Annotated in this window: 258 protein-coding genes, 9 tRNA genes and 5 pseudogenes (2 of these 272 cut by a window edge); 145 read left to right on the top strand and 127 right to left on the bottom strand. The window is 40.5% G+C overall.

Translation table 11 applies throughout. The features are described 5' to 3' along the window. The 6 genes and pseudogenes from rpoC to IPH70_04335 form a co-directional block, all read left to right on the top strand. On the top strand, window positions 1-1449 hold the end of the coding sequence (gene rpoC, locus IPH70_04360) for a DNA-directed RNA polymerase subunit beta' (GenBank protein QQR63706.1). The gene continues 2343 nt to the left of window position 1, outside the view; only the last 1449 of its 3792 coding nucleotides appear in the window; its start codon lies off the left edge, out of view; it ends in the stop codon at window positions 1447-1449. Then, window positions 1400-1816 (top strand): 30S ribosomal protein S12, encoded by a 417-nt coding sequence (rpsL, locus tag IPH70_04355; protein QQR63705.1) that lies wholly within the window; start codon window positions 1400-1402, stop codon window positions 1814-1816. The genes rpoC and rpsL overlap by 50 nt, the downstream gene beginning before the upstream one ends. Before the next feature lie 14 nt (window positions 1817-1830). After that, a complete protein-coding gene (rpsG, locus tag IPH70_04350; GenBank protein QQR63704.1) occupies window positions 1831-2304 on the top strand; it encodes a 30S ribosomal protein S7 in 474 nt (157 codons plus the stop codon). An 85-nt stretch (window positions 2305-2389) separates the two neighbouring features. Then, window positions 2390-4482 (top strand): annotated as a pseudogene (gene fusA, locus IPH70_04345) (elongation factor G). 90 nt (window positions 4483-4572) lie between these two features. After that, a complete protein-coding gene (locus IPH70_04340) occupies window positions 4573-5211 on the top strand; it encodes a metallophosphoesterase (GenBank protein ID QQR63703.1) in 639 nt (212 codons plus the stop codon). A gap of 41 nt (window positions 5212-5252) precedes the next feature. Further along, window positions 5253-5402 (top strand): hypothetical protein, encoded by a 150-nt coding sequence (locus IPH70_04335; GenBank protein ID QQR63702.1) that lies wholly within the window; start codon window positions 5253-5255, stop codon window positions 5400-5402. A 542-nt stretch (window positions 5403-5944) separates the two neighbouring features. Here IPH70_04335 and nth read toward each other — a convergent pair. The 9 genes from nth to prfB form a co-directional block, all read right to left on the bottom strand. Next, complete coding sequence (gene nth, locus IPH70_04330; protein QQR64426.1) at window positions 5945-6571, bottom strand: endonuclease III; 627 nt, start codon at window positions 6569-6571, stop codon at window positions 5945-5947. A gap of 86 nt (window positions 6572-6657) precedes the next feature. Then, window positions 6658-7002, bottom strand: a complete 345-nt coding sequence (locus IPH70_04325; GenBank protein QQR63701.1) for a four helix bundle protein — start codon at window positions 7000-7002, stop codon at window positions 6658-6660. Between the two features lie 71 nt (window positions 7003-7073). Beyond that, window positions 7074-7409 (bottom strand): hypothetical protein, encoded by a 336-nt coding sequence (locus tag IPH70_04320; protein QQR63700.1) that lies wholly within the window; start codon window positions 7407-7409, stop codon window positions 7074-7076. Between the two features lie 91 nt (window positions 7410-7500). Then, a complete protein-coding gene (locus tag IPH70_04315; protein QQR63699.1) occupies window positions 7501-7737 on the bottom strand; it encodes a hypothetical protein in 237 nt (78 codons plus the stop codon). Window positions 7738-7798: 61 nt separating this feature from the next. Beyond that, window positions 7799-8986 (bottom strand): hypothetical protein, encoded by a 1188-nt coding sequence (locus IPH70_04310; GenBank protein QQR63698.1) that lies wholly within the window; start codon window positions 8984-8986, stop codon window positions 7799-7801. 83 nt (window positions 8987-9069) lie between these two features. After that, window positions 9070-9966: a hypothetical protein gene (locus IPH70_04305; GenBank protein QQR63697.1), complete on the bottom strand. Its 897-nt coding sequence runs from the start codon at window positions 9964-9966 to the stop codon at window positions 9070-9072. Beyond that, the gene (locus IPH70_04300) at window positions 9963-10640 is read right to left on the bottom strand and encodes an ATP-binding cassette domain-containing protein (GenBank protein QQR63696.1); all 678 of its coding nucleotides are present in this window, start codon (window positions 10638-10640) and stop codon (window positions 9963-9965) included. The genes IPH70_04305 and IPH70_04300 overlap by 4 nt, the downstream gene beginning before the upstream one ends. Before the next feature lie 132 nt (window positions 10641-10772). Next, window positions 10773-11204, bottom strand: a complete 432-nt coding sequence (locus tag IPH70_04295) for a hypothetical protein (GenBank protein ID QQR63695.1) — start codon at window positions 11202-11204, stop codon at window positions 10773-10775. A gap of 148 nt (window positions 11205-11352) precedes the next feature. After that, on the bottom strand, window positions 11353-12363 hold the full coding sequence (prfB, locus tag IPH70_04290; protein ID QQR63694.1) for a peptide chain release factor 2: 1011 nt from the start codon (window positions 12361-12363) through the stop codon (window positions 11353-11355). Between the two features lie 57 nt (window positions 12364-12420). Here prfB and IPH70_04285 point away from each other — a divergent pair, with 57 nt between their 5' ends. Beyond that, the gene (locus IPH70_04285; GenBank protein QQR63693.1) at window positions 12421-12972 is read left to right on the top strand and encodes a GNAT family N-acetyltransferase; all 552 of its coding nucleotides are present in this window, start codon (window positions 12421-12423) and stop codon (window positions 12970-12972) included. A gap of 39 nt (window positions 12973-13011) precedes the next feature. On the opposite strand, the gene IPH70_04280 is transcribed toward IPH70_04285, so the two are convergent. Further along, window positions 13012-14490 carry a LytR C-terminal domain-containing protein gene (locus IPH70_04280; protein QQR63692.1) on the bottom strand — a complete coding sequence of 493 codons (1479 nt, stop codon included), beginning with the start codon at window positions 14488-14490 and terminating at the stop codon, window positions 13012-13014. A 163-nt stretch (window positions 14491-14653) separates the two neighbouring features. Between IPH70_04280 and IPH70_04275 the strand changes: the two genes are divergently transcribed. The 4 genes from IPH70_04275 to IPH70_04260 all read left to right on the top strand — a co-directional run bounded on the left by IPH70_04275 (window position 14654) and on the right by IPH70_04260 (window position 18645). Then, window positions 14654-16426: a DNA primase gene (locus IPH70_04275; protein ID QQR63691.1), complete on the top strand. Its 1773-nt coding sequence runs from the start codon at window positions 14654-14656 to the stop codon at window positions 16424-16426. A 10-nt stretch (window positions 16427-16436) separates the two neighbouring features. Then, window positions 16437-17528, top strand: a complete 1092-nt coding sequence (rpoD, locus tag IPH70_04270; GenBank protein ID QQR63690.1) for an RNA polymerase sigma factor RpoD — start codon at window positions 16437-16439, stop codon at window positions 17526-17528. A gap of 219 nt (window positions 17529-17747) precedes the next feature. Then, complete coding sequence (locus IPH70_04265; protein QQR63689.1) at window positions 17748-17960, top strand: helix-turn-helix transcriptional regulator; 213 nt, start codon at window positions 17748-17750, stop codon at window positions 17958-17960. 49 nt (window positions 17961-18009) lie between these two features. Next, window positions 18010-18645, top strand: a complete 636-nt coding sequence (locus IPH70_04260) for a hypothetical protein (GenBank protein ID QQR63688.1) — start codon at window positions 18010-18012, stop codon at window positions 18643-18645. Window position 18646: 1 nt separating this feature from the next. On the opposite strand, the gene IPH70_04255 is transcribed toward IPH70_04260, so the two are convergent. The 4 genes from IPH70_04255 to IPH70_04240 are packed head-to-tail and all read right to left on the bottom strand — an operon-like array spanning window position 18647 to window position 23083. Beyond that, on the bottom strand, window positions 18647-20275 hold the full coding sequence (locus IPH70_04255) for a glycosyltransferase family 39 protein (GenBank protein QQR63687.1): 1629 nt from the start codon (window positions 20273-20275) through the stop codon (window positions 18647-18649). Window positions 20276-20284: 9 nt separating this feature from the next. Next, window positions 20285-21166: a glycosyltransferase family 2 protein gene (locus tag IPH70_04250; protein QQR63686.1), complete on the bottom strand. Its 882-nt coding sequence runs from the start codon at window positions 21164-21166 to the stop codon at window positions 20285-20287. Next, on the bottom strand, window positions 21163-22269 hold the full coding sequence (locus IPH70_04245; GenBank protein QQR63685.1) for a glycosyltransferase family 4 protein: 1107 nt from the start codon (window positions 22267-22269) through the stop codon (window positions 21163-21165). Before IPH70_04245 ends, IPH70_04250 begins: the two co-directional genes overlap by 4 nt. Continuing rightward, the gene (locus IPH70_04240; protein ID QQR63684.1) at window positions 22253-23083 is read right to left on the bottom strand and encodes a glycosyltransferase family 2 protein; all 831 of its coding nucleotides are present in this window, start codon (window positions 23081-23083) and stop codon (window positions 22253-22255) included. The genes IPH70_04245 and IPH70_04240 overlap by 17 nt, the downstream gene beginning before the upstream one ends. A gap of 26 nt (window positions 23084-23109) precedes the next feature. Here IPH70_04240 and IPH70_04235 point away from each other — a divergent pair, with 26 nt between their 5' ends. From IPH70_04235 to IPH70_04215, 5 genes are read left to right on the top strand one after another with little or no spacing between them, the layout of a single operon-like run. Next, the gene (locus IPH70_04235; GenBank protein ID QQR63683.1) at window positions 23110-24192 is read left to right on the top strand and encodes a hypothetical protein; all 1083 of its coding nucleotides are present in this window, start codon (window positions 23110-23112) and stop codon (window positions 24190-24192) included. Next, window positions 24180-25313, top strand: coding sequence for a hypothetical protein (locus IPH70_04230; GenBank protein ID QQR63682.1), 1134 nt, complete (start codon window positions 24180-24182; stop codon window positions 25311-25313). Before IPH70_04235 ends, IPH70_04230 begins: the two co-directional genes overlap by 13 nt. Next, a complete protein-coding gene (locus tag IPH70_04225) occupies window positions 25294-25611 on the top strand; it encodes a hypothetical protein (GenBank protein ID QQR63681.1) in 318 nt (105 codons plus the stop codon). The genes IPH70_04230 and IPH70_04225 overlap by 20 nt, the downstream gene beginning before the upstream one ends. Further along, on the top strand, window positions 25608-25868 hold the full coding sequence (locus IPH70_04220) for a hypothetical protein (GenBank protein ID QQR63680.1): 261 nt from the start codon (window positions 25608-25610) through the stop codon (window positions 25866-25868). Before IPH70_04225 ends, IPH70_04220 begins: the two co-directional genes overlap by 4 nt. A gap of 39 nt (window positions 25869-25907) precedes the next feature. Next, window positions 25908-26246, top strand: a complete 339-nt coding sequence (locus tag IPH70_04215; GenBank protein ID QQR63679.1) for a chorismate mutase — start codon at window positions 25908-25910, stop codon at window positions 26244-26246. Here the strand turns inward: IPH70_04215 and IPH70_04210 are convergent. Then, window positions 26228-27043 carry a glycosyltransferase family 2 protein gene (locus IPH70_04210; protein ID QQR63678.1) on the bottom strand — a complete coding sequence of 272 codons (816 nt, stop codon included), beginning with the start codon at window positions 27041-27043 and terminating at the stop codon, window positions 26228-26230. The genes IPH70_04215 and IPH70_04210 overlap by 19 nt on opposite strands. Then, window positions 27036-28487 carry an oligosaccharide flippase family protein gene (locus IPH70_04205; protein QQR63677.1) on the bottom strand — a complete coding sequence of 484 codons (1452 nt, stop codon included), beginning with the start codon at window positions 28485-28487 and terminating at the stop codon, window positions 27036-27038. Before IPH70_04205 ends, IPH70_04210 begins: the two co-directional genes overlap by 8 nt. Before the next feature lie 239 nt (window positions 28488-28726). Between IPH70_04205 and IPH70_04200 the strand changes: the two genes are divergently transcribed. Further along, window positions 28727-30271 (top strand): hypothetical protein, encoded by a 1545-nt coding sequence (locus IPH70_04200; protein QQR63676.1) that lies wholly within the window; start codon window positions 28727-28729, stop codon window positions 30269-30271. Here IPH70_04200 and IPH70_04195 read toward each other — a convergent pair. After that, a complete protein-coding gene (locus IPH70_04195; protein QQR63675.1) occupies window positions 30233-31753 on the bottom strand; it encodes a glycosyltransferase family 39 protein in 1521 nt (506 codons plus the stop codon). The genes IPH70_04200 and IPH70_04195 overlap by 39 nt on opposite strands. A 75-nt stretch (window positions 31754-31828) precedes the next feature. Here IPH70_04195 and IPH70_04190 point away from each other — a divergent pair, with 75 nt between their 5' ends. Together IPH70_04190 and IPH70_04185 are read left to right on the top strand one after the other, a co-directional pair. Next, window positions 31829-32401, top strand: coding sequence for a hypothetical protein (locus IPH70_04190; protein ID QQR63674.1), 573 nt, complete (start codon window positions 31829-31831; stop codon window positions 32399-32401). A 113-nt stretch (window positions 32402-32514) separates the two neighbouring features. Beyond that, a complete protein-coding gene (locus tag IPH70_04185) occupies window positions 32515-33093 on the top strand; it encodes a hypothetical protein (protein ID QQR63673.1) in 579 nt (192 codons plus the stop codon). Here the strand turns inward: IPH70_04185 and IPH70_04180 are convergent. The 4 genes from IPH70_04180 to IPH70_04165 form a co-directional block, all read right to left on the bottom strand. Beyond that, entirely contained in the window at window positions 33083-33703 is a 621-nt protein-coding gene (locus IPH70_04180) for a hypothetical protein (GenBank protein QQR63672.1), read from the bottom strand. The two genes, IPH70_04185 and IPH70_04180, sit on opposite strands and share 11 nt — an antisense overlap. A 6-nt stretch (window positions 33704-33709) precedes the next feature. Beyond that, window positions 33710-34576: a glycosyltransferase family 39 protein gene (locus IPH70_04175; GenBank protein ID QQR63671.1), complete on the bottom strand. Its 867-nt coding sequence runs from the start codon at window positions 34574-34576 to the stop codon at window positions 33710-33712. A gap of 172 nt (window positions 34577-34748) precedes the next feature. After that, window positions 34749-35498: a glycosyltransferase gene (locus IPH70_04170; GenBank protein QQR63670.1), complete on the bottom strand. Its 750-nt coding sequence runs from the start codon at window positions 35496-35498 to the stop codon at window positions 34749-34751. A 92-nt stretch (window positions 35499-35590) separates the two neighbouring features. Next, window positions 35591-37099 (bottom strand): glycosyltransferase family 39 protein, encoded by a 1509-nt coding sequence (locus IPH70_04165; GenBank protein QQR63669.1) that lies wholly within the window; start codon window positions 37097-37099, stop codon window positions 35591-35593. A gap of 19 nt (window positions 37100-37118) precedes the next feature. On the opposite strand from IPH70_04165, the gene IPH70_04160 reads away from it, so the two are divergent. From IPH70_04160 to IPH70_04135, 6 genes are all read left to right on the top strand, one after another. After that, window positions 37119-38249: a hypothetical protein gene (locus IPH70_04160; protein QQR63668.1), complete on the top strand. Its 1131-nt coding sequence runs from the start codon at window positions 37119-37121 to the stop codon at window positions 38247-38249. Between the two features lie 147 nt (window positions 38250-38396). Then, window positions 38397-38774, top strand: coding sequence for a biotin/lipoyl-binding protein (locus tag IPH70_04155; protein QQR63667.1), 378 nt, complete (start codon window positions 38397-38399; stop codon window positions 38772-38774). Further along, window positions 38744-39349: an HlyD family efflux transporter periplasmic adaptor subunit gene (locus IPH70_04150; protein QQR63666.1), complete on the top strand. Its 606-nt coding sequence runs from the start codon at window positions 38744-38746 to the stop codon at window positions 39347-39349. The genes IPH70_04155 and IPH70_04150 overlap by 31 nt, the downstream gene beginning before the upstream one ends. Continuing rightward, a complete protein-coding gene (locus IPH70_04145; GenBank protein ID QQR63665.1) occupies window positions 39342-40010 on the top strand; it encodes an ABC transporter ATP-binding protein in 669 nt (222 codons plus the stop codon). Before IPH70_04150 ends, IPH70_04145 begins: the two co-directional genes overlap by 8 nt. After that, window positions 39994-41235 (top strand): ABC transporter permease, encoded by a 1242-nt coding sequence (locus IPH70_04140; GenBank protein ID QQR63664.1) that lies wholly within the window; start codon window positions 39994-39996, stop codon window positions 41233-41235. Before IPH70_04145 ends, IPH70_04140 begins: the two co-directional genes overlap by 17 nt. Before the next feature lie 17 nt (window positions 41236-41252). Then, window positions 41253-42992 carry a hypothetical protein gene (locus tag IPH70_04135; protein ID QQR63663.1) on the top strand — a complete coding sequence of 580 codons (1740 nt, stop codon included), beginning with the start codon at window positions 41253-41255 and terminating at the stop codon, window positions 42990-42992. Here IPH70_04135 and IPH70_04130 read toward each other — a convergent pair. Genes IPH70_04130 through IPH70_04115 form a run of 4 tightly spaced genes read right to left on the bottom strand, consistent with a single transcriptional unit; the run spans window position 42947 to window position 44403 of the window. Then, the gene (locus IPH70_04130; GenBank protein ID QQR63662.1) at window positions 42947-43492 is read right to left on the bottom strand and encodes a GNAT family N-acetyltransferase; all 546 of its coding nucleotides are present in this window, start codon (window positions 43490-43492) and stop codon (window positions 42947-42949) included. The genes IPH70_04135 and IPH70_04130 overlap by 46 nt on opposite strands. Before the next feature lies 1 nt (window position 43493). Beyond that, window positions 43494-43673 carry a hypothetical protein gene (locus IPH70_04125; GenBank protein QQR63661.1) on the bottom strand — a complete coding sequence of 60 codons (180 nt, stop codon included), beginning with the start codon at window positions 43671-43673 and terminating at the stop codon, window positions 43494-43496. Further along, window positions 43660-43920, bottom strand: a complete 261-nt coding sequence (locus IPH70_04120; protein ID QQR63660.1) for a hypothetical protein — start codon at window positions 43918-43920, stop codon at window positions 43660-43662. The genes IPH70_04125 and IPH70_04120 overlap by 14 nt, the downstream gene beginning before the upstream one ends. A 6-nt stretch (window positions 43921-43926) precedes the next feature. Further along, complete coding sequence (locus tag IPH70_04115; GenBank protein QQR63659.1) at window positions 43927-44403, bottom strand: ribonuclease H-like YkuK family protein; 477 nt, start codon at window positions 44401-44403, stop codon at window positions 43927-43929. A 147-nt stretch (window positions 44404-44550) separates the two neighbouring features. Between IPH70_04115 and IPH70_04110 the strand changes: the two genes are divergently transcribed. Then, window positions 44551-45852: an adenylosuccinate synthase gene (locus IPH70_04110; GenBank protein QQR63658.1), complete on the top strand. Its 1302-nt coding sequence runs from the start codon at window positions 44551-44553 to the stop codon at window positions 45850-45852. Here IPH70_04110 and IPH70_04105 read toward each other — a convergent pair. After that, the gene (locus IPH70_04105) at window positions 45842-46252 is read right to left on the bottom strand and encodes an NUDIX domain-containing protein (protein QQR63657.1); all 411 of its coding nucleotides are present in this window, start codon (window positions 46250-46252) and stop codon (window positions 45842-45844) included. The two genes, IPH70_04110 and IPH70_04105, sit on opposite strands and share 11 nt — an antisense overlap. 96 nt (window positions 46253-46348) lie before the next feature. On the opposite strand from IPH70_04105, the gene IPH70_04100 reads away from it, so the two are divergent. From IPH70_04100 to IPH70_04090, 3 genes are all read left to right on the top strand, one after another. Further along, a tRNA-Cys gene (locus IPH70_04100) sits at window positions 46349-46420 on the top strand. Between the two features lie 191 nt (window positions 46421-46611). Continuing rightward, window positions 46612-46696, top strand: a tRNA-Ser gene (locus IPH70_04095). 40 nt (window positions 46697-46736) lie between these two features. Continuing rightward, the gene (locus IPH70_04090; protein ID QQR63656.1) at window positions 46737-47357 is read left to right on the top strand and encodes a YdcF family protein; all 621 of its coding nucleotides are present in this window, start codon (window positions 46737-46739) and stop codon (window positions 47355-47357) included. 5 nt (window positions 47358-47362) lie between these two features. Here IPH70_04090 and IPH70_04085 read toward each other — a convergent pair whose 3' ends face one another. Further along, window positions 47363-47755 (bottom strand): hypothetical protein, encoded by a 393-nt coding sequence (locus IPH70_04085; GenBank protein ID QQR63655.1) that lies wholly within the window; start codon window positions 47753-47755, stop codon window positions 47363-47365. Window positions 47756-47773: 18 nt separating this feature from the next. Between IPH70_04085 and IPH70_04080 the strand changes: the two genes are divergently transcribed. Further along, on the top strand, window positions 47774-48196 hold the full coding sequence (locus IPH70_04080; protein QQR63654.1) for an NUDIX domain-containing protein: 423 nt from the start codon (window positions 47774-47776) through the stop codon (window positions 48194-48196). Window positions 48197-48199: 3 nt separating this feature from the next. On the opposite strand, the gene IPH70_04075 is transcribed toward IPH70_04080, so the two are convergent. The 6 genes from IPH70_04075 to IPH70_04050 all read right to left on the bottom strand — a co-directional run bounded on the left by IPH70_04075 (window position 48200) and on the right by IPH70_04050 (window position 49990). Then, window positions 48200-48273: transfer RNA gene (locus IPH70_04075), tRNA-Gly, on the bottom strand. A 57-nt stretch (window positions 48274-48330) separates the two neighbouring features. Beyond that, window positions 48331-48570, bottom strand: a complete 240-nt coding sequence (locus IPH70_04070) for a hypothetical protein (GenBank protein ID QQR63653.1) — start codon at window positions 48568-48570, stop codon at window positions 48331-48333. Window positions 48571-48702: 132 nt separating this feature from the next. Beyond that, window positions 48703-48775, bottom strand: a tRNA-Phe gene (locus IPH70_04065). Window positions 48776-48922: 147 nt separating this feature from the next. After that, window positions 48923-48995: transfer RNA gene (locus IPH70_04060), tRNA-Ile, on the bottom strand. A gap of 135 nt (window positions 48996-49130) precedes the next feature. Beyond that, window positions 49131-49201: transfer RNA gene (locus IPH70_04055), tRNA-Ala, on the bottom strand. Between the two features lie 6 nt (window positions 49202-49207). Next, window positions 49208-49990 (bottom strand): undecaprenyl-diphosphate phosphatase, encoded by a 783-nt coding sequence (locus tag IPH70_04050; GenBank protein ID QQR63652.1) that lies wholly within the window; start codon window positions 49988-49990, stop codon window positions 49208-49210. Window positions 49991-50068: 78 nt separating this feature from the next. On the opposite strand from IPH70_04050, the gene IPH70_04045 reads away from it, so the two are divergent. Next, window positions 50069-51178 carry a glycosyltransferase gene (locus tag IPH70_04045; GenBank protein ID QQR63651.1) on the top strand — a complete coding sequence of 370 codons (1110 nt, stop codon included), beginning with the start codon at window positions 50069-50071 and terminating at the stop codon, window positions 51176-51178. A 15-nt stretch (window positions 51179-51193) separates the two neighbouring features. Here IPH70_04045 and IPH70_04040 read toward each other — a convergent pair whose 3' ends face one another. Then, window positions 51194-52237 (bottom strand): AAA family ATPase, encoded by a 1044-nt coding sequence (locus IPH70_04040; GenBank protein ID QQR63650.1) that lies wholly within the window; start codon window positions 52235-52237, stop codon window positions 51194-51196. Window positions 52238-52340: 103 nt separating this feature from the next. Between IPH70_04040 and IPH70_04035 the strand changes: the two genes are divergently transcribed. Together IPH70_04035 and groL are read left to right on the top strand one after the other, a co-directional pair. Then, window positions 52341-52652 carry a co-chaperone GroES gene (locus IPH70_04035; protein ID QQR63649.1) on the top strand — a complete coding sequence of 104 codons (312 nt, stop codon included), beginning with the start codon at window positions 52341-52343 and terminating at the stop codon, window positions 52650-52652. A gap of 55 nt (window positions 52653-52707) precedes the next feature. After that, window positions 52708-54357: a chaperonin GroEL gene (groL, locus tag IPH70_04030; protein QQR63648.1), complete on the top strand. Its 1650-nt coding sequence runs from the start codon at window positions 52708-52710 to the stop codon at window positions 54355-54357. Between the two features lie 62 nt (window positions 54358-54419). Here the strand turns inward: groL and IPH70_04025 are convergent, their stop codons facing one another. From IPH70_04025 to IPH70_04015, 3 genes are read right to left on the bottom strand one after another with little or no spacing between them, the layout of a single operon-like run. Next, window positions 54420-54566, bottom strand: a complete 147-nt coding sequence (locus tag IPH70_04025; protein ID QQR63647.1) for a hypothetical protein — start codon at window positions 54564-54566, stop codon at window positions 54420-54422. A gap of 29 nt (window positions 54567-54595) precedes the next feature. After that, a complete protein-coding gene (locus IPH70_04020) occupies window positions 54596-54817 on the bottom strand; it encodes a DUF378 domain-containing protein (protein QQR63646.1) in 222 nt (73 codons plus the stop codon). Then, complete coding sequence (locus IPH70_04015; protein ID QQR63645.1) at window positions 54756-55697, bottom strand: DUF1189 family protein; 942 nt, start codon at window positions 55695-55697, stop codon at window positions 54756-54758. The genes IPH70_04020 and IPH70_04015 overlap by 62 nt, the downstream gene beginning before the upstream one ends. 93 nt (window positions 55698-55790) lie before the next feature. Between IPH70_04015 and IPH70_04010 the strand changes: the two genes are divergently transcribed. The 5 genes from IPH70_04010 to IPH70_03990 all read left to right on the top strand — a co-directional run bounded on the left by IPH70_04010 (window position 55791) and on the right by IPH70_03990 (window position 59975). Further along, a tRNA-Tyr gene (locus IPH70_04010) sits at window positions 55791-55873 on the top strand. Between the two features lie 169 nt (window positions 55874-56042). Then, window positions 56043-56594, top strand: a complete 552-nt coding sequence (locus IPH70_04005; protein QQR63644.1) for a serine hydrolase family protein — start codon at window positions 56043-56045, stop codon at window positions 56592-56594. A 55-nt stretch (window positions 56595-56649) separates the two neighbouring features. Next, complete coding sequence (locus IPH70_04000) at window positions 56650-57324, top strand: HAD family hydrolase (protein ID QQR63643.1); 675 nt, start codon at window positions 56650-56652, stop codon at window positions 57322-57324. 22 nt (window positions 57325-57346) lie between these two features. Beyond that, complete coding sequence (locus IPH70_03995) at window positions 57347-57667, top strand: rhodanese-like domain-containing protein (protein ID QQR63642.1); 321 nt, start codon at window positions 57347-57349, stop codon at window positions 57665-57667. A gap of 100 nt (window positions 57668-57767) precedes the next feature. Then, window positions 57768-59975 carry a glycosyltransferase gene (locus IPH70_03990; GenBank protein ID QQR63641.1) on the top strand — a complete coding sequence of 736 codons (2208 nt, stop codon included), beginning with the start codon at window positions 57768-57770 and terminating at the stop codon, window positions 59973-59975. Here IPH70_03990 and IPH70_03985 read toward each other — a convergent pair. Then, window positions 59961-60881 (bottom strand): glycosidase, encoded by a 921-nt coding sequence (locus tag IPH70_03985; GenBank protein ID QQR63640.1) that lies wholly within the window; start codon window positions 60879-60881, stop codon window positions 59961-59963. The genes IPH70_03990 and IPH70_03985 overlap by 15 nt on opposite strands. Window positions 60882-60934: 53 nt before the next feature. Between IPH70_03985 and IPH70_03980 the strand changes: the two genes are divergently transcribed. From IPH70_03980 to IPH70_03970, 3 genes are all read left to right on the top strand, one after another. Further along, the gene (locus IPH70_03980; protein QQR63639.1) at window positions 60935-61591 is read left to right on the top strand and encodes an NAD(P)-dependent oxidoreductase; all 657 of its coding nucleotides are present in this window, start codon (window positions 60935-60937) and stop codon (window positions 61589-61591) included. A 95-nt stretch (window positions 61592-61686) separates the two neighbouring features. Beyond that, window positions 61687-61938, top strand: coding sequence for a hypothetical protein (locus tag IPH70_03975; GenBank protein QQR63638.1), 252 nt, complete (start codon window positions 61687-61689; stop codon window positions 61936-61938). A gap of 24 nt (window positions 61939-61962) precedes the next feature. After that, on the top strand, window positions 61963-62196 hold the full coding sequence (locus IPH70_03970; protein QQR63637.1) for a hypothetical protein: 234 nt from the start codon (window positions 61963-61965) through the stop codon (window positions 62194-62196). A gap of 5 nt (window positions 62197-62201) precedes the next feature. Here the strand turns inward: IPH70_03970 and obgE are convergent, their stop codons facing one another. Beyond that, entirely contained in the window at window positions 62202-63137 is a 936-nt protein-coding gene (gene obgE, locus IPH70_03965) for a GTPase ObgE (GenBank protein QQR63636.1), read from the bottom strand. A gap of 100 nt (window positions 63138-63237) precedes the next feature. On the opposite strand from obgE, the gene IPH70_03960 reads away from it, so the two are divergent. After that, window positions 63238-63726 (top strand): DinB family protein, encoded by a 489-nt coding sequence (locus IPH70_03960; GenBank protein QQR63635.1) that lies wholly within the window; start codon window positions 63238-63240, stop codon window positions 63724-63726. On the opposite strand, the gene IPH70_03955 is transcribed toward IPH70_03960, so the two are convergent. Then, a complete protein-coding gene (locus tag IPH70_03955; protein QQR63634.1) occupies window positions 63723-64232 on the bottom strand; it encodes a type II toxin-antitoxin system death-on-curing family toxin in 510 nt (169 codons plus the stop codon). The genes IPH70_03960 and IPH70_03955 overlap by 4 nt on opposite strands. Before the next feature lie 188 nt (window positions 64233-64420). Between IPH70_03955 and IPH70_03950 the strand changes: the two genes are divergently transcribed. Beyond that, window positions 64421-65479 (top strand): hypothetical protein, encoded by a 1059-nt coding sequence (locus IPH70_03950; protein ID QQR63633.1) that lies wholly within the window; start codon window positions 64421-64423, stop codon window positions 65477-65479. A 110-nt stretch (window positions 65480-65589) separates the two neighbouring features. On the opposite strand, the gene IPH70_03945 is transcribed toward IPH70_03950, so the two are convergent. From IPH70_03945 to rmuC (IPH70_03920), 6 genes are all read right to left on the bottom strand, one after another. Continuing rightward, the gene (locus IPH70_03945; GenBank protein ID QQR63632.1) at window positions 65590-66495 is read right to left on the bottom strand and encodes a D-alanyl-D-alanine carboxypeptidase; all 906 of its coding nucleotides are present in this window, start codon (window positions 66493-66495) and stop codon (window positions 65590-65592) included. A gap of 18 nt (window positions 66496-66513) precedes the next feature. Continuing rightward, window positions 66514-67710 carry an aspartate--tRNA(Asn) ligase gene (gene aspS / locus IPH70_03940; GenBank protein ID QQR63631.1) on the bottom strand — a complete coding sequence of 399 codons (1197 nt, stop codon included), beginning with the start codon at window positions 67708-67710 and terminating at the stop codon, window positions 66514-66516. A 137-nt stretch (window positions 67711-67847) separates the two neighbouring features. Next, window positions 67848-68087 (bottom strand): hypothetical protein, encoded by a 240-nt coding sequence (locus tag IPH70_03935; GenBank protein ID QQR63630.1) that lies wholly within the window; start codon window positions 68085-68087, stop codon window positions 67848-67850. Continuing rightward, entirely contained in the window at window positions 68060-69373 is a 1314-nt protein-coding gene (locus tag IPH70_03930; GenBank protein ID QQR63629.1) for a DHH family phosphoesterase, read from the bottom strand. The genes IPH70_03935 and IPH70_03930 overlap by 28 nt, the downstream gene beginning before the upstream one ends. Before the next feature lie 227 nt (window positions 69374-69600). After that, a complete protein-coding gene (gene rmuC, locus IPH70_03925) occupies window positions 69601-70095 on the bottom strand; it encodes a DNA recombination protein RmuC (protein QQR63628.1) in 495 nt (164 codons plus the stop codon). Beyond that, window positions 70082-70534: a DNA recombination protein RmuC gene (gene rmuC / locus IPH70_03920; GenBank protein ID QQR63627.1), complete on the bottom strand. Its 453-nt coding sequence runs from the start codon at window positions 70532-70534 to the stop codon at window positions 70082-70084. Before rmuC (IPH70_03920) ends, rmuC (IPH70_03925) begins: the two co-directional genes overlap by 14 nt. Before the next feature lie 188 nt (window positions 70535-70722). On the opposite strand from rmuC (IPH70_03920), the gene IPH70_03915 reads away from it, so the two are divergent. The 4 genes and pseudogenes from IPH70_03915 to IPH70_03900 all read left to right on the top strand — a co-directional run bounded on the left by IPH70_03915 (window position 70723) and on the right by IPH70_03900 (window position 73791). Next, window positions 70723-72582: an HAD hydrolase family protein gene (locus IPH70_03915; GenBank protein QQR63626.1), complete on the top strand. Its 1860-nt coding sequence runs from the start codon at window positions 70723-70725 to the stop codon at window positions 72580-72582. Beyond that, window positions 72579-72860 carry a hypothetical protein gene (locus IPH70_03910; GenBank protein QQR63625.1) on the top strand — a complete coding sequence of 94 codons (282 nt, stop codon included), beginning with the start codon at window positions 72579-72581 and terminating at the stop codon, window positions 72858-72860. The genes IPH70_03915 and IPH70_03910 overlap by 4 nt, the downstream gene beginning before the upstream one ends. Continuing rightward, window positions 72814-73449 (top strand): annotated as a pseudogene (locus tag IPH70_03905) (nucleoside hydrolase). Before IPH70_03910 ends, IPH70_03905 begins: the two are co-directional and overlap by 47 nt. Before the next feature lie 15 nt (window positions 73450-73464). Beyond that, window positions 73465-73791 (top strand): hypothetical protein, encoded by a 327-nt coding sequence (locus IPH70_03900; protein QQR63624.1) that lies wholly within the window; start codon window positions 73465-73467, stop codon window positions 73789-73791. Here IPH70_03900 and IPH70_03895 read toward each other — a convergent pair. The 5 genes from IPH70_03895 to IPH70_03875 form a co-directional block, all read right to left on the bottom strand. Further along, window positions 73788-74726 (bottom strand): hypothetical protein, encoded by a 939-nt coding sequence (locus tag IPH70_03895; protein QQR63623.1) that lies wholly within the window; start codon window positions 74724-74726, stop codon window positions 73788-73790. The genes IPH70_03900 and IPH70_03895 overlap by 4 nt on opposite strands. A 1-nt stretch (window position 74727) precedes the next feature. After that, window positions 74728-76173, bottom strand: a complete 1446-nt coding sequence (locus tag IPH70_03890; GenBank protein ID QQR63622.1) for a GTP-binding protein — start codon at window positions 76171-76173, stop codon at window positions 74728-74730. Window positions 76174-76208: 35 nt separating this feature from the next. Next, window positions 76209-77384, bottom strand: coding sequence for a transcription termination factor NusA (nusA, locus tag IPH70_03885; GenBank protein QQR63621.1), 1176 nt, complete (start codon window positions 77382-77384; stop codon window positions 76209-76211). 81 nt (window positions 77385-77465) lie between these two features. Next, on the bottom strand, window positions 77466-78200 hold the full coding sequence (locus IPH70_03880) for a 50S ribosomal protein L25 (GenBank protein QQR63620.1): 735 nt from the start codon (window positions 78198-78200) through the stop codon (window positions 77466-77468). Window position 78201: 1 nt separating this feature from the next. Continuing rightward, window positions 78202-80409 carry a DUF4012 domain-containing protein gene (locus IPH70_03875; protein QQR63619.1) on the bottom strand — a complete coding sequence of 736 codons (2208 nt, stop codon included), beginning with the start codon at window positions 80407-80409 and terminating at the stop codon, window positions 78202-78204. 22 nt (window positions 80410-80431) lie between these two features. Between IPH70_03875 and IPH70_03870 the strand changes: the two genes are divergently transcribed. Both IPH70_03870 and IPH70_03865 read left to right on the top strand, forming a co-directional pair. Beyond that, window positions 80432-80911, top strand: coding sequence for an adenylyltransferase/cytidyltransferase family protein (locus tag IPH70_03870; protein ID QQR63618.1), 480 nt, complete (start codon window positions 80432-80434; stop codon window positions 80909-80911). Further along, window positions 80889-81434 carry a hypothetical protein gene (locus IPH70_03865; protein ID QQR63617.1) on the top strand — a complete coding sequence of 182 codons (546 nt, stop codon included), beginning with the start codon at window positions 80889-80891 and terminating at the stop codon, window positions 81432-81434. Before IPH70_03870 ends, IPH70_03865 begins: the two co-directional genes overlap by 23 nt. A 165-nt stretch (window positions 81435-81599) precedes the next feature. Here IPH70_03865 and IPH70_03860 read toward each other — a convergent pair whose 3' ends face one another. After that, window positions 81600-81830 carry a hypothetical protein gene (locus tag IPH70_03860; protein ID QQR63616.1) on the bottom strand — a complete coding sequence of 77 codons (231 nt, stop codon included), beginning with the start codon at window positions 81828-81830 and terminating at the stop codon, window positions 81600-81602. Window positions 81831-81885: 55 nt separating this feature from the next. Here IPH70_03860 and IPH70_03855 point away from each other — a divergent pair, with 55 nt between their 5' ends. The 6 genes from IPH70_03855 (at window position 81886) to IPH70_03830 (ending at window position 87025) form a co-directional block, all read left to right on the top strand. Then, window positions 81886-82338, top strand: a complete 453-nt coding sequence (locus IPH70_03855; protein ID QQR63615.1) for a DUF4446 family protein — start codon at window positions 81886-81888, stop codon at window positions 82336-82338. A 58-nt stretch (window positions 82339-82396) separates the two neighbouring features. After that, window positions 82397-82858: a DUF3048 domain-containing protein gene (locus IPH70_03850; protein QQR64425.1), complete on the top strand. Its 462-nt coding sequence runs from the start codon at window positions 82397-82399 to the stop codon at window positions 82856-82858. A gap of 734 nt (window positions 82859-83592) precedes the next feature. Next, window positions 83593-84168: a hypothetical protein gene (locus tag IPH70_03845; GenBank protein QQR63614.1), complete on the top strand. Its 576-nt coding sequence runs from the start codon at window positions 83593-83595 to the stop codon at window positions 84166-84168. Window positions 84169-84177: 9 nt separating this feature from the next. Then, window positions 84178-85545: a protein translocase subunit SecD gene (secD, locus tag IPH70_03840; protein QQR63613.1), complete on the top strand. Its 1368-nt coding sequence runs from the start codon at window positions 84178-84180 to the stop codon at window positions 85543-85545. Next, the gene (gene secF, locus IPH70_03835) at window positions 85542-86405 is read left to right on the top strand and encodes a protein translocase subunit SecF (protein ID QQR63612.1); all 864 of its coding nucleotides are present in this window, start codon (window positions 85542-85544) and stop codon (window positions 86403-86405) included. Before secD ends, secF begins: the two co-directional genes overlap by 4 nt. Beyond that, a complete protein-coding gene (locus IPH70_03830; protein ID QQR63611.1) occupies window positions 86402-87025 on the top strand; it encodes an MBL fold metallo-hydrolase in 624 nt (207 codons plus the stop codon). Before secF ends, IPH70_03830 begins: the two co-directional genes overlap by 4 nt. Here the strand turns inward: IPH70_03830 and IPH70_03825 are convergent. Next, entirely contained in the window at window positions 87008-88345 is a 1338-nt protein-coding gene (locus tag IPH70_03825; protein ID QQR63610.1) for a CCA tRNA nucleotidyltransferase, read from the bottom strand. The genes IPH70_03830 and IPH70_03825 overlap by 18 nt on opposite strands. Before the next feature lie 26 nt (window positions 88346-88371). Here IPH70_03825 and IPH70_03820 point away from each other — a divergent pair, with 26 nt between their 5' ends. Beyond that, window positions 88372-88779 carry a hypothetical protein gene (locus IPH70_03820; GenBank protein QQR63609.1) on the top strand — a complete coding sequence of 136 codons (408 nt, stop codon included), beginning with the start codon at window positions 88372-88374 and terminating at the stop codon, window positions 88777-88779. Between the two features lie 14 nt (window positions 88780-88793). On the opposite strand, the gene IPH70_03815 is transcribed toward IPH70_03820, so the two are convergent. Both IPH70_03815 and IPH70_03810 read right to left on the bottom strand, forming a co-directional pair. Next, window positions 88794-89318: an NUDIX hydrolase gene (locus IPH70_03815; protein QQR63608.1), complete on the bottom strand. Its 525-nt coding sequence runs from the start codon at window positions 89316-89318 to the stop codon at window positions 88794-88796. Then, window positions 89315-90142: a deoxyribonuclease IV gene (locus IPH70_03810; GenBank protein ID QQR63607.1), complete on the bottom strand. Its 828-nt coding sequence runs from the start codon at window positions 90140-90142 to the stop codon at window positions 89315-89317. Before IPH70_03810 ends, IPH70_03815 begins: the two co-directional genes overlap by 4 nt. Before the next feature lie 35 nt (window positions 90143-90177). Here IPH70_03810 and IPH70_03805 point away from each other — a divergent pair, with 35 nt between their 5' ends. From IPH70_03805 to IPH70_03770, 8 genes are all read left to right on the top strand, one after another. Continuing rightward, entirely contained in the window at window positions 90178-90696 is a 519-nt protein-coding gene (locus tag IPH70_03805) for a hypothetical protein (GenBank protein QQR63606.1), read from the top strand. Between the two features lie 137 nt (window positions 90697-90833). After that, complete coding sequence (locus tag IPH70_03800) at window positions 90834-91571, top strand: hypothetical protein (protein QQR63605.1); 738 nt, start codon at window positions 90834-90836, stop codon at window positions 91569-91571. Between the two features lie 2 nt (window positions 91572-91573). Beyond that, on the top strand, window positions 91574-91984 hold the full coding sequence (gene grpE / locus IPH70_03795) for a nucleotide exchange factor GrpE (protein ID QQR63604.1): 411 nt from the start codon (window positions 91574-91576) through the stop codon (window positions 91982-91984). Window positions 91985-91995: 11 nt separating this feature from the next. Continuing rightward, on the top strand, window positions 91996-92070 hold the full coding sequence (locus IPH70_03790; protein ID QQR64424.1) for a hypothetical protein: 75 nt from the start codon (window positions 91996-91998) through the stop codon (window positions 92068-92070). A 121-nt stretch (window positions 92071-92191) separates the two neighbouring features. Beyond that, window positions 92192-94096 carry a molecular chaperone DnaK gene (dnaK, locus tag IPH70_03785; GenBank protein ID QQR63603.1) on the top strand — a complete coding sequence of 635 codons (1905 nt, stop codon included), beginning with the start codon at window positions 92192-92194 and terminating at the stop codon, window positions 94094-94096. Window positions 94097-94175: 79 nt separating this feature from the next. Continuing rightward, window positions 94176-95039, top strand: a complete 864-nt coding sequence (locus tag IPH70_03780) for a DnaJ domain-containing protein (protein ID QQR63602.1) — start codon at window positions 94176-94178, stop codon at window positions 95037-95039. An 88-nt stretch (window positions 95040-95127) separates the two neighbouring features. After that, window positions 95128-95691 carry an elongation factor P gene (efp, locus tag IPH70_03775; protein QQR63601.1) on the top strand — a complete coding sequence of 188 codons (564 nt, stop codon included), beginning with the start codon at window positions 95128-95130 and terminating at the stop codon, window positions 95689-95691. A 121-nt stretch (window positions 95692-95812) separates the two neighbouring features. Continuing rightward, complete coding sequence (locus tag IPH70_03770; GenBank protein QQR63600.1) at window positions 95813-96439, top strand: helix-turn-helix domain-containing protein; 627 nt, start codon at window positions 95813-95815, stop codon at window positions 96437-96439. Here IPH70_03770 and IPH70_03765 read toward each other — a convergent pair. The 9 genes and pseudogenes from IPH70_03765 to IPH70_03725 all read right to left on the bottom strand — a co-directional run bounded on the left by IPH70_03765 (window position 96405) and on the right by IPH70_03725 (window position 101774). Beyond that, window positions 96405-96866, bottom strand: coding sequence for a hypothetical protein (locus tag IPH70_03765; GenBank protein ID QQR63599.1), 462 nt, complete (start codon window positions 96864-96866; stop codon window positions 96405-96407). The two genes, IPH70_03770 and IPH70_03765, sit on opposite strands and share 35 nt — an antisense overlap. Window positions 96867-96883: 17 nt before the next feature. Then, the gene (locus tag IPH70_03760; GenBank protein QQR63598.1) at window positions 96884-97123 is read right to left on the bottom strand and encodes a hypothetical protein; all 240 of its coding nucleotides are present in this window, start codon (window positions 97121-97123) and stop codon (window positions 96884-96886) included. Then, on the bottom strand, window positions 97110-97379 hold the full coding sequence (locus tag IPH70_03755; GenBank protein QQR63597.1) for a hypothetical protein: 270 nt from the start codon (window positions 97377-97379) through the stop codon (window positions 97110-97112). Before IPH70_03755 ends, IPH70_03760 begins: the two co-directional genes overlap by 14 nt. Window positions 97380-97603: 224 nt before the next feature. Then, window positions 97604-97684, bottom strand: a pseudogene (locus IPH70_03750) (hypothetical protein). Between the two features lie 12 nt (window positions 97685-97696). Next, window positions 97697-97945: a hypothetical protein gene (locus IPH70_03745; GenBank protein QQR63596.1), complete on the bottom strand. Its 249-nt coding sequence runs from the start codon at window positions 97943-97945 to the stop codon at window positions 97697-97699. A gap of 296 nt (window positions 97946-98241) precedes the next feature. Continuing rightward, entirely contained in the window at window positions 98242-98877 is a 636-nt protein-coding gene (locus IPH70_03740) for an MFS transporter (GenBank protein QQR63595.1), read from the bottom strand. Between the two features lie 2 nt (window positions 98878-98879). Next, complete coding sequence (argS, locus tag IPH70_03735; GenBank protein ID QQR63594.1) at window positions 98880-100571, bottom strand: arginine--tRNA ligase; 1692 nt, start codon at window positions 100569-100571, stop codon at window positions 98880-98882. A 17-nt stretch (window positions 100572-100588) separates the two neighbouring features. After that, complete coding sequence (locus IPH70_03730) at window positions 100589-101095, bottom strand: hypothetical protein (GenBank protein ID QQR63593.1); 507 nt, start codon at window positions 101093-101095, stop codon at window positions 100589-100591. Between the two features lie 22 nt (window positions 101096-101117). Next, window positions 101118-101774 carry a PIG-L family deacetylase gene (locus IPH70_03725; protein QQR63592.1) on the bottom strand — a complete coding sequence of 219 codons (657 nt, stop codon included), beginning with the start codon at window positions 101772-101774 and terminating at the stop codon, window positions 101118-101120. Window positions 101775-101889: 115 nt separating this feature from the next. On the opposite strand from IPH70_03725, the gene IPH70_03720 reads away from it, so the two are divergent. Genes IPH70_03720 through IPH70_03710 form a run of 3 tightly spaced genes read left to right on the top strand, consistent with a single transcriptional unit; the run spans window position 101890 to window position 103985 of the window. Beyond that, on the top strand, window positions 101890-103020 hold the full coding sequence (locus IPH70_03720; protein ID QQR63591.1) for a cysteine--tRNA ligase: 1131 nt from the start codon (window positions 101890-101892) through the stop codon (window positions 103018-103020). A gap of 38 nt (window positions 103021-103058) precedes the next feature. Continuing rightward, window positions 103059-103379, top strand: coding sequence for a topoisomerase DNA-binding C4 zinc finger domain-containing protein (locus tag IPH70_03715; GenBank protein ID QQR63590.1), 321 nt, complete (start codon window positions 103059-103061; stop codon window positions 103377-103379). A gap of 6 nt (window positions 103380-103385) precedes the next feature. Next, complete coding sequence (locus IPH70_03710; protein ID QQR63589.1) at window positions 103386-103985, top strand: DNA-3-methyladenine glycosylase 2 family protein; 600 nt, start codon at window positions 103386-103388, stop codon at window positions 103983-103985. Here IPH70_03710 and IPH70_03705 read toward each other — a convergent pair whose 3' ends face one another. Then, a complete protein-coding gene (locus IPH70_03705; GenBank protein QQR63588.1) occupies window positions 103986-104537 on the bottom strand; it encodes a LytR C-terminal domain-containing protein in 552 nt (183 codons plus the stop codon). A 71-nt stretch (window positions 104538-104608) separates the two neighbouring features. Further along, entirely contained in the window at window positions 104609-104887 is a 279-nt protein-coding gene (locus IPH70_03700; protein QQR63587.1) for a hypothetical protein, read from the bottom strand. Between the two features lie 24 nt (window positions 104888-104911). On the opposite strand from IPH70_03700, the gene IPH70_03695 reads away from it, so the two are divergent. Further along, window positions 104912-105820: a PEGA domain-containing protein gene (locus IPH70_03695; GenBank protein ID QQR63586.1), complete on the top strand. Its 909-nt coding sequence runs from the start codon at window positions 104912-104914 to the stop codon at window positions 105818-105820. Between the two features lie 35 nt (window positions 105821-105855). Here IPH70_03695 and IPH70_03690 read toward each other — a convergent pair whose 3' ends face one another. The 12 genes from IPH70_03690 to IPH70_03635 form a co-directional block, all read right to left on the bottom strand. Further along, entirely contained in the window at window positions 105856-106986 is a 1131-nt protein-coding gene (locus IPH70_03690; protein ID QQR63585.1) for a glycosyltransferase, read from the bottom strand. A 45-nt stretch (window positions 106987-107031) separates the two neighbouring features. After that, window positions 107032-107982 (bottom strand): NAD-dependent epimerase/dehydratase family protein, encoded by a 951-nt coding sequence (locus tag IPH70_03685; GenBank protein ID QQR63584.1) that lies wholly within the window; start codon window positions 107980-107982, stop codon window positions 107032-107034. Between the two features lie 76 nt (window positions 107983-108058). Beyond that, window positions 108059-109351, bottom strand: coding sequence for a UDP-glucose/GDP-mannose dehydrogenase family protein (locus IPH70_03680; protein QQR63583.1), 1293 nt, complete (start codon window positions 109349-109351; stop codon window positions 108059-108061). A 66-nt stretch (window positions 109352-109417) separates the two neighbouring features. Next, window positions 109418-110251, bottom strand: coding sequence for an NAD(P)-dependent oxidoreductase (locus tag IPH70_03675; protein QQR63582.1), 834 nt, complete (start codon window positions 110249-110251; stop codon window positions 109418-109420). Window positions 110252-110343: 92 nt separating this feature from the next. Then, a complete protein-coding gene (gene rfbB / locus IPH70_03670) occupies window positions 110344-111357 on the bottom strand; it encodes a dTDP-glucose 4,6-dehydratase (protein ID QQR63581.1) in 1014 nt (337 codons plus the stop codon). An 85-nt stretch (window positions 111358-111442) separates the two neighbouring features. Continuing rightward, entirely contained in the window at window positions 111443-112663 is a 1221-nt protein-coding gene (locus tag IPH70_03665) for a radical SAM protein (GenBank protein ID QQR63580.1), read from the bottom strand. Window positions 112664-112670: 7 nt separating this feature from the next. Continuing rightward, the gene (locus tag IPH70_03660) at window positions 112671-113240 is read right to left on the bottom strand and encodes a hypothetical protein (protein QQR63579.1); all 570 of its coding nucleotides are present in this window, start codon (window positions 113238-113240) and stop codon (window positions 112671-112673) included. After that, on the bottom strand, window positions 113216-113731 hold the full coding sequence (locus tag IPH70_03655) for a hypothetical protein (GenBank protein QQR63578.1): 516 nt from the start codon (window positions 113729-113731) through the stop codon (window positions 113216-113218). The genes IPH70_03660 and IPH70_03655 overlap by 25 nt, the downstream gene beginning before the upstream one ends. Next, window positions 113731-114036 carry a hypothetical protein gene (locus IPH70_03650; GenBank protein QQR63577.1) on the bottom strand — a complete coding sequence of 102 codons (306 nt, stop codon included), beginning with the start codon at window positions 114034-114036 and terminating at the stop codon, window positions 113731-113733. Before IPH70_03650 ends, IPH70_03655 begins: the two co-directional genes overlap by 1 nt. After that, window positions 114033-115370: a serine hydroxymethyltransferase gene (locus tag IPH70_03645; GenBank protein QQR63576.1), complete on the bottom strand. Its 1338-nt coding sequence runs from the start codon at window positions 115368-115370 to the stop codon at window positions 114033-114035. Before IPH70_03645 ends, IPH70_03650 begins: the two co-directional genes overlap by 4 nt. A gap of 108 nt (window positions 115371-115478) precedes the next feature. Further along, window positions 115479-116771 carry a hypothetical protein gene (locus IPH70_03640; protein ID QQR63575.1) on the bottom strand — a complete coding sequence of 431 codons (1293 nt, stop codon included), beginning with the start codon at window positions 116769-116771 and terminating at the stop codon, window positions 115479-115481. A gap of 137 nt (window positions 116772-116908) precedes the next feature. Then, window positions 116909-118387: a glycosyltransferase family 2 protein gene (locus IPH70_03635; protein QQR63574.1), complete on the bottom strand. Its 1479-nt coding sequence runs from the start codon at window positions 118385-118387 to the stop codon at window positions 116909-116911. 54 nt (window positions 118388-118441) lie between these two features. Between IPH70_03635 and IPH70_03630 the strand changes: the two genes are divergently transcribed. After that, window positions 118442-118807, top strand: coding sequence for a hypothetical protein (locus tag IPH70_03630; GenBank protein ID QQR63573.1), 366 nt, complete (start codon window positions 118442-118444; stop codon window positions 118805-118807). Between the two features lie 728 nt (window positions 118808-119535). Here IPH70_03630 and IPH70_03625 read toward each other — a convergent pair. Continuing rightward, a complete protein-coding gene (locus tag IPH70_03625; protein QQR63572.1) occupies window positions 119536-119739 on the bottom strand; it encodes a hypothetical protein in 204 nt (67 codons plus the stop codon). A 797-nt stretch (window positions 119740-120536) separates the two neighbouring features. Continuing rightward, window positions 120537-121538 (bottom strand): UvrD-helicase domain-containing protein, encoded by a 1002-nt coding sequence (locus IPH70_03620; protein QQR63571.1) that lies wholly within the window; start codon window positions 121536-121538, stop codon window positions 120537-120539. A gap of 175 nt (window positions 121539-121713) precedes the next feature. Between IPH70_03620 and tuf the strand changes: the two genes are divergently transcribed. From tuf to IPH70_03440, 36 genes are all read left to right on the top strand, one after another. Beyond that, on the top strand, window positions 121714-122901 hold the full coding sequence (gene tuf / locus IPH70_03615; protein QQR63570.1) for an elongation factor Tu: 1188 nt from the start codon (window positions 121714-121716) through the stop codon (window positions 122899-122901). Window positions 122902-122979: 78 nt separating this feature from the next. Further along, window positions 122980-123288, top strand: coding sequence for a 30S ribosomal protein S10 (gene rpsJ / locus IPH70_03610; GenBank protein QQR63569.1), 309 nt, complete (start codon window positions 122980-122982; stop codon window positions 123286-123288). 171 nt (window positions 123289-123459) lie between these two features. Further along, window positions 123460-124116: a 50S ribosomal protein L3 gene (locus IPH70_03605; GenBank protein ID QQR63568.1), complete on the top strand. Its 657-nt coding sequence runs from the start codon at window positions 123460-123462 to the stop codon at window positions 124114-124116. A gap of 2 nt (window positions 124117-124118) precedes the next feature. Next, on the top strand, window positions 124119-124880 hold the full coding sequence (gene rplD, locus IPH70_03600) for a 50S ribosomal protein L4 (GenBank protein ID QQR63567.1): 762 nt from the start codon (window positions 124119-124121) through the stop codon (window positions 124878-124880). Beyond that, entirely contained in the window at window positions 124877-125158 is a 282-nt protein-coding gene (locus tag IPH70_03595; protein ID QQR63566.1) for a 50S ribosomal protein L23, read from the top strand. Before rplD ends, IPH70_03595 begins: the two co-directional genes overlap by 4 nt. Window positions 125159-125163: 5 nt before the next feature. After that, a complete protein-coding gene (gene rplB, locus IPH70_03590) occupies window positions 125164-125913 on the top strand; it encodes a 50S ribosomal protein L2 (protein ID QQR63565.1) in 750 nt (249 codons plus the stop codon). Between the two features lie 6 nt (window positions 125914-125919). Beyond that, entirely contained in the window at window positions 125920-126405 is a 486-nt protein-coding gene (gene rplV, locus IPH70_03585) for a 50S ribosomal protein L22 (GenBank protein ID QQR63564.1), read from the top strand. 36 nt (window positions 126406-126441) lie between these two features. Beyond that, window positions 126442-127086, top strand: coding sequence for a 30S ribosomal protein S3 (rpsC, locus tag IPH70_03580; protein QQR63563.1), 645 nt, complete (start codon window positions 126442-126444; stop codon window positions 127084-127086). A 2-nt stretch (window positions 127087-127088) separates the two neighbouring features. Next, complete coding sequence (gene rplP, locus IPH70_03575) at window positions 127089-127496, top strand: 50S ribosomal protein L16 (protein ID QQR63562.1); 408 nt, start codon at window positions 127089-127091, stop codon at window positions 127494-127496. 28 nt (window positions 127497-127524) lie between these two features. Continuing rightward, window positions 127525-127746: a 50S ribosomal protein L29 gene (locus tag IPH70_03570; GenBank protein QQR63561.1), complete on the top strand. Its 222-nt coding sequence runs from the start codon at window positions 127525-127527 to the stop codon at window positions 127744-127746. Window positions 127747-127748: 2 nt separating this feature from the next. Continuing rightward, window positions 127749-127979: a 30S ribosomal protein S17 gene (gene rpsQ, locus IPH70_03565; GenBank protein QQR63560.1), complete on the top strand. Its 231-nt coding sequence runs from the start codon at window positions 127749-127751 to the stop codon at window positions 127977-127979. Then, a complete protein-coding gene (gene rplN / locus IPH70_03560) occupies window positions 127976-128350 on the top strand; it encodes a 50S ribosomal protein L14 (GenBank protein QQR63559.1) in 375 nt (124 codons plus the stop codon). Before rpsQ ends, rplN begins: the two co-directional genes overlap by 4 nt. Before the next feature lie 48 nt (window positions 128351-128398). Then, window positions 128399-128707, top strand: coding sequence for a 50S ribosomal protein L24 (locus tag IPH70_03555; GenBank protein ID QQR63558.1), 309 nt, complete (start codon window positions 128399-128401; stop codon window positions 128705-128707). Window positions 128708-128817: 110 nt separating this feature from the next. Next, window positions 128818-129354 carry a 50S ribosomal protein L5 gene (rplE, locus tag IPH70_03550; protein ID QQR63557.1) on the top strand — a complete coding sequence of 179 codons (537 nt, stop codon included), beginning with the start codon at window positions 128818-128820 and terminating at the stop codon, window positions 129352-129354. A gap of 2 nt (window positions 129355-129356) precedes the next feature. Further along, the gene (locus tag IPH70_03545) at window positions 129357-129542 is read left to right on the top strand and encodes a type Z 30S ribosomal protein S14 (GenBank protein ID QQR63556.1); all 186 of its coding nucleotides are present in this window, start codon (window positions 129357-129359) and stop codon (window positions 129540-129542) included. Between the two features lie 6 nt (window positions 129543-129548). Continuing rightward, entirely contained in the window at window positions 129549-129833 is a 285-nt protein-coding gene (gene rpsS / locus IPH70_03540; protein ID QQR63555.1) for a 30S ribosomal protein S19, read from the top strand. Between the two features lie 175 nt (window positions 129834-130008). Then, window positions 130009-130236 (top strand): 30S ribosomal protein S8, encoded by a 228-nt coding sequence (gene rpsH, locus IPH70_03535; GenBank protein ID QQR63554.1) that lies wholly within the window; start codon window positions 130009-130011, stop codon window positions 130234-130236. A 705-nt stretch (window positions 130237-130941) separates the two neighbouring features. Then, complete coding sequence (locus IPH70_03530) at window positions 130942-131124, top strand: hypothetical protein (GenBank protein ID QQR63553.1); 183 nt, start codon at window positions 130942-130944, stop codon at window positions 131122-131124. A gap of 171 nt (window positions 131125-131295) precedes the next feature. Then, window positions 131296-131511 carry a hypothetical protein gene (locus IPH70_03525; GenBank protein QQR63552.1) on the top strand — a complete coding sequence of 72 codons (216 nt, stop codon included), beginning with the start codon at window positions 131296-131298 and terminating at the stop codon, window positions 131509-131511. 207 nt (window positions 131512-131718) lie between these two features. Beyond that, window positions 131719-131916, top strand: coding sequence for a hypothetical protein (locus tag IPH70_03520; GenBank protein QQR63551.1), 198 nt, complete (start codon window positions 131719-131721; stop codon window positions 131914-131916). 663 nt (window positions 131917-132579) lie between these two features. Continuing rightward, complete coding sequence (locus IPH70_03515; GenBank protein ID QQR63550.1) at window positions 132580-133425, top strand: preprotein translocase subunit SecY; 846 nt, start codon at window positions 132580-132582, stop codon at window positions 133423-133425. Between the two features lie 91 nt (window positions 133426-133516). Further along, the gene (gene rpmG, locus IPH70_03510; protein QQR63549.1) at window positions 133517-133690 is read left to right on the top strand and encodes a 50S ribosomal protein L33; all 174 of its coding nucleotides are present in this window, start codon (window positions 133517-133519) and stop codon (window positions 133688-133690) included. Window positions 133691-133790: 100 nt separating this feature from the next. Beyond that, entirely contained in the window at window positions 133791-134921 is a 1131-nt protein-coding gene (locus IPH70_03505; protein QQR63548.1) for a nucleoside monophosphate kinase, read from the top strand. A 12-nt stretch (window positions 134922-134933) separates the two neighbouring features. Next, complete coding sequence (map, locus tag IPH70_03500) at window positions 134934-135686, top strand: type I methionyl aminopeptidase (protein QQR63547.1); 753 nt, start codon at window positions 134934-134936, stop codon at window positions 135684-135686. A gap of 19 nt (window positions 135687-135705) precedes the next feature. Then, entirely contained in the window at window positions 135706-135924 is a 219-nt protein-coding gene (gene infA, locus IPH70_03495) for a translation initiation factor IF-1 (protein QQR64423.1), read from the top strand. Next, the gene (rpmJ, locus tag IPH70_03490) at window positions 135921-136034 is read left to right on the top strand and encodes a 50S ribosomal protein L36 (protein ID QQR63546.1); all 114 of its coding nucleotides are present in this window, start codon (window positions 135921-135923) and stop codon (window positions 136032-136034) included. Before infA ends, rpmJ begins: the two co-directional genes overlap by 4 nt. A gap of 92 nt (window positions 136035-136126) precedes the next feature. Next, window positions 136127-136549: a 30S ribosomal protein S13 gene (rpsM, locus tag IPH70_03485; GenBank protein QQR63545.1), complete on the top strand. Its 423-nt coding sequence runs from the start codon at window positions 136127-136129 to the stop codon at window positions 136547-136549. 79 nt (window positions 136550-136628) lie between these two features. Next, the gene (rpsK, locus tag IPH70_03480; protein ID QQR63544.1) at window positions 136629-137003 is read left to right on the top strand and encodes a 30S ribosomal protein S11; all 375 of its coding nucleotides are present in this window, start codon (window positions 136629-136631) and stop codon (window positions 137001-137003) included. A gap of 3 nt (window positions 137004-137006) precedes the next feature. Continuing rightward, entirely contained in the window at window positions 137007-137633 is a 627-nt protein-coding gene (gene rpsD / locus IPH70_03475; GenBank protein QQR63543.1) for a 30S ribosomal protein S4, read from the top strand. Between the two features lie 75 nt (window positions 137634-137708). Then, on the top strand, window positions 137709-138644 hold the full coding sequence (locus IPH70_03470; protein QQR63542.1) for a DNA-directed RNA polymerase subunit alpha: 936 nt from the start codon (window positions 137709-137711) through the stop codon (window positions 138642-138644). A 5-nt stretch (window positions 138645-138649) separates the two neighbouring features. Next, complete coding sequence (locus tag IPH70_03465; GenBank protein ID QQR63541.1) at window positions 138650-139150, top strand: L17 family ribosomal protein; 501 nt, start codon at window positions 138650-138652, stop codon at window positions 139148-139150. Beyond that, window positions 139147-139575 carry a 50S ribosomal protein L13 gene (gene rplM, locus IPH70_03460; GenBank protein QQR63540.1) on the top strand — a complete coding sequence of 143 codons (429 nt, stop codon included), beginning with the start codon at window positions 139147-139149 and terminating at the stop codon, window positions 139573-139575. Before IPH70_03465 ends, rplM begins: the two co-directional genes overlap by 4 nt. Before the next feature lie 3 nt (window positions 139576-139578). After that, the gene (gene rpsI / locus IPH70_03455; protein QQR63539.1) at window positions 139579-140037 is read left to right on the top strand and encodes a 30S ribosomal protein S9; all 459 of its coding nucleotides are present in this window, start codon (window positions 139579-139581) and stop codon (window positions 140035-140037) included. A 39-nt stretch (window positions 140038-140076) separates the two neighbouring features. Continuing rightward, on the top strand, window positions 140077-140811 hold the full coding sequence (locus IPH70_03450; GenBank protein ID QQR63538.1) for a glycosyltransferase: 735 nt from the start codon (window positions 140077-140079) through the stop codon (window positions 140809-140811). Between the two features lie 229 nt (window positions 140812-141040). After that, window positions 141041-142000, top strand: a complete 960-nt coding sequence (locus IPH70_03445) for a glycosyltransferase family 4 protein (protein ID QQR63537.1) — start codon at window positions 141041-141043, stop codon at window positions 141998-142000. Between the two features lie 184 nt (window positions 142001-142184). Further along, on the top strand, window positions 142185-142739 hold the full coding sequence (locus IPH70_03440; protein ID QQR63536.1) for an acyltransferase: 555 nt from the start codon (window positions 142185-142187) through the stop codon (window positions 142737-142739). Between the two features lies 1 nt (window position 142740). Here IPH70_03440 and IPH70_03435 read toward each other — a convergent pair whose 3' ends face one another. Continuing rightward, window positions 142741-144108 carry a VanW family protein gene (locus IPH70_03435; protein ID QQR63535.1) on the bottom strand — a complete coding sequence of 456 codons (1368 nt, stop codon included), beginning with the start codon at window positions 144106-144108 and terminating at the stop codon, window positions 142741-142743. Window positions 144109-144163: 55 nt separating this feature from the next. On the opposite strand from IPH70_03435, the gene IPH70_03430 reads away from it, so the two are divergent. The 4 genes from IPH70_03430 (at window position 144164) to IPH70_03415 (ending at window position 150853) form a co-directional block, all read left to right on the top strand. Then, window positions 144164-145600 carry an extracellular solute-binding protein gene (locus IPH70_03430; protein ID QQR63534.1) on the top strand — a complete coding sequence of 479 codons (1437 nt, stop codon included), beginning with the start codon at window positions 144164-144166 and terminating at the stop codon, window positions 145598-145600. 9 nt (window positions 145601-145609) lie between these two features. Next, window positions 145610-147769, top strand: a complete 2160-nt coding sequence (locus IPH70_03425) for a baseplate J/gp47 family protein (protein ID QQR63533.1) — start codon at window positions 145610-145612, stop codon at window positions 147767-147769. A gap of 5 nt (window positions 147770-147774) precedes the next feature. Then, entirely contained in the window at window positions 147775-148530 is a 756-nt protein-coding gene (locus IPH70_03420; protein QQR63532.1) for a sortase, read from the top strand. Between the two features lie 79 nt (window positions 148531-148609). After that, on the top strand, window positions 148610-150853 hold the full coding sequence (locus tag IPH70_03415; protein ID QQR63531.1) for a PBP1A family penicillin-binding protein: 2244 nt from the start codon (window positions 148610-148612) through the stop codon (window positions 150851-150853). A 4-nt stretch (window positions 150854-150857) separates the two neighbouring features. Here IPH70_03415 and serS read toward each other — a convergent pair whose 3' ends face one another. Genes serS through IPH70_03400 form a run of 3 tightly spaced genes read right to left on the bottom strand, consistent with a single transcriptional unit; the run spans window position 150858 to window position 153906 of the window. Next, window positions 150858-152153: a serine--tRNA ligase gene (serS, locus tag IPH70_03410; protein ID QQR63530.1), complete on the bottom strand. Its 1296-nt coding sequence runs from the start codon at window positions 152151-152153 to the stop codon at window positions 150858-150860. Between the two features lie 3 nt (window positions 152154-152156). Then, on the bottom strand, window positions 152157-152768 hold the full coding sequence (locus IPH70_03405) for a hypothetical protein (protein ID QQR63529.1): 612 nt from the start codon (window positions 152766-152768) through the stop codon (window positions 152157-152159). Beyond that, the gene (locus tag IPH70_03400) at window positions 152761-153906 is read right to left on the bottom strand and encodes an IMP dehydrogenase (protein ID QQR63528.1); all 1146 of its coding nucleotides are present in this window, start codon (window positions 153904-153906) and stop codon (window positions 152761-152763) included. Before IPH70_03400 ends, IPH70_03405 begins: the two co-directional genes overlap by 8 nt. Window positions 153907-153995: 89 nt before the next feature. Here IPH70_03400 and pyrB point away from each other — a divergent pair, with 89 nt between their 5' ends. From pyrB to IPH70_03370, 6 genes and pseudogenes are all read left to right on the top strand, one after another. Then, window positions 153996-154937, top strand: a complete 942-nt coding sequence (pyrB, locus tag IPH70_03395) for an aspartate carbamoyltransferase (protein QQR63527.1) — start codon at window positions 153996-153998, stop codon at window positions 154935-154937. Then, complete coding sequence (gene carA, locus IPH70_03390; GenBank protein QQR63526.1) at window positions 154934-155977, top strand: glutamine-hydrolyzing carbamoyl-phosphate synthase small subunit; 1044 nt, start codon at window positions 154934-154936, stop codon at window positions 155975-155977. The genes pyrB and carA overlap by 4 nt, the downstream gene beginning before the upstream one ends. Next, window positions 155964-159186: pseudogene (gene carB / locus IPH70_03385) on the top strand (carbamoyl-phosphate synthase (glutamine-hydrolyzing) large subunit). Before carA ends, carB begins: the two are co-directional and overlap by 14 nt. After that, window positions 159183-159887 carry a hypothetical protein gene (locus IPH70_03380; GenBank protein QQR63525.1) on the top strand — a complete coding sequence of 235 codons (705 nt, stop codon included), beginning with the start codon at window positions 159183-159185 and terminating at the stop codon, window positions 159885-159887. The pseudogene carB and the gene IPH70_03380 overlap by 4 nt, the downstream one beginning before the upstream one ends. After that, a complete protein-coding gene (locus tag IPH70_03375) occupies window positions 159884-160708 on the top strand; it encodes an amidohydrolase family protein (GenBank protein ID QQR63524.1) in 825 nt (274 codons plus the stop codon). The genes IPH70_03380 and IPH70_03375 overlap by 4 nt, the downstream gene beginning before the upstream one ends. Continuing rightward, window positions 160692-160952: a hypothetical protein gene (locus tag IPH70_03370; protein ID QQR63523.1), complete on the top strand. Its 261-nt coding sequence runs from the start codon at window positions 160692-160694 to the stop codon at window positions 160950-160952. The genes IPH70_03375 and IPH70_03370 overlap by 17 nt, the downstream gene beginning before the upstream one ends. A 139-nt stretch (window positions 160953-161091) precedes the next feature. On the opposite strand, the gene IPH70_03365 is transcribed toward IPH70_03370, so the two are convergent. The 3 genes from IPH70_03365 to IPH70_03355 all read right to left on the bottom strand — a co-directional run bounded on the left by IPH70_03365 (window position 161092) and on the right by IPH70_03355 (window position 162461). Then, window positions 161092-161439, bottom strand: a complete 348-nt coding sequence (locus tag IPH70_03365) for a hypothetical protein (protein ID QQR63522.1) — start codon at window positions 161437-161439, stop codon at window positions 161092-161094. Further along, window positions 161397-161657 carry a hypothetical protein gene (locus IPH70_03360; protein QQR64422.1) on the bottom strand — a complete coding sequence of 87 codons (261 nt, stop codon included), beginning with the start codon at window positions 161655-161657 and terminating at the stop codon, window positions 161397-161399. Before IPH70_03360 ends, IPH70_03365 begins: the two co-directional genes overlap by 43 nt. A 369-nt stretch (window positions 161658-162026) precedes the next feature. Next, entirely contained in the window at window positions 162027-162461 is a 435-nt protein-coding gene (locus IPH70_03355) for an EamA family transporter (protein QQR63521.1), read from the bottom strand. Window positions 162462-162496: 35 nt separating this feature from the next. On the opposite strand from IPH70_03355, the gene IPH70_03350 reads away from it, so the two are divergent. Then, complete coding sequence (locus IPH70_03350) at window positions 162497-163123, top strand: hypothetical protein (protein QQR63520.1); 627 nt, start codon at window positions 162497-162499, stop codon at window positions 163121-163123. After that, a complete protein-coding gene (pyrF, locus tag IPH70_03345; GenBank protein QQR63519.1) occupies window positions 163120-163884 on the top strand; it encodes an orotidine-5'-phosphate decarboxylase in 765 nt (254 codons plus the stop codon). The genes IPH70_03350 and pyrF overlap by 4 nt, the downstream gene beginning before the upstream one ends. A gap of 31 nt (window positions 163885-163915) precedes the next feature. Here pyrF and IPH70_03340 read toward each other — a convergent pair whose 3' ends face one another. The 5 genes from IPH70_03340 to greA all read right to left on the bottom strand — a co-directional run bounded on the left by IPH70_03340 (window position 163916) and on the right by greA (window position 167824). After that, a complete protein-coding gene (locus tag IPH70_03340; protein ID QQR63518.1) occupies window positions 163916-164482 on the bottom strand; it encodes an HD domain-containing protein in 567 nt (188 codons plus the stop codon). Window positions 164483-164487: 5 nt separating this feature from the next. Next, a complete protein-coding gene (gene lysS, locus IPH70_03335) occupies window positions 164488-166089 on the bottom strand; it encodes a lysine--tRNA ligase (protein ID QQR63517.1) in 1602 nt (533 codons plus the stop codon). After that, entirely contained in the window at window positions 166050-166748 is a 699-nt protein-coding gene (locus IPH70_03330; GenBank protein QQR63516.1) for a hypothetical protein, read from the bottom strand. The genes lysS and IPH70_03330 overlap by 40 nt, the downstream gene beginning before the upstream one ends. Window positions 166749-166812: 64 nt before the next feature. Next, entirely contained in the window at window positions 166813-167103 is a 291-nt protein-coding gene (locus tag IPH70_03325; protein QQR63515.1) for a hypothetical protein, read from the bottom strand. A 250-nt stretch (window positions 167104-167353) separates the two neighbouring features. Continuing rightward, on the bottom strand, window positions 167354-167824 hold the full coding sequence (gene greA, locus IPH70_03320) for a transcription elongation factor GreA (protein ID QQR63514.1): 471 nt from the start codon (window positions 167822-167824) through the stop codon (window positions 167354-167356). A gap of 94 nt (window positions 167825-167918) precedes the next feature. On the opposite strand from greA, the gene IPH70_03315 reads away from it, so the two are divergent. Further along, window positions 167919-167989: transfer RNA gene (locus tag IPH70_03315), tRNA-Glu, on the top strand. Between the two features lie 91 nt (window positions 167990-168080). On the opposite strand, the gene IPH70_03310 is transcribed toward IPH70_03315, so the two are convergent. The 3 genes from IPH70_03310 to IPH70_03300 all read right to left on the bottom strand — a co-directional run bounded on the left by IPH70_03310 (window position 168081) and on the right by IPH70_03300 (window position 170829). Then, window positions 168081-168890 (bottom strand): thioredoxin domain-containing protein, encoded by an 810-nt coding sequence (locus IPH70_03310; GenBank protein QQR63513.1) that lies wholly within the window; start codon window positions 168888-168890, stop codon window positions 168081-168083. 138 nt (window positions 168891-169028) lie between these two features. Continuing rightward, a complete protein-coding gene (locus tag IPH70_03305) occupies window positions 169029-169898 on the bottom strand; it encodes a hypothetical protein (GenBank protein ID QQR63512.1) in 870 nt (289 codons plus the stop codon). Then, a complete protein-coding gene (locus IPH70_03300) occupies window positions 169888-170829 on the bottom strand; it encodes a hypothetical protein (protein ID QQR63511.1) in 942 nt (313 codons plus the stop codon). The genes IPH70_03305 and IPH70_03300 overlap by 11 nt, the downstream gene beginning before the upstream one ends. Before the next feature lie 107 nt (window positions 170830-170936). On the opposite strand from IPH70_03300, the gene IPH70_03295 reads away from it, so the two are divergent. From IPH70_03295 to IPH70_03270, 6 genes are all read left to right on the top strand, one after another. Further along, on the top strand, window positions 170937-171554 hold the full coding sequence (locus IPH70_03295) for an NAD(P)H-hydrate dehydratase (protein QQR63510.1): 618 nt from the start codon (window positions 170937-170939) through the stop codon (window positions 171552-171554). Continuing rightward, entirely contained in the window at window positions 171551-171784 is a 234-nt protein-coding gene (locus tag IPH70_03290; protein QQR63509.1) for a hypothetical protein, read from the top strand. The genes IPH70_03295 and IPH70_03290 overlap by 4 nt, the downstream gene beginning before the upstream one ends. Further along, window positions 171781-172209, top strand: a complete 429-nt coding sequence (locus tag IPH70_03285; GenBank protein ID QQR63508.1) for a hypothetical protein — start codon at window positions 171781-171783, stop codon at window positions 172207-172209. The genes IPH70_03290 and IPH70_03285 overlap by 4 nt, the downstream gene beginning before the upstream one ends. After that, window positions 172206-172961: a hypothetical protein gene (locus tag IPH70_03280; protein ID QQR63507.1), complete on the top strand. Its 756-nt coding sequence runs from the start codon at window positions 172206-172208 to the stop codon at window positions 172959-172961. The genes IPH70_03285 and IPH70_03280 overlap by 4 nt, the downstream gene beginning before the upstream one ends. Window positions 172962-173068: 107 nt before the next feature. Beyond that, window positions 173069-175831, top strand: a complete 2763-nt coding sequence (secA, locus tag IPH70_03275) for a preprotein translocase subunit SecA (protein ID QQR63506.1) — start codon at window positions 173069-173071, stop codon at window positions 175829-175831. A gap of 80 nt (window positions 175832-175911) precedes the next feature. Further along, window positions 175912-176283: a hypothetical protein gene (locus IPH70_03270; GenBank protein QQR63505.1), complete on the top strand. Its 372-nt coding sequence runs from the start codon at window positions 175912-175914 to the stop codon at window positions 176281-176283. Here the strand turns inward: IPH70_03270 and IPH70_03265 are convergent. The 4 genes from IPH70_03265 to IPH70_03250 are packed head-to-tail and all read right to left on the bottom strand — an operon-like array spanning window position 176280 to window position 180450. Beyond that, complete coding sequence (locus IPH70_03265) at window positions 176280-176921, bottom strand: phosphoribosyltransferase (protein ID QQR63504.1); 642 nt, start codon at window positions 176919-176921, stop codon at window positions 176280-176282. The two genes, IPH70_03270 and IPH70_03265, sit on opposite strands and share 4 nt — an antisense overlap. Before the next feature lie 41 nt (window positions 176922-176962). Then, entirely contained in the window at window positions 176963-177400 is a 438-nt protein-coding gene (locus IPH70_03260; GenBank protein QQR63503.1) for an HAD hydrolase-like protein, read from the bottom strand. 6 nt (window positions 177401-177406) lie between these two features. Further along, a complete protein-coding gene (locus IPH70_03255; GenBank protein QQR63502.1) occupies window positions 177407-178648 on the bottom strand; it encodes a hypothetical protein in 1242 nt (413 codons plus the stop codon). A 20-nt stretch (window positions 178649-178668) separates the two neighbouring features. Beyond that, window positions 178669-180450 (bottom strand): UvrD-helicase domain-containing protein, encoded by a 1782-nt coding sequence (locus IPH70_03250; protein QQR63501.1) that lies wholly within the window; start codon window positions 180448-180450, stop codon window positions 178669-178671. Window positions 180451-180574: 124 nt separating this feature from the next. Between IPH70_03250 and IPH70_03245 the strand changes: the two genes are divergently transcribed. Next, window positions 180575-181219: a triosephosphate isomerase gene (locus IPH70_03245; GenBank protein QQR63500.1), complete on the top strand. Its 645-nt coding sequence runs from the start codon at window positions 180575-180577 to the stop codon at window positions 181217-181219. Next, on the top strand, window positions 181216-182223 hold the full coding sequence (locus IPH70_03240) for an LCP family protein (GenBank protein QQR63499.1): 1008 nt from the start codon (window positions 181216-181218) through the stop codon (window positions 182221-182223). The genes IPH70_03245 and IPH70_03240 overlap by 4 nt, the downstream gene beginning before the upstream one ends. Here the strand turns inward: IPH70_03240 and IPH70_03235 are convergent. From IPH70_03235 to ftsH, 17 genes are all read right to left on the bottom strand, one after another. Beyond that, window positions 182215-182655, bottom strand: coding sequence for a hypothetical protein (locus IPH70_03235; GenBank protein ID QQR63498.1), 441 nt, complete (start codon window positions 182653-182655; stop codon window positions 182215-182217). The two genes, IPH70_03240 and IPH70_03235, sit on opposite strands and share 9 nt — an antisense overlap. 11 nt (window positions 182656-182666) lie before the next feature. After that, window positions 182667-183305: a hypothetical protein gene (locus tag IPH70_03230; protein ID QQR63497.1), complete on the bottom strand. Its 639-nt coding sequence runs from the start codon at window positions 183303-183305 to the stop codon at window positions 182667-182669. Between the two features lie 41 nt (window positions 183306-183346). After that, a complete protein-coding gene (locus tag IPH70_03225; GenBank protein ID QQR63496.1) occupies window positions 183347-184639 on the bottom strand; it encodes a fibronectin type III domain-containing protein in 1293 nt (430 codons plus the stop codon). Then, window positions 184636-184824, bottom strand: a complete 189-nt coding sequence (locus tag IPH70_03220) for a hypothetical protein (GenBank protein ID QQR63495.1) — start codon at window positions 184822-184824, stop codon at window positions 184636-184638. The genes IPH70_03225 and IPH70_03220 overlap by 4 nt, the downstream gene beginning before the upstream one ends. Window positions 184825-184831: 7 nt before the next feature. Then, window positions 184832-185410, bottom strand: a complete 579-nt coding sequence (pilO, locus tag IPH70_03215) for a type 4a pilus biogenesis protein PilO (GenBank protein ID QQR64421.1) — start codon at window positions 185408-185410, stop codon at window positions 184832-184834. 19 nt (window positions 185411-185429) lie between these two features. Beyond that, a complete protein-coding gene (locus tag IPH70_03210) occupies window positions 185430-185672 on the bottom strand; it encodes a PilN domain-containing protein (protein QQR64420.1) in 243 nt (80 codons plus the stop codon). A gap of 22 nt (window positions 185673-185694) precedes the next feature. Next, window positions 185695-185961, bottom strand: coding sequence for a hypothetical protein (locus IPH70_03205; protein QQR63494.1), 267 nt, complete (start codon window positions 185959-185961; stop codon window positions 185695-185697). Further along, complete coding sequence (locus IPH70_03200) at window positions 185958-186209, bottom strand: 30S ribosomal protein S20 (protein QQR63493.1); 252 nt, start codon at window positions 186207-186209, stop codon at window positions 185958-185960. Before IPH70_03200 ends, IPH70_03205 begins: the two co-directional genes overlap by 4 nt. Before the next feature lie 65 nt (window positions 186210-186274). Continuing rightward, window positions 186275-186766, bottom strand: a complete 492-nt coding sequence (locus IPH70_03195) for a hypothetical protein (protein QQR63492.1) — start codon at window positions 186764-186766, stop codon at window positions 186275-186277. 12 nt (window positions 186767-186778) lie between these two features. Continuing rightward, entirely contained in the window at window positions 186779-188071 is a 1293-nt protein-coding gene (locus IPH70_03190; protein QQR63491.1) for a glycine--tRNA ligase, read from the bottom strand. Window positions 188072-188172: 101 nt separating this feature from the next. Then, window positions 188173-188697: a DNA repair protein RecO gene (recO, locus tag IPH70_03185; GenBank protein QQR63490.1), complete on the bottom strand. Its 525-nt coding sequence runs from the start codon at window positions 188695-188697 to the stop codon at window positions 188173-188175. A gap of 9 nt (window positions 188698-188706) precedes the next feature. Beyond that, the gene (locus IPH70_03180) at window positions 188707-190683 is read right to left on the bottom strand and encodes a DUF4012 domain-containing protein (GenBank protein QQR63489.1); all 1977 of its coding nucleotides are present in this window, start codon (window positions 190681-190683) and stop codon (window positions 188707-188709) included. Next, window positions 190617-191279, bottom strand: a complete 663-nt coding sequence (locus IPH70_03175; protein QQR63488.1) for a sugar transferase — start codon at window positions 191277-191279, stop codon at window positions 190617-190619. The genes IPH70_03180 and IPH70_03175 overlap by 67 nt, the downstream gene beginning before the upstream one ends. A 5-nt stretch (window positions 191280-191284) precedes the next feature. After that, window positions 191285-192373 carry a mannose-1-phosphate guanylyltransferase gene (locus IPH70_03170; protein QQR63487.1) on the bottom strand — a complete coding sequence of 363 codons (1089 nt, stop codon included), beginning with the start codon at window positions 192371-192373 and terminating at the stop codon, window positions 191285-191287. Next, window positions 192279-193427 carry a glycosyltransferase gene (locus IPH70_03165; GenBank protein ID QQR63486.1) on the bottom strand — a complete coding sequence of 383 codons (1149 nt, stop codon included), beginning with the start codon at window positions 193425-193427 and terminating at the stop codon, window positions 192279-192281. The genes IPH70_03170 and IPH70_03165 overlap by 95 nt, the downstream gene beginning before the upstream one ends. Window positions 193428-193484: 57 nt before the next feature. Beyond that, on the bottom strand, window positions 193485-194447 hold the full coding sequence (locus tag IPH70_03160; protein ID QQR63485.1) for a hypothetical protein: 963 nt from the start codon (window positions 194445-194447) through the stop codon (window positions 193485-193487). A 5-nt stretch (window positions 194448-194452) separates the two neighbouring features. Then, window positions 194453-196318 (bottom strand): ATP-dependent zinc metalloprotease FtsH, encoded by a 1866-nt coding sequence (ftsH, locus tag IPH70_03155; protein QQR63484.1) that lies wholly within the window; start codon window positions 196316-196318, stop codon window positions 194453-194455. 86 nt (window positions 196319-196404) lie between these two features. On the opposite strand from ftsH, the gene IPH70_03150 reads away from it, so the two are divergent. The 7 genes from IPH70_03150 (at window position 196405) to IPH70_03120 (ending at window position 201392) form a co-directional block, all read left to right on the top strand. Next, window positions 196405-196716 carry a Sua5/YciO/YrdC/YwlC family protein gene (locus IPH70_03150; protein QQR63483.1) on the top strand — a complete coding sequence of 104 codons (312 nt, stop codon included), beginning with the start codon at window positions 196405-196407 and terminating at the stop codon, window positions 196714-196716. Next, on the top strand, window positions 196677-196946 hold the full coding sequence (locus IPH70_03145) for a Sua5/YciO/YrdC/YwlC family protein (GenBank protein QQR64419.1): 270 nt from the start codon (window positions 196677-196679) through the stop codon (window positions 196944-196946). Before IPH70_03150 ends, IPH70_03145 begins: the two co-directional genes overlap by 40 nt. Before the next feature lie 89 nt (window positions 196947-197035). Further along, window positions 197036-197365: a tRNA (adenosine(37)-N6)-threonylcarbamoyltransferase complex ATPase subunit type 1 TsaE gene (tsaE, locus tag IPH70_03140; GenBank protein QQR63482.1), complete on the top strand. Its 330-nt coding sequence runs from the start codon at window positions 197036-197038 to the stop codon at window positions 197363-197365. Window positions 197366-197514: 149 nt separating this feature from the next. Then, a complete protein-coding gene (tsaD, locus tag IPH70_03135) occupies window positions 197515-198558 on the top strand; it encodes a tRNA (adenosine(37)-N6)-threonylcarbamoyltransferase complex transferase subunit TsaD (GenBank protein QQR63481.1) in 1044 nt (347 codons plus the stop codon). A 131-nt stretch (window positions 198559-198689) separates the two neighbouring features. Further along, window positions 198690-199391, top strand: a complete 702-nt coding sequence (sufC, locus tag IPH70_03130) for a Fe-S cluster assembly ATPase SufC (protein QQR63480.1) — start codon at window positions 198690-198692, stop codon at window positions 199389-199391. A gap of 66 nt (window positions 199392-199457) precedes the next feature. Further along, a complete protein-coding gene (gene sufB / locus IPH70_03125) occupies window positions 199458-200855 on the top strand; it encodes a Fe-S cluster assembly protein SufB (GenBank protein QQR63479.1) in 1398 nt (465 codons plus the stop codon). Between the two features lie 78 nt (window positions 200856-200933). After that, on the top strand, window positions 200934-201392 hold the full coding sequence (locus tag IPH70_03120; GenBank protein QQR63478.1) for a SufD family Fe-S cluster assembly protein: 459 nt from the start codon (window positions 200934-200936) through the stop codon (window positions 201390-201392). 35 nt (window positions 201393-201427) lie between these two features. Here the strand turns inward: IPH70_03120 and IPH70_03115 are convergent, their stop codons facing one another. Continuing rightward, window positions 201428-202450 (bottom strand): hypothetical protein, encoded by a 1023-nt coding sequence (locus tag IPH70_03115; GenBank protein QQR63477.1) that lies wholly within the window; start codon window positions 202448-202450, stop codon window positions 201428-201430. Window positions 202451-202553: 103 nt separating this feature from the next. On the opposite strand from IPH70_03115, the gene sufS reads away from it, so the two are divergent. The 8 genes and pseudogenes from sufS (at window position 202554) to lon (ending at window position 211724) form a co-directional block, all read left to right on the top strand. Further along, window positions 202554-203795 (top strand): SufS family cysteine desulfurase, encoded by a 1242-nt coding sequence (gene sufS, locus IPH70_03110; GenBank protein QQR63476.1) that lies wholly within the window; start codon window positions 202554-202556, stop codon window positions 203793-203795. Window positions 203796-203915: 120 nt separating this feature from the next. After that, complete coding sequence (locus IPH70_03105; protein QQR63475.1) at window positions 203916-204815, top strand: hypothetical protein; 900 nt, start codon at window positions 203916-203918, stop codon at window positions 204813-204815. Window positions 204816-204818: 3 nt separating this feature from the next. Then, window positions 204819-205643: a hypothetical protein gene (locus IPH70_03100; protein QQR63474.1), complete on the top strand. Its 825-nt coding sequence runs from the start codon at window positions 204819-204821 to the stop codon at window positions 205641-205643. Between the two features lie 69 nt (window positions 205644-205712). After that, window positions 205713-206069: an SUF system NifU family Fe-S cluster assembly protein gene (locus IPH70_03095; protein ID QQR63473.1), complete on the top strand. Its 357-nt coding sequence runs from the start codon at window positions 205713-205715 to the stop codon at window positions 206067-206069. Further along, window positions 206066-206338, top strand: a complete 273-nt coding sequence (locus IPH70_03090; GenBank protein QQR63472.1) for a ferredoxin — start codon at window positions 206066-206068, stop codon at window positions 206336-206338. The genes IPH70_03095 and IPH70_03090 overlap by 4 nt, the downstream gene beginning before the upstream one ends. Window positions 206339-206600: 262 nt before the next feature. Then, window positions 206601-208301, top strand: coding sequence for a 2-oxoacid:acceptor oxidoreductase subunit alpha (locus tag IPH70_03085; GenBank protein ID QQR63471.1), 1701 nt, complete (start codon window positions 206601-206603; stop codon window positions 208299-208301). Then, complete coding sequence (locus tag IPH70_03080) at window positions 208298-209155, top strand: 2-oxoacid:ferredoxin oxidoreductase subunit beta (GenBank protein ID QQR63470.1); 858 nt, start codon at window positions 208298-208300, stop codon at window positions 209153-209155. Before IPH70_03085 ends, IPH70_03080 begins: the two co-directional genes overlap by 4 nt. Before the next feature lie 143 nt (window positions 209156-209298). Beyond that, window positions 209299-211724: pseudogene (lon, locus tag IPH70_03075) on the top strand (endopeptidase La). Window position 211725: 1 nt separating this feature from the next. Here the strand turns inward: lon and IPH70_03070 are convergent. Genes IPH70_03070 through IPH70_03035 form a run of 8 tightly spaced genes read right to left on the bottom strand, consistent with a single transcriptional unit; the run spans window position 211726 to window position 220730 of the window. Beyond that, window positions 211726-212712 (bottom strand): peptidoglycan bridge formation glycyltransferase FemA/FemB family protein, encoded by a 987-nt coding sequence (locus IPH70_03070; GenBank protein ID QQR63469.1) that lies wholly within the window; start codon window positions 212710-212712, stop codon window positions 211726-211728. A gap of 2 nt (window positions 212713-212714) precedes the next feature. Further along, on the bottom strand, window positions 212715-213479 hold the full coding sequence (locus tag IPH70_03065) for an endonuclease/exonuclease/phosphatase family protein (GenBank protein QQR63468.1): 765 nt from the start codon (window positions 213477-213479) through the stop codon (window positions 212715-212717). Continuing rightward, complete coding sequence (locus tag IPH70_03060; protein ID QQR63467.1) at window positions 213476-214603, bottom strand: glycosyltransferase family 4 protein; 1128 nt, start codon at window positions 214601-214603, stop codon at window positions 213476-213478. Before IPH70_03060 ends, IPH70_03065 begins: the two co-directional genes overlap by 4 nt. A 5-nt stretch (window positions 214604-214608) precedes the next feature. Then, complete coding sequence (locus IPH70_03055; GenBank protein ID QQR63466.1) at window positions 214609-215682, bottom strand: glycosyltransferase family 4 protein; 1074 nt, start codon at window positions 215680-215682, stop codon at window positions 214609-214611. A 1-nt stretch (window position 215683) separates the two neighbouring features. After that, a complete protein-coding gene (locus IPH70_03050) occupies window positions 215684-216874 on the bottom strand; it encodes a glycosyltransferase family 4 protein (protein ID QQR63465.1) in 1191 nt (396 codons plus the stop codon). Between the two features lie 5 nt (window positions 216875-216879). Then, complete coding sequence (locus IPH70_03045) at window positions 216880-218346, bottom strand: glycosyltransferase family 39 protein (GenBank protein ID QQR63464.1); 1467 nt, start codon at window positions 218344-218346, stop codon at window positions 216880-216882. After that, a complete protein-coding gene (locus IPH70_03040) occupies window positions 218327-219880 on the bottom strand; it encodes an O-antigen ligase family protein (GenBank protein QQR63463.1) in 1554 nt (517 codons plus the stop codon). Before IPH70_03040 ends, IPH70_03045 begins: the two co-directional genes overlap by 20 nt. Beyond that, window positions 219846-220730 carry a glycosyltransferase family 2 protein gene (locus IPH70_03035; GenBank protein ID QQR63462.1) on the bottom strand — a complete coding sequence of 295 codons (885 nt, stop codon included), beginning with the start codon at window positions 220728-220730 and terminating at the stop codon, window positions 219846-219848. The genes IPH70_03040 and IPH70_03035 overlap by 35 nt, the downstream gene beginning before the upstream one ends. Before the next feature lie 54 nt (window positions 220731-220784). On the opposite strand from IPH70_03035, the gene IPH70_03030 reads away from it, so the two are divergent. After that, window positions 220785-220856, top strand: a tRNA-Met gene (locus tag IPH70_03030). Window positions 220857-220882: 26 nt separating this feature from the next. Beyond that, window positions 220883-221746, top strand: a complete 864-nt coding sequence (locus IPH70_03025) for a DUF2181 domain-containing protein (GenBank protein ID QQR63461.1) — start codon at window positions 220883-220885, stop codon at window positions 221744-221746. Between the two features lie 56 nt (window positions 221747-221802). Here the strand turns inward: IPH70_03025 and IPH70_03020 are convergent, their stop codons facing one another. Further along, a complete protein-coding gene (locus IPH70_03020) occupies window positions 221803-224040 on the bottom strand; it encodes a transglycosylase domain-containing protein (GenBank protein ID QQR63460.1) in 2238 nt (745 codons plus the stop codon). Then, on the bottom strand, window positions 224037-225458 hold the full coding sequence (locus tag IPH70_03015) for a methionine--tRNA ligase (GenBank protein ID QQR63459.1): 1422 nt from the start codon (window positions 225456-225458) through the stop codon (window positions 224037-224039). The genes IPH70_03020 and IPH70_03015 overlap by 4 nt, the downstream gene beginning before the upstream one ends. Before the next feature lie 324 nt (window positions 225459-225782). Between IPH70_03015 and rpsO the strand changes: the two genes are divergently transcribed. Together rpsO and IPH70_03005 are read left to right on the top strand one after the other, a co-directional pair. Then, window positions 225783-226205 (top strand): 30S ribosomal protein S15, encoded by a 423-nt coding sequence (gene rpsO, locus IPH70_03010; GenBank protein ID QQR63458.1) that lies wholly within the window; start codon window positions 225783-225785, stop codon window positions 226203-226205. A 76-nt stretch (window positions 226206-226281) separates the two neighbouring features. Then, window positions 226282-226943, top strand: the beginning of a protein-coding gene (locus IPH70_03005; protein ID QQR63457.1) for a polyribonucleotide nucleotidyltransferase. The gene runs 1654 nt beyond the window's last position; 662 of the gene's 2316 nt are visible here — the first part of the coding sequence; the start codon lies at window positions 226282-226284; its stop codon lies off the right edge, out of view.

The raw sequence follows: 226943 nt of genomic DNA, 5'->3' as shown, positions 1-226943 counted from the left end.
GAGAATCCTGTTAAGATTATAATTAAGTCAGGAGGAGCACGTGCCTCACGAGAGCAGCTTAAGCAGCTTTCTGCTATGAAGGGACTAGTCGTTGATCCTCTAGGTAAAATCATTGAGGTTCCGACTAAATCTAATTATCGTGAAGGACTTTCCATCTTTGAATATGTGATCTCAGCAAGAGGAGCACGAAAAGGTCTTACCGACTCAGCTCTTAAGACGGCAGACGCAGGATACCTTACCAGAAGACTCGTTGATGTTTCACATGACGTAATTGTGAGAGAGTTGAACTGTGGTACAGACACAGGACTTGTGGTGAGCGTAGAAGACGAACGTGGTGATAAGTTCGCGGAAAGAGTACGAGGAAGATATCTATTAGAAGACGTCGAAAACGCAAAGAAGGAAGTAATCCTCAAGAAGGGCGACATGCTTGATGAGCAGGCCGTAGCACTCCTAAAGACCGAAGGTATTACTCGAGTGATGGTTGGTTCTGCTCTTTACTGTCAGGCAAAGTACGGAGTATGTAAGAACTGTTATGGAATCGATCTATCAAACAGCGGAATCGTTGAGATCGGTGTACCGGTCGGAGTTATGGCTGCCCAGTCAATTGGAGAACCTGGAACACAGCTTACGATGCGTGTCCGACATTTCGGAGGAATCGTTATCTCAGACGTTACACAAGGTCTACCACGAGTAGAGGAGCTGTTTGAGGCGCGTACACCTAAGGTCATCTCACCAATCGTTGAGGTTGGCGGAAAGGTTTCTGTAACAGAGGATCTGAGCAAGGATGTGTATATCGTAAAGGTTACCTCTGCCGATGAGAATCAACAGGTACAGGAGTTTATGATTCCTATGTCACAGCAGCTTAAGGTAGCCGATGGAGACTTAGTGGCTCGTGGAACAGCTCTATCAGAAGGATATCTTGATATTAGCGACATTTTATCAATCAAGGGTTTACATAGCGCACAGGGCTATCTCCTTGACGAAATCCAAAAAGTGTACGAATCTCAGGGAATCGCAATTCACGATAAGCACTTCGAGGTAATTATTAAGAAGATGAGTGAAAAGATCATCATCGAAGATGAGGGTGACACTGAGTTTATTAAGGACGAGGTCGTATCTCGAATTCGATTCGAAGAGGAAAATAAGAAGATCTTGGCGCAAGGTGCAAAGCCAGCTGTCGGTAAGGTTTCAATACTTGGAATTACCAAAGCAGCAATACATACAGACTCATGGTTGTCATCTGCATCATTCGAGCAAACGACTGGGGTTTTGAGCTCTGCAGCAATCAAAGGCCAGGTGGATTACTTGTTAGGTTTGAAAGAAAATGTTATAATTGGACGATTAATACCGGTCAACGAGGAACTTATTAATAAATATTACGCGAGATTCCAAAGCAAATATGCCAACAATCAACCAGCTGATCAAGCACAAGAGACTAAGACGAGTTAAGAAATCTCGTGCTGCTGCATTGAAGTCAAACTTCAATTCTCTTGAAAGAAGATACGTCGCTCATAACTCTCCTCAAAAGCGTGGAGTTTGTACCGTTGTCCGAACGATGACTCCTAAAAAACCAAACTCAGCCTTAAGAAAGGTTGCGCGTGTACGCCTATCTAACAAGATGGAGGTAACTGCATATATTCAGGGAATTGGTCACAATCTCGCTGAGCACTCAATCGTTTTGGTTCGTGGAGGACGCGTAAAGGATCTTCCAGGTGTGAAGTACCACATTGTCCGAGGCAAGTTCGATACTGGTGGTGTTGATGGAAGAAAAACATCTCGTTCTAAGTACGGAACCAAGATGGAAAAGAATGCCTAATTTAAACTACTAAAATGCCAAGAGGTAACTATAAAAAACAACCAATTAGACCAGATGCACTTCACAAAAGTCATGAGGTCGCCAAGCTTGTAAACTACATCATGCTTGATGGTAAAAAAAGTGTTGCTCAGAAGATTGTTCACGAAGTATTTGCTCGTTTTACCGCTGATCAAAAAGATCCAGTTCAGATTCTTCATCAGGCAGTTGCGAATGTTGCGCCAAACTTCGAGGTCAAGCCACGAAGACTTGGAGGAGCATCCTACCTTGTTCCTGTTGAGGTGAGACGACAGAGAAAGCTATTTCTTGCGCTAAACTGGATTATTGACGCAGCAAAAACACGATCGAATAAAGAGTTCAAAACATTTGCAAACAAGCTTCATGTAGAATTATCAGAAGCAGCACAAAATACTGGTAATGCAGTGAACAAGAGAGCTCAGACAGAGAAACTTGCAGAGGCAAATAAGGCATTCGCCCACCTCAAGTGGTAATCCTCGTAGAACGTGTAACGTGTAACGTGTAACGCAAGTCTTTCTTGAGATACATGTTTCGCGATACAAGATTCGCGTACTAACTATGGCACAGAATAATTTAATTACAAAAGACAGAAACGTCGCATTAGATAAAATCCGAAACGTCGGAATCATTGCGCATATCGACTCCGGAAAAACAACAACTACGGAGCGTATTCTTTTTTATACCGGCCGATCATATAAAATCGGAGACATTGACGACGGAGATACTCAGATGGACTGGATGCCTCAGGAAAGAGAAAGAGGTATTACCATCGTTTCTGCCGCAACCACCACATTTTGGGGTGACGTTCGCATCAACATCATTGATACTCCAGGACACGTAGATTTTACCGCTGAGGTTGAGCGATCCCTTCGCGTACTTGATGGGGGAGTCATAGTTTTTGACGCAGAAGAAGGAGTGCAAAGTCAGTCCGAAACAGTTTGGCGACAGGCAGATAAATACAAGGTTCCACGTATTTGTTTCATTAACAAGATGGACAAACTCGGTGCTAATTTTGAAGGTACGACACAGGAGATTGAGGATCGTTTAGGTGCGAACCCTGTCGTAATGGTTTATCCAATTGGCAAGGAAGATGATTTTAAGGGAGTTATGGATCTTTTGTCCAGAAAGGCAATGATCTGGGACAAAGATAAACAAGGAGTAGAGTACACGACAACCGAAATTCCCGAGGAATATAAGGAGACTGTAGAAAAATGGAGAGCAAAATTGATAGAGAAGGTTGCTGAGACAGACGATGCCTTACTTGATAAGTTTCTCAATGGTAAAGACATTACTGTGGAAGAGGTTAAAAAAGCTCTTCGAGCAGCGGTAATTGGATATAAATTAATTCCGGTATACTGTGGAACCTCACTACGAAACAAAGGCGTACAACCAGTTTTAGACGCAATTGTCGACTATCTTCCTTCTCCAATGGATCTGAAGCAGGTAGAGGGCATAAATCCAAGAACTGGAGAAACAGAAATTCGTAAACTTACATCTGATGAGAAGTTTTCTGCTTTAGCATTCAAGATTCAGCTTGATCCACACGTTGGAAAAATTACCTATGCAAGAATTTACTCAGGTACGTTAGAGGCTGGCGCAAACGTTTATGATGTGAACAAAGGAAAACAGGAGAGAGTAAGTCGACTCATGTTAATGCATGCAAATCAAAGAGAGGAGATCGATAAGGCCTACTCAGGAGAAATTGTTGCCTTAGTTGGACCAAAGGAAGTTGTCACAGGAGACACCCTTACGCAAAAGGAAAGCCCAGTTTTACTCGAAAAGATTACTTTCGCAGAGCCAGTCATCTCACTAGCAATTGAACCAAAGACCAAGGCAGATCAGGAAAAATTAGCCTTTGCTCTTCAAAGACTTTCTGATGAGGATCCAACCTTCCGAGTGAAGATAAACCACGAAACTGGTCAGACAATTATGTCAGGAATGGGAGAGCTACATCTTGAGATTTTGGTAGATAGAATGAGAACCGAGATGGGAATGGACGCGAACGTAGGTAAGCCTCAGGTTGCATACAAAGAAACTATCTCAAAGGAAGCGGATGCTGAGGCAAAGTACATCAAGCAAAGCGGAGGACGCGGTCAGTATGGTCACTGTTTGATTAGATTAATGCCGCTTGGACGTGGAGAAGGATTTAAGTTCATCAACGGAATTAAAGGAGGTTCGATTCCAGCAGAGTATATACCGCCAATTGAAAAGGGAATTATCGAAGCAATGGAAAAGGGAGTTCTTCTAGGATATCCTATGGTTGATCTTCAGGTTACTCTCTATGACGGAAGCTATCATGACGTTGATTCATCTGATATTGCGTTTAAGATTGCCGGGTCAATGGCGCTTCAAGATGGTGCAAAGAAAGCCGGAATCTCACTACTTGAACCCATCATGAAGATGGAGGTAACTGTCCCTGACGAATTTATGGGAACTGTCATTGGTGATCTTTCAAGTAAAAGAGGAAAGATCTTGGGAACCGATAAAAAGGTAAGGCTACTGTCATTAAAGCATATGCGCCACTCGCGGAACTTTCAGGATATGTAACAACACTACGTTCCTTAACGGAAGGACGAGGAATTCCATATATGGAGCCTTCACACTATGAAGAAGTTCCTCAGAACATCGTAAAGGCAATGCAGGAAAAATAAGGCGATGTGTCCATAAGGTCCATAAAGTCTATAATGTCAAAAGGTTCTGGACTTTAAGGACTTTACGACTTTACAGACCTTTGACTAAACATGCGCTATTTAATATTCTCCGACACTCACCTTACTCCAACCTTCGAGCCTAAAAAATTTGCCATTCTTAAAGATGCGATTAAGCAGGTTGATAAGGTCATCATTAATGGTGATTTTTGGGAAGGATATGCTGGTACTTTTCATAATTTTGTTAGTTCACGTTGGGCAAAGGAATTATTTCCTCTGTTAAAGAGCAAAAAAGCAGTTTATCTGTTTGGAAATCACGATCCACGAAGGTTGGCGGATAAACGTATGGATCTTTTTTCTGACTATCAAGAGGAGGAATTCGTCTTTAAGTCTGGAACTAAGACCTTCCATATAATGCATGGAAATCGTATAGTTGTGTTTCCTGATGTTTCTGCTCGAGTCCGTATTATTCTTGAGTTCGTCGAAGGTATTGTACTGAAAATCTTCGGTAAGCTTTTCATTAGACTCGCATATAAACGCTTTAATAATTACATCAAAAAAAAGATCCCTACCATAATAAAGGATGATAAGTACTTGATTACTGGTCACACGCATTTTGCGGAAGTTGATCTTGAAAACCGATATCTTAATGAAGGATTTATACACTACGGATATGCCCAGTACCTCTTTATTGAGGATGGAAACGTAACCGCAGTGGAGAAGAGATATTGATCCATTTGTAAAGTGAACTTTCGTTCACTATTTTGATCTTCATGGGCGAAACTTCTTATTTTTTTTGGGCTCCTATTCATACTTGGTTGAACGTCATTCTCATTACGAACACTGATGCCTTTTTTGCTTCCGTCATGCAGTCGGTCTATCTGTCACTGCGAGGGAAACCTGTAATCGTCGGTCAAGAATGAGGCTTAGCAACAGTGTCTTTTAAAGGTAAATATTAAATAGAGATATTACAGAAATTTTAAGTTATATCTTATTAAAGATCGGCATCAAAATGTCGTAATAGAGTAAAACTAAGTTCATGATTCTTTAAACTTAAAAAAATTACTTATAGGTTGAAAATTTTGGCTCTAAGTTTTGAAAAACATAGCTACGAATCTGAGATTCGAACTATCAAAGTCGTGCCTAGACCGCTAGCGGTAGAGTACGTTAAGTTTGGAGCCACTAGGCAATCTGTGCCTTAGCCTTAATCAACTATATCAATCTATATTACATTCGTACATAACGGCTCAATAAAGTAAGGTAAGAATATGAGAATTTGAATAGTCACCATACGCCGATTTATTTCTTATCTAAAATAAAATTATTCTGAAAGAATTACACATTCTAAGTTTTTATGTTATGTATTTGCTTGTCTTGGCTAAGATAATGATGAGTCTTGTCTAAATGTATATAAAAAATTACTTTGTAGTGAAAGAATTCAATGATATGAATATATGGACTATTCTTAAGCCTTAAACCTTAAAGTGAGCGGACAGTTTTGATGGTCGTGTTTTACTGCTTTACAATATGTTCTACCGTACATAATGAGGCGATTGGTAAAATTGAACCACTCAGATTGCGGCAATAGCTTCATAAGATCTTTCTCGATCTTAACTGGATTAGATTCCTTAGTGAGACTTAGTAGCCGAGTAAGTCGGATTACGTGTGTATCAACCGCTATACCAACAACAACACCATATGCGTTACCAAGTACGACATTTGCTGTTTTTCTGGCGACCCCGGGAATAGTGAGTAACTCCTCCATGGTTCGTGGAACTTTGCCATCAAACTTTTGCTGAACAATTTTAGCGGCAGCTAATATATTTTTAGTCTTTGCGCGATAGAAACCGGTAGAGAAGATGTATTTTTCGAACTCCACAGGATTGGCATTTGCATAGTCAGTGATTCTTTTGTACTTATTAAATAACTTCACAGTTACCTCGTTAACCTTCTTATCGGTGCACTGAGCTGAAAGTATAACGGAGACCAACAACTCCCATGGATTGGAGTAATTTAGGGCACATTTGGCATCGGGAAATAACTCAGCCAGTTCCTTATTGATTAGAGTAGCTAACCTCTTCCTCTTTTCCATGTCGTTAATGTTACCACCCTTTGTGTCCATAAAGTCTATAAGGTCTATAAGGTCAGAGACAAGGTCATTAAGGTTGGGGACAGACTCTACAGCGTCTTTATGAAGGCGGACAGCAATCTGGAAATTTCGGTTGTCAGTATGCTAATGGTTTCAAACTCCTTTTTAGAAATACATCCTAAGTCCAAAGCTAAATAGGACATTGATTTCACTTCAGCACTCGAGCCTTTAGCAATGAATAGAAAATGCGACAATTCTTTATCTCCACGTCTTTCAAATCCTTCAGCTATATTATTCATAATAGAAATTGAGGCTCGTTGAATCTGATCTTTAAACGAATAATCTTTCGAATCTTTGAATAGCTTGTAAATTAGTCGAACTAATTCTCTAGCTTTCTGCCAGGAACGGATTTCTTCAAATGTATTTATTTTCATATTTTTTGACTTTAAGACTTATTGTTTTTTTTGACTTTACGACTTTACAGACGTTACGGACTTTCGACATATCACATGAGTCCCTTCTCTTTCATGCTTGTGAAGTCTTTTTCGCAGACTACGACATGGTCAAGGACCTCAATATCTAAGATTTTTCCGGCATTTTGAAGCTTCTTGGTCACAAGGATATCTGCCTCTGATGGGGTAGAGTCTCCCGATGGATGGTTGTGACTAAGAATAATATGTGCACATAGATGGCGAATGGCTGGTTCAAACACTTCTCGTGGATGAACGATGCTTGCGTTCAAAGATCCGAGTGAGACGAGCTCTTTTTTGATTATGCTATTTCTCGTGTCTAGGTAGTAGACATAGAAGGGTTCTTTTTTGGTCATGTGCGTTGAGAGCATGTCCTTCCAAATATCGGATGGTGAGAGTATCTCTTTTGCTCTATTTTGTCATGAAGTCGTTCCCCCAGTTCGATTACGGATAAAATCTGCATTACCTTTGTATTGCCCATCCCCTTATCTTTATAAGATCTGCAAATAGCCCCTTTTCACCTACGCGATGTGAAAGGGCAGTACATACGCGTTTGGCAAGCGTGAGAACATTCTCACCCTTTCTTCCTGTGCCAAGTATGATGGCGAAAAGTTCCTCTGTCTTCAAACGACTGGCGCTTTTATAGCGCATAAGCTTCTCTCTAGGCCGATCAACATTAGGTAAGTCCTTAATTCGCATACGAAATACCTTATACGTTATACGAGATACGTTGTCGATGGATTATATGCTACAAAAATAGCTATTTGAAGGTTGCTGACGAGCAGATATTGGAGTAGTAGTCGCTAAATTTCTTATCCGGACCATAAATCGGATCATGCATTATATACGAATCACCGTCTTTCTTGGTAAGTACAACAAAATGGCTTCCACCACTACCACATCCGCCTACTCCAACAATCACATAGTTGCCATTTTGAAGTTCCTGATCAATGTTAGATACGGGTGTATACGATCTTCCGCCAACACTCCTCCAAGGTAGCGTAACGTACGCTGTATTTCCATAAAATCTGTTTGCATCTGCGGCCAAGTCTCCAGGAGTTGAACCATCGCCGTATTTTTTGGCGACCATTGCGGTAGAGGTAATCAAACATCCTACATTAAGAACGTTTTCTGATGAATAACCCATAGTTCTATTTGCCCATCTCTCGTCTCGCTGTGAGTAGTAGTTTCCATCAGACCCGTTTCCCAAAGAGTTGGCGCCAATTACTGAGCTAGCTCCAGATGTCTGAACGAACGACCTAAAGCCACTTAACTGAGCCTGTGCTTGAGCGAGTAGCCTTTGATATGTAAACTCATCGCTTTGGGTATCTGTCAGAAGTTTCTGTTTCTGTGCTTTCTGTCCATTTAAGGCAATTTTTTGCCCTTCAAGTGCGTCACTTAGCTTAGCCAGCTCAATCTGCTTGTCTTCTCTAAGATCCTTTTGTTGTTCGAAGTTGAGTTTAGCTTGTTGGACCTGAAAAGCAAGCTTGCGATCATTTTCCTCAGCAACCTTTGCATACTTAAGGCGATTAATCATGGTCGATGCGTTGTCAGGATCTATAAATACAGCCAGAAAGGGAGGCTCTCTTCGTTTATAGCTTTCGACAATTTTCTCAAGTAGCAATTTGCTTAGATAATCGAGAGATGAGTTAAGGGTAACAATTCTTCCTTTAAGACTTTCTACCTCGTCCGCCGTTTGGGAAATCTTACGTTCCGTGTCCTGAATGCGAAGTGTGGTGAGGTAGATTTGAGTATCTGCAAACTCAATCTGCGAGGAAAGAGTGTTTTTTTGATCGCGAATTCCTACTAGCTTTTGTTCGTACTCACTAATAAGTTTTTTACAGTCCGCTTCGTTGCCACAGCTTTGCGCCTTAACTATGTGTGATACTGTAAAAAAAGATATCAGTAAAGCGAGCGTTAGACCGGTATATAAAATGAGCTTCTTCATTTTTAATTTGTCATTAACGAACTAACGTATTAACGGATTAATTCGTTAATTCTTTAATCCGTTAATTAACAATGGGTAATTACTTATCTTATGTACTTTGATGTTGATAGGTAGTTTCCAAAGTACCCTATACCGATTCCTGCCAATACGGTTAATAAGTAAGATATGAGGATGAAAAGTGGACTTGGAGGCCAGACGAAAAGACCGTACGAACCAAGACCTAAGAATGAAAGATCCGGAATTCCAGATAAATAAGAACTGATAACCGGTTGGAGTACGAAAAAGATTAAATAGTACAGGAAGAATGCTATGCTTCCGCTCGCGAAACCAAAGAACATTCCTTCCTTAAGGAAAGGCCATCTAACATAAGAATGAGAGGCGCCAAGAAGTCGTAGCAGCTCAATCTCCTCCTTCTTTAGTGCTATTTTAAACGCGGTAGTGGTCATGAGTACTACAAACACTACAATGACCAAAAAGGCGAGAATGAAGATCGAAACGCGTCTCAGCATTGTAGTTAGAGACAAAAGCTTATCGATTACATCTTTTTGGAACACTACCTCATCGACTCCCTGCATATGATTCAACTGCTCGGCAATCTGCGGGAGATCGGAAATTTGGTTGGCATATATTTCGAGTGAGGCGGGCAGTATATCTGCACTTACCATTTCTAGAAGCAGGGGATTGTTCTTATTTAGATTTTTATAAATCTTCAGAGCGTCTTGCTTGGAGGTATACTTCACGTTCGAAACCTTTCCAGAGCTTACTAATTGTTGTCGAATTGAGGTAATGGAGCTTTCCTTCGTTTCGTTCTGGAAGTAGACAGTCACCTGAGGCTTGGTCTCAACATAAGATAGAATTCCGTTAAAAAACGTTGTCATTCCAAATAGAAATACTGCAAGGAATAGGGTAAAGAAAAGGATAAGAAATGAAGCAAACGATTGGTACGGAGTCCGTTTTATTGATGTAATTATTTCGTTCATAGGTCGTATCCCCCTTTTTTAATGTCTTTCTTAAGCTCGCCTTCTTTCATCACAAAAACTCTCTTTCTCATACTGTTAACAATATCACTATTATGAGTAGCAAACAGAATTGTTTTTTTACCCTCGAGTTTTTTGAAGATCTTCATAATTTCCCATGAAGTTTTGGGGTCTAAGTTTCCGGTCGGTTCATCGGCTACTATTATTTCTCGATTTCCGACAATGGCACGCGCTATCGCAATTCTTTGAAGCTCTCCGGCGGACATCTGAGAAGGAAAAGCACGTTCTTTATGTTTCAGACCAACGAGCTCAAGCGCTTCCTGTACTTCTGAATCAATTTGTGAACGAGAGGCCGACTGAATGCGTAGACTCATAGCTATGTTCTCAAACACGTTTTTATCTTGCAGAATCTTGAAGTCCTGAAAAACAACGCCCATCATTCTTCGAAGATTCTCGGTCTGATTAAAGTTCGGAGCGGTTATCTCCATATTATTTACCAGAATAGTTCCCGAGGATGGGGTTAGCTGCTTGAGGATAAGTTTAAGAATGGTGGTTTTACCCGCTCCCGATGGGCCAACAAGAAACACAAACTCGTTTTCCTTAATCTCAAAGCTGACATCTTTCAGTGCAGCGTTCCCCATAGGAAACTGCATCGAAACATTTTGAAAACTAATCATTGTACATTCATTATAATGAAAAAATGCGATTTTTATTGCAGATCACCAATTAACGAACTAACGCATTAACGAATTCAATCCGTTAATTCTTTAATCCGTGAATGAAGAATTAACACTAGGTAGTTAATAAAGTTATTGAAGTTCGACGTATCCCACATCCATTAACCATCCAGCGGTCTGACCTGAGAAGGTCTCTCCCTGTACTTTAATCTTTTTTCCTACGAATTTTGCAAGGTCAACGATACTTGAGGTGAGGTATACATTTTGCGACTTCCCCCCGGGTCTTTCTAGATGATAGCTTCCTTCACCATCGATACCTCCCTCCTTCAAAATTCCCATAGCGGCATCTGGGAAGCGTTTGGTATCTTTGATTCCTGACGACTTAGAGGTCACTACCGATTGAGAAGGAGTTTCTGATTTGGCAGAAGACTTGGCAGACAATGCCCACCCAGAAAATCCTCCAATTAATCCCGATGCTACAAGGATTGCAATTGCAAGCCAGACAGGAATTACAGACTGTGGGTTCGTTCGGAGTGGTCTTACGGTCGAGGTTTTTGGATCCATGGATACATGGTAGCAAAACCAATTTCAAATGTCAAAATCCCAATGTCAAATAAAGTTCCAAATCCAAAATCTGAATTTGAACTTTGTGCTTTGGATTTTGCCTGCCTGCCGGCAGGCAGGTTTGATATTTGTGCTTTGGATTTTGAAGTTATTTTCGCTTATCCGACTTTAACCATGCCTCGATGAAGCCATCAAGCTCTCCATCAAGTACGGCCTCTGCCTGTGATGTTTCGTACTCTGTTCTGAGATCCTTAACCATTTTGTAGGGATGAAGTACGTAAGATCTGATCTGACGTCCAAAACTTGCGATTTTTTCACCCTTGAGTCCTTCTATCGTTTTTTGCTTTCTTTCCTCCTCAATCTGCCAAAGTTTAGCACGAAGAAGTTTGAGGGCGATTTCTCGATTTTGCATCTGCTGTCGTTCGGTCTGCGCCGTTACCGTTAGCCCTGTTGGTTTGTGAATGAGACGGACCGCTGTGGCAACCTTATTCACATTTTGACCTCCATGGCCACCTGCTCTAAAAAATTGCCAGTCAAGTTCATCTTCACGGATCTCAATACTCTGATCTTCTATCAGTGGTAGTACTTCAACTAAGGCAAATGAGGTCTGGCGAAGTTTATCTGCGTTAAATGGAGACTGTCTGACGAGTCGGTGTGCGCCAGCTTCTCCTCTTAGATACCCATAGACATATGGGCCCGATACATTAATAGTTATGCTTTTTATTCCTGCCTCTTCACCTGCGACCCGATCAATTTCCTCCCATCGCCAACCTTTAAGTTCAAAGTAACGAGTATACATTCTAAAGAGCATACTCGCCCAGTCCATAGCCTCAGTTCCTCCTTGGCCTGAGTGAATAGAGAATACCGCATCTTCTTTGTCGTAAGGCCCTGACAGGAAAAGAAGAGTTTCATATTTTTTTAGAAGTTTACCAGCTTCATCAAACTGGTTCTCCTCCTGCAAAAGTTGAAGCATCTCAATATCCTCAAGCTCTTTTTTTTGCTCAGCAATTTTTTTAGATATTTTGCCAGCTTTTTCAGAGTCCTTCCAGAAATCTGAGTCGTACGTTTGCTTCTCGAGTTCCTCAAGTTCTACTCTGCGTTTTGGGAGATCTGCTTTTTCAAGTATGTTTTGTATGCGTCTATCTAGTTCTTCGTCCATGCCTAATTATATCGTAAGAAGGGGCTAAAAGCTTTCCGTGTGGCGTATAATATCTTTATGAAATTAGGGCAGATAGTGATTGAAAAAATAATGGAAGGTAGGAAGGTGGTTATTCGTCATCTGGATGAAGACGACGTGGAGCCAATGCGACACTTTATCAACAAATTATCTAAAGAGAAGACTTTTATTACCTTTCAGGGAGAGCAGATATCGCTAGAGGACGAGCAAAAGTACGTGCGGGAAATTATTAAGAAAATAGAGTCTAGTACGACGGTCAAACTTGTATTAATGGTCGATGGACAAGTTGTCGGTACCACTGAGATTAGTCTCGGGGTTAGAACACATTCCCATGTTGGAGGACTGGGGCTTTCTGTTGATTCATCTGTTCGTGGAATGGGTTTGGGAAGACTTTTATTAGAGACTGTTATTAGTGAGGCGAAAAAAGAGTTGAATGGTCTTCGTATAATAGAGCTTACTGTATTTGCAATTAATGAAGTTGCAATCAGCCTTTACAAAAGCTGTGGTTTTCGAGAAGTTGGTAGATTTCCTGAAAAGATATCATATAAAGGCAATTACGTCGATGAAATTATCATGTGTCTTGAGGTCTAAATGACCATATTTTATAACTCGATCTTAGCTTATCGGTTCTTATTTAAAATCAGATCCTAGGATAACTATGATGTCTGAGGTGTCTTTATCGCTGAGCTTTTCTACCTTTGGAGTTTTTACGCTACCATCAAGCGCCTTGGTAAGTTCTGATTTCACATCGTTATATTCAGCCTTAATCTGGTAGACAGTAGTCGTGTAGTCATAGTTGTCAGCATTCGCTGTCACAATTTCCTTAAAACCTCCATCTGATAGAAGAGACTTTGCGGTACTCGCAATTCCTGGAGTTCCGGCTCCGTTAAGTATCTTAATTCGTATGGTTTCTTTATCATAACTTGGTGTAGGCGTGGGTGCTGTAGTTGGAATAGTAGTCGGTGATGGTTTCGCCACAACGAATGGATTAGGAATGTTCGGAATCGAGACAGAAGGAACTGTTATGGAAGGAAGCTTCATTGATGTGAAGTTTGACCGAGATAAGAGAATGAATGCTCCGAAAGAAAGACCGAAGGCTGCTAGAAAGATAAATAGTTCCTTTCTAAACAACGGAATTCGAGGCATTGAAAATGAGCTTCTCTTCGAAATTGCCTTTGGTGCTCTTTTAAGAAGTTGAAAGTCCTTATTTTCTTGAAGAAATATAAATGCTCCGAAACAAACGTCAAATGTCAAAATTGGGAATGCAGTACCGGTCGGGATAACTAGTGACTTAAGGTACGCGTCGTAAAAATTAGGAATAATTCGCTTAAGAGGATTGGTCCATGCTCCAACTGCCTTAGTGAAGGTGTCTTGACGAATGCTGTCCGAAGCGTTCCCAGAAAGAATAATTCTGTTTAATTTATTTCCTCTTTCTGCAAAACCATCTGTCTGAGCCTTTAGAATTTCCTCAATTTTCTTACCTTCCTCTATCTTTGCTTTCCAATGAGGATCGGCAAGTGGTCCTCCAGAATCGAAAAGATATCCATTAAGATCTGAACCACTATAAGAGACATACCAGATATTTTCTTTTTTCTCTTGGCGAAGCGTTTTTTCGAACAACTTGAAGATTGCAAGAGTCTCTGGAACCACATGGACGACCTTTAAATTCAGGAGTGTGAGAGCTTCAGTGAAGGAGTCTAAAACAGAGGATTCGAGAGCATAAAATGAAACTTGTTTTTGTGCAGCCGATTCCTTTATAAAGTAATTCGAGTAACTATTGTCCAGATCCATCTGAAGAGTGGAACGAGCCTTATCGTATACAAACGATGCAATAGCCGAGGATGCAATGTCTACGGGAACCTCGACTTTCAGAAATGAGAATGATTCCTGTGGGAGAACTAGTACAACGTCCTTATCGGAGAGTGCATTCGCGTGAGTAACACCCTCTTTAATCGCGGATGCGAGAACGTCAATATTTACTACCCTACCATTGTCCAATAGATCAGCATCATGCTTTTTTTCAAAGGTAGTTATTTCATACTGTCCAAGAAGAGATTTTTTCAGTGCAAGTATCTTTAACTGAGCTGATTCTATATGGATATATATCATAGTGATCTACAAATCATTATACTCTCACTTTTTTTCAGATTACAAGCCGGACGCGTTGACTCGTATTTCGTATTTAGTATTTAGTATTTAGTATTTAGTATTTAGTATACGACATACGTTATACGGTATACGATATACGATATTTTGATGGTAAAATATGGCGATGGTAAATGTGGCAGACGAGATTAAGAAAAAGGTTGATATTGTGCAGGTGATAAGTTCATATATACCTGTCAAAAAGGCGGGGAGAAATTTCAAAGCAAACTGTCCGTTTCATAAAGAAAAATCTCCTTCTTTTTTTATTTCTCCGGATCGACAGATCTGGCACTGCTTTGGTACCTGCAATGAGGGTGGAGATGTCATAAGTTTTCTTATGAAGGTGGAAAATTTGACCTTTTTAGAGGCCGCGCAGGAGCTGTCTAAACGATACGGACTCAACATATCTTTTGCGCAAGTGGATGACGCTGGTCTGAAGCTGAAGGACCGTTTTTATTCGCTGAATAGACTTGCAGCGGATTACTATCAGTACGTCCTTGATAAAACAGATACCGGAAAGACAGCTCGAGACTACCTCGCCGAAAGAGGAATTAAGCCGGAGATCGCACAGACATTTCAGATCGGGTACGCCCCTGACTCATGGGAATCGCTAATGAAGTATCTACTTAAGAAAAACTACTCCTCACAGGAGTTGGAGCAGGTAGGATTGACGGTAAAGTCCTCTAAGTCTGCAGGATACGACCGTTTTAGAGGGAGACTTGTTTTCCCAATAAAGGACTCGAGAGGGAACATTATTGCCTTTTCAGGCAGAGTTCTAAAGGAGGATAAGGATAATCCAGGATCGAAATATATTAATACTCCCGAGACCACTATTTATCACAAGCGCGAGTCATTGTACGGAATTTACTTAGCGAAGGACTCGATCAAGAAAGAGGGTTACGTTGTTTTAGTTGAGGGAGAGTTTGACGTTATCGCTCCATTCCAGTACGGAATTGAGAACGTTGTAGCGGTCAAGGGTTCGGCAATCACAAGCGATCAGCTCATGTTGTTGAAGCGTTACTGTACAAGACTGGTGTTTGCACTTGACGCCGATGCTACAGGCGAAGAGGCAGTAAAGCGTGGTACCGACGAAGCAGAAAAACTGGATTTCGAGATTGAGGTTATGGTGTTAGATTTTGCTAAAGATCCCGACGAGGCAGTACGTAAAGATTTGGTCAGGTTCAAAAAGGCACTTACAAACAGAATTCCGGTGTACGATTTTATTCTTTCCTCGCTTCTGCGAAAGTATTTAGTCGATGATCCATTTGGCAAGAAGCAAATAGCGGATGAGATGGGTGCATTTATTGCCAAGATACAGAACCCCATCGTCCAGTCACATTACATTAAAAAAACAGCTGAGACTCTTGGGGTTAGTGAATCAAGTATTCAGCGATCGCTCTATAGTAATAAAAAGAAGTTTACTCAACCGAGATACGTCACTAAGCAACAGGCAGCTGTTGTAAAGATGCCACGAGAAGTTATTATTCAAAAATACATCCTCGGTCTTCTTTTTCAAAAAAAAGAAGGAGAGAGACTCTATGACATGATTCATGAGTTCGATCCAGAAATGTTTACCGTACCATCCTACAAGGCGTTATTCAACGAATTTCTATCATTTAGAAAGAAGCATCCGGCTCGATCTATTGATGAGTTCAGTAACCAACTGCAGGCAGAATTAGTGCCCGTCTTTAATGAGCTATATCTATTCGCATCCTATGAAGAGGAGTCCGGGTACGGAGATTTTACAAAAACAGTCTACGAGCTTCAAAGAAATATGTATAAACGAATGATTCAGGAGTTGATGATGAAGGAAGAGGATGGAGACGATAAGGAAGAACCTAGGCTCAAGGAACTGACCGCGAGCTTAACAGAGGTGGAAAAAAAGCTCTCTTTGTTATAAAATTGAAGCTATGGTGAAGCACAAACTCCCCAAATCTCTCGTTGAGCTACTTGATCAAGGTGAAGAAGACGGTTTTTTGGTTCAGGACGATATTTTACTCGTTTACCCAGAACCTGAAAATCACGTCGCCGATGTAGATGAGTTTTTTGATCAGGCTTTAAAACGAGGCATTGATATCTTCGAGACTGTCTCAACTCGTGAGGAAGAAGATGCAAAAAAGTCAGCTGAGGAGATCGAAAAAGAGATTGAGCAGCTTATCACCGCTAGACATGGTGAGTCTTTGGACCCGATTAAAAAGTATCTTAAAGAAATTGGCAAAACCCCGCTTCTTAAGTTTGAACAAGAGGTTGATCTAGCAAAGCGCTATGAGAAGGGTGACGAGCAAGCCAAGGAGCTTCTTATTAAAGCAAACCTCAGACTCGTGGTCTCCATTGCCAAAAAGTATCTTGGACGTCGTCTATCATTTCTCGATCTGATTCAAGAAGGAAACAAAGGTCTTATCCGAGGAGTAGAAAAATACGACTGGAGAAGAGGTTTCAAGTTCTCAACATATGCGACATGGTGGATTCGTCAGGCAATAACACGTGCAATTGCTGATCAGTCTAGAACAATTAGAATCCCTGTTCACATGGTCGACCAGATTAACAGATTTTACAAGACTCAAAGGCGTCTAACCCAAAAGTATGGACGTGATCCAAAACTAAAGGAGATCGCAAAGGATATGGAAATCACAGTTGAGGAAGTGGAGAACTTAATGAGAATTTCTCAGCAGCCAAAGTCTCTGTCTACTCCAATTGGAGACGACAAAGAAACAACTCTTGAGCAGTTTATTACAGACGCAAGTCAACCATCGCTTTACGATAAGGTAGCAAAAGAGCTGTTAAAGGATGCGTTGAACAAGGTTCTCGATACGTTGTCTCCTAGAGAACGCAAGGTTCTTATGATGCGCTTTGGTCTTGAGGACTCAAAACAAAAAACACTTGAGGAGGTTGGAAAAGAGTTTAAGGTTACCAGAGAGCGCATCAGACAGATTGAGGCAAAGGCAATTCGCAAACTCAAGCATCCAACACGAGCTCGTAAGCTCAAAGACTTCCTAGAGTAACCATCTTTATTTACATATTTGCTATTTGTTATTTGCCATTTATTGCATAAACCTTCCGTTTTTATATTTAAAAATTTAATAAAAAATAATAAATAAGAAATAATAAATATCCGTTGTGGTATAAAGCGATTTTTTTATTGCTAGATCAACCCAAACACTCCTTTTTGTAGCAAATAATCTACAGACAGCCACATTCCAATACTATATTTTATTTTTGGAATGAAGGGGAACTTTTTCTACAAAAGATTGGGGGAAAAAATCTGTCGTGCCAGAAGACGGCGCTTTCTCTCACAGGAGAAATTAGCCTTTTTATCCGACGTTGATAGAACCTACGTAGCACGAATAGAGGTGGGTAAAGTAAATCCATCCATAAGGGTGGTGCATAAGATTGCACGAGCACTTCGGGTGAGAATCAACCGCTTAATTTCCTAATATCTCTATTGCATTCATGATTTTCATCTTGTAGAGTTTAGTTAATTACATGCGTAGTAAGTTTACCTACACCGAGAGAGTTTTGAATATCTGGGCAATTTCAATGATTTTGTGGAGCTTCTATAGGGCGGCATTTCAGGCAGATTTAGGAATTTGGTTTGATGAGATCGTCGCAAAACCGTCTATTTTTCTCGTACCCATGTACGTCTTCATAACTAAGTTTGAGGGGAAGCAATTCATTAAATCTGTGGGGTTAAAGGTGAAGTCGATCTGGTATGAATTGGTTCTTGGCGGCCTTCTCGGATCTGTATTTTTTTTGGCAATGCTCCTTTTGAGCGATATACACTTTTTCATGGACAGAAAAGCGATCCAATGGATTATTCTTGCTTTGGTTACCGCGACATCCGAGGTGCTTCTTTCACAAGGATTTGTACTAGAACGGCTACTTAAAGAGTCGAAGAACATGATTACCTCATGTCTTTATGCGAGCATACTTAATTTCTTTTTGAATGTGCCGCTTCTATTTACGACGCCAGGTCTCACAGGTGATTTGTTATTGAAGGTGCTAATAATGCAGTTGAGTTTAAACTTAGGTCTTTCATTTCTTTATGCAAACAGACGCTCAGTGTATGCCCCAATACTTATCAAGGCTCTGTACCTCCTCAGCGTCTACTTAATTATCTAGTTTATCTCTCAAGAATCGAGAAGATTTCTTCGGTTCCTACACTAATCGTTTTTAGACCCTTCGAATCTGAGCCAGCATTGAAACCGGGTCTATTTTTAAGCTCATCTGGAAACCCTATGTAGACCACGTTTTTTTCGTTAAGTTCGTTCGGAAGACTGAATACAAATTTATCGAAGCTCTCAACTTGTCCGAATCCATACTGATCGGCTGCAGTGAGATGAGACTGTGGTTGATATTTGGAGGGTGGATACTTGAGTCTGTAAAGCAGATGCATATACGGCTCGCCGTTCTGCTTAGTTATATAGAATTTCTTATACGAACTGTAATTATCAGAAACGTACTGTGCTAGCTCCTTATAGCCACACTCCTGAGAGCGGATCACAACAGCTCTTTTAGGATAGTGGTTAAGGTAAAAATCCCAAGAACTAAACAGTCCGATAATCTGCAGAATAATAAGTGCTACAATCGCCACTGCTCTGTTTTTTTTTGGAATCTCCTTGATGAACTCAACTGCACCGTACCCAGCAATCACAAAAATTAGAACGAAAAGAAACAAAACTCTTGTTAGTGAGATTCCAGCCCAAGAAAGTGATCCCGATAGTGGTGCGACAAGCAGTAGAGCCACAATAAAAAAGCGATGTTTGTTTTTATTTTTGAACAGATAATATAGCCCAATAAATAGAAATAGAAACTCTAGGGCAGTAATCAAGGACATTCCAGGATAACCGAACCGGTAGTTCTCATCCCCTCGTGAAAGAAGAAACTGAGGAGAGTAATAGGCGAGATTTTGGTAGATAAGTTCCTTTGCCCCAAGAGTAAGTTTGTTGTAGAGAAATCTGTTTGCGCCTTCGCCGCGGAGTTCGTTTATTCGAAGTGAAAATCCAGGACTATTTACAAAGAGGAGATTGTTTAATCTTGAAGGGTTATAGAAGATGTCCACAGACAAGAGAAGAGCCAGAGCGGCAATAAAAAATCCCCCAAGTACAAATAATCTTTTCTTCTCTATCTTTGGTGCAACGAAAAACATAATCGCATGTGAAGTAGCAAGAAATAATGCAAGTAACCGCGCTGGGTGATAGGATAACAATGAGAGTACTGTAGCTAATAAAAATAGGATTATATCTTTTGGTTTGTAAGATCTTAAAGATCTTAGATAAAAAATAAACATTGTGATTGACAAGAGAAGACTTAGTATGGATTCGTGTGCTTGTCGCGCAGTAATGTGAGTACTCAAGGACAGAGCAGTAAAAAATGCTGCAACCAGCCCATACGATTTTTTACCCAGAAGTTCAATCGTAAGGAAATAGACAGCGATTGGCAGGAGAATTGATATAAGCATATTTAAACCTCTAATCCCGACATCATTCAGACCTAAGGCAGCAACGAAAGGTATTGAAAAATACGAATAAAGTGGGAGCTTGTTATCTCCAAACGACTTTAGTCTCAGTGGAAGAAAAGTACCATACTCATCTCTTCCCGTTTTAAGTATCGAGAACGCATTGTACCCGAACGCGGACTCATCGGCATTGGTGCATACAGAAACATCTCCCGCTCTATAGATGGTTAAGAGAAAGGAGCCAAGGCAGATGAGAAACAGGAGTACAGTCGTTCGTTTAAAGAGTGCGAGCATATTGCTATTTTATCTTATTTTGTAAAACCTTGAACTAAAAAGGAATGGAATGGCCTTAAAAAATCCATATATAAATGGAAAATCACGATTAATAATACTGCGAATTAAATAAGAAATGAGAAATAAGAAATGAAAAATAATTCTTGTATCTTTGATATTTTTCCAGCTACAGAGCAACTGATTCCTATAAGCGATGGTCTTAATTTGATCCTTACTCCAAAACGCTCCGATTGTTGATTCGTGATGATGTTCTACGAGTACGGTTGGATCAAACCATGTGATATATCCATGCTTTCTCGCTCGGTATGATAGCTCAATATCCTCCCAATAAAAAGGACTGAAGATTGAATCGAAACCACCAATCTGTTCATACAGATCTTTGCGAATAATGGACGATCCTCCCTCTACCCAACCAGTTTCCCCTTCAATGAGATTGTCAGCTTTTGTGTGCTGGAGAAGTCCTTGATTCCAGAAAAGTTTATTTTTCCAATAGTAGTTCCGTCTTTCTCCTTCTGTGCAAAAGTAATGCCGAATATTTTTCGTTAGTCTCAAATTTTTAATAGTGGTTTGAAAAGAGGAGTCGAGTAATTTCACATCGGAGTTAAGAAGAAATACGAAGTTGTGATTTGCTAATCGGACTCCTATATCTATGGTACCTGCAAAGCCAAGGTTTGTTGAGTTCTCGATAAGTCGAAGGTTATACTTGCTGAGACGATTCTTGATACTCTGATAAGGATCATCATTGATTACGATAATTTCAGAATCCTTCAGATACATAAGATTATGGTCTAGATAGTTAATGAACTCATCGACTTTTTTATAGACAGGGATTACGACAGATATCAGTTTTAGACTTTGCTCAATATTATCCTGAGTATTTCGAAGGGTCATATGAGTTTTTTTAAATTTTGTTTATAAACTTCTAAAGAAAAGTTTTTTAGCGCATAGTTGTGTGCGTTTTCAGCTATTTCATTTTGTTTTTTTTCATCGTTCATGACGCTGCTCATCTTTCCGATAAGCTCAGCTTCATCATTGAATAAAAATCCATTGACACCGTCAGCAATTAACTCCTTTGGCCCACCCGCATTAAAACAAAAGGGGATAACTCGCATTGCCATTGCCTCAATCGGTGTAATGCCAAAATGTTCAACCAATTCAGGATGGCTCACGTCATTTATTCCAAAGCCGGCAAAATGCCAGTAATACCTTGCTTTGAGGTAGAGCCCAAGAAGTTCATCGTAGGAAACATTCGGTTTGAGAATGATGTTTTTTACATCCCCAATTTTTTCCTTGAGGGACTCGAAGTATTCACGATCTTCATCTTTTAATCCACCCGCAAGAATAAGAGTATATCCATTCGAAAGTTTTTTGTTTTTTAAAAATACATCTATCATTCTTTCATGATTTTTGGAATGAAGGTGACCAAAGAATCTACCAACCGAAAGAATGATCTGCTCCTTCTTTTTTATTGGTGCTTCTAAGAAATTTTTATCCAAGTATGGATAGAGAACTGTTGAGTTGACTCCCCAGTTTTTCAAATGAGATTGAGTGAAGTATGAATTTGCTACAAATGACCAGTTGAGATGTTTAATTCTATTTAAAGAGGATGATAGATAAAGGTTTTTTAAGGGAACCATAGCGTGAACTATGTTACGTCGAGCACCCGAGAAGAAATAACTTCCATCGCTGATATATAGGAATACGTCAAACTCCTTTAGTTTAAGGAATCTTTGGAAGGAGTGAATTGATGGATCGATAAAAATGTTTTTTTCAAAGGTCAGTGATCTAAAGTTGATATTTAGACGTTGAGATATTTCCTTCTGAAGATTCTTATTCCAGAAGATAGTTGGCTGGTATCCCATCTCTTCACATGTGGACAACATTTGGAGTAGATATTTCTCTCCACCGCCAAGTACGTCTAGATAAGGATCATATAGACCCACTTTCGTCAGGCGACTTCGGCGTGCAAGCTTGTCATTATCTTGATTTTTCATAGAGCATTAAGTATGTAACTGTCTTCGAGTATGCTTGATAGATTGATTCGGCAATGCCTTCCTTTCCATCCAAGAAACCTTTATGCATAATGAGTCGACGGTAGAGTTCTCCTAAGAACTTTCTAAAAAAAGTATATGTTGTTGTTTTTTTGTGAGCCTTGTAAAGGAGCTCAGATTCCGTTCCCTCAAACTTAATTGTCTTTTTAACCATCTGACTAAAGTCGCCATGTGAGTAGTGAATGAGCGGTTCTTTTAGATCTGAGCGTTCTCCATTTATTTGTGGAGTTGAGTGGATAACGCTTGGCCAATCTACCAACTCAGATCGTTTGATAAGTCGTGTTTGTGAGTCTGGCCACCATCCGCCATGTTTAAGCCACTTGCTCTTACTAAATATGTTCTTGCGTGGAATGCGATATGCAGTTGTCGGTTGTCGGCCATTCCTGCCGGCAGGCAGGTTTTCAGATGTCAGATCGCTGATTACTGAAGTTATTTCGCGAGCTAGCTCTGGGGTAACAACCTCATCCGAGTCCAAAATAAAGATCCAGTCAGTCTTTGCTTGTTTTATTCCTGTCATTCGCACGAGTTCTACGTACTCGGTTTGCTTTAGCGACACAATCTGAGCCCCTAGTCTGTTGGCTATTTCAACGGTTTTGTCTGTACTACCAATATCAATGAGTAGTATATTCCGGCATATTAGCTGAGCTCCTTCAATGCATCGCTCAATATTCAGCTCATCATTATGAGCATAGATAAGAACCGATAGGGAATTCACAGTTTTGAGATCTGAGTTTTGAGCTTTGATTTTATCGGGCATGTAGGTATATTATAGAACATACAAATATGGTAATTGCATACGGCATCACATTGGCCCTTTTTGCACTGTATTCTTATTCTCTACTAGATCTGAACTTAACACTTCTCAACTTTGATCTCTGGACTCAGTTTCGAAATGTAATGATTCAGTTTGGGTACTTCCAACGTCTCAACTCAACTTTTGTATTTGTAGCATTAATTTGTCTAGTCTCTGGTTTTCACCTTTATCTTTTAAAGAACTATAAAAAATACTCAGCTCTGCATCTTTCGCTAATCATAGCTGTGATACTTTTGTTTGCATACCCATTCCTATCTCACGACCTTTTTAACTACATGTTTGATGCGAAGATCTTAACTTTTTATCATCAAAATCCATATTTGCATAGAGCCCTCGACTTTCCTTCTGCGCCAGAACTCCGGTTCATGCATTGGGTACACAGAACCTATCCTTACGGGCCAACGTTTCTACCCATGACACTTATACCATCGCTTCTTGGTCTTGGTAAATTCAGCCTTTCGCTCATAACCTTTAAGGTTTTCTTTTCAATCTTTTATCTTCTCGCAGTGCGAGCTTTGAATAAAATGAGCTCTGAATGGGCTATGTTTTTTGCCACTCATCCGTTGGTGATTATCGAGGGACTGATGAATAACCACAATGACTTGATCGCAGTCTCGCTCGGACTCATCGGTATTCAGTTGCTTTGGTCAAAACGCACTACTTTGGGTAGATTGTTTATCGTCATCTCTGGAGGTATCAAGTACATAACCCTACCGCTTGTCATTGCTCAAAAAAAATCGTCACTATCAAACATTGTTGCATTTTGTTCTGTCACATTGCTGGTTGGGTATCTTTCGATATTTCAGGAGGTGCAGACTTGGTACTTTATGAGTCTGTTTGTTTTTATACCGTATTTCTTCGAACTCATCAAAAGAATGCAGATATTTCTAATCGGAATATTGTTTTCTTACTATCCATTTGTGTTGTATGGGACATGGGGAGATCTGCATAACCTGGGTTTAAAACATGCTGTAATAATTATATTTGCTATGATTAATCTGTTAACGTTGATAATTGAAAGAAAAAAACTTAGATCGTTATGGTCTTACTAGAGAAACTAAGTTCACTAATACGGAAAAATTACACCTCGATTTTGCTTCTGGGCATTATCTTTGGTCTATTCCTGCTAAATAGTAGATACGTAGACTACCCAGACGAATATATAAATCTCCTCGGAGGAAAGGTCATTCTCAATGGTGGGTTACCGTATAGAGATTTTTGGGATCATCATCTTCCTCTAGCATGGTATATCTCTTCTATTTTTTTATTTCTTTCTGGTAAGTCCTTTGTTCTTACGAGAGTTTTATGGGCGGTTGCCCAATTCGGTGGGTTTGCGTTACTCGGACGATGGATCTATAAAAAGCATCCTTCTTTGGTAAAGCCATTTCTTGCTTTTTTTGTTTTGTATCCCGCTGCCTCTTTATATTTTTGGTTCCATTTATTTTTGGCCGATAGTCTTGCAGTATTCTTTTTCAGCATCGCATTCTGGATTCTTTTAGCAGAGACATTCGATAATAAGTCGCTGGGTAGAAGTCTATTTGTTTCCTCGTTTTTTGTTTTTTGCATGATTATGTCCTCGGCTACATTCCTATATATGGGAGCCGTATTGTATCTTTGGCATGCATATCTCTATAAGTTTAAAGTTGATAAAAAATTGCTGAGTCTCATTGCGTGGTCGATACTGCCTTACGGTATTTTTGTTCTCAACCTTTTTCTTACAAAAACTTGGAACGATTTTTATTTTGCGAACTTTGTTTACAACACTAAGTACTACATCAGTATTCCAAACTATGTAAGAGGTCCTCACTTTAATCCATTTAAGTTTTCATGGACAATAATCTCAAACTTTTCCGCAGGTTATCTACCACTTCTAACCAAGATTAAGTATCTCGATCTGTATCTTCCGATAGGTACCTTAGCAGGTATTTCCACACTAACTCTGTTCTTTTTCTGTTTGCAAAAATTGGTTTTGGGACTTATGTACTTTCTGGTGTTGTCTTTTTCAGCTCCACGAAGTGGACTTCAGGATTTTAAGGAGACAGACTACCAATCCTCGATGTTTTTGGTGCTTGGCCTAATATCCTCTGTCTTTGTTCTTTGGTTATTTTCCAAAGCAAAATCAAACCCACCCCGCAAAAGGCTCCGTAGAGGCAATGGACGACTGGTTGAGTGATTTGCGTAGAGTTGTGCGCTTAATCACATTAATTTTCTTTATTTTCACGGGAATATTTCTCCTGGTTAATTCCTTCAACACCGCATATAAGATCTACACTCAAAAACTTCCGACCATTCATAATGCGGGGCCCGCTGCAACTTTTATTGATGAGGTTCTCGATCAAGGAGATTATTACTTCATTGGGCCGTATGAACCTAATGAATCTTTCTATGTAAAAAGGGTGTATGGGTTGGAAAACATCCATCACTACTGCCTCAGTTTAGAGAAGGGGACGAGTTACGAGACTCATACTTGAAGCAGTTTAGTGAACATCCGCCTAGAATATTTATATTTAAGCAAAGTGCGTCTATTTTTCAGACTCCAGCTCTTGAGTTTGGAAAGTTTTTTCTTGACTGGGCAGGAGATAAATACACTAGACTCGAGAAGGTCAAAGGTGTCGAGGTATTGAGAAATCCAACAGGAGTCGACCTAAAAGGAGATCTCTACATTAAGAATACCGATCTAAAATCCATTCTACTCAAGCTCCAAGATCTCGGCTATATCTCTTTTTAATCCTTGTCTTTGAGGCTACTTGTGGTATAGTTTGCAGTTATGGAGCGTCGTAGAGGAATAGAGCGAACAAGAGCGATGTGGGCAGCGGTTAAAGATGTTGCGCGAAAGGAAATCGTAAAATTAGATGAACATCTCTTCGACTTTTTTGGTAAGAGGTTAAAAGAAGCACATTTTATTGGAAAGGCGAAGACCCATCTAGGAGAGAGTGTGGTAGACCCCAAACGTCGAGAAGAGGTTCTAAATAGCTGGGAACAGGGATTTCAAAGACGAGGATTCCAACCAGGTACGGGAACGAAAATCGGTACAGTTGTGTTGGAAGTATTTGAGAACGAGCAACAAGTAGCTCGAGATCGTGGGGATTACACAGCAAAAAAATAGTTTTTCAATACGTGGAGCTTTGTACGTAGAGGCGCATACTTTAAAGCAAACTTAACGAGGTTTTTCTTTTGATATTTTTGATGAAGTTTAGATCCGGACCCATCGGTTGACTGTGAAACGAGATGCCAGATCTTTACAGATGGATCGTAGATTAGTTTAATATTTAGTTTCTTTGCTCGCTCACAGTAATCGGCATCCTCATAGTAGAGAAAGTACGACTCATCGAGAAATCCAAGAGAGTTGATAACTGACTTGTCTAAGAGCATGAGGCAGCCCGTAATGAACTCCGTTTCTTCCACTTTATCAAATTGTTTTAGATCGACCTCATCTACTCCTCGATGACCCGGTTGACTATGTGACCAGTCAACGGTTCCACCCGCATACCAAAGTACATTCCCTTGATCTTTTTTTGCATATCTGTCTTTATGGTATTCGTGTTCTGGCGCATAATATATCTTACCTCCAATCAAGGAACTTGGATGGGATTTTATTGAGGCATTAGCTTTTTGAGTAAAATCCTTTTCAACATATGTATCGTCATTGATTATGCAAAATGCGTTAACTCCATCTGTCATAGCTTCTTTAATGCCTTCGTTTATCCCGTAAGCGTATCCTTTATTTATCCGGTTAAGAACCTTCACATTAAGGTTAAGTGGAGGGAAGGTGTCGTTGTTGCCTGATGTGTCAACGATATAAAGAGTAAAGTTTTTGTGATTCTGATGAGCGAGGGACTCAATAAGTTGAGTGACGGCTTTTTTATTGAAGGAGACCGTTATGATTGCAAGCTTATCATTCATTGTTATTTTTAAACTGTACGAGTTCCCTATAAATATTTGTATTGAATATATAGGTCATAATCGCGAAGTACGAAACAGCACCCGTAGTGGAGATGATAATAAAAAGAGGAATACTCGCTTCCGGAAATAGTTTTTGAACTCCGAACAATATTACTGCCATTCCTGCACTTGATAGTAGTGGTTTAAAGATGAATGGAAGAATTTTCATATCAAGTGTTGAGCGCACCTTTAATAAAATAAGTCCCAAGGTACATGACACAATTAAATGAGTAATGGGGAATCCGTATTCTTGATACCTCTTAGTAAGAATCGGAGTGAGAATCCATGTCACTATGGTTATAAGAAGCATAAATGTGAAGGTTATTTTCACTTTTCCCAAAGCATTAAACAGCGCCATGAATGGGGCAGAAAAAGAAACAATGAGTGATGATAGCGCAAAAATATAAAAGAGAGGTATGGCGGGTTGCCATTTAGTGTACTGAGGTATCAAAGTAACGAGTAATGGTAAGGCAAACATCATACCGATCATAACGGGCGCTAGTAGCATAGTCTGATAGTAAAGTAGTTTTTGGCTGATGCTTCGAAGTCTTTCTTTATTATCCTGAACACGAGACATTACGGGGAACAAGACTCTTCCTACATTGTCCATAAATACCCTGAGAGGTGCATCTGCCCATTTCTTCGCCCAACCGACGTAACCTAATAGCTCAAACCCGAGGATTTTTCCAAGGAAGAGCACTATGAGATCATCCTTAAATAAGGCTAGAAAAGAGGTAGCCTGAAATGGAACACCAAATGAGAGCAGTATTTTTAAAGATTGTTTGTTGAATCCAAACTGAGGGGTCCACGGTGATATTCTATAGATGAGGATTAGTCCTGATACGGCGCGGATCATCACTGCGTAAGTGAAACTCATCAAGCCGAAACCCATTATTGCGAGTATCGAAACTGCTGCATAAAATAAGGTATTCTCAACTACCTGTACATATACGACCTTGTTAAATTTAATATGTCTTTCAAGGAAAACGGATGGGATAGTTTTAAGAGACGAGATGAAAAAAGCAAATAGTAGTGACCAGTAGAGATACATGCCTTCCTGAGGAAGATTGTAGAACTTTCGTACGAACGTAGTGGCAAAAAAACCGATAGTGATTAAGGTAACTATCAAAGTCTGTTGAATTGTAAAGGTGGTTTTAATGTCCTCTTCCGTCATCTCCTTTTTCTGTATGAGTGAAGCGGCAAGTCCAAAGTCTGAGAAGTAGTTGAAGAGGGCTATTATCGACAGGACTGTTATATAGATCCCAAAGACATGTGGACTGAGAAGAATCGTAACGATAAGATTGGCAATAAGTCCAAGAACCGCAGAATAACCACTCTGAAAAAATAGACTTATGGTGCTAATAAATCCTCTTCTCTTTAGTTCCTCTTGACTTAGTGTATCCATTATAATGTTCTGAAATGTACTTCCTGCTACTTCTGATTATAGCAATTCCCTCATTTGTAAGTTTGTTAAATCCATGGTACTTTTCAGTGCACGACTTTCAGCATATCGCAAGGCTATTTTTACTAGATCAAGGGATCCATCAGGGATATTTGTTTCCTCGATGGGTCGACGTACTTGGATTCAACTTTGGGTACCCGCTCTTTAATTTTTACCCTCCGTTTATTTATTATATTTCGGAAATGTACAGGCTTATCGGCGCGTCGTATATTTGGTCGGTTAAGGCAATGATAATCTCTGGATATTTGTTGGGGGCAGTGGGAATGTATCTATTAGGTTTGAAGGTTATAAGATCAAAGGTTGTAGGTTTAGTAACCGCAACTTTGTTTACTTTTTTTACATACCATGCTGTTTTGGTTTATGTACGAGGGGCATTTGCCGAATTTTATGGGATGAACCTTCTGCCTTTTGCATTTTTGAGTTTAGAACTCTTACGAGAAAAAGCAACGGTCAGACGCGCTGTGTTCTTTGGTGTAATTGTGGCCCTACTCATTATGAGTCATGTCTTTGTGGCTTTTCCTTTTATTTTTTTCTGCGCGATTTATGTTCTAGGCTCTTCTTTCTATGTCTCAAAAAGGTTTAAGTATGTAGTTTACGTTGCTCTAGGAGGTTTGTTGGGAGCGCTGCTGTCAGCTTTTTATTGGCTTCCTTCAATGCTTGAAAGAAAGTTTACGCTAGTAGACTCGATTCTCACAAAGGAACTTGCTTCATACTCAATTCACTTTATCCAGCCGTCTCAACTCTGGTTTTCTCAGTGGGGATATGGTGGCTCTGGGCTTGGACTCACGGATGGTATGAGTTTTCAACTTGGAAAAATACAAATTGGTCTGGCCGTTCTATCACTCATTTTGTTCTTATTCTTAATATTGAAGAAAAAAATTGATACGAAATACGCTATACGATATGCGGTCTACGTTGCAATGTTATTATTCAGTCTTTTCATGACGACCGAGTATTCGCGAATCATTTGGGACGCTATTCAACCACTTCAGTACCTGCAGTTTCCATGGAGGTTTTTAACCTTTGCGGGAATATTTATTTCTTTGCTTGGTGGCTACAGTTTCGAATATATACATGAGGTATTGTCATCCTCGCGCAAGCGGGGATCCAGAAACCCAATAAATTGGATTCCCGATCGGGTCGGGAATGATAGAGTAATAATGTTTTTATCATTAATTGTCATTACCGGAACAATTCTTCAGTATCAAAAATACTTTAAACCAGAAAATTATGTGTATAAAAAAGATAGTGAATTAACATCATTTAACGAGATCGCATGGAATGTAAGTTCAAGTTCGTTTGAGTTTAGTCCCAGAGGAGTACCCCTGAGAAAGTCTCAGTATGATACAAGTATCTTTGATATATCAAAATATCAGGTTCCAAAAAATCCTTACAAAGTGATCAAGGGGCGAGCGTCTGTTCAGATCGTCGAGAATAGCTTTAACAAAAAAGTATTTTTATTAAATGCAAAAAGATTGAGCACGTTTCAACTCAATACCTTTCACTTTCCCGGGTGGACTGGAAGGATTGATGGTGGCGTACTTCCTATCAACGATAGAAATAGATTTAAACTTATCACGGTTCAGGTGCCAAAGGGCGAGCATAGTCTTGAGTTTCGTTTTGAGGATACTCCGATCAGAACCTGGGCAAATGCAACATCGATCGTATCGGTGATTGGAGTCGTCGTACTAATTAGCGCTGGTAAGTTCAAGAAGGGTAAAGCTTGAGTCTCCAAACGGTCTCCTATATTCCTTAATGAGGCGTAATGGCCATGAGGAATCGATCTCGGAAAGCTTTCTGTGGGAATAAACCACATACACATGGTTATTCGCAAGTTCTTTCTGATTGTCGTAGAGGTCCTTTGCATTTAGGGGCCAGAATCCTCTGATGCTAATTTTTTCACCTATTCCGATCGATGACTCTAACATGTCGCCTACGACGCCAAAGTTTCCCTCGGCGAGTAGAATAACGGGTTTATCCATAGATTTTTCACGAGCATACTGAATTAGATCTTTGATTCCATATCCTGCGTTCACACTTTCGATGTACTGTCCGCGATCAACAGGAGGGAACGGAATTTTCTGATTATCGAATAATATTGCATAGTTGAAGTAACCGACACTTAGAGCGTAGAACGTGAAACAGAGAACTTTGACTGTCTTATTTTTTGTACTACTGATTAAATAAGCTGCAGTCAAAGTTAGGAGCGTAGCAAAAAATATAAGATATCGGGGAAAGATTACCTTGGCAAAAAATGAAATAGCAACATAGGGGAATAGAAGCCATGCTGCAAGATAGAGACCCAATCTCCAATCTTTTTTGATCAAGAAAAATAATCCCACCACTCCGATAACTCCTAATGCGTAGCCCATTTCAGAAAACACATACCACGGAATTAGGGGTAGATTGCTTATCACCAGAGAGAATGGCGCTGCGAAGAACTCTTTGAATGTGAGAACAAAAGTGCCATTTTTTTGATCGACATACTGAAGATAAGGAGAGAGTCTTTGTACGTTGTAAATGACCAGCGCTAGGACATAGGCAAAAACGAAAAGTACATAGAAACTGAAAGAATTTTTGATGAAGGACTTTTTCTTGAAAGCGAGTACAGGTGCGAGTCCACTGAGCGCCACAAACATCTGTGAGGAAGATTTAGTAAGCATGGCTGTACCTGCAGCAAGGCCAAACGCGAGAGCTACATCCATTCTCAGCGTTCTTATAAGAAGAATCGACCCAAATAGTATCCAGATAAATCCTGCGTTAACAGCTGAATCGGCAAGCGCCATTCTGTCATAAAATAGAAACATCGGAGTGAAGATGTAGAACAGTGAGGCTATAAAAGCTGTTTTTTTACCCCAGAGATAGTAGGAGAGAGAAAAAACTCCTTTGAGCGCGATCAGTCCTGAGAGTATAGAAAACATTCGGCCACCTAACAGAAGGTTGGGTGAAAATATCTTGAGAAATGGAATCATTCCCCAGGTGTGTAGCGGTTGTTTCCCATCAGTTAGAGAAATAAAGCGCCACGCCGCATCCTTCCAAGCAATCTTGGACCAGTGAATATAGATGCCCTCATCGGTGAAAATCGGAAACTTATCAAGATTTATGAGGCGAGTTGCGAGATAAGTGACGAGTAGTAAGGCAGTATAAAAAAGATCGCGCTTTGAAAAGTTTTTTCGGAACCAATTGACAAAGCCAGATATGTCAAACATCACAATTATTATATAATACTTCAATGTCCAACTCTCAAGAGGGATCGGTTTTAACTCTTCATTCGGTCTACAACTATGCCTAATATCAAGGAAATACTCGGAATCACCGCTGTCGTAATAAGTATTTTTAGTTTATTTCCGTATATATCCGATATCGTAAAAAAGAAAACTAAGCCGCATCTTTACACATGGGTGATCTGGACACCTCTCACATTTATGGCCTTCTTCTCTCAGATGAGCGACGGAGCTGGTGCAGGTGCCTGGACCACCGGTGTTACCGCCATACTCTGCTTGTTAATACTCGCCTTGTCTTTTAAGTTTGGCACGAAAGATATCACGAGGAGTGATAAAGTCATGTTGGCCGGAGTTGTTGGCGCCACATTCCTGTTCATAATTGTGAGGAACGCTTTACTTTCGATCATTCTCGTAACATTTATTGATGTTGCTGCGTTTTATCCCACGATTAGAAAAAGCTTAAAGAAGCCTTACGAGGAAACCCTTTCGACTCATAATTTTGCGGCAATCAAACATTTTATATCCATATTTGCTCTAGAAAAGATTTCCCTAATCACTGCGCTCTACCCGTCAGCTGTATTTTTAGCCAACCTTATACTTGTAGGGGTTTTGATAAAGGGAAGAAAGAAATAAGTTTGTTTCTATTATTTTCCCAACATAAAATCGGGAATCGCGATTCTGAGAACTCGGAAAAATAATTAAAGTGCTGTAAGGCCCTTGTCTGGTTGAATTTGGTAGTATTAGGAATGTACGACTGGCATGCAGTGCTCGGACTTCTGTCCGGACTTCTCATATTCTTCGCGATCGTCCCATATATTCGAGATATTTTGAACGGTAAAACCAGGCCAAACTCAGTTTCTTGGCTTGGTTGGACAATATTATTGAGCATTGGAGCCGCTGCACAGATAAAAGAAGGGGCCAGTTTTTCCGTTTTGTTGTTAATAGGAGACTTACTTGGAACTGGAATTACTTTTTTGTTGTCATTAAAGTACGGAGTAACAAAGTACACATTGTTTGATAGATTAAGTCTGATCTTCGGTTTTTTGGCTATCGCGTTATGGATGATAACTAAAAATCCACTAACGGCTCTGGTCCTATCTGTAATTGCAGATCTAATTGTTTCTATGCCAACTATTAAAAAGTCTTTCAGCGATCCAATGTCAGAGACGCCTTCTGCATTTTTTATCTTTGCTACGGCCGCATTTGTTGGAGTTTTGTCTACGACGAAGTTCGATGTAGCAAATCTACTATTCCCCGTATATTTATTTCTGATAAATATTTTGATCGCCACACTTAGTCTTCGAGGAAGATTGGCTAGAAAGTAAACAAGGTATAGTCGGCATTTTTAAATAAAATCACCTTATCTTCTGCGTATTTTGCGTCTTGGTTTGAGATGAGGAAGAGGCCATCATTTTGGGTAAAAGCTTTCTCAAATGCCTCTATCTCATAGAAGTAATTTACTTTTTTATTACTGTAGTAGACGGCGCAGGCATTGCCCCCGTAGTACCAAGTGTTCGTAAGCGTCTCATCTAGAGGGAGTATAACCTTGGCCTGTCGTTCGCCAAACGGAACGAGGTAGTTGAGAACACTGCCTTGTAGTTTTGAGGACTGCAAAATTACCTCATATCTTGAATCAATTGTTGGTTTACTTTGCGTAAATCGTGTTTCGTTCAGGATTAATTTTCCTACATCCAAGATGATTAAAATTAATAAGAGAACAAAAAGTACATTACTTAGTACTTTATTTTTTTTCTTCATAAAATCAAAGACCAGATTCAGGCAAATCGCGAGAAAAATGGAAAGGTACGGGAGTAGTGGAATCACATACCATGCAATTCGAGTTTGGACTCGTGAAATAGATATGAGAGGTAGGAGCACGAATAAGAAAACTGTATAAGTGAGACTATTTTTCTCAATTTGTCCCCGAACTGTCATTCCGAACTATCTGCCGGTAGGCAGGGTGAATGCAAGAAATCCAGATCCTTTCTTGGTTCGCTTTGCTAGATCCTTCACTGCATTCAGGATGACCGATAAAGGCGCTATGAATAGTGCAAAGATCCACGGAAATGATTCCTTGTAAAGAAGGTCAAGATAAAACCAAATTCGCTCTCGGTGAAACTCTACAGGAAAGGTTGAACGTTTATAAAAATTATCGACTAAATACATCTGTATAAATTCCTTTTGATGCGTGAGGTACATCAGAAGATGCCATGGGAGTCCAATCACAATAAATGAGGTGAGCATTTTGAAAAAATCGAAGAATCGATTTTTCTTTGGTTGGAGTAAAATTGAAAGGAACAGTGTTCCCATATAAGGAGCAACACCTAATCCCTTGACCATCAGCGCAAACGCAAAAAAAACTCCGCTCATCCATACGAGTAATTTCGACCTTTTTCCTTTACCATTTGCAGACGATACCCAGGTCCAAAAACCAGAAAATATAAACAGTGAAAAGAGGACGTCGGTTGAGACCTTTGTAGAATAAATGACATACGATTCGAATGTGAGCATGAGAAGCGTCGAGATTACCGCTATTCTCTTTGAGAAATAGGTCTGACAAAAAACGTAGATCGATCCAAGAAGCGTTAAACTTGCGAGAACTGTTGGAAGTCGAAGATTAAATTCAGTTTTCTGAAAAAGTAGTGGCAGCTGCAAGATCCATGAATAAAACGGAGATTTTTCAAACAGACCTAATGTATTCCACGTATTATGAAGCGCCGAACTACCCATCTTCATGCTGATTGCATAGCCTGCATAAATACATTCGTCCCAGTCCAGTAACAAATCACGACCAAGCCTAAAGGTCAAAAGAAAACCGACTACCGAAAGTATGAGTATTAATGGCCAATAAGATTGAATTTTTAATTTGAAGTTTTTAATTTTTATTCAGTTATTAATTTTTAAATAAGAAATAAGAAATAAGAAATAAGTCCCTATTCCTCAGAATCGAGGATCCCGATCGAAATCGGGAAACTAAGAACTAATTGTTATAGTCTCCTCTTACGTTATGGTACATAATGACTGCAATTCCTCGAAGCGTTTCTAAAACGTCGTGGAAGAAGGTAACATTTTTTGTCTCAACATGACGCCATATCACCGGGACCTCCATAATTCTTTTTTTCATTTTAGACGCTAGAAAGAGAAACTCGAGATCGAATGCTGCTGATACCGAGGAGCCCGTAACCGTTTTCTGTCTGTCGAATAGTCTAATGCAATCAATAATTGCTAGTGCCACATCCCGGTTGAAGAGCTTAAAGCCACACTGGGTGTCTCGGATTTTGTGAAGACCGAGGGCGAGGTTGCGAATTACGATAAATCCTACCGCCATTACCTTGCGAAGAATCGGAGCACCTTCGCGAGTTGAGTTACGTGATCCTATCACAATATCGAATCCTTTTTCCGCCTGCGCTATGAGTTTTTCAGACTCTTCAAGCGGAGTTGCGAGGTCAATATCAGTGAACATTACAAACGGTTCCTTAGATTGTCTAATTCCTTCTATCACAGCGCGCGCTTTTCCCTCATGATTATTTTCAACCAACCTGAAGAACTTAAATTTGGGGAGATATTCTTTTTTGATAATTTCCTTGGTTGAGTCCGTTGATCCGTCATCAACTATAACAACCTCCGTGAAGTGCTTATGATCTTGAACATAGTTTGCTATTCTATCTAACACTCCTTTTTGAATATTTTTCTCCTCGTTATAGCAAGGAATAATAAGGGTTACGTGCATAATTTTTAGTTCAAAGTTTTTAATTTTTAGTCAATTTACAATTTTAAATATTTATAATTGAATTCAAATTTCAAATTACAAAATTCAAATTTCTAACGGGTCAGTTTATAAACCTTGAGCCAAGGGTAGGCGGAAATAGTCTTTGTTGCCTCAATTTTTTTAGGATTGAAATGTGCAATTGCCCACTGAGGATCACTCATTGGGTTGCACTGAGCCTCGCATACAACAAATAAACTATTTGAAGGTGAGTACGAGTCCGCTTCTTTTGAGATAGGTTTTTTGTTTAGGACATCAAGAAAGTAACGATACGGATAGTCGGCATAAGCGTCTGGGGACGAGGTGAGTGTGAAGGTCTCGGTGGGTTTCATCGAGATGATTGTGAGTGCGATTTGGTAAGCTTTATCGATCTGATTTTGGTGGTCCTTCTCGCGTAGGAAGTAGTACTTCTGAACGTTGAGATTGAGAAAGACTCCTAAGGTAAGGGCAATCAACAGTCCGCCAAGATAAGCATTGAATCTACCGAGTTTAACAAGGAGATAGCTCGCGGTGACATATAGCAAAAGATATGTTCCTCCGACGTAGTGAGCATATTTTGGCCCTCGGTAAAAGGATACTCCAATAATCATTACGAGGAGTGATCCAACCAGATACGAAATTTTTTCTCCTTTTTTCAATGTATATATAAATACGACGAATAGTAATAATCCTATGAATATTACCCACCAACCCGTGAAGTTATACTGTGTCGCAAACTGAACTGTGTTCTGAAGGGACGTAAAGAGTTCGTTATTAAATGGGGTGTTGCTTGATCCAGAGTTGGTGGATGAGAAATGAAGAATGCTTCTGAAATTGGGAAATGAATGTATCACCTCAAAGAGAAGGAATGGAGCAAGGGGGAGAACGAACGACGCACCAAGGGTGAGTGAATTACCGATATGAAGGAGGAGAGGATCTTTTCTTTCCTGCTTGCCGGCAGGCAGGTCATTGATGTCATTAAACAATAGGACCACTATAGTGACCGGAAGTAAGAAGACTGCCAAATAGTGAAGTTGAATAGCGAGAGATAGTAAAATTCCATGAAGAATAAAGTATCTAAGTTTTTTAGTCTTCACAATCTTATAGAGGGTGTATGCTACAAAAAGAGTTGTTTGAGGTAGTAGATTCGGATTCCATGAGAAACGTGAATACTCGACCAAAACCCATGAAAAAGTTGCAAATGCGACTGAGAGTAAGGCGGTTTGTTTATTCACCATTTCTTTGACTGCTATGTATTGGAGGAAAAGTGCAGCTGATGTAATGAGCGCAATACCAACCGCGGGGCCGATCGGATTAAAGATGGAGAGCCAGAGCCAAGGAGCCATCATGTAGTAGTAAAGAGGACCAAGATAGATACTTCCGACTGAGGTGATGGGTCCAAGAGCAGGAAGATCTCTCAAGGTTGCGATGTTGCGCATAACAATTGCATCTCTTCCCTGATCTCCCAAAAAGGTCGCTGTTTCATAGATGAGGTGTAATCTCAAGAAGGCCCCGATAGCTACTAAAATAAGTACCGCAATCATCCATAGTTTTCCACCAAATAGAGCTGACAACCTCTTCATCATTACCATAGTATAATAAATCATGCAGTGGTTTTTCAGGACGTATAAAAACTACCTCTATATTCTTCTTTTCACCCTTATCTCGAGCATGGTAGTATGGTTGCCGTTTGTTCAACAATTAGGCTTTCTCGGTATGCATATTCCAAATACCGATACCTCGCTCATATATCGTAACTTTGATGGACTCCTATATGTGATAGCAGCTAAATCATGGTATCTACCATCAGCAATTAACTCGCTACGGCTTGAAGGGGGACTTACTCCCGAGTACTTTGCTGCACATCTTCCTCTCTTTCCAGGGCTCATTCGTGGATTTGCATATGGTTTGGGTTATGTAAAATCGATGATGTTTGTAACGCTTCTCTCTACAGTACTGCTCGGTTGGTTTTTTTATTACTTCGTACAATCTCAAAAACTCAGTACTAAACCCCTACTCCTCACATTCGTATTTTTAATGTTCCCCCGATTTTTAGTTGTGCGGTCGATCGGTTCTCCAGAGAGTTTATTTATGTTGCTCATTTTGCTCTCACTTTTTTTCTTCGAAAAGAAAAAGTACGTATTTGCTGGTTTAGTAGGTGGACTCGCGACGATGACAAAGCTACCAGGAATTCTTTTACTTGCAGCTTATGGATTTTCAGCGGTACAAAGGATGAGGGAGGAGAAGCGATTTGAGTCTGGATGGTTATGGCTTTTCCTTATTCCTGCAGGGCTTGCTGCGGTCTGTCTTATCTATCAGCAGCAGATGGGTGACCTCTTTGCATATTGGCACACGGGTTACGTTGTACCGATGCCTTATCCATACGCAGCATTCAATGCTAGCGCAAAATGGGTAGGTACTCACTGGCTTGAAGATGTTCTACTCACCTTTGCAATCTATGCTTTAACTGTGGTTTATACATATAAACATAAGATGCAGATTTTATTTTACTTTTCGCTTACCTTTTTCTTTAGTTTAATTTTCGTACAACATCGAGACATATCGCGTTACGCTTTGCCAATGTTGCCAATCACATGCATCGTGTTCGAAAAATATTTAACCTCAAAAAGGACAGTCATTTCGTTTATACTGATTGTGCCCGCTGTATATCTCTACGCATGGACCTTTCTGCAAGGAAATGCTATGCCGGTGGGTAACTGGGCACCGTTCCTATGACCCCGATTGCCTCAGAATCGGGATCCCGATCGTAAATCGGGAAAAACTAAAATAAACTATGAAGAAACTGCTTAATATTATTAAAAACGCTGGTGGATCATACTCATAATTATTTTCGTTGTTGGTTGGATTGTTTATGGTCAGACTGTGGGTAAAAAAAGTACCGTTGTGGAGTTGACCTATAAAGTAAAACGACAGACACTAAGCGAGTCATTGACATTTTCGGGATCAGTAGATGCTCAGGAGAAGGCAACTCTTCGCTTCCAGACATCTGGTCGTCTCGCATGGGTAGGGGTAACAGAAGGTGATGTGGTAAAAAAGTATCAATCAATAGCATCGCTGGATCAGAGACAGTTAAAGAAACAACTAGAGAAAGAACTTATTACCTATGATAAACAAAGGCTTACATTTGACAACACGGCAATGGATACCGATGAGCATGCACTATCTCCAGATAAATATCTGAGACAGGACACGATCGATGCATATAAAAAGTGCAGTTCGATCTTAATAGCTCAGTTCTAGATGTTGAACTGTCGGACATCTCCCTTCGTTATTCAACTCTGGTTTCGCCTATCGCTGGTGTTGTTACTTCGGTTGGCACCAAGCAGGCTGGTGTTAATATAACCCCTACGCAAGCCGAGTTCGTAATTGTAAACCCAGAAACTCTTTATTTCTCAGGAGCTGTGGATCAAACTGATGTTGTGAAAATGTACGAAGGAATGAAGGGTCAAATTAGTTACGATTCTTTTCCAGACGAGACCACATCAGCTACCATACAGTCCATTGCGTTTACTCCTAAATCAGATGAAACAGGAACGGTATATGAAGTTAAGATTAGCACCTCTCCCGATAGTTCTGATAGCGCTCAACTGAAATATCGTTTAGGGATGACGGGAGACGTTGAGTTCATCACTAAGAAGATGGTTGGTGTTATTGGCGTACCAACAACCTTTATTAAATCAGAAAGTGGCAAGAAATATGTAATGAAAAAAGTTGGAGAAAAGAAAGTAAAAACAACGGTGGAGGTCGGTGAAGAAATAGACACGGCAACGGTGATACTAAATGGATTACAAGAAGGTGATGTTGTCTATGATTAAAATAGAGAATGTTACAAAAGAGTATAAGCTCGATGAGGAGGTTGTCTTCACCGCACTAAGTAATATTTCTGTCCAGATAAAAGATGGCGAGTTTTGCTCAATAATCGGCCCCTCCGGTAGTGGAAAGTCAACGCTCATGCACATTATCGGGCTTTTAGACAAACCATCGACAGGAAAAGTTTCAATAAATGGACAAGATATTTCTAAGCTCGATGATGATGAGATCTCAACCCTTCGTAATGAGTATGTAGGATTCGTATTTCAACAGTTTAATCTCATCAATAAACTTACCGTTCTTGAAAACGTAATGCTTCCATCAATCTATGCAAGAAAGAAATTGACATATAAAGCCGAGGAGAAGGCTATGTATTTACTCGAGAGATTTGGAATTAAGGAAAAAGCAAAGTCGTATCCTAATAAAATATCTGGAGGACAGCAGCAACGCGTAGCTATTGCTCGAGCGCTCATTATGCAACCAAGTCTTATTTTGGCAGATGAGCCAACCGGCAATCTCGATACTAAGACAGGTGACGAAATTATGAAACTCCTAAAAGAATTAAATAAGGAAGACAAGATAACGATTGTGATAGTCACTCACGAACCGGACATTGCAGCAAAAACGAAACGACAGATAAGAATAGTTGATGGAAAGATCGTTTAGAAATTTGATTTTAAGTTCTATGATGTATTTCGTATTCCTTTTAAAAACGGCACTTTTCAACTTCTCTAGGAATAAAGGGAGGACCTTCCTCACATCTCTTGGTATCTTAATTGGGGTTATGTCGGTAGTTCTATTAACTGCAGCAGGTCTTGGACTAAAAAAATACATTCAGCAGCAGTTTGAGAGTTTTGGGTCAAACACTTTAAGAATAGTTCCTGGAACTGTAATTCGAAACGGACAGTTTCGAACTGGAGGGTCTTCGGTTGGAGCCATTCGATTCGATGAAAAAGACTTTAATAATCTTAAACGTCTTAAAGTCGTTGAAGATATTGCCCCTATTTTCACTACAAGTAGTGAGGTAATCTACGGGAAGAATAAAGAGTTTGGAGACCTCTATGCAACCAACGAAGATATTTTTCCCGTACTAAATCTGGAGCTCCAGTATGGTGAGCTGTTTACTAAACCCGATGTCCTGAAACGATCGAAGGTGGTAGACATTGGTCCCAAACTTGCAGAAAAGCTTTTCGGCAAGGCAGAGAATGCAGTTGGCAATACAATAAAAATTCAAGGAACTTCGTTCAAGGTTATTGGGGTTCTCAAGTCAAAAGGTGGAGGATTTGGGGGTCCTGATCTTGACTCATTCGTTTATCTTCCCTATAGGAGCGCCTATATCTTCAATCCCGATAAGAAATTTCTTGTTTTCGCAATTAAGTTTAAGACGGGTACGAGCATAGACAGTATTAAAGGGGATATTAAAGAAGTTCTTCTTCGTCGCTACAAAGAAGATGATTTTTCCGTCTTTGAGCCTACCCAAATTTTAGATGCTTTGAATCAAATTTTTGGTACCTTGAACATTGCGCTGGTCGCAATTGCTGCCATTTCTTTGGTGGTTGGTGGGATAGGAATCATGAATATCATGTATGTAACCGTTACAGAGAAGACGAAGGAGATTGGGGTCCGCCGAGCTCTCGGAGCACGGAAAAATGACATTCTATTTCAGTTTTTGGTCGAGTCAGTAATATTGTCGTTGTTTGGAGGACTAATGGGACTCGCCCTCTCCTACCTTATCATTTTTGCAGTCCAGAGCTTCTTTCCCGCCTATGTTGACGGGCAAACTGTAGCGTTGGCTCTTGGAATTTCATCGGCTATCGGAGTAATCTTCGGCGTATTCCCTGCAAAAGGAGCGGCTGATTTATCACCAATAGACGCGATTCGAAGCGAGTAAATTTGCTAGACTAATGTATGGCAGAAGTTACGGCGCATACGATTACTCTTCCCGTAAATAATACTCTCCCTGAAGCACAAGTAATCCAACATCTTGTAATCCAACATCTTGAAAGATCTATCGCTACTGCTGAAGCTCCGGAAATACGGAAAACAAGAGCGAACCTTCTTTCAGCACGCCTTGAAAATCATGTAAAAAAAATAGGAGAACATCTCTCGACTGAGCAAATCGATTTCAAAAAAATTACTGAAACTCTTAAATATTTTAATACTCGTGATGAGTCTATAGGAATGAGTCCGGTTGAACGAATAGCAAAGATATATGAATCGCTTGATGTACCAACAGACGCCGAAGAACGACGACTCTTTGATGATGCTCTACAAAAACATATGTTTTTTTTAGGAGAGAGAGCTTTCGATCAGCACTACGATAATCCAGAGCAGTATGTATCCCACGGTTTTGATCATTCTATACGAGTTGCTAATTATTCCAATCAGATAATCGAGAGTTTTCCACAGATTCTCGATTCTGTGGCCGAGGAGTATGGTCTTTCGACTGGCCAGGCGAAATTTATGATAGAAAATGCCGCACTATTTCATGACTGTGGGTACTGTGCCCTCGCAAGAGGAAGTAATAAAGTCGCTCACAGCGTTGGTGGTCTGAGGATAGTTTCAGATAAGAATCTCCAAGAACAGATGAGACATTTACTGTCTGCAGGTCGAGATAAATTAACTGATGTCCAACAAGCTAAGTTAATGAATGATTTTGAAGGAGCAGTATTGTTTCATAACGCTGATAAGGTAGAAAAATCCTACGGAGCTAAAGTTGAGACGACTAAAGGTGAATGGTTGGGACTTGCAGATGAACAGGATATAGTTCAAGTACTTTCTCTTTGGGAACAAAGAAGTAAAAGTGATCCGAATCTCGACTGGTTCAATCCAGCTGAGGTCGTCGTGAAGGTAAAGTCACCAGAAGCAAAGCAGAGGATAGAAGACGCGCTTGCAGAAGAATTTGCAAAGAGAGGGTTAAATCCTGAACAAATGCCAAGGGTTTTTTGGGACAATCCAACGACAAGTACCTCACTCCCAGATGATTTGCTCTACTATGGAAGGAAAACTGATTTAGAACCCGGAGATAAACGAATTGGTCTTGAGTTTCGTGAAGCCGATACGCTTGGATATTCGATGCTCGCGCTTTTACGAGTTGGCGATAACCTGGATTTATTACACGATCGATTCTCACAAATTCAAAGAAATCCAGCATTCTCCCAAATCTATAGAGAGTTTTTCGGAAGAACTGATCTTGGAGAGGAAGGAGTGAAATCGACAATTATTAATAATATTTTAAATAGAGATTCTTCCATATCTCAACACGACAGAACGAAGCTAGAAGAATTAGGCGTATTGCTTGATTCTGAATCATTTAAGCATTTTGGTGGGTGTGAAGCATTGAAATCTGTTGTTTTTCGGCCAAGTTCACAAAGCAGTCAGCAGGCAGAGATTGCCATCTACGTAGATCGGTCACTATTTGAGGAATTACAAAAGGTGAGGTTCAGAGAGAAGACGATTGGGCCAAATAAGCAAATAGAAGAAATCGATATGAACGTAGCTGAATATCAAATATGGAGATTGAATGACGCGGTGCGGGTCAATCTGCACGGTGGGAGTCCTATACAATTAAAAGTTCTTACAGAGGACGGTAAGGACATCACTCAAAGTACTTTTCTCCAAACAGGAGCATCTCGAGTTGGACCGTAATGATTTTTGATTATTCCGACAGGCTCGCCATAAGTTTTCTGCCAAAATGGCCAGCCAGTTTCTTTATATCGTGGGCCACTATTGAGTAAGAGTTCATCAAATCCCTGCTTTTTTGATTCGTCTTCAATTGTTTTAACCAAAGCTCTTCCAACTCCCTTTCCTTGGCGTTCTTCAAAATGAACGTATGCATTAATAATTTCTGCAGGATGGACAGTTTGCGCAAAAGGTCTCATGACCCAACTGAGTGGCTGAATCCCCATCATTCCAACAACGGCTCCATCAGAAGATTGGGCAACAAAAAATTGCTTATTATTCTCATGCGTCAAGCTTTTTTGAATCTCCTCAATTGTATCTCGTACCTCCTCAGTTAAAAGTTCTCCGGTCATAGTTGGAAATCGGAGCCACGATTCTAAAATTGGTCTGAGGTGTGGGATGTCCGTAGCCATGAGAGGTCGGACACTGCCCTTAAATTTATTTTCTATTTTTATTTCTCCTTCCATATTATCTACCAGTCCATCGGGCGTAAATAACAAAACCAAGACCTACCGCAAGAAAGAAAAGGCCGATTGCTTGAAACCTAGAAACCTGTTCCTTAAATATTACATATCCCAAAATTGTTGAGAGAAATATTGCTCCACCAAAAACCATAGGTGAAACAATAGCGACCTTATTTTTCTGCAAAACTTTTACCAAGCGCCATGGTAAAAAGAGCTATGAGAAGTCCTGCGACAACTGCGTAGATGATTCCCATTTTCGAGTTTGTGAATGTTTTGGCGTTTAGAATTGGGATAACGAGGGCAATTGGCAAAAGTGCTGAAACAGCATTCATGATACCCGCTACTAGATTAGTGTTAGCGCTGCGAGAGGCAGCGGCTCCAAACATGATTCCTACGGTGTATAAAATTGAGGCAAGAAAAATATAGATCATGATGATTTATGTGTGGCGGTCGGCAACTTTGCTTGCGCCAAATGAGTCTGGCTTAATTTTAACATCGTATCCGCTTGAGCGAATCATTCCTGTAATCTCTTGGATTAGGTCCTTTGTTTTTCCATTCTTTCCAATGTCGATATGAATCTGAATGTTGAAACGAGATACCCCGTTACTACGTAGAAGCTCGACGAATCCCTCCGACACCTCAAGCGACATAAGCGCCTCACGATACATACGTTCCTTCAAATTTACTGTTTTTTCATAAAGTTCTCTTCTCCAAAAATATATTCCTCCACGTCCCAATCGGTGGACGACTAATGCAGAGACGAAGTCATAGCCATTCCCTGATTTAATTTTTTGCGAGTCTGTACCAACAATGATTTGGTAGTTTTCTTTCGAGCCCTCAGACATATAACGAGAGACGATTTCACGTAGGGTTGCTAAGTCTACTTTTCCGTGTGTAGGACTATAGTAGTACATTAAAAACTCATTATAGCACGGTTGTCGCTTAGAGCGTAGAACGTGAAGCATAGAAGGTTTTTCGACCGATACCCGATATCTAATGACTAACAACGAGCATGTTTTGCCGTTTGACATATGCAAAACGTGATTTTATACTGTGGCGTCATGAATCTCAAAGGCTATATCAAGGGGACAAACGTAGTTGTTGATACGTTGTGGGGTGACTCTGGAAAAGGAAAGATAGTTGACATGGCAGCGCAACATGTAGACATGGTTGTGAGATATGCTGGTGGTAGTAACGCCGGTCATACCATTAAAAACGAAAAAGGAATCTTTAAACTTCATCTCGTTCCCTCAGGAATTCTTAACCCAAAGGTCATGTGCATAATTGACTCAGGAGTTGTTATCGACCCTATCTCCCTTGCTCTAGAAATTGCAGATGTTCAAAAACAGGGGGTCAGTATTACGCCAAAAAATCTACGAATCGCAGGTCGAGCACATCTGGTAATGCCATGGCATTTGCTTAGAGATCAACCAAAGAAATCAAAAAGTACATCGGCAAAGATTGGAACAACTGGTCGGGGAATAGGCCCAACATATTCAGACAAAACTGCACGTGAGGGTCTTCGAGTAAAGGATTTATTTACCCCAGACTTTTCTACAAAGATAGAGGAAGAACTAAAGAAGCAAAATAAAATCCTTTCAAGTTTGTATGGTGTTAAACCCTTGAATAAAAAACAGGTACTCCTGTCTTTAAAAAAAGCGAGATCGATACTCAAACCATTCGTCGATGAGACCTTCCCAATAATTCAGGAATATAAAAGGAAGAAGAAAAACATTTTGGGTGAGGGTGCGCAAGGTGCACTCTTAGACATTGATCTCGGGGGATTCCCATACGTGACGTCAAGTCACACCGGAGTGACGGGGTTCAGTACAAGTACTGGAATACACGATCATGAAATCGTTAACGTGATAGGCGTTACTAAAGCATACGCGACGCGAGTTGGCGGTGGACCTATGCCAACCGAGTTACTAGATAAGCACGGTGAGAAACTACGAGAGGTTGGAGGAGAATACGGAGCAACAACGGGACGACCACGAAGATGTGGTTGGTTTGACCTTCCGGCTACAAAATATGGGATATTAGTTTCAGGGACAAGATCGATTGCGCTTATGAAGCTTGACGTTCTTGACGTATTTAAAACAATTAAAGTTTGTGTAGCATACCGACTTAACGGGAAGACTGTGGCAATCCCGCCAGATATGGATACAAATACATTAGTTGATGTGAAGCCGGTCTACGAATTGTTTAAAGGATGGGAACAGAAGACTACTGAGATTCGATCTTTCGATAAATTACCGACAAATGCGAAAAAATATATACAGTTTTTGGAGAAACATCTCGGCAGTCTTGTTCAAATAATTTCTGTTGGAGCGGGGAGAGACCAGACACTTTTTAAGTTTTGAAGTAGAGATCAATCGCATCGCAAATCTCCGGATTATCTTTCCTGTACTTATTTAGTAATTGTTTTGATGCTTCCTTTGTTAACCAGAGATACTCTGAGTGTTCTGAGCTTAGTCTGATTTTCCCAGAGATGTAAAAACAGCTGTATCCAATAAGTAAAACAGGACTCTGATCTTTATCCAGTCTCCAAGTCCAAGTTGTAAGTGGTTGTCCAATCGAGATGTTCAATCCGATTTCTTCGCTTATTTCACGTTTGAAAGAGGCTATGAGATTTGATTCGCCTTCTTGAATGCGTCCTCCTGGGAGATCGAGTCCCCACTTCGGATCGATAAGAAGAAGGAGTTCATTCCCTTTTCGTATGAAGGCTTTCTGTCCAACGTAGAATAATTGATTGTCTGCCATTTCTTTTGTCATTCTAACAGACATTACGAGCCTCGTAAGGTAAAATATAGTTTGGCGGCGAAGCCGAATAAAACTCGGCAAAGCCAAGTTTGACTTGGTGCGGTGGCGAAGTGGTAACGCAACTGTCTGCAAAACAGTTATGCAGGGGTTCGATTCCCCTCCGCACCTCAAGATTGGTTGGAAGGTTGTAAAGGTTGAAATGTTTTAGAAAGTTGATTCGTGAGTTCTATAGTTAGAAGGTTAAACTGGTTAACTTAATAGCAAACCTTAAAACCTGTAACTTTCTAAACCTTTAAACTTATTTAGGAGAGGTCGCACCCCGAAGGGGCCCCGTTGGGGTAGTGGCCTGTCACAATTTAGGAGAGGTCGCATAGTGGCCTAGTGCGTCGGTCTTGAAAACCGATGTCCTTCACCGGACCGTGAGTTCGAATCTCACCCTCTCCGCATCTAACAGCGATGGAGTCTTTTGATATACTTTAGGAACATGAAGAGGTATGACGGAATCGTAATCCTCGGATCTCAGCCAATAAATCCTTCCGTTTCATGGACATTTCCTACTCACGTATATAATAGTTTAGATAGAGCAATAGAGCTCCATCATAAAAAAGTTTCTCCATATATTATTGTTTCTGGGAAATGGTCAGTACGGTTCGATACGCTGAAGATAACACCACCGTTTACAGAATGTGACAAAATGGCAGAGTATCTACTAGAAAAAGGAGTTACTAAAGAATTTATACTTAGAGAAGATGAGTCAAAAGATACTGTCAGCAATCTCTATTATCTTAAAAAACTGATATTTAAGCCTAAAAAAATAAAAGAAATTCTATTTATCGTTGCCGATTTTCGCATCGAAAGAATAAGATATTTTTGTAAAAGAATTCTTGGTTCAGAGTACAAAGTACACTTTTTAAGTGTTAATTCAGAGTCGGGAGAAATTTATCCAAACGAAGCTCACACATTCAAAATCTACAAAGAATTTCTTTCTCCCATGAAATCGGGCGATGATGCTTGGCTTGACGGAAAGTTTTTTACTGCTCCAATTTACAGTTATTGGAAGAATCTTCTTCTGAAAAAGTCACCGAAAGACCGACTCTTTAGTTAAAGGAATTAAAGCTTAGGATGCTCTTTTCTTCTCTTAATCTTGTTAAGAGAAGCCATCACACGATGATGAAGATCGATGTTCTTTATTCGTGCAAATCTAATGATCGCAACCATAATATCACCCAACTCTTGTTCATATGTCTCATCCTGCTGAGCAGCTATGTTTGTTGGCTTTCTTCCATGTTTGGCAAGATAAGCTCTAGCCATCTCTCCAATTTCCTCAACGAGATTGAGAATGAGAAACGAGCCGAACTCTTGTGAACCTTTAAGATCGGTATCGATCTGGTCTAGTTTTGCGAAATACTGACCGAAGGAAGATCGTTTTCTCTTGCCTCGATGTAGTTTTGAATTTGCCGCGGATGATGTCAAGTTCGCTTTAAATTGTTTATTCTCCTCCATAACGATATTATATATGAAATGAAATATAAAACGGAAACCTCAGCCGGTGGCATCGTGTTTAAAAAAGTAGGCGAGCAGACTCTTTGGCTCGTTACGCAACATTCACAGCATAAGCATTGGGGATTCCCGAAAGGTCTTGTAGGTGATGAAGATGAGAACGAATCGAAAGAGACCGCAGCGCTTCGTGAGGTTCGTGAGGAAGGTGGCGTCGTGGCAAAAATTGTGAACCCCATTCCAGCTGAAGCGCTCTATAAATATACATTTGAAGAAACACTAATAGAAAAGAAAGTCTACTACTTTCTCATGGAGTACAAATCCGGTGACCCAAAGGATCATGACTGGGAGGTTTCCGATGCTAAATTCGTGACAGAGGATGAGGTGAGAAAAACTTTAAGCTATAAAACCGAAAAAGAAGCTTTTGAGGAGATTTTGAAAAAATAAATCTGGAGCGGGTGAAGGGAATCGAACCCTCGGCTCATCCTTGGCAAGGACGCGTTGTACCACTCAACTACACCCGCAATACATCAATTATATCACTACTTCACCTTGAGCTAGGTTATTTCGATAGAGCCTCATTATTTTCGGACAGGGAAGATTAGAGTCGGTCGTAGATGCATCCTAGATATAACTGTTTCTTTACCGGTCAGGCCATCAATCACCCGACCCATCGAGTCATATTGTCCAGAGACGATAAGCTCTTCACGAAAAAAGGAACCGTTCTGATATGCGATTCTTTGGTCGATGACGGGAAGACCATTTACTCTTTGATTTCCCTGATCGTCGGTAGTAACTAAGATGCGAGATGCTTGTCCCATTTCTGGGAATCGCAATGATTCAATTCTGCTCATGAAGTTGATATGTTACACGATGAATTAATTAGTTTCAAGATTTTTTTACTTGTAAAGGTAACTCTCAAATCTAACGGGTTATATTTTGCTCGCACTATGTGCGGAGAGTCAGAGTCGAACTGACATCTGAGGTTTTTCAGACCACCGCCGTGACCACCTTGGCTATCTCCGCTATATTTCTCTGCCCTCCACAACTTAGCATTCGTCTTTTCACCGAGTCAGACTCGGTTCACTACTATCCGTAGACGGCTCATGCTGCAATTGTTGGCGGACATAAGAATCTGTAAGTCTGATAAATTATCAGACACAGATTCTAATGTGGGCCTGCTTGGAATCGAACCAAGGACTTCCATCTTATAAGGATGGCACTCTAACCGCTGAGTTACAGGCCCTTCTCAATAGCTTATTATACTAAAGAGTTCAGCCGTTAGAGATGTGGACCCGAGGACCTGCCTGCCGGCAGGGAATTGCCCCGATCGGTTCGCCATCGGGATCCCGACTTTATGTCGGTAAACTCCTTAGATCTGTGGACCCGAGGAGAATTGAACTCCTTCCTCTGCAATGCGAATGCAGCGTTGTACCGTCTAACTCCGGGCCCTATGCCTTATAGGCCTAGAGCTATAACGACTATTATAGCAAGTAGAAGACGGTAATAGGCAAAGCCGACAAGTGTATTATTCTGTAAATAGTTAAGTAACCATTTCACGGAAACATAAGCCGTTATAAATGCAGTTACAAATCCGATGATAAGGAGCGAGGTCATAGATGAGGAAGTAAGTAGAATGTCCTTCGACTGATAAAGATCGAGGGCGCTTGCAGCAATAATTGTTGGCATAGCTAGCAAAAATGAATACTTAGCTGATTCATCTCGTTTAAATCCAAGCATCATCATGAAGATCATAACGATTCCCGCACGTGAAACTCCTGGAACAACGGCAAGCGACTGAATGAGTCCGATGAGGACTGCTTGTTTACTCGTTATCTGAGTTAGATTTTTCTTCAGTTCTAATTTCTTAGTTCTTATTCGGTGTTCAACTATCAAAAATAGTATCGCTACAACCGCCATTGAGGCGATGATAAGGGGGTTTGAGTTGAAGAAAACCGTCTTAATTGTTTTATGAAGGACAAGTCCGACAACTGCCGTTGGAATAAAGGACAAAATGATATTGATAAGTGCTTTCTTATGTTCGAGGACATATCGAAGGTATAAAAAGACTACTGCTAGTATTGCCCCCGATTGAATAAAGACTTCAAAGAACGTTTGAAACTCTGTTTGAGCGAGTCCCAAAAATTTACTTGTGAGAATAAGATGTGCTGTAGATGAGATGGGTAAAAACTCGGTCACGCCCTCAACGACTCCAAGTAAAAGCGCATGAAAGATATTCATAAAAAATATTTAGTATTAGGTATAAAGTATAAAGTATTTGGGCTCTGTTCTATATACTAAATACTTTATACTAATCATATGAAAATCGCACTCGTTCACGATCAGTTGCAGGAGTTCGGAGGTGCCGAGAGGGTACTTTTTGCGCTGCATGAGATCTTTCTTGAAGCGCCGGTTTACACGGCATTCATTAATCAAGACAATGCTAAAAAAAACATTAAGGACCTGTATCGTTGGGATATTCGAACTTCCTGGGCTTCTAAAATTCCGTTTATTGGGAAATTATATTCTCCGCTCCGTTTTCTAGCTCCTCTCATTTGGGAAAGCTTTGATTATTCAGCGTATGATGTCGTGATTTCTTCGTCCGGTTGGTATATGTGCAAAGGGATCAAGACCCAAAAGCCTACTACTCATATTTCATACATACATCACCCTCCAAAATATTTGTATGGTTACGAAACTGCGGTTGAGTGGCAGAAATATCCAGTTGTTAAACTCTATGCAAATATAGTTAATTTCTTTCTAAAAAAATGGGACTTTAGTTCTTCAAAAAGACCAAATATTTTAATTGCCAATTCTCATGAAACTCAGCAGCGGATAAAGAGGTTTTATAATCGAGACTCTATTGTGATTTATCCTCCGGTAGATATACCTAAACAAGTTCCAAGTTTTGAGTTTCAAGTTCCGAGTTATTATGTAACTGTTTCTCGTCTTGGAAGAGCAAAGCACGTCGATCTGTTAATTCAGATGGCCAATGTACAAAAAGTTCGCCTTAAAATCGTTGGTAAAGGGCGAGATCTCGATTATTTAAGATCGTTGGCTGGTGACACTGTTGAGTTTATTACCGATGCCTCTGATCAAGAGCGAGATGAATTGCTCAAAAATGCTAAGGCATTTTTGTTCGCATCGGTCGATGAGGAGTTTGGGATTGCCCCAGTTGAGGCAATGGGATTTGGTACTCCCGTCATCGCATACGATAGTGGCGGTCTAAGAGAAACGGTAAAGCAAGGGCTGAATGGCTTTCTTTTTAACGAGCTCACACTAGGGTCATTATCTAACGCAGTGAACAAACTTGAAAAACTCTCAGAGGATGCATATCTCAAAATGAGAATGGCTGCTCGGTCGGTATCTGAAAACTACACCTTCGAGAATTTTAAGAAAGAAATACTATCGTTGATTCCCAAAAAGTAAATATATTTCCCTTCATCACACAAAGTCCTTGAAATTTGTCTCGTTGAGATGAAATGGTCCCTTTTGGCCCTGTACCATTTTAAACGCTGCTTTTCGCACCACTGTTTCTATGGTTCTTTCAAGACTTCTGATTCCTGAATCAAAACCAAGTGGTCTTGTAATTTTTTGCCAAAGAATATCGTCTATTACAATTTCGGTTGAAGACATTCCTGCATTTTTTAGTGTTTTTGGAAGTACAAACTGTTTGGCAATGGCTATCTTCTCAATGTCTGTGTAAGAAGGCATCTGTACGACCTCTAGACGATCGAGAACTGCTGTTGAGATCGAGTTTGTGTTGTTTGCCGTTGCCACAAACAATGCTTTGGAAAGATCGAATGGGAAATCTATAAAGTGGTCAGTAAACGCTTTATTTTGATTTGGATCAAGTAGCTCAAGAAGCACTCCCATGATCGATGACTGTGAGTCTGGAGCTATACGATCGAGCTCATCAAGTAAGATTACTGGATTGTTTGAGCCGGCCTCTCTCAGAATTTTCATGACAGTTCCAGGTTCAGCATTTGGTTGAGTTTTTGATTGACCACGAAGATCCTGCGAAGAGGAGAGTCCTCCAAACGGAATACGTACAAACTTTCGGCCTAACGCCTCGGCGATGGAGCTAGCTAAGGTCGTCTTACCAGTACCGGCCAGTCCAACAAAGAACAGTATTGGGGCATGAAATAACTGTGGTGTTGGCGACTGTTTCTGTAGAATTAGTACGGAGAGATACTCGAGAACGCGTGATTTAATCTTCTCAAGTCCAAAATGATTTGCATCGAGTGTTTTTTTTACTTCGATAATATCAATTTTTTCTTGTGTTGAGATGTTCCATGGGAGGTGAGTAATCCACTCTATATACTTTTGAGCTACGTCTAATTGGGATAGGGATCCACCAAACTTAAGAGTCAAGTGAATTCTCTCTATCTGTTCGAGAGCTTTTTCCTTAAGCTCTTGTGGCAGTACTACTGAGTTGAGTTGTTGGCTTAGTTTATCGAATTCTGGGATGCTATTTTGAGGATTCATATTTTATTGACAATGTAAACGAGATGTACTATCATACACCTAGTTAGACTGCTAATTGTTTTCGTACTTATTTTCATTTTATTAGTTATTAAAAGTAAAAGCTATGGTAAAAAATACACAAATGCCTTCAATCAAACCTCTTCATGATTTCGTACTTGTTAGACCTATGGGACAGGAGGACAGAACAGCTTCAGGGATTATTCTTCCAGACTCTGCCAAAGAGAAGCCTCAGATTGGTGAGGTAATGGCGATTGGTCCAGGTAAGTTCGATGAAGACGGAGAAAAAAGAATGCCAATCGAACTCAAGATCGGGCAGAAAGTTCTATATAAAAAATGGGGAGGTAACGAAGTTAAGGTTGGTCAGGAAGACTGGATGCTCATTGAGGAGCATGATGTTATGGCCATAGTCGAGTAATCAGTAAGCAGAAGTCAGTTTTCAGAAATTAAAAATTCAAAAAAAATTAAATAAAATGTCTAAATTAATCAAATACAATGCAGAGGCTCGTCAGTTACTTCTTAATGGTGTAAATCAATTAGCAGATGCAGTTGCTACGACACTCGGTCCTAAAGGACGAAATGTTGCAATCGATCGTAAGTGGGGTGGACCAAGCGTGATCCACGACGGTGTAACCGTTGCAAAAGAAATAGATCTAGAGGATCCATTTGAGAACATGGGAGCACAACTTGTGAAGGAAGCTGCTTCAAAAACAGCAGATGTTGCAGGAGATGGAACCACAACCGCAACTGTTTTAGCACGTGAGATCATCCGAGAAGGAATAAAAGAGATTGAGTCCAAAGCAAACCCAATGATAATGCGACGTGGTCTAGAGAAGGCAAGCGCACATATCGTTGAGGAGCTAAAGAAGATTAAAAAAGATATTAAACTTAGCGATGCAGCAAGTGTTGCTACGATTTCTGCTGCTGATCCAGTTTTAGGTAAGCTCATCGCTGACGCTCTCCACAAGGTTGGAGGTAGAGATGGAGTAGTTACTGTTGAAGAAGGAAAAGGAATTGTGACAACCTTAGATCACAAAGAGGGAATGCAGTTTGATAAAGGTTACGCTTCCCAGTACTTTGCGACGAACACAGAAAAGATGGTTGCGGAGATCGAGGATGCGCACATTCTCATCACCGATAAGAAGATTACAGCGATCTCAGACCTGTTGCCTTTCTTGGAGAAATTGGTAAAGGTATCTAAGAATTTAGTTATTATCGCCGATGAGGTAGAGGGTGAAGCGCTTACTACCTTGGTAGTAAACAAGCTGCGTGGAACCTTTAATGCATTAGTCGTTAAGGCTCCAGGATTTGGAGATAGACGAAAAGAAATGCTCGAGGACATTGCCATCATAACCGGTGGTACCGTTGTCTCTGAGGAGCTTGGAACAAAGCTTGAGAGCGTAGAACTCGACCAGTGTGGACGAGCAGATAAGGTCTGGGCAGATAAAGAAAACACAAGAATCATCGGTGGAAAAGGAGTGAAGGCCAAGATCAATGCTCGAATTGAACAGATCAAATCAACCGTGAAGGAATCGACGTCGGAGTTTGATAAAGAAAAACTTCAGGAGCGTTTGGCGAAGCTCACCGGTGGAGTTGCGGTCATTAACATTGGAGCAGCTACCGAGGTTGAGTTGAAAGATCGCAAGGAGCGAGTAACCGATGCAGTTGCAGCAACCAAGGCAGCTCTTGAGGAAGGAATCGTTCCTGGAGGAGCGATTGCGCTTTTAGCAATAAGTCAAAAAATGTTACCATTAAAGGCTGATAAGTTGAATAAAGATGAACTTCTTGGATTCAACATTGTCAAACGAGCTCTCGAACAACCATTCAAAAAGCTGATGGAAAATGCGGGTATCGATCCAAACGAGGTTCTTGCAAATGCACGAACACTTTCCGCAAAGGGCTTTGGATATGATGTGATGAAGCTTGAGAATGTCGAGGATGCTCAGCCAATCGATATGGTTGCAGCCGGAATCATAGATCCTCTTAAGGTTGTACGTAGCGCAGTGCAGAACGCTATTTCTGTTGCGGCTATGGTTCTCACAACCGAGGCTCTTATCACGGACAAACCAGAGAAGACTCAGGCGCCAGCCATGCCACAGATGCCAGGCGGTATGGACTACTAATAAGTCAGTTGTTATTAAAAAAACCCCGCCGTCGGCGGGGTTTTTAATAAACGGTTTCTGTTTTATTGATACATCTGAACTGTTTTTCCTGCATAGAACATGAGGAAAAGAGCGCAGAGCACTATAAAGACAATTCCGATCTGGACGATTGGACTCTCAAGAGGATGAACGCTTCGTCTAGCTACGGTATTTGCTTTTCTTTTTGCCATATATTTTTGTGTAATTTATAACAGTTGGTTCACCTTTTCTTAAGGCAAAGTTTGCAGTTTGCCTGATGCGTCATGAGATCCATAATTGCAGATGTTCCGATAAGAACGTAGAGGACTCTGATAAGAAGGGGAGATGCTCCGAAGAATGACTGAAATAGATCGACCTGAAAGATTCCAACAATACCAAGATTAAGCCCTGCGATTACGAGTAGATAGTGTTTTACGAGATGGAACTTTCTTCGGTTTAGCATTGATTTGAGTATATATGGATTTGGGATAAAGTGTCAAGACACAAATCATCCAACCCAAGAATGCAAGGTTGTAAAGCCCTGAAATTTGCACTCTGAGGAGATCGGCTACATAGGTTACGACAAGTGGAAATGTAAGACCGAACATCGATGCCTTGTACATTACTCGATACGACAAGTCTCGCTTCATTATTTTTGCGATAACTAAGAGGACAAGAGCCATGACAAGCAGATAGAATAAACTACCGTTGACGAAGAAAAATGCACCGAAAAGGGGAAATAGTATTACGGAGATGGCAGCTAGTCCATACATTATCTGAGGAACCTTATCAACGAAAGGAAGCACTTGAGCGATTACCAATCCATAGGTTGTTTTATCAATGGTAATTGGTTCTTTAATATTACTAAGAGGAAGAACCTCGTACGCATTGCTTGAAGAGTTATTTCTTGAGGGATACACGAGGTTCATTTTTGTAAGGAGAAAGCCTGTCTTGTAGCTTTGGTACTGCTCTACCTGCGCTTGGGTATCGATTGTTATTAGATTTACGTTTTTCTCATTTTTAAGTTGAGGAATGAGTTGATGAAGCGTGATGACATAGGGCTCTTGTACGTTTGTTGATGCGGTTCCGTTCTCAACTTTCACCACAAGGTCTTGAGGAAATGCTGTTCTAATCTGATTTTTAACCATTGGGAGCTGAGATTTTACGAACGGTACGGCCACAACCATGCCCGACGCAAACACTAGCGTTTTAAGAAAGATGCCGATCAGGACAAGTAGAAATAAATACCAATATCCACTCCAGAAACTTCTTTGTGAAAGGTTCTTATACTCTTTTGGTTGGGTTAGCGCTGTCTTGAATGTTTGAAACCAAGTCTTGAACATAGTGTTATTATACCAAATTATTATAATTCAAAAGAAGAGATAGGTAAATTAATAGGGCGGGTGGCGACGATCTAATGATATAATTACTTCATACCAGGGGTGACAGAGTGGCCAATTGTACTAGACTGTAAATCTAGCGGCGTAAGCCTCCGGGGGTTCGAATCCCTCCCCCTGGACCCAGAAAAATGACAGGATTCTTCCTGTCCATTTTTTTGTAATCGGGAGGGATGAGAAGTTTACCCTGAGCGAGCATTAGCGAGTCGAATGTGAATCCCTCCCCCTGGACTCGGTCATTTTAGCTTCATAGGGACGCAGACGTTCGAACCTTTTTGGTATAATTTCTGCATGAAGAAACGAGCAATTCTTATTCATGGATGGGAAGGGACTCCACAGAATGAATGGTTGCCATGGGTTGGAAAACAACTTCAAGAAAAAGGCTGGAATGTAGAAATTCCGGAAATGCCCAACACTAAAAATCCAAAACTTAGCGAGTGGATGGATACATTAGTTTCTCTATCTCCTGATGAAAACACACTATTGATAGGGCATTCACTGTCAAATGCATTAATCCTCAAATATTTGCAGAAGACAGACACTAAAATTATGGGAGCCATAATGGTAGCTGCATGGAACTGGCTCATGGAAGATGTAAAAGAGTTCCATATAACCTTTTACGATACGGACTTTGACTACAAAGCTTTAAAAAGGAAAAATACCCCGCTTGTCATAGTTAATTCAACTAATGATCCTTGGATTGATCTTGAAAGATCTAAAAAAATGGCAGAAAAACTGAATGCGAAATTTATCTCAATTCAAAATGCGGGTCACTTTATGGAACGAGACGGATATAAAGAATTTCCTCAATTAGTAAAATTTATCGAAGAACAGTTTAAATAAAAGATTCTAACGTCGTCCACTCGCCTGGACTTATCCCGCTTGATATACTTCATCCATGGTTAAATTGATTATTTTCGACTGGGACGATGTCATAACCCTTGGAGCGAAGGAGGGTTACTTTAAGTGCTATCATAAAGCGATTTCTGCCGTTGGTGTTACTCTTTCTCCTGAGGAAGAAAAGAAACGAATACTTGCCAAGTGGGGTAAATCGTTTCGTACCGAAATCGAAGAACTATTAAAAGAGAATCCTGAGTTAGTGGACGAGGCTTGTCGAGTATACGACAAAGAGTTTTGGGGGAATACCTTTGTTGATTCCTTACGGTTAGTCAGTGGTATAAACGAAACTCTTCTCCGATTAAAAAATAAATATACGCTTGCGGTTGCAACGGGAAACGATCAGAAGATGTTGAGTGAGAGAATAATTCCTAAGTTCTATATTCCATCAGTTTTTTCTCGAATAATCACATCTCATGAAATCGTTGATCAAGAAAAAACAAAACCTAATCCCTACATGTTGGAAGTTATTATGAAAGAACAAAATATTTCTCCAGAAGAGACCGTGTTTGTTGGTGATGCAAAGACCGATGTCGAGATGGCATTTAACGCTCACGTGAAGCCGGTAGTAGTGTTAACTGGTCATCTCACCCGAGGTGAAGCAGGTATACTCGGAGTTGACCACATCATCGATACCGCTACTCAAATTGAAAATATTTTAAGTCTTATTCATTAAGTGTATTTTGATAAACATGACCATGGCTCCACAGATAACAGCAGATGAAGCGTATAAAGCACTGACCGAAAAAAGAACTGTAGTTTTTCTTGATGTGCGAACTTCAGGAGAGTTTAGTAAAGGAAGAATTGAAGGAAGTATAAATATTCCAGTTGATGAAATAGGTGACAAAATTACGTCGTTTTTACCTAATAAAGATAAAACGATATACGTTTACTGTCTGAGTGGGTCAAGAAGCACTATTGCAGTTGATATGCTGGTGAAGCTAGGCTATAAGAATGTTTTCAGCTTGACCAATGGACTTCTCATGTGGCGCTCTAAGCAATATCCACTTGTAGACTAAATATAGTTGGCATAGCCGGTTTACTTACTGGATCAAACAGAGTATAATTAGCTCATATTAAGCTTCCCTAAATTGTTACTTCTTAGAGCGTAGCTTCCTTATGCGAATTACATATATTTCATCTTTCGTTCCTCGGAAATGTGGTATTGCAACATACACTCGTGATCTATCTGCAGAGGTAGCAAAACAGCATAACACGATCTCAATTGTCGCGATGGAAAACTCCCTTCTTCCACAAGAGTACTCCAAACCAGTTGAAAAGATAATTCGGCAGGAAAAGCTTACAGACTACGAAAAACTAGCCAATTCAATTAACGGCGATTCTTCGGAAATTGTTCATTTACAACATGAGTTTGGCTTATTTGGTGGAGATGATGGAGAGTATATTCTTGGTTTTGCAACGCTTCTTAAAAAACCATTAGTCGTTACATTTCACACAGTATTGCTTACTCCCACAGATCGTCAAAAGTATATAGTTCAGGAACTGTCTCGTCTTAGCAGATTTACTATCGTCATGGACGAAGTGGCAAAAAATAGACTTGAACAAGTGTATGGACTGAATCCAAATGATAGTGTTTTTATTTTGCATGGTGCTCCTGTCATAAGTATGAAGAAGTTTGATGCAAAAAAAATAATTGATTATTCGGACTCATTCATTCTTCTTGCTAATAATTTATTGAGCAGATCTAAAGGGATGGAATATGCTATCGAAGCGGTATCGGAGGCTGCCAAGAGCATTCCAAATCTCAAGTTTCTTATAGTAGGGGAAACGCATCCGCTAGTTAAAGCAACCGAGGGAGAGTCTTACAGAGAAGAGCTTATGGAGCTTGTGAAAAAGCTTCAAATTGAAAAAAACGTCGTTTTTATTAACGAGTATGTTCCTCTTGAGAAATTGCAGTTATTTTTGGCTGCCTCCGATGTATACATTACTCCTTATCTCGATCCTCAACAAATTACGTCAGGTACTCTATCCTATGCAATTGGCGCAGGTAAGGCCTGTATTGCAACTGAGTACGTGTATGCAAAAGCAATGTTAGCTAAGGGTAGAGGAACTCTAGTTCCTTTTCGAGATAGTGAAGCAATCTCGCAAGCACTTGTAGATCTTTATAGAAATCCAAAAAAACTCCATAAACTCGAGATGAGCATAACCACATTAAGAAAGGATATGCGATGGTCACGGGTTGCGGAAAAACATATCAAGCTGTATGAAAAAATTCTTGAGCAAGCAGACACAAAAGCCTTAGCCGAATCTTTTATTACTAAGCCATTGGATATTTCATATCTTGCTCGTCTAACTGATGCGGTCGGTGTGATTCAGCATACACATCATGCAATCCCAGACAGAAAATTTGGGTACAGCACCGATGACAATGCAAGAGCGCTCATTGTGGTCTCGGAATTATACAAACACAATAAGTCTAGTGAAACATTGAAACTCGTAGAGCTCTATATTAGCTACCTTACCTTTGCTCAGGAGACGAATGGAACATTTCACACATTTCTAAACTTCAACGGAAGTTGGGATGATGCGACGGATGTGACCGATCCATACGGTAAAGCTATGTGGGCTCTTGGAATAAATCTGTATTTTAATGAAAGTTCTCGCCTGGCACAGTCGGTGCACTCGATTTTTGTAAGAAATCTTTCTCAGATGGAGAATATACGCGATCTTAGAACAGCAGCGTATACAATGCTTGGGCTATATTATTACGTTTTAACCTATGAAACGAAAACGGATGCAGCTGGACTCGCGAAGGAGCATATGAAAAAGCTTGCTAATTTTTTAGTCAAAGCATATGAGAAAAATTGTTCAACCACATGGAATTGGTTTGAAGATAGTGTTACTTACGATAATTTTCGTCTTCCACAAGCATTGTTTGCTGCATACATAATCACAGGATCCGAAAAGTATAAGCAGGTCGCCACCGTCACCTTAAATTTTATAACTGAATGCAACTTTGACAAGAAGAATGGTTACTTTGATTTTATTGGGCAGGATGGGTGGTACGGAAAAGGTAAGGTAAAGGCAAATTATGATCAACAGCCTTTAGAAGCCGCAGCGGCAGTTGATGCGTACCTATTCGCATCTAAAGCGCTGCATAAAAAGATGTATTACAATCAAGCGCGACTCGCGTTTGAGTGGTTTTTTGGAAATAATAGAAATCGTAGATTTATCTATGACGAGAACACAAAGGGAGTGTACGATGGTCTTACATTGAGAGGTGTTAATCAGAATGAAGGTGCAGAGTCCATTGTTTGCTTCCTCATGTCCTGTCTCTCTTTACAAAATTTTTTAAAAAAGTCCTAGTACCAACTCTTTCTCCACCGTTGCAACTCCTATAACTTCATCAGCAGCACCGTAATACACAAAATATTTACCATCTTTCTCTACGGCGCCACAGGTGAATACGACATTATTGATGTATCCAAATTTTTCGTAATCGGTTTCTGGTTCAAAGATTGGTTCTGGAGATCGATATAAAATCTTTAGAGGATTATGAAGGTCCAATAACATTATCCCTAGTCTATACGTATTTTTTTCATCAACTCCATGGTAGAAAAGTAACCATCCTTTGCTCGTTTCTATAGGTGGAGCCCCAATACCGGTACGTACAGAGTCCCACATACCCGGTCGCTCTTCAAAAACAGGAGACGCATTTCGCCAAGAAGTAAGGTTCGATGATTTTGCAAAGTATGTCTTTCCCGCTCCAGCCCGGTAAAGAAGCCAGTGTTCACCGTTTATTATTTTTGGGAATAAGCTGGAATTTTTGCCTGAAAGACCCGGAATAATAATGTCATAATCTACAAACTCTTTGAAGTCTTTGGTAGTTGACAGGGCAATTCTTGGTTTTTTTGCAATTTTTTCTTTCCAATTAGGGTTCACTTCAGCATCAAGGTCCTCAGAAACCGCCGTATAGGTAAGGTAAACAGTATCATCTATCATCACAACTCGTGGATCCTCTATCCCAAGAGATTCATCAACGTGGTTCTTGCCGTAATACATTGGTTCATTAAACCTTTCAAAATTAATGCCGTCGGTACTTACGGCCAACCCTAAGCGAGAGTAAATACTATCTTTAGCCCTTGCTCTATAAATGAGATAAACCTTATCCTTTATCATTATTGCACCCGGATTAAAGACGAGCATGTTTTCCCACGGTAGATTTGATGGAGACAAAATGGGATTTTTATCTGAGCGTTGTAATTTAACCATATAACAGTCAAGTATACAGAATGAGAAGCTATGATGTTTTGATATAATTACACGTGTCTTCATCACTCATTGCGATTACGGGGTCGCACGGAATTATTGGTACAGTTCTTCTAAAAGGATTAAAGGGATTTAATATAAAATCTTTGAATCTACCTGAGGTGGACGCAAGAAATTACGAACAGCTGCTCAGTAATCTAAATGGCGTAGATACTGTTATTCATTTGGCAAAAAGTCGAGATAAGAGCACCGAAGAGTCATCCAATGAGGACGACTTAGCCATGGCTAGAAATGTCTACAAAGCAGCGGTTGAAGCAAAGGTTGGGAGAGTTATTATGGCGAGCTCAGTACATGCTGACAATTTTTATGATTGGAAGGGAGCAGATAAATTATCTGTCGACAGAGACCCCGTGCCATTTTCTGCATACGGTGCCGACAAGGTTTATATCGAGGATCTTGGTAGAAAATATTCTAAGCAAAAACTGGACGTTTTCTGCATTAGATTTGGAGGAGTGAACGCAGAAGACAGATGTCCTGAAAATGATTATTGGGAAGCGGCGGTTTGGTTAAGTCATGAAGACTGCATTGCTATGATGAAAAAATGTATTTCAGCAGATAAAATTCCTCACAACTTTGTAGTATTTTACGCGGTTTCAAAGAATAAAAATAGTGTTCATGATACCTCGAATCCAGTTAACTGGCAGCCAAGGTAAACTGCTATACTTTTTAGGTGCAAACTACTCCGTGTTCCACATGCAAATTCCAAATATCGTCTGAGTGGTTTTTTTGCCCAAACTGCGGCAAGCAGTTGAAGGAAAAAGTACCCGTGATAACTGTTTGGAAACAGATTCTTATTTACCTCGTGAGTTTCTTTTTAGCGCCACTTGGTCTTGGTTGGGGATTTAAATATATTCGATCAACCGATCTTAAAGTGAGGATAGTTGGACTAGTGGCAATATTTTTAACTGTCGTCTCAGTTATCTTACTTTTCTATACTTTCAAGTCTTTTGCAGATCAGTACGGAAAAGTTCTTAATAATTTAGGTGGAGGACTTTACTAAATATCACTTTGGTATAATCTTTTTATGGCAAAACGAGAATCGAATTTTTTTGTAGGACATTTCGTAATTATAATCGCTTTGTTTGTGGGGCTACTCATAAATGTCTCTGCAAGCATTATTTACGAAATGATCAAGGACAATCCGCTTGCTCTTGGAGCTACGTTATTTCTAACTGGAGTTTCCTTTGTCGTTATTATCGCCACTTACCACAACACACTTCGTGAGCCAGTAGGCAAGCTCCTTTCAGAGTTTGAGTAAATTCTTTAAAGAAGTTTTTTAAGAGTTTCGATGCTTTTGGGATCGATGACCGAGATTGGGTAGACCTTTTCAAACACCGCTTTCAACGCCTTTATTTTTTCCTTAACCTCAGTCTCTGAAACTAAATCAATTTTTGTTAGCAAAACAATCATGTCTTTCTTTGCCACGATTGGGTTGTACTGTGCCAGCTCGTTCATCACGGTCTCGAAATCACTTACTACTTCTTTACTTTCTGCCGAGATACAATGAATAAGAAGTTTAACCTTCTCGATGTGCTTGAGGAACTTAATACCAAGACCCTTGCCTGACGATGCACCTTCGATAAGTCCTGGAATATCTGCAATTACTTTTTTTTCATAAACTCCAAGATTCGGCTCAAGCGTAGTGAATGCATAGTTTGCGGTCCGAGCGTTTGCGGCAGTTAGCTCATTCAATAATGTACTTTTCCCTGCATTTGGTATTCCGATTAAACCATAGTCTGCAATGAGTTTTTGGATAAGTTGTACGTCGCGAACCTGTCCGGGAAGTCCTGGAGTAGCTTTTTTTGGTGTTTGATTTGTTGCGGATTTGAAGGCATCGTTTCCGCGTCCACCGTCGCCACCTTTACAGACAAGGACTCTAGGATTTTGCTCATTAAGTTCCGTGTATTCCTTTGAGTTAAGATCGAGTACTGTGGTACCAATTGGTACCTCAATGGTGACTTCTTTACCATGAAGACCCTGTCGCTTATTTTGGCCTCCAGGCTCTCCATCTATACCCACGAACTGCGAAATTCCCGAATACTTATTCAGGTTGGCCATTTGTTTATTTATGCCAATGAAGACACTACCGCCATTTCCACCATTACCACCACTCGGGCCACCTTTACCGGGGAAAAACGAAGCTCTACCGTTACCTCCACGACCTGCAATTATTTTTAGTTTTACCTCATCAACGAACATAGCCTATTATACCCTTCGACAGGCTCAGGGCCAAGCCCGATTAAAGCCATCGCCTACCCCTAAGGCGATTACCTCGCAGAATGGTGTATAATATGAGCGGATGATTACCCACGAGGATAAACTACTAAGACAACAGTTAACCGCTTTCTTAAGAGGGGGTCATGCGCATGAATTGTTTCAGGATATTGTCAAAAATTTCCCGAAAGAAAGGGTTAATGAATTAGTGCCTAACAGTACCTATACTCCATGGAGACTTCTTGAGCATATTAGAATAACTCAGCACGATATTCTCAATTTTGTTCGAGACCCAAAATACAAGGAGTTGAAGTGGCCGAAGGAGTATTGGCCAGAACCTACAAAAAAAGCGACAGTTGCTCAGTGGAATAAGACAATTGAGCTAATTCAAGCAGATCTAGCTGAGTTTATTAAGATTCTAAACAGTCCAAAAACGGATTTGAATAAGAGAATTCCACATGGAACAGGTCAGACTTTTCTTCGAGAGGCAATGCTTATTATCGATCACACCTCATATCACCTAGGAGAATTTTCTATTATGCGGGATGCGATGGGATCCTGGGGAAAACGTTAAAGAGGTAGTCTAAACGATCTAATTTTCTCAACTATCTTCAAAACTTCATTAAATAATGAACTTAGCGATGCTCTTCGCTGTTTTGATTCCTTTTTACTATGCTGTTTGATGAATAAAACCACATCGTTAAAATCATGCTTCTGCTTTTTGTCGGAGATAGTAATTTTTTTGGCGAAGGTATATATTTCATCCTCCGAAGCATTCATATCAATACCGTTAAACATCAAGAAAACACCGGTCGCTACAATTGATATTCGTTTATTTCCATTGTTAAATGGATGAAACTTATTTATGAAATAAAAATAACAAGCTGCTTTGTCATAAATCGATGGGTATAGTTCCCGTTTATCAAAGGTTTTTTTAGGTGTGTTTATAACGCTGTCCAGCTTATCAAAGTAAGATTGGTTATAGATTGGAATTGGGTCATTGTGCTTCTTAAAGAAAGTTTGAAGTTCTTCACAGATCGTCTTGAAATCCTCAAGACTGAGGTATGCTATTCTTGCCATTATTCCCTAGATAATCGCCTAAGTGTTTTTCCATATTTTTTAATCATCTGACGAGTAAACTTTTTAGTTTTCTTTTCGCGAGGGTTTTCATCTTGGAAAAGCTGAGAAAAGAAGTCTTTTATCGAATGAATTGTGTGCGTAAGGTACATAATGATCAAAGTATAACAAATATTCATTATAATGAATTAATGTCGCTTACTCAGCTTTCTCAGTACATACGTAAGTATTATCCCTACGCTATTTTAGGAGTTCTGTTGTTTCTCATTATCTTTTACTCGGTTCAACTAGCGCTTGTTATCATTGAGTCAAGGAAAGTTAATCCAGTTATGATTAACCCGATCTTCAATCAACTAAAACGACCTTATCTTAGCGAAGCGACACCTAGTGGAAATCTGAAATATATGCTAGATACCGTTGATGGAAAGCCGATAACAGCTACAAAAAGCGCGCAGGTATTCTTTTTACCACAGGCTGAGACCAAATTTGGATATCGTGAGAAGCTCTATTTAATTGCAAAATCTCTAGGATTCAATACTGAGTCTTCTGGCTACCGACTTATTGGAAGCCAAGCCACCTTCTCTGAGCCAAATCAAAAGATCTCTATAGATATTAAGAATTTTAACTTTGATTATCAGTATTTTTTTGAGAAAGATAAAGCGATACTTGATGGAGCGAGACCACCCAACCAAGAGGAGAGCATACAGCATGCAGTTGATTTTCTTCAGACTGCTGGGAGATATCCGCAAGAACTTTCACAGGGCAAAACTAATGTACTTTTCCTCAACTACGATGCTGAAAAAAACTCAATGGCGGTTTTAAAAGACAATATTCGGGCAAACCTTGTCGAGGTTGATTTCTATAGACCCGATATCGACGCCCAACCAAATGCGGTACCAGTTGTTTCGCCCAAATATTTCAATAGTCAGAACTATGTCTTAATGATGTTTAGAACTGACGGAACATTCAAAGTTCTACGTTCTCAGATTAAATTTTTCGATAAGTCAGTAGAGCAGGTAGGAGTGTATCCAATACGATCTGGAGATGAGGCATTTGCAGATCTTAAAAAAGGGAAAGGTTTCATTGTATCTCTGCCACCCGTAACCAAAATTACTATCAGAAAGATGTTTCTTGGCTATTTTGATCCTGACGTTTTCCAAGAGTATCTTCAGCCTGTGTATGTGTTCCTTGGTGACGGTGACTTCGTAGGGTACGTCCCTGCAGTTAGCGGGCAGTACCTAGTAGAGTAATAATTCCAAATTTCAAAATCCCAATATCAAATGAAGTTCAAAATCTTAGATTCAAAATTCGAACTATAAGCTTCGGACTATGTTTGATATTTGAGCCTGGGATTTTGAGATTACTCAACGATGAAGGAAACGTTGGAGTTGATCCAGTTTACAATTGTTTTTGTATCTTCGAATCGATCTAAACTATTGAGGACCACTATAATAAACTCATGTCCATCGGGAGTTCGATAGAGGCTTACTAAGTTTTCTCCTGACTCTATCGTGTATCCAGTCTTAAGACCTCCTACTCCAGGAATCTCTCCGAGAAGTTTATTTACATTAACGAGTTTATGAAAAATTCGATACTGAGTATCTGAGATCTCTATCTCCTTTGTCGAGACAATCTTTGACAGATAGGGATTGTTCAGTAGAGTGCGACCTGCAAGTGCAAGATCGAAGGCGCTTGAGTGTTGGGCTGGGTTGTGTAAACCTGCTGGATTCTCAAAGTGAGTGTCGTACATATGTAGCGCTTGTGCCTTTTCGTTCATCTTAGCAACGAAGGCTGTAAGACCGATAGGCTGCGCAAGCGCGTAAGCCGCGTCATTTCCGGAGTGCACAAGCGTTCCATAAAGAAGATTTTCGATACTTATTTCTTCACCCTGAACAAGTCCCATGACCTGACCGTCTTCCAGGACAGAGTTGAGCTTGATGGTTGAGTCGGCTTTATAGATGTCGTATGCGACTAGTGCGGTAATCATTTTTGCTGTCGACGCGGGGAACATATGTTTATGAGCGTTTTTTTCGTATACCGGACTAAAACTTTTTCTATCAACAATATATGCAGACTCGGCAGTAATCTCGGGATTTATGTCAAAGTTACGAATAGGTACAGGATTATTTGCATAGGCGATTGATCGGTTCTGATCTGAGAAAAGCGATCTATGATAGGAGAATGTATGAAATAAAGTTGAATCGCCAGGATAAAAAAGAAAGAGCAAAGAGAAAAGTGCAAAGAGACAAACGGTTTTAAATTTCATATTTAACCTGTTAGATGTTTAGTTTTTTTTAGGTTTTGAAAGTCTGATGTCTACGCGTTCCATATCACGAGGGAACAGTGAGCTTTCTCGAACATTTTTCAAATCTAAAAGCTGCTTAGTCACCCTCTCGAGTCCGTAGGAAAATCCACCTTCAGTTGGCATGCCATACTTAAAGGCCATAAGATACATCTCGAAGTCATCAGGATTCATTCCTCTTTCCTTAATAACGTCTACAAGCTCCTGATATTCATTAATTCTTTCGCTACCGCTACAGATCTCGAGCCCTCTAAAGAGAACGTCGTAGCTTAGGCTGAACTCTGGATCTGTTGGGTCAGGTTTCGTGTAGAAGGCTCGTTTTGCAGTTGGGTAGTGAGTAACAATGACAAAATCAGATGATTGCTTTTCTCGAGCCCACTTACAGATATCTTGTTCATCTTCAGGAGAAAGGTCCTTCGTATCGGTAACAGTGCGGTTAAACTCCTTCTTAATAATTTCCTGCGCTTCCGCTAGGGTGAGACGAGGAATTTTACCGTAGAGAACCGCTCTCTTAGTAAAACTCTGAACGATGTCCTTATGTGTTTCCTCGGCGTACTTGATCATTCCTACGCAGACCTTCTCAAGAAGATCTAAAAGATCCTCAAAATTCACAAAACCAAACTCGCAGTCCATCTGAATTGTCTCTGCAAGGTGGCGCGTGGTTACCGAGGGCTCTGATCGATAGGCATGGGAGATGGTATAAACTCGTTCAAAGGCGGGGATCAGCATTTGTTTGTAGAGTTGAGGACTTTGAGTCAAGGTAGCTTTATGTTCGTAGTATTTTACCTCGAAGACCTCGGCTCCACCTTCGGTGGAACTTGCCGCTATTGTTGGTACAAAGATTTCGGTGCATCCAAGCTCCTTCGCTGTTCGTCTAAATCCCTCCGCAACTGCCTCCTGAACCTTGAATATTTTTTGTACGGTTGGATGTCTGAGAGTCAACGACCGATTATCGAGTAAAACAGGAAGAGTAAGTCCAAGCTCTTCTTTCCCCATGTCAAAAGGCAAAGTGTGAGCCTTTGATATAAGTGTAATTCCTCGTGCCTCAACCTCAATCGATCCATTGACGACTTTATCATTTACTAATTTGTCAGGCCTCTTTTTTACTAGTCCTTTAATCTCAACAACGTCCTCAGGGGAGAGGGTTGATGCTTTTTCATCAGCAACAACCTGAACCATCCCGGTTGCATCGCGGAGATCGAGAAAGACTATTTTTTATGGTCACGAACCGTGTTTACCCAGCCGTGTAGCACGACCTCTTCATCCAGATGCTGAGAAAGATCGGTTAACAAAAGTTGTTTCATACAGATATTTTACTACAAATGAAGCACGCGACAGTTGATTCGTTGGTTTCCATTCCATTCGTTCAGTTCTGCATAGTACACCACCTCACGTACCTCCCCACGGGATATCGACCCGAACATCTCTCCTTTCCCAAAAGCCACAAACTCGGTTCCATCCTCTGAATAAAACTTAAGATGTTGTTGGTCTTTCCCCATCACCGATACACGCGAAATAACAACGGTGCTTATAAACGTTGGGTTTGGATTTCCCATCCCAAACGGTTTGAGTTTTCTAATTTTTCCACTAGCTGTTTTGTTATGAAGGAAATAGGAAGTTTCAGATCGGCTTTTATTGACTTAATAAGATCATCAGTAGTGAGTTTACTATCGGCATAACGGGTAAGCGTCTCTTGAAATTGCTCGAGCTTAGTTGATTCAAGGGTAAATCCTGCCGCTTGGGCATGTCCGCCAACGTCAATCAATAAATCTTTATGCTCACGCAAGGAATTTGTTATGTGGAATGCAGGAATTGATCGAGCTGATCCTTTATAGTTCGGACCTGACTTGGTCATTACAATTACCGGTCGGTAATATTTTTCTACGAGCTTCGAGGCAATAAGACCGATAATTCCCTCATGCCATGTGGAGGAGGAGAGAATGATAATTTTCTTTTCTTGTAACTTGAAGCTTGGAGCCTGTAACTTTTTCTCAGCCTCCTCAATAGATTGAGCGACGAGATCCTGCCGTTCAGTATTTCTTTTTCCAATTTTATCAGTGAGTTCTCTGGCTCGTTTTGCATCGGTAGTGCATAGGAGTCGGAGTGCATCGATCGCATGCTCTAGTCTGCCAATTGCATTTATTCGTGGCGCGATAACAAAACCGATTTCGTAGGTAGAAATTTCTTTATGCTCTATCCCTGCCTGTAAAAGCAGCTCCTTCATTCCCACGCGTTTCATCTTGGAAAACTCCTTAAGCCCCGTTGCCACAACACTGCGCGAAACGCCAAGAAGTGGAACAAGGTCGGCAACTGTTCCGATGCTTGCAAGTGAAATGTAATCATGGGAGAAATTGTGCTGCAACTTCTTCATATTGTCATTTCGAGCGTTTGCGAGAAATCCAGCGTCAGCGAAATTTGCTCCAGCGTCGGCGGAGCTAAATCCCTCGCTTATGCTCGGGATGACGGAAGAGAAGTGGTCGAAGATTGCTTTCGAGAAGAAGTAGGAGACCCCTGACCCTGAGAGCTCTGGAATATGAAAAACAGCAAAGGCGCTCGTTGGGGCGACGTCAGACTTGAGATGATGATCTGTGACGATGATGGGAATACCTTGCGCCTTCGCATGTGCAATCTTCTGTTCAGCGGTGATGCCGTGATCAACGCTTATGATGAGTGCTGGAGCAAACTTATCTTTCACCGTATTAAGACCCTTCACCGAGAATCCATATCCCTCGGTGACACGATGAGGAACATAGGGCATCGCGGAGAAGCCGAGCAGGTGAAGCGTTTCCCAAAGAATAGCTCCTCCGGTTATTCCATCCGCGTCATAGTCGGTATAGACCACGACCGTCTTATTTTCTTTTTAATTTGCTCAAGTAGTTTAAAAACCCTTTTCAATGATGTGCTGTAGCTCTTGTTAAAATGCTCAATAGAGACCGTTAGTGGAGAAGGCGGATTAATAAAATTATCTTCATCGGTAATTCCTCTGTTTTCCAGTAGTAGTTTAATGATGTCGTCTGGGGAAGTTTTATCAATCGACCGTAACTCTTTTTCCAAAGTAATTTCATCGCGTTATTCTATCAGCTTTTCTGGTTTTGATTTGGTCGAGATCAAATTAGTTGAGGAGATTTTTTGACCCAATCCCATGACGTTCTTGGATACATTAAAAAGTTGATTGTATGCATTGGTGAGGTGTTTGTTTAGAATCCCCATAGATTCATCCACCTTTTCATAGTCCTTTTTCATCGACTGAAGAATCGAGAGAATTTCCTTAGCTTGAGACTGAATCTTCTGTCCCTCGTAAGACATAAGAATGGCCTTCATATATGCATAGAAACTCATTGGAGAGACGGGGAGAACTCTTAAGGACCCTGCAAAGTCGTATAGATCTGAGTCGTTGATTATTTCATAGTAGACATTCTCGGATGGTATATACATCAGTGCGTAGTCGCTGGTTCCTTCGTGCGTAACGATATATTTTCGTGAGATATCCTGAATGTGTTTTTTAACATCTCTAACAAAATCTTTTGAAAAGAACTTTTTCCTGCTCATTTTACCTTTCAACATTTTCTAAAATTCTCAAGGGGAACTTTGCATCAATTGGAATAAGTCCGCTACTAGTGCGAATTATTGCGTCGACCTTTTCACCACTTTTGAAGGCGTACTGCAGTGAAAATGAGTCGGTGGGGAAGTGCTGAGCTAGCAAATCTTTGAGGATCTGTTCGCCTATGTTACCTCTAAGTTTCGGCGACTGAAGAAAGTCCTGAAGATCCTTCATCGATCTACCAATTTCAGAAAACTCACCAATGCTTTTTTGAAGATCCGCTATTACGTAGGCCGACTTATCAAGACGCGCATTAAAGTTAACTGTCGAGCTTTTGAGCCATGATACAACCTCATCTGAGAGTCCTGATTTTTGCTCAAGTCTATCGAACCATTGTTTTACAATGAATAAAAATATTGCAAAAATACAGATTAATAAAATGGCAATTTGAAGCAGTTCCACATAATTATTATACAGTTTCTCGTTGAGTTTCTGTCTTTCTGTGGTATTATAGATTTTATGGAACTCACAAATACCACATTTCGTCGTTGTACGCATAGCCTCTCAGCGGAGGGTGGTGTTTTTGTAAGCAATATATAAAAAATTAAGAGCAAGCAAAAATCCAACCTCCCCATCGGGAGGTTTTTTTTATGAAAGAAAATATAAAATACAAACCAAGGCAAGAAATTAAATGGCCTCAAAACGGAAACGTGGAGGTGGGAAGTGACGTGGATTTTGTGTACGTCATGAGAAAAGATGGAAACTTCGCGATGTCACCAGTTGCGAGAAGATTTGCAACTGAGTATGGCCTTGATGAGGAAAAGACCAAGCATATCCTTATGGAAGAGTACGACACCTACTTTAGTAAGCTTGCCGATGTTTTACAGTGGGGTTATTCGCCAAAAGGCAAAATGGAGCTTCATCTTTACAATCCAGATACGCTAGACATGTCCGTTAGGGAGAAGATTGGAAACCTTCCTACCGTTAGCTTAGATCCATTAATGAATAGTGGAGTTTTTGAGCTGGGAGTGTCCAGAGGATTTTATCTGGGAGGACGAAAAGATTTTGGTCAGGTTTCAAGACCGGGAACTGATTCGTTATCTAAGCAGGCTCAGAATATATCGCATTTGCTAGCTGGTACTGCTGTTGCGGTTGCAGAGGACGATATTTTTAGCGGTGGAAGCGTAGTTGCATCATTATCCGAACTAAGAGGACACGGAGTGGATGTAAAAAAATTAGTCGCAGGTATTCAGGTGGGTGGGTCTAGCATCTTGTCTGAGATGGGGGTTTTTGTAGACTCGGTTGTTGCCTACTCAACGTCTGATGGAACCGATATTTTCGATAAAGTTGATCTTGGCGATCCCAGAGATTATTTGCTTGGCGCTAGTGGTTTGGTAATTAAACTTCCAAATGGTAATTTTGCTAGAGCTCCATACATCCTTCCATTTGTTAGCACCACTGCAAGAGCGGGCATACCTCAGGAAATGGAAAAGGAGTTTGCGATGAAGGTACTTCAGGCAAGCTTGGAGTTTTACATCAGTGCTGGAGAAAGAATTGGGAAGCCAATATTGTTGAAGAACATGGATCCAAATTTTGTGGTTTTAATGAGTGAGATGTATGGCTTTGATTCAAACACCACAATGGAGAGCGTTGTTGTGTGGTCGATGGATAATTTAGACAAGATAGCGGATCTAACGGAGTCACTAGGAGAGTTTCAAGAAGAACTTGCTCATCTAGAGCTACCTAAAAATATAATCTTTATAGATGTGAATGGAACCCTAATTCCTGAGGGTTCTATTGATGGGTTTATATCAGACGAGGAATTGCTGTCGCTGAAGAAAGCGCTCCTACTGGCTGAAGAGAAGGGATTTTCTGTTGGTCTGTGTTCAGATTCTCCGCTGCCTCAGCTTCAGGAGTTTGCTGCAAAGTTAGGTATTAGTGGTCCGATTATCGCCGAGAATGGCAATCTGGTATTTAACAATGGCGAGAGCCTTATATTGAGAATACTAAAGTCAATAGAAGAAATTAAAATCAAAATATTAAAGATTGCTGAAGACCACAGCTACGAGCGAATAGATGACAGCATTGCGCCAGAGTATGGAGGAGGTATAGTGGATCAAAATTCACCTTACTGGAGTTTTGGAGCTAATAGAGAAACATCGGTCATCGTGTTTGGGCCTCCAGAATTTGTCAAAGATTTAGGAGTATCATTTGCCAATAACGCCGATTACAGTGTAGACGTATCTTCAGAGAATAATTATTTTGCCATTCATCCCGGAAGTAACTTTAGGGATAACAAGGGGATGACATTAAATACTTTATCCGCCCATGGTCATAACATAATAATGATCGGTAATAGCGTGTCTGATTGGGTAGTGCCAACCTCAGGAGTACAATGTGCTTTTGTTGCTGACTCAAGAATCACTGAGGAGATCGTTGAAAAGACGGCTTACATATCTGATAAGCCTTTAGTTAGCGGAGTCGTTGATATTATAAAAAGCATAAAATGAAAAACTTTACAGTAATTTCCGATCCGGGCATTGACGATCTAGTAGCGCTTGTATTGTTGTACAAACTTAGATCCGAGTCCAAAAACTGCTTAGTCTCAAGTTTTGGAAATGCAGCCGAAACAATAACTGCACGTAATGCAAAAGAGTTCATATCTTATGTTGCCAACGACTGGCAGTTTGTCCATGGTTCGGCACTTCCACTAAGCGGAATAGTAGAGACCTTGGCCAGATTACTTCCATGGTCCAGACGGCGTATGGGGAGTTCATCCAACCGTTAGTACAGATTCGGTCAGGAGCAATAATGAAGTTTCAAAAAATAACAATGTTATTTCCTTGTCGCCAATGATGGACACACTTAAACTGCTTAAAGAGCAAAAACCAGAAAACTTCACCATTATGGGTGGAGCATTTAATATTGAGGGAAATGAAACCAAGTATTCTGAGACTAACATAGCCTTCGATACGGACTCGGCAGTAGAATTTTTTAATAACTGCAAAGGAGCTAAGGTAAGGGTTGTTCCATTAGACGTTTCAAGAAAGGTATTTTGGAATTTAAAAAAAATTAAGAGCATTCCAGAGAAAGGTAAGATTAACAAATGGATAAAGGAACTTTTGTTGGCTTGGTTTGAGAAATATAATCATGAGAGAGAAAAAAGCTTCAACCTGCATGATCCGCTAGCTGTATATTTAGAGTTTTTTCCTGAGAAAGCAAAGTGGATGACATCAGGTATCGAGGTGATTGTAGACGGTGAGCAAAGAGGTAGAACAATCTTTTCAAGAGATAATCCCAAATGCCAAATTGCGCTAGACCTAATAAGCCCAGCGGAAATTGCCGATCAAATATTTAAGATTATTTTTTTGTCATAGTATAATTACATAATTATGATATCTATTGATGATTTTAAAAAACTGGAGATAAAGATTGGGAAGGTGAAGTCTGTAGAGAAGGTTGAGAATGCCGACAAACTTCTAAAGTTTATCTTCGATATCGGAAATGGAGAGGAGCGACAAATTCTAGCGGGTATTGCGGAATTTTATACTGATCTTGAGTCTCTTGTTGGCATGGAAGTGCCATTGCTTCTAAATCTCGAGCCAAGAATGATGCGAGGTCTGGAGAGTCAAGGCATGATGTTGGCTGCTGATGATGGGGAAAAAGCAGTGCTACTGCACCCAGATAAGGATATTCCTGCAGGAAGTATTGTGCGTTAACCGAGTTCGGAGGTGCCGGGCTTAAAGATCTTTGGCTTTAGCCATGTGTCGTCTTCCTCATCCTCTGAGATTGAGTCATCACCCTCGATAGATCCTATCATTGGCGCACGTTCTACAGATTTGATTGGCTTTGCGCCCTGTCTTTCAAATGATTTCTTTTGATTCACCTGAAGTGACTGAGTTTGATCCATCTGTGTATGTTGTCCTGGCTTCTTAGCTCCTGCCTTTAATAATGATGCACTTGTCTCAAATGTAGAAGCGTTTGTTGAAGGGGTTGAGAACGTCTTAGTTGCATCAAGTACTCCTGCATACAAATTTGTGGCTATTTCTTTATCAATCTCCACATTCATCGTATTAAGAATGGTTAGAGCAAGCTCTGATAAGGACGAGACATTTCTATTCACAAAATTTGCTGTTCCAAAGTATGCATTGGTTAGACTTCTATCTATATTAATTATTTTTGTCTGTTTGAAAAGCTCCAGATTTTCTGTATAAAGTACTCCAAGCGATCTTAAAGACGAGACTCCAATTACAATAATAAACTCAACTGTGCCACCAGCAGTGCTGAAGTTTACGACTTTGCTGTCGAGCGCAGGTGTTCCTGGTCGTGGAGTAACAACTACATTGAATTTATCGTTCTGAATAAAATAATCAACCTTATCTATCGATCCTTCTGTGTAGGGGAAAGAGATGACTAGATTGTCTCCTGAGGTTGTAAGTTCTGACTGAATCTTTTCTGTGCCTACAATCTCTGACTCAATGGCGGTAGACGAAGCAATAGAAACATTTTTTCCAAGCTGAGTAAGTCCTAAATAGAGTGATGTAGCAGCGGCAACAGAGTCAATACTTGGATTCTCACCAAGACAGATAACTCCTGAGTTGTAATTCTGAAGTGTCTCAATAACCTTCTCTAGTTGAGAGCGGGTAGGATTCATATTATAGGATGAATTTTATCACATCTCCCACCCTTATGTCAATGGCTGGGTCAAACAGCATTCCAGCTTCTTGATCCTTCTTTACCTCCTCAACAGTCTTTGCATGAATACGAAGTGAGCTCAAAATGGTCTTTGCTACAGGCTTATTATCTCGATAGAGCATAACAGTATCTCCCATATTAGCTTTACCCTTATTTATTCGTACACCGAAGACCTTTTCACTCTCAATAACGAAGGATGCGAGCACCTTAGCCTCACCCTTTATACTTTTTTCGATCTCTTCCTTTTCCTTAATAAGGTCCGCAACTTCGTGAAGCTCTTCAAGCAGCTCGTAGATAATATTATAGAGTTTAATGGTAATTTTTTCCTGTTTCGACAGATCCTTTACTTCATTTGATGGCTTAATGTTGAACCCAATCAAAATCGACTTGGTAGCCTTGGCTAAAAAGATGTCGGACTTTGTGATATCACCAATTGCGGCTAAGACCAATACGAGATTCTTATTTTCGGCTACAGATTGCTTGATTGCCTCAAGAGAGCCTTGGTTGTCTGTTTTTAAAACTACTGAGAGCTTACGACCTTCTTCCTTTACAAACAGATCTTCCATCTTAATGGATCTTTTTTCAAACGGAGCTGCTTTTGCATGAGCTATGAGATCTTTTGTAGAGATGACGGAACCAACCTCGGGTAGCTCACTGAAACCAAGAAGTTCGAAAGGAGTAGATGGTTGTACCGTCTCTACCTGTTGGCCTTTGTCGTTTGTGAGGGAGCGAATGACGGCTTTTTTGCTGTCTGCATAGATAGTGAGTCCTTTTTTAAGCACGCCATTTTTAATTATCGCGCTAATAATTGAACCACGTCTGTCTTTTTTTGTTTCGATTATATATGCCTCTGGATCTGTATCGATATCAAAGGTTAGCTGTTGATCTGATGCTAAGAGAAGGATGGATTCCAGAAGCTCAGGGACTCCTTTTCCTGTCTTTGCAGAAATCTCTGCAAGTGGTACCGAGCCACCTTTACCTTCTACCATTACCTCGTATTTCAGAAGATCGTTTTTGACTTTGTCGGGTCGTGCTTCAGGCAAGTCTATTTTATTTAGTACGACAATGTAAGGAATGTTTGCGGCTTTTATATGTGAGATAGACTCGATAGTCTGGGGTTTAAGAGAGTCTTTTGCATCTATGATGAGCAAGGCAACGTCTGCCACCGTTGCTCCTCTTGCGCGCAGTTTAGTAAAGGCTTCGTGGCCAGGAGTATCGATAAAGGTGATTTTGTCCGTCGAGTAACCTTTGAGTCCGGTAGATATTTCATAAGCTCCAATACTTTGAGTAATTCCTCCATGTTCTTTTTCTGTGAGGCTAGTTTTACGAATGAAGTCCAATAAAGTAGTTTTACCATGATCGACATGGCCGAGAATCGCAACGATAGGTGAGCGGGGTTGTGTCATTGTTTAACTAATAACTAAGAACTAAAAACTAAAAATTACTTTGCGTCTGATGTAGTTTGTGTATCTGTAGTAGCTTCAACAGGCGTTTCGGGAGTTGTTTCTGCTGGAGTTTCTTCGACTACTTTTTCAGCTGGTGCCTCGGTGGTAGCGACTATGTCTTCAGTTACGGACTGAGTTGTCTCAGGTTCAACTTGAGCAGCTTCCACTGACTTTGTTTCTGCTTCAATGGGAGTTGCCTCAGCTGGTTTATCTGACTTGATCTGTTCAATGTCGATCTCAAATCCTGTAAGTTTAGAGGCAAGATTAACATTTACTCCACCTTTACCAATCGCTAAAGGTGCCTGTGATTCCTCGACGGTGACTCGAGCTTTTTTATCTACGATCTCAATTTTCTGGATTTGAGCAGGTGAAAGCGCAGAAGCTAGATAGACCGACTCATCACTGTTCCACTGAATGATGTCGATTTTCTCGGCGCCTCCCAGCTCATTTGTTACGGTCTGTACACGTACACCTTTCTGACCAACGCAGGCTCCTACTGGATCAACACCGCCCTGTGAACTGTATACGGCTATCTTCGCTCGTTCTCCTGGTTCACGAACAACGTTTTTTATTTCAACGGTGTTGTTTGCAATTTCAGGAACCTCTTTTTTAAATAGCTCTGAGATCAATTGTGGTGCGGTCCTCGATACTATAATTCTTGAGTTTCCGAATTTATCCTCTCCAATTTCCTTAAGGAGGAAGATGAGTTGGTTATTTACATTGTACGTCTCATTTCTGATCTGGTCCTCTTTAGGTAGAACAGCCTCGACTCTACCGATGTCAACAAAAGCATTATATCCGTCATAACGAATGACTCTTCCTTTAACGAGTGTTCCAACCTGTCCTCTATAATGAGAAACAACGGTTTTTTTCTCAACTTCTCTGATTTTCTGAAGAATTACTTGCTTAGCAGTTTGTGCGGCTATACGTCCAAATCCAGAGGGAGTAATGTCCTTCTCTTCCTTATAAAGATGAGCTTCTCCTGTATCTCGATTTACTTTTACACTGATTCCATCATTCTCACCCTCAAGAAGTGGAGCTTCATGCATCTCTTTTTTATAGGCTGCAAGAATTGCCGTTTCTATAGATTGAACTACTTCATCGGCTGAAATTCCGCGTTCGGTTGCTACTTGGTTTAGAGCCAATGCAAACTCACTCTTTATGATACTCATAGCTAAATTGTATCATAGAGATGTACGTTTAGCCATCGGTTTTGAAGGTAATTACGGTAAGAAGTTGTAGGAAAGTTCAGGTTATGAAGTTTTTTCTTTTTTCTCTGAGGTTTTTTCTTTAAGTTCCGCTGCTTTCTTGTCCTCTACTGGAGCCGCTCCCTCTGTCGCTGTACCTTCTGCGGCTAAATCTCCCTCTTTCTCTGTGAGAACCTCAGGTGTTGCGACGGTTGTTTCTGGAGTTACGCTCTCTTCCTTATGAGCAATAATTGAGAGAAGTATCTTTTCTGGGTCTTCTTTAATGACATATCCAGATGAAGCTGGAAGATCCTTTACGCGAACCTCTGCACCAATCTCCAATAATTTTGAAAGATCGATCTCGATTTCCTGTGGGATTTCTTCAGGAAGGGCTTCGATTAAAACATGGTCAGACTGGGTCAAGAGTACTCCACCCTGAGCAATTGCCGGTGAGTCGTTAACTGTTTTGACTGGCACGGTTGTCTCTATCTTTTGTTTAAGATCGATTTTTCTAAAATCGACATGGATTATTGCGTTGGATACTGGGTGGCGTTGAACCTGGCCGATTAATGTTGGAATCTCGTCTTTGTTTAGGTCCAGATAAACGACTCCTGTTTCGTGAGCGGTTTTATAGGCTTTAGAAAAGTCTTTGACCTGTGTTGAAATTGAGACTGACTTAAATCCTGGTCCGAAAACATTTGCAGGAACAAAACCCTGATGTCTCATTTTTTTGAGATTTTTCCCAAACTGTTCTCTTGGAGTGACGGCAAGATGAAGTTTTTGAATTTTGTCGGTTTTCATATTAATCTTTCTTTTTGAGCACTACAAAGAAAAGTTTGTCGGTGTTCAAGATGTCATTATATGAAATTCTTTGACTGTTTACAACCGCGTCTATGTTTTTTGAGTTTAGCTCATAGGTCTCTGGGACTATTAAATCAAAGGAAAAATTACTTGTGAAACTACCGATTTGCTTCTGTGTTATTAACTGGTAGTTGGTACTATCCCTGAGTCTTGCAGGCATAGTATATGTAATCGAAAGTTCGGTTGCTTGCCGAGGTGAAACCTCAAGGTAAAGTCCTAGAATGTTGTACTGACCTGTTAAAGTGTCGACCTCCTCGACCAAAACATTATTTTTGGTTATTTGAGTCACTTTACTCGTTTGTGGTAAGAGTAACTGCGTGTAAATTTGATAGTTTCCTCCCTGAGTTGCAGATAGTGGCGACTCATTTTTCCATAATATACGAACTGTGCTTTCGAGGGTCGTCGAGTTGATGAATCTAACCGATTTAGACTCCGATTTTTGAATATATGCCGGTCCTTTCCGGGATGATAAGTCTTGATCAACAGAGAAAAGATAGTCGTTTATACAGTTGGAAGATGATATACATTTTGGCGCGATAGTTTTTCCTGACCAGTACAACCCATCAAGCATTTTTTGAATATCAGGTTGTCTCGAAAGTATCGCGAGTTGCTTCTCGTTTAGTGAGGTTATGATTGCTGAAAGAAAAGCACTGGGATCAACCGTACCAAGAGTTTGGGATATTCTATCCAGTACTGCAGGGAAAAAAATAGGATCGGATCCATAGAGCTGCTGTTTGATAGAAATATTTTCTGACGTGATGATCTCTCGATTGTCATTAAGTTGCAAGGCGGGAAAAACGGATAGGATATTTTGGAGAGCAGTTGTGGTAATAAGAAGCGTTGTTGTTGGTCTTTCACCTTGTAAGATCGACGAGATGTTTTCTACGATTTTATTCTGGGCATCGTACAGGTCTACAGAGGTTGTTGCATCATTTAGCATATTTATTTCTCCCGGAGTATATGAGACTAAAATTGGAGCTACTGTTTCCAGATTGAAGTCTTTCGGCTCAAGTTGTTTTGCAGAGAAGAACTGTGACGATATTATGCGATGGTCGCGGATTTTTATAATACCTACACTGTCAATAACGCCCCCTGAACCGCGTACTCTTGCGTTGTTGACAACAAGAAGCATAAGTATTTGGTTGGCTGGACTATTGGTAAAGGAGGTCGCGATGGGAAGAGCCTTTGTTATCTTATCCGAGACGAGCTCTTTATTTTTTAAACCTGTGTGAAGTGATTCTAATGAAGGATGGTTGGGGAGGTTAGTTATAATTCGCTCCAAATAGTCATGTGTCTGATTGTTTGCCTTATCAATTTGAGCTAGGATTTGCTTATAGTTTGGAAAACTTGAGGAAGAAGAGGCATTGAAGGACTGTAGCAGTCTTTGTTCGGCTTGAGCAAGATTCCTAGTTGCTTCTAGATAGTTTTCGATATGGGTATTTAGCTGAATGAATGACTCGGGGAAAAGTGAAACTGAAAACAAGGAATAAAGTGGACGTGCCGGAATAAAAAGGATTGCAGAGGCATTTGTCAGAAAACTACTCATAGGTCTAAGTTGCGCCACTTGTACATAGTTATTTTTTAACGAGGCATCAAGCATAGAAATATGCATGAGCGTCGACGGAACAAGCGGAACTAAGTATCCGAAACATACAGCCATAAAAATCAGCATAAAGGCTCTTGAAACTCGTCGGCGCAGAAAGATGCTGGATGTTTTAGATTTGACAGCACTGTGTTCTCTTAGTCTGAGTCTTTTAGTTCGAAGATCAAGAGTAGTCTCAGAGCTCATTGAAACGGAAAACCATAATAGCTGAGTGAGTTCGTCATCGGTGATATTCTCTGAAGAGATGAGTATAAACTTCATATTTTTTTTCGTAGGAGGAATTGAAATGACCTTACCGTGCGGTTTAATGAGGACAACAATGACTTTAATTGCAGATGGAATGTAAAGATCCGAGGGCGGCTTTGAAGCAAGGAAAAAAATTCGTTGGAAGCGGGTGTAGGACGGTGGTAGTGCATCAGCTTTCTGAATGGCAACGTCATACTGTTCGAGCCGAGCGCTTAACAAGCTCATAAGTTGTGGAACTTTCTTACCGACAATAAGAATACGTTCGTCCGATCGTACAATTTCAGAAACATGACGCAACATATCTTTATTGTATAATGAAGCGATGAATAACTCCAAAATTATCTCGCTTAGCGATCTCTCTCTGTCATTAATTGATGGTATGAAAAACAGAGTTCTTGTTGGAGGATGTTTTGATATTTTCCATTTTGGCCATCTAGACTTCCTTAAAAAATCCAAGGCATTTGGCGACAGCCTGATAGTGGCACTTGAACCGGATGAATTTATCCGTAAATTTAAACATCATGAACCATATCACGATATACAAAAGAGGGCGATGTTACTTGCTGAGTTGGAATGTGTGGACTTAGTTGTTATACTTCCCTTACTTACGAGCTTTCAACAGTATTTTGAGATGGTTCAGAAGGTTCGACCATCAGTGATGTCATTAACCGATGGCGACTCTCAGCTAGAAAATAAAACCAAGCACGCAAATGAGATAGGTGCGAAGATTAAGGTAGTTCCGTTAATTCCAAACATTTCATCCACACTCATTCATAAACATGCAACTATCACTAGCGATTAAGATTCCAGATGTAACTAAGAAAGCTATCCTTGAACAGCTCAGTCCTTTGAACGATGAGTACAAGGTGTTTCAATGGCTCCCCTCAGAGGAATATACTATAGAACTTTTTAACTTCGGTAAGGTTGAAGAGTCAAAGATCGACCCCTTGTGCGAGATGATAGAACGAGGTGTTTTTGATATGCCGGCCTTTACCCTTTACTCGGAGCTACTTCATATGATGATGAGAAACAACATTACCTTTTATGTCGGATTCCAGACAAGTAAGCCTATGGAGCGTTTAGTTAAGCAGCTCAAGCAGTCATTTAAAATAGAGGACAATCTGATTTTCTTCCCACACCTTCCGGTTGCGCGTTACAAAATACCTTCAAAACAACAGTATTTACTGATAAAAAAGAAGTGCGCAAGTTACAAAATGGAGTTCGAGATTGGCATAACTCAAATAACGCTGTTAAACAGCGTTATTGAGAATAACAAACTTCGTTATGAAATCATAAAGGAGTTTGCTCTTTATTCTAAAAGTTAAGCAGCTCCAATTTTGAACATTCCTGTTGCACAAACTGGACACTTACCTTTGAGGGCTGGTTTTCCGTTTTTTAGTGTAACTTTTTCAGGATCTTCACAGTCCCGCTTTGCTCTACACTTAACGCAATACATTGATGATGTCATATTATAGTTTCACCTCCTTTATTCATTTTCCTAGCTTCAATATGAGGCTAGGATGATTATTCATCGTACCATAATAAAGAACGAATTCAAGCGCAATTATGGCTAGAATTATTATAAGACTTTTTGTAATATCCTTTCGAAAGTATGCGTGTAGAATGACATCTTCTTGGGATGGACCGTCCTGATAGGATGTTTTTATACGATTTTTTTTGAGCTTGGTACGAATTTTCTGCTCTTTTGTGCGTTGCGGCATGTACAAGGTTTTAACATATTGACAGTATTTTGTAAAGTGTTTAGAATGTAAATCAATGTTCTTTTATATCGTAATCGCTCTTCTTTTTGGTTGGCTCACCACACTCACTATAGTTGTATATAAGACAAAAAAGCACTATCAGCATCTTGTTAAGGACACGAAAAATCACCATATCGACGAAGTTCTTGAACGACTTCTTGCCCACGACGAGTCTCTTATGACCGATTCTAAACTACTCAAAGACTCACTGATAAAACTGGACAAGGATGTATCCACGCACATGCAAAAAGTTGGAATTACTCGGTTTAATCCTTTTGGTAAACCCAATGGCGCTGATCAAAGTTTTGTTTTATCGCTCTTAGATAGACATAACAGTGGAGTTGTTATTAATTTCGTATATACTCATGAAGGAGTTCGGGTCTACAGCAAGCATGTTCATCTTGGAAAGGGTAAGGAATATCCGTTAACACCAGAAGAAGAACATGCTATTGAACAAAGTTTCAAATAAGTCGTATATAATGTAATTTCATATGCCAACAAAACACAGTATTTTTCTATCAATCATAATGTTCTTAGTTGTCGGATCCATTTCGTATTTTTATTTCTCAAGTGGTTTTGGTAAGGACTCAAGCAATGCTCCTCTTACCACGATAAAAAATGCTGCTGGCGAAGAAGAGGTTGTTGATACAGCTCCAAAGACAGAGGAATGTCCATTAAACGGAGAGCTTTTCTCAAAGGCAAGAAAACAGCTTTGGGAATCAAGAAGGCCTTTGGGAGTAGCTATCGAAAATCATATTGAGGCAAGACCTCAGTCAGGACTCTCAAAAGCAGACGTTGTGTACGAGGCAGTTGCTGAAGGTGGCATCACCCGATTTTTAGCTATGTTTTACTGTCAGGATGCTAAGCCAATTGGACCAGTTAGATCAGCAAGAATTTACTTTCTTAAGTTATTACAAGGATACGGAAACACCTCTTTATGCGCATGTTGGTGGCGCGAACACGGCAGGACCAGCAGATGCACTAGGTGAGATTCGAGACATTGGATGGGATGGGTACAATGACCTGAATCAGTTTGCCGTCCCGTTCCCATATTATTACCGTGACTATGAGCGATTACCAGACCGAGCTACCGAACACACAATGTATTCATCAACACAGAAATTATGGGAGTATGCTCAGAAGAATCGAAAGCTTGGAGCCAAGGATGATGATGGCGTTGCGTGGGACAAGGGTTGGAAACCCTGGAAGTTCGCCGATGAGGCAAAGACCTCAGATCGAGGAGCTGCTGGTAAGATCAGCTTCGGTTTCTGGTCCAAGTTTGATGCAGATAACTACTCAGTAGTATGGAGTTATGATCCTGTAACAAATACTTACTCAAGATCAAATGGAGGTACGCCACATCTTGATAAGATAACAAATAAGGCAATCAAATCCAAGAACTTAGTTGTTGTGTTTGCGGATGAGAGATCGGCAAATGATGGCTATGAAGGTGGCCACTTATTATACGACATTGTTGGTAGTGGTACAGGAACAATGTTTAATAACGGTAAGGCAACGAAGATCTCATGGAAGAAGCCAACCGAGGAGGATATGATGAGATTTTATGATAACTCAGGAGTAGAGATAATGCTGGTCAGAGGTCAGGTATTTGTAGAGATTCTTCCAACCGGAAATGTCGTTAAGTATTAAAATCGAGTCGTCAGTTTTCAGACTTCAGTTTCTGATTTCTGACCGCTGATAGCTGATAACTAGATAAGTATGTATGTTAAGACACATTATTCCTTCGCGGACGCGAATAAAGGTTCTTCAGTTATTGTTTCATAATCCAACTGAAAACTACTACCTTCGTCGCGTAGTAAGAGAGATCGACGAGGAGGTCAACGCAGTGAAACGTGAGTTTGATATCCTTGTAGAGGAAAAGTTGGTGACAAAAGAAAAAAGACTAAACAAGGTATTCTTCGCCTTAAACAAGCAGTACGAGTTCTACGATGAGTTCCTTCGCATCTTTACAAAAAGCGATCCATTTGCTCAAGCAATTATGCACACACTTCCTAAACTAGGACGCGTTAAGTTTATCGCGCTTTCGCTTAAATACTCAAAGAGACTCCCAATTAAGGAGGATGAGGTTTATGTTATTTTTGTTGGATTGATTGTAGTACCGGAGATTGAGCTTCTAATTTCTGAGGCTGAAAAGACCTTTGGTAGAGAGATAAATTTTACTGTAATGAATGAGGATGAGTTCACATTTCGTAAGAGAAATACAGATCCTTTTTTATGGAGATTCCTTCGACAGCCAAAAGTAATGCTTGTCGGCTCAGAGGATGAGCTGTTAAAATAGCGTTTACAGATGAAATATCTTTGGTATGTCGCGCTAACCTGTCTTTTCATACTTCTTGTATGGATAGATCTCCCTGAGAACTATCGCATTCACCTTACTCTTGGAAGTAGAACCCTAGACACCACGATTAATCCATTATCTATAAATACGAATATCTACGGTTTAAGGATCAAGAAGGACTTTACAACCAAGTACGGTCTTGATCTAAAAGGCGGAAGCCATCTTGTTTTTGAAACCGACACATCCAAATTACTGTCATCAGATATTCAGGACGCCCTTAACTCCAGTAAAGACATTATCGAAAGAAGAATTAATTTTTTTGGAGCATCTGAACCGCTTGTACAAACTATAAAGGCAGGAGACAAACACCGAATTATCGTCGAGCTTCCGGGTATTAAGGATACGGCTCAAGCTGTGGCGACCATTGGCCGAACTGCAAACCTTAACTTTCGAGAAGAGCTTCAACTAAAAATTCCAAATGCAGGAACAGAAACCGCAGGTAGAATATATTTCAGCCCTGAGTCTAAATTAAAGGGAGGGGATATTAAAAGGGCAACGGTTACGTTTGATCAAAATACAGGTAAACCCCAGGTCTCTCTTTCATTCTCTCCAAAAGGCGTGAAAATATTTGCCGATCTAACCTCAAAAAATATTGGTAAACCAATTGGAATTTTTCTCGACGATCAGGTCCTTGTAGCACCAACAGTACAGCAACCGATTCTTGACGGAAACGCGGTTATCACAACCCAATATAATGTTGATCAAACGAGACAACTTGCGATGGCTATAAACTCTGGTGCGTTGCCTGTTCCAATTAAGCTAATCGAGCAGAGAACCATTGGACCATCACTTGGTGCCCAAGAGATTCAAAAAAGTATAGTTGCGGGAGGGATAGGGTTGGTGGCCGTTGCGCTGTTTATGATACTTAACTATGGGGGACTCGGGTTGATTGCTTGTGCCGGTCTTATTATTTATGGACTCATATCATATGCGTTTTTTAGACTTTTCTCGGTTACCTTGACTCTTTCTGGCATTGCTGGATTTATACTCTCAATCGGTATGGCCGTAGATTCAAACATTCTCATCTTCGAAAGAATAAAGGAGGAAAAGCGTAAGGGACGAAGTCATTTCGCCTCGATACAGCTTGGATTTGGAAGAGCTATTGATGCAATCAAAGATGCAAACATTACTACACTACTCGTGGCATTCATTTTATACAATCCACTCAACTGGGAGTTTTTCCCACAGCTCGGCTTGATTAAAGGGTTTGCTCTTACTCTTGCCATTGGTGTGGTAGTGAGCTTGTTTACGGGTGTCGTAATCACGAAGAGACTTATTAATATTTTTTACAAAGCGCAGGTGCAGCCAAAGGTATGATTAATTTTTTCAAGTTTCGTTTTATCTATTTTGGCATTTCAGCGATTGTGATTATATCGGGACTGATCTCGATGTTTACCTATGGATACCGAACATCAATCGACTTCAGTGGGGGAACAATAATTGAGTACCAAACCGGCTCTCAGACTAACATGAAGATTTTAAGTGACTTACTCGAGACTAAAAAGATTAAGACAATCTCACAAGAACAGACGGGTAATAAAGTATCGATGCGCTTCGCTCCGTTGAGCGTCACAGATGAAAAGGTGGTATTAGAGCAGGTAAAAAAAGCATCAAAGAGTTCGGTCACCGTACTTCGATCGGAGACGGTAGGTGCGACTCTCGGCAAGGAAACGATTAATAAAACCTTAATCGCTGCATCGGTTGCGATACTAGGAATTCTGCTTTATATGACCTTCGCCTTCAAGAGCTTTAACTTTGCAGTTGCCGCAATAGTTGCACTTGCTCATGACCTATTAGTCATGGCAGGTGGTTACTCTATCATCTCTCATTTTTATGGAGCAGAGCTAAACACGCTATTTGTCACAGCGTTGCTTACAACGATGTCGTTTTCGGTTCACGACACAATTATCATTTTTGATAAGATACGCGAGTATCGAAGATCGAAGGTTGAGGATGCTCAGATTAGCGCAAACAGAGCGCTCACCGAGACACTTATTAGATCAGTGAACAACTCGATGACCATAATGTTCATGCTTCTTGCACTCATCTTATTTGGTGGATCAACGATACGATTTTTTATCATCGCTCTTCTCATAGGAACCGTTACCGGTACCTACTCATCGCCCTTTATTGCGACCCCAGTGCTCGTATTGCTAGAAAAACGAAAACGTAAATGAAAATTCTTACATATCCGTTAGGGGAGCTTCAGGCGAACTGCTACTTTTTGATTCAGGATAAAGACTGCGTGATTATAGATCCGGGAGACTCTGCAGACTTTATTCTTGAAGAAATGTCTCGAAACAATCTTCAAGTAAAGGCGATTATTGCGACGCATGGACACTTTGATCACGTGATGGCGATTGGGGAACTCAAGATGTCTCTGAATGTGCCCGTATATATATCGTCTAAAGATCGATTTTTACTAGATCGAGTAGAGGAGACGGCAAAGTACTTTCTCGGTCATGCTCCCGTAGTAATCCCCATCTCAGACACGATAGATTTAAAAGGTGGGCAATTTCAAATTTTAAACTTCAAATTTCAAATTTTGGAGACTCCCGGCCACACTCCAGGGAGTGTATGTATTTATATTGAAGAAGAAGGGACTTTATTCACAGGCGATACTCTTTTCAAAGATGGAATCGGTCGCTACGATTTCTCGTACTCAAACAAGCAAGAGCTATACTCTTCAATTAAACATTTAATTAAAGAGTTTCCTGAGGAGACGCTGGTGTATCCCGGTCATGGAGATCCGACAACGCTCGGTGAGGAAGAAAAGAAATTAGGCAATCTTTTTTAACTCGGAGAGAAGAGCTTCCTTTTCATTTTTTAGTCTTCCTTCCTCAATTTCGGTAAATAACTTACTGAGAATTTCTCCAATCTGTTTTCCTGGTTTTAGATTGAGTTGTTTCATCACGTCATTTCCATCAATTTTTAGATCTGTAATTGAAAATACGTGTTTCTGAACTTCCTCAAGACGTTTTTTGAAAAGATCGAGTCTCCATGAAGTTGGCGTGGCACCTGAACCAATACGATCTCCTGTACGTAGGTCGAGCATGTCCTGAAGATATTCTTTAGTAACGTCACGAATAAATCTTCGTATCGCCTTATCGGTTTGATCTTCTTGGACAGTGAACTGATGATGTTTCACAAGAAGGACCAGCTTTTCTTTCTGTTTATTGGAAAGCTTTAGTCGGTCAGCAATTTTTTGCACAAGTTTGTCGCCAACAACCTCATGATTGTGGAAGGTAATGAGTCCTGTCTCATCTTTATTGTAAGTCTGAACCTTTCCGATGTCATGTAGTAGAGTAGCCAGTCTGGTAACAGGGTCTTTTGATGGACAGTGCTTAAGAGACATTACTAAATGAGTACCAACATCATAGATATGATGACGTTTGGGACTCTTCTGTTCTATAGTGAAACATGCATCAAGCTCGGGGAGTATCTGTTCTAAGATTCCCGTGCTTCGTAAGAAGAGAACGCCCTCAGCAGGATTATTCGATGAAATTATCCTAAGAAGCTCATCTCGTATTCTTTCACCGGAAACTTTATTGATTAGAGTGGCATTATTTCTCATTGAATCTCTCGTCTTTTCATCAAGGAGAAAACCAAGTTCAGCCGTAAGTCTAACCGCTCGCATCAATCGAAGTGCATCCTCAGCAAATCTAGTATCTGGATCTCCAACGGTTACTATACGTTTTTGCTTAAGATCTTCTTGTCCATTGTAAGGATCGACCAAGACCGGTTTACTATCAATATAGTGAAGGGCTATTGCATTTATTGTAAAATCACGACGAGCTAGGTCCTCCTCAATCGTTTCAGCCCATTCAATCGTGTCAGGATGACGAGCGTCAGAGTAGTCGCTTTCCTTTCGATGAGTGGTCACCTCAAGCACATGACCTTCAAACTTTATACCCACAGTTCCGAATGTATTGTTATAAAAACTATCTGGAAATAGTTCTTTAAGTTCTTCAGGCTTCGCGTTGGTGGTGAAGTCCCAGTTAATAACATCCATTCCAAGAAGAAGATTGCGAACTGCTCCACCTACAACATAAATACGATATCCCTTATTGATAAAGATATCCATAAATGCGTGAATCTCTGCTGGTAGTTGAATCATTGCTTCATTATACTAGAGGAACCTTAATGCTATATAAAAAACACAAGAGACTTGTCGATATTCTTTCTCGGATCGTAGTTATTCCTTTTATTTGGCTTCCACTCGTTCCTATAGTCTTCACCGATATAATTCTAGAGATCTACCACCATATATGTTTTCCGCTTTGTGGCATAGCGCTAGTGAAACGTAACAATTATATAGTGTTTGATCGGGCGCAACTTTCGTATATTACCACCATCGAAAAACTCTCCTGTCTTTATTGCAGTTACGCTAATGGCTTCTTTCACTACGCCACAGCGATAGGTCTTGAAACAGAGAAGTACTGGTGCGGAATAAAACATAAAAGCTTCCCTGGGTATATAGAGCTCGTAGATCATCAAGGCTACATAGAGTATGGAGATAAGAAGGCATATCACGATAGGTATGAAGACTAATAGCGGAAGCTCATCTACATCTCAAAAACTTTTACGAGAGATGCTCGGTACTTTGGTAAAAGTTTTTTGTTAAGTACTTCGTCGAAGGAATACCATCCAGCCTCATGAAACTCTCCTTTGTCGGCGGTAAGGTTAGGAAGTGTTTCTAACTCCACTCGATAGAAAAAATCATAGTGCTGCATACAGTCGGATCTGTTTACATCATCGAAATGAGTAAGATCAAACATGGTGGCATCAATAACCTCGAGGCCTAATTCTTCTTTACATTCTCTAATTACGGTATCAAGCGGAGATTCTCCCTTTTCCATGTGGCCTCCCGCTCCCATCCAATGATCAGACTTTATGTGGTGACCAACAAACATCTTCTTCTGTTTTTTATTTACCACGAGAACGCCCACACAAAAATGATCGGCAACGCCATCTGACTTGAGATAGGTCGTGTTTTTCTTCAGTCGGTTTTGAAAGGCTTTGATCGTTTCTGCTTCGAGAGCAATATTCTTCTTCGCATCTTCAAAGGCGAGGACGATCGGAGAGGTCATACGATAAGTGACTTTACAATATCAACGTTCTGCTTATCCGGACCCTCACCCTTAAAACCAGGAACCTCGAGAATGACGGGAATATGTTTGGTCTTGGGGTGGTTCAGAAGATGCTTAAATACATCCATTCCCACAAGACCTTCTCCAAGATTGTCATGACGATCTCTAAGTGAGCCAAACGGATCTCGACTGTCGTTGAGATGCCAAACCGAAAGTCTGTCCAGTCCGATTTTGTCATCAAATACGGTAATAAAGTCTTCGTAGGATTTCTCGGTACTCAGATCGTATCCCGCTGCATGGAGGTGACAAGTATCTAAGCAGACTTTAAGACGCTTATCCTTTACCTCCTCAATAATTTCAGCAATCTCTTCTATGTCTTTTCCTATCTTTCTGTTTCCGGCATTTTCGATAATGAACTCAACGTCAGATGGCGCCTTCTCAAGAATCATCGAGATGTGATCGCAAAGATGTTTGTGATTCTTTCCATTATCTTTATATGACCCGAGATGAACGATGCTTCCCCTTACCCCCATTGACGATGCAATCTTGAGTTCGTGAGTAAGGAGTTGCTTGGAAAGCGTTCCAATTCGTCCGGTGTCCGCAAGGTTAATGAGATAAGAGGCGTGAAAATAAATTGGGGTTACATCTTGTTTTATCGCGAACTTCGAGAAGGCATCAGCGTCGCTGTCTGGAATCTTGGCAAAGTTCCATCCTCGAGGTGAAGCGCAGAAGATCTGAACTGCATTACACCCAATCTCCAGAGCTCTGTCTATACCTTTTATGTGTCCTCCTGCTATAGATACATGTGCTCCAATTCGATACATGGGTTTATTATACCCAGTTGATATAATAGTTCGTAATGGAAAATCCAGCTGGAGATATTCACCCCATCGACATAGAAAAAACAGATGATCGGGTACTATTTGAATTCAATCAAGAAGCTAACTCAAACCTTGAACGACTCAGTGTTAGATTAACAGTAAAGGATGATGAGCGGTTTCCAAATATTCCTCCTTTTGGGGCTTTTACAGTAAGTAAGAATGGCGAATTCTTAGCAGAGGTTCGAGGAGAATTACAAAAAAACCGAAGAGATAAAGGTATTGAGTTTCGAGCTGTTCGTTCTCACAATTTCACTAAAAATCTACCTTATGCTACGCATATCCCTAGATTAGTGGGTCGAACGATAGGGGAATTAGTAGCGAGAGGATTTGTTAAGCGGTGGTATTCGGATAGAGAGAATGCTTTAAGCGAGGATGCAATACATCTATACGGTAAGTTTCTTGCAGAAGATCCAAGACTTGAAGTGATTTCCCCCTGTCCTGCTACAGAAAATCGATACTTGGTCGCTGCAAAACCCCCTATTTCACATGTGAAATAGGTTCATTTCTTGATGCCGACTATTTTGAGAATCAACTCTCGATAAAATCGGGGTTGACATCTTTTAGCAGAGTTACTATACTATTGCTAACCCTTCGGCTAACGCTCTGGACAAGCCTTTTAGCCAAGGATATAAATATGGATGACCTAACAAACAGACAAACAGATGTGCTTCGAGCCTTGATTCGTGAGTATACCGAAAGCGGACTTGCTGTGGGATCTGAAATTCTTGAGAAGAAGTATAAACTAGGCGTGTCTCCGGCTACCATCAGAAGCGAGATGGTTGAGTTGGCTAAGAAAGGGTACATAAAAAAAGATTATTTCTCTTCAGGAAGAATACCTTCTGCAAAGGGATTTCGGTTTTACATAAAGCACTTAATGAAAGAAAAGGATCTTTCCACGGGAGAAGAAGTAGCATATAAGAATGGAATTTGGGATGAGCGAGCTGACGACCAAAAAATGTTATCCCACGCTACAAAGGTTCTTGCACAAAAAACCGGATTACTTTCAATCGCAGTTACAAGCACCGGTGAAGTGTACTATGCGGGAGTTGGAAATTTATTAAGTATTCCAGAGTTTTTCAACCTAGATGTTTCTCGAGCGTTATTTAAGAAGTTAGACGAACTACAGTACTGGGGAAAGATCTTAACAAAGGTTCAATCGGATCAGGATGAAGTGTATATCATGTTAGGTGAGGATGACTTTAGCGATCCGGTTTATGAAACCTGCGCGAGTATTCTGGGCGATATTAATACAGAGAAAATGAAGGGATTTATCGGAGTTTTAGGACCCAAACGAATGTACTATGAATCGGTCACTCCACAGGTTAAATATTTTGCACATTTAATCGAAAGCATTATTAACGATAAAGGATAATTATGAAACCAAAAATGAAACAAAAAGCACACGACGTTATGGATCAACTCGATACAGAATTAGGTGAGGTTGAAGAAGCCAAATCAGTTCTGGAAGTTGAACGTGACGAATATAAAAATAAGTTACTAAGAGCTTTAGCCGACTATCACAATTTGGAAAAAAGGGTAGCAGATGAGCGACAAGAACTTGGAAGGCGTGCAGTCCAGAACTTTATTTTACGAATACTTCCGTTTTTAGATAATTTGGAGCAGGCAGAGGTATTTGTAAAAGATAAAGGTCTTGAAATAGTAAAAACGTCGTTTCTTGAACTTCTTGAAAAAGAAGGATTAAAAAAAATCGATGTGCTAAATAAAGAGTATGATATTCATGTAGCGGAAGCAATCGATCTCGTTGAGGGAGAGAGGACAATATAGTTGTTGAGGTAATGCGAAATGGGTACAAATTCAATGGTCAGATTGTAAGACCCGCACAGGTCAAGGTGAGTAAAAAATTAACCTAATTAACCAAATTTTTAATTAATCTAAATAAACAACAATGACACAACATATTAGAAATTGGAAGTTCGTTAGAAATTAGTGCAATCAGAGCACTTAGAAATTTTATAAATTTATTAAAATATTATGTCTAAAATACTAGGTATCGATCTCGGTACAACAAACTCATGTGTCGCTGTTATGGAAGGCGGCAAGCCAAAGGTTATTCATTCTAAGGAAGGAAGAAACACCGTTCCATCGGTTGTTGATCCGATCAAGAGAGTGGTTGGAGATGTGGCTAAGCGCCAGATCGTTATCAATCCAAAGAACACCATCTTTTCCGTCAAAAGATTGATGGGTCATCGTTTCACTGATGAATCCGTAAGTCGAGATCTTAAATGGTTGCCTTATGCAATCAAGTCTGGACGAGATGGTATGGCTGTGATCGAAGTTAACGGGAAAACATTTACTCCACAGGAAATTTCTGCCATGACCTTGAAAAAGATCAAAGAGGATGCAGAGGCATATCTTGGTGAAAAAGTTGAAAAAGCAGTTATTACGGTGCCAGCTTACTTTGATGATGCACAAAGACAGGCAACGAAGCAGGCTGGAGAAGTTGCAGGACTTGAGGTCGTGAGAATTATCAACGAGCCAACTGCAGCAGCTCTTGCATACGGGCTCGATAAGAAACAAGCTCAAACAATTGCGGTATACGACTTAGGTGGAGGAACCTTTGATATCACTATCCTCGAGTTAGGGGACGGAGTCTTCGAGGTAAAAGCTACCAATGGCGATACGCATCTTGGTGGAGATGATTTTGATCAGGTAATCTTAAATCATCTTGCAGACGAGTTTAACAAAGAGAATGGAATCGATCTGAGAAAAGATCCACAAGCTCTTCAAAGACTACGTGACGCAGCGGAAAAGGCTAAGATTGAACTCTCCTCATCGCTAGAGGCAGAGATCAATTTGCCATTCGTAACCGTGAAAGATGGACAACCATTACACCTTGTAATGAAGTTGACGAGAGCTAAACTTGAGTCGCTCGTAGAAGGGTTAATCGCTAAGACTTTAGGACCAGTAAAAGCTGCTCTTAAGGATGCAAAGATAGATGTGAAGTCGGTCAATGAGGTGGTAATGGTTGGAGGAATGACTCGTATGCCAAAGATTACCGAACAGGTAAAGGAGTTCTTTGGAAAAGAGCCAAACAAGTCGGTAAATCCTGATGAAGTCGTTGCCGTTGGAGCAGCAATTCAGGCAGGGGTACTAACTGGCGAGACCAAAGATGTTGTTCTTCTAGACGTAACTCCGCTAACCTTGGGTCTTGAGACCTTGGGTGGAGTAACGACCCCATTAATTACCAGAAACACCACTATTCCATCCTCAAAATCAGAGGTGTTTTCAACTGCTGCCGATAATCAGACGCAGGTTGAGATTCATATCTTGCAGGGTGAGAGGCCTCTTGCAAAGGACAACAAGTCACTTGGCAGATTTGCACTTGACGGAATTCCACCAGCACCACGAGGAGTGCCTCAGATTGAGGTAACCTTCGACATCGATGCGAATGGAATTTTGCATGTCACTGCAAAGGATAAAGCTTCCGGAAAAACCCAGAGCATTAAGATAACCGGATCAACCGGTCTTACCAAAGACGAAGTTGAGAAGATGAAAACCGATGCAGAGGCACACGCTGAGGAAGATCAGAAAGAGAAGGACCGTATCGAATCGAAGAACAAGGGAGAAAACCTTGTCTATGTAGCCGAGAAATCGGTAAAGGACGCAGGCGATAAACTACCTCAGGATGTGAAGGATGAGGTAGAGTCCAAAGTTAAAGAACTCAAAGAGGTTCTAGAAAAGGGAGATTCTCAAGAGATTGAGGAGAAAAGTAAGAACCTGAATGAGTCCATGATGAAGATTGGACAGCAGGCCTATAGCCAAGCTCAGACCGAAGAGGCTAAGCAGGATGGCGAGGAAAAACTCGACGATCATGCGACCGACGAGTCCGTAAAAGCCGATGAGAAGAAGGCTGAAGAAGGCGAAGTGGTCAACTGATAATTAAGTAATTTCGACCTTTATTACAAATCGCGTCCCGACGTAGGTCGGGACGTTATTTATTTTTGAAAAATAACATATGGATTTTTATAGCGTACTGGGTGTAGGTAAATCAGCCTCAGCGGCCGAAATTAAATCAGCTTACCGCAAGCTAGCTCTTAAGTGGCATCCTGACCGTAATAAGGCTACCGGTGCAACTGACAAATTTAAGGAAATAAACAAGGCTTATGAGGTTTTGTCAGATCCAAAAAAAAAGTCTACCTACGATCAAGTAGGTCATGAGGGTTTTGAACGAGGAGGATTCGGTTCTGCTGCAAATCAAGCGGGAGGACAAGGTTATCAACAAGGTCCATTCAGCTACTCGTACAGTTCGACCGGTGGAAATCCATTTGGAGGATTCGATCCTTCACAGTTTGGTGGATCGGATCCTTTCGAAATTTTTGAACAATTTTTTGGTTTTGGTGGAGGACAAAGAAGAGCAAGGCGTCCGGTCTATAGCATTAAGCTGACCTTCCGGGAAGCTGTTCATGGAATAGAGAAAGAAGTGTCTATTGATGGTAAAAGAAGAAGTGTTAAAGTTCCAGCAGGTGTAAACGACGGGAATAGGATTAGATTTAATGAATTTGATTTACTGGTAGCGGTTATGCCAGATGCTGTCTTCAGAAGAGAAGGTCAAGATCTTTACACCGAAAAAAATCTATCCTATCCTACGGCAGTTCTTGGAGGAACGGTCGAGGTTGAAACGCTTGATGGTAAAGTAACTCTTAAAGTTCGAAAAGGAACAATCTCAGGCACTTTAGTAAGATTGAAAGGAGAAGGAGTTCAATACCCAAACAGCACACAAAAAGGAAATCTATACGTGATAATGAAAATCAAGGTTCCGGATAAAATTTCGGGTAAGGCAAAGAAAATATTAGAAGAATTACAACGAGAACTTGATTAATTCTTAATTAATAATTTTTAATTTTTATTAATTATTTAAAAAATAGAAATTTAATACAAATTACAAAAATAAAAATTACTAAATAAATATGAAGATTGAAGCGGGGAGTGTAAAAAAAGGGGATTTCTTAAATCAGCAAGGAGATATCTGGCAGGTACTTAAGACAGAATTCAATTATCAAGGACGAGGTCAGGCTAATATTCGCATTCGAATGAAAAGTGTTACGAATACAAAGACATTGGAACTTAACTTCAAAACCACATTCTCGCTTGAGACCGCTGACGTAGACACGATTGAGATGCAGTATCTCTACAAAGATACTGAGTCGTTGTATTTTATGAACGAAAGAACTTATCAACAAATAGCAGTACCAACTGAGACAGTCGATTTTGCAAATTACCTAAAAGAAGGAAATAAGTATTTCGTGGTGATGCACGGCGAGGATCCTCTTTCTGTTCGTCCGCCAGCAAATGTGCATCTTGAAGTTGTGAGTACGGAGGATGCTGTTAAAGGAGACACGGTCTCCGGTGCAAAGAAATTGGCAACACTTGAAACAGGATTGACAGTAATGGTTCCCCTATTTGTCAAGAAAGGAGATGTGGTGTCTGTAAGCGCAGAAACGGGCCTCTACGTCGAAAGGGTTAAGCAATAACTTTAGTTCTTAGTTTTTAGTTCTTAGTACTAAAATACATTAAGAATTACGGTTAGTACTTAAGTTCAATTACAAGCATTATTGATTAAGAATTAAGAAATGACAAATAAGAACTTTTATTATGTTAACTGTTGGTGAAATACTTAAAACCGCTCGAGATAAAAAAGGTTTATCACTTCAAGATATCGAGAAAAAGATTCGAGTGCGATCCAAGTTTTTAGCTGCAGTTGAAAGAAACGATTGGTCGCAATTCACGTCCAATGTATATATTAGTGGTATTATAAAAAACTACGCCACATTTCTTGAGATTGATTCGAATAGGGCTCTTGCTTTTTTTAGAAGAGAATATGAGAAGAGGGAGGAGGATCCCAACTTTAAGGGAAAACTTTCTCGTAAACTGCTCTTATCTGAACGAAGGAGATCAACCGTTATAGGTATAACAATTGTGGCAATTTTGTTCTTCAGCTATTTTGGATATCAAATATATAGATTTGTTATGCCACCAACACTGCGAATTTATGAGCCAGTTGAGACCGTGTTTAGAAGAGTAGATAAGGTAACGGTCGTTGGAAAGACAGAGAAAGAAGCGGTAATTACTATGTTTGGAACACGCGTCTATCAGGATGAATCTGGAGTTTTTAAGTATGACTATCCATTAAAAAAAGGAAAAAATACTCTAATAATTAGGATACAAGGTGCGAACGGAAAAAATACTATCGTGGAAAAAGAATACGTTTTAGATCCTTAATGTTTTTGAGATTTTTGGAAGAAATAATAGTACTAAACTTTAGTCTGGTGGCTTCCTGACCTATCTTGTCCTGAAATGAGACGGTACGAACCTCACCCAATAGTCCTACCTCGCCAAAGAACACCGTTTTTTTAGGAACAGCTTGGTTAGAAAGGGAAGAGAGTAGCGCGGCAACAATTCCTAAATCTACTGCAGGTGACTTAACCTGTACGCCTCCTACGACATTAATATACACGTCTAGGCTGTCGAGGGAAATGTTCAGATGCTTTCGTATGACTGCAAGGAGTAAGAGTGCTTTGTTATAGTCAACGCCATTTACGATTCTTCTCGGGAAGTTTAGGGTGGTCGGAACAGTTAATGTCTGAATCTCAAAAAATAAAGGTCTCTTACCCTCCGCCACACCCACGATTGCCTTACCCAGCACCATTTCTGTTTGTTGATTTTCTAGAAAGGCGAGGGGTTGTCTATTTCTTTGAGACCTTTTTCGTCCATCTCAAAAATACCGATTTCATCGGTAGAACCAAAACGATTCTTTAATGATCTGAGTACTCTGTGATGAGAAACCTTTTCTCCTTCAAACAATAGAACGCAGTCCACAAGATGCTCTAACATTTTCGGTCCTGCAATATCTCCATCTTTAGTCACGTGTCCAATAATAATGACAGGGATATTAGATTTTTGCAAACTGTACAAGCTTTTGGGTTGTTTCCTTGAGTTGAGTTATGCTACCTGCTGTTGCCGGTATCTCTCTTGAGTAAACGGTCTGAACAGAATCAATAACAAGAAGCTCGACCAGAGAGGTTTTTGAGATATTTTGTACACCTTTAATGACCGACTCAATCTGAAGAACATCTGAGAACTGAAGCTTAGATAGTGGTATCCTAAGCCGCAGAGCGCGATCCTTGACCTGTTCGCCGGATTCTTCACCCGAAACATACACCGTTGCAAGTTTTGAAGCGCTTGAAGCAGTAGGGTAGACTTTCCAATACCAGGCTCACCTGTAAGCATGATTACCTCACCAGGGACAACTCCGCCACCAAGAACTCGGTCGAACTCGAAGATTCCCGTTTTTTTTCGTTGTTTATCGCTAATCTCAATATCGCTAAACTTTGTACTCGTAAATTCTTGGAGATTCTTTTTATCCTGTTTCTCGTCATCTTTATGTTCTTTCAGTGTGTTCCATTCATTACAGTCTGGGCATTTTCCAATCCAAGATCCCGATCCATAACCACAGCTTGTACAGATAAAAAAATGACATTAGTTATTTAAAGAAATTTTCTTTGATAGTTTATCATGCCGAGCAATCAAAAGATAAAAAACTATTGTAGCTGCTGTAAAAAATTGCATTATTAACAACGCCTTTGCCGGATTTAGAGCATCAGCAATGAGTCCAAGACAGAAGGCAACTACCCTGGAATAAAAACTACCTGCAAAAGAATTTAGAGATCCCATCGTTGCTCTCTGTTCTTGTTGATACTCTTTCTGGAGTAGTGATTCCTTTGCCACAGTAAGCACTCCATAAATTATTGATGTTAGGGACATGATCCATTGGGGAAAGTATCGTAGGAAATGAGTGCCAATAATATTTAAAACACGCCCATAAACATTGCCTGCTACTAAGGATTTAATATCGCCAAATTTTTCAAAACCCGATCGCTAAAATCAAAAACTGATAGTTGCACAAATGTTTGAAATCGCCTGCACGAATCCGAGAGCCCATACTGGGCCAGAGCGATTGAAAAAAGCAGATCTGAATTGAAATGAACTTTCGGTTAAAGCGTACGTAGTGGAGCTGGCGAGTGTTAAAGACGAAGTTTCTTGTTAGTCGCAAATCCTTTTAGCGCTTCTTTAAGGTGGAGATAGATATTACCTGATTCTTTTGAATGCACTTTGGGTTCTGTTAGTTGAAAGCTTAGAAATACACAGATTATTTGAGGGATTAGTGAAAACCAGAATACTGATCTCAGAGACCAAGAGGCTATTATTCCACCAATGACTGCTGCAATTCCAAGAGCGGATTGTTCCATTGCGCTAACCTTGCCATAGTAGTGAGAAAATTCTTTTTCAATCCCATTTTCTTTAAGTGAGTCGTGCAACAGTGCCTCGTTATTACCACTGAACAAGCTACGTGAAAAACCCGCGATAACAGCTCCCATTAAAAGCATTTGGTAAGAGGTAGCCATTGCATAAATGAAGATAAAGACAACACTAGAAATACTACCAAGCAGGATTGTTTTCTTCCTACCTATTTTGTCCGAGAAAATTCCCGTAGGTATCTCTAAAAGTGCAGAAGAAACCATTCCTATTGAGAAAACGCTCATTCCAAGCGCAAAAGAACCAGAAACTTTAGCAAAATATATAACTGCTATTGGTGCATGTAGTATGAAACCGTCGAAAAAACTATGCCATCTCATTACCTCAAAATTCTTAATATTCATGTTTACATTTTGTCGACTGTTTGGATGCCGAGTAATTTGAGGCCTGATTTTAAGACGTTTGCAGTTGCAGCTGTAATCATCAAACGCAGCTCTTTCGTTTTTTCATCAGATTTTAAGATAGGGGAGGTTTGATAAAAAACGTTGTATTGCTGAGCGAGTTGAAATAGGTAAGTGGCTAGAGTGGATGGAAGATACTGTGTGGTAGCTTGTTGTGCCACTTCAGGGAACTTAGATAGAAATCTTGCGAGGTTGAGTTCATCTCCGGAAAGGGGAGTCTCTCCCCCATTTTCTAAATCAGACTCCCCTGCTTTGCCAAGAATGCTGATAGCTCTCACGATAGTGTAGAGCATATATGGTCCTGAGTTTCCCTGCATATTGAGAATTTGATCCCAGTCAAAAATCACATCTTGTTGTGGTGAATGCTTCAGATCATTCCATTTTAGTGAAGCGATAGCAATGCTTGTAGAAACAGAAGGATTATTTCCCATTTTGGAAGCTCGGACCTCTGCCTCAGATATCACGTCCTCTAACCAAATAGTATTCCCTTTTCTCGTAGACATTTTTTGGTCCTTAAACCTGTAGAGACCGTGTCCAACATGGATGCGCTGACCAGTCGTAAACCATCCAAGCATTCTTTCAACCTCATACAGCTGTCTAAAGTAGAGTGTCTGTTCGGCTCCAACTTCATTGATAATCACTATATCCTTGCCGTACTTTTTTAGTCTAAATTTATCTGTCGCAAGATCTCGAGTTGAGTACAAGGATGCGCCGTCACTCTTAGTGATCATAAGTGGGGGATATTTTTCATCCGTAAACTCAACAATCTCAGCACCTTCGCTTTTATGAAGTATTTTTTTCTTGCTGAGTTCGTCAACTACTGCCATCAGGTCTTTGTCGAAGAACGATTCGCCATATCCGCGGCCTTCATTTTCTGTAAAAACAATTCCTAGCTTTTTATATATAAAATCAAATTCCTTCCATGACCATTCGATGCAGTTATTCCAAAGAGCTCGAATTTGATCATCACCGTTTTCTAATAATTTAAATTTCTTTCTTGCGCGTTCTTCCAGGTCTTTGTCTTTGTCTGCCTCTTCGTGGAACTTAACATAGAGATCCACTAAAACTTTTACTGGTCGGGGAGATCTTTCAATTTCTTCGAGACTCCCCCACTCTTGAATTGCATAAATAAGTTTCCCAAACTGAGTTCCCCAGTCGCCAACGTGGTTATCTCGTTTTACGTCATAGCCTGTTGCTTGGAGCATGTTTGCAATCGCGTCGCCAATAATCGTGGATCGTAAATGTCCGATGGTGAAGGGCTTAGCGATATTAGGTGAGGAGTACTCAACTATTACTGTTTTATTTTTTTTAGAAAACAAGGAAGATAAATTGAAGTTTCTGGAGGAGAACTCCTTTAATTGTTTAAATAATTGAAGCGGGGATACATGAATATTAATAAAACCAGGTTTTAGAACCTCTACCCTATCGACGAGTTCGGATTTTGGAATTGAGTTGGCGATCTTCTGTGCGAGTTCCATTGGAGTAGCTTTAAGTTTGGGCGCTAGCTTGAGTGCGATGCTGGTTGTGTAGTCTCCAAGCTTTTGATCTGCTATGTGAGCTAGTGCAGGAGATGCATCTTGAAGGTTGAGAGATTTCAATGCAGCGATAATGAGAAGCTCTATTTCAGTTTGTAGCATGCAGATATGATATCAAATTAGCGGGGCTGAGGGAGTGGCGTTGATGGAGGTTGGTTCATGCCCATTGTCTTGCGGCGTACTGCATCGGATGTGGCAACCCTAGCCCCTGCAGGAAAAAACGATAAAGGTCTACCTTCTCGATGAGCTTCACTGTCCTCTGTGGTTGTAAACAATTTCTTTCTCCTTCTTGCTTCAGTAACCAGAATAGTTTGGTTCGTTTCACACAGATGTAGAGTTCTAGTTGTCCAACTTGGTAAGCGCTGGCCACTAGGATCTTCATCGATATAATAAACTCTTTTATGGGGGGCGATAGTATGAGTATAAACTGGCAATTCTTTTGCCTCTGGTTCTTCAAGCAATTCGGTAGCTCCTTTAAGGAGTGGGTCGGTAGGATTAGGTCGAACGCCTTTTCGCCCTCCTGAAATAGTTCTTCTAACTCCTTCAAAGCTGTCAGGATCGCTAGATGGTTCTGGTCGTCGCTTGTCTCCGAGATCGAAAGCTCCTTGTTCTGGATGATTTGGCATAGTGACATTATACAACCCGAACTTAATTCCTTTCAGTAACAATGAAGTGTTCCTTGGTAAAGTTTCCAAATAATTTGATAATTCTTTGCGCATCGTGGACCTGTGATTTGTGAAGATACATTGAAGCAGTTTTTAGCTCACGAACGGTTGAAATGTCTACTACCTCATCAATTTCATCCGCACTGTAACCTTCTGGTCTGTAGATGAAATACTCACCCATTGAGCTTGTCTGATCCTTACTCAGGCAATAATGCATAAGTTTTTTTACATATGGTGTTCGCTCAAATACGTAACTTGTGATCATCGATGCGGCAATGTGGTCAAGGTGTCCGGAAACGCCACGAGGTTCGAATGTGATGAAAGTTTCCGGTTTGAGCCGATCACTAATTTTCTTTATTTTTTTGGCGATGTCGTGATACTGGAGATTATTTAACGAACCGTCTCCGTAGTTTAGAAAAAACACTTTTTTTGTGCCTAAAAATTTTGAGGACGCTCTCAGTTCACGCTGGCGAATTTTAGCTAAAGGGAGCTTAGATGTTTTATGAGAATTCTTTCCAGCGTCTCCGTTTGTAATGCAGACGAGGTAGACTTCATGAGTTTTCGTAAGCAGGTGAATGGTTCCTGAAGGGCCGAAGGACTCATCATCTGGATGAGCGAAAATACATAAGACCTTTTTCATAATTTTTAATTTAAAGTTTTTAATATATATTCAATTATTAATTGCTTAATTTTCAAATATTGACTTCAAATTTCAAACTTCAAATTACGATCTCGAATCGGTATAATTAGCCTTTATGCTCCAATTATACGATTCTTTATCGAGAAATAAGAAGGATTTTGTTCCCCTTAGTAAAGGTATTGTTAAGCTATATGTCTGCGGCATTACTCCAAACAACGCTACTCATTTAGGTCATGCATTTACATACGCGGTTTTCGACACTCTTATTAGATATTTAAAATTCAAAGGATTAAGCGTTACCTATATACAGAATGCAACTGACATCAATGACGGAGACGACGTGATAAAACAGGCGGCGGAGGCAGGTAAATCATGGACCGAGATAGCTCGACAGTGGATCGAACACTTTCATAAGCAGATGAACGCGCTGAATGTATTACCACCAGACAAGTATATTTTGGCGTCAAGCGTGATGGGTCAAATAATTTCAATGAATGAAGCACTTATAGCGAATGGTTTTGCTTACGTAAAAAATGGGAATGTATATTTTGATATTTCAAAGTTCGAAGGTTATGGATCTCTGTCAAAATATGGTCGTGATCAGATGCTCATGATCTCTCAGGAGAGAGGAAACGATCCAACAGATCCTAATAAAAAAAATCCAATGGACTTTGTTTTATGGGTAAAAGCTAAAGGAGATCCTAACTGGAAGTCACCTTGGGGACCGGGAAGACCTGGATGGCACATTGAATGCTCTGCAATGGTAGAGGAGGCTCTTGGTGACCAGATCGACATACACGGTGGTGGTAGGGACCTCATATTTCCTCATCATGAAAGTGAAGTTGCCCAGTCCGAAAGTTTTACCGGTAAAAAACCATATGTTCAGTTTTGGATGCATACCGGCATGGTAATGTTTGAAGGAGAGAAGATGTCTAAATCCCTTGGTAATCTAGTTTTGGTGGAGGATCTTTTGAAAAAATACTCCTCTTGCGCCATTCGTTGGTTGCTTTTGTCCCACCACTACCGCCATCCATGGGAATACGAAGAAGATGAATTAAAAAATTACGAGAAAAAGTTCAAAGCTCTACGCTCTAGGTTACAAGAACAAAACAGTGGTGATTGGAAAAAGGTTGAAGGATTTCTTGAGGATGATTTTAATACTCCGGAAGCCCTGCGTTATCTGGAAGTAGAATGTGGCGGCGATACGCTAAAAAAAGGGCTAGATTTACTAGGATTCAAAATTTGATTGTTGACTTTTCTGTTGTAGCTGGTACTATGACTGTTATGGATGAAGTACAGAACCTTGATGAGAAATGCCCAAAGTGTCAGAGTCCTTTAGTAATGGCAACTACCCGATCAGGTAAGAAACTTAAACGCTGTTCGACAAATGTTTGGAACGCAGAGACTAGATCTTCGACTGGATGTGATTATGTTGAGTGGCAGAAAGGCGCAACTGAACAGACAGATGAGGACTGTCCGAAATGTGGTTCTAAACTTGTAATCTACACCAGCGCCTCAGGAAAAAAACTAAAAAAATGCTCAACCAATAGTTGGAACCGAGAAACAAAATCCTCAGAAGGTTGTGACTACGTTCAGTGGCTTTAACCGAATATGAGTCATAAGGCTCGAAAGCATCTTCAAAACGTAGACTCCAAACTATACGGATACATAGAAAAAAATCCTCTTATACCCCTAAGAAAGTCACGTAATTTTTTTTCAGAACTCTGCGATACTATTATTTCGCAACAACTATCGGGCAAGGCCGCAGCTACAATTTTTGGACGATTTAAAAACCTTTTCCCTAAAAAGAACATAACTGCTCAAGCCTTGTTTAATATTCCCGACGAAAAGATTAGAGAATGTGGAGCATCATGGGCAAAGGTTAGAAGTCTCAAAGATTTAGCAGCGAAAGTTGATAATAAAACTGTGAATCTCGATAAGCTAGAGCATATGAGCAATGAAGATGTCATCAATACCCTGGTTCAGATAAAGGGCATAGGTCCTTGGTCAGCAGAGATGTTCTTGATCTTTGCTCTGGGTAGAGAAGACGTATTTTCCTTTGGAGACCTTGGTCTTAAAAAAGGAATTATCAAGGTTTACGGACTTAAGGAAGAGCCTTCTATAAAACAGATTGAGATGATAGTTTCCAGATGGAAACCTTATAGAACCTATGCAAGTAGAGTTCTGTGGAAAAGCTTAGAGTTAAAGTGATCACTTGCCTACGATCAGTACGATGTCAAAATCCGAGTCATCACTCAAAGTAGCCACTTCTTCTGCAAACGAGTAGTCTTTCAGCTGTGTTTTAATTTTTTTGGCCGTTTCCATCGATGCATCCTTTGCTTTGATTGTAACTTCTGTGTAGTCGAAGTTGTCTGCATTTGTGGTTTCTACATTATCATAACCACTGTCTGAGAGTGCAGTCTGCATCTTACCAGCCACTCCCTCAGCACCACTACCGTTTTGTACCTGTATCTTCGGCCCTGTAGCGGTTTTTTTGACGTCCTTTGTCGGTTCTGTGGTAGGAGTCGTACTGGTCTCATCCGTAATCGGGGGTTCTTCAATGATTGTTGTAGGTTCAATCGTTGGTGTAGGTTTTTGAATTGTCGTTTCTGATGGCCTTAGAAATAAAAATGCAGCAACGGCGACCGCAATAAGCACAATGAGAATCCAAAGTTTCTTTGATCCACCTTTTTTATTTGGAGACATTGTTGGAAACGACTGGATAGAGCCTCGATCTAGAATTGAACCTTCGGTATTTTCCATACGAGGATTGTATAGTACCTAATCAAAAATGTCAAAATGTGAGCCAATGACAACTAACAAATCACTAATAACTAAGGTCGTAGAGCATGGAGCTTGTGTGCGATCTTAATAAGCCATTTTAGTTTTCCGGTGAAGATTACGTAGGTCACAAAAATGATTGGGGCAAGAGGGGCAAGGTACAGATAGATAATGATGTCGTATTGAGTCGTGATCGCAAGATATACAAAAATCGGAAGTAGAAGAAAGTAGGCGACCGTCGTGATCAGCAGTTTCTTGAACGATACGTTTATCTTCACCTTATTCAGGTCAGCAATTTGACTGTTTAATGCGTGATCGGTTTTGTGGTACATCTACATAGAGTATATAATAGTGGTATGCGAAAAGGCTCATTCAAAGGTAAGTTAATTTTACTAACGGTATTAGTCGTTCTTTTTGGTATTTTCCTACTTCTTAAGTTCTTCTTTTTTAACGGTCAAACTGAGTTGGGAGAGATCAGAGTAGTTTCAACTCCACAGTCAGTAGTCTATCTAGACCAAATACAGATTGGAAATACTCCAGTTAGGCAAAAAATGAAGGTGGGTGAGTATCTCATAAAGCTCATTCCAAATAAAGAAGCGTCTCAATCGGCCACCTGGCAAGGCAAAATAAAGGTATATAAAAATGCAGTAACCTATGTCGGACGAGTTCTCGGAAACTCTGATATCTCAACTGCAGGTGAGATCTCCACTCTTACAAAAATGGAAACCAAACCAACTAAAGATAATGTTGGTGAAATCGCAGTTGAGTCGGATCCGCAGGGAGCGCTTGTATACCTAGATTTAGACGAAAAAGGAGTTGCTCCATTAATACTATACGATGTTCCAAAAGGGACACACGAGCTATCGATCTATTTGCCAGGTTTTTTTAGAAGAACCCTGAAACTTAATGTAGAGGCTGGACATAGGACGTCCACGAGTGTCAAGTTGGCAATTGATCAACTGTCTCAGCAAGAGTCGACTAAGAGTGCAACAATAAAGAATATCACTAAAGAACAACAGCCCACATCCAAGGCGTCTGCAGGTGATGATGGAGCTAAAAAAATTGTAATTTTAATAAAAGAAACGCCAACAGGTTGGTTAAGAGTTAGATCAGAGCCATCAATTGATGCTTCAGAGTCCGCTAAGGTAAATCCAGGTGAAAGCTACGAGCTGGTTGAAGAAAAACCAAATTGGTATAAAATTCTTTTTAATGATGAGCAGGAGGGATGGGTTGCTGCTCAGTACTCCGAGAAAGTAACCAACTAGTATCTAGAATGTTGAGACATCCTTGCTATTAAATACTAATTTTTTTCTTCCTGTCTTCCGCCTTTCCAAATCACTCTGTTGTACAGGACATATGAGTAAGGAATAATTATAAAGCCTAAAATTGCAATTTTATAAATGTACCAAAAACTGCGTCCAAATGATCGCACGCAAAGCTCGATTAGTCCGGCTTGAATCAGTATTGAGCCAAGCGCTACAATATTAAACTTGCCCAAACTAGTGAGAAATTCGTGTGATTTATGCCCGACTTTCTTATGGGAGAATGTCCAATAATTGTTCCAGATGAAGTTCCATATAATTGCGACCTCTGCGCTCATTATAGTAGCGAGCCAAACTGGGAACTGAGTGTGAACCCTTTCGATCATTAGGTATGAGAGACCAAAATCGATAATAAAACCCGATCCGCCAACCAAGACATATTTAATAAAAGATGAGTGTGTAAGTACATATAGCAGGGTATTTTTAATGTACTGTCCTGAGTTGAGTTTTGAAACACCATATTTTCTATCTACAAAGTTGATTGGTATCTCTTCGACTCTAGCATGAAGTTTCACAGCCTTTTCAAGAAGCGCAACTTGAAAGACGTAACCGGTACTGTTTTGAATATAAGAGAGACTCGATTTGATAACCCAACTTCTAATAGCTCTATATCCTGAAGTCCAGTCAGAAATCTTAAGTTTCATAAAACCGAGACGAATTATGAGATTACCAAGTACTGAATAAATTTTGCGGTTCATTCCCCAGTCTGCAGGAATCGATCCTCCTTTTCGATAACGTGATCCTATTACAAAATCTGCACCTTCGTCTATCTTTCGAACAAATTCTGGAAGAACCGATGGGTCGTGTGAAAAATCTGCATCCATTTCGAACAAAAGATCGGCTTCAAGCTTTTCCAGAGCATAGGTGAAACCCGTCATATACGCTTTACCAAGTCCTTCCTTCTTAGTCTTGATCAAGACAAGATTCTTATGCTTCTTTTTTAGTCCCTCTACAATCTGCGAGGTTCCATCTGGTGAGGTGCTGTCTATAACCAAAACTGTAAATTGCCAGTTATTTATCTTTGATGTAATCGAGAAGACAGACTCGAGGATCTTCTCGATATCGTAGGCTTCGTTATATGTAGGAATAATGATTACTGCTTTTTTCATATTTCGATTATACACGCGCCATATACAAGAATTAACGCGGAAAGATCATAAGGTGCGAATGTATTCTATGGTTTGTTTAAGCCCAACATCTAGTGTTACTTTAGGCTCCCAGTTTAAAAGCTTTCTCGCTAGGGAAATATCTGCACGACGTTTTTTAGGGTCATCTTGTGGAAGGGTTTCTGTATGTGACAACTCGGATGTAGAATTACAGAGTTTCGTAATCATGTCAGCGAAATCATTGACGGTTTTTTCTTCTTCGGATCCTATGTTTACTACTTTTCCTTTGCCGTCATCTAGTTCCATCAGTTTGATGAGTCCATCTACTGTATCTGTTACATAACAGAGAGATCGTGTCTGCAGACCGTCACCAAAAATATTTATCGGTTCGTTTTTGAGCGCAGAGACGATGAAGGACTCAACCATTCTCATGTCTTGGGGATGCATCTGTGGTCCGTAGGTATTAAAAATTCTTGCAATCCTTGCATCAAGATTATGGTCTCTCACAAAGTAGGAAATTAGAGTTTCGCCAAATCTCTTTGCCTCATCATACACAGATCGTGGTCCGGTAGTTGATGCATTTCCAAGATAGGTTTCTGGTTGGGGATTCACTAACGGATCGCCGTAAACTTCAGATGTTGAGGAAAAGAGAAATCGCGCCTTGTTCTTCTGTGCAAGGCGAAGTAAGTTGAGTGTTCCTTGAGTATTAACAAGCATCGTCTCGAGCGCTAGAGCGTGGTAACTGATCGGACTATGATGATTTGGAGATGCAGGAGAGGCAAGGTGGTAGAGTCGTTCGAATGGACCAACCTCAAGCCCTGGCACCGTCACGTCATACTCGACGAAGCTGAACTGAGAGTTTTTAATGAGCCTCGAGATATTAGATTTTAAACTCGAAGAAAAGTTATCCACGCAGATTACTGAATGACCTAGAGAGAGTAGTGCTTCGCAAAGATGCGAACCGATAAATCCTGCTCCTCCAGTAACCAATATCTTCATAATTTGAATTTAGAAATTTGAACTTTGAAATAATTTAATACTGAATAAAAATTAAAAATTTCAAAATGAAAATTAATCAGGATCTTCCCACTCCAAAATACGTAAAGCCTTCAGCTCTCATCTTTTCTGGATCGTACATATTCCTCCCATCGAATATGAGGTGCGATTTGAGAAGTTTTTTTAACTTGGAAAGATCTACCTGCTTAAACTCATTCCACTCAGTGAGTACGAGTAATGCATCTGCTCCTTCAAGTGCAGAATACGGCTCGTCTACGAGCTCTAATTGAGGGTCCGAGATTAGTTTACGGACATTACTCATGGCAGCTGCATCATATGCCTTGATCGAATATCCTTCTTTTAAAAGTCTCTCGATCATGTAGACAGAGGGGGCAAATCGTACATCGTCCGTATCGGGTTTGAAGGCAAGTCCCCAGATGGCAATTGCCTTACCTTTCACATGTTTGGTAACTTTATCAACAAAGAGCTTTCGTGCTTCATGATTAATTTCCTCCACCGACTCAAGGAGCGAGACATCTACTCCCAAATGTTTTCCTGTCTCAGTTAAAGCCTGAACGTCCTTCGGGAAACATGATCCGCCGTAACCGACGCCTGAGTACATAAAGACTCTCCCAATACGTTTATCCATTCCAACCGCATCAAGGACCATCTCAACATCCGCACCTGTTTGTTCACAGAAAAACGAGATGAGATTCGCAAACGAAATTTTGGTGGCCAACATTGAGTTCGAAGCGTATTTTATAAGTTCCGCAGATGGGAGGTTGGTAACCACGCGCTTACCTGGAAATGTAGCATGGAGGTCGAGGAGCGCCTTAATTGCATTATTGTCATTTGAACCAATTACCACTCGATCGGGTTTAACAGTATCTGAGATAGCCGATCCTTCGCGTAGAAACTCAGGGCAGGATGCAACGGCAATAGTTGCGCCTTTCGGCTTGTTTTTGATCAGGATTTTTTCAACCTCTAGGTTAGTCCCAACAGGTACAGTGCTTTTACATGATACAACGGTAAATTTATCCCCAAGATTATTTGCAATATTTTCGGCTACCTTATATACCGCAGATAGATCAGCGCTCCCGTCCTTTTTAGGTGGTGTTCCGACGGTAATAAAAACAATAGCTGATTCCTTAACTGCCGGATCGAAGGAGTCAGTGAAATGGAGGCGTCCGGCCGCAATGTTTTTTTTCAACATCTCGGCGAGGCCCGGTTCATAGATAATGGGATCACCGTTCTTTAGCCGCTGTAGCTTCTCAGGTGTGTGGCCGACAACCCAAACTTTGTTACCAAAGTCGGCAAAGACACATGCGCTTACGAGTCCTACATATCCATGGCCAACTACGGTGATTGTCATACGTAACTAATGTTATCAAATTTATCCTTCAACTACGCTCAGGATGACTACTTTTAAGTAATCATACTACTTTATGGAGGCAGCTATTTCAATCAAAGCATCCTTGAAGGTCTTCATGGGGTGAAAGGAGTTTTTTACTGAAATGGTGTGTCCATGTCTAGGTCGTTGAGCTTTACCCTTGAAAAATTCATCATAGGTCGTCTTCGCAATAAGAGATGAATCGAGTTGAAATACCTCAGCAATTGCAGTGAAAGCATCGTGTGGACTGAGTGAGTCTCCGCCTACGAGATGGAAGATCTCGGGACGGAAGTTTTTCATGAGATATTTGAGTCCATACGCAATATCATCAATAAAGGTTGGAGTAATTATTGAGTCGGTAATTCCAGTAATCGACTTACCCTGCTTCACGAGTGATTTGATTGTTCTGAAAAAATCTCCTCTCTTCTCGTACGCAGCGCGATATGGGTAAGAGATTCGCACAATCATCCCCCGATCTTTCACAACCTCCTCACCTTCAAACTTCGTTTTGCCGTAATATCCGATTGGATTTGGTTGACTATTCTCGTCATACGGCCCTTCTCGACCATCGAAGACAAAGTCGGTAGAAATATATATGATTTTTTTATTCTTTTTTTGAGTTGCTTCGAGCAAATATCGAGTCGCCTCCACGTTGAGAAGGGTAGCCTGCTCTTTCTCAATCTCAGCTTTATCGACATTTGTGTAGCCCGCGCAGTGCAGGAGGAGGTCGAAATCAAGGTCTGAAAGAGCGGCGTCCACAGAATCTTTATCGGTCAAATCAACATCGCTGTGGTTAAGAGGTATAAAGGTGAAGTTGTCTTGGAGCAGCTCGACGATTCGTGAGCCGACTAAGCCAGTGGAACCGGTAATTGCTACCTTCATAATGGTTTTTATTTTTTAGTTCTTAGTTTTTATTAAATTTATGAAATTTAAAAATACAAATTCAATAATAAATAAAAAATAATAAATAATAATTACTGCTGGTATTGCTTATCGTAATATTCTTTATATTCTCCCGTTTTAATATGTTTCCACCACGTCTCGTTTGCACGATACCATTCGATAGTTGATTTGAGCGCTGACTCAAAACTATGTTTTGGACTCCATCCGAGTTCATTTTGAATCTTTGAGAAGTCGATGGCATACCGTCGATCATGACCGGGTCGATCCTTCACATGTTCGATGACTTCACCAGGATTCTTGCCCATTAATGCGCAGATCTGATTTACAATCTCGATATTTGGTACATCCTGAGTCATACTTCCAACGCAGTAGGTTTCTCCTACCTTTCCCTTCTGCAAGATTGCATCAATCGCCTCACAATGGTCTTCTACAAAGAGCCAATCGCGCACGTATAATCCGTCGCCATAGACCGGAACCTTGAGTCCTTCAAGAATATTTGTGATCGCCAACGGGATCAATTTTTCTGGAAAATGAAATGGGCCAAAGTTATTCGAGCAGTTTGAGATAGTGATGGGTAATCCGTATGTGTGATAAAAAGCGCGAACCAGATGATCCGATGCAGCCTTTGAGGCCGAGTACGGACTACGAGGATCGTAGGGAGTCGTTTCACTAAACTTTTCTTTTGAGTTAAGTTCTAATGAGCCAAAGACCTCATCGGTAGAAACATGGTGAAATCGTTTAATCTTATGGTTAATTGCAGCCTTTAGCAGCGTCTGGGTGCCAAGCACATTTGTCTGCACAAACGGATCGGAGTCTATAATGGAACGATCGACGTGCGATTCAGCCGCGAAATGAACGACGGTGTCAACGCCCTCCATTAGCGTATTCATATGTTTGGCATCGCAGATGTCTGCCTTCACGAAGGCGTAGCTATTATTGTCTTTTATTGAGGAGAGGTTCTCTAGGTTTCCTGCGTAGGTGAGCTTATCGACGTTGACGATTGTATCTTTAGGATATTTCTTAAGCCAGTAAAGAATGAAGTTAGATCCTATAAACCCAGCACCACCAGTTACAAGTAGTCTCATATCTTATAGCTCGAAAATTGTATCTTGAAAAAAAGCACTTTCATAGTCAAGTAATTATAAAGTTACAAGCTATAAGATACAAGTTTTAGGACAGGTGGGGTTTGTTGATGAGGTCTTCCAAGATTTGCCAGCGTTGTTTTTTCACCGGATGGGGAACGCTATCCTCCATTAACTTCGTTGCTGAGGTCATCGGTCGTTGAGAGTACATCGCAAGGTACGCTTTATAAAACCCAACTTCCTTCGCAAGCTTGACCGTATTCTCAAACTCTGCGTCGGTCTCACCGGGGAAGCCAACAATTATGTCCGTGCTAATCTTCATCTCAGGAATCTTACTTTTAAGTTTTGAGATTAAGTTGAGATAGTCGTCGTGACTATACCAGCGATTCATCCTTTTAAGAACCTCGGTATCTCCAGACTGAACCGGAATATGAAGATCGCGAGTGATATTTGTATTTCGAGCAATAACATCTATAAGCTCATCGGAGTAGTCCCATGGATTAGCTGAGTAAAAATCAACCTTCTCAAAGCCAAGTTGTGCTACGGCCTCAAGGAGATACGGGAACAGTGTTGGAATCCTAAAGCGCCCAAGATGCTTGACGTAAATTGGCTCGATCTTTTTTCCATGCAGTTTGAACTCAATTTTTACACGGGGATTCGTCAGTTCGGTTTTATCACTAAAGTAGGTTTTTTCGAGATCTCGTTGTGTTTGAACATTCTCCTCTCCGATAAGTAGATCAGAACCATACGAATTGACGTTCTGTCCAAGGAGGGTTACTGACGTATACCCTTTTTTCTTTAGGTTCTCACATTCCTCAAGTACTGAATGAAATGGACGACTAATCTCTCTCCCTCGAGTAAATGGAACCACGCAGAATGTGCAGAAGTTGTTACATCCATTGGAAATTGGCACCCAAGCATGTGTTGCGTTATTGCGAACCGGCTCTAGATCGAAACCTACCTCCTCAATGGGCATGAACTCATCTGCTGCCGGCATAGCGTTACGAATTTTGTCTAAAAATTTGCCGGTCTTATCGCGAAAGGCGAGTCCCACCATACAACCTGTGATGATGATTTTATAGAACTCATTCTTCGCTATTTTTTCTTTTTTTATCTCTCCAAGATTATTTACCAATCCATACACCCTGTTTTCTGCAGATTCACGCACCATGCAGGTATTGATAATGACGTAGTTTGCCTCCTCGTAAGATCCAGACTCAATGATGCCACGAGCATCGAAGCTCTTACGTAGACGCTCAGAGTCTGCATGATTTTGTTGACAACCAAATGTCTTGAGAAAATATTTCATAGGAAGATTAATTAAATTTTTTCAGTTTAAGCTGGTCGATTGCGAGAATGAAGATTAGGAGGGCTATGCTCACCATCGCAAATGCTATCACCTTTTCGACTCCCTGCAAAAATAAACTGGCGACTCCAAGAACTGCGGAGACACTCCAGTAAAATACAGCAATCCTTCGCCTTCCCCACCCAATCTCAAGGAGTTTATGATGAAAATGACCCCAGTCTGCCTTGAATGGTGACTGCTTGTTCTTGAGTCTTCTTAAGATACTATAGACCGCATCTGTAGTTGGAATCGCAAGAATTAAGATGGCCGTTCCGATTTTTCCGAATGAAAGAATTGCTAGAATTCCCAACCAAAGTCCTGCCATACCTCCTCCGCCATATCCTGGCATTATTTTTTGGGGATAAAAATTAAATGGAAGAAACCCAAGATATGCTCCAGCAAAGATAAATGACAAAGTCATAACAGTCTGTGCGCTCACATCATGCGCCACGAACCTCTGAGAGAGTAAACCGAGAAAAATACCTGCAATCGCAACGAAACCAGGGAGCTGCCCGTCTACACCCTTACTCCAGTTAACCATATTTGTAGTCCAGACAGGCAGATTATAGCAAGCAGATCACCGATCACGAGAATACTGTGAGGACCAATTAGACTAAATGACCAAACTATTGAGTCAAAATGAACGACTCCCCCGAATGGATTTGAAAGATAGGGAATTCCAAGTCCTGCTGCGACCACAATAGCCGCAACGAGAAAATTACCCACGAATCGTGAATACGGTGAACTGTCGATATAGTCATCGTACAGACCGATAAGCACATGAATTAAGCTTGCAATCATGATACCCACAACAATCTTATCAAGGTCGAGAAAGACGAACGCACTACAAAGGAACGCTAAAAATATCGGGACTCCGCCTGCGCGTGGAATGATTCCGGTATGCGTATGTGCTGGGTGCTTACGAGTTTTTGAGTCGGTGACGAGTCTGAGTTTTTTTGCGAGCCAGATAGTCGGAATGGTAAAGCAGTAAGAAAATGATGCTGAAAGTATGAGCGCCAAAACCGGTGCCATTATGAGACAAGCGTAACAATTTTTATAAAAATCATAGTGAAGATACCGATGAGTAGTAGATTGGCATAATGAATAATTTTATACGCAAAGTCGGACTGAGAAAATAACTTTCGGGTAATTGTATTGTTTAGGATGTAGAGTCCATTCATACATACCGGAATAATCAGAATGAGCCACCATACCGCAAGCTGCATTTCACCTCCGGGTTTGGAGTAAAAGAGTGGTAGTGCTGGAGGAAGTGTTCGGAAGCCCAAAGCTAATGTAAGGAGCATTGCTACGTTTGCAGCGATTAACAAATATGTCATATCGGGTAGACCTTATTTAGAGGAAAACGCTTACATAAGGACTCTACTTGCTTTTTTATTTCCTTGAGCTCTGGTGTTTGGTCAATCAGGGATTTACGAATATCTCGTTTGCGTTCCTGTTCATCGGTGATGTTAAGACGTTTTTTTGTTTTTGCTACAGCAGTAAGAGTTTCGTCGATATATGATGCAATCTTCCTCATTTCTGGTTCCTTCATTCCTCTACTGGTTATCCCTGGTGTCCCAAGACGAATTCCAGAAGGGTAAAATGGGGGATTAGGATCAAATGGTACTCCGTTGTAGTTGAGAATAATTCCGGAGGCCTCACAGGCAAGCGCTGCAGTGTTGCCAAGGATTTTTTTATTTCGACAGTCTACAAGCATCAGGTGGGAGTCGGTACCTCCAGTAACTAATGAAAAGTCATACTTGATTAACTCAGAGGCGAGCACCTTTGCGTTTTTAAGAATCTGTTTAGAGTAGGTAACAAACTTTTTTGAGCTTGCCTCTTTTAAAGTTACGCCAATTCCAGCGATCGTGTTAAGGTGTGGTCCTCCTTGAATCCCAGGAATTATAGCTTTGTCAATTTTAGTCGACATATCCGGATCTTTTTTAAGTCCTTTGTTAGTAACCATGATGAGGGCTCCTCGTGGACCACGAAGCGTCTTGTGAGTGGTAGTCGTCACAACGTGGACGAATGGTACTGGGGAAGGATATACCCCAGTAGCAACTAGTCCCGAGATATGCGACATATCCGCCAAGAGCAATGCTCCGATGCTATCTGCAATTTCTGCAAATTTTTTCCAGTTAAGAATTCGAGCGTATGCCGTTGTGCCAGCGATAATAATGTCTGGTTTAACTTTTTTTGCTTGCTTCTTTAGAGCCTCGTAGTCGATGTAACCATCTGGTCGAACATTGTAATTAACTGCGTTGAAGTAAATACTGCTTGCGTTAAATCTAGCTCCATGAGTGAGGTGGCCTCCTGAGCTTAATGAAAGTCCCATGATGGTTGCCCCAGGTTTCAGAAGAGCGGTATAGACGGCGAAGTTGGCTGGAGAGCCAGACAATGCCTGGACATTTACATGGGCTACTTTAAAAAGTTTCTTGGCTCTTTCTATGACTAATGACTCGAGTTTATCTGCAAATTCCTGACCTTGATAATATCGTCTATTCGGATACCCTTCAGAATACTTATTTCCAAAAGCGGATCCGACCGCCTCCTCAACCGCATAGGATGCGACGTTTTCAGAAGGGATCATCATGAGCGTTGATTCTTGTCTTTTTTCCTCGCTCTTAATAAGTTGGGCTATTTCTGGATCAATCTTCGGGAGATGTTTCATACGACTATTATACCGCACAACATGAATCGTATATCGTATATCGTATTACGTATGCCGTATGACGTATCTTAATACGAGATGCCAAATACGAGATACCGAATACTAACCTCAGTTCATCGACAAAATGTCGAAGGACAAATTAGTGTGAATAACGTAGGCTTTTTTAGGAAACTGAGGAAGAGTAGAGACCACATGTGATTCTGAAATGAGAACTTTTCCAACGTACTCAGGAATCTCTTGAAAGCTTTTTCGATAAATGTAAACTCTGCTTGGCTCGAAGTAATACTGGACGGTGTGATAGTCAAGTTCGCTCTCCACATAGATCACATCATCGCGAGACATAACCTTTTGAAGTTTGTTGACTAGCGCTCGGACATCGCCTTTTGCTCGCTCGGTGATCTGAATTGAATTGTACTGCAAGAGAAAAATGATTATCAATGTGTAGACGAGCACTCTTACCGAAGGTTTAATCTGTTCCAGAGAATGAATAATGAGAAGAGAAATTCCAGTTGCAGAATAAATAAAGTAGCGTGGTAAAAATATAGGTTTCATGGCCGAGATAACGAGCGATATTAATGCTGGAACTAAGGTCCAAAGTAGTAAGAAGGCAGACTTGCCTTGGTCCCTTTTACTTCTCAAGGTATTTTTTAATGAAATGAATATAGCGCCGTAGGCTATGATAGTAAGACCTACTAAAGGCGTTGAGTACTTCTGAAACGACTCCTCAAAACCCGTAAGAATTATTCCAGGAGTTAATCTAATGAGAGATATGGTTGGACTGAGTATCCAAAAAGAACTGTCTGAAGAACCGTGAAAAACTAAGGTAAAGACTACCCATGGCACAAATAAAAAACCTATCCAAACGAAATGAATAATAAGTTGTTTACTATTCTTAAGTAGTCGCACATAAATGAACTGAGAAATCAAAGCCAGTGCGGTGAAATAGTGAGTATAAAGTCCAAGCACCGAAGATATGATATGCATTTTTTTCTTTCCTGTAAGTAAGGAGTACCACGACAGAGTCACAAAAAATGCGGACATACTGTACATGCGGGCTTCATATCCGTAGTAAATAAGAAATGGGTTTATCGCCACAAGGAAAAGATATGCAAAACGCCATTTGGTTTTGATCTTGAGAACGTCAATCAGGAGATGGTCTACGATATAGATCGTAGCATAGAAAAAAACTAAGGACAGTGATCGTAGTGATATCTCTGAACTACCAAAGATACGCATCCAGAAGTTGAGTAACACATAATAAAATGGAGGGCTAAAATCTTTTGCGGTTGTAAGAAGTATCTGCCAGAGATTTTGATGAGCCATCAAGTAACTGAATGCCTCATCCCGCCAGAAACTTTGGGTTAGAAAGATGAGAGGTGTTTTGGTTAGTAGGAAATCCATATAATTAATTTCTAATTATTCTAATTGCTCTGATTACTCTAAACAATTCCAATTTACCCAAGTTTTTACAAGTAATTGATATTTAGAGTTTAGTACTTTTTAGGTCGATTAGAAATTAGGTTAATTCGGTTATTTTTTTAAACCTTTTCTGTCACTTTATAGTCGAGTTTCTTTCCAAATATCATTCGAGTATGCGCATCCAAGGCGGGAAGTGAAGAAAGCACAAATGAAACAATTGGTAGTAGATACCACTGAATAATCATAAACGGTAGTGATGATGCCGATGTGTGTTGATTCAATTTTTTTCTCAACTTGATGTCTAGGTAGGTATAGACCAATAGGAATGAGGTTGAGAGAGTGAGTACAAAGCTTGAAAACTGAGGCAGTAAAAATCCAAGAACCGTTCGCTTGAATACGGGGTTAATCAGAGGAGGAATGAGCGCGCTTACTGTCAGAATAAAAAATGAGGTGGGCCATAGTAGATGGGTTTCGACAAGGTATAGTACTTTTCTGACCTTTGTCATGGTTGGGATCGAAACATCTTTAAAACTGTTTGTGAGAGCATACCCAATATCACTCACTCCCCATGCCCATCTTTTTTCCTGTTCATATCTATTCACCAAGGTTTTAAAAACTCCTCCCGAATAAACAGCATCAGCATTAATGATCGTGAAGAGCGGTAGAGTTTTCACGCGTTCTCCAAACTTAAAAAAAGCCTGGAAGTAAATGTGCCAGTCTTCAGGAATGATGTCAGTATCCCAGTAATCAAGTTCTTTTAACATCCAGAGACTCGTTGAGTAGGTAGAGATCTGAATAAGTTTTTTTCCTTGAGATAAAAATGCAAGTCGAAAGATCGATGACAAAGTTGCCTGCATTCGCATAAAGAATGGAAGTTGCCAAAAGTTGTTGTAAAGAAGTACTGGAGCCCAGTAGAAGTGGTAGAGGTTCTCGGTATCTTTAAGAAACTCGTACGTTAGATACGAAAAGTAATTTTTTGGAAACATACTGTCAGCGTCTGCAATAGTAATTATGGTGTCTCGGAGTGAAATTCCTTCGTCATTACAGTGCTTCTCAACCTGTCTGCACGAATATGATTGATTACTTGCTTTTCCGGCTGCTTCTCCCGGGAGTAATTCATGATAAGTCTGGAGTATGCTCGAGAAAGATTTTTTATGCTTTGCGATAAGTGCTTGAGCCTTAGATTTAGCTTCCGCTTCACGTGACTCAAATGCAAGAACAATGGAAGGCTTCCTGTGAGGATAGTCCATCTTTGCTAGTAATGTCAGCGACTCATCGAGTTTGTGTAGTTGCTCCTTGTAGTTCGGGATAACGATAAAATGATGAATGTTTTTTGCTTTTTCGATTTTCTTAAGTTTAGAACTATATGAGATCTTTTGATGGAATCCTATGGTTTTGTAGGAAAGCACAGCATAGTAGACCGTAGCCGCAGATTTATAAAAAAAGTAGATGTTGAAAGAAAGAATAAAATAGGCAACAATTGCTGGGTGAAAGGGTGAGAGCCAAACCGGTAAGGTAATGAGAAGCCAAGCCAAAATAGGAACGATGACATGGAATAAGCGGTTGAAAAAGCGCGACTGAGCAATCCGATCAGACATGAAGATATTATATCCTAATCTTTGTTTAAAACTTAATGAATCGCTCGTCTTATTTTGAGCGATGTTCTTGAGCAATTCTTCAGACAATCTCGAATAGTTCTTGTCGTTGAATTTCATCCAATTGCTACCCTGGAATCTGACTCAGCTCCAATCACTGCCGGAAGCTTGCTGATCGGCTCAAGTCTTGATACTACCGGAAGCGCGGATCATCTTGAACTGGCGAAGTTACAAGCAGGACCTTTTTTAGGCTTCAAGTTCTCAGCTTCCATGTATCATCTGCCTCAAGTATTTTCCTTGGCTTTTTGTACAGTTTCTTCCGGTTTGGTCAACGGTAATTTTTTGTTGTCTGAAGGTAGTAGAAGGTTAAAGGCATCGCTTGGTTTTTGTTTCTGTGCCCTTTGTCTGTCGCTGCTGTCCTAAATATATCGAAAGTTGTAGACTGTTCTTTAGTTTTTCTTTATGTGTCTTGCCAGTCTTGCATAATCTACTATCTCAATACCATTTTAGATGTGCTGTCAGAGTCGATCTATTTTTCAATTAATGAAGATATCGTCACCTGGGCCAACCTTAATCTTGAATGCTTTCTCCAGATCAAGAATATTAAGCATTTTAGTGTAGAAAAGTTTGTAGTAATTTAATAGCATTTTCTTTCCCGCTTCTTTTGAATTGCGTTCGCTAATACTTAGATATAAAGCCCACGGAATCAAGACTCATCAAGAGTTCTAGAAGACATTCCCTTTTTTAATGTTTTGTTGTTCATATATTCTGTATAAAATTGTAATGTAATGTAGACCAAGGTTTAAGAGACGCTTAGCTCAGCAGATTATTGAATTTTAATACATATTGAATATTTATGTTTGAGCGGACACATTTGATAAGTGTCAATCTCGTTGAATAGAGCATGGTTTGTTGGTCTAATTTTTCGCCCCAGAAGGAGCTGATCCCTTGCTAGGCGACTTATTTATATCAAAAATACTTGTTGATTTTTCATCCTTTTGGGTCTCGAAAATTTTGCATAGGATTGTTTTCATACGAGACTCACCAGATAAATGAGTGAAAACTTTGCGTAGCCGCTTCTCCCTCACCGTTATGTTGCTTGAGCTGCCGTGAAGTAAAGTCTCTCGCAATGGCTCTTGTCAATTCCCACACTAGAAAAGCCTTCTCTCTTCCCCTGCAGATGGAAGTCGCTTCCAGATAGGAAGCTTGTTTCCTTTATCAGCTCCCATAGGAACAGGAATTGTCTCTTTTCTTTCACGAGTTGAAAACGGTCTCTGCGTTAGATTAATTAGGAACACGACTGGAAACTCAAGACCCTTTGCAGAATGAATGGTGAAGGAATTTTGACAGCACATCGTAAAGTTCCTTATCTAGATCAACGGCGATTTGATTCTCCCAGCTCCATACTCATTTTGATAAAGTCCACTGCATATATAGTTTGCGTCTTCATGAGTGATTTCGTAACTTTTCAGCTTATCGAAATAACTTAGAGATGTTGAGTGCGACTCGTTCATCTTTTTCAGTTTGTATTGGCGATTTTGAAGATATCCAGAGTCTCCTAAAAGTAGTAAGAATTGCCGCAGTATCCTTTTACCGATTCAGGTGCTATCTGCGAATAATGTATATATATATGGATTGTTTTTGTGTCGATCTAATGCTTTGGCAGATACTTTATGTTAGTTATTATTTCGCTTGATTCAGGGTTACAATTATCTCGATTGCCTCAAACAAAGTAAAGGGACGAGCGTCGGCCAAAGGTTAGGAGAAGTAGAGATGTCCTTACTATTTATGTCAGAACAACTCCATCTCGGAAGCACTCTATAAAGGAGAGCTGAGTCGTCTAAATTTGCCAGAACATTTGAGATAGGCAGTAAGGTCCCTTGACCTCTGGTTGTTTGAACAAGCTCCCGTGGACCCAAAAATTGATAATGGAATGCACCTTTCTCTGAGACAGTCTCGTGTAACTTTACCTCAGCGTGATTATTTGCTGAACAAGAATTGCCAATATCCAGTACTTATATTTTTATTCAGAGCTTTGATCTCTTTGTAACCTATGGTCAGCCTCATCCTCGCACGATCGGAGACCAAGGTGCGTAATATCGTATAACGTATTCCGTATTTCATTGATACTTTTCATACCGCAATCAATTCTTTAGAGATTCGAAGCTTTGCCTCGAGAGTGTCTCAGGTCGTTATGTTTGATGAGCTTATAAGCTCTATCAAGAATGAGTCTGAGTTGAGCGTAATTATTTCTCAGTGTTATCTGCTTTGCGCCTTTATAGTCCTTCATGAATGCAAGAATGTTCGAAACAGAGGCGCCACGAAATTTATAGATAGCCTGTGAGTCGTCGCCGACCACCGTTAAGTTAGGTTTCTTGTTTGGCGTTGCGAGAAGTTTAATTAGCGAATACTGTGCGATATTTGTATCCTGGAACTCGTCTACCAAAATATGTTCATACTGTTTTTGAAAGCGTTTGAGTACGTGGGGCCGCTTTCGAAAAAGCTCTAGCGTATAGTAAATAAGATCGGCATAGTCGAAGACATTTTCTCTTTGTTTGATTGTCTGAAAAGTGTCAAAGGCAGTTGCAAGCTCAAGATTTTTTTCACGCTCTTCTTTTGTCATTTTTTCCTTATTCTTTCCCCCAGAGGGGGATCGCCCTTTGGGCGACTTTGCCCATGCTAGGTACTGAGCTGGCGAAATATCCTCATCTCGGAGTCTCGAGAAATGTTGAAGAAGAGCATCGAGAAATTTATTGGGATTTCCTAAAGGACGAAAGTACTTAAGTTTGAATAAAAAAAGATTCTCTCGCAGAAACATAACGGTCTCTGCTTCTGAAAGTAGTCTGTATAGAGGCGAAATTCCGATGTGAGAACTTTCACTTCGAAGTACCTGATCGCAAAATGAGTGAAACGTAGATATATTTAGCTGAAAGTAACCAAAGGGGAGTCGTTGATCGATACGTTCCTCCATTTCGTTTGAGGCTTTCTCGGTGAAGGTTAGTCCAAGAATATTTTCCGGTTTTACTTTCTTCTTCTCAATTAGAAAGGCTATCTTCTCTATTATAGTTGTAGTTTTCCCCGTGCCTGCACCGGCGATTATAAGTAGTGGTCCCTTAATGTTTTGAACCGCTTTTTTCTGATCGGCGTTAAGCATGGTGTCATTGTATCAGATGAAAAAAGACTCAAATACCACTTGATTTTTGAGTAGCTGGGAAGTATTATAGAAGGTAACTGCTTTTGCAGAGATTTCGCCTAAAAGGCGATCACCCTCTGGGTGATTTTTCGACATTGGTCGGTTTTATTATTATTTTTTATACTATTTAACTAATATGGCAGAAGGTGTTTTTCAAAGAAACAAACCTCATTTGAACATTGGTACTATTGGTCACGTTGATCATGGTAAGACCACAACCACATCAGCAATTCACTTCGTCCTTTCGAAAAAAGGTCTTGCAAAGGCGATGAAGTATGAAGAGATTGATAAAGCTCCAGAGGAAAAAGCTCGTGGAGTTACAATTAACATTCATCACTCTGAGTATGAGACCTTAAAGCGTCACTATGCACACATAGATGCTCCAGGTCATGCTGATTATATTAAGAACATGATCACAGGTGCCGCTCAGATGGACGGTGCAATTTTAGTTGTATCTGCTCCTGACGGTCCAATGCCTCAGACACGAGAGCATATTCTTCTTGCAAAACAGGTAAACGTTCCTGCAATTGTCGTTTACTTAAATAAGTGCGACATGGTTCAGGATAAAGAAATTCTCGAACTCGTCGAGATGGAAGTCCGAGACCTTTTGAAGAAGTACGGATATCCAGGTGATGAAGTACCTGTTATTAAGGGATCATCTGTTAAAGCTCTTGAAGGAGATGCTGATGCAACCAAGGCCATTGAAGACCTTATGCAGGCAGTGGATGACTATGTTCCTGATCCAGTACGAGACATCGATAAGCCATTCTTAATGCCTGTCGAAGACGTCTTTACCATCATGGGTCGCGGAACAGTCGTAACCGGACGTGTAGAGAGAGGTGTTTTGAAGGTCAATGAAGAGGTGGAGATTGTCGGACTTTCCAAGAGTGGAAAGAAGACTGTTGTAACCGGAATCGAGATGTTCAGAAAGTCTCTTGATGAGGCACGAGCAGGTGACAACACAGGCTTACTTCTTAGAGGTATTGAGAAGACCGACGTCCAAAGAGGGCAGGTCATCGCAAAACCAGGAACAGTTACTCCTCACACTGAGTTTGAGGCTGAGATCTACGTTCTTACAAAAGAAGAAGGTGGACGACACAGCCCATTCTTTAAGGGTTATCGACCTCAGTTCTACATCAGAACAACTGATGTAACGGGAGAAGTCACCCTACCAGAAGGAGTAGAGATGGTTATGCCTGGAGACAGCATCAAGATCTCAGCAAAGCTGATCTACCCAGTCGCTATGGAAGATGGTCTTAAGTTCGCTATTCGCGAAGGTGGCCACACAGTCGGCGCTGGAGTCGTAACTAAAGTCACCAAGTAATCAGACGTCAGCAGTCAGTTGTCAGCAATCTGACCACTGAAATCCGACAACTGAGAGCTAAGTTCGCACATTTATATTATGCCCAAAGGACGTATTCGTATCAAACTAAAGTCTTATGATCATCGATTAATCGATGACACCTGTCAGAAGATAGTGGACACCGCTATCAAGACGGGTGCCTCGATTATTGGTCCGATACCTCTTCCAACGAAGAAGGAGGTATTCGTGGTCAATAAGTCGCCATTTATTGATAAGGATGCTCGTGAACACTTTGGGATGCAGACTCATAAGCGAATTCTTGATATCGAAGGTCCCACTAATCAAACCATTGATTCTCTCATGCATCTTGAACTTCCAGCCGGCGTAGGAAGAGGTGAGTTGAGGTGAAGATGTATACTCATTCTTGATCGCTTAGAGTTGAATTACATCCGAGCGTGCTATATAATTACGTTAATGACTATTCGTAGTGTCAGGACTGGTATTCAGTAATACTCCACAGATTGGTTCCACGGGATGGGCCTCAGTCTGGGGTCTTTTTTTATTAACTAAAGCACAATTATGTCAGGATATATTCTTGGCGAGAAAGCTCACCAATCTCAACAATTCACCTCTGATGGTGTTCGTGTTCCAACAACAACCATTAAGTCCGCTTCATGCTACTGCATTGGTCTGACAGATACCTCAATTAAGCTAGGCTTCGGTCGTGGTAAAAACGTCAAAAAACCACAGGTCGGAGAACTTAAAAAGGCGGGGATAGAGACCCCGCTTCGTTTTTTTAGAGAAATCAAGCTGAACAAATTGAAAGACGCTTCAATCGCTGATGAAAATGGTAAAAAAACCTTAACTCTCGGAGAATTCAAAATAGTTGTAGGAGATCAGATCAAGCCAAACGCAATCTTTAAAGAAGGAGAGCTTGTGACTGTTACCGGAATCTCAAAAGGTAAAGGATTTCAGGGCGTAGTTAAAAGGCATGGTTTTGCCGGAGGTCCGAAGACTCATGGTCAGTCAGATAGATGGAGAGCTCCTGGATCAATCGGACAGACCACTACTCCTGGACGAGTTGATAAAGGAAAAAGAATGGCTGGGAGAATGGGAAATGACCGAGTCAGTGTAAAGGGATTAATGGTGATGGGAGTTTCCGATGACCAAATAATTGTGAAAGGTCTGATTCCCGGAGCGAGAACTGCATTAATTAGTATTGTTTCAAACTCATAACTATGGCAACTATAGAAAAGACAAAAACAGCGACAACCAATTCAGCAAAAACCGCAGTGGCTAAAAAAACAACTGCGCCAAAGCCAGCATCATCTAGTCTGACTCTTGGCCTCATCGATAAGTTGGGAAAAGAGGTGGGATCGATGCAACTTCCTAAAGAGTTGTTTGGTGGTAAGGTAAATGACGCACTGATGCAGCAGTACGTGCACATCTATCTTACAAATCAACGTCAAGGGACGGTCTCCACAAAGACTAGAAGTGAGGTTAGAGGATCAACAAGAAAAATTTATCGACAGAAAGGAACCGGACGGGCAAGACATGGAGCGAAGAAGGCTCCTATTTTTGTTGGAGGAGGCATAACCTTTGGACCAAAACCAAGAATCTTCGCTCTTTCAATGAATAAGAAGCAGAAAAAGCTTGCCTTAGTAAGCGCACTTTCTTACTCTCTCAAGGAGAAAAAGATAAGTGGAGTTCTGGATACTGTTCTTGGAATGGAACCGAAGACCAAGAACTTTGCAAAGTTTCTTAAAGATTCAGGTTTAGCAGACAAAGGAGTTCTCTTTATTATGCCGGGAGAAAAAACTCAGGCATTTATGAGGGCCTCTCGAAACATTCAGTCTGCGTCCTCAATTGAGGCAAAGTCGCTCAATGCATACGAAATATTACGCGCTAGAAAGATCGTACTTTTCGAGTCGACAATAAAGACATTAGTTGATCATTTCTATCCACCCGTTCAGCAAGTTCAGGGTAAAAAAACAACATGAAACAAACCCTAATTCAGCCACTTATTACCGAAAAATCAACGCAGTTAACCAAATCAAAGGTTTATACGTTTGTTGTTGATTCTTACGCAAATAAGCACGCAGTAAAGCAAACAGTAGAATTGGTCTATGGAGTTAAGGTTTCTGCAGTTCGAGTCTCTGTCCGAAAAGGAAAAGAGCAACGAGTAGGAAAAAAAATGCAAACATTGAAGAAGCCAGATTACAAAATCGCATTAGTAACCTTAAAAGAAGGTGAAATTGATATATTTCCAAAAGCGTAATTTATATGAAACCAGCGAAACATCTAATAGAAATTCTTAAGAAGCACTCAGGAAGAGACGCGACCGGGTCGATCTCGGTACGTCATCAGGGTGGTAGACATAAACGTTACTATCGTATTATTGATTTTAAGAGAGATAAATTTGATGTTGTTGGTACTGTATTGACAGTAGAGTACGATCCAAATAGAAATTCCAGAATTAGTCTTGTTGAGTACGCGGACGGTGAAAAAAGATACATACTTCAACCTAAAGATCTTAAGGTTGGAGATAAGGTTATTTCATCAGATAATCCAGAAATGATGACTGGAAACGCCGCGCCTTTAAGGAACATCCCAATTGGTACCGGAGTCCACAATATCGAGCTTCGACCTGGACAGGGTGGAAAGATGGTGCGTGGTGCAGGAGGAACAGCAATCGTTGTTGCTAAGGATGAGAGCTACGCACAGATAAAGTTACCTTCCGGTTCAATCAGACTGTTTTTGCTGGACTGTAGAGCAACAGTAGGAATGGTAGGAAACATTGAGCATAAAGATGAGCTCATTGGAACAGCTGGAAGAAAGAGAAGAATGGGTATTAGACCAACGGTCCGAGGAGTTGCTCAAGATCCAAGAAGCCATCCACATGGTGGAGGAGAAGGTAAGTCTGGAGAAGGTATGCATCCAAAGACGCCTTGGGGTAAGTCAGCAAGAGGAACGAGAACTCGTCCAAAGGTTAAGTGGAGTAACCGTTATATTGTTAAAAGAAGAAGTATATAAACACATATGAGTGATTTTAAGGTCTATATAAAAAACGTTAAGATTTCACCAAAAAAATTGAGATTTTTAGTGAGTAACGTGAAGAAGCAGAGCCCAGTACAGGCTGTTCATACACTTATGTATACACAAAAAAAGGGCGCAACTTTCTTAAGAAAAGCAATTAGTTCAGCCCTTTCCAATGCTAAGAACACTATGAATATTGATTCAGGTTTGTTACAATTTAAGTCTGTCGCAATTGAGGAAGGACTTCGACTTAAGAGATTTAGAGCTGGCTCGAAAGGAATGGCCAAGCCTTTTAGGCATGAATATTCTCATATTAAGTTGGTTTTAACCACAGGAGATAATACTGACAAGTCAATAAAGTCCGTAAAGTCTATAAAGTCGGAGACAGAGCCCGTGGAGACTGAAGTAAAAAAGACGGAGCTAAAAGAAGTTAAAAGTACAAAGTTAAAAGTTAAAAATGCAACCAAAGAACCAAAAGCAGAAAAATAATTTTGAATTTTTCACTTTGAATTTTTAATTTAATACATGGGACAAAAAGTTAATCCAAAAGGTTTACGAACAGGGGTTATTTATAACTGGGATTCCAGATGGTTTTTTAGTAAAAGGAAACAGTTTAAAGACACCCTCATCTCTGACATAAAAATTAGAGAAACTATTTATGAGAAGTTTACTTTTGCTTCAGTTACCAGCGTCATTATTGAAAGAGCGATCAATAAAATTACTGTCATTATATATGCGGTCAAACCAGGAATGATAATCGGTCGTGGAGGTAAGGGACTTGAGGATGTAAAAAAGGTAATAATGCAGTACTTAAACGAATCTAAAACTAAGAAAAATAAGGAAACGAAAGTAGATCTAAGAATTGAACCGGTAAAGAAACCTTATCTTAGTTCTCGATATGTTGCGCAGACAATTGCAGAAAAATTAGTGAAAAACTTTCCTCATAGGGGTGTGGTTCACAACACGATGAGTAGAGTTATGGAGTCGGGAGCAAAGGGAATTAAGATTCAGTTAGGTGGAAGAATTCAGGGAGCCGAAATTTCTAGACGAGAGAAGTACTTCTTGGGAACCGTTCCCACCTCTACAATTCGAGAAGACGTTGACTTTATAGCATACCCAGCATTGACAAAATCAGGTTATATCGGAGTTAAGGTTTGGATCTGTAAATAACTATGTTAGCCCCAAAACGACAAAAATATCGAAAGCAGTTTAGAGGAACGTGGAGAAGAATCGCCGTCAAGGGTGGAGATCTTAACTTTGGTTCAACTGGTTTAAAGTCAATCGAGGCAGCGTGGATCAAAGATCGAGAGATAGAGTCTTGTAGAGTTGTATTGGCACGGGCAACACGAAAAGCAGGAAAATTTTGGGTTCGGATTTTTCCTGATAAGCCATTTACGAAAAAACCCCCAGAGGTAACGATGGGATCTGGAAAAGGAGACGTCTCACATTTTGTTGCATCCGTTACGCCGGGAAGAATGCTGTTTGAAATAGATGGGTTACCTGAAACAGAGGCTCGAGAAGTTTTTAGAGTTGTGTCATCAAAACTTTCAGTAAATACAAAGTTTATTGCAAAAGAATAATCCGCACATCAAGTTCAGGATAAAATATATGAAAAAAGAAGTTACAAAAATTACACAAAAGACGGAAATAGAGCTTCATAAAGAGCTAGCTCAGTTGCGTAAAGAAATTATTAAATCAGAACTTGAGAGCAAAATGGCTCCTCAAAAAGACACAAATACAAACATGAAAAAACGAAAACAGATAGCAGTTATTTTAACAGTTTTGAATCAAAAATCCTCCAATAGAGGATCGACCTCAGGTCAAAAATAATTATGGCACAGTCATTTACCGGTACCGTCACCTCAATAAAAATGAATAAAACGATCGTCATCAGGGTAGTAAGCAGAATGAGACACAGGATCTATAAAAAAGTTGTGACAACGCATCGGACATATAAAGCGCATAACGAGATAGCGGATTTGAAATTGGGGGATGTGGTTGAGATTACAGAAACAAGACCAATCTCAAAAACTGTTCATTTTAACGTAACTAAAAAAATATGATTCAACTAAGAACAATGTTGCATGTGGCCGATAACACCGGCGCAAAGTTGGTCCAGATGATCGGGTTACCCCGGAAGGGTAATTTGCTCATTGCCTCTATTGGCGATGTGATTATGGTTGTAATCAAGGCAGCAATTCCTTACGCACAGGTTAAAAAGGGAGAGGTTGTGCCAGCTGTAATTGTCAGAACAAGAAAAGAGAAGAGAAGAAAAGACGGAAGCTATATTAGATTTGACGATAATGCATGTGTGATTTTGGTAGCTAAAGAGACTCCTGATCCAAGAGGAACTCGTATATTTGGCCCGATTGCAAAAGAAATTAAGGATAGAGGTTTTAATAAAATTGCAAGTTTAGCAGAGGAGATTTACTAACCCACCGACGCATAAGTCTTTGGCGGGCAAAAATTAAATATAAAACATATGAAACTACGAAAAGGCGATAAAGTTAGGATAATGGCTGGTAAGGATAAAGGAAAGGATGGGGTCATTGATCGTGTCTATCCAAAACAGGAGAAGATCTTAATCCAAGGAATAAATTTAATTAAAAGACATATTAAAAAAAATCAAGAACTACCAGACGGTGGGATAATAGATATTCCAAAAGCTGTGCAGTCTTCGTCCGTAATGTTGATATGTCCCAAATGCGAGAAAACGACCAGAGTAGGATTTAAATTAGATAAAAGTAAGAAGGTTAGAAGTTGTAAAAAGTGTAAAGCGACATTTAAGTAATTTTTAATTTGAAGTTTTTAATTTTTATTCAATTTTTAATGTTTAATTTTTAAACATTTTAAATTTTATATTGATTTCAAATTTTAAATTTCAAAATTCAAAATAACGATATGGAACTAAAAGATAGATATAACAAAGAACTAAAAAAGAAACTTCAGGAAGATCTGAAGATAGAGAATGTAATGGCTGTTCCAAAGATTACAAAGGTTGTAATTAATGTAGGAGCTGGTGAGGCAGTGCAAAATAAGAATGTTCTTGATAAAATACAAGAGCAAATAGGTTGGATAAGCGGTCAAAAGCCAATTATCACAAAAGCGCGTAAATCAGTTTCTGCCTTTAAGATTAGAAAAGGATTACCAATCGGAGCAAAGGTAACGCTTCGTGGTTTCGCAATGTATGAGTTTTTGCAGAAATTGATTAGTATTGTAATGCCACGAATGAGAGATTTTCGAGGTATTGACGACAGCGTTATTGATTCCTATGGGAATATGAATCTTGGTTTTACAGAGCAAACGCTTTTCCCAGAGATTGAGTTTGATCGAATTGATAAATCGCGAGGTTTACAGGTCACAATAGTTACGACCGCAACGACAAAAGAACAAGGAAAGAAATTATTTGAAGCGTTCGGTATTCCATTTAAGAAATAAATATGGCAAAAACATCATCAGTAGTTAAGTTTTTACATAAGCAGAAGTTCGATGTTCGTCATGTGAGCAGATGTGCATTGTGCGGTAGAGCTCGAGGCTATATGAGACGATTTGGGCTCTGTAGAATATGCTTCAGACAGAGAGCGTTAGCTGGCGAAATTCCAGGAGTTAAAAAAGTTTCTTGGTAAAAATATATGAGTAGATCATCAAAAAAAGGACCATACATCGACGAGAACGTAATGAAGAGAATTGCAACTCAGAAAAATACAGGAGAGAGAACTCCGATAAAGACATGGGCGAGACAGTCTGTAATCGCGCCAGATTTTGTAGGTCACAGAATCGCAATTCATAATGGACGTAAACATATTGAGGTTTTAATCTCAGAGTCGATGATTGGTCACCGTTTGGGTGAGTTCTCATTGACCAGAACATTCAGAAGCCATGGAAAAGTTACAAAGAAAGTGATTTCAGCAACCTAACATATGAACAACGGAATAATTGATTTAGTGATCAGAATAAAATGGATACCTCGCCAAAGAGAGAAATTTCTTCACCACACTCTAAACTAAAGGAGCAAGTGCTTAAAAATTAAAGTCGCTCGATTCATCCAGGACTACAGTGTTGAGACTGTCGGTGTAAAAAGAAATAAATATCGTGCTGAGATACAAGCATGGTGAAGCAGTCTTTACCAATGTGACGATTAGATCAAAACCAGGTCGGCGTTGGTATATAACGGTAAACGATATCAAGCCAGTTATGAGCGGGACAGGATACATGATCATCTCGACCTCAAGAGGATTGATGACCAATGTTGAGGCAAGAAAGTCGAAGTTAGGCGGAAGTTATTATTTGAGATTTGGTAGTTCGATAAACTCACTATAAATAATATGTCAAAAATTGGAGAAAAAATAATTAAAGTAGAACCAGTAGTAACCGTAGATATCAGAGTAGTTCCGTGCTTGTAAAAGGACCAAGGGTGAGCTTAAAATTGAGGTACCAAATACCATTAAAGTGATTCAAGAGAACGGTGTTCTCACAGTAGGACGAACAAAAGATGATAAAAGACCAAGTCATTACACGGGTTGTTTAGAAGTCTGATAGCAAATGCGGTTGAAGGTGTTCAAAACCTTGGGAAAAAAGTTGGAAATCGTTGGAACTGGATTTAATGTTAAGATGGAAGGTCAGAATCTAGCTTTAAAAACTGGGTTTCACATCCAGTTGTCTTTAAGGCGAGACCGGGTGTTACCTTTAGTGTTGAGGTACAAATCTGATCACTATATCAAGCGTCGATAAACAGTTAGCGGGAGAGGTAGCATATTTAGTTAAGTTAACAGAAAACCGGATCCATACAAAGGAAAGGAATTCGATATGCGGGCGGTATCTAAAACTTAAGCCTGGAAAGAAGGCGAAGGCAGCAGGAGCGGCGTAATATTAACAACTAAGAAATGAAAATTAAGAACTAATATATATATTAAACAGAATTCAAAGAAAGGTAAAAGAGTCCGAGCAAAGCTTCAGGCACTGAGGAAAGACCTCGCATAAGCGTTTTCGATCTAATAAATTTTGTATGGCCAAGCAATAGATGATGTGAAGCGTGTTACAATCGCAGCAGCTAAAGGAACAGACCCAAAGGCTATTGGAGTCAGATTGGCTGAGAAACTCAAAAGGCTAAAGGTGCAGAAAGCTTTGTTTGATCGAGGTAGATATCTATATCACGGTCGAGTGAAACAATTTGCAGAAAGTTTGAGGGAGAACGGAGTAGTAATTTAAGAAAAATATGTTTAATAATACAAGAACACCAAATAATAGGAGATACGAGGGCCAAAGGATAAAGAGTTTGAGGAGAGAGTCCTGCTTATCCGAAGAGTGGTTAAAAAGACAACTGGAAGGTAACAAAGTCACTTTCTCCTCACTTGTTGTGATTGGTAATAAAAAGGAAAGGTGGGAGTTGGTCTTGGAAGTTCTGCTGAGGTTCCGCAGCAATTAAAAGGCTATCACGCAGTGCAAAAACATTATTGTTGTTCCTTTGTTAAGTCCTCAATTCCACATGATACTTCTCAAATACAAGGCAGCAAAGGGGTATTGCTAAAGCCCGCTCCACTTGGAACCGGTCTTAAGGTGGGAAGCGTTGCGCGCAATACTAAACTTGCTGGGTAGAGAATCTTCAGGAAAAATAATCCGTTCTAGAAATCAAATAGCGAATACCTATGCAATAATTGAGGCGTTGAAAAAACTGAAACCTCGAATAACGGCAGGAGAAACAAAAACAGTAGTTGAAAAGACCGAGGAAGTTATGTCCACATAAGCGAATCCTCCAGTCAAGGCTGCGGATGTCAAGAAAGTTAAAGGGACTAAGTAATATATATGGCATTTCTATCAAATCTAACCAGCATCGGAAGAAAGAAATCAAAACGATTGGGTCGTGGTTATGGTAGTGGAAAGGAGCAAAATCTACCAGAGGAATCACAAGACACCAGAAAGCGAGAGTCGATACGCCACTTCATTTTGAGGAGGTCAGGGTCGATTGGTCAAAAAATATCCTTTACTTCGTGGAAAAGGTAAAAACAACTCCCACAGAGCGGTTGTGTTCCCAGTTGCTGTAGAAAGTTAGAGAGTTTGCGAGATAATGATGTTGTAACAGTTGCTGGGTTGCTTGAAGACAAAAATAATTACCAAAAGCGATACGGATGCATTATTAAGATTGTTGGCAAGGGTACTCTCCAGCAAAAACTGACAGTAAAATTACCAATTACTCAATCTGCAAAGCGGTAATAGAAAAAGCAGGCGGAACTGTTGAAACTCATGCGTCAAATAACCGATAAACTAAGCTCCTTGTAAAGGACCCTGAACTAAAAAGAAAACTTACTTCACGCTATTCATTTTTTTGTTTTAGAGTCTTTGCTTTACCAGTTCCTTCGAGTCGATCTCATCAAACTTAAGGCACTATTCAGCCAAATCAATTTCTATCTCTTCTTGATATTTTCTCTGGAGGAACACTGGTTAATTTTTCGGTAATGGCTTTGGACTAAACCCTTATATCAACGCATCGATTATTTTCAGTTATTGACTGTGGTAGTACCTCGTTTCGAACAGCTTGCGAAAGGGGTGAATACGGTAGGTTTGAGATAAATCAATATCTCGATTGCTTACTGTTCCATTAACCATTGTTCAGGCGGTGGGTATTTATTTTTACTAAGAAATCAGAACATTATTTCAATCAGCCCTGTGGTTTTCTCATTCATTTTCACACTTGTGGCCGGAACATTTATTCTCGTATGGTTTGGCGAACTCCTGACAGAGTACGGTTTAGGGCAGGGCATATCTCTTCTTATTTTCGCCGGTATAGTGGGACGTGCACCGGTTATATTCCAACAAGTATTAGGTACCGTAACTCCTGAGACGGCTTTAAATCTAGTTATTTTCCTTAGTCTCTCGTTACTCGTTATTGCAGGAGTCGTATTTGTAAACGAAGCGATACGAAAAATTCCGGTATATTATGCTAAGCGCGTAAAAGGCAATAAAATGTACCAGTCTGCAACTAACTTCCTACCTTTAAAGCTTAATCAGGCCGGTGTTATTCCAATAATCTTTGCTGTTTCATTCGTGTTGCTTCCTCAACTTTTGGGAAATTTTCTAGGGCAGGTAAGTAACAAAACGGTAGCGTCAGCAGCACTTGGCCTAGCCCAACTATTTAATCCAGCAGGAGCCGTATATAATCTCGTTTATTTTTTCTTAGTAGTTGGGTTTACATTTTTCTATACTTTGGTTGTGTTTAACCCTCAAAAAATTGCAGAAGAAATTCAAAAAGCCGGGGGTTTTATTCCAGGAATTAGACCCGGATCAGCCACGAGCAACTACCTATCTGGGGTAATTTATAAAATCACTAGTGTTGGAGCATTATTTTTAGGTATAATAGCTATCTTGCCTGCAATCCTTTCATCAATAACTGGGATAACTAGTTTGGTGATCGGAGGAACAGGGATTTTAATAGTTGTGTCAGTAATTTTGGAAACCTTCAAGACGGTTGAGTCACAGATGGTCATGAAAAATTACGATCGATACGCACGTTAATTTTTAATTTATAGTTTTAAATTTTTATTTAGAAATTAAAAATTAAAAATTGATTACAAATTACAAATTAAAAATTTTAAATTAAAGATATATGGCACGAAAAGGATCAAGAGTTTTGGTTGGATTAGTTTGTGAAGTATGTGGTTCACAGAACTACACCACACAAAAAAACAAAGTAAATACAACCGAACCATTAAAGCTGAACAAATACTGTCGAGCATGTCGTAAACGAGCTTCCCATAAGGAAAAAAAGAAGCTTGATTAGTCAAAGGTCCATAAAGTCAAAAGTCTATAATGTCAAAACAAATTTTTGAACAAAAACACTTTAAGGACTTAAAGGACTTTATAAACTTTATAGACAAACAATGAAATTAGTATTGATGGGTATTCAGGGTGCTGGAAAATCCACTCAAGGTAATCTACTAGTCAAGCAACTCGGACTTCCATACCTTTCAACCGGTCACATCTTCCGTAAGATTGCGAAGGAGAAGACGCAGCTTGGAAGATATATCAAGACCGTGATGAATGCCGGAATTCTTATTCCTGATGACAAAACGATTGAGATCGTGAACTCCTACCTATCTCGTAAAGAATACGCAAACGGATATATTCTCGATGGGTTTCCTCGAACACTTGCTCAGGCAAAGAAATTTATCAATCACGTTGATAAGGTAATCTATGTCGATATTCCCGATAAAGACGCCCTATGGAGACTTGCGTATCGTAAAGATGATGATCGAATAGATAACACCATACAAGCGCTCAAAAAAAGAATTGAGTCATTCAAAAAGTTAACGGTACCAGTTTTAGATTACTACCGAAAGAAAGGAAAACTTGCCGACATAGATGGTACTCAAACTGTTGAGGAGGTAAATCAAGAAATTCTTAAGAGTTTAGGAAAACAGCTTATTGAGAATAAATTGAGCGCATGGCAACAGCACAAAAAGGCGATAATCGCCATCGTCGGTCTACCAGGGTCTGGTAAGTCTGAAGCAGCTGCTCACTTTAAGTCTCGAAAAGTTCCGGTTATACATTTTGGTAAAGTGGTAACTGATGAGGTTCAAAAAAGATATCATGCACAGAAAGAGGAATATCATAAGATTGTACGTGAAGAATTGCGCAGAACCCATGGAATGGAAGCAATGGCAAAGTTAAATCTAGACAGCATAAAGAAGGATCTTAAAAAAAATAATATCGTTGTGATCGATGGAATGAGATCTTGGAAAGAATATGAATACCTTACATTAGAACTTAAGAATACCGACATTTACATAATGGCATTATTCGCAGAAAAGAATATACGTTATTCTCGGCTTGGTTCCAGAACTCAAGATAGGCCAGGACATGGAGGTGAGAAGAGAGACATTAATGAACTTTTCGGAACAAATATGGGACCAACTATTGCATTTGCAGACTTCTTAGTCAAAAATAATTTTTCCAAAGAAGAGTTTCAGGATAAACTTGATGAAGTGTACGACACTGTTTACTTCTCATAATCTTCTATCCGTATGATTCACTATAAAACCCCAGATGAGATTAAGACCATGCAACAAGGTGGAGCTATTCTTAAAGAAGTGATGCGGGAGGTAGTGCTGCAGGTCAAGCCAGGAATTACTACCATGGAGATTGATCAGTTAGTTCAAAAAGGTCTTAAAAAAAGAGGAGCGGATATATCCTTTAACAAAGTCGACAACTATAGTTGGGCAACCTGTACCTCGGTAAATGCTCAGATAGTGCACACGCCCCCTTCATCCTATGTTCTGAAGGATGGAGATCTGTTAACAATAGATGCTGGCGCATATTTTGGTGGATTTCACACCGACTATGCAATTTCTTTTATGGTTGGAGATAGCCGCGATGAAACAATTGAGAGGTTTTTACAGGCAGGAAAAGATGCCTTAATCGATGCCATAAAGGCTGTGAAGGTAGGTAATTATATAGGCGATATCTCCAAAGCATTTCAGGACAGAATAGAGTCGGAAGGCTACAGTATCATTAGGCGTCTGACCGGTCATGGCGTGGGTAAAGAGCTTCACGAAGAGCCGTATGTGCCGTGTTTTGTGAGTAAACCGAGGGAACAGACTGTGAAAATTACACCTGGGTTGGTAATAGCCGTGGAGGTAATGTACGCTATGGGGTCAGGAGAGATGATCCAAGAACCCGGAAACGACTGGAGTCTCATTACCAAGGACGGGTCATTATCTGCCCAGTTTGAACATAGTCTAGCTGTTTCAGATAAAAATACGCTCATTTTGACATAATTTGTGCTATAATTTTAGCTTGATGGCAAGTGATTTTATTGTGGTTGAGGGGGAGGTCGTAGAGAACCTACCAAATACACTTTTTCGTGTTAAAATCAAAGACTCCGATAAAATGATCATGTGCTATTTATCTGGGAAAATGCGAAAGCATTATATTAAGATTCTACCCGGAGACAAGGTTCGCATCGAGATCACTCCATATGATCTTGATCGAGGAAGAATTGTATATCGAATATGAAAGTTAGATCATCAATTAAAAAAATGTGTCCAAAATGCCAGCTTGTAAAGCGAAAAGGTAGACTTTATATTATTTGCGCCAACCCAAAGCACAAGCAACGACAAGGATAATATAATTTATATTTCTTAATTCATAAGTTCTATTTAAAACTAAAAATTTAATATTTAATAAAAATTACAAACTAAAAATCACGAATTAAATCATGGCACGACTTTTAGGACTCATATTACCTGACACAGCTCGAGTAGAGTATGCATTGACATTGTTTTACGGCATTGGGTGGGATGGATCAGGTAAGATTCTTAAAAATACCGGAATCGATAAGCAGAAAAGAATTAAGGAGATAACGGAAGAAGAACTCAAAAAAATAAGTGCAGAAATAGAGAAACTCTATGTTGTTGAAGGAAATTTAAGAGAAGAAGTGAACGATCATATAAAACGATTAAGAGAGATCGGCGCTTATAGAGGCATAAGACATGTCCGTGGGTTACCAATCTATGGACAAAGAACGAAATCAAACGCGAGAACTAAGCGTGGTAAGAGAAAGACAGTTGGAGCACTTAAGAAAGAAGTTTGGGCAAAGTTAGAAACAGGACAGGCAGCAGCCCCAGCAGCCAAAAAGTGATCAAGCTGAGCTTGGTCATCCTCGCGGAAGCGGGGATCCATTGATTCCCGACTAAATAGGGAATGACAAATATAATCATATGAAAAAAAAGAAAGATCAAAAAATCGTCGAAAAAGGTCGAATCTATGTGGTTGCAACCTTTAACAACACAATGGTTACAATCACTGACGAAAAAGGTTCACCAATTGTGACTGGTTCAAGTGGACGACATGGTTTTGCAGGAACAAGAAAATCGACTCCATACGCAGCTACTGTGACCACAGACGGTACAATAAAAAAAGCAACAGGCGACTTTGCTATGAGAGAGGTTGCGGTATATGTCAAAGGTATAGGCCCTGGACGTGAATCAGCTCTCAGAGTTATTAAAGGCTCAAGTTTGGAAATATCAAAAATTATAGATATTACGCCGGTGCCTCACAATGGAGTGAGACCACCAAAATTGAGAAGAGTTTAAAATATGAGATATACAGGACCTAGAAATAAAGTATCGAGACGTGAAGGTGAAGATCTTGGACTGAAGACTCCAGGAACAAAGGGTCACGCCACTCTACTGAAAAAGTTGACAATCAAGCCTGGACAACATGGTGCCGGAACCAGAAAGAGAAAGAAGCAGTCAGAGCGTGGAAAGCAGTTGAGGGAAAAGCAGAAGCTAAGATTTATGTTTGGAGTTACTGAAACTCAGTTGAAGAATTATTACAACGAGGCAGTTAATACAAAAGGAAACACCGGAGTAATACTTGGCCAACTACTTGAACAGAGATTGGATAATGTTATCTATCGACTAGGGTTTGCTCCAACTAGAGCAAGCGCCAGACAGCTAGTTAACCATGGTCATGTTGCCGTTGAGTTCAAGGTAGTATCGGTAGCATCTTACAGAGTAACAGCAGGTGAAAAGATTTCATTTAACAAAGAGAAAACAACCAAGATTCCTTATATTGAGACACAGATGGCAAACGAAACACTGATCGTTCCTGAGTGGTTAGAACGAAAGGCAACACAAGGAAAGGTTGTAAAGATGCCAGACAGCCAAAGTATTGAGAAGCAAGTAAATATGAGATCTGTTATTGAGTTCTATTCTAGATAGGTAGTTTTACAATTATTATTTGCCCGATCTAAGGGCGTCGAGTCAAACTCGACTAGTAAAACAAATTTTATATATATGGTTCAACCCAATTTTTTCACTAAAAAAGTAGAGGAAACTCCTACTTATGGTAAGTTTATTATCGAGCCTTTACCACTAAGTTTTGGTAACAGCATGGGTAATGCCCTAAGAAGAACATTATTATCGTCGCTAAAGGGATCTGCAATTACCCAAATAAGAGCGGCAAATGCTGATCACATGTTTAGCACCATTAAAGGTGTTAAAGAATCTGTTCTTGAGATTTTACTTCATCTTAAGCAGTTGAAGTTTGAGACCACTGGAGAAGGTAGTTTTATGATGCATCTTGACGTTAAAGGTGCCGGTAAAATTACAGGAAAAGATATCAGTGGTGAAGCAAAAGTGGTAAACAGTGATTTTTATATCGCAGAGATTACCGATGAAAAAGCTAAGATAGACATTGATTTCGTCGTAGAGACTGGCGTTGGTACGCTTGGTGAAGATGAAATTCAAAAAAAGGAGTCTGATTATGTCGCAGTTGAAGCATTCTTCTCACCGGTCAAGAGAGTTAACTTCAAGATTGAGGAAGCTCGAGTTGGTAGAAAGTCAAACTTTGATCGATTGGTAATGGAGGTATGGACAGACGGTACTACCAGTCCAACACAAAGCATTAAGGATGCTTCCTCTATTATTTCTGAGCACTTTAATCACCTTCTTTCAGGAAAAGATAATCCTGAATTAAAGGAAGAGCAGGCAACCGCTGCAAGCGTTACAAAAGAAGTTGATCAAAAGCTCAATGACATTATCATTGATGAGTTAAACCTTCCATCACGAGTTATAAATGCTCTGCTTCGAGAAAACATCGAAACGGTTGCTGACTTGGTAAGAGTTGGTAAGGATAAACTCATTGGAGTCAAGGGACTAGGAAAGAAGTCCTTCGTTCTCATTGAGGATGAGTTGAAGAAAATGGGTATCGATATTAAATCAGAGGAATAAATTTTATGAATCATAGAGTGTCCAAGAGAAAATTCGGTTACGGTGTCGACTCAAACTCGATGCTGTTGAGAAAGTTGGTAACGAACTTTGTCATGCAAGGCAAAATTGTAACCACTCATCAGAAAGCTCTTTATATGAGAGCGTCTGTTGATAGACTCGTGACACATGCTAAGAAGGATACAAACTCATCGATGAATATGCTTAAAAGTTTCTTTGGAGTCGACGATGTACCTGTAAACCTAAAAAAGGCAGTGAAGGGTGTTTTTGCTGATAGGACAAGTGGTTTTACTAGGATTACAAAGATTGGTCGACGTTCAAGCGATGGAGCGCTTATGGCTCAGATTTCATGGGTAAGTCCCGTCATCTATACAAAGAACGAAGCGCAAAAAACTGTGTCCGCAAAACCAGCGGCGGTCGAAAAGCCAAAGAAAAAACCAGAAGTTAAGGCAACATTAAAAGCTTCGCCCAAAGGGCGATCGACCTCAGGTCGGAAGAAAACTGTATGAAAGTAACACATTCAACGAAACCAGGTAGAACGGAGGATGTCGAAAGAAAATGGCATCTTATCGATATAAAAGGTAAAGTACTCGGAAGAGTTATCTCTGATATAACCTCGTTACTCCAAGGTAAGCAAAAGGCTGGATACTCACCAAATATCGATAGCGGAGACTGTGTTGTGGTAATTAACGCAGCTCAGTTAGTTGTTACTGGTAACAAACTTAAAAGCAAGGTGTATACTCGTTACTCTGGATATCCAGGAGGTTTAGCATCGCAGGTTCTTGGTGACAAGCTGAGATTAAGACCAACTGAGGTCGTACATCATGCTGTATCTGGAATGTTGCCGAAGAACAAACTTAGAGACGTGAGAATGGGTCGACTATTTATTTATAAAGATAACAATCATCCACATCAAGATAAGTTTAAAAACTAATATATGGCTACTAAAGTAAAGACAAAATCAAATCTATATCACGAAGCAGTTGGAAGACGAAAGTCTGCCATCTCTCGAGTTAGGCTATATGTGCCCGGTAAGGAAAAGTCGATGTTAGTAGAGGGAAACAAGGCAACTATTGGGAATATCTTTGTTAATGCGAAGCCGATCGCAACCCTTTTTTCTGCAACAAACGAAAAAATTCGATATTTAGAACCATTACTATTAACTAAGTCAGACGAACGATTTATCATCTCCGCACATATCAGAGGTGGTGGCCGATCAAGTCAGCTTGATGCTTTGATTCATTCAATAGCAAGAGCCCTAGAAAAGGTTAACGAAGAGTACCGTCCTATTCTTAAAAAAGCCGGACTTCTTACACGAGATGCACGAGTCCGAGAACGACGCAAGGTCGGTACCGGTGGAAAGGCACGAAGACAGAAACAGTCACCAAAACGATAATCCATACTGGATACTTTATACTCTATACTAAATACTAGTATGCTCGATCTCTCCATCATTATTGTTTCATACAATACAGTAGAACTTACAACACAGTGTCTAGATTCTATAGCAAGCTCATTGAGTAAATCTTCGATTGATTTGGAAGTTATCGTGGTGGACAATTCCTCAACAGACGACTCGGTTGATAGGATTAAGAAAACAAAGTTATATCCTCTTGGCTGTACAGTAATCAAGAATGATACAAATGTCGGCTTTGGAAAGGCAAATAACATAGGGCTCAAGAAGGCAAGAGGTAAGTATATCCTTTTTTTGAACTCTGATACTATGGTCCATGAGCTTAATTTAAAAGAGCTTCTTCAAATAATGGATTCAGATACCAAAATCGGTGTTTTGACAGTACGAGTTAATCTTGAAAACGGCGCACTTGATCCGGCTTCTCATAGGGGATTCCCAACACTATGGAGATCCTTTACCTACTTTTCCAAACTTGAGTTAGTGACGAAAAATGTACCATTACTAAATAGATTCTTTGGTGGGTATCATCTAATTCACTTAGATCTAAACAAGACTCATGAAATAGATTCTCCGAGTGGGGCATTTTTTCTCACAAGAAAATCGATTCTTGATGTAGTTGGTGGCTTTGATGAGGATTTTTTATGTATGGGGAGGATCTTGATCTTGCAAAAAGGATTAAGGAAGCCGGTTACAAGATTATCTTTTTCCTGGTCAATCAATCACCCATCTGAAAGGAAAAAGTGGAATGAAACATGACGACAAAAATAAGAAAAAAGCTACTTCGAATTTTTTTTATGAAGCGATGAGAATCTTTTTTGACAAGCATTATTCGACTAAATATCCTAAGTTAGTAACACGTATGGTACATGCATTAATAAATTTTCAATTTAAAATTCGAAATTCGAAGTCATGATCAAATGTTAAAAATTTCAAACTAAATATTTGAAATTGAATTCAAGATTTAAACTTCAAAATTCAAATTAATATGAGACTAGGAATTGACGCTCGACTACTTACGCAAACTGGTGTAGGTGTGTACACTTATAATCTTCTCTATCACCTGCCACAGTTTCTTCCCAAGGACTGGAAGGTGTTTGTGTTTGTGCGTTCTGAGGATATATCGCAGGTGCCTCATTCTGATCGGTATAATATCGTAAAAGCAGATTATCGATGGCATACGATCGCCGAGCAAACAGGTTTTTTGGTACAACTAATCAGCTACAAACTCGATCTTATGCACTTTACTTACTTTAGCTATCCGTTACTGTATAAAGATCCGTTCGTCTCAACGATTCATGATTTAACTCCCGTGTTGTTTAAGACAGGTAAAGCATCTACAAAGTCCGGTCTAGAGTACTATCCAAAGTACTTTGCTATGACTCGGGTAATCGAGCAGTCAATAAAAAATAGCCGAGCGATTATCACGCCAACAGAGTTTGTAAAAAGACAGGTTTTGAAACTGTACAGCGCAGCGGAAGAAAAAATATTCGTGACTCCAGAAGGACTTAATCTTAAGTTGATAACTGCAACTGAAAATAGATTGTTAGGTAAGCAATTTACAAAACCTTTCTTGTTGTACGTAGGCAACTTTTATCCCCATAAAAATGTGGATAAGTTGATCGAGGCGTACGCAAATATTAAGTCCGACTGCCAGTTGGTATTAGTTGGTCCGGAAGACCATTTTTCCGGGAAGATGCGAGACTTAATTAAGTCTTTAGATAGATGCAACAGAATTGTTATGTATCATAATGCTTCGTTGTCGGACCTTGTGTTTTTCTATAAACATGCAAATGCATTAGTTCACCCATCATTATCTGAAGGTTACGGACTAACGCCAATGGAGGCGTTGTACTTTAATACTCCTGTTATTGCCTCAAACATCGAGGTCTTTAAGGAAACCTTAGGAGACCATTTACACCGCATTCAATCCGAACTCAGTTTCTGATATCCAGGAAACAATTGAGCAAGTTCTTAGAGATACTCCAAAAGTAGACGCGTCTATATTGTTAGGCAATATGTCATTTAAAACCATGGCAAAGGAGACGGTCGCGGTATATAAGAGGGCGTTAGGAATGTAGCCTATCTGCCGGCAGGCAGCTATAGTACATTAATAATGTACAATGATATATATGCTTAATAAAATAATCAGAAGATTAACGGCAGTCATAAAAGAAACCGAAATTTTCTTGCTGCATATCACCGGAGCAATACCTTCTCACAATCTCAGAAAGACCTTTCAGCGAGCATCGGGAATAAAGATAGGAAAAGGCTCAACCATCCATATGGGAGCGGTATTCTATGATCCAAGCCATATTGCAATTGGGGAGGATACCGTCATTGGAGAGAGGGCGGTGCTTGATGGAAGAGATAAGCTATCCATAGGCAATCATGTAGCTCTCGCCTCTGAGGTGATGGTCTACAACTCTCAGCACGATATTCATGACAGTTCATTCAAGGCGATCACGAAACCGGTTGCTATAGAGGACTATGTTTTTGTTGGTCCCCGTGCCATCATATTGCCCGGTGTCACGGTAGGTAGAGGAGCAATTGTTGCTGCGGGAGCAATTGTTACAAAGGATGTTGAGCCACTCACTATTGTCGCTGGAGTTCCTGCTAAGAAGATTGGGGAACGAAAGGTCAAAGACCCTTCATACAAACTCGGTCGCCCAAGTCTCTTCAGATAAATCAACTATCTTTAGTGCCGACCATGAAGATAGCTTTCCATGGTCGATAAACTGAGTAGAATATTTCATCCTTAACCTCATTTGTTGGATAGGTAACCTTGTAGCTAAATCGTGCTTTTGCACCCCATGCACCAAAATCAATCTGCTTTGTTATTCCTCGTTGAAGCGTGGGATCATCCTCATATGAAGGTTCGGGAGGCGGAGACACATCCCATACCTCAGCCTTTGAAACCTCTACTTTCCTCCCATCCTTTTTACCATAGAGTTTGAAGTAGACAAGTCTGTTCACTTCATCCACGCTGGTCTGGATAAGAATTGCTGCTGGAGTATCGTTCTGAATCTTGAGATCTACCGATGGTGAAAAAACCGTTGCATCAAATCCAGGACCGGTATCATTTTCGTAGTAGTGAACTCGATATGCATGTGCTGTACGACTAATTATTGGTAGACCCGTATTCAAAGCGGCTCGAAAGAGAGTAGAGGAAACCTGACAGATTCCACCCCCATCTCCAAGGACCGTCTTTCCATTCTGGATGATGTATGCTGGTTGGTATCCTGTTAAAGCAGAAATATCACCAACAGTCTGATTAAAGGAAAAAGTTTCTCCTTTTGGAATTAGAACACCGTTAAACTTTGAGGTTCCAAGAACTACGTTATGTTCTCGTCCAGGAATGGAGCCATTGTAATCAGATTGACCCTCTCCTATTAGTTCCTCTATGCCAAAGTTATTCGATTGAGCGAGTGTGATTTCAGGCTTAAGAAGAGTTTCCTCAATGGACACGCTAATATTTCTTGGATTAGTCTTAATGGTCTGAATTTTTTGTCGGACATCGCTTAAAAATTTCGTTGACTCAATTTTTACTCCGTTTGCCTCAGGTTGAAACTTAAGTACGCGCCCATCCTTGAAGGTGAAGAGGGCATTTTTTGCAGGCTTGTTGTACGAATCTTCCGCGGTGGTTATAACCTCAGTAAAATGTTGTTCGTCGTATTGAAGAGATGTACTAAAGTTGTGCTTACTTAGTCCAAAAAATGAGCCAAGTTTTTGCCCGATTTTTATAGGAAACTGATCTGAGCGTCCGATCATGTACGCTTCTTCTAGAATAAAGTCTGTATCAAGCTTGAGACCAAGGATCTTGGCTGAGAGAGTAGCAACTGGATCAGACTTATAAAGTACCGTCACAGAGGTGCTAAGGTATCGAGAATCAGAGCGTGAAAGTAGTTTTTTAGCCTCTTCTTTGGTGAGATTGCCCACGTTATATGAGTTAATGTAGACGTTTGGGTAGATACGCGATCCGACTCTTTGGGTCATTAAAACAGTAAACGCAGCAATAAGTCCCATTGTTCCGACAACGACCAGTGCAAATGCCATTGCAGAATGATAATAGAGAGAGCGTTCGGCCTCTTGATTTGGTATCATAAATCGTATGGTTGATGATAAAATAAATCCACAGCCTTTGCAAGCTGAGGAGGTACCTGCCGAGCTTGTCCCACCAATTCAAAAACCGACTGCATCTCCTTTAACAGCTCCCATGCCTGAACCGCACTCTGATCATGGTATTAAATATGTAATTGTGGGAGGATCTGTTCTATTTTTTGTGGTCATTTTTGGACTGCTTCTTAGCTTCTTTCTGAAAGGGTCTGGATCAGAAAAGGCTATTGCACTGAGTTACTGGGGACTGTGGGAGGATAGGAATGTTATGCAGCCTCTTATCGATGACTATAAGAAAAAAAACCCAAACGTAACCATTACATATACGAAAATGGTTCCGACAGACTATCGAGAAAAGGTTGTAGCAAGAAGTAAAAATGGGAGTGGTCCAGACATATTTCGTTTTCACAACACTTGGGTGCCAGAGATGCGTGACATTCTCAGTCCATTGCCAAATACCATCATGTCTGTAAGTGAGTTTAAGAAGTTGTTTTATCCCATACATAGTAGCGATCTTATAATAAGTGACAGTGCATATGGAATGCCATTAAGCGTAGATGGACTTGTCTTAATGTACAACCAGGAGTTGTTCAGAAAAGCAGGCATTGCTTCCGGACCAGTAAGTTGGGAAGATATTTTAGATGACGTCTCTAAGCTAACCGTTAAGAATCAAACAGGAAGAATTGTAACCTCAGGTATTGCATTAGGAACTGCATCGAATGTAGAACACTACTCAGACATCTTTGGACTTTTTCTTGCTCAAAACGGCGGAGATGTAGCTCAGTTGAGCAGGCCAGAGGCTGCGGGAGCACTGGAAAGCTATAGACGATTTGCAGAGTCAGATACTGCAACGTGGGATGAGCAGATGCCAAACTCAGTTCAGGCATTCTCTCAGGAGAAAGTAGCCATGATTATAGCCCCGTCTTGGGAAGCCCTAACGATTAAATCAATGAATCCCGATCTTTCTATGAAGGTAGTTCCTGTACCGGTAATACCAGGAAGTAAGCCACTTTCGATAGCTTCTTACTGGGTTGAGGGAGTATCGAGGTATAGTAAAAACCAAATTGAAGCTTGGAAGTTTTTAAAGTATCTATCTGAAAAGGAATCGGAAACGAAGATATTTGAGCTCCAGTCTAAGGTGCGATTTTTCGGAACAGCATACTCTCGACAGGATCTTGGTGATCTTCTTGTAAAACATGAATATTTAGGTGCTGTAATTAAACAAGCGCAGGGGGAAGGGGTGTTCCGTTCAGTTCCAATGATTACTCGGACCTACGATTCAGGGTTAAACGACTCGATATCTGGATATGTGCAGAATGCAATTAATGAAACAATTAAAGGAGTCTCATACGAGCAGGCGCTAAATACTGCTGAGACTGGGGTAAATCAGGTGTTAACGAATTTTAAGATTTTACCTTCCTCAGCAAAGTAGACTATACCTATGAACCTTAATCCGTTTTCGTTTTTAAAAAAAACTAGTAAAGGATTTATAGGTCTTCTCCTTCGTGAAAACGATGGCGTAATTATGTACCTAGAGTCAGACTCGGATTCTTCAAATCTAGTGAAGATTGACAGCGAAAAGTTTACGCTAACAAATAGATGGGATCATCTTGCAGATGATGTTGACGATGCTTTGTATAAACTTGAGGTAAGAACTAAAAAAACCTTTGATGATATCATCTTCTTTGTTTACTCGCATCTGGTAGAACCAGAAACTCATGAGTTGAAGAAGCAACATTTATCTAGCATTAAAAATCTTGTAAAAAGTATGGAGCTCAAACCTATGGGATTCATAGAGGTACATGAAGCATATTTAAAGTATCTATTTGATAAAGATCATCAAGGGTTAACAGCACTCCTAATAGAATCAGATCGGACTAACCTTACTGTTTTTATATATCAATCAGGAAAACTCATAGCTCAGGTTTCTACAATGAGAAAGAAAAGCTTTCTCCACGACCTTAACGAGACCTTAGCATCGATTAAGGAAAGTCACGTACTTCCATCGCGAATAGTTATGCTTCCATCAACAGATCATCAGGAGGGAGCAGATCTTGTCGAGCATACCTGGGACGACAGGCTCTTCAATCATCAACCTTCCATTACACTCGCCACTGAGGACAATATGATAAAGGGTCTTGTTTATGCCTTCGCTACACAGATGCAAACTGTCCCAATGGATCGCCCTACACAGAGACAGGAAAATAAGAGTGAGCTTGAAGGATCTGAAGATGGAGATTTAGACGAAGAACTTGCGCTCGACCAGTCTACAAATATACCTGAAGCGAGAAGCGCTCCAACCTCGACCATTTCTGAACGTATGGGATTTGAGATAGGTGGAGTAGATCGAGAAGACTCAGAAGAAGTAAGCCGATCAGAGTTACTAAAATCGGCATTCAGAAACCCAGTAGAGAGTTTAGTACGATCTGCTCTTCTGAAGTTTTCTGAGATTTCTACCCACTTAAGTAAGCTGAAGGTTTTCCGGTCCAGAAGACTTTTTATACATTCTTCAATAATTATCGGTATATTACTTATTCTAATAGGCGCATTTTTAATGGAATTAAATCTGCATACTGCCGTTATCACGATGACTTTGCCGTCCCAAAAACTTGAGATTTCAAAATCGTTTGATGCGACCGCAGTAGGCATTTTGGTAGCGACAGAAACGGCTAAATTTGACACTCGGGTAGCAGCCACAGGAATAAAGAATATAGGGCAACCTGCAAAAGGTACCGTAACTATCTACAACAGTAGTCTAAGTCAGGGTAAAAACTTTTCCAAGGGCACCGTAATTAATGGACCAGGAAACCTTTCTTTTACACTTGATGCCGATGTCAAAATAGCCTCTGCATCAGGAGATGCGGCAGATATTGTGTCTAGTACCGTTAAGTCTGCAGTGACAGCATCTGTAATTGGACCAGAATCAAACCTTGCTTCAGGTACTAAATTTTCGGTTGCCGATGAATCCGGTTCATCTGTAATAGCAAAGAATGATGGCAGTTTTACTGGAGGTACCAAAACTCAGATCCAGGTAGTTTCGGACAAAGATATAGCTAAATCTGAGGAGCAGATTAAAGAGAAAGCACGTCAGTTTGCAAAAGATAAGGTGGCAAAGTCTCTCACTTCAGACGCATTACTTCTCAGTTCCTTAACTGGTATTGATATTCAGTCCAAAAATGCTGACAAGGCGGTTGGGACGGAGGCGGAGTCGGTAACCGTGAAGGCAGAAGTTGTAGTTACTTATTCATATGTAAGCAAAGAAAAACTGAAGCTCTCCTTAATCAAGGTACTACTGCCAAAGGTTCAAAAAGGATTGGTAGTTGAGTCTAAAAATTTGAGTTACAAGATACTCAGTGTTACTAATAAAAATGGAGTCACTCAGCTTTTAATCAAAGCGACAGTGCGCGCAGTGCCACCCGATGGTGAAAAGGAAATGATAAGCTCGATGGTAGGGAAGACTACTAGCGCTTTACAGGAGCTTGCAAAAGATAGGTATCATGCCCAAAGTGTGGAGTTTGTGGTTGAACATCCAATTGCTTTATTTAAGAATATTCTACCTCCGTTCTCGAACAACATTAAGTTAAGACTGCTTTATCCATAACTTACATGGCTCTATATAAATATGTAAAAGAAAAGAAAACGAAAACCCGTCGTGCTATGCAGATGATTTCTTATATCACCCTTACTACTGGAACGCTCATTCTTTTCTGGGCTTTTTATCCAGTTATCTCTTTTGAGATTTATTCTAGATTTTTTCTTCCCAACATTTCAGCTTCGCCAGTTCCGTTATCGATGGGAATAACAGCACAAGGATTTGATAATGAGGTTCTCGGGAGTTCCACGAAGTATTCCAATAATCTTAGAGACTTCACACAAGCCAGTCTTTGGTTTCCTTCAGTAGCAAAGGTTGTAAGTTCTGCAACGACTCCTTCAAAAGCTTACAGTATTTCAATACCTAAAATAAATATTTACGATGCGAAGGTGAGTGTAGGGGGAGAGGATCTTTCAAAGAGCCTAGTTCATTACCAACCAGTTTCGATGCCTGGTTCTGTGGGGAATACCGTCATCTTCGGTCACTCGAGTCTCCCGCAATTATTTAATGTTAACAACTACAAAACAATCTTCACCTTCCTGCCATCTCTTAATGAGGGAGATGTAATTAAGGTAAATCTTCAAAACACAACCTACGACTATGTGGTAAGCGAGATGTTTGTGGTGAAGCCAGATCAGGTCTCGGTTCTCAATCAGACTACTGATTCGTCTATTTTGACCCTCGTTACCTGCGTTCCACCAGGCACATGGTGGAATCGTCTAGTGGTGAGGGCGAAGCTAAAATCGACGCCTGATCAGCTTCGAGATTAATTACTACATACTCAATACTATATACTCTTTATTAAGCTTGATAATTGAATTTCGAGGCTAATTATGTTATAATCTGCGGATGAAGCTAACTTACTATATACTATTCGGCCTGATCAATTTCTTCATCTTAATCGGCGATGTAACGCGATATATTTTAGTTGCGCCCTTCAAGTTTCTAAACTTTCTTGGTCGATACTGTGTGAGAGCTTGGCAAGCTATCCTACGAACCATTCACAGCCCCAAACTTCCAAACTTTAGCATAAAGGTGCCTCACTTTAGATTTGCCAGCTTTCTAATATTCACTAAAAAGAAAAAAACCTTTACCAAGCTAAAAAAAAAGATTGTGAGACGGTCTATTGCTGGGGAGCAGATTCCGTTTCTCAAACTACGATTCTTCTTGATTGGTTTTTTAACCGCTGGAATTCTTACCATGTTCTATCAGTCGTATCTACTGGTAAAATCCCTCCCATCACCGAGAAGTATTGGTAAGGTAAACTACCCACTATCAACACATATCTACGATCGAAACGGAAAGATTTTATATGAATTTTATAGAGATCAAAACAGAACGCCCGTGAAGCTTAAAGAACTTAAACCGTACGTATATCAAGCATCAATTGCCATTGAGGATAAAGACTTCTTTACTCATAATGGCGTGTCTCCAATTGGAGGAATTGCTCGTGCCTTTAAAGAGTTTGTCCTCACTAAGCAGGTGCAAGGTGGATCAACCATAACTCAGCAACTCGTAAAAACGGCACTGCTCAGCCCGGACCGCACAATAGAACGAAAGATCAAGGAAATGATATTGGCGCTATGGACCGAGAGGTTGTACGGGAAAGATAAAATTCTAGAGATGTATCTAAATCAAGTTGCGTATGGCGGATCAGCCTACGGAATAGAGGAGGCTTCAAAAGCATATTTTGGTAAGTCTGCAAAGGATCTTAAATTAAGTGAAGCTGCGCTTTTAGCTGGATTACCACAAGCTCCTTCTATATACTCACCTTTTTCAAACCCGAAGTTTGCTTTTGAGAGAAGGAATGAGGTGCTCAAAAAGATGCTTGAGCAGTCTTATATTACCAAAGAGCAGTATAACGCAGCCGAACAAGAATCGCTGCCTAATTTTTCTTCCACCACATCTATACATGCCCCCCATTTCGTATTTTACGTAAAGGGAGAACTTGAAAAGAAATTTGGAATTAGAACAGTAGAGGAAGGAGGTCTGAGGGTCAACACATCTCTAGATCTGTCTATTCAGGATGAGGTACAGAATATTTTGCAAGAGGAAATTGCTAAGGTTGCGGGACTGAATGTTACGAATGGAGCTGTAATTGTCACGAGACCTTCAACTGGCGAGATCATAGCGATGGTAGGCTCGATCGACTATTTCAATTCTCCAAACGGTGCCTTTAATGTCACCACAGCACTAAGACAGCCGGGTAGTTCGATTAAGCCGTTAATGTACTCCCTAGCACTTGAAAAAGGCATGACGGCCGCAACTACCATAGATGATTCACCTGTAGTTTTTAGAATCTCTGATACGGAATCATACAGTCCGGTAAACTATGACGGCAGATTTCACGGTAGAGTGACTCTGAGATCGGCGCTTGCAAATTCTTATAATATTCCAGCTGTTAAAACCTTAAATCAGTTAGGAGTAAATTCCTTTATAGAACATGCGAGACAACTGGGAATTTCCACATGGATTGATTCGTCGCAGTACGGTCTGTCCTTAACTCTTGGTGGTGGTGAGGTTACTATGTTGGATATGGCTAGATCGTATGGAACCTTTGCAAACCTTGGCTATCGTGTTGATCTAGACCCGATTAACTCCGTATTAAGTTTAGATAGTGACAAACTTTACGAACATGAACCAAAAAAAAGACCTGTACTTAGTTCAGCATCCGCATATGTGATTACCGATATACTTTCTGATAATGTAGCACGACAGTCAGCATTCGGTCCAAATTCTCAACTTGAGATACCCGGATACAAAGTGGCAGTTAAGACTGGAACAACAGATAGTAAAAAAGACAACTGGACGATAGGATACACTCCTGAATTCCTGGTTTCGGTATGGGTAGGAAACAACAATAATTCGCCAATGAATCCTGCATTAGCGTCCGGAGTTACAGGAGCAGCGCCTATCTGGAACCGAGTTATGTCTATGCTTCTTAAGAACTACAGTACTCAAAATACTTGGTTTAATAAGCCAGAATCTGTAGTTAGTAAGCCTTGTATTGGCGGTAAGGTAGAATACTTTATGGCCGGAACAGAAAACTCTGTAAACTGTAGAATACCAGCATCCCCAACTCCAACACCATAAGTTCTTAGTTTCCCGATATACGATCGGGATCCGCGATTCTGAAGAATCGGGACTTATTTCTTATTTCTTTAAAACCTGCAAAGGGCTGGAGAGCTTTTGGAATCTTGACTGATCCATCTTCCTGTTGATGATTTTCGAGAAGAGCTATGAGTATGCGTGGGGAAGCTATGCAGGTATTGTTTAGTGTGTAACAGTATTGCGTTTTACCATCCTTGGTTCGATACTTTAGGTTGAGACGACGTGCTTGGAAATCGCCCATGAGTGAGTTTGACATAGTCTCCGAGTATGCGTTTCGAGATGGCATCCAGGTATTAATATCGTGTTTATACTGTTGAGGTTCGCCCATATCTCCGGTACACATCAACATTACTTCGTAAGGCAGCTCCAAACCTTGAAGAATTTCCTCAGCATTTTTCATAAGTTCCTCATGAATAGCGAGTCCTTCAGCGGGATCATTTTTGGCTAAAACTACCTGTTCTATTTTCCAAAATTCGTGAACACGATACAGGCCCTTTGTATCTTTACCATAAGAGCCAGCTTCTTTTCTAAAACATGGGGAAAGCGCAACATACTTTTTTGGCAGATCTGACTCCGCAAGAATATCGCCTGAGTGAAGTGCTGTAACCGGAACCTCAGCGGTACCAGAAAGATATGTATCGGTGTCATTTGTCTCATAGACCTCTTCCTTACCCCATGGAAACTGACCCGTTCCTTCGAGAGCAAAAGCCTTTACTAATGATGGAGCAATTAGAGGAGTAAAACCATTTTTTATCAATGTTTGGTAGGCAAACATAAGGACTCCGATATGAAGTTGGGCAAGCTCGTTTTTAAGGAAGTATCCTCTATATCCCGAAACTTTAGATCCTCTGACAAAATCAACCAAATCAAGGTCCTCTGCGAGCTCGATATGAGATTTCGACTTGAAAGAAAACTCTGGTACCTTTCCCCAAAGTCGTTCACGAACATTATCCTTCTCATCCTTTCCAACCGGAACTCGGTCCAATGGAACATTTGGTATCTGAAGTAGAAGTGCTTGAAGTTTGGTATCTATCTCAAGTAACCGAGATTCTAATGTCTTCAGCTCTTCCTTAATTTTTTTTCCTTGTGCGATGACCGAATCATCGGGTTTAGCTTCTGACTGAGTATTTCGCTGTTCACGAAGTTTCTGTATCTTGTGAATGAGTTGCTTACGTTCTTCATCATATGACAAAATTGTATCTAGCTCTACGACGCGGTTTTTATGTTTCGCCGCATCTGCAACTTTTTGTTTGTTCTCCCGAATGAAGTCTATAGATAACATACCCTAATTGTACCAAGTCTTTAGCTTCTGAGCTATTTGATTCAGTGCTTTGAGTCGATGGTTGATTTTTTCATGTTCTTCTTCAGAAAGATCGGTATAAAACTTATTAAATCCATCGACTATAAATACCGATCTGTAAGGGTATCCGAGAACAAAATTCTTTGTAGAACGTTCTGAGATAATACCTTCAACAGCACCTGAAGCGAAAGTACTACGTTTATTTAAATGATCATAGAAATAAAGACAGGTCTCGAACCGTGCAGTTCGATTTTGCTTTTCTATTTTCTTCATTCTGTCCATGCAATAAGTAATTAGTTCCTTGTCAGATCCTCGATGGCCTGGCCATCTGTTTGATTTCACACCAGGTTCCCCGCCAAGAGAATCTATGACCAGACCTCCATCGTCAGCTAGTGTTGGTAGGAGAGAGATCTTACCATAGTATTCTGCCTTGATTTTTGCGTTATCAAAAAAAGTTTTCCCAGTTTCGTCTGGTTCATAAGTTATGTTGAGATCTGATAATGAAATTATCTGCGCTTGTGGTAGAAGCAAGCCAAGAAAGTGTTTGATTTCTTCAAACTTCGCTTTATTATGTGTTGCGATGAGAAGTTTAGACATAATTTTCTCCCGGATTTGTTACGAGAATATTATGCGGATGACTTTCAGTAAGGGATGCGTGTGTGATCTGTATAAAAGAAGATTTTTTCTGTAGCTCTAAAATTGACCTAACTCCTACATAATACATACCGGATGTTATTCCTCCGATTGCCTGATCGATCACTTGCTTTACCGAGCCCTTTACCGGAACTAAACCTTCTACGCCTTCTGCAACGAGAACGCGGTCACTATAATTTTTTCCATGGTACTCGTCCTCCGATTTAATTTTTTCACCTTTTTTCATTGCTCCAACAGAACCCATTCCTCGGTATGATTTGAATAAATATGTGGCCTTGGGATTTTTTCCGATAATGCTTTTAAAGCGTGCAGGAATCTGTGCAGGGGAGAGTCTGTAAGTTTGGCCTGGCGCCTCTTCGCAGGACGCAAAAAAACTCCCCATCATACATGCACTCGCTCCAGCTGCTAGTGCCTTTGTAATGTCACCGGAAAACTTAATACCACCATCTGCGATTACAGGAACTCCAGATTTGGCGGCGGCACGTGATGTTTCCAGGATAGCGGTAATCTGGGGAATTCCCATACCTGAAACAATTCGAGTTGTACAGATTGCACCTGGTCCCATTCCAACACGCAAACTATCAGCTCCCGCAAGAATTAGAGCACGCGCACCATCAGATGTAGCGATGTTTCCAGCCATTACATCAACTTTAGGATACTGTTTTTTGATAAATTTAAGTGCCTTAATGAGAGATGAAGTAAATCCATGCGCACTATCTAAGGCAATGAGATCTGCTCCAGCATTTATTAATGCTTTAACCCTATCTTCAAATCCTTTGCTCGTTCCAATGGCAGCTCCAACCTTGAGTTTCAATTTTTTAACTTTTTCAACTTCCTTCGCTTGGTTTTCTACAGAAAGATTTCTATGAATAATTCCTAAACCACCAACTGAACCAAGCGCTATTGATAGTGTGCTTTCGGTGACCGTGTCCATGGGAGCTGAGGTGAATGGAATATCAATAGAAATTCTTTTTGAGATCCTTGTTTTCAACGAAATATCGGCTCTACTAAAGTCGCTATAACCGGGAACAAGAAGAACGTCGTCGAAGGTAATGCCAGTAGATTTTATTTTGTCTACCATGATCTATTATACGTAACAAAATAAAGTTTTCAAGTTCGCGTTTTTTGCATTGCATTTTAAAGTTACTCTGCTAGACTGTTAGGCATAATATGAGTAAGGGTCTATACGCGGGTAAAGATATACTTTCACTTGCACAATTTGATAGAAAGTCGATTGATAAAATTCTCCACTCAACTAAGAAAATAATAGCTCTTAGTAATAAAAATAAGTGCAGTAATCTACTTAAGGGGAGCATAATTGCTCTCCTTTTTTTTGAACCATCGACGAGAACATATAACTCATTTTCAAGTGCTGCACAGAGACTCGGCGCAGGAGTAATTGGACTACGCGATATCTCTGTAACTTCAATGGTAAAGGGAGAGACTTTCGAGGACACGATCAGAATTTATAATGGATACTCAGACTTGATTGTAATTCGGCATCCTGAATCGGGATCTGCAGCAAGAGCTGCAGTGGTTGCGAATGTTCCGGTTCTGAATGCGGGTGATGGAGGTAACGAGCATCCAACTCAAACTTTGTTGGACTTATATACTATTAAATCTAAATTTGGAAGATTGTCCAACCTTAAAGTAGTTATCGGAGGAGATCCTTTGCACAGTAGAGCAATGCGTTCATTAGCATTAGGTTTATCTCTATATTCAAACAATACCGTATACTTTCTTTCACCAAAAAAATTAAGTTTGTCTCGAGATTTGTTTGCTCAACTTAAAAAAAAGGGATTAAAGGTAGAGGAAATATTTAATGAAAAGGATATGCCGTTGGATGCCCACATTTGGTATTGGAATAGGATACAGAAGGAACGGTTTGTATCTCGCAAAGAAGCGAAAAAAATTAAAGAGTCTTTTGTCGTAACTCCATCTTTTCTTAAGAAATACGGCAATAAAAAACTGATAATTATGAATCCTCTTCCGCGAATTGATGAGATATCAATAGAGGTTGATTCTGATCCTCGATCAGTTTATTTTGAGCAGGCAAAAAACGGTATGTATGTACGCATGGCACTTCTCGCATTAGTGTTGAAAAAAATATGAATACCAAGTTAGTGCTTGAGGATGGAACCTCGTTTGAAGGAAATTCTTTTGGGCATCGCTCATCTATTTCTGGCGAGGTTGTGTTTGCCACCGGAATGACCGGATACCCCGAAGCCTTTACCGACCCTTCATTTGCAGGACAGATACTGGTTATGACCTATCCGATAGTTGGAAGCTATGGAGTACCTGACAAAAAATATTGGGAGTCAAATAAAATTCAGATCTCAGGTCTTATCGTCTCTACATACAACAGCACTCCTTCACATTATCAATCCAGAATGACTCTTCAAGAGTGGTTGATAAAAGAAAGGATTCCAGCTCTTGAGGTGAGAGATACTAGACTACTGACAAAAAAAATACGAATGCATGGAGCGCTTCTTGGTAAAATCATAGTTGGCGAGAATATATCCTTCTCAGATCCGAACAAAGAAAACCTTGTTTCTAAAGTCTCTCAAAGAAATGTAACGTATGAAGGAACGGGAAAGAGAACAATTGTGCAGATAGACTGTGGCACAAAAAGAAATATTTCTAACTGTCTAACTAAAAGAAATGTACGGGTAATAACTGTGCCATGGGATATGAACCCGCTACATCTAAAGGAAAAATTCGATGCGGTGCTTGTCTCAAATGGACCGGGAGACCCAACTATGGTCCCACAGACAATAAAAAATGTTCAGGAGCTAATGAACAAGAAGGTTCCTATGTTGGGTATATGTTTAGGAAACCAAATAATTGCTCTAGCGGCGGGTGGCAAAACTAAGAAGCTCAAGTTCGGGCATAGAGGACAGAATCAACCTTGTATATTAGTTGGAACTAAACGATGTTTCTTGACAACTCAGAACCATGGGTTCGTAGTTTCAAATGTTCCCAATGGGTTTAATCAGTGGTTTATAAATGCAAACGATCGGACAAATGAAGGTCTAATTCACAAAAACCTACCAATAATGTCTGTCCAGTTTCATCCTGAAGCAAATCCAGGGCCGATCGATACTGAGTGGATATTTGATTATTTTTTGAAAAAAATAAATGAAAAAAAATAGAAAAATTTTACTTTTAGGGTCAGGCGCATTGAAAATTGGACAGGCAGGCGAGTTTGATTACTCAGGTTCACAGGCAATTAAGGCCTTTAAGGAAGAGGGACACAAAGTAGTACTGATAAATCCTAACATTGCAACTTACCAAACGTCTGAAGGACTGGCAGATAAGGTCTACTACCTCCCAATTAACGATCACTTTGTCGAAGAGATAATAAAAAAAGAAAAAGTTGACTCTATAGCTCTATCGTTTGGAGGACAGACTGCCTTAAACTGCGCAATGAATCTTGGCAAGAAAGGAGTATTTGAAAAGTATAACGTAGAGGTGCTGGGCACTTCTGTCCCATCAATAAGTATCTCAGAAGACAGAAAGCTTTTTTCTAAACACCTGCATGGAATGAATGTTCCTACTCCAAACAGTATTGCCGTTTCGTCAATCGATTCTGCTAGAACAGCACTTAAGCAAATAGGATTTCCGATTATGATACGAGCTGGATTTGCCCTTGGCGGACAGAAGTCGGGAGTAGCCCATGACAAGACGCAGTTTGAAAAAATGATTAAGGAAGTCTTTGCATTCTCACCCCAGGTTTTAATCGAGAAGTATCTTCATCATTTTAAGGAGATTGAGTACGAGATTGTGAGGGATAGTTATGACAACTGTGTGGCTGTTTGTAATATGGAGAATATGGATCCATTGGGAATTCATACAGGCGACTCAATTGTTGTTGCTCCTAGTCAGACTCTCACAAACTTTGAGTATCATCATCTTCGTGCAGTAGCTATACAAATTGTTCGTAGTCTCAACATTGTCGGAGAGTGTAATGTGCAGTTTGCGCTATCGCCCAAAGGGCGATCGACCTCTGGTCGAAATCCACAGCAAGAACTTGAATACTACGTAATCGAACTTAATCCACGTCTGTCCAGATCTTCAGCCTTAGCATCAAAGGCAACCGGATACCCTCTCGCATATATTGCAGCCAAACTCATTTTAGGAAAATCACTAATAGAGATTGATAATAAAGTGACTCAGGTAACAAAAGCGTTCTTCGAGCCAGCACTGGACTATCTCGTAGTTAAACTTCCTCGTTGGGATCTCGAAAAGTTTAGAGGTGTGGAAAACAAGCTTGGATCAAGTATGAAGTCGGTAGGAGAGGTGATGGCAATTGGAAGAAAGTTTGAAGAGGCTATACAAAAAGCAGTTCGAATGCTCGATCTTGGTCGTGATGGAATCACAGACTACCGCACACCAGAAACGGGGAAGGAATTAATACATCATCTTACAACGCCAACAACAAGAAGATTATTTGCTCTTGTTGAAGCGTTCAAGAAAAATTTTACCGTTGGGAAAGTACATAAGCTAACTGGTATCGATCCTTGGTTTCTCTACAGAATTGAGAACATAGTTCTTACTGAGAAGAAGCTGAGAGCGCAGGCAAGAAAGATAAATAAAAAGAAGACGATGCTCAATCTCAAAGAGCTTGGCTTTTCTGATAGACGTATTGGAAAAGTGGTAAAAAAAACAGAAAGCAATATAAGATCGTTGAGAAAGAAGTTGGGTATACGTCCATCTGTGTTTCGTGTAGATACATTGGCAGGAGAGGTTCCGGCAAAAACAAATTATCTTTATCTCACATATAACGGTGCGCATCATGATGTTGATCCGTTAGGAAAACAAGGAGTGATGGTGTTGGGGTCAGGTCCGTACAGAATTGGCTCGTCTGTAGAATTTGACTGGACTTGTGTAAATACAGCATTGGCTTTAAAGAAATATCATAAAAAATCAATCATCATCAACTGTAATCCAGAGACTGTATCTACCGACTACGACATGTCAGACCGACTTTATTTTGAAGAACTAACATTCGAAAGCGTGACCGATATTTACGAATTTGAGAAATCTCAAGGAGTAATCGCATCAGTGGGAGGTCAGGCGCCACATAATATTTTGCAAAAGCTCGCAGGAGAAGGTGTTCATATTCTTGGAACTCAACCAAAACAAATCGATATGGTCGAGGATAGAACGAAGTTTTCCGCACTATGCGATGATCTTGGAATTCAGCAGCCATCATGGCGAAAGGTGAACTCTATGAAAGATGCAGTGGTGTTTGCTACAAAAGTTAAGTTTCCGGTATTGATACGACCTTCATACGTTCTCTCAGGAGCCGCAATGAGCGTATGTAACACTGCGGAAGAACTTGAAACATATATTACAAAAGCAACAATTCTTGGGAAAGAACATCCAATCGCAATTTCTAAGTTCTTCATGTATGCAAAAGAGATTGAGCTAGATGGAGTAGCTCAAAATGGTGAGATTTTGGTAAGCGCACTCAGCGAACATGTAGAGGATGCAGGTGTACATTCTGGAGACGCCTCTATTATTTATCCCGCTCAGCGGGTCTATCTCCTTACAGAAAAACGAATTATGACAAATGCTGAGAAACTCGTTAAAAAGCTTAACATAACTGGACCATTTAATATGCAGTTTTTAGGACTTAGCAGCGACGTGTTTATCATCGAGATGAATGCGAGAGCATCCCGCACTTTCCCCTTTATATCAAGAGGAACCTCTCATAACTTCGCAAGAACAATAGTTGATGCCTATTATAATAACGGTAAAAAGTTCAGATTTTACCGCCAGAGCATGTTCTTGTGAAAGCTGCGCAATTCTCATTTGCCAAGCTTAATGGCGCAGATCCGGTTCTTCACGTAGAGATGTCCTCAACCGGTGAGGCCGCTGCATTTGGGGACGATGTATATGAAGCATTTTATAAAGCTATATTAAGTGTTGGAGAGCGAGCCCCTCGCATAGGTGTATTTTTAACTGTAAATGGTATGGAAAATAAAATGTCAATATTTACAACAGCATTCCGTCTGAAGCAAATGGGAATTCCGATATTTGCGACAGCCAATACTCACAAATTTTTAAAAAGTAGTGGTGTCCACACACGAGTTATTCATAAAATACAGGAAAACAAAACGCCAAACATCCTAACCCTATTTGAACAGAAAAAGTAGATCTTGTAATTAGTATTACGGATATCAACATAAAAAAAGATCTTGATGATCATACGATAATGAGAAGAGCTGCTGTTGATTTCAATGTTCATATAATGACGAATTTAAGAAAAGCACAGTTATTCATTAAGTCGGTACATTCAAAGACCATAGAGGATCTTAAGGTAAAATCATCCGACGAGTACTTCAAAAAACAATGAGTCAACTAAAAGAATTTAGCCCAAAAACTCATGATGAAGGTCATTTAAGAGTCGGGGTACCGGTTGAGGCTGCTAGATTTTTTGAAGACGCTAAGATAAGTCTTGAAAAATTGGTTCGCCCCGTGATGAACGAAATAATTCCAAGTTTGGATAGATTAAGTGGAAAATGGCATCCACTTGGGTTTATGGTCTATCATCTTGGTGTCGATAAGCATGGTCAATCTTTAAGGTTGCACATCTGGCCGGAGGGAGGACGTCCAACGAGTGAGCGAGGACCCCATATACACAACCATGCGTGGGATCTTGCCTCTTTTGTTTTGGCGGGTACTTATTCTGATAGCATACAGAGAGTTGCTAATAGTAACTTCACTGAAGATGACGGGTCTGAGGTCTTAAGGCCATTCAAGTTGCGATATAAAACCGATGGTCTAGATACCTTTGATACAGATGGTACGCTGTGTACTGTTGAGAGAGTTGAAGAAAGAATAAGGGTAGAGGGTGAGACTCATGAAATACCACATGGTGTTTTCCATATCCCAACCATTCCAACCGACCAACTTACCGCCACCTTAGTCTTGGACTCTTTGTCATACGGGTACGATACAACGGTCATGATCGTAGGGGAAAAGAGGCCATTTCAGGTCCAAAGAAGACCCATTACTCCCGAGGAGGCAAGAAGAGCAACCGAGCAACTTTTATGAAAAGCAGTCAACTGAGATTACCAGGATTGATAGACGTGCATGTTCACTTTCGCGATCCAGGACAGACTCATAAGGAAGACTTCTTTACAGGTACTGCTGCCTCGCTTGCTGGAGGTTACACGATGGTTCTCGATATGCCGAACAATGCCGATCCGATCGTATCGCGTCGAGCATTAAAGTCGAAAATCAAAAGTGCAAAGTCTAAAGCTGTTTGTGATATAGGATTCCATTTAGGCTCTTTGGGCAATGATTTTGATGAATTAGGCAAGATATACAAAAAGGTCGTTGGGCTTAAGCTGTATCTCAATCAAACAACGGGTGGTTTTATTATCGATGTTGCCGCTATGAAAAAGATCTATAAAGCATGGCATAGACTAACAAAAACTAAACCAATACTTCTACACGCTGAGGAGGATGTTATGGGAGATGTCACGAAGGTCTTAAAAGAGATCAAACACCCCACTCATATCTGCCATATCTCATCTCAAGCTGAATTGGAACCGATCATCAAGGCAAAGAATAAAGGATTGCCAATCACCTGTGGAGTATGTCCGCATCATTTATTTCTCTCCACATCGGATGTGAAGAGGTTGGGTGCACTCGGGTTAATGAAGCCATCATTAAAAACAAAATCAGATCAAAAATTCCTCTGGAAAAATCTCAAATATATTGATGTCATTGAATCAGACCACGCACCTCATACGCTAAAGGAAAAGCGCTCGGTTACCCCTCCATTTGGGGTTCCTGGTGTAGAGACAACGCTCCCATTACTACTTACGTCAATGTATAAAAAGAGAATAACCTTTGAAGCAGATTATTGAGAAGTGCCACGACAACCCTAAAAGGATATTTAATCTACCTGAACAAAAAAACACATACATCGAGATACGAGATATTGAATACGTCATACGAAATACGAATCTATTTACTAAGTGCGGTTGGTCTCCGTTCAATGGATGGAAGGCGAGAGGAAAAGTACAACGGGTTGTACTGCGAGGAAAGGAAGTATATAAAGACGGGAAGATGTTAGCAAAACGAGGTTCTGGAAAGATTATTTCTTCTTAAGTTTCGCTTTTATCTGCTGAGCAAGTAATGGATTCCACATTGCTCCGGTCGCACTCATTACGACGTCTGCTCCAGCTTTCATCTAAACTCAAAATAGTCCTTCGGAATGGTTACTCCTCCCACACCTGTAATGGAGAACTTAAAGTTTCGAGGTCTCTTTAATTTCCTTAAGATTTGAAACTGAGGTTTCGAGAGCCGCCCATTTAATTGCATGCCCACATACGCCACTCTTCAGCCTATTTGGTCCAGGAAGTGCCTGTTCACCCTTCACGTTTATTACTTCCGCAGGGATGGTATTGATTCCTGCAATATCGTCTGCATATTCATTTACGATCTCAGCCATCTTCTCAAGAACTGCGATCTCTTTATAATAGCCGACCTTCACGATGAGTGATCGATTTCCAATTTCACCTCGAATTGCTTTCAGAATTTTTGCAGTAACAGCTAGGTTATAGCATACAAGCCCCTCGTTTCTACATTCGGGCATGACAGGTTTACCTCGAGAACCTTTGCTCCTGTTTCATATGACATTCGAGCAGTATGTGCAAAGTCTGAAACAAATTCTCGCTCGGTCTGATCTTTCTTGACTGTTCCATAAAGCTCAAGACAAGAACTTGACCTTCTCCAGCATAGGAAAGTGAACGCTTTACGTCTGCTTGCCAAAAATACGGATCCTTTAGATGGAACTCCAAATGAGTTGGTAATCGAGAGAGGATTACCATATTCTTTTTGATTTTGAGTTTTCCAGAGGCTTTCTTGAGTGTGAGATCTCCATTAAGCTGGAGAGGAAGAACGTTTGGGTAGGGATGGCAAGGGTAATAGCTGCTGCGTACGGTTTTGTACCTTGACGACAATATCGAACCCTTTTCTCAAATGAGCTTTTGACGTATCTACTGTTAAGAACAGGACCAGGGGGGATTCCAAATGGAAGATAAACTTTTTTGTTTTAAAAAAACTGCTTTAGGTTTACCTTTATGCTTATAAACTTTATCGTTTGCAAAATCACCAAAGGGGCCGAGTTCATAGTTATCCTCATAAGAAATAGTGGGATCGTAAAAAGGCATTTTTAACATATTATTTTCTGAAATAGCTAATGAGAACTACACCAACGACTGATAATGCCATACCGAGTACCTGAAGAGCATTTAATTTTTCATGCCAAATTACTACTCCAGCCAGAACTCCAAGAATGATAAGGACCGGGTAAAACATTGCGGTAAAGGTAGACTGAGGTGCTCCAAGAGAATACGCTTTCACGATAAGAAAATTTCCTGAGACGATAAATAATCCGATGAGTAATGCTAGGGCTAGGCTTTTCCCTGTTAAGTTTAGAGATTTGTTGGATGAGGTTACAAGATGAATCGAAAACATAACGAGCGCTCCGATTAAAGATGCATATGCGGTAACTAGAAACACAGGTACATTTTTCGGAAGCATTTTTGAGAGTGATTGGTATACAACGAATGCGATGGGAGTTAGTACCGCAATGATTTTCCAACTTTCAAGCATGAGCAAAATAATACTATATAAAGTAAAATATCACAATGATATTTGATGATGTTAAGAAACAATATATTGAGGGGCTATTGGCAACTGATTCATTTCTCGTTAAATCTGTCAAGGAAAATCCATACACACTGAGAGGCGGAAAAAAATCTTACATGTATCTGGATCAGCGTAAGCTTGCTTCTTCTTCAAAGGCTTATAAAGCGTTTATTGATGGTATTTCATATTTATTGATTGAGGAGTATGGTCATAAAGAATTCATTCTTTGTAATGTCGATTCTAAAATAAGTGCTCAGTTGGTTGGATCACTGGCCTATAAACTAGATAAACCACAAATTATTTTTAAATCAAAAGAATTAACAGCAGTAGAAAAGGGTGAGCAACAGCAGCTGTCAGGAGATTTAAATTGGAATTTGCCGGTGGCAATCCCCGATGATGTGATGACCGGGGGAGATGGAACTGCAAAGAATGTTGGTGATTTGGTTAGAGGGACATTTCATAAAATTAAGGATGTACAAATCTTTGTAGGATTTATTCGACAACCCAAAGAGAGCACATTCGAAACTCACTATCTCATCACAAGAGATGAGCTTATTGATATAATCTGGAGCAATCTATCTAAGGATCAGCAAAAAGCAATAGATAGAGAACGCAAAGGACTATGAGTTTTCATCAAAAGCTTAAAAAAGCAATATCCCAAAATAATTCTTTACTTTGTGTGGGTTTGGATCCGGTAAAGACTCCTTTATTTTCTTTCAATAAAAAAATCATAGACCAAACTCATGACTTGGTCTGTGCATTTAAACCTAACCCAGCTTTTTACGAAGCTTATGGCGCTAAGGGAGTAGTAGAGTTAAAAAAAACAATTGATTACATACATAAAAAATATCCAATGATACCTGTGATTCTTGACGCAAAGAGAGGGGATATTGGAAATACGAATGAGGGCTATGCGTCATATGCCTTTAAGTATTTAGAGGCAGATGCTATGACAATCATGCCATACATGGGTATAGAATCGCTAGATGTTTTTTTCAAAAACATTGATAAGGGGCTTATTGTGGGCTGTCATTCCTCAAATCCTGGTAGTAAGGAGTTTCAGGAACAGAAGGTAAATGGTATGCCACTATATCACTTAGTTGCAAGAAACTTGGTGAAGGCTCACGGAAAAAATCCAAATACAATGATTTTTATGGGTGCCACCTTCGCAAATGAATTAGTTCAGATGAGAAAGATAGTTGACGACATGACTATGTTGGTTCCTGGAGTTGGTGCGCAAGGTGGAAACGTGCAGGAGTTTGTAGAAGCTGGGAAAAACTCAAAGGGAGCAGGGTTAATAATTAACTCCTCAAGAGGAATAATATTTGCTGAAAATCCACGACGTGAAGCAATGATGCTGCGTGATCAAATCAATTGGTATCGTTAAAACTTCATTTTTATATAATAATGAAGTACGGTTAAAGGCCGATTGAGGGAGAGATTTCTTTCATTGCATTTAGTGTGAGGGTAACGAATTCTTCGAGTTTGATTCCTAGTTTTTCTTCACAGAGTTGAATTTGTTCCCGATGCACCCCTGCAGCAAACGCCTTTTGAGGAAAGCGCTTGAGAATCGATTTCACTTCTACTAACTCCAACTTCTTTTCGGGTCGAATAAGCGCAACTGCAACAATAAAGCCAGTAAGTTCATCGCAACAATAGAGAGACCACTCCATATTATTTTGTGGGGGGTTTGCTCCATTGTTCTTGTAATTATGTGACAGAATTGCCTGAAGCACAGACTCATCATCTTCTCCTGCCTCTTTAAGCCACTTTACTGTTTCGTGAGTATGTTGGTCGATATCGTTTCGGGTGACATCCCAGTCAGCATCATGCATAAGGCCTACAAGTCCCCACCTGTCCGGATCTTCATTGAAGTGTTTAGCTAGAGCCCTCATAGAAGCTTCAGTAGCTAGACAATGACTGATTAAATTCTTCGTAGTTAGTTTAGAGTTAACGATCTCTAGAGCTTTATCTCGTGTAATCATATGTGTCAAGTTTCGGTGACGATGCCGACCTTCTCTACGGTACCACCACAGTACTTTGTGATAATCTCAATCGTCTCCTTCAACACTTGCTCAACCTGCTTTGGAGATATGTCGAATACACCCTCCGTATTTATTAAGATATCTCTCGTTCTTTCAGTAACGGCTGAGTGCTTGGAGTCGCGGTAATTAAAATCAATATTGTATCCCCCGAGCTGATCGAAGTAGGCCAATTCACCTGCCCCATACTTAGTTGGCTCTACATCCCCAAGTAAATGAATATCCTCGCCTTCCTTTGCAAATCTAAGTATCGTCGGTAGACTTAATTGATCAAGATCAAACGCTCCAACAGAAATTCTATGTTTCATCACGATCAGGTTATAGGCACCGACACATGAATTAATAGACGGTATCTCCTTTTTTAAGGCGTAGCGTCTGAGCAAGGCTTCAGGTGATGGCCTTCGAGAATGCCAGTCGACACCGGTAGCCTTATATAGCTTTCGGTAGCTTTTTATCTCAGGATAACTACTTATCATTTCTGTAGTAAGGATGCCCATCTGAGTTAGAAAATCGTCGATCTCCTTCTGTAGTTCAGGAGGCGATTTACCTATCGTTACTCCCTTGATTACTGCAACTCCGACAGTAATAGACGAGAATTTGCTAAGAACTGAATCGTCGATGGAAAAAAGGTCAGAGTCTTTTAAGATAGGGAAGAGTGAATCTATCTTATCGGGATGATCAATATTTTTTTCCTCAAATACTTTGTCGATTCGAGAGATTACTGTTTTCACACCAAACTCAAGTATGAGATCTGCTGCCTTGGGTCCGAACTCCTTACCAATAAGGATCTGATAAAATGCCTTGAAAACTTCTTTAGCCTGAAGATTATTTTCTTTTAGAATTGTAAAAACAATGTCCTGAATTGCCATTCTATCATCGGTCGCTAGTTTTTTAAGTTCGGTGCCGAGAAGCTGTAAGAACGTTTTTTGACTTTCGGTAAGTGCAAGACCGTCAGGTAATGACTCGAGAAGCTCTACCTTATCCGCATCCTCTGCGTAGGCTTTGAGATATCCTTCTGCGTAAATTATTCTTTCCTCAAGTAGTTCTTTTTCATAATCATTTAATGCGGATCCTTTTTGTTTTTCAAAAAATTCAAGTATCTCAACTCTCGTTTTTAAAAGATTAACGATAGTTCTGAATCTTGGCAGAAACATTCTTGTCATTGGGAGAGGTCTAACCTGTGAAAGTTCTGCAATTCGTGCAAAGTCCTCAATTACCTCGCCTTGTTTACCTTCTGGTACTTTATTTTCTAGTTTGTCAAAGTAAGCAGAAAAACAGCGATCGTAGTCATCGAAGATATTTGGAATAGTATCTCCAAAGGGATTGAAGTCAATAGACCGTTCGATAGGAGTTCGCACGAGTAAAAATCTTAAGATATCGGGAGGTAGAATTGCAGCAGCGTCCTTTGCCGAGGTTCCAATTCCTTTTGAAGAGGACATTTTTGCCCCACCTATTGTAAACCATTCATATGCGGGTGCGTACGGTGCTTCGTAACCAAGAGCCTCACGTGCTATCGATGATGAGAGGTCGTACGAGCCTCCAGCAGACATATGATCTTTCCAGATCCTTCAATAGTTACGCCAATTTTTTCCAATGTGCTGGCCAGTCCACCTTCCATGAAGTTTGCCATTTCCATCGAATGGACTTCTAGAACCTTGTTACCACATCCCTCTGCCCAGGCTACCATCTCAGGATTACAGACATAGGTAACATTTGTTCCATCCCAACCCGTAACAGAAGTTGTTCCAACTTTTCCACAGTTCTCACAGATTATTTGAAATGGATACCAGTTGTCAGGCCTCACAGATTTTGAGATCGTTTTGTAGAGTTCTCTGATTTTAGCTGCTTTGTCGAGAGCTTCTCGAATAACGTCATTCATCTTACCAGACTCATATAGGTCCGATGACCAGATGATTTTCGGATGGCAGTTGATTGATTCAAAAACCGTTATAAACTCCTTAGCATAGAACTCTGCAAAGTTAGCAAATCCTTGTTCTGGTGATGGAATTTTGTAAAGAGGCATTCCTGCATATTTTTCCCATTTCTCATAGTCAAGGTATGAGGGAATAGCATCCATCTGATCCATGTTGTTGAAGACATAGCTAAAATTCACATCATCATCCTGCTCGGTAAAAGCTTTATATAAAAGATCGTGAATCACAACACCACGAAGAGCGCCAACATGCACACGACCAGATGGCGTCTTCATATCATCGATCCACACCTGTGGAAGGTTGAGTTCTTTGATTTTTTAACTTCTCTATCTACCCAGATCATAAATGTGCGTTATATATTACCGCAGTTAGATGCGGAGTTGTTAATATTAGTCTAACGTATCCATCCGGATCAAGTTCTCCAAATTTTACAGTTCCATACAGGTGTCGTATTTCTGTTGGATGACCATTCAATAGAAGGCCCGACTGATCTCCCCAAGTAAAGGAAGTTGTTTTTGTACCTGGGACAATAGACAGCCTAGACTGAACCGTTATAAATTCAACTTCGGTGGGTGTTCTTACAATGATTGTACGCACATGTCTACCTTTATGTTCTCTATGTTCGACCATATAAAATCCTTGGAAAATATTATTTTCAAGGACGTTTCATTGAATGAAGCGTGGTACCACCCTGATTACTTCTCTTAACTGCTGTTACGGGCTTATACCCGTCAGGTTCTACTACGGCTCGTCAAATCTCGCCGTGGGCGGAGATGGTGGGCCTTTTCTTCCTGCTACGTGCTTGTACGCTTCTTGGCGGATAATCAAGCAATGCGATTCTTAGTTCGCTACGTATTTAAGAAATGAGTATAGCAAACGATCAGTTAATATCAACAACAGTGTAGGTCTTTGTTCCTGCTGGAACAGAGATATCTGCGGTCTCTCCAACCGCTTTATTGAGAAGAGCCTTACCGATAGGGGAGGTTGCAGACAACTTCCGTTCAACAGGGTTTGCCTCAAACTCTCCAACAATTTCATATTCTTCCTCACCATTTTCTGTCATCACTTTTACCTTTGATCCCAACGAAATTTTGTGCTTAGAGCCTGTCGCTGCAACCACCTTCGCATACTTCAGTATCGTCTCAACCTCACTCACACGACCCGCTGCATAGGCGAGCTCTTCCTTTGCTGCGTGATATTCACTATTCTCAGAGAGATCTCCCATGGACCTTGCTTTGGATAATCGTGCTACTGCCGCAGGCTTTTTGTTTTCTTTAAGATCCTTCAACTCTGCTTGCAGTTTCTCAAATCCATCCTGAGTTAGCTGTATCTTTAGTTGATGTGCTTTCATATATGTTATAAAAAATAAATCCCCGATCATGCCTTGGGGATGTGCTAAAATGGTACTAGACAGGTCTGTTTTTGTCAAACAACGGATCTAAAATGGCCTTATCGTCTAGAGGTTAGGACGGCAGGTTCTCATCCTGCAAACCGGGGTTCGATTCCCGTAGGGTCACAGTTTTTTGTTTGTGCCTTGATCTATTAGAGATAGAAACACTTCAATATTATACGATGAGATCCTTCACCCTCGATAAGAGAAAGATTCATTATTTAGCAAGAAAGGCGTCGAGCTGTGTCTTAAACTGGTCGTAAGGAAGAGCACCTTCCACGAGAAGCGTTTTTCCCGTTGTCAGATTGTAGATTACATTCGAGGGAGTAGCCTGCACTCCTGCCTTGGCTCCTTCGGCCTGCTCATCCTTTATTTTTTGTGCGAACTTACCGCTGTCCATGCATGACTGAAGTGCTGAGCCGTCAAGTCCAACACTCGTCGCAACTCCTGCTAAACCGGTGAGCTCAAGATCCGGCATTTTTTCGTAGATAGCATCGGTCATCTTCCAGAAAGCTTCATCTCCACCTTGTTCAGCTGCGCACTCGACTGCTTCAGCAGATTTTTGTGCTTTAGGATGGAAGGAAAGAGGGAAGTGTCTTAGTACCCACGCCATCTTTCCTTCATTCTCAGAAAGTAATTTCTGCAATGTTGGGTGAGCCTGCTTACAAAATGGGCATTCTAGATCCGTGTACTCAACGAGAACAAACTTAGCATCCTTAGATCCTCTCCAGTGTTCGCTGGTTGATGGTTTGGCGATTTTAAGCTCAGTTGGTCTTGCTGCCTGTTGTTGTTGGCCTAACTGCTGTGCAGCGCCCCCACCTTTTTCAAGACTCTGGACCTTGAAGAAAAGGAATCCAGTAAAGAATGAAATAGCAATTAGAAGTAGTACGAGCACCATAGAAGGTCCAGATCGTTGTGGTTGCATTTGATATGTCTCCATTTGATCAACAGGTGCTTTTCGTGTGACCTTTTTTCGTGAAGAGGAAGTAACAGAAGCCTTTCGTACCGTTTTTCTTTTTGTTGCCATAGTTCAGAAATAATAGCTAATAATTTTACTAATGTCAAATATCAAAATCCCAATATCAAATAAAGTTCCAAATCCAAAATCAAAACTTGAGTTTTGTACTTTTGACTTTGTTTGACATTTAATCTTTGAGCTTTGAAATTACTTCGCATATATTCGAAATAGGTTGCTTCCGATTGTTTCGAGTTTAAAGATTGTGAGCGATCCAATCTCCTTTGTGTTTTTCACATGAGGTCCTCCACAGAACTCCTTTGAGTAAGCCGTCTCGGGTTGGTCATCGGTGCCTCCTATATAATATACCTTAACCTGATCTGGGTACTTTTCCCTAAAAAATGAACGAGCGCCGACCTTTAGAGCATCTTCTTTTTGCATGAGCTTAAAACGCATCGGGAGAGCTTCCATAATTTTTTCATTAATAATTGACTCAATTTTATTAGTTTGTTCCTCTGTAGGTTTTATCTTGCAGTAAAAATCAAATCGGAGACGTTCGCCGGTGATGTTCGACCCTTCCTGACGAACATCATTTCCAAATACATCAAACAGCGCCTGATGGAGAAGATGAGTTGCAGTATGGTATTTAAGAACTTGATCCGAGTGGTCGGCAAGACCTCCCTTGAATTTACCTGCAGATGCAGATCGAGAAAGATCCTTATGTTTATCAAACTGAGTCCTAAACTGAACATGGTCAATATTCTGTCCCTTTTCTTTAAACAACTCTTCGGTAACTTCAAGAGGAAAGCCAAAGGTCTGATAGAGATCAAAGGCCTTTGAACCATCGATCTGTTGTATTTTCTCTGCTTCTCGAAGTCCCTTCTCAAGCGTTTTTCCGAAGCGATCCATCTCATCTTTAATAAACGATGAAATCTCGGGAGTATCGACCTTACCATCGAAGTAAATTCCCTCGTACGTATCGATTACGCCCTTGGCAACATTAGCGATATCTGCAGGATTAAACGCACTTACCAAAGATCGATACTTTACTGCCGATCTTCGCAGAAGTCTACGGAGCACATATCCTTGTTCTTTGTTTGAGGTCGAACGCCATCCTTGATGAGAAAGACCGCCGCCTTAATATGGTCCGCGATAACACGAATCTGTTTTGTGCAGCAGGGTCACTGTATTTTCTTCCGGTGATTGCTTCGATTAATTGAATAATCGAAATAAAGACGTTGGTCTGGAAAACATCCGGGTTATTATTTGCTGCAGCAAGGAGCCTTTCGAGACCGCCTCCGAAGTCCACATTTTTACTTGGAAGTTCGGTGAGGGAGCCGTTCTCTTCTTTCTTGTACTGAATAAAAACATTGTTGCCGATCTCTAGGAATCTTCCGCAGTCACAGTTCGGATGACAGTTCTCACCGAAGGCAGGATCATGGACTACCTGTTTGAACTCAAAGAATACCTCGGAGTCCGGTCCGCCAATCTCACCGACTGGCATATTGGTAATGGAACCAGCACGAGACCACCAGTTTTTCTTATCATCATATTCATATATTCGATCCTCGGAAATGCCAAGCTTCAGCCAAATATTCTTTGAATCTAGATCCTGAGGAACACCAGAGCCGCCCTTAAAAATTGTCACATGGAGATTTTCAGAATGTAATGAAAGTTGCTTTGTAAGAAATTCATAAAACCAAGAGAGCTGTTCCTCCTTGAAGTAGTCGCCTAGCGACCAGTTACCCATCATTTCAAACATCGTGGTGTGTCGGTTGTCTCCGATCTCTTCAATATCCTGCGATCTGAATGAGCGTTGAGCGTTGTAAAGTCTGGTTCCTAAAGGGTGGGGTTCCCCTAGAAGATTTGGCACGAGCTGCTGCATGCCGGATCCAGTAAAGAGAGTGGTTGGATCGTTCTGTGGAACGAGCGGGATTGGCGGCACCTCTTTATGTCCTTTGCTTTCCCAGAAGTTCTTAAACTGTTTCCTAAGCTCTAAATGAGTCATCATGATGTAAAATTATAGCACGCAAGGAATTTGTAATTCGTATTTCGTAATTTGTATTAAATGAATATTTTTTGAAAATTAAATAAAAATTAAAAATTAAAAAGTAAAAATTGAAAACCGTCAGTACAGACTCACTAGAAGGCATCCAAACATTCCTTAGCAAGATCAATCTACCTGAGCAAAATAGCCATAAAGGTCAAAATGGAAAGGTGCTTATTATTGGAGGATCGCAGTTATTTCATTCCGCTTCGTTGTGGTCCGCGGAAGTTGTCTCGCATTTTGCAGACATGGTGCATTACTGCTCTACGGAAGAGAATAATGAGATCTTTTTGTCTCTTAAAACCAAGTTTAGAAATGGCATTGTCGTTCATCGAGATCAACTCGATGCTTATTTAACTGAGGACGACGTGATTTTGATTGGGCCAGGTCTGGAGCGAAATGACGAGACTAAAAAACTTACGAAACGTGTTCTTCTCAAAGCACAGAACAAGCAGCTTGTTATCGATGCAGGATCTCTGCAGATGATGAAGCCGGAGATGCTTGCAACGCTTAAGAGGCCGGCCATTGTCACCCCTCACCAACAGGAATTCGAACAGCTCTTTGGGATTTCGATAACCGATAAATCTACAGAGGAAAAGGCAAAGGTAGTTCAGGAGATGGCCTCGAAGTACCATTGCATTATTCTCCTGAAGGCGATAACCGACTTCGTTTCCGACGGAAAGATGTGATACTGATCGACGGTGGTAATCAAGGTCTTACCAAAGGCGGAACAGGTGACATTCTTGCCGGTCTGGTTGCAGGGTTAACCACTCATTCTGATCCTGTATCTAGCTGCGTGTGTTCCTCATATATTCTTAAGAAAACAGCCGAGGCTCTTTTTTTAGATAGAGGATACTGGTATAATAACTCAGATATCCTTGATACAATCCCCAAGGTAGTTAATTCGCTTTTTCTATGAAGAAAGAAGTACTTGTTGCCATCGTATGCGGAGTAGGACTTGGTCTTATCGTTGCTTTTGTGATGGTACGACAGATCCATGAAATGGAGATAGATAAGGGTGCTCAGATAAAAACTAACTCCGGCAAATTACAGCTCTCCACAACGTCACAGAATGCGCAAAACCTCGAAATTTCTGAGCCATCAACAGATGCCGTTGTAGACCAGAGCTCAATTACTATAAAGGGAAAAGCTCAAAGTAAATCATTCCTTGTTTTTCAATCCACAGCAAAGGACAGCGTAATGAAGCTCGGTAATAAAAGTGACTTCTCAATTAAGCTACCCATTATAGTTGGAGAAAACGTCATTTCTATTACAATGTATCCTGAAGATAAGACGGTTAGAACCCAGGAAAAAATTATAAAAGTTTATAATCTGCAGAAATGAGAAGATCGTATATCGCCATGCCTGCCGGCAGACAGGTATACCGTATAACGTATTTCGTATTACTTGCCTTTGTGTTCATGTCAGCTTCATTTGTTGTGCAGGCTATTACTCCTATAGCCACGGACAGTGCTGGTCAGGTTGAGGCAACGAGTTCTTCAAGCATTTCAAAAGAGGTTCAAAAACTCAAAGAAAATTTAGTTAATAAAGTTGCACAGATCCAGAAAAAGGAACTAAGAGTGGTTGTTGGTAAAGTTACTGAGGTAGGTAAGACCAGTATAAAGGTGACTGCCGAAGATTCGACTGTATTCACTGTTTCGCTCGATGAGGTGGTAACTAAATATTATTCACTTAAAAGTGGGTCCAAAAAAGACCTTGAAAAGAGTGATGTCTCAAAGGGTGACTACGTGATCGTTGCAGGAGTAGTAAATGATACAAAGGTTTCGGCGAACTCAATTTACATCGACACTCAGGTTCTTGTTGGCTCAGGTACTGTAGCGACGGTAGACAAGACAGATTTCTCTCTTGTCGTCAACAGTTTTACTCATGAACGGTATACAATTGATATAGAGTCGGCAACGAAGATATCTTTGCTTGACAGTAAAACTCTTGAGTTGGAAAGTGCTGGGTTTTCTAAGATAAAAGAAGGTGATGCCGTTCATTTTGTCCTCACCGTTTCCGGTAAGGAAAAAGAAAAAAATCGCTACTCAGCCCAAAAATTGCTGATCATCCCTCAAGAGTATTTTCAGAAATAAGGCGAAGGTCGTCCTGAGAGCAGCGAAGGATCCAGCGACTTAAGGAGCGCTAACGCTAGATTCCTCGTCCTCGATTTCATCGGGACTCGGAATGACGAAATATAACAATGCTTAACTTTTTCAAAAAATTCCTAGACTACAACCAGAAGCAAATCGATGAATATAAGATAGTTGTTGCACAGATTAATGAGTTGGATGAGAAGGCACGAAAACTTAAGGACAGCGATTTTATAAAGGAAACTGAGAAGCTCAAAGAAAAAGTCTCCAAAGGTTCTCCTGAGGTACTAAAAGAGGTTCGTCCCTGGGCGTTCGCACTGGTGAGGGAAGCCGCTCGAAGAGTCCTTAGGATAAGACATTTTGATGTTCAGCTCATGGCAGGACTTGCACTTTCTGACGGAAAGATTACCGAGCAAAAAACAGGAGAAGGAAAGACGCTCTCAGCAACTACTGCGCTCTACCTTCATGCATTAACCGGGAAAGGCTCCCACTTAGTTACGGTCAATGACTATCTCGCAAGACGCGATGCAGGATGGATGGGTGGTGTTTTTAACTTTCTTGGAATGACCACCTCTGCGAACATATCTGAAAGATCCTTTATCTACGATGCGAAGTATAACGACGAAAATACTACAGACTGGAGACTACAACATCTGAAGCCAGTTGCTCGACGAGAAGCATATCTTGCAGACATTACATACGGAATCAACAGTGAGTTTGGTTTTGATTATCTTCGAGATAATATGGTCCAGGATCCTGCAGAGCTTCGCCAACGAGGGTACTACTTTGCGATTATTGATGAGGCGGACTCCGTTCTTATTGATGAAGCACGAACCCCTCATATAATTTCAGCCCCAAATGAAGAGGACACCTCGAGGTACTATCAGTATGCACAGGTGGTAAAGAAACTTCAGCCAGAGGACTATGTAGTTGATGAAAAGGAGAGATCGGCAAATATGACCGAAAAAGGGCTTTCAAAAGTCGAGAAGATGCTTGGCATAGATAATTTATATGAGAAGGACTTCGAGGCAGTATTTCATCTTGAGGCGGCATTGAAGGCCGAGACTTTATTTAAGAAAGAGAAGGACTACATTGTAAAAGACGCAGAAATAATCATCGTTGATGAGTTTACCGGAAGACTCCAGTACGGTCGACGCTGGTCAGAAGGAATTCACCAGGCAGTTGAGGCAAAAGAAGGACAGCCAATTCAAAAGGAATCGAAAACTCTCGCAACTATTTCCCTTCAAAACTACTTTAGAAAGTACGCAATCCTCTCTGGAATGACCGGAACTGCAGCGACGGAAGCTGAAGAGTTTCACAAGATATACGGCTGCGAGATTCTCATTGTGCCGACTCATAACAACATGATTCGAAAGGATGAATCGGATCTTATCTACAAAACTGAAATTGGCAAATTTAAGGCAGTTGTTGAGGAAGTAGCTGCGGTTAACAAGACTGGTCGACCGGTTCTCATAGGTACCACCTCAATTGATAAGAATGAGCTATTGTCAAAGATGTTGAGACAAAGAGGAATTCAGCACAATCTTCTCAACGCAAAAAATCATGAACAGGAAGCTCAGATTATAGCCTCTGCCGGAAGAATCAATGCAGTTACAGTTGCAACGAATATGGCTGGACGAGGAGTTGATATTATCTTAGGAGGAGATCCTGATGCAAATCTAAAGACTAAAGAAAAGGACGTTAGAAAGACATCCAAAGGGGGATCCTCCTCTGGAGGAGGGTGGGATGATGAGCATAAAAAAGTTCTCGAGTTAGGTGGTTTATACATTATCGGAACCGAGCGCCATGAGTCCAGAAGAATTGATAATCAGCTCAGAGGTAGAGCTGGTCGTCAAGGTGATCCTGGTGAGTCAAGATTCTTCGTCTCGCTTGAAGACGATCTCATGAGAATTTTTGGTGGTGAACAGATTGCAAAGCTCATGACCTTCTTTAATCTTCCTGAGGACCAACCACTCACTCACTCAATGGTAACTAAAGCAATTGAACAAGCTCAGGTAAAGGTCGAGGGAAGAAACTTTGACATGAGAAAAAATACGGTTGAGTACGACGACGTATTGAACAAGCAACGTGAAATTATCTATGACCTGAGAAGAAACATTCTCATGCAGGCAGATAAGGACGATAGTGCCTTCAAAGAAACTATCCTTGCGGTTGTGGATGAGCAGCTTGAGATGCACTCGAACATGTTTACTTTTGATTTGGGCAATGAGACTGCCGAGATGAATTCAACGACACTTCGAGAGCTTAGATTGTTACTTCCTGTTTCAGAGAAGACTGTTCAAACCTTTATTGAGGAGCGTAACCAGACGGGTCTTCGAGACTACTTGGTTTCTACTGCAAAAAAGGAGTACGCAAAACGTGAAAAAGAGACAAGCAATGGTGTCTGGCGTGGCGTTGTTAGATTCATATTTCTATCGGTGATAGATATGTACTTCTCTCAACATCTTAGCTCAATTGACGACCTTAGACAGGGGATTGGTCTGAGGGGATATGCGAATGTGCAGCCACTTGCTGAATATAAAAATGAGGCCTTTAAGTTATTTGAGAGATTAATTCAGGGAATGTACTTCGAGGCAACCAGAAGAATGTTCAGTGTTCAGATCGAAGCGCATGAGCATATTCATGCGGCTGGGCAAGAATCCCCCAAAGGGGGATCGCCCTCTGGGCGAAAAGAATTAGTACTTTCCGGTCCTGTTGAGACTGCTCAGTTTGCTGAGCCAAAGGCGAAAGCTAAAACGTCGAGCAAGCCAGCCGTCGCTAAAGCTACGGCGGTCAAGGGTAAACCGGGTAGAAATGATCCATGTCACTGCGGTTCAGGAAAGAAGTACAAGCGTTGTCATTACCCAAATTAATCGCACGTTCCTCGTAGCTCGAAGAGCGAGGTGTGACAAGAAGTGTCACTACCTAAACTAAATCCTGTATAATCTCCCTCATGGCTGTTATAGAGCGTCGCATAGATCAAACCCCTAACCGTAGAGCGGAGGCTACACGAGGACGATATCAACAGGTAAGAGATCTTGCCTTGGCCTTTCAGTTGCAGATAAAGTATATAAATCTTGGATTTGTGCCAAATGGAATAGAGGTCTTAGCCGTCGTTCAACCAGAGGATCCAACTATTAATATCGGTATTCCTCACCTATGGCAGATTACCTACAGGAATAAAAATGGTGAGGTGGGTACAACTAGTTTGAAACAATACGGAGGAGATGGTTCATCGGGTGGATTTGTTTCTTTTGAGATGCAGGACTCTAAGACAAAGATATCGTGGGATATGTATGGAGAGAGAACGATTACCGAGTCCTAGTTCAGTTTTGATAACTTCTTCTTAGCCTCTAGATATTTTTTCCCGTGTCCAACAGTTGTGTTGATGGGAACATTTTTCTTACAGAGTTCGCAGTTTTTTTCTTCGATAGCCTCTGCCTTTAGAACGGCGAGTGCTGTAAAGGGTACGCTCATGAATTTTGAGTTCACCTCTTTCGGATTTCTGTTCACCATAACCGCAACGCCAACAACTTTTCCACCAGCCTTTTTCACACTTTTTACCACTTTTTTTACTGAGCCACCGGTCGTTGTGAGATCTTCGATCACCAATACTTTTTTATTTTTAACCAACTTGTCATAACCTCTCGTGAAGACCTGATCTTTGTCCGGTGTTTTTTCTGTGTAGACTGAAAGAACTTCTTTGCCCTTAAGCCTTGATAAGTGATGTGCAGTCCACTGCGATAAAATGATTCCGCCAAGAGCTGGAGCCGCAACTATATCTACCACCCTATTTTTATATTTTTCAGCAAACATCCTCCCTATTTTTGAAACCTCACCAACATGAGTGTAGACAGCATCTTTGTTTACATACACACTACCATGTTTGCCTGAGGTGTAGACGAAGTGGTCGTTGGTTATTACAGCGCCCACTTTTTTCAGGATCGAGATAACGTCTGTCATTGCGATAGTATAGCAATAGTTTTAGGTGAGTCAATCTTTTTTTAAGAGTTTCGAAGATGTACTAAGAAATCGGATAGACTTGAAAAGGTGAGAGAAGGCTCTTCTTCCGGGGTCTGTGGGACTTCATCAGCAAATTTTCCTAATCGAATCCAAACGGTCGTAGTTCCGAGTTCTTTTCCGAGAATAATTTCAGAACGAATCCGGTCACCTACAACATAGGTATCCAGTGGGGGGTTTGTAATAAATGGACTAAATATATCCTTCGACTTTAACGTGCCAACAAAAAAGATCTTCGAAAAATACTGGGAAAGCCCAAGGCGAATGACATCCTGAATGGTATTTGGTTGCCCTTTTCCAACCAAGACCAAGTCGATTTTTTGTAAGGAAAGATATTTCAAAAGCTCTACAGCTCCTTCACACAGTTTTTGAGAATCGGGATCATAGAGCGTCCTTTTCCAGTCAAAGATTATTCGTTGCATAGTTCGTTATATACCAATTGCTGCATTTATGCTATCGCTTGACCCGTGTATAAACTCGGTTCCCTGTCGTCCCGTTGCCTTAATGGAAAGCAACTTTCCTTGTAGTGAGAAGTATGGTGTAAGGCGAACCTTTGCGCCTATGGTAACGACTGTGTCCTCAAATACGTAGGACATAGGCAACTCAGTTGGCTTATGAAATTCCTGCACAACATGAAGTGTGTCTAGATTTTGTTCAACTCCCATAAACAGTTCAGCCACACTTTTTCCTGATTTTTTATGAAGAAAAGTCACACCCTCTCCCCACGAACTCGCTCCGTGAAAACCTGAAGTTTTTAATACAAAGGCACGCTTAGATTTAGCGAGCGATGCAAGCTGAGAACTTCGCTCAATTCCCTCCGGCATACCAGGGGCAAAGTATGCTTCCTCGCCAACGATCCAAGTAGGAGGAATTACCTGACGAAGATGGTTGAAGGTCGCATCTCCGAGTTGAGATCTGAAGCGTTCCTGAAATCTCCTGTCCCAGAGAAGGGCTAGCACTGCTTTCTCTTCAAGATGGGGTGTCAGAGATGGTAGGAGTCCTTTGGTTGAGTCATGAGCAACGCCGTTGACTAAAAGTCTTACCTGAGGATCGTCCATGTACTCCGACAGATAAAAAGCACGATAAAGTTGAGTATCTAGATTAAGGTCATCAACCGTTCTTAATGTCCAGTCCCTTCCGAACACAGACTCTGCCAGGTAGGTTAACTGTCCTTTGTAAGCGTCGGTTTTCTTGCTGAATACGATCTCTCCGGTCGGTTCTGTCCCATTCTGGACATGTTGAGCTAATATAGCTGGGTCAACCATAGTCTCAAAACCAGCCTGATTATACCCGTCAGTTAATAGATGGGCTAGTCCTAATCCAAAAGGTGAGGTCTCAATCTCACAAATAGTAAAACCGGTATCGGTAATGATGAGGTCTGGTCTGACAAATAGATAGTTCAGCGGTCGATCTGTATCACAAAATATTTCTGGCTTCCCTCTATCCAGAAGTTCTCTCACCTGATCGTTATCACGGTAGAGAGCATCGCTTGCATGAAAAAAATCCGACACGTCTGCTCCAATACGATGGATTTCTGAATGTTGCTCGGATGTTAAAGGAAATGGTGTCGGAGAAATACGGAATGGAAGTAGATCTGTGGTCGCGTGTTCTGCACGGCGAGCAGCATAGAATTGATTGCCTCTCGTAAGACCTTCAAGTCGATTTCGCATGAGGGATTATACAGGTATTCTTATTCTTCGATAAAGCGAGATTTGATCGTTTCTCCGCGTCGGCCGAAGATAAATCGTCTTCGAGCATGGGTTATATAAAGTTTGCGACGTGCACGAGTGATTCCAACATAAAACAATCTCCTCTCCTCTTCAAGCTGATAAAGGTCATCGACAGATCGTGAGTGTGGAAGGAGTCCTTCCTCGAGACCTATTACCCACACATAGTCAAACTCAAGGCCTTTCGCTTGGTGCAGCGTCATAAGGCTTATTCCAGAAAGATCTGCATTTTCGCCCAAGTGGTGACCGCCTTTTAGGCGTTTTTGGACCTTTTCTTGTTCCGAGTACTCTGATTCAACGAGGGCTACCTGTTCCAAGAAATGAAAAATATCCGGGAATCGAAGAGCTACCGACTTCAGTTCTTTAATATTCTCTAGCCGTGCATATTCATCAGGATCATTGATGTCGTACAGATCGAGGTATCCAGTTGAATTGAAGACGATTTCCATAAGCTCTGCAGTAGGAATGCTCTCTACTCGCTCTTTGATTTTTACATACTCAAGTTTGAGTTTATTAAATCGCGTCTTTCCAATTTTTTGGAGTCGTTCGATCGCAACCTCATCCTGAGGATTTACGAGGAATCGAAGGTAGGAGAGTACGTCTTTGACCTCTTTGCGGTCATAAAAGCGAGTTCCACCAATAAGAACATAGGGCATCGATGCATGAAGTAACGCCTCCTCGATGATGCGTGACTGAGCATTGGTTCTGTAAAGTACCCCAAGCGATGCCTCTGGATAAAGCGAGATATATCTACGCATTTCATCGATGATAAAAAACGCCTCATCCTGTTCATCGGCCGCTTCGTACACAACCACATCCTCTCCTTTTTTGTTTGTAGTTCGAAGATGAAGAATGGGATGAGTTGTGTTTTGAGAAATGATGGAGAAGGCGTAGTCAAGTATTTGTTGCGTGGAGCGGTAATTTTGCTCTAGATGAAACTCCTTACAGTCCTTAAAGTCTCTTTTGAATTTATTTAAGTTTCCGATATCTGCGCCTCGCCACGAGTAAATGCTTTGGGAAAAATCGCCAACTACTGTTATGTTATGCCCAGCCTTCGCTGAAGCTTCGGCGGGCGAAGCGAGAATCTTTGCAATCTGATACTGGGCAGTATTCGTGTCTTGAAATTCGTCTACCAAGATGTGAGTGTACTTTCTCCGATATTTTTCTAGGATAAGTTGTCGATGAGTGAGTAACTCATGAGTGAGTAGAAGTAGATCGTCAAAGTCCAGCGCTTTATTTTTTCTTAACTTGAGTTGATATTCTTTGTACACCTGCCCCACAATCTCGGCTGAATAGTCCATAAAAATTTGATTAAACTGATCTGGTTGGATAAGCTCTCCTTTTGCAGCTGAGATACGATTTAGGAAATACTTTGGAGTAAAGTGTGTCTGCATTTTTTTAATGATTTGTTTGATTAGCATCAACTGATCTGACTCGTCGTAGATGACGAAGTTTTTATCGATGCCAATTTGATCACCATCAATGCGTAGCATTCTGGCACAGAGGGCATGAAAAGTTCCAACAAACCCAAGCTGAGTAGTTCCCATGCGTCTCTTCATTTCGGAGGCAGCCTTATTTGTAAATGTGATCATAAGAACTTCACGAGCAGGTACGTGAGCATGGGTAATCAAGTGCAGGACCTTTTGAATAAGTACTCGCGTTTTTCCTGAGCCTGCTCCTGCAAGAATAATCGATGGTCCTGAGGTGTTTTCAACAGCCGCTTGCTGTTCTCTATTAAGTTGCATAAACTATAATATTACTAGAGAATTAACCTAATTGACCTAATTAACCTAATTTCTAATAATTGAAGTTTAGTGAATTGGATATTCTTTAGAGTAATTAGAACAATTAAAGCACTTTGAAATTTACATGAAATATCTAATAGCAAACCTTAAAGCTCACAAATCATTAAATGAAATGCAGAACTGGCTTCAAACTTTTTCCAGATATTATAGACTCCATCAGGATGTGATCGTCGGAATTGCCCCTTCCACTGCGCATCTTCAGATTGTTCAATCGGTCACTAGCGGCCTCCAAAATTGTTGTGTTGTCGCACAGTCTGTTTCAAACGAAACGCAAGGCAGCTTCACCGGAGAGGTAACTGCACAGGCTTTAAAAGACGTGGCGTCTTACTGTATCGTCGGACACAGCGAACGACGGAAAAGAGGAGAGACGATAGATCAAATTGAGACGCAAATTAAGAATCTTAAAGATAATAACATAACGCCAATTTTATGCATTCGAGGCATCGATGATTTTCTAAAAGGCTATACCGGCTTCGTCGCTTATGAGCAGCCGGAAAATATTGGGACTGGTCACAATACTTCTGCAGAACAGGTTATGGAGGTCTATAAAAGTCTCAATTTATCTTCAGACTCAACATTTCTCTACGGAGCAAGTTTGGACGAGAATAATTGCAAGGACTACCTAATTCATCCTGAAATTGCAGGATTTCTTGTTGGAACAGCTTCTCTTGATCCTGAACAATTCATCAAGATTCTTGAGAATATATGAGACATCTGAAAAAGAAGCGTGTTTCATTATCTCTTATTTTAGCAAGTGTCTGTATAGTTCTTTTACTATTAATTGCTCCTTACTACCACTTCGCAACAAAGGTTCTTAAGGTTTCTCCTTTGCGGTCTTTATTCGGATACGGCGACCTTAAAATGATCGATGAAAAGGTGAACATTCTTGTGCTCGGAATCCCAGGAGGTAGTCACGACGGTCCGACTTTATCAGACTCTATTACGGTCATGAATTATGACACAAAGACTAACATTGTCAAAGCAATCGGAATACCACGGGATGTGTGGAGCAGCACACTTCAAGATAAAATCAACTCTGCTTACGCATATGGTGAGGCAAAGAAAGATGGTGGAGGGCTGAGACTTTCTAAAGCAGAGGTTGGTGCGATACTAGGAGAGCCGATACAGTACGCAGTAGTGATCAACTTCAATGAATTTACTAATTTGATAGACGTACTTGGTGGAGTAGATGTTCAGGTAGAGAAATCCTTCAAAGACACAGAGTTTCCAATAGAGGGTAAGGAAAATGATGAGTGTGGAGGAGACCCCGAGTTTAAATGTAGATATAAAACAGTATCCTTCACAAAAGGTCTTACACATATGAATGGTGAAAAAGCGCTGACCTTTGTACGATCAAGACATGCGCAAGGCGGTGAGGGAAGCGACTTTAGCCGCAATAAAAGACAGCAATTGGTTATGGGTGCAATAAAAGAGCGAATAACAAAGCTCGTGCTTAGCTTTAATCTTGAAAAACTTGAGACCTTTTACCTGGGTGTAAATTCTTTAATACAGAGAGATATAACAAATCAGCAAATAGTATTTCTTTTAAGAAATATGGTTCTCCTTAGAGACTTCAAGCAGAGTGCTACGGCACTTCCTGAGGAGTTATTCAAGGTTCCAAACTACGAGGATTATGAGGGTAAGTACGTCCTCGTACCAGAGGATGCATCATTCTCCGCTGTTCATTCCTACGTTCAGCAGTACTTAAAATAGTAGGGAGACTACAATTACTGTCGACGCAGCCAAAGCAAGTACAAGAAGAGACTGAAAAGATCCTGCAGCTGGCAGAGCTTCTGTAGTAGCCACACTTGGTGAAACAGTGATGGTTGAGGTCTCAGTGGTACTTGTTGTTGGTGAAGGAGTAGTTTGTGCAACGACAATTACCGCATCCGTAGGTGACAGTTCAGTTGTTGGAGCTACGGCTAATAGTGTTTGAGTGGGAGTTGGTGATGGTGCCTCAGTTGGGGGGATAGTAACGTTCGGAATCTCAATCTGTTTTTGAAAAGTTGCCCTTGTTTTAGTGTTGCCAATTGAGGAATCCAGTGGGTTACTTGAGTTTAACTTTATGGCAATCAACACAGCGGCTGCCGTTAAAAGCCCTATAAGAAGCAGAAGAACTATTCTTATGATAGTTTTTTTATTCATAGTTCGACAATTTATTCTGGCCAACCACTAACCATATCATGCAACTGGCCTTGTATTCTCAATCTCGCACTGTCTGATGCGATTACATACTTTATATAGTACAGGTTAAGTTCCTTGTTAAACAACAGCGTTTCTTGATTGGTTGCCCAGTCTATGGCGTTAACCCTGATACGAGCTTTATCAATATTCGAGCCTCCAGAATTCTTCAGGGTAATAAATACTAGCTTATTCTTATATTCATTTAATTGAGATCTCGGGATATCGCGCCAATCAGGTGAATATATGCCAATTCCCTCATCCAGAATTGTAGGTTTTTCATCTTTGAGTCTGGCTGGCGTACTTGTTGTACTTGGTACATAGAATAAAACAAGTCCTCCAAGGAGTATCAGAATTAAGGTGGAGATTAGTAAAGGCAAAAGACGATTTTTTTTGTGTGGATTTAGGGTGTGGGCTTTCTTGACAGGAGCGACGACTGTCGTGAATGTATTTGAGGCAATATTATTTGGATTAAACTGCGGTACAGTCGGCTTTTCAAATTTACGGTTTTCCTTTAGATACATGACGAACTCATAAACGACAAATCCAAGCACTAGTACAAAGAAAAACAATGCCACTTTATTAACTGAAGTAATAACTGAAAGTGGATCCATATAAATTAGTATAGAGTATCTCGTATTCAGTATCTAGCGTTCTAGAAAACAAGGAATAGACCAAGTCCAAGTAAGATCAATGCGGCGCTTGAATACATCATGTAGGTTATATTGCCTCCAGTTGATGGTAAAGTCGGAGTGATATCTGTAGGCGCAATAGTTATGGTTGCCGTTGGAGTAAATGTAGGAGTAGCAGTTAATTGAGCACTTTCCGTTGCCTCTCCTAGCACTTGCTCACCACTTTTAGTTATAGTAAACTGCCTTGCTATAGTTGATGATCCGTTTTTGGCTATAAGATTGTACGAACCTGCTGATAGGGATTTAGAAAGTGCAATTTTCCATACTCCTTGTGAATCAGTTAAGGTACTTTTTGAGACCGTTACTGGAGTTCCTCTGAGTACCTGAATAGTTACTGAGACCGTGGTAAGAGGGGATGCAAATCCCTTTATTAGAGGATTTCCTACTGGAATAATTGCATCTTGTATAGGGTAACTAAGTTTCAGGATATCTTTAATCGTTGGCTCTGTTTTTGAAGAGGAGTTTGCAGCCTCTGTTGAAGATCCTAACACCAGCTTATCCTCAGGAAGTGAGTAGTTAAGACCCATTTTTATTGGATCGGACACGGGTGATATGAGCTGAATCGGAGCTTTTATATTTGTAGTGTTACCTTTTTCGTCAAAGAACTCGATCGTTACTTGATCGGTGAGTGAAGGAGCTGATAAAGTTAGGTTCCCGGCTCTTAAAAGACCATTGAGTGGCAATAGCCATTCGCCGGAGCCTTTTGAGATAGTTGTAAGAGCGATACTTCCTTTGCTTCTGAGTATGACAAGCGTGTTCCTTTCTGGTGCTCCGGTTGAAGAAACGACTGTTCCATACGCTGGTTTTAGAGAGTTAATCCTATTGTCTAGAGCAGCGGTTTGTAAACTGAAAATCGTTTTGTTATTAATGCTAAGCAATTCTTTTTCGTTAGTAAGACTAAAATAGTATTGAGTATTTGGTTTAAGATTATTTAGAAGTACACTGTGATTAAAGTACTTAGATTTTCTTGTTGCGGTGTCTCTTTCATCTGTGACGACGGTGGATAGTTTTTGTTTCGAGTCTCCAAATGCCACGAGACCAATCTCTTTCTCCGCAGTTCTCCAGACTACGTTTGCTCTCGTAGCGCTTATGTTTGATGCGTCGAGTGTAATCACGTTACTTTTTATCGCTTGAGAACTTTGAGGACTGCCGAGGAAAAAATTTGAGACAAGAAATGAAGTCCCCGCTATTATTGCAACCGCAATGAAAGAAGGAATCTTAAATCCACTTTTTTGATATAGGTCGGAATATGTCATCTTTGTTTTCTGTTCTCTATGAGCTGGAGTACATTTGGATCAATTTTGTATTGTAGTAGTACAGGATCTGCAATAGCTGCTTGAATAGTTTTCTGACTTGCAGAATGATATAAGTCTGCAACGAGCCATGCTAAGATCGTCATAAAAACGCATATCGAAATATAAAGTAATTCTTTTCGTTTCATAATTTTACTATAAATAATAACCCTCAATCTCAGCCTTAATATTTAGCGTGGCGCTTCCGGACGCTACGTCTTCACGTCCTATATTTATTGTTTTAAATTTCTTTAATCTACGCTGTAGTAGTAAATCCTTTTCAAACTTAATAAAGTCGTCAAATGTTGATCCCAGTTCTACATTCACAACCATAGATCTGAACAGGTTTTTTTCTGTTTCGACAAGATTTATTCTGTGTATATCTATTTTACGAATTGAAATATTATTCTTTTTTGCGCTTTCTTGAATGTCGCTCATCATAATATTCATGTATGGTTGAGCGGGAAGTGCTTCATCTATAAGATAGAGTTTATCCCTCACTAGCTGTAGCGCATTTTGGATTTGTACAATTTGACCAATAAGCAGTTCATATTTTCCATCAAGAGTTTTAAGGTCAGCCTCCTGTTTATTGAGTGAAATTGCAGTACTGAGCGCTGGTCTTATTGCAAAAATACGAAGATCGAAAATATTATAAAGAACATAGTGGTAAAGGTGTAGTCCTGAGTTTTTGAGCCCTTCAAAGAAACGATGATGTGTTTGAGTGACGGGAGTGATCTGGTAGGTGTTTCTGTTTTCATATTACGATTTTTTGGTACGAATTGAGAACTAGATCGAATAGATATCCCTGTTCAACTCGTTTAATGTTAGAAAGAATTACCGACTTAAAGCGCCGATCTGTCTGAAGTCGAGCGTAGAAAAGCTGCAGTTGTCTTGAGTCAGAGGAAGTTCCCCTAAGTGAGTATGTGTTGTCGTCAATGTTTAAGGTGGTGAGATTGACCGCCTCAGGAATACTGACAAGATATAATTTACAGCAGATATTTGCCTTTCTTGCTCTGACGTCACCTTTTTATAGCTATACTTTGATTATTAACCTTCTCAGCCTCGTCTAAAAGAGGTTTTACAGCCTGAACAATTTCTTTTTTTTGATCAAGAGAGTCCTTAAGATCGATAATGTTTTGATCAATTCTAAACCTATAAAACAACACTCCGATCACGATGATCTGAGTGAAAACGAGTATATACCTCAAATAGTTTAAAAAGAAATAGAGAGTCTTATCAATTAGACTCATTTCTTGCTTGCTCAGGAGGTTTATTTTATATGTCATTTGGACGACTTAATTTTTGGTTTTAACAGCTTAGTAACCTGAGATTTGAGTCTGGCCGCTTTGTTTGCATGGATAACGCCTTTTTTTGCAGCTTTATCAATGGCAGAATGAACTTTTTTCATATCCTTTAATGCACCTTTCTTAACCTTTGATAGCAAAGAAAGATAGGTGGCCTCTATTTTTTTGTTCGAAGCTTTTCGAACCTTGTCTTGTTTAAGTTTTTTAATTGCGGATTTAATTATTGGCATGATGGAACACCTCCTCCCTTACTTAGTAATTTATATTTCTAAGTTCTTAGCTTTTTTAACGATTTTTAAAGCGAATACTCTTTTTCAAAGCTTCTTTCTCCATAAGAGCCACTAAATATAATAGATAATTTGATCTTCCCAACGACAGTATGGTAGCGACATACTCCTGAAGAACATGTGCCAAGAGTGATTCCTTCCTTTATGCAAGATTTTTGTCCTGACTTAAAGTCGCAACCAGCAAGAACCCCGTCCGGAATTATATCACTGTCGGTCTCATCTTCTGGTCGCTTTTCACGGTTGTAAGTGAGTTCCATCTCGGCCTTTTTTGTGCCGTCAGGGGCATTCTTAACCTCAATGAGAACCTCGCCCTTCTTTACTGCGTTTTTCAAATTAACAACAACAGACGAGTCAACGGGCGCAACAGTTGGTTCATTCTCGAGTACCGATTCGGTACCTAGATCTTTATTCTTGTTATTGTTGTTTACCACGAACCAAGTCCCAAAGACAAACACGACGGCTATTATAGATCCAATTAACACTTTTTTCTGTTTATCCATAAATATACTTTTTTAGAGAACTTCTAATAAAAAGGCGTTTAGTTCAGAAATTGGAACTCTCTTTTGTTCCATACTGTCTCGTTCGCGCACAGTTACTTTGTCATCCTCTAGAGTCGCAAAGTCTACAGTTATACAGTATGGTGTCCCGATCTCATCCTGAGCAGCATACCGCTTTCCTATATTACCACGATCATCCCATGAGATCATAACGCTCTTTCTTAGATTATGATAAATTTCTTTAGCTTTATCAACAAGAACGGGCTTATTTGCAAGGAGTGGAAAAACTGCAGCCTTGTAGGGCGCTAGTTTCGGGCTTAGTTGAAGCCATTCTCTTTTTTCATCTTTGCGGTATGCGTCAAGAAGGATGAAAAGGAGTGGTCGTTCAAGACCTGATGAGGTCTCAATATCCCATGGAAGATATTCTTCTCCAGTATTTGGATCGTGGTAGGTGAGACTTTTACCGCTATACTCTTGATGTCGAGATAGGTCCCAATCTCCTCGATGATGAATCCCCATCATCTCCTGCCATCCCCAGGGAGCTTGATACTCAATATCTGTTGCAAACTTGGCATAATGAGCTTTCTCATCATCTTCGTGATCACGAAACCTCAGGTTTTCCTTCTTCATTCCTAGATCGAGGAACCACTGCATTCTATTTTTCTTCCAGTACTCAAACCATTTTTTACCTTCCTCTTCATCTGGTTTAATGGAGAACTGTACCTCGAGTGGTTCAAACTCTCTAGATCTAAAGATGAAGTTTCCCGGTGTGATTTCATTTCGGAATGCTTTTCCAATCTGAGCAATTCCAAATGGAATCTGTACTCTCGTTGAGTTAAGGACATTTTTAAAGTTAACATGAACTCCGTTCGTTATTTCACCACGTAGATATATTTCAGATTGTTTGCCTTCGATGATTCCAAGAAAGGCCTTTACTAGAAGGTTGAACTTTTGTGGTTCTGTCCACTCAACCGTTTTATCTTTATGTGTAGCCTCATGCTCCTTAATTTCCTCAGGCTTATCAGGTCGGAATCGTTGATGACATATTTTACACTCAATTAATGGGTCTACAAATCCGGTTGTATGGCCAGACGCCTCCCATGCTTTAGGATTCATCATTATTGCGGCGTCCAATCCAACCACGTCATCTCTTAACTGAACTGCATCCTTCCACCAAAGATCTTTGTAGTTTTTCTTGAGAAGTGACCCAATAGGACCCCAGTCCCATGTGCCAGCTAGTCCACCATAGATTTCGGATCCAGGAAAGATAATTCCTCGTCTTTTACACAGTGCTACAAGTTCGTCCATATTATCTGTCTGTAAAGTCTGCCTGTCGGTCTGTCTATAAAGTCAAAAGTCTATAATGTCAGACTTTATGGACTTTACGGACTTTCGACACGATATGTATATTATATCGTATTCAGGGGGAGTTTTTGGTGGGTAAGATCAGTAAAGAGCTCCTTGATGTCCTCTAAAGAAATTTTTTCTGAGGTGTATCCTAACGCGCTAAGTACACTATTCGCACTTTCTGTGAACATAGCTTGTTCTTCTTTCTTCTGAGCAAGATCGATCAGGTGTTTTTGAACGATGTTGTAGATGTGTTGATCCTTTTCCATCTCAGGCAAGAGACGATCGATCATGAAGAGAAACGCATATAGCCAGCCTAGCTTTTCCGAAGATTGTTTTATCTGAGAGAATGCCGAAATAAGCGTTGTTTCCTGTAGATAATAAGTTTCATTTGAGCGTCTGAGAACCGCTGAGATTAGGTTTCCGGTCTGAAGATGTGGTCTGCGCCTACTGGATGTCTTTTTTACTCCCTTGCCGAAAATTCGCAGCTTTCCCTTTTCTTCGGTAAGTACGATATAAATTACGTCATTACTTGGAAGAATCTTACTGCTTAAAACAATGCCGTTTGTTTTGAGTAGGATCGGCATGGAGCGTGATTAAAAACTCTTCGTGTACTGTTTGTCAGTATCGAATAGTCCATCGTACATTTTCTGTCCAGCAACGGTAATTGATACATCCTGTTTATCCTCAACTCCAGGTTGCTTTTGTACCATCAAGGAGTAGTCTTTTGCCTTGATCGAGTTTGGAAGAGTATACGTAACGGTAACCTGTGCTCGACCTTCTGGACTCACCGTCATAAATCCCTCGAACACCGTCTTACCAAGCGAGTCATAGGTCTTTACGGTTTTCTGGGACCCTTTGAACGAGACTAATTTAGAACCTTTTGGCACGTAGACACGGAGCCAGTTTCTTAGTACGGCATTGAGACAAAGCCCTCCTCTTTCAAGATTACAGTCGGAGTGAGCGTAAGGATTTTTGTATGTAATAACAACCTCGCGCTGTATTTCACCGGAAGAAGCTTTTGTCGTTTTGGATTCAATAGTCTCACTCACGTAAAGATTTGATTTTGCGCCCGCAAAGTTAACATTGTTTATGTGGAGATAGTCTCCGTCTGTGGTCTTAATTCTTCCTGCAAAATTGATCTGTTCGGCTGCCATCTGTAGATTTTTATCCTTAAAGTAAAGTAGGATGTGCTTCTGTTCGAGATTTCCAAACATTGTCTGAGCAAGAGTTCCCCAGTACTTGGAAGGTGAGAACCCAATCGCTTTATTAAAGAGGGCAAACATGAGATCTCCTAAGATTCCTTTACGATCGGTCTTTATGTAGTTTACCGGTCTGTCCACAATATCAAACAGAGTGTAGATTACTTGAGGACAATCGCATCTTGAATCTTTGTTAGCTGAGAATGTAACTCCACTTACTTCGGTATCTCCAAATATAGTAAGCATGTCTACTAGAACCTTGGCATCTAGCATGATAACTCCGTCGTAGTTTTGTTGGTTCCCACTTCTACTATAGAGTGACTCAAAGATCTTGATTGACGTTGGAAGGTCAGGAGACAGATTACTATCTCTTATATAGAAGTTATTTACTCCTTTATGATAGGTTAGAATCTCTTTTGGAGCCACTGGATGTGAAGAAATCGATTCGTCGAGTGAATAAATATCGGATGACTTTTCAATTTCCATCTTTCCATTTTTTATTCTGAAGTATGCGTATGAAGTTAAGAATCCACCCGTTGCGCGTCTTTCGTAGTTATTTTGGAATAGTATGAGATATGTTTTTTCCTTATCCTTACCGAGAATTTTAGGAAGTTGTTTAAGTAGTGGTTTTGCATCGACAAAAAGTGACGAAACCCCATGGAACTGTTCCTTAACCGATATAACGGACGCTCTAACTTTCATATTACCGAATGAGTCTGGGTATCTGTTTGGGTCGATTTTTTCTATTCGAGTCTCTGCCTGCTTAATGTTTTCTGAGATCTTGTCAATGTTTCCAAGAACTTTATCTAGTGTGAGAACCGCTGTCTGTAGACGATCCTCTGCAGACTTTTCTGAGAAGGAAGATCCTCCCTTCTTAAATCCTATGAGATCTGCGTAAGGAGCAATTGATTTTATCCCGTCTTTACCAGCGGCGATCGAGAAATGTCCAGCCTCAACTGCATTTTTGAAGTCGGAGACATAGGGAATAAATGATAGCCAGTAAATACCTTTTGCATCGTTTTCAAAGGAGTCGTAGGTCTTTGAAAAGTCGGCCATTTTAGCCTCTACTTGATCCATGTCGTTGAGAGAAAAAACATATTTAAGTGCTTTTGCCGACTCAGTAACGGGCTTAATGTGAGAACGAATTTTAATAACCGGAACTATAATAAAGAAAACAACCACAAAAACTGCAATTCCAATTGCAAACAGTTTTTGTTTTAATCTTTTTTTTCTACGTCCCATATCGTCTCCTTTAAGTGTTTGTCGTAGAGGTTGCCCTCCAGCTTGCAAGGGTTGAATTTTGGCTAAACCGCTCCTCTGCCTGTAATCATTATCCATGGTGTTTTGAGAATTATTTTTAGATCGTTCCATAATGATAAATTATCGACGTACGATGCATCAAGAGCAATTCGTTTGTCAAAGTTAATTTCTGATCTTCCTGAAACCTGCCAGAGTCCAGTAATTCCTGGATTTAGCGATAGCACTCTTTTTACAAGAGCCCGAGTATGAGGATATTTCTTTTGTTGGTCCTCTAACTCATCTTTATAGTACGCTCTTGGTCCTACTATACTCATCTGTCCTTTAAGAACGTTTAGTAGTTGTGGGATCTCATCAATCGAGTGCTTACGGATAATTGTACCAAATTTTGTGACACGGGGATCGTTTAAAAGTTTATAACTCCCTTTTTTGTATTCAGAGAAGAGTTCTGCGAACTTAGGATCTGTTCTTAAGATGACATGTGCGTTGTTAATCATCGATCTGAATTTGTACATGGTGAAGCGCTTCGTATTTCGTCCGATTCTCTCGGGTACATCTGCAAATAGTGGACCCGGTGAAGTGAGCTTGATTATGACCGCTGTCACTGCGCAAATAGGTGAGAATAAGATAAGAAGAGTGATAGATAGAAAAATATCAATTAACCGTTTTAGGTAAGCTCTATAGAGAGGTCCTTGTAAGTACTTTTGCATATGTATTACGTCAAGTCCTCGTGTTCAGTTCCTTTAAAACTTTCTACTAGAGATTTCACCTTAGCAACCGAAGTTTTTTTGGTTACCAATAGCGCATCCTTTGTATTGATTACCAATAGCTCGTCTAAATCGATACCAACAACCAGTTTTTGGTCCTCGTAATTGTATACAAGGGAATCATTTGAATCTTGAAGTAGCACGTTTCCAAGTGTAACAGTGTCTTGTCGATCTTTTTCAAGAGCTTCTTTTAATGCCTCCCAGGCTCCTACATCGCTCCAGCCAATATCCTCCACTGCGACGACGGCATCTTCTGCAGATAATTTTTCTAAAACCGCATTATCAAAATTTACTTCAGGAAACTGGGAATACTCAGTGTTTAATACCGAATCATAGTCGTCCATTTGGAAGTGTGAGAGTATCGTAGAAAGTCTTGTTGAAATCTCAGGAGTGAAGGTTGCGAACTTCTGCATTAGATTTGCCGGGGTTGTGACGAAGTATCCAAGATTCCAACAGTGCCTTCCGCTGGTAAAGTACTCTTGAGCTAATTCTGGCTTCGGACGATACTTGAATCCTGTGAAACTGTGAAACTCAATATCATTTTTGGTATGCGAAGCATCTCCATACTGGATCCACCCAAGGTTTTCGGAGGCGAACCTCGGTTTTTGCCCAATAAAAACAATTTTATTTGGTGATTCGGCTATGAATTGCTCGGCAGCAACAAGTATTTGTTTGAATTTAACTTGATGTTTTACGATATGATCACTCCATAGAATAACGATAGGCTCATTTTCATCAGCCATCTTAGATACATAGGCCACTGCATATGCAACAGCTGGTCCCACATCTTTTTTACAGGGTTCAAGTATTATGTTTTCAGTAGGGACATCGGGCAACTGAAGGTGAACAACCTCTTTATATGCGGTGCCGGTCGAGATAAAGATGTCAGAAGGTTTAAACTCCGGAGTTAGTCTGTCAACAGTTAATTGTAGGGTAGATCGGTCACCTATGATTTTTTCGAACTGCTTCGGTGATTTTTTTCTTGAAAGTGGCCACAGTCTTGTGCCAACTCCTCCCGCGAAGATAATCGCTTTCATGTCGATCATTGTACGGTATGCTTTTTGATCTTTCAATGGCGTTTGAAAGTGATTTTATGCTTTGTTTATCAAATAAAATTCCTGATTTTCCATTGATAATCGTTTCCGCAGCTCCAGAATTTTTAAATGAGATTACCGGACAACCAAAAAACTGTGCCTCAAGTGAGGTATACCCAAAGTCTTCTTCCTGAGGCATGGTCAGTGCTCTTGCGTAAGTATATAAATATGCGACATCAGCGTCCGTCACGTTTTTAAGAAAAAGAATATTGTTCATTTTATTCTTCTTAACGAACTGTTTTAGTTTATTTTCTTGAGTGCCGGAACCTACGACAATGAGTGGCTGCTTCAATTGTTTAAATAATTGAAGCACGAGATCGATTTTTTTGTAGGTTTCAAGTCTGCTGACAACGAGGTAGTATTCGTTTTTTGGAATGAAGTAGAAACCAGGTCTAAATTTTTTTGTTGAGATCTGTTTTTTTATCTGAGACCAGTAAGCAGTATCAAATGGAGGATAGAGAACTTCTGAATCACGTCGATAGTATTTTTTTACCCGATGTCTCACTCGATCGGAAATCGAAAATAAAACATCGGGTTTCTGCGCTATTTTAAAATCACACCATTTCAAAATATTTAAACACTGTTCGAATAAGTATTTAATCGAATTGTTTAGGTAGTCGTTTTGATGGGACCAGAGGTAACGAGGAGGGGTGAGAATGATTGATATATGTTTTTGATTGGGAGTAGTTTTGACTCCTTTTGCAAAAGCGGATGAGACGCTGATTATCATGTCATATCGGGAGAGGTCGAAGGACAGAAATGCGAATGGGAAAAACAATAAGGAAAGAACCCGACTTTTTTTAACAAAGTCAGGAAGATTCTGCATAAACGAGGTCTTTATTTTTATGCTCCTCGCCCAAGGCGCTGTCTTCGGGTTATAAAACGAAGTGTAGAGTGGAGCAGCGGGGTAAATTCTGTGAAGTTCGAGGAGTAGCCGTTCAACGCCACCCCATTTATCAACCCAATCGTAGACAAGTGCAATCTTTTGTTTTTTCATCGGCACTATTGTACATCACTTTTTCGTTTAGATTGCTAGAGTAGGAGAACTGAGAGATTAGAACATACCGATCTGATCTTTGGGATCTTCCACTTTAATCCGCTTAGGTTTTGAGGTTTCCTTGCCAACCTTAGCTCCGGCCTTGCCGCGAGCGAAGGAGGGATCCTTAAATAAGCGAGCGATGAGGGATTTCATCTCATACTTCTCAAGTTCGTCTTTGAAGGATTTGGCGAATCCGTCAAATTTTGCTTTATCGAAATTGAACTCAATGTCTGCGTCCTGAACAATAACTGCAAGTTTCTTGGAAAGAATAATGTTCTCACGATTCGATTCAATAAGATCCTTCTGTCGGCCGTCTGGGAGTTGGTTGACATGCTCGAGTAGATTTTCTACGGTGTGGAATTTTTCCAGAAGTGTAATGGCAGATTTGGGACCGATACCTTTTGCGCCGGGATAATTGTCCGATGGGTCTCCAACCAAAGCCTTGTAATCAGGAATCATAGAAGGCATTACGCCAAGTTTCTTCATTACCGCGTCTTCGTCATATAACGTTATTTCTGTGAGTCCGAATTTCGGAGAGATTACGAAGACATGATGATTTACGAGCTGCATGATATCTTTGTCTCCGGTAAGAATGAGTGTTCTCATCTTTTTATCCTTTGCTTTTTGCGCAATTGTTCCTATCACATCATCCGCCTCAAGTCCATCCTGTTCCTCTCGAAATATACCAGCTTTGTCTATAAGATTTTGAAGAAGAGGAATCTGTTGTTTAAAGTCATCAGCCATCTCTGGACGTTGTGCTTGATATTCCTTAAGAAGTTTTTGTCGAAAGGTTTTTTTAGGTGTATCGAAACAGATAGCAACATGAGTTGGTTTGAAGAGCTCAAGTGCCTTTCCTAGCATTCCAAAAAATCCGTATATAACCTGTGTTGGAACTCCAGTCTTTGTCTTGAAAGGGGGGAGCGCATGAAATGCTCTATGCATGATGGCATTGCCATCGATTATAAGGAGGGTATCCATACAATTTAAGAATTTACAATATTTTGTTTCTTTTTCCCAACCAATTGCTCAAACTCATCCTGATCGAGACTTTCCTTTGCAAGCAATTCTTTTGCAACTTTATCGAGTTCTTTTTTATGCACCTTGATAATCTCAGTTGCTTTTTTATACCCTTCAGCGAGAATTGTCTTTACCTCTTTATCTATCAGTGACATTGTCTCTTGAGAAAGAGGATTCTCCTGCCATGTTGCCTTCCCCATCTCGGTAACGTCATATGACGGTCCAAGATTAATCGGTCCTAAGGTGCTCATGCCATATTCCATCACCATTGCTTTGGCTACAGACGTTGCTTGATCGAAGTCGTTCGCAGCGCCAGTTGTAACCTCTTTAAAAATTAGGTCTTCAGCAGCTCTTCCACCCATCATAACCGCGATTCTTTGGAGGAGATGATTCTTCGTCTCATGTAGCTTATCCTTTTCGGGAGGAATAAGAGTGTATCCAAGCGCCATTCCACGGGAAACGATCGAAATTCTATGAACAGGATCGGTATGCGTTTGGTAGTGAGAAACTAATGCGTGTCCAGCCTCATGATATGCTGTGAGTTTTTTGTCATAATCTGACTGGAGTCGTTTTTTTTCAGGGCCAAGTTTGACCTTTGTAGCTGCCTCCTCTAGCGCGTTCATGGTAATAGATTCCTTCGACTGCCTCGCAACATCGATTGCTGCTTCGTTAAGCATGCTTTCAATATCGGCGCCAGAAAATCCAACCGTGCGTTTTGCTATTTTTGCCCAGTCGACCGCGCTTTCCACAGGTTTGTTTTTTGAGTGAATAGCGAGGATCATTTTTCTTCCTTCAAGATCCGGATAGTCCACAAGTATTCTTCTGTCAAATCGTCCCGCACGAAGCAGTGCAGAGTCAAGAAGATCGCCACGGTTTGTAGCTGCAATAACAACGACCTGTTCATTCGGATTAAAACCATCCATCTCAACTAGAATTTGATTGAGCGTTTGTTCTCTTTCATCATGAGATGGCATGACTCCAGTTGCTCGAGCACGACCAATTGCTTCTATTTCATCAATAAAGATGATTGCTGGTGCGCTTTTTTTTGCTGTAGCAAATAGGTCTCGTACACGAGCCGCTCCAATACCAACTAACATCTCCATAAACTCAGAACCAGCAATCGAGAAGAATGGAACTCCTGCCTCACCCGCAACCGCCTTTGCAAGAAGCGTTTTTCCACAACCTGGCGGGCCAATGAGAATGACACCTTTAGGAGTACGCGCGCCAACTTTTTTATATTTATCAGGGTGACGTAGAAAATCGACAACCTCCTCTAGTTCCTTTTTGGCCTCGTCAACTCCAGCGACATCTTTAAATGTAATCTTTGAAATATCTTTGTTAAATTTTTTAGCTCGAGATTGACCAAAAGAAAAGACATTTTCTTGAGCGCCTTTTGCCTGTCGAAATAAAAAGATGAAAAAAGCAACCATCAAAATTGTTGGAATAAAATTACTCAAGAAAGACATCAAGCTACTGGAACCCTGCGTATCCTTAACCACAATTTGCAGATCATTAGGATTTACTCCGGAGTCCTTCAGAGTTGAGACGAAACTGTCGCTAGTTTCTTTATAGGTGATCGCTAGGTTTTTATTTTTGTAATAAATCAATACTTTATTATCTATAACCTCTACCTTCTGAACTTTTTTTTGTTTAATTTCTGAGATAACCGTTGTTAAGGATTTTTCTGGAAGAGCTTTATTAATTTCTCCTGATAGAGATTGGAAACTAAAGTAGAGAAACAAAAGTATAAAAAAAGATATGAAAAAAGTTCGAATATTTATATTTAATCGGAATTCTCGCACCTTTTTTTCAGGATTTTTTTTCGAAGGCATGGCTAATTCTAGCAGATTTTTTGGTAAAATAGAGCATTCCTAAGCATTCTATTTGAAACTTGAAGCGTAGAACAGAGAACTTATTTATGAACGACAAAATAATTGAAACATTGAATCGCGGTGGGCTTGTGGTCTATCCTACCGATACAGTCTACGGACTTTTATGCGATGCCTCGAACGGGGAAGCAGTGAAAAACTCATCAACTTTAAACAAAGACCAGCGGGTAAAACCGATTTCAATATTTGTATGCGATTTGGAAATGGCGAAGCAATACGTGAAGATCAATGTGGATACTGAGAAGAGACTGAGAACATTACTTCCTGGTCCATATACCATTGTTCTACCCTCAAAGCATAAATTACCTGCGGCGGAACTGGAGTCAGAAAGGGAACGTTAGGTATTCGCATTCCTGATAACAAGGAGATCATTGATTTGGTAAATACATTTGGAAAACCATTGACAGCTACCTCGGCAAACCTGGCTGGTCGACCTCCTCACTACTCAATCAAATCATTTAATAAACAAGTTGCTCACGGTCGTAAAAACCTTGTAGATCTCATTGTTGATGGGGAGATTTACCTCACAATAAACCGTCAACAGTCGTTGACTTCACAACTGGAGACTTAAAGGTCCTTCGCGATGGTGATCAAAAAGTTACAAGCTTTACGCTCCATGTTTCAAAAAGTGAAGTTGAAACCAAGAAATTTGCTCACAAGTTGTTACAAGAGGAGCTTAATAGAGATAGCAAGAAACCAATTATCTTCATATTGAAAGGCGATCTGGGTGCGGGTAAAACAATCTTCACAAAGGGCCTCGGAGAGGCGCTCGGCATTTCAAATATTATTTCTCCTACCTTTGTAGTGTATTACGAATACCCAATCCTATTGTTTCGAAACAATAGGATTTTTGTTCATGTAGATCTATACAACTTGTCGGACAAAGAAGAGTTTAAACATCTTGGTCTAGAGAAGTATCTTGTTCCTGGAAATATTATGTGTATCGAGTGGGAGAAAGCGGGGAGAGATTATAGAAGATCTGAAAGATAAGGCAACCTTAATATATGTATATATAAGACATAAGAGCGAAACAGAAAGAACTATATCTGTTAATTTTTAATTATTAATTTTGATTTTTGAATTATTGTTTTCAATTACGAATTTAATATAAATTACAAAATAAAAATTACTAAATACGCATGATCATTTTATCCATCGACACCAGCTGTGATGAGACCTCGGTAGCTGTTACTGAGGGACGTCGAGTATTGTCAAACGTGATTTATTCACAGGTTGTAATTCATAAGCAGTGGGGAGGCGTCGTTCCGTCACTCGCAAAAAGAGCGCACCAGGAACGAATAGATTTTGTCGTTAAGGAAGCTTTGGCAAATGCCAAGATGAGCATGGACGAAATTGATGCTATCGCGGTTACCCAAGGGCCCGGTCTGGCAGTCGCCCTCGAGGTTGGAATTTTAAAAGCCAAGGAGCTCGCAAAGCAATTCAGTAAAAAACTTGTTGCCGTTAACCATATGGAAGGTCATCTCTACTCTAGTTTTGTACAAAATAGTAAAGGAAATCCTAAACGAGAGTTTGTGTTTCCGATGCTAGGTTTTCTGGTCTCAGGTGCACACACGGAAATTATTTTATGGAAAGATCACCTGACGTATGAGGTATTAGGTGAGACGCTAGACGATGCTGCAGGAGAAGCACTCGACAAAGGCGCCCGATTGCTTCTTAACATTGGATATCCCGGTGGAGGAGTAATAGAGCGACTGTCCGCAGAGGTGAAAAATGAAGATAGATATAAATTCCCTAGACCTATGCAGAAGATCGATTCTCTCGACTATTCATTTTCAGGACTTAAAACCGCATTGTTTTACAAGGTTCAAAAAATGACCGAGAATGAGAAACTGCAGAACGTTAAATATCTTACAAGCTCCTTCCAAGAGGCTGTGTTCGATACTCTTCTTATGAAGTTGAAAAAGGCAATAATGCAAACAGGGTGCTCGAGAATTGCCTGTGGTGGTGGAGTGATAGCGAATCATTACTTACGAAAAAGGCTCCGATCGTGCCTGTATGACCTGCGAGGTCGTACTGGCCGAATGCTCTTTCCACCTTTTAAGTACCTAACAGGCGACAATGCCGCAATGATTGGAGTAGTTGCAGGGTTCAAAGCCGAAAAGAACATGTTTGTGGAAAATATTAACGATCTAGATCGAATTCCTCGTTTACGATTGTCATAGCCACCGTAGACCTCGTAGGTCTACGAGGTCTAGGTTGATAATACAGCTTCCAGCGGGTAGAATTGAATGAAATTGAGTGAGATCGGCATAACGCCGAATAAGCAATATTATTGCATTCACCAATTTAATAAATGCTACGACTTAAAAACCTATCTGTTTCGGTTGGTGAGAAAAAAATCATCAAAAACTTTTCCTTCGATTTTCAAAAGGGAAAGGTCTATGTGGTAATGGGTCCAAACGGATCAGGAAAGTCTACGCTCTCATATGCATTGATGGCTCATCCAACGTATGAACTAAATGGATTGATTTCGCTCAATGGCGAGAACATTACAGATTTAGATGCGCAGAAACGAGCAGAAAAAGGAATATTTCTATCATTTCAGAGTCCGCTGTCTTTATCCGGAGTTACAGTATTTCAATTATTACAGCTCGCACTGTCTGGAACGATTGATCCGGTTAAGTTGCGCAGAAAGGTTTTAAGCACTGCCAAGGAACTTCACCTTTCGGAGGAACTGCTTCGAAGATCGTTAAACGAGAATGCATCTGGTGGGGAGAAGAAAAAATTAGAGGTCCTACAAGCGACCATACTAGATAAGCAGGTGCAGATATTTGACGAGGTTGATACGGGAGTTGATGTCGATGCACTGAAAACTATAGGTACTTTTCTAAATAAAAATAAAAAAAATAAGACGTACATCATCATTACGCACTACAACAGAATTCTAAAATATGTAAAGCCAGACGAGGTTCTCGTGTTAAACAATGGAAAGCTCGTAAGAACAGGTGGAGCGTCATTAGCTAAACAAATCGAAAGGACCGGATATAAGTCATAAGGTCCTTAAAGTTCTTAAGGTCCGAAAGGTCAATAATGGGCTCGACTTTATAGACTTTGAAACATTATGGACACAAAGCTAGATTTCGACTACAAATATGGTTTCTCCAAACCGGAGAAGAACTTCTTCAAGGCTAAAAAAGGTCTTTCAAAGAGCGTTGTTCTTGGGATGACCACAATGAAAAAAGAACCGAAGTGGATGACCGAGTACCGTCTCAAGGCGCTTGAAATCTTCAATAAAAAGAAAATGCCGAACTGGGGAGGTGACCTATCGAAAATCGACTTCAAGGATTATTACTATTACATTCGCCCCACCAAAGATCGAGCCACCGCATGGGCAGACCTACCAAAGGAGATCAAGGACACCTATGATGCGATTGGTATTCCAGAAGCGGAAAAGAAATATTTATCTGGAGTCTCCGCACAGTATGAGTCTGAGGTGGTCTATGAGAGCGTGCATAAGGAACTCACCAAACTTGGCGTAATTTTTATGGACTGCGATAGTGCTCTTAAGAAATACCCAAAAATTTTTAAGGAATATTTTGGAACATTGATCCCATCACAGGACAATAAGTTTGCGGCACTAAACTCGGCAGTCTGGTCAGGTGGATCTTTCGTATATGTTCCAAAAGGAGTTAAGGTTACCCTTCCATTGCAGGCCTATTTCAGAATAAATGCAGAGAATATTGGACAGTTTGAGAGAACCTTAATTATTGCAGAGGAGGGAAGTTACGTCCATTATGTTGAGGGATGCACAGCCCCGATCTATAAGACCAATTCTGACTCTTTGCACTCAGCTGTCGTTGAGATCTTTGTAAAAAAGAATGCACGTGTACGTTACACAACCGTTCAGAACTGGAGTAATAACGTTTATAACTTAGTAACGAAACGTGCTAGAGTTGAGGAGAATGGGTTTATGGAATGGATCGACTGCAACATCGGATCCAAACTTACGATGAAGTATCCGTCTTGTTATCTAATGGGAGATGGCGCAAGAGGAGAGGTTTTGTCGATTGCGTTTGCTGGAAAAAATCAACATCAAGATGCTGGAGCAAAAATGTTTCATTTCGCACCAAATACGAAGTCGAGAATTGTGTCCAAGTCCATCTCAAAGGATGGGGGAAGAACATCGTATCGTGGACTCGTAATGGTGAGACCTGGCGCAAAAAATTCCTCAGTATATGTATCCTGCGATGCATTAATTCTTGATGAGAAGTCCCGATCCGACACCTATCCCTATATGAAGATTAAAGAAAGCGATGTTGAGGTTCAACACGAAGCGACCGTTGAGAAACTGGGAGAAGAAAAATTATTTTATCTCATGTCTAGGGGTCTTAGCAAAGGCGACGCGGAGGGACTTTTAGTAAACGGATTTATTGAGCCAATAACTCGCGAGATACCGTTCGAGTACACCGTAGAACTGAACAGGCTTATAAATATGGAAATGACGGGATCTGTAGGGTAATTTTTATTTTGTATTTTGTAATTTGTATTAAATTTCAATTTTAAAAATAAATTAAAATTAAAAATTAAGAATTAAAAAATGTCTGCTAATTTTATAGATCTAAACAAAACAAAAAAATCGGTGATTAAGTTGAGTAGGCCTGGCAAATACATTGCTTTTGTGGAAAATACATCGGGCAATTTTGTGTTTGAGATTAATGCAGAGAATGTAGATCTGGAGATATACGGACTATTCCATGGAAAGAAATCTGAGGAATTTAAAGTTCACACGGTTCAGCATCACAAGTCGTCTAACTCAAAATCAAACCTCCTCATTAGGGGAGTATTTGACGATGATTCGAAGTTTCATTACACCGGCTTGGTGAAGATCGATAAAAAGGCACAGAAGTCACATGCGTATCAGAAAAACCAAAACCTTATTTTGTCTGAAGGGGTCTTTGTCGAGTCCGAACCCTTCTTAGAGATCGAAGCAAACGATGTGTTCTGTACTCACGGGTCAACAACCGGAAAATTAATGAGGATCAGCTTTATTACATGACCTCACGGGGAGTAATAGAGAAGAAGCGAAGAAGCTTATCGTACAGGGGTTTCTTGAGTTTGTTCGTCAGCAGTCTCACCAAGAATAGGTGATAGTTTTTCTCGAGCTGCCCGCAAAGCATCAGCCGAAGTTAATGGATTAGTATCGGTGACTAGTGCTCCATACCAATGCTCGGCAGTACCGGAAAGAAATCGATCCACGATACGATCAGTCGGATCGATATCATATGTAGACTCAAGGTTGAGACTGTCCCCACTTATGGTACGTCCATCAACTCGACGAAAGAAATTCACGACCATAAATCTACTTTTTTCATTGGGATCACGTGTTTGGTCAGGAGTCATAACGTTACATTGAATTTCTACCATTGCGTCGCCAATCCAAAATATTCCTCGTTCTTTACCCGATGGCATTACAGGAATCGGACTTCCGAAATTTGCACCATATTTTTTATCAAAATTCGGATCTTTTTGTCTGAGTCCATCGATCAAATCTTGTTGAAGTCTGAAGGCTTCTTCACTAAGTTGTTCTGGAGTGAGATCTTCATCTTGTTTCTTTTCTCCTAAAAGAGGCGCAAGTTTTTGTCTGACAGTCTGGAGCGAAGGTCGATCAGCTGCGCGATGTATCACACTGTCTTGATTTGCGAAATATGAGGTTTCACCTTCAACATATCGCTTTACAGTTCTTGGATAATTATCGTCGGTTTCGTACCAAGTTTCTAACATAAAGGTTTCCACCATTGCTATGGCATCACCCTCGTAGTGTCTTAGAACAACCGTCATGTCTCTACTTACCCCATTTTGTCCAACTTTACCTCTTCCTTCAATATCGTGATTGATTTCTACTCTGAGAGTATTAGAGAGTGGAAATATGATCCGATGAATGTCGCTATTCTCATATGTAGGAGATATATAGCCAACGAATCTGTCGTGGAGAGCGGCTTGATATGCTGGATTTCGAGACAAAGCGCTGAATATATCTTGTTGTAAGTCATAAACCGCTTTACCCGCTTCTACAGGTGACATAGGTGCTTCTGGTTTTGACTGTTCTGCTGGCATGGAGGTATTATAGTATTATTAATTAGACTGTCAATATGCCTTTATTCTAAGTCTTATAGAATTTTGTGAATAGTTACTCTAATTAACTTCTGTATAATGAACCATGCTAGACGCTAACAAAGTTAGAAAAGACTTCCCAATTTTTAATAAGAATTCTGATTTAATCTATTTAGATTCAGGAGCCACCTCTCTTAAGCCTCAGTCCGTAATTGATGCAATGACAGAGTACTACTCCGAGTACTCTGCAAACATTAAGCGGGGAATCTACACGATCTCTGAACGAGCAACTGAAGAATACGAAAAGGCACGTGAAATGGTAGCGAAGTTTATTGGCGCAGAGACAAATGAGGTCGTGTTCACACGCAATGCGTCTGAGTCGCTCAATCTTCTCATGTACTCACTCGGAACCAATGTTGTCGGAAAAAATGATGAGGTTGTGGTGACCATGATGGAGCATCACTCAAACTTTGTTACCTGGCAACAACTATGCTTGAATACCGGTGCAACTTTCAAAATAATTGAGATTGGGGATGATTATCATCTTGATATTTTTAATAAATCGAATATTAATCTTAAGCAAGTTATCACAAAGAAAACGAAGATATTAGCTCTGACTCATGTTTCGAATGTTTTGGGAACGGTAAATCCCATTAAAAATATTGTTGCCGCTGCAAAGAAAATAAATCCAGAAATAATAGTTATTGTAGATGGAGCTCAGGCAGTTCCACACCTCAAGATTAACGTAAAAGAACTCGGTTGCGACTTCTACGTTTTCTCTGGACATAAGATGATGGGTCCAACCGGAGTTGGTGTTCTGTGGGGTAAACATGAACTCCTTGAAAAGATGGAACCGTTTATGTTTGGTGGAGATATGATTCGAGAGGTGAAGCTTGAGAGTACCACCTTTGCTGAGGTTCCTGAAAAGTTTGAGGCTGGTACTCCGGCGATTGCTGAGGTGATAGGTCTGTCGTCAGCCGTCAGATATCTGTCGTCAGTTGGGCTGCAAAATATTCATGAGCATGAACTCAGACTTGCAAAACTTTATAAAGAAGAGCTGGAAAAAGAGCTAGGAGATAAAATAACATTCTATGGTCCTAAAATTCCTGAGGCAGGAATTCTCGCCTTCACAATCGAAGGGCTTCATCCGCACGATATCGCCTCGATTCTCAATGACAGAAACATGGCTGTACGTGCAGGACATCACTGCGCAATGCAGCTACACACATCACTTGGACTAACCGGAACCACTCGCATTAGTTTGTATGCGTACAATACCGAGGAAGAAATTGAAAAAGTGGCAACTACATTACTTCATGCCTATAAGATGTTAGGATCTATTAGCTAGCATTTAGCAATTAATGCACTAAATACTTCATACCAAACAACAAATTCTTTTCAGTTAAAGTTATCCTCTTGTATTTAGTTTAAGAGTTAGCTACATTTAAAGGGTAGAGTATCTACAACGATGAGTACAAGTAATTTCACTCCAATATCAGGTAATAAATCTAAAAAAAGTAAGAGCTCTATTTTTAGGGTACTGAGCCTCATAACACTTTTTGTTACTTTAGTCGGTGTAGGTGTAGGTTACGTAATGGTCCAACAAGGATTCAATTTCCGACCAAAAGCTACTTCTGCAAGTCGTTATTTGGAAACCTATGGTTGGAACGGCTCGTGTTTTACTGCGCTGAGTACGATTAAATATGCCGCGCGGTATCAATGCCCAGGTAAAATCGAAAACTACGCAAGTGGATGTCAGGATAGTACAACTGGTGCTTGGCAGTACAATAGCGTACTAAACCCTCTAACAAGTAATGGACAGTCAAACGTATGTATACTCCCTGATGGAAGTAATGGACCTAAGGACGGTAATGGATGTTTCACTCAACAGCTCGATCTCCAGAATGGTGTTCCCGGCTCACCTCAAGGTTTTTACTCATTTGATAGCTGTCCACCCTCTAATCCAAAGCCACCTGCAGTTACAACCTGTGATGGGGGATTCTACTGTGATGGTAGACCAGTACTAAACTCTACAATTGGTCAAGTTGTTTGTGGTAACGGCGACTCTAACTGGACTGGATATAATTGGAAGTGTGGAACCGATGGAAAATGGTTCCCTTTACATACGCAGTGTAATATGTGCGTTGTCGTACCAACCGCTACACCATTTCCAACGCCCACCCCAGGTCCAAATTCAACTCCAACACCATCTCCTAGACCGACGATTACTCCAACACCAATATCACCCACTCCAACACCTAAACCACCTACGCCTACTCCTACAATTCCGGCGTGTATTCAGCCATCAAGCCCTGCAAATGTTCGTATAAATTGTCCTCTATGCAGTCAAGTAAGTCCGGCACAATAATCTATGACAGCTAACTTAGTAGTCTCACCATCTCAGGAAGATAAGAAGAAACGAAATGTTTTTCTGATATTTCTTATTGCATTTCTATTACTTGCATCAATTGGACTTGGTCTTTATACGATCATAACGCAACAGATATCAACCAAATCACGAGCTAATGAGGTCGCTACAGGATCAGCTAACTTAGCGCTCAGCATAACACCTACTCAACAACCAGCAAATGCTTTGAGTTGTCCAGTAAATGGAGCTTCATGTGCGTGGGATGCGGTTGAAGGGGCAACATCGTACAGCTACGTAATTACGGACAAAACCACTAACTCAGTAGTTTCTTCTCAAGTAACATCTGCAAGGTCAGTAAACTTTACTGCAATTGTTGAACATACGTATGAGTGTTCGGTTAAGGCTGTTAATGACTGTGGTACGAGCGCTGCGGCAAAAGGAACAAATACCTGCAATGTAAATATTACTCCGACAGTAACCACCGCACCAACTCAAACTCCTACTCCTACAATCACGCCTATTCCAACCCTAACACTAACACCAACACCAACGCCTACAATCACCACAACGCCAATTCCAAGTCCAAGTCCAACTACTACGCCAACACCTGCACCAAGTGCGACGCTTACTCCGGGACCAACTGCGACTCCAACTCTAGGACCAAGTGCGACACCAACTCCAACAGGTACGGTCGTTGCGCAGTCCGCGACACTAGAACCAACAGCAGCTCCTGCTGAGCCAACTTTGCCAGCGGCAGGATCGGTTTCAAGCGTTTACTTCATGATCATAAGCACGATTTTGGTAGCCACTTTGTTCCTAGTCTTCTAGTTGTTATAATGACTTCGATCTTGAAACGTAGAGCCTAGAACTTGTCAACTTGATAGCTTTAAAATAATAATGTTATATACAGAAGAACTACTCGAACACTATCGCCATCCCCAAAACTTCGGGCCAATTGAGAGCCCAACGCACAATATCACGCTTCAAAATCCCCTTTGTGGAGATGTCATTACGCTTTTTTTAGAGGTCAAAAACGACGTGGTTAAACATGTGTCATTTGTCGGGAAAGGTTGCGCAATTTCCACTGCTGCGGCCTCATTGATGACAGAATATATAAAAGGAAAAAATGTAGATAAGTTGCGAAATCTGGACAGAAAAAGTACTATGGATATAGTTGGAATTGAGATAAGTCCCGGGAGAATAAAGTGTCTGTTATTACCATTTGAGGCATTGAAAAAACTGATAACTAAATGAGCGACAATCTAAAAGATCCCCATAACCCCTCGGGGCCAGTTTCGGTTCGAAATCTTCGTGTGAGAATTGATCGAGATCTTTGCATAGGAGCCGCAACCTGTTCTGCTGTTGCATCACTAACCTTCGCTTTGGACGAACACAATAAGGCAGTTATTCTTGACACAGTTGAGCAGGAAAGCGATCAGCAGATTATAGAGGCAGCGCAGTCCTGTCCTGTTTTAGCAATTATTGTTGAAAATGAAAAAGGGGAAAGAGTTTTTCCTAAGTAAAAACAACGAGCGGGCTTGTCCACAGTGTGATCAGAAAACACTGAAAGGAATGCCTGGAGGACGAGATGCAACCTGTACGAATTGCGGATACAAAGATCCGTGTTGTTACGATTAATACATTTATCGTTGAAAGTTTTTAAAGTTTGGAAGGTCGGAAAACTTAAAAAGTTTGTTTGAAAGTTTCTGGTTAAGTTGTTAGCCAGTTAACTAACAAAGCCAATAATAAACCTTTTAACTTTACAACATTAAAACTAATCAAAATATGAAATATCAATGGGTTATCGGTGGTGAGGCCGGCTTCGGTATCATGACAACCGGTCTTACTTTTTCAAAGATTGCGAGTAGGTCTGGATACCAGGTCCTTGACTATGTAGAGTACCCTTCATTAATACGTGGCGGCCATAATGCATATAAAGTAACCTTCAGCGATTCACCGGTGCATACACTTAAGGAAACAATTGACGTACTGGTTTGTCTCAACAAAGCAACCTTCGAGCTGCATAAACATGAGCTCTCCAAAGACTCCGTCATCGTACATGATAAGGAAGACTTTGAGATTGATGGAGAATATAAAACAGCTCATGTACCATTTAAAAAAATTCTTCGTGAAGGTCAAGGACAGTCAATAATGAAAAACACAATTGCACTCGGCGCCTCACTTGCTACGGTTGGAGGCGATTTAGCATTACTTGAGTCCATAATCGAGACACAGTTTCAGAAGAAAGGGGAGAAGGTCATAGCCTTTAATAAGTCGTTTGCAAAGCAAGGATTCGATAGTATTACCAAGAACTTTAAAGAGCATTGTCTCGATGCGCTCGTACCAAAACAAAATCCTCTGGATCAGCTTGTCATGACGGGTAATGACGCTTTTTCACTCGGAGCGATTATCGCTGACTGTAAGTTCTACTGCGCATATCCTATGACGCCATCGTCATCCGTTCTTACCAGTCTCGCAGCCTGGCAACAAAAGGCTCAAATCACTGTTCGTCATGCTGAGGATGAGATTGCAGTTATCAACTCAGCGATCGGGGCATCCCATGGAGGAGTACGATCGGCCGTTGGAACCTCCGGTGGCGGATTTGCTCTCATGGTCGAGGCAGTTTCATTAGCTGGTATAACCGAGACTCCTATTGTAATCTTCATTTCACAAAGACCGGGACCTGCTACTGGAATGCCAACATGGACAGAGCAGGGAGATCTTTTGTTTTCCGTTCATTCTGGACACGGTGAGTTTCCAAAAATTATTTTAACACCTGGAGATGTTGATGAGATGATTCGTCTTACCGCTGAAGCTTTCGATCTAGCTGATATATATCAGACACCGGTAATCGTTATGTCCGATATGTATCTCTCCGAGGCGCATGCTTCGATCTCAAGCTCACAGGTTCTAAGCTTCTTCTCATCTATGAAGATAAATAGAGGCAAGACAGTAAGTCAACCAACGGATCGGCCATATCTTAGATATAAGATAACCGAGGACGGTATCTCTGAACGACTAATTCCTGGGGCAAAAGACCATTTCTTTCAAGCAAATTCCTATGAACATAGTGAGGATGGTCACACTAGTGAAACTGCAGAGGATAGAATGGCGCAGGTTGGAAAAAGAGCAAGAAAGATCCAAACATATTTAAAAACACATTTTAAGTTGCCCACTGTGTTCGGAGATCTCAAAACAGCGAATACTGTGCTAGTCTGTTGTGGTAGTTTGAAAGGAGTTTGTTTGGATGTTTTGAATTCTCGAAGCAATACGGCGGTTATTCATTTTACCCACACTTATCCTCTTGATGAAATGCGAGTTAAAAATCTCTTGAGTGAACCAAATAAGTGCGTTCTTGTAGAGCAAAACTCAACCTCTCAGTTAGGATTATTACTCAGAGAACAGACGGGAATTAATATTGAAAAGCATATATTAAGATACGATGGAAGACCGATGACAGCGTCAGAAATTATAAAACAGTTATGATTACATCAAAAAGAAAGTTCTCAGGTCATACGCCGACTTGGTGTCCGGGATGTGGAGATTGGGCCATTGGAGGTGCGATAAAGGAAGCACTTGCAAAGCAAGATCTAGAGCCATCAACGGTTGGAGTTGTTTTTGGTATAGGCTGCTCTGGTAATATGAACGATTTCCTAAATGCATACGGCTTTCACGCATTGCATGGTCGAGCGATTCCAACTGCGGTAGGACTCAAACTCTCGAATCATACTATGCCAACGATTGTAGTTGCAGGCGACGGTGATACCTATGGAGAGGGAGGAAACCACTTTTTTCATGCTTGTCGAGGAAATCATGATCTCACCATCATTGTCCATGATAACGGTGTGTACGGTCTCACAACTGGGCAGGTGGCCCCGACTGCGAAGAAAGGAACGATATCAAAATCAACCCCTACAGGAATAATCGAACGATCAGTTTCGCCACTTGCATTCGCTATTTCACAGGGTGCAACCTTCGTAGCGCAGTCATTCGCCGGAGATATCCCTCATATTAGAGAGATGATTGTGCTTGGAATGAAGCATAAAGGCCTGTCTTTGGTTAATGTACTTCAGCCATGCGTTAGCTTTAACTGGGTAAATACCTATCAATACTATCAAAAAAATGCATATAAACTCGATTCCTCATATGACCCATCGTCCTACGAAGATGCTTTGATAAAGGCAGTTGAGATGGACAGTGAAAAGTTCCCATTGGGAGTTATATACCAGACAGAGTCGAAGCCATACCACGAGCAAGTACCTGCGTATTCCGAGTCTAAACCGCTTAACCAAATCCCAAGAATAGCTTCATTACAGCCACTTTTTGAGGAGTATAAATAGCGCTTGTAGACCGTAGTTTGTAGCTTGTAGCCTGTAGCATTAAACCTTTTCTAAGTTCTATTTTTTCAGCTTCGAGTTTGGAGTTGACAATTGGCAATTGCATATCTATACTGCTAATACAGCCTTAATTTTAGGAAATAATAATGAATAATAAATATCCACTCGTTCCAGTAAAGGAAGGAATCGTCTTTCCAAACACGGAGAACGTACTTACATTTGGTCGTGAAAAAGCGTTCTCGCAATTAACAAGGCGCTTGCTTCTGAGAGTAGGCAGGTAGTTCTGGTAATGCAACGAAATTCATCTGAAGATTCTCCAACTGCAGACACTCTTCATTCTGTTGGAACGCTTGCAACAATAAAAATGTCGTTAATGGAGAGAAGGGTGAGATAAATGCTCTTGTTAGAGGAATCGACCGAGTGAGAATTGTAAACTTTGATCAGGTTGAGCCACACTTTGAAGCTGAGGCAGTTGTACTTCAGGACATAATAGAAGAGAACGATGAGATTCAGGCCATGGTAAAGCATATCGCAGCTCAGATCAAGAAAGCTATTAATTATGGCAAAACGATTGACTTCATCTTTTTGATGAATATTTTAAAATGTAACCTCACCGAGCGATTTCTCCAATCAGGTAGCTATGGTTCTTGACCTTCGGGAATATGAACGGCAGGAGCTCCTTGAGGAGATGAACCTCGTTGAGAGACTGAAGAGAGAAGTGTTGTATACCAACAGAGAACTTCGCATCTTAGAGATCGAGCAGAATCTTTCTTCCAAAACACAACAGAAATTCGAACAGGGAATGAAGGAGTCGTTCCTTCGAGAAAAGATGAAGACGATTGAGGAAGAGTTGGGTGGAAAAGGTGAGGATAAGGATCTTGCTGAACTAAGAGACAAAATAAAAAAAGCAAAAATGCCTAAAAAAGTAGAAGAGAAGGCAGTAAAGGAGTTCAAGAGGCTTCTTCAGATGTCTCAGTTTAATCCAGAGTCTTCATATGTGAGAACCTATCTTGACTGGCTCACCGAACTGCCCTGGTCGGTTTCGTCCTCACAGGCAGTTGATGTAAAGCAGGCGGAGAAGATCTTAAACGAAGACCACTTTGGACTAAAAAAAATAAAGGAACGCATACTTGAGTACCTTGCGGTAATCGAGCTTAAAAAACTACACGAGAAGAAAGGATCAAAGAAAGAAAACCAACCCACCATTTTGTGTTTTGCTGGTCCCCCTGGTGTAGGAAAGACCTCGCTCGGAAAGTCTATTGCTCGCGCATTGGGAAGAAAGTTTGCCAAGATCTCGCTTGGAGGAATTCGCGATGAAGCCGAGATTCGAGGTCACAGAAGAACCTATGTAGGTGCACTTCCGGGAAGAATCATTCAAGGAATAAAACATGTAGGTACCAATAATCCCGTCTTCATGCTGGACGAAATCGATAAGATTGGTCGCGACTATCGGGGAGATCCATCATCGGCCCTCCTTGAGATTCTTGATCCTGAGCAGAATCACATGTTCTCAGACCACTACCTTGAGGTTCCGTTCGATCTTTCAGATGTCTTTTTTATTACCACAGCAAATATGCTCGACACTATCCCTGACGCCCTCAGAGATCGACTCGAGATAATTCACTTCCCTGGTTACACCGAGGACGAGAAATTCAATATCGCGAAAACCTATTTAATAAAAAAACAACTTGAGGCACATAGCTTGAGCAACGAAGAGGTAAAGGTCACTGATACTGCACTAAAAGCAATTATTCGCACCTACACTCGAGAGGCCGGTGTCCGCGAATTAGAGCGACAGATCGCAGGAATCTGTAGAAAGATAGCTCGTGAAATCGTTGAGAAAAAAACACAGTCAAAGGTCGTTGGCGCATCGGATCTGCAGAAGTATCTCGGGCCGACCAAGTACCAAGCACAGATGCTTGAGGAGCGCGACACCGTTGGGATCTCAACAGGTCTTGCCTGGACTCAGGCAGGAGGAGACATTCTCTTTATAGAGGTAGCCATCATGCCGGGGAAGGGACAGTTAACCTTAACCGGACAGTTGGGTGACGTGATGAAGGAGTCCTGTCAGGCGGCGCTATCGTATGTTCGTTCTAGATGGGAATTATTCAGTCTTCCTAAGGATTTTTTCACAAAGATAGATGTTCATGTTCACGTCCCAGAAGGTGCGGTTCCTAAGGACGGACCTTCAGCAGGAATCGCAATTACATCTGCTCTTATCTCAGCACTCACAAAATTACCAATCAGAAAAGATGTCGGTATGACCGGAGAGATTACGCTTCGAGGACGAGTGTTAGATATAGGTGGGGTTAAGGAGAAGGTGATTGCCGCACATAGAGCCCATATCAAGACGATAATCCTTCCAAAAGATAATAAAAAAGATCTTGAGGATATCCCAAGTTATGTACTAAAAGACCTTAATTTCGTCTTCGTAAGTCATATGGACGAGGTAATAAAGGTAGCGTTGGTCTTCCAGGATAAGGAGCAAACCTTCCCATCATTTTCACAAAACTTTGCAACGCTTCTCAAGCGCGATGAGAACGAACAGAAAGATCAAAAAGACATGAACTGATTTACCCTCCAATAAGCTTCTCTCTCATTTTCTGAGCAAGGATGAGCGGTCTATATAGTAGTGAATTAATTACAAGATCGTAGCTTCCAACCATCTGAACGAACTCCGATCCGTACCCACTCTTGAAACGAGTGAACCCAGCCCAGATATTAGAAGAATCGTAATCAGGATCAAGAGAGCCCCAGAGATCAAATGAGTTACAGTCACGCAGTCTCCCAAATCGAATTGCCTCCCACATAAGGATGTTCGCGCCCATCACCTCGCGGTATTGATCAGATGAGCCCCCATACGGGTAATAAAGAACATTATTGAATTCAAAGAGATGATAGGCAGCGACGGGTTTATTTTCAAAAAATGCGATAAGAATATGCGAGATACTGTCCTTCAAGGTCTGAAAAAGTGTATGGTGATAGTCATAGTTGTGACCTGCGTAATGTTGGCGCCTACAAGTCTCAAAATAAAGTTTAATGAAGATCTCAAAACCTTCGTCCGAACTCATCTCCTTCACCGTTACGCCCTTCTTTTGTGCAAGCTTTATGTTATAGCGAGTTTTTGGTTTCATGCTCTTAAGCAGCTCCTCCTCAGTATTCCGAAGATTTATCGACTGGGTCCACTTGGGAAACAGTGGAGCATCTGACTTGACCAAACGCTCAAGATTATGAGCATTACGATCTTCGCTCCTAATATTTGGTTCAAACTTGATATAGATCAGGTTGTTTTTTTTACCATAGTTTTTAAAAAAACCAATGACCTCTGCGGAAGGATTTCCTGATCGAGGTACGTAACCAATCTTAAAAGTAGTCTTTGGAATTGGGTGCACAGTCATCTGAAATATGCCTACTAACTCTTTATCGTTATAGTCGGCGACCCGCACAACCGTGAGACCCATCTGCTTTCTCGCCTCACCCCATTCCCAAGACTGCATAGGATGAAGTGCCTTGGCATTCCATTCTTTTTTTAAGTTTATGTCTTCAATGATTTTGATCATATCTATAATTCTAACTCGCAGACGAGTGGTAAATGATCCGATATTTCAACCTGAGGACAGCGAGAAGAAAGCACCCGAATATCATCGCTCAGATAAACCATATCTACTGCCGCAGTCGCGTAGCCACTATCCTTTTTACGTTTCATATTAAAGGTGGAGACGAGTCGTTGCTCGAAAACCGAGTTAAGATTCTTTTCGAGCATTTTGGCGGAATGAGTGGAGCTTTGAAAGTTAAAATCTCCGGCAACGATAGTCGATGTATGACCCTCAACATTTCTTAAAATAATTTCTACCATCTTTTCTCTGACAGGAGAGTCATTTCCATCCCTTCCCCATACTCCATGGACGTTTGTTAAAAAAACCTTCATATGAGGAAGTTGTAGTGTTGCTGTTTGCATGGCGTGAGGGAGTCGAGTAAAGTCATGAAGACGTTGTGCCTCAAAAAAATCCGCCTTCTCGTACTCTCCATTAAAGTAGAGTACCTCCCCTTTTTCTATAGGATAGCGGGAGAATATCGCATTTCCATGTAGAATAGTTATTCCATCGAAATCAAACTCTACGTACGGTGAAAAGACATGATAGGTAAATGTTGTTTGTGAAAGAATTGTTGAAACCGTTTTGTAATGGCTCTTGTCGGTCTGGAACTCGGTACTCTGTGCTTCTTGGAGAAATAGAAGGTCGGGTTGCTCATTGTTGATGAACTCAATGGCTTCTGTGAGGAGTTTGCCTCCATGCTCTATGTTGAGGGTGATGAACTTAAGCTTCATGCCACGGCAGACCGGATAACTGCCAATGTTTCGGCTCCACATTTTTCCCATGAGAATAGCTTTACTTGTTTTTGGGACTCCTTGATTAGATCGGTCCTTAGTTTCTTATCCTGAAGACGTTCTAACGAAGTCACGATTGACTGAGGATCGTTGGGATCGCAAAGAAGTGCTGCACTACCTGTGATCTCTGGCAGGCTGGAGTTATTCGAGGCGATGACCGGAGATCCATGTGACATAGCCTCAAGTACCGGTAATCCAAAACCTTCGTAGTAAGACGGTAGTACGGTCGCGTATGCATTTTTATATAGATCCGATAGTGCCAAGTCTTCAACAAAGCCGAGGTACGCAATCTTGTTTGCTACGGTCGAGCTTTCTATCTTGTTCATTGTCTCATTGAAAAGCCAACCCTGTTTTCCCACGATCTTGAGTTCATACTCAGGGTGGGATTGAGAAAAAATTTCGAATGCACTTATGAGGGAGACAACATTCTTTCTAGGCTGAATTGTTCCCACGAAGAGAATATATGGGTTCGTATTTTCCCGATTTACGATCGGGATCCGCGATTCTGAGGAATCGGGACTTATTTCTAATTTCTTATTTTTTATTTTTTGAGAACGGAAGCCGTTATATACGACATCTGTTTTAGTTTCTACACTCGGACATAATCGGACAAGATCTTTTTTGGTGTGTTTGGAAACACAGATAACCTTTGATGCCTTACGTATGCTGTACTCGGTCCATCGGTTAAGTTTGTAGAGATCCCCTTTCAGGAACTCTTTGGGAAAGAGTTTATATGCAAGGTCATGAATAGTGACAACGGTCGGAACAGGACTAAACCGTGGTGCGTAATGGGCAGGGCTAAAAAATACATCTGGTTTTTTGCCTAAATACAAATTAATGGGGAGTGAAAGTTGGGACCACATAAAGTCTGGTTTGACGATTTGGTAGGTAAAGAACTTTGACTGCTCGGGAAGTTCATTTGAAGGAGTATTTCTCAGATAAATTACAAACTGTTGGTCTCCGCTTGCCACAGAATTAAAATATCTCAATAGTTCATAGGCGTATGTCGATACTCCTACGCGGTTTATGACGTTCGCTTCATTTCCATCAATGCCAATTACCATAGATGTTATTTAGCGTCATCGAGAACTTGTATCATTCTGTCTAAGTACTTCTTCCATGAAAACTCCTTTGATTTTGAGATTCCTTTTTTTGATAGTGAAGTTCTGAGCACCTTCGAGTTTATGATTTTCTTGAGGCCTGCCGCAATTGACTCTTCTTGCATCGGGTCAAACAGGACGGCTGCATCATCCGCAATTTCTTGAAGAGAAGAGTTGCTTGATGTTGCAACAGGCGCGCCATAACTCATTGCCTCAATTACAGGATACCCGAAGCCCTCATAGAGCGAGGGGAACACGAAGCAGAGACAGTTACGATACAGTTCTGCAAGTTCCTCATCAGAAACAAAACCCAGAAGTTTGATCTGAGGATTCGTCTCAAGGGGTATATTTCCCCATCCTTCCATTCCCACAATCATGAGATCGATGTCGTCTCGATCTAGTAGGTTGAATGCTTTTACTAATCGTTCTAGATTTTTCCGAGGTTCTCTTTTTCCAACGCTTAAGATATAGGGTCTCGTCTTGGAGCTAGTTACGGTCCTTCCAATAGGTTGTACAACCCCAGGGTAATTCACAAAGATTTTATTTTTATCAAAAGAGAGTTCGGTCTCTAGATCGTGTTTGGTTGAGTCCGAGTCAGTGAATATGAGTGATGATTCTCTTTGGACCCACCTCAGTCTACGTTCCTGTGTTTTTCGAATTAGAGAGTCAACCGTATCCGGATACTTGAGATATACAAGGTCGTGCACAATTGTGGCCTTCCTATTTTTGGAGGGTGGTTCGGTCCAGTCTGAGGTTATAAGCCAATCCACCTTACCAATTAGTGAGTCTATGGAAAAAAAATGAAGATTGTTCCAGAGAAAGCTGAGAACTGTCGGAGGAAGCTTTGATTCTATAAGCGTATGTCGAGAAGTTTCAATTTTATTTCTGATAGAAGCATCCATTATTCTGCGAAAGGAAGAAAAGAAAAAAATCCAGTCATTGGTTGTGTCAAATTCACAAATAGTTTTGACTAACCCTTCGGTAAATCGACCAACCCCCGAGCCCTGATACACGATCTGAGAGATGTCTAAAGCAATGCGCATATTATGGTTTGATTTTTAAATAAGTGTTCTCGAGTTCCTTCGCAATCACCTTCCAACTATATTTTTTTAATATTAAGGTGTGTGCGCTTTCTCTCAGCGAGTTATAGAGATCTTTATCCTCGATTATTTTTCGAATCTGCGAAGCGAACTCATCAGGAGTATTTGCCAATAACACGTTTTCACCATCGGTAACGTCTAGACCAGAAACCCCTGTCTTTGTTGAGATTATGGGGAGACCGCATGCCATAGCCGCAAGAAGTTTCAGTCGAGTGCCACCAGGTCCAAATATTGGAGCTATAAAGAGATATGCTTCCTTGTAGAGTTTTATAACGGTTTGAGTGTCGTGAATAGGAATCTCAACAATGGAGATCTCAGGATGGCTTCGTTTTATTTTCTTAGCGTGTTGCCCTGCGATTATTAGCTGCATATGTGGAAAGTTTTTCCTCAGGGTAGGGTAGACAGAGTTAATGAGAAATTCTGCTGCCTCAACATTCTGAAGCCAGGAAAAGTTTCCTTGGAAAAGGAGTTTGAGCTGATTGAGGGGTTTCTTACCAAGTCTTTCGATGACCATGTCTTCACCGGCTCCGTTTGGAATAACGACGGGGTCAAGTTCTGGCGCGACCTTCATGACGGTATCTCTATCGGTGTTTGAAACGGTAGCCATAAGTGTCGCCCGTTTCCAGTAGAACTTCTCCCAGTACCTTAACTTCAGAATATCAATGTAAAGTATGGGGCGGAGTATAAATGGGAGCGAGTCGACGAAGTGTTGATATACCTCAAACTCAATAGTCTGTTCTACTAGGAAAACAGGAGTCTTTGTCGCAGGTAAGTGAGGCATCACATAAAAGGTTTCGCTATGAATTACGTCAAACTTTTCATCTTTAAGCAGTTGTTCAATAGTATGCTGTGCCTCGTGTGAAAAATTGCGAGCAATAAGAAATGGCTTAAGCGTAAAGAGGGCTTTTAAGATTGTTTTAAGTTGCCAAGGTTTTTCTGGTCGCTTGCAGAGATATACCTCATCGCAGTACTGTTTAAGTGCTGACAGGTACTCTTTCTCAGAGTCTTTTTTATAGAGAGCAACAAGAACTATGTAGTTTCTTTTACTCAAATACTTTAGTAGATTGAAAGTTCTTATCTGACCACCTGATGACGGAGGATATGGCACATATGGCGTAACCATCAAAATTTTCATACAGGTTACAGTTCGAATACTACAAACTTATCGCTTCTAAAAATTGGAGTATGCGTTTTATGCGATATAATTTCATCGGCAACATCAATCTTCTGAGTTACAAAATATTTATAACCATCATGCTTAAGCACTGTAAGATCTTTATATACAGCAGGTGCTCCCCTTCGTTCTGATAAATAGAGAAGAGTAGTATCTCCAAGAGTATCCGTCACAATGAGATCATTTCTTGAGGTTAGAGTTCGAACTATTTTTGAGATTTGTACAAGCTCACCGGAATAGTTATAGTAGTTACGAACGGTATAGTAGGAAATGAATACGGAAAAAATGTAAAGTGCCATAATAACCGGAATAAGTATGGTTGAAGATATGAACTGACGTGAATGAGTATGCAGATATGATATGCCAATACCAACAAACATTGCGAGAGCTGGAAATATCATAGTCTGGTAGTACTCATGCTGAACATTTCCTCCTTGAAAAATGAATAGGAAGGCTAAGGAACCAAGAAGAATAGAATGGGACAAATATCGTTTCTGCCTAGATAGTGCGCCAAGAATAAAAAAAGGAGTTAAAAAGCCTCCAAGAAGTAGGTTATTGATCCGTTCAAAAAAGATCCATCGAAAGAATGATGGTTTAAAGAAAATATTTTGGAGTCCACCGGCTGTGTTTACAGAGGTAAAGAGCCATTCGCTTGCTGGTATTCCTTCTGGGAACTGTAGAATATACTGTCTCCAAAGAAGTAATGGTACGAACGCTAGTATCCAGAATATATAGATTAATGGTTTTTTAAGAACATCCCAGGTGTAAGTGCGAATAAACAGGTACCCTAATGGAACAGCGTAAAAAATGGTAGTTGGCTTTACCAATACTGCTAACGCAAAGCATATGAGTGAAATAAAATACCACAGTAAAGAAAGCCTCCTATTTTTTTGATTTTCAGTGAACAAATAAAGGAAGAATATTGAACTCATCGCAAAAGCAACAGCGGTCGGATCAGGTAAAACAACACGAGTAAAGTAAACAAAGAAGGGAGAAACCGCGAAAGTTAGACTTCCCATGACGGCAGAGAGTAGGCCATGTTCTTTAAGAAGAAGATAGAATAGAATCATTGTAGTTGTTACTGCTGCAAGAATCGACAGTAACCTTCCGCAGACCTCAATATTACAAACATTGGTAGTGTTAAGTAAGGCTATTCCAGCATTGTAAACAGGAAACTCAACCATTCGGTATCCGTGAGGATTAACAATTCCAGACTGAATATTTGAAAGATCGTCATACCGAGGCTTTAGTAGATCGATTCCATCATCAACGAAGTTTCGAGCAACAGATGCCGTATCGGCCTGTCTCCAAGAGTGGAAGTCTGCAAGAGGAGTATCGAGTTTATAAAGTCGTAAGCCAACTGTTAAGATCGCAATTACAATAAATAAAAATATAGTAAATCCCTTTTTCTGGTTAGGCTTTGTTTTTATCATAAAGTGTTGTTATTCCAACAAATAGTCCTGATACCAACCAGAAATTATAGGCCATTTTCGATGCTTCAAAAACATCTACATACAAAGCGTTGATAAGTAATGCGAGCACACCACACACAAATCCGAAGGTGAGTATTTTAAATTCGGTACTCTTTCTTCCAAACCTTAAATTGATAAATATTATTCTGAAAATAATAAAGATAAAGAGCGATGTACCGACGAGACCTAACTCTCCAAGCCAACGGAGGTAGTCGTTGTCGGTGGCCTCGGTTATAGAGGAGGGACCTCGTCCAATAAAAGGATTGCTTTTGAAGGCTAAAATTGCACGTGGCCACTCTACTTGAAGACGAGTTGCACATGAAATATCGCACAAAAGCGTTTGTTCTGGCTTAATAAATCCCATGGTACGCGAAGCTTCATCTTCAATTTCTGCAGCTGTCAAAATCTTACCTGTTCGTTTCGCTTGCTCATAAGCGAGGCTACGAGCTACGTTTCGTTTAGCTACTTCATCGACATTTTTTGAGATTGGTTTCTTTAAAAATGGAAGATCAATTTCGTAGCTTCCAGCCGGCAGGTTCTTTACTGAAATTTGCTGTCCGATTTGTTGCTGCCCTGTAAGTTGATTAGTGTAGACGGTCTTTACTTGGAATGTTTGTAGGAGACGCTTTGTCATGTCTCCTGTCACGAGCATTAGTCCAGCAGTTACAACCATTGCCAATAAATAAAATTTGAATTTACGCATCGTAAGTAGCATAAAGGTAAGCGAAGTCACATAGGCAACAAACGATGATCTTGCCGAAGTGTAAAGAAGCGCTGTTAATGAAGCAAAAAAAGCTACTAAATACCATTTTTTTAGCTTTGTATAATACAGTCCGAGAACGAGAGGGATGCTAAAAGTAATGTACGCTGCAAGATCAAAATGACCACCGAATGTTGAGTTGATCCGATCGTCGGGATTAAGCCAGAGAAGTCTCCCATCCACATAGGCTGGATTCATTGATTGAATCGATGGTAGAAAGCCAAATTTTTGAATAAGGCCATATACTGACACGGCCAAAAATGTAGCCACATAGGTCTTGAGATATTGGAAGAAACGTTTTTCTGTGGTTATTAGCGATGTTGCAATGAAGAATACAATCATATACTCAACTCTTCTTAAGCTATGTAGTAGTCCAATGTTAAATACGGGAACTGTGTAAGAAACGTAGTAAGCATATAAAAATGAGCTGAAGACAGCGGTCCAAAACAGGACTACTGGAATAAGCAATGTTCGATTGAGAACTATCTTTCTCCGAAGCCACTGTATAGTAAACAACGAGACCATGATAGCTGGCAGTAGGTCATCGATTCGGATCTTAATATAGGTGTACTCAACGTGCTGAATCGGAAACTTTGGTATAGCGGCAATAGCTACTATAAAACCAAGAAAGGCCCAGTGGAGAATGTTTTGGTCTATCCAACCCCAAAAACCAGCTTTGGTCCTGAGCGAAGCTGAAGGATTATTGCTGCTTGGTGAGAGTTTTTGCTTCTTCATATGTTTTTATGAGATATGGATTGTGTGAAAGTTTCCCTAGTATTATGGCTATATCTGCCTTTAATTGTAGCATAACCGAGAGACAGGCACGTGCAACTTTACCATGATGCTTGCCGTATAGATATATAAATCCGCGGTAGACCTGTAGGATGGGATAGGTCCTGTTACCTGAGGATAGAGAACCATAGTGAATGAATTTTGCATCTGGGTAGAAGTAGGTATGATATCCGAGTTCCTTTGCTCGATGCAGAAGGTCAATTTCTTCCATATACATAAAAATACCCTCATCAAATCCCTCGAGCTTCTTGTAGTACTCCTTTTTGGTGAGAATACAAGCTCCTGAAACCCAATCAACTTGTTTCGTTTTATCGGGGGACTGTCTAGAGAGACCCCAGTAATCGCCCCTGAGAAACAATGCAGCAAAGATTACAAAAAGTGAGTAATAAGGGCCGGATGAGGGTTGGGAAGATTGGTCTTTGTTGAGTAGTTTACCTCCGACAAAGTCCGCATCTTTCGTGGACTTTGCGAAGGTTAGGAGCTTTTCAATAGCGCTATTCAGGACAACGGTATCTGAATTTAATAAAAGAATATAATTCCCTTTGGCACTCTTTACGGCAAGGTTGTTTGCGGGGCCGAAACCAAGATTCTTGTCATTTTCGATAAGTACAATCTGCTTATATTCTGATCTCAGAAGTTTCAGTTGCTCAACGCTGTCATCAGACGAGCTATTGTCCACGGCAACTATCTCATATTTAATTTTACTGTCTTTCAGAGAAACAATTACTGACTCAATGCACTCTCTCGTGATCTGTGAGGTGTTGTAGGAGACAATAATAATGGATAGATCCATAGTCTAAGTATAGAGTATGGAGAATGAAGTATTTAGTATAATGGTGTAGTAGCAGGCTCGGTAGCTCAGCGGTAGAGCACACGTTTCATAAGCGTTAGGTCGGCAGTTCAACTCTGCCCCGAGCCACAAAAATACTGCTATAATCGCTGCATGTGGTAGAGATTTCAAGGAGATCTTTCTTAAAAAATGCTGGATTGGCGTTGCTTGGTACAGCCGTATTTGGCATTGCTCTTCCCGAAAGTGAAGGAGTGAATCGCGAGGCCAATCGTAATGAGTTAAGAGAATTTTTAAAAGGACCAATATCTGGTCAAGAGGCACTGAGACCTGCAACTGCAGAATTTCTCAGCCACCTAAGACTTACTAAACCATCCGAAGTAGGCTGGGCACATAATGCAAATAATAGAAGGAGAGTGAATGCTTTCGCTAAAGACCAAAATCGTCACGTTGCTGAGCTAGATTGCAGATTTGATGAAAAAAGAGGTCTATACGTCTCTCACAATAGAGGTGGTAAATCCGATATCGATCCTACGTCGGCATACGAAATTGTCGTTTCATCCTCACTTCCGAAATCTCTAAAATACGACTTCAAAGAATCGGAGGCAATTGGAAAAATTCTTGAGTCCATTGAAGATCCAGCAAGGTCCTGCATTCTTAATGCAGATCTTTTTGACAATAATCGATTCGGGATTACTCCTCAACAGTTCGTAGAAATGAGCGAGAAATTTCCTAACGCTTTAATATCAATTGGAAGAAAAGTTGAGTCTGGTAATGTTGAGGATTTTGTTGCTAGTTTTATTAAACTAGCAACCGATAATCCAGGTCGAGATTTTATTATGCCAGCCCATATTTTTGATTTCTTGAGTAGTATTGATGAACTCAAAAAGGCTCTAGAGGTTCCAAACATTTCCTTAATGATCTATCGAACTTCAAACGTTCAATTAACCCAAGGACATCTCAGTTGGTTAATAGAGAATTTTGACGACGCTACTAGAGCTCGAACATTCTTCGATCTTTAGTTAATATTTCCTCGTTCGCCTAATCCTTTCTACATTCAATATTCTATATTCCGAATCTATGGTGCTGGGGTCGGGGACGGTTGAGGCTGATCGCCAGCGCAGTCTTGACAGTATCGAGAGTATGCATCTGATATTATCGTTTTTTCTTTGAGTTCTGTGTTTGTATCACCTTCTCGTGCCAGCTTATCGCTGTCTTTAGTAACCCAGACCATTTCACGCTTGGTGGTAAGCGCGACTGGCTCAGTTCCTTTAATAAGATACTCAAATCGTGTCTGACAAGAAGCGTTACTTCCATCAGGTTGCGAAGTAGCGGCACCGCTTGACCAGCATACCTGTCGTCCAACAACATTCGCCGGTTTTCTCGGAGGAAGATTTTGCTGATCTTTCAGAACATAACTCATAACCTCATTCCAGATAGGAGCTGCTCCGGTTATTCCAGATGTGAGGTACGGATTCATTGGTTTGTTATCGTTGTTTCCCACCCAGACTACAGTTAGAAAGTTTGGAGTATACCCGATGGTCCAATTGTCCTTCTTATCATCGGTAGTACCGGTTTTGACTGACACTGTTTGTTTGGGAATAACTAGTTCTGAGTTGGTACCGAAGGCTTGACTTCTAGCAAAGTTATCCAAAAGGATATGAGAGATAATAAAGGACGTTTCTGGTGAAATCACTCTTTTTCCAGGAATACTCAACATTTGAGGGTCGCGTAATGGCTTGCGAACGTCGGCCTTGAAGTTTGGATCCTTAAACTCGTACAGAACCTTCCCGTATTTATCAGTTACCTTAAGGACACTGTTTAGGGTTCTTGGTTTCCCGAGATTAGCAAAGGCAGAAAATGCTTGCGCCATCTCGGTCATTCTCACCTCACCACCTCCAAGGGTAAGGGAGAGTCCGTATCGTTCAGGATTTTTGAAGGACTTGATCGTGAAGGCAGAAGCAGACGCTATAAAATTATCTACTCCATTTAGAGCTAACATCTTAACAGCAGGGATGTTGAATGAGTTGCCGAGCGCGAGTCGTAGTGGAACTGCGCCATGGAATGTGCCGTCATAGTTGACAGGACAGTAGGGTTTCTCAGGTGCAGGAAAACAGGTTCGTACATCCAAAAACATTGATGCGGCGGTTACCAACTTTCTATCGATACCGATAGCGTAATTAATTGGTTTAATCGATGATCCGGGTTGTCGAAGCGCGGTAGTAACATTAAATGCTCCCGATCCAGTGGCGAAGTAGTCGACCGAGCCAATCATCGAAAGAATCTCACCCGTTGGAGGACGCGTTACCAGAACCGCTCCGTTACCAACATTTAAGGACGTAAGTTGCTCTATCTCGTCTTTGAGGATCTTCTCGGATTCCTCCTGAATATTCAGATCGAGTGTAGTCTGCACAGTAAGTCCACCTTCTTCTACCGTCTTAATTCCATACTCCTTCTCAAGTTGGCTTTTAACATAAAAAACAAAGTGAGGTGCTTTGATTGAAGTTTCGATAGTCTTTACTCGCACGGGTTTCTTTAGTCCAGATTGGTACTGCTGGTCAGTAATGTATCCCTGCTCCTTCATCTTGAGAAGAACGCTATCTCGTCTATTTTTTGCTAGATCAGGATTTGCGTTAGGTGAGTAAAGTGATGGTGCTTGTGGAAGTCCAGCAAGAAGGGCTGCCTCATCTATACTTAATTTACTCGCAGATTTACCATAAATTGTCTTCGCAGCCTCCTCGATACCATAGGCCGAACCTCCGTATGGAACCTGATTTAGATAAAACTCTAAAATCTGATCTTTTGTGAACAGCTTCTCGGTCCATGTCGCAAGAACTATTTCTCTGATTTTTCGCTGAATGGTTCTTTCTGGAGTGAGTAGGGCACTCTTCACTAACTGTTGCGTGATTGTTGAACCTCCCTGAAGTGAGCGAGTTACGACGATGTCCTTCATAGCTCGTATAATTCCACCGAAAATCGAAATACCACCATGGCGGTAAAAGTCTTTGTCCTCAATTGCTATCGAGGCCTGATACACATATTTAGGAAGAGTTGACAGCTTTACAGGTGTTCGTTTTTGGTCATTATAAATCTCATAAAGTCGCTTACCGTTTCTGTCGAGAATATGAGTAGCAAGCGGAACAACTTTGTAGTTGGCTAAATTAGCCGGATTGGGAAGATCCCTAAAAATAAAAAAATAGATTAGTATTGCTAGAACTGTTACGGCAATAAGGGCCGATGTCTTACGCCAACCAAATTTCTTTAAGAAGTCTTTGGGCTTAAAAACTTTGTTGTGCTGTGGTTGTTTGTGTTTCATAGTCGTGGAAAGAGCGCTTCGGGTTTAGATACGGTGCCTTGTAAAGTAATTAAAATTATATGTGAGGTTTTGGGTAAAAAGGGTATCAGATCTACACCGATCTGCAAAAGATGATTGATTGCGGTTTTCAGAAATTCATTCTTTTGTTCGTTGTCGGTCATTTTCCACGGTTCGGCTTTGTTGATCTCGGCGTCTATCTTGGCGATCTGAGTCCAGACAGATTGTAGTGCTCGGGCAAAATCGAATGATTCGATGAAATCGGAGACTTCAGTTGACATATGTTCTGGAGCTTTTGTCCCAAGATCGAGTCCCTCAGCAAGCTTCTTAAGTCGTGCGACCAAGTTGCCTAGTCCGTTTGCAAGATCTGCGTTGTACAGTTCCATAAATCTTTTTTCTGAGAAGTCCCCATCTCCTGAGGTTGGTATTTCACGCAGAAGGTAATAGCGGATCGGGTCGGTTCCATACTTTTCAATCAAACTGAATGGATCCACCACATTTCCAATTGTCTTTGACATTTTTTCTCCTTCAACCGTTACATATCCATGCACAAGAAGTTTCTTTGGTAACTCAAGGCCAGCTGAAAGTAAGAATGCGGGCCAGTAGATCGCGTGAAAACGTGTAATTCCTTTGCCAATAACATGAGCATTTGCCGGCCACCACTTTCTGTATAGTTCTTCATCCCATCCAAATCCAACCCCCGATTGGTAGATGTTAAGAGCGTCAAACCAGACATAGATTCTTTGAGTATCGTCATCGGGCACGGGGACTCCCCAGTTCTTTGCCCTATCATTTGAGCGAGAGATACTTAGGTCATGAAGCGGTTGATTAAGAAATGAAAGAACCTCATTCTTTCGAGACTCCGGAACAATTAATAGTTTGTCCGACGAGATAAGTTCTGTGAGTTGCTCGCGATACTTCGTAAGTTTGAAAAAATAATTTGATTCAGAAACTTCATCTAGTTTTTTTCCAGGGTGCTCGAAACACTCGCCATTCTCACTCAGTTCGTTGTTTGTATAGAATGTTTCACAACCAACGCAGTATAGCCCTCTATATTCTTTTTTAAAGATGTCTCCGTTTTTGTTGCAAAGATTCCATAGTTTCTGACTTGAGGTAAAGTGGCGATTAGTGTCACTTCCTTTTTGGAATACGTCAAACTCGACATTGAGTTTTTCAGCTAAATTTTGGAAAAGTATCGCATTTTTGTCCACAAAATCCTGAACTGGGACCCCTGCTTTTTCTGCCGCCTGAACATTTTTTAAAGCATTCTCGTCGCTTCCACAAAGGAGTAATGTCTCTTCCTTTAGAATCTCTTTGTGAAATCGTTTGATTACATCTGACTGAAGAAATTCAAGCGCATGACCGATGTGTGGAGAGGCATTCACATATGGAATTGAGTTTGTTACGTAGAATTTTTTCATATTCTTATTTAAGTAGAACGACTATCCCAATTATAAAACACGTGAGTAGGATTGTGTTGAGGAGGTTAAATCCTAGTAAATAACTAAGCGCTAATAATATACATATGTAGAGAGCTGCGCAAAACGACCACTTCTTGTTTTTGGTGATGGAAAGCGATACAAGGAACAAGGATAGAGAAAGAAGGGTAATCAGACCACTTACTATGTACCAGTTTAACGGGTTTAAAAGAAATATATAGGCAATTGTAAGGATAAGAACTACGGTGGTAAGGGTTATCATGTTGAAATAATAACAACTTCCCCGTATAATAGAGTCTAATTAATATGAAAGCAAAGAAAGTAGTAGCTAAAAAAGCAACTGTGAAAAAAGTCACCGCCTCCGCTAAAGCTTCGGCGGTCAAAGCAAAGAAAGAACCGGTCAAAAAAGTCGAAAAAGCAACGAAACCAACAAAAGAGGTAAAGACTGTTGCGATAAACGTATCTGACGAGGCTGTAGAAAAACAAAAGATTATTGAGAAGTTTGCGCAGAAAAACGGTGATACAGGATCACCTGAGGTTCAGATCGCGTTACTTTCCTATAAAATCGGTCGACTTTCAGAGCATCTTAATCAGAACAAAAAGGATAATCACTCACGAAGGGGATTGTTAAAGGTCGTTGCAAAAAGAAGAAGAATCCTGAACTACCTACAAAAACTTAGCGAAGACAGATATAAAGTGTTAATCGGTAGTTTGAATCTGAAGAAGTAAATAACATCTTCATTCCCTCAGATAAATTCTGATATACTATAACAATCACTCACATATCTCCTAATAAATAAAATTTATGAAATTTTTTGAAGAATCAATAGAGATTGCAGGGCAGAAACTAACCCTCCAGTTTGGAAAATTAGCACAAGCATCACATGTTTCGATCTACGCATCTCTTGGTGAGACCGTAATCTTAACAACCTTGAACATTGGAGAGGTAGCCGATCACATTGATTATCTTCCACTTCAGGTTGAGTATGTAGAGAAGCTATATGCAGGTGGACGAATTAAGGGATCACGATGGGTAAAAAGAGAAGGAAAGGCATCAGACGACGCTGCCCTCATTGGTCGCTTGATCGATCGAGGTGCTCGACCACTCTTTCCAAAAGACTTAAGAAAGAACATTCAGATCGTAAATACTTTGCTTTCTATTGATGGTGAAAACTCACCAGAAATCTTAGCGGCAATAGCAACCTCTGCGGCGATTCACATCTCATGTCTTCCATGGAATGGGCCACTTTCAACAATAAGAGTAGGATATGTCAAAAACAACGGACAAAGTTCATATGTCATGAACCCGACCATCGGAGAACAGCCACTGTCGGCAATGGATCTTTTAGTATCATCAACGAAGGAAAAGGTCATCATGGTCGAAAATCAGGCAGAGCAGCTTCCAGAGTCAGTGGTAATGGAGGGAATTAAGCTAGCTAAGGTTGAGAATAAAAAAATTATTGAGTT

The sequence above is a fragment of the Candidatus Roizmanbacteria bacterium genome, assembly GCA_016699265.1.
Taxonomy (GTDB): domain Bacteria; phylum Patescibacteriota; class Microgenomatia; order UBA1406; family GWC2-37-13; genus CAZLQR01.
The sequence above is the reverse complement of the archived record's forward strand: the minus strand, read 5'-3'. Positions and strand labels throughout refer to the sequence as shown.

Bases quoted from the DNA above. Each gene is read 5' to 3' on its own strand.
- rpsL (QQR63705.1), top strand. From the start codon at position 1,400: ATGCCAACAATCAACCAGCTGATCAAGCACAAGAGACTAAGACGAGTT.
- rpsG (QQR63704.1), top strand. From the start codon at position 1,831: ATGCCAAGAGGTAACTATAAAAAACAACCAATTAGACCAGATGCACTT.
- IPH70_04340 (QQR63703.1), top strand. From the start codon at position 4,573: ATGCGCTATTTAATATTCTCCGACACTCACCTTACTCCAACCTTCGAG.
- IPH70_04335 (QQR63702.1), top strand. From the start codon at position 5,253: ATGGGCGAAACTTCTTATTTTTTTTGGGCTCCTATTCATACTTGGTTG.
- nth (QQR64426.1), bottom strand. From the start codon at position 6,571: ATGGAAAAGAGGAAGAGGTTAGCTACTCTAATCAATAAGGAACTGGCT.
- IPH70_04325 (QQR63701.1), bottom strand. From the start codon at position 7,002: ATGAAAATAAATACATTTGAAGAAATCCGTTCCTGGCAGAAAGCTAGA.
- IPH70_04320 (QQR63700.1), bottom strand. From the start codon at position 7,409: ATGCTCTCAACGCACATGACCAAAAAAGAACCCTTCTATGTCTACTAC.
- IPH70_04315 (QQR63699.1), bottom strand. From the start codon at position 7,737: ATGCGAATTAAGGACTTACCTAATGTTGATCGGCCTAGAGAGAAGCTT.
- IPH70_04310 (QQR63698.1), bottom strand. From the start codon at position 8,986: ATGAAGAAGCTCATTTTATATACCGGTCTAACGCTCGCTTTACTGATA.
- IPH70_04305 (QQR63697.1), bottom strand. From the start codon at position 9,966: ATGAACGAAATAATTACATCAATAAAACGGACTCCGTACCAATCGTTT.
- IPH70_04300 (QQR63696.1), bottom strand. From the start codon at position 10,640: ATGATTAGTTTTCAAAATGTTTCGATGCAGTTTCCTATGGGGAACGCT.
- IPH70_04295 (QQR63695.1), bottom strand. From the start codon at position 11,204: ATGGATCCAAAAACCTCGACCGTAAGACCACTCCGAACGAACCCACAG.
- prfB (QQR63694.1), bottom strand. From the start codon at position 12,363: ATGGACGAAGAACTAGATAGACGCATACAAAACATACTTGAAAAAGCA.
- IPH70_04285 (QQR63693.1), top strand. From the start codon at position 12,421: ATGAAATTAGGGCAGATAGTGATTGAAAAAATAATGGAAGGTAGGAAG.
- IPH70_04280 (QQR63692.1), bottom strand. From the start codon at position 14,490: ATGATATATATCCATATAGAATCAGCTCAGTTAAAGATACTTGCACTG.
- IPH70_04275 (QQR63691.1), top strand. From the start codon at position 14,654: ATGGTAAATGTGGCAGACGAGATTAAGAAAAAGGTTGATATTGTGCAG.
- rpoD (QQR63690.1), top strand. From the start codon at position 16,437: ATGGTGAAGCACAAACTCCCCAAATCTCTCGTTGAGCTACTTGATCAA.
- IPH70_04265 (QQR63689.1), top strand. From the start codon at position 17,748: ATGAAGGGGAACTTTTTCTACAAAAGATTGGGGGAAAAAATCTGTCGT.
- IPH70_04260 (QQR63688.1), top strand. From the start codon at position 18,010: ATGCGTAGTAAGTTTACCTACACCGAGAGAGTTTTGAATATCTGGGCA.
- IPH70_04255 (QQR63687.1), bottom strand. From the start codon at position 20,275: ATGCTCGCACTCTTTAAACGAACGACTGTACTCCTGTTTCTCATCTGC.
- IPH70_04250 (QQR63686.1), bottom strand. From the start codon at position 21,166: ATGACCCTTCGAAATACTCAGGATAATATTGAGCAAAGTCTAAAACTG.
- IPH70_04245 (QQR63685.1), bottom strand. From the start codon at position 22,269: ATGAAAAATCAAGATAATGACAAGCTTGCACGCCGAAGTCGCCTGACG.
- IPH70_04240 (QQR63684.1), bottom strand. From the start codon at position 23,083: ATGCCCGATAAAATCAAAGCTCAAAACTCAGATCTCAAAACTGTGAAT.
- IPH70_04235 (QQR63683.1), top strand. From the start codon at position 23,110: ATGGTAATTGCATACGGCATCACATTGGCCCTTTTTGCACTGTATTCT.
- IPH70_04230 (QQR63682.1), top strand. From the start codon at position 24,180: ATGGTCTTACTAGAGAAACTAAGTTCACTAATACGGAAAAATTACACC.
- IPH70_04225 (QQR63681.1), top strand. From the start codon at position 25,294: ATGGACGACTGGTTGAGTGATTTGCGTAGAGTTGTGCGCTTAATCACA.
- IPH70_04215 (QQR63679.1), top strand. From the start codon at position 25,908: ATGGAGCGTCGTAGAGGAATAGAGCGAACAAGAGCGATGTGGGCAGCG.
- IPH70_04210 (QQR63678.1), bottom strand. From the start codon at position 27,043: ATGAATGATAAGCTTGCAATCATAACGGTCTCCTTCAATAAAAAAGCC.
- IPH70_04205 (QQR63677.1), bottom strand. From the start codon at position 28,487: ATGGATACACTAAGTCAAGAGGAACTAAAGAGAAGAGGATTTATTAGC.
- IPH70_04200 (QQR63676.1), top strand. From the start codon at position 28,727: ATGTACAGGCTTATCGGCGCGTCGTATATTTGGTCGGTTAAGGCAATG.
- IPH70_04195 (QQR63675.1), bottom strand. From the start codon at position 31,753: ATGTTTGACATATCTGGCTTTGTCAATTGGTTCCGAAAAAACTTTTCA.
- IPH70_04190 (QQR63674.1), top strand. From the start codon at position 31,829: ATGCCTAATATCAAGGAAATACTCGGAATCACCGCTGTCGTAATAAGT.
- IPH70_04185 (QQR63673.1), top strand. From the start codon at position 32,515: ATGTACGACTGGCATGCAGTGCTCGGACTTCTGTCCGGACTTCTCATA.
- IPH70_04180 (QQR63672.1), bottom strand. From the start codon at position 33,703: ATGACAGTTCGGGGACAAATTGAGAAAAATAGTCTCACTTATACAGTT.
- IPH70_04170 (QQR63670.1), bottom strand. From the start codon at position 35,498: ATGCACGTAACCCTTATTATTCCTTGCTATAACGAGGAGAAAAATATT.
- IPH70_04165 (QQR63669.1), bottom strand. From the start codon at position 37,099: ATGATGAAGAGGTTGTCAGCTCTATTTGGTGGAAAACTATGGATGATT.
- IPH70_04160 (QQR63668.1), top strand. From the start codon at position 37,119: ATGCAGTGGTTTTTCAGGACGTATAAAAACTACCTCTATATTCTTCTT.
- IPH70_04145 (QQR63665.1), top strand. From the start codon at position 39,342: ATGATTAAAATAGAGAATGTTACAAAAGAGTATAAGCTCGATGAGGAG.
- IPH70_04140 (QQR63664.1), top strand. From the start codon at position 39,994: ATGGAAAGATCGTTTAGAAATTTGATTTTAAGTTCTATGATGTATTTC.
- IPH70_04135 (QQR63663.1), top strand. From the start codon at position 41,253: ATGGCAGAAGTTACGGCGCATACGATTACTCTTCCCGTAAATAATACT.
- IPH70_04130 (QQR63662.1), bottom strand. From the start codon at position 43,492: ATGGAAGGAGAAATAAAAATAGAAAATAAATTTAAGGGCAGTGTCCGA.
- IPH70_04120 (QQR63660.1), bottom strand. From the start codon at position 43,920: ATGATCTATATTTTTCTTGCCTCAATTTTATACACCGTAGGAATCATG.
- IPH70_04115 (QQR63659.1), bottom strand. From the start codon at position 44,403: ATGTACTACTATAGTCCTACACACGGAAAAGTAGACTTAGCAACCCTA.
- IPH70_04110 (QQR63658.1), top strand. From the start codon at position 44,551: ATGAATCTCAAAGGCTATATCAAGGGGACAAACGTAGTTGTTGATACG.
- IPH70_04105 (QQR63657.1), bottom strand. From the start codon at position 46,252: ATGGCAGACAATCAATTATTCTACGTTGGACAGAAAGCCTTCATACGA.
- IPH70_04090 (QQR63656.1), top strand. From the start codon at position 46,737: ATGAAGAGGTATGACGGAATCGTAATCCTCGGATCTCAGCCAATAAAT.
- IPH70_04085 (QQR63655.1), bottom strand. From the start codon at position 47,755: ATGGAGGAGAATAAACAATTTAAAGCGAACTTGACATCATCCGCGGCA.
- IPH70_04080 (QQR63654.1), top strand. From the start codon at position 47,774: ATGAAATATAAAACGGAAACCTCAGCCGGTGGCATCGTGTTTAAAAAA.
- IPH70_04070 (QQR63653.1), bottom strand. From the start codon at position 48,570: ATGGGACAAGCATCTCGCATCTTAGTTACTACCGACGATCAGGGAAAT.
- IPH70_04050 (QQR63652.1), bottom strand. From the start codon at position 49,990: ATGAATATCTTTCATGCGCTTTTACTTGGAGTCGTTGAGGGCGTGACC.
- IPH70_04045 (QQR63651.1), top strand. From the start codon at position 50,069: ATGAAAATCGCACTCGTTCACGATCAGTTGCAGGAGTTCGGAGGTGCC.
- IPH70_04040 (QQR63650.1), bottom strand. From the start codon at position 52,237: ATGAATCCTCAAAATAGCATCCCAGAATTCGATAAACTAAGCCAACAA.
- IPH70_04035 (QQR63649.1), top strand. From the start codon at position 52,341: ATGGTAAAAAATACACAAATGCCTTCAATCAAACCTCTTCATGATTTC.
- groL (QQR63648.1), top strand. From the start codon at position 52,708: ATGTCTAAATTAATCAAATACAATGCAGAGGCTCGTCAGTTACTTCTT.
- IPH70_04025 (QQR63647.1), bottom strand. From the start codon at position 54,566: ATGGCAAAAAGAAAAGCAAATACCGTAGCTAGACGAAGCGTTCATCCT.
- IPH70_04020 (QQR63646.1), bottom strand. From the start codon at position 54,817: ATGCTAAACCGAAGAAAGTTCCATCTCGTAAAACACTATCTACTCGTA.
- IPH70_04015 (QQR63645.1), bottom strand. From the start codon at position 55,697: ATGTTCAAGACTTGGTTTCAAACATTCAAGACAGCGCTAACCCAACCA.
- IPH70_04005 (QQR63644.1), top strand. From the start codon at position 56,043: ATGAAGAAACGAGCAATTCTTATTCATGGATGGGAAGGGACTCCACAG.
- IPH70_04000 (QQR63643.1), top strand. From the start codon at position 56,650: ATGGTTAAATTGATTATTTTCGACTGGGACGATGTCATAACCCTTGGA.
- IPH70_03995 (QQR63642.1), top strand. From the start codon at position 57,347: ATGGCTCCACAGATAACAGCAGATGAAGCGTATAAAGCACTGACCGAA.
- IPH70_03990 (QQR63641.1), top strand. From the start codon at position 57,768: ATGCGAATTACATATATTTCATCTTTCGTTCCTCGGAAATGTGGTATT.
- IPH70_03985 (QQR63640.1), bottom strand. From the start codon at position 60,881: ATGGTTAAATTACAACGCTCAGATAAAAATCCCATTTTGTCTCCATCA.
- IPH70_03970 (QQR63637.1), top strand. From the start codon at position 61,963: ATGGCAAAACGAGAATCGAATTTTTTTGTAGGACATTTCGTAATTATA.
- obgE (QQR63636.1), bottom strand. From the start codon at position 63,137: ATGTTCGTTGATGAGGTAAAACTAAAAATAATTGCAGGTCGTGGAGGT.
- IPH70_03960 (QQR63635.1), top strand. From the start codon at position 63,238: ATGATTACCCACGAGGATAAACTACTAAGACAACAGTTAACCGCTTTC.
- IPH70_03955 (QQR63634.1), bottom strand. From the start codon at position 64,232: ATGGCAAGAATAGCATACCTCAGTCTTGAGGATTTCAAGACGATCTGT.
- IPH70_03950 (QQR63633.1), top strand. From the start codon at position 64,421: ATGTCGCTTACTCAGCTTTCTCAGTACATACGTAAGTATTATCCCTAC.
- IPH70_03945 (QQR63632.1), bottom strand. From the start codon at position 66,495: ATGAAATTTAAAACCGTTTGTCTCTTTGCACTTTTCTCTTTGCTCTTT.
- aspS (QQR63631.1), bottom strand. From the start codon at position 67,710: ATGGTTCAGGTTGTTGCTGATGAAAAAGCATCAACCCTCTCCCCTGAG.
- IPH70_03935 (QQR63630.1), bottom strand. From the start codon at position 68,087: ATGGGAAATCCAAACCCAACGTTTATAAGCACCGTTGTTATTTCGCGT.
- rmuC (QQR63628.1), bottom strand. From the start codon at position 70,095: ATGTTGAAAGGTAAAATGAGCAGGAAAAAGTTCTTTTCAAAAGATTTT.
- IPH70_03915 (QQR63626.1), top strand. From the start codon at position 70,723: ATGAAAGAAAATATAAAATACAAACCAAGGCAAGAAATTAAATGGCCT.
- IPH70_03910 (QQR63625.1), top strand. From the start codon at position 72,579: ATGAAAAACTTTACAGTAATTTCCGATCCGGGCATTGACGATCTAGTA.
- IPH70_03900 (QQR63624.1), top strand. From the start codon at position 73,465: ATGATATCTATTGATGATTTTAAAAAACTGGAGATAAAGATTGGGAAG.
- IPH70_03895 (QQR63623.1), bottom strand. From the start codon at position 74,726: ATGAATCCTACCCGCTCTCAACTAGAGAAGGTTATTGAGACACTTCAG.
- IPH70_03890 (QQR63622.1), bottom strand. From the start codon at position 76,173: ATGACACAACCCCGCTCACCTATCGTTGCGATTCTCGGCCATGTCGAT.
- nusA (QQR63621.1), bottom strand. From the start codon at position 77,384: ATGAGTATCATAAAGAGTGAGTTTGCATTGGCTCTAAACCAAGTAGCA.
- IPH70_03880 (QQR63620.1), bottom strand. From the start codon at position 78,200: ATGAAAACCGACAAAATTCAAAAACTTCATCTTGCCGTCACTCCAAGA.
- IPH70_03875 (QQR63619.1), bottom strand. From the start codon at position 80,409: ATGTTGCGTCATGTTTCTGAAATTGTACGATCGGACGAACGTATTCTT.
- IPH70_03870 (QQR63618.1), top strand. From the start codon at position 80,432: ATGAATAACTCCAAAATTATCTCGCTTAGCGATCTCTCTCTGTCATTA.
- IPH70_03865 (QQR63617.1), top strand. From the start codon at position 80,889: ATGCAACTATCACTAGCGATTAAGATTCCAGATGTAACTAAGAAAGCT.
- IPH70_03860 (QQR63616.1), bottom strand. From the start codon at position 81,830: ATGCCGCAACGCACAAAAGAGCAGAAAATTCGTACCAAGCTCAAAAAA.
- IPH70_03855 (QQR63615.1), top strand. From the start codon at position 81,886: ATGTTCTTTTATATCGTAATCGCTCTTCTTTTTGGTTGGCTCACCACA.
- IPH70_03850 (QQR64425.1), top strand. From the start codon at position 82,397: ATGTTCTTAGTTGTCGGATCCATTTCGTATTTTTATTTCTCAAGTGGT.
- IPH70_03845 (QQR63614.1), top strand. From the start codon at position 83,593: ATGTTAAGACACATTATTCCTTCGCGGACGCGAATAAAGGTTCTTCAG.
- secD (QQR63613.1), top strand. From the start codon at position 84,178: ATGAAATATCTTTGGTATGTCGCGCTAACCTGTCTTTTCATACTTCTT.
- secF (QQR63612.1), top strand. From the start codon at position 85,542: ATGATTAATTTTTTCAAGTTTCGTTTTATCTATTTTGGCATTTCAGCG.
- IPH70_03830 (QQR63611.1), top strand. From the start codon at position 86,402: ATGAAAATTCTTACATATCCGTTAGGGGAGCTTCAGGCGAACTGCTAC.
- IPH70_03825 (QQR63610.1), bottom strand. From the start codon at position 88,345: ATGATTCAACTACCAGCAGAGATTCACGCATTTATGGATATCTTTATC.
- IPH70_03820 (QQR63609.1), top strand. From the start codon at position 88,372: ATGCTATATAAAAAACACAAGAGACTTGTCGATATTCTTTCTCGGATC.
- IPH70_03815 (QQR63608.1), bottom strand. From the start codon at position 89,318: ATGACCTCTCCGATCGTCCTCGCCTTTGAAGATGCGAAGAAGAATATT.
- IPH70_03810 (QQR63607.1), bottom strand. From the start codon at position 90,142: ATGTATCGAATTGGAGCACATGTATCTATAGCAGGAGGACACATAAAA.
- IPH70_03805 (QQR63606.1), top strand. From the start codon at position 90,178: ATGGAAAATCCAGCTGGAGATATTCACCCCATCGACATAGAAAAAACA.
- IPH70_03800 (QQR63605.1), top strand. From the start codon at position 90,834: ATGGATGACCTAACAAACAGACAAACAGATGTGCTTCGAGCCTTGATT.
- grpE (QQR63604.1), top strand. From the start codon at position 91,574: ATGAAACCAAAAATGAAACAAAAAGCACACGACGTTATGGATCAACTC.
- dnaK (QQR63603.1), top strand. From the start codon at position 92,192: ATGTCTAAAATACTAGGTATCGATCTCGGTACAACAAACTCATGTGTC.
- IPH70_03780 (QQR63602.1), top strand. From the start codon at position 94,176: ATGGATTTTTATAGCGTACTGGGTGTAGGTAAATCAGCCTCAGCGGCC.
- efp (QQR63601.1), top strand. From the start codon at position 95,128: ATGAAGATTGAAGCGGGGAGTGTAAAAAAAGGGGATTTCTTAAATCAG.
- IPH70_03770 (QQR63600.1), top strand. From the start codon at position 95,813: ATGTTAACTGTTGGTGAAATACTTAAAACCGCTCGAGATAAAAAAGGT.
- IPH70_03765 (QQR63599.1), bottom strand. From the start codon at position 96,866: ATGGTGCTGGGTAAGGCAATCGTGGGTGTGGCGGAGGGTAAGAGACCT.
- IPH70_03740 (QQR63595.1), bottom strand. From the start codon at position 98,877: ATGAATATTAAGAATTTTGAGGTAATGAGATGGCATAGTTTTTTCGAC.
- argS (QQR63594.1), bottom strand. From the start codon at position 100,571: ATGCTACAAACTGAAATAGAGCTTCTCATTATCGCTGCATTGAAATCT.
- IPH70_03730 (QQR63593.1), bottom strand. From the start codon at position 101,095: ATGCCAAATCATCCAGAACAAGGAGCTTTCGATCTCGGAGACAAGCGA.
- IPH70_03725 (QQR63592.1), bottom strand. From the start codon at position 101,774: ATGAAAAAGGTCTTATGTATTTTCGCTCATCCAGATGATGAGTCCTTC.
- IPH70_03720 (QQR63591.1), top strand. From the start codon at position 101,890: ATGCTCCAATTATACGATTCTTTATCGAGAAATAAGAAGGATTTTGTT.
- IPH70_03715 (QQR63590.1), top strand. From the start codon at position 103,059: ATGGATGAAGTACAGAACCTTGATGAGAAATGCCCAAAGTGTCAGAGT.
- IPH70_03710 (QQR63589.1), top strand. From the start codon at position 103,386: ATGAGTCATAAGGCTCGAAAGCATCTTCAAAACGTAGACTCCAAACTA.
- IPH70_03705 (QQR63588.1), bottom strand. From the start codon at position 104,537: ATGGAAAATACCGAAGGTTCAATTCTAGATCGAGGCTCTATCCAGTCG.
- IPH70_03700 (QQR63587.1), bottom strand. From the start codon at position 104,887: ATGTACCACAAAACCGATCACGCATTAAACAGTCAAATTGCTGACCTG.
- IPH70_03695 (QQR63586.1), top strand. From the start codon at position 104,912: ATGCGAAAAGGCTCATTCAAAGGTAAGTTAATTTTACTAACGGTATTA.
- IPH70_03690 (QQR63585.1), bottom strand. From the start codon at position 106,986: ATGAAAAAAGCAGTAATCATTATTCCTACATATAACGAAGCCTACGAT.
- IPH70_03685 (QQR63584.1), bottom strand. From the start codon at position 107,982: ATGAAGATATTGGTTACTGGAGGAGCAGGATTTATCGGTTCGCATCTT.
- IPH70_03680 (QQR63583.1), bottom strand. From the start codon at position 109,351: ATGACAATCACCGTAGTTGGCCATGGATATGTAGGACTCGTAAGCGCA.
- IPH70_03675 (QQR63582.1), bottom strand. From the start codon at position 110,251: ATGAAGGTAGCAATTACCGGTTCCACTGGCTTAGTCGGCTCACGAATC.
- rfbB (QQR63581.1), bottom strand. From the start codon at position 111,357: ATGAGACTACTTGTAACTGGTGGTGCTGGGTTTATAGGATCTAACTTC.
- IPH70_03665 (QQR63580.1), bottom strand. From the start codon at position 112,663: ATGAAATATTTTCTCAAGACATTTGGTTGTCAACAAAATCATGCAGAC.
- IPH70_03660 (QQR63579.1), bottom strand. From the start codon at position 113,240: ATGGTTAACTGGAGTAAGGGTGTAGACGGGCAGCTCCCTGGTTTCGTT.
- IPH70_03655 (QQR63578.1), bottom strand. From the start codon at position 113,731: ATGGCACCGGTTTTGGCGCTCATACTTTCAGCATCATTTTCTTACTGC.
- IPH70_03650 (QQR63577.1), bottom strand. From the start codon at position 114,036: ATGACATATTTGTTAATCGCTGCAAACGTAGCAATGCTCCTTACATTA.
- IPH70_03645 (QQR63576.1), bottom strand. From the start codon at position 115,370: ATGAAACATCTCCCGAAGATTGATCCAGAAATAGCCCAACTTATTAAG.
- IPH70_03640 (QQR63575.1), bottom strand. From the start codon at position 116,771: ATGGATTTCCTACTAACCAAAACACCTCTCATCTTTCTAACCCAAAGT.
- IPH70_03635 (QQR63574.1), bottom strand. From the start codon at position 118,387: ATGTCTGATCGGATTGCTCAGTCGCGCTTTTTCAACCGCTTATTCCAT.
- IPH70_03625 (QQR63572.1), bottom strand. From the start codon at position 119,739: ATGTGCTGTCAAAATTCCTTCACCATTCATTCTGCAAAGGGTCTTGAG.
- IPH70_03620 (QQR63571.1), bottom strand. From the start codon at position 121,538: ATGCTTAACGCCGATCAGAAAAAAGCGGTTCAAAACATTAAGGGACCA.
- tuf (QQR63570.1), top strand. From the start codon at position 121,714: ATGGCAGAAGGTGTTTTTCAAAGAAACAAACCTCATTTGAACATTGGT.
- rpsJ (QQR63569.1), top strand. From the start codon at position 122,980: ATGCCCAAAGGACGTATTCGTATCAAACTAAAGTCTTATGATCATCGA.
- IPH70_03605 (QQR63568.1), top strand. From the start codon at position 123,460: ATGTCAGGATATATTCTTGGCGAGAAAGCTCACCAATCTCAACAATTC.
- rplD (QQR63567.1), top strand. From the start codon at position 124,119: ATGGCAACTATAGAAAAGACAAAAACAGCGACAACCAATTCAGCAAAA.
- IPH70_03595 (QQR63566.1), top strand. From the start codon at position 124,877: ATGAAACAAACCCTAATTCAGCCACTTATTACCGAAAAATCAACGCAG.
- rplB (QQR63565.1), top strand. From the start codon at position 125,164: ATGAAACCAGCGAAACATCTAATAGAAATTCTTAAGAAGCACTCAGGA.
- rplV (QQR63564.1), top strand. From the start codon at position 125,920: ATGAGTGATTTTAAGGTCTATATAAAAAACGTTAAGATTTCACCAAAA.
- rpsC (QQR63563.1), top strand. From the start codon at position 126,442: ATGGGACAAAAAGTTAATCCAAAAGGTTTACGAACAGGGGTTATTTAT.
- rplP (QQR63562.1), top strand. From the start codon at position 127,089: ATGTTAGCCCCAAAACGACAAAAATATCGAAAGCAGTTTAGAGGAACG.
- IPH70_03570 (QQR63561.1), top strand. From the start codon at position 127,525: ATGAAAAAAGAAGTTACAAAAATTACACAAAAGACGGAAATAGAGCTT.
- rpsQ (QQR63560.1), top strand. From the start codon at position 127,749: ATGGCACAGTCATTTACCGGTACCGTCACCTCAATAAAAATGAATAAA.
- rplN (QQR63559.1), top strand. From the start codon at position 127,976: ATGATTCAACTAAGAACAATGTTGCATGTGGCCGATAACACCGGCGCA.
- IPH70_03555 (QQR63558.1), top strand. From the start codon at position 128,399: ATGAAACTACGAAAAGGCGATAAAGTTAGGATAATGGCTGGTAAGGAT.
- rplE (QQR63557.1), top strand. From the start codon at position 128,818: ATGGAACTAAAAGATAGATATAACAAAGAACTAAAAAAGAAACTTCAG.
- IPH70_03545 (QQR63556.1), top strand. From the start codon at position 129,357: ATGGCAAAAACATCATCAGTAGTTAAGTTTTTACATAAGCAGAAGTTC.
- rpsS (QQR63555.1), top strand. From the start codon at position 129,549: ATGAGTAGATCATCAAAAAAAGGACCATACATCGACGAGAACGTAATG.
- IPH70_03520 (QQR63551.1), top strand. From the start codon at position 131,719: ATGGCATTTCTATCAAATCTAACCAGCATCGGAAGAAAGAAATCAAAA.
- rpmG (QQR63549.1), top strand. From the start codon at position 133,517: ATGGCACGAAAAGGATCAAGAGTTTTGGTTGGATTAGTTTGTGAAGTA.
- IPH70_03505 (QQR63548.1), top strand. From the start codon at position 133,791: ATGAAATTAGTATTGATGGGTATTCAGGGTGCTGGAAAATCCACTCAA.
- map (QQR63547.1), top strand. From the start codon at position 134,934: ATGATTCACTATAAAACCCCAGATGAGATTAAGACCATGCAACAAGGT.
- rpmJ (QQR63546.1), top strand. From the start codon at position 135,921: ATGAAAGTTAGATCATCAATTAAAAAAATGTGTCCAAAATGCCAGCTT.
- rpsM (QQR63545.1), top strand. From the start codon at position 136,127: ATGGCACGACTTTTAGGACTCATATTACCTGACACAGCTCGAGTAGAG.
- rpsK (QQR63544.1), top strand. From the start codon at position 136,629: ATGAAAAAAAAGAAAGATCAAAAAATCGTCGAAAAAGGTCGAATCTAT.
- rpsD (QQR63543.1), top strand. From the start codon at position 137,007: ATGAGATATACAGGACCTAGAAATAAAGTATCGAGACGTGAAGGTGAA.
- IPH70_03470 (QQR63542.1), top strand. From the start codon at position 137,709: ATGGTTCAACCCAATTTTTTCACTAAAAAAGTAGAGGAAACTCCTACT.
- IPH70_03465 (QQR63541.1), top strand. From the start codon at position 138,650: ATGAATCATAGAGTGTCCAAGAGAAAATTCGGTTACGGTGTCGACTCA.
- rplM (QQR63540.1), top strand. From the start codon at position 139,147: ATGAAAGTAACACATTCAACGAAACCAGGTAGAACGGAGGATGTCGAA.
- rpsI (QQR63539.1), top strand. From the start codon at position 139,579: ATGGCTACTAAAGTAAAGACAAAATCAAATCTATATCACGAAGCAGTT.
- IPH70_03450 (QQR63538.1), top strand. From the start codon at position 140,077: ATGCTCGATCTCTCCATCATTATTGTTTCATACAATACAGTAGAACTT.
- IPH70_03445 (QQR63537.1), top strand. From the start codon at position 141,041: ATGAGACTAGGAATTGACGCTCGACTACTTACGCAAACTGGTGTAGGT.
- IPH70_03440 (QQR63536.1), top strand. From the start codon at position 142,185: ATGCTTAATAAAATAATCAGAAGATTAACGGCAGTCATAAAAGAAACC.
- IPH70_03435 (QQR63535.1), bottom strand. From the start codon at position 144,108: ATGGCATTTGCACTGGTCGTTGTCGGAACAATGGGACTTATTGCTGCG.
- IPH70_03430 (QQR63534.1), top strand. From the start codon at position 144,164: ATGGTTGATGATAAAATAAATCCACAGCCTTTGCAAGCTGAGGAGGTA.
- IPH70_03425 (QQR63533.1), top strand. From the start codon at position 145,610: ATGAACCTTAATCCGTTTTCGTTTTTAAAAAAAACTAGTAAAGGATTT.
- IPH70_03420 (QQR63532.1), top strand. From the start codon at position 147,775: ATGGCTCTATATAAATATGTAAAAGAAAAGAAAACGAAAACCCGTCGT.
- IPH70_03415 (QQR63531.1), top strand. From the start codon at position 148,610: ATGAAGCTAACTTACTATATACTATTCGGCCTGATCAATTTCTTCATC.
- serS (QQR63530.1), bottom strand. From the start codon at position 152,153: ATGTTATCTATAGACTTCATTCGGGAGAACAAACAAAAAGTTGCAGAT.
- IPH70_03405 (QQR63529.1), bottom strand. From the start codon at position 152,768: ATGTCTAAACTTCTCATCGCAACACATAATAAAGCGAAGTTTGAAGAA.
- IPH70_03400 (QQR63528.1), bottom strand. From the start codon at position 153,906: ATGGTAGACAAAATAAAATCTACTGGCATTACCTTCGACGACGTTCTT.
- pyrB (QQR63527.1), top strand. From the start codon at position 153,996: ATGAGTAAGGGTCTATACGCGGGTAAAGATATACTTTCACTTGCACAA.
- carA (QQR63526.1), top strand. From the start codon at position 154,934: ATGAATACCAAGTTAGTGCTTGAGGATGGAACCTCGTTTGAAGGAAAT.
- IPH70_03380 (QQR63525.1), top strand. From the start codon at position 159,183: ATGAGTCAACTAAAAGAATTTAGCCCAAAAACTCATGATGAAGGTCAT.
- IPH70_03375 (QQR63524.1), top strand. From the start codon at position 159,884: ATGAAAAGCAGTCAACTGAGATTACCAGGATTGATAGACGTGCATGTT.
- IPH70_03365 (QQR63522.1), bottom strand. From the start codon at position 161,439: ATGCCCGAATGTAGAAACGAGGGGCTTGTATGCTATAACCTAGCTGTT.
- IPH70_03355 (QQR63521.1), bottom strand. From the start codon at position 162,461: ATGCTTGAAAGTTGGAAAATCATTGCGGTACTAACTCCCATCGCATTC.
- IPH70_03350 (QQR63520.1), top strand. From the start codon at position 162,497: ATGATATTTGATGATGTTAAGAAACAATATATTGAGGGGCTATTGGCA.
- pyrF (QQR63519.1), top strand. From the start codon at position 163,120: ATGAGTTTTCATCAAAAGCTTAAAAAAGCAATATCCCAAAATAATTCT.
- IPH70_03340 (QQR63518.1), bottom strand. From the start codon at position 164,482: ATGATTACACGAGATAAAGCTCTAGAGATCGTTAACTCTAAACTAACT.
- lysS (QQR63517.1), bottom strand. From the start codon at position 166,089: ATGTCTGCTGGAGGCTCGTACGACCTCTCATCATCGATAGCACGTGAG.
- IPH70_03330 (QQR63516.1), bottom strand. From the start codon at position 166,748: ATGAAGACGCCATCTGGTCGTGTGCATGTTGGCGCTCTTCGTGGTGTT.
- IPH70_03325 (QQR63515.1), bottom strand. From the start codon at position 167,103: ATGGTCGAACATAGAGAACATAAAGGTAGACATGTGCGTACAATCATT.
- greA (QQR63514.1), bottom strand. From the start codon at position 167,824: ATGAAAGCACATCAACTAAAGATACAGCTAACTCAGGATGGATTTGAG.
- IPH70_03310 (QQR63513.1), bottom strand. From the start codon at position 168,890: ATGGCAACAAAAAGAAAAACGGTACGAAAGGCTTCTGTTACTTCCTCT.
- IPH70_03300 (QQR63511.1), bottom strand. From the start codon at position 170,829: ATGATGACTCATTTAGAGCTTAGGAAACAGTTTAAGAACTTCTGGGAA.
- IPH70_03285 (QQR63508.1), top strand. From the start codon at position 171,781: ATGAAGAAAGAAGTACTTGTTGCCATCGTATGCGGAGTAGGACTTGGT.
- IPH70_03280 (QQR63507.1), top strand. From the start codon at position 172,206: ATGAGAAGATCGTATATCGCCATGCCTGCCGGCAGACAGGTATACCGT.
- secA (QQR63506.1), top strand. From the start codon at position 173,069: ATGCTTAACTTTTTCAAAAAATTCCTAGACTACAACCAGAAGCAAATC.
- IPH70_03270 (QQR63505.1), top strand. From the start codon at position 175,912: ATGGCTGTTATAGAGCGTCGCATAGATCAAACCCCTAACCGTAGAGCG.
- IPH70_03265 (QQR63504.1), bottom strand. From the start codon at position 176,921: ATGACAGACGTTATCTCGATCCTGAAAAAAGTGGGCGCTGTAATAACC.
- IPH70_03260 (QQR63503.1), bottom strand. From the start codon at position 177,400: ATGCAACGAATAATCTTTGACTGGAAAAGGACGCTCTATGATCCCGAT.
- IPH70_03255 (QQR63502.1), bottom strand. From the start codon at position 178,648: ATGCGAAATCGACTTGAAGGTCTTACGAGAGGCAATCAATTCTATGCT.
- IPH70_03250 (QQR63501.1), bottom strand. From the start codon at position 180,450: ATGCAACTTAATAGAGAACAGCAAGCGGCTGTTGAAAACACCTCAGGA.
- IPH70_03245 (QQR63500.1), top strand. From the start codon at position 180,575: ATGAAATATCTAATAGCAAACCTTAAAGCTCACAAATCATTAAATGAA.
- IPH70_03240 (QQR63499.1), top strand. From the start codon at position 181,216: ATGAGACATCTGAAAAAGAAGCGTGTTTCATTATCTCTTATTTTAGCA.
- IPH70_03235 (QQR63498.1), bottom strand. From the start codon at position 182,655: ATGAATAAAAAAACTATCATAAGAATAGTTCTTCTGCTTCTTATAGGG.
- IPH70_03230 (QQR63497.1), bottom strand. From the start codon at position 183,305: ATGGATCCACTTTCAGTTATTACTTCAGTTAATAAAGTGGCATTGTTT.
- IPH70_03225 (QQR63496.1), bottom strand. From the start codon at position 184,639: ATGACATATTCCGACCTATATCAAAAAAGTGGATTTAAGATTCCTTCT.
- IPH70_03220 (QQR63495.1), bottom strand. From the start codon at position 184,824: ATGAAACGAAAAGAATTACTTTATATTTCGATATGCGTTTTTATGACG.
- IPH70_03205 (QQR63494.1), bottom strand. From the start codon at position 185,961: ATGACATATAAAATAAACCTCCTGAGCAAGCAAGAAATGAGTCTAATT.
- IPH70_03200 (QQR63493.1), bottom strand. From the start codon at position 186,209: ATGCCAATAATTAAATCCGCAATTAAAAAACTTAAACAAGACAAGGTT.
- IPH70_03195 (QQR63492.1), bottom strand. From the start codon at position 186,766: ATGGATAAACAGAAAAAAGTGTTAATTGGATCTATAATAGCCGTCGTG.
- IPH70_03190 (QQR63491.1), bottom strand. From the start codon at position 188,071: ATGGACGAACTTGTAGCACTGTGTAAAAGACGAGGAATTATCTTTCCT.
- recO (QQR63490.1), bottom strand. From the start codon at position 188,697: ATGCCGATCCTACTCAAAACAAACGGCATTGTTTTAAGCAGTAAGATT.
- IPH70_03180 (QQR63489.1), bottom strand. From the start codon at position 190,683: ATGGAACGATCTAAAAATAATTCTCAAAACACCATGGATAATGATTAC.
- IPH70_03175 (QQR63488.1), bottom strand. From the start codon at position 191,279: ATGCAAAAGTACTTACAAGGACCTCTCTATAGAGCTTACCTAAAACGG.
- IPH70_03170 (QQR63487.1), bottom strand. From the start codon at position 192,373: ATGAAAGCGATTATCTTCGCGGGAGGAGTTGGCACAAGACTGTGGCCA.
- IPH70_03165 (QQR63486.1), bottom strand. From the start codon at position 193,427: ATGAAAAAACAAAAGATTGCACTTGTCTACGATTGGGTTGATAAATGG.
- IPH70_03160 (QQR63485.1), bottom strand. From the start codon at position 194,447: ATGGATACCCTCCTTATAATCGATGGCAATGCCATCATGCATAGAGCA.
- ftsH (QQR63484.1), bottom strand. From the start codon at position 196,318: ATGCCTTCGAAAAAAAATCCTGAAAAAAAGGTGCGAGAATTCCGATTA.
- IPH70_03150 (QQR63483.1), top strand. From the start codon at position 196,405: ATGAACGACAAAATAATTGAAACATTGAATCGCGGTGGGCTTGTGGTC.
- tsaD (QQR63481.1), top strand. From the start codon at position 197,515: ATGATCATTTTATCCATCGACACCAGCTGTGATGAGACCTCGGTAGCT.
- sufC (QQR63480.1), top strand. From the start codon at position 198,690: ATGCTACGACTTAAAAACCTATCTGTTTCGGTTGGTGAGAAAAAAATC.
- sufB (QQR63479.1), top strand. From the start codon at position 199,458: ATGGACACAAAGCTAGATTTCGACTACAAATATGGTTTCTCCAAACCG.
- IPH70_03120 (QQR63478.1), top strand. From the start codon at position 200,934: ATGTCTGCTAATTTTATAGATCTAAACAAAACAAAAAAATCGGTGATT.
- IPH70_03115 (QQR63477.1), bottom strand. From the start codon at position 202,450: ATGCCAGCAGAACAGTCAAAACCAGAAGCACCTATGTCACCTGTAGAA.
- sufS (QQR63476.1), top strand. From the start codon at position 202,554: ATGCTAGACGCTAACAAAGTTAGAAAAGACTTCCCAATTTTTAATAAG.
- IPH70_03105 (QQR63475.1), top strand. From the start codon at position 203,916: ATGAGTACAAGTAATTTCACTCCAATATCAGGTAATAAATCTAAAAAA.
- IPH70_03100 (QQR63474.1), top strand. From the start codon at position 204,819: ATGACAGCTAACTTAGTAGTCTCACCATCTCAGGAAGATAAGAAGAAA.
- IPH70_03095 (QQR63473.1), top strand. From the start codon at position 205,713: ATGTTATATACAGAAGAACTACTCGAACACTATCGCCATCCCCAAAAC.
- IPH70_03090 (QQR63472.1), top strand. From the start codon at position 206,066: ATGAGCGACAATCTAAAAGATCCCCATAACCCCTCGGGGCCAGTTTCG.
- IPH70_03085 (QQR63471.1), top strand. From the start codon at position 206,601: ATGAAATATCAATGGGTTATCGGTGGTGAGGCCGGCTTCGGTATCATG.
- IPH70_03080 (QQR63470.1), top strand. From the start codon at position 208,298: ATGATTACATCAAAAAGAAAGTTCTCAGGTCATACGCCGACTTGGTGT.
- IPH70_03070 (QQR63469.1), bottom strand. From the start codon at position 212,712: ATGATCAAAATCATTGAAGACATAAACTTAAAAAAAGAATGGAATGCC.
- IPH70_03065 (QQR63468.1), bottom strand. From the start codon at position 213,479: ATGAAGCTTAAGTTCATCACCCTCAACATAGAGCATGGAGGCAAACTC.
- IPH70_03060 (QQR63467.1), bottom strand. From the start codon at position 214,603: ATGGTAATTGGCATTGATGGAAATGAAGCGAACGTCATAAACCGCGTA.
- IPH70_03055 (QQR63466.1), bottom strand. From the start codon at position 215,682: ATGCGCATTGCTTTAGACATCTCTCAGATCGTGTATCAGGGCTCGGGG.
- IPH70_03050 (QQR63465.1), bottom strand. From the start codon at position 216,874: ATGAAAATTTTGATGGTTACGCCATATGTGCCATATCCTCCGTCATCA.
- IPH70_03045 (QQR63464.1), bottom strand. From the start codon at position 218,346: ATGATAAAAACAAAGCCTAACCAGAAAAAGGGATTTACTATATTTTTA.
- IPH70_03040 (QQR63463.1), bottom strand. From the start codon at position 219,880: ATGAAGAAGCAAAAACTCTCACCAAGCAGCAATAATCCTTCAGCTTCG.
- IPH70_03035 (QQR63462.1), bottom strand. From the start codon at position 220,730: ATGGATCTATCCATTATTATTGTCTCCTACAACACCTCACAGATCACG.
- IPH70_03020 (QQR63460.1), bottom strand. From the start codon at position 224,040: ATGAAACACAAACAACCACAGCACAACAAAGTTTTTAAGCCCAAAGAC.
- IPH70_03015 (QQR63459.1), bottom strand. From the start codon at position 225,458: ATGAAAAAATTCTACGTAACAAACTCAATTCCATATGTGAATGCCTCT.
- rpsO (QQR63458.1), top strand. From the start codon at position 225,783: ATGAAAGCAAAGAAAGTAGTAGCTAAAAAAGCAACTGTGAAAAAAGTC.